The 230,686-nt window shown below is 38.8% G+C and carries 215 protein-coding genes, 1 pseudogene, 1 riboswitch and 1 other annotated feature (1 of these 218 running past the window's edge); of the genes and pseudogenes, 49 read left to right on the top strand and 167 right to left on the bottom strand.

What is annotated here, in order from left to right; translation table 11 throughout:
* The 13 genes from ACQKEV_RS05510 to ACQKEV_RS05450 form a co-directional block, all read right to left on the bottom strand.
* On the bottom strand, positions 1–646 hold the 5' end (the start) of the coding sequence (locus tag ACQKEV_RS05510; protein WP_427444104.1) for a phage tail protein. 938 nt of this gene lie to the left of the window's left edge; only the first 646 of its 1,584 coding nucleotides appear in the window; its start codon is at positions 644–646; its stop codon lies beyond the left edge, outside the window.
* 601 nt (positions 647–1,247) lie between these two features.
* On the bottom strand, positions 1,248–1,598 hold the full coding sequence (locus ACQKEV_RS05505) for a hypothetical protein (protein WP_427444103.1): 351 nt from the start codon (positions 1,596–1,598) through the stop codon (positions 1,248–1,250).
* A 64-nt stretch (positions 1,599–1,662) separates the two neighbouring features.
* The gene (locus tag ACQKEV_RS05500; protein ID WP_427444101.1) at positions 1,663–1,905 is read right to left on the bottom strand and encodes a hypothetical protein; all 243 of its coding nucleotides are present in this window, start codon (positions 1,903–1,905) and stop codon (positions 1,663–1,665) included.
* 31 nt (positions 1,906–1,936) lie between these two features.
* Entirely contained in the window at positions 1,937–2,182 is a 246-nt protein-coding gene (locus tag ACQKEV_RS05495; protein WP_427444100.1) for a helix-turn-helix domain-containing protein, read from the bottom strand.
* 102 nt (positions 2,183–2,284) lie between these two features.
* The gene (locus tag ACQKEV_RS05490) at positions 2,285–2,992 is read right to left on the bottom strand and encodes a hypothetical protein (protein ID WP_427444098.1); all 708 of its coding nucleotides are present in this window, start codon (positions 2,990–2,992) and stop codon (positions 2,285–2,287) included.
* Between the two features lie 41 nt (positions 2,993–3,033).
* Positions 3,034–3,204 carry a hypothetical protein gene (locus ACQKEV_RS05485; protein WP_427444096.1) on the bottom strand — a complete coding sequence of 57 codons (171 nt, stop codon included), beginning with the start codon at positions 3,202–3,204 and terminating at the stop codon, positions 3,034–3,036.
* Between the two features lie 11 nt (positions 3,205–3,215).
* Entirely contained in the window at positions 3,216–4,421 is a 1,206-nt protein-coding gene (locus ACQKEV_RS05480; RefSeq protein WP_427444094.1) for a DEAD/DEAH box helicase family protein, read from the bottom strand.
* 297 nt (positions 4,422–4,718) lie between these two features.
* Complete coding sequence (locus ACQKEV_RS05475) at positions 4,719–4,985, bottom strand: hypothetical protein (RefSeq protein WP_427444092.1); 267 nt, start codon at positions 4,983–4,985, stop codon at positions 4,719–4,721.
* A 15-nt stretch (positions 4,986–5,000) separates the two neighbouring features.
* A complete protein-coding gene (locus ACQKEV_RS05470) occupies positions 5,001–5,237 on the bottom strand; it encodes a helix-turn-helix domain-containing protein (RefSeq protein WP_427444090.1) in 237 nt (78 codons plus the stop codon).
* A 938-nt stretch (positions 5,238–6,175) separates the two neighbouring features.
* Positions 6,176–6,325 carry a hypothetical protein gene (locus ACQKEV_RS05465; RefSeq protein WP_427444088.1) on the bottom strand — a complete coding sequence of 50 codons (150 nt, stop codon included), beginning with the start codon at positions 6,323–6,325 and terminating at the stop codon, positions 6,176–6,178.
* 35 nt (positions 6,326–6,360) lie between these two features.
* Positions 6,361–6,672 (bottom strand): hypothetical protein, encoded by a 312-nt coding sequence (locus ACQKEV_RS05460; RefSeq protein WP_427444086.1) that lies wholly within the window; start codon positions 6,670–6,672, stop codon positions 6,361–6,363.
* 18 nt (positions 6,673–6,690) lie between these two features.
* Positions 6,691–6,828: a hypothetical protein gene (locus ACQKEV_RS05455; protein ID WP_427444084.1), complete on the bottom strand. Its 138-nt coding sequence runs from the start codon at positions 6,826–6,828 to the stop codon at positions 6,691–6,693.
* Between the two features lie 16 nt (positions 6,829–6,844).
* Entirely contained in the window at positions 6,845–7,144 is a 300-nt protein-coding gene (locus ACQKEV_RS05450) for a hypothetical protein (protein ID WP_427444083.1), read from the bottom strand.
* A gap of 174 nt (positions 7,145–7,318) precedes the next feature.
* Here ACQKEV_RS05450 and ACQKEV_RS05445 point away from each other — a divergent pair, with 174 nt between their 5' ends.
* Complete coding sequence (locus ACQKEV_RS05445) at positions 7,319–7,555, top strand: hypothetical protein (RefSeq protein ID WP_427444081.1); 237 nt, start codon at positions 7,319–7,321, stop codon at positions 7,553–7,555.
* A 56-nt stretch (positions 7,556–7,611) separates the two neighbouring features.
* Positions 7,612–7,962, top strand: coding sequence for a hypothetical protein (locus ACQKEV_RS05440; RefSeq protein WP_427444079.1), 351 nt, complete (start codon positions 7,612–7,614; stop codon positions 7,960–7,962).
* A 40-nt stretch (positions 7,963–8,002) separates the two neighbouring features.
* On the opposite strand, the gene ACQKEV_RS05435 is transcribed toward ACQKEV_RS05440, so the two are convergent.
* The 7 genes from ACQKEV_RS05435 to ACQKEV_RS05405 form a co-directional block, all read right to left on the bottom strand.
* Positions 8,003–8,590 carry a hypothetical protein gene (locus ACQKEV_RS05435; protein ID WP_427444077.1) on the bottom strand — a complete coding sequence of 196 codons (588 nt, stop codon included), beginning with the start codon at positions 8,588–8,590 and terminating at the stop codon, positions 8,003–8,005.
* A gap of 14 nt (positions 8,591–8,604) precedes the next feature.
* Complete coding sequence (locus ACQKEV_RS05430) at positions 8,605–9,204, bottom strand: replication-relaxation family protein (protein WP_427444075.1); 600 nt, start codon at positions 9,202–9,204, stop codon at positions 8,605–8,607.
* On the bottom strand, positions 9,146–10,033 hold the full coding sequence (locus ACQKEV_RS05425) for an FtsK/SpoIIIE domain-containing protein (protein ID WP_427444073.1): 888 nt from the start codon (positions 10,031–10,033) through the stop codon (positions 9,146–9,148). Before ACQKEV_RS05425 ends, ACQKEV_RS05430 begins: the two co-directional genes overlap by 59 nt.
* A gap of 742 nt (positions 10,034–10,775) precedes the next feature.
* Positions 10,776–11,192 (bottom strand): stress protein, encoded by a 417-nt coding sequence (locus tag ACQKEV_RS05420; RefSeq protein WP_427444071.1) that lies wholly within the window; start codon positions 11,190–11,192, stop codon positions 10,776–10,778.
* A gap of 67 nt (positions 11,193–11,259) precedes the next feature.
* The gene (locus tag ACQKEV_RS05415; RefSeq protein ID WP_427444069.1) at positions 11,260–12,222 is read right to left on the bottom strand and encodes a tyrosine-type recombinase/integrase; all 963 of its coding nucleotides are present in this window, start codon (positions 12,220–12,222) and stop codon (positions 11,260–11,262) included.
* Positions 12,223–12,700: 478 nt separating this feature from the next.
* Entirely contained in the window at positions 12,701–13,411 is a 711-nt protein-coding gene (locus ACQKEV_RS05410) for a tyrosine-type recombinase/integrase (RefSeq protein ID WP_427444067.1), read from the bottom strand.
* Positions 13,412–14,068: 657 nt separating this feature from the next.
* Positions 14,069–14,245, bottom strand: coding sequence for a hypothetical protein (locus ACQKEV_RS05405; RefSeq protein WP_427444065.1), 177 nt, complete (start codon positions 14,243–14,245; stop codon positions 14,069–14,071).
* 169 nt (positions 14,246–14,414) lie between these two features.
* Here ACQKEV_RS05405 and ACQKEV_RS05400 point away from each other — a divergent pair, with 169 nt between their 5' ends.
* Positions 14,415–14,819 carry a hypothetical protein gene (locus tag ACQKEV_RS05400; RefSeq protein WP_427444063.1) on the top strand — a complete coding sequence of 135 codons (405 nt, stop codon included), beginning with the start codon at positions 14,415–14,417 and terminating at the stop codon, positions 14,817–14,819.
* 358 nt (positions 14,820–15,177) lie between these two features.
* On the opposite strand, the gene ACQKEV_RS05395 is transcribed toward ACQKEV_RS05400, so the two are convergent.
* From ACQKEV_RS05395 to ACQKEV_RS05340, 12 genes are all read right to left on the bottom strand, one after another.
* Entirely contained in the window at positions 15,178–16,155 is a 978-nt protein-coding gene (locus tag ACQKEV_RS05395) for a hypothetical protein (protein ID WP_427444061.1), read from the bottom strand.
* A 1,025-nt stretch (positions 16,156–17,180) separates the two neighbouring features.
* Entirely contained in the window at positions 17,181–17,561 is a 381-nt protein-coding gene (locus tag ACQKEV_RS05390; RefSeq protein WP_427444059.1) for a peroxiredoxin family protein, read from the bottom strand.
* A 14-nt stretch (positions 17,562–17,575) separates the two neighbouring features.
* Complete coding sequence (locus ACQKEV_RS05385; RefSeq protein ID WP_427444057.1) at positions 17,576–17,923, bottom strand: DsrE/DsrF/DrsH-like family protein; 348 nt, start codon at positions 17,921–17,923, stop codon at positions 17,576–17,578.
* 42 nt (positions 17,924–17,965) lie between these two features.
* The gene (locus tag ACQKEV_RS05380; protein ID WP_427444055.1) at positions 17,966–18,742 is read right to left on the bottom strand and encodes a sulfite exporter TauE/SafE family protein; all 777 of its coding nucleotides are present in this window, start codon (positions 18,740–18,742) and stop codon (positions 17,966–17,968) included.
* A 75-nt stretch (positions 18,743–18,817) separates the two neighbouring features.
* Positions 18,818–19,945, bottom strand: coding sequence for an MBL fold metallo-hydrolase (locus tag ACQKEV_RS05375; RefSeq protein ID WP_427444053.1), 1,128 nt, complete (start codon positions 19,943–19,945; stop codon positions 18,818–18,820).
* A gap of 137 nt (positions 19,946–20,082) precedes the next feature.
* On the bottom strand, positions 20,083–20,475 hold the full coding sequence (locus ACQKEV_RS05370; RefSeq protein ID WP_427444051.1) for a DsrE/DsrF/DrsH-like family protein: 393 nt from the start codon (positions 20,473–20,475) through the stop codon (positions 20,083–20,085).
* Positions 20,476–20,515: 40 nt separating this feature from the next.
* Complete coding sequence (locus ACQKEV_RS05365) at positions 20,516–21,091, bottom strand: sulfurtransferase TusA family protein (protein WP_427444049.1); 576 nt, start codon at positions 21,089–21,091, stop codon at positions 20,516–20,518.
* Positions 21,092–21,142: 51 nt separating this feature from the next.
* Positions 21,143–21,439, bottom strand: coding sequence for a rhodanese-like domain-containing protein (locus ACQKEV_RS05360; protein ID WP_269925634.1), 297 nt, complete (start codon positions 21,437–21,439; stop codon positions 21,143–21,145).
* A gap of 35 nt (positions 21,440–21,474) precedes the next feature.
* Positions 21,475–21,954, bottom strand: a complete 480-nt coding sequence (locus tag ACQKEV_RS05355; protein WP_427444047.1) for a DsrE/DsrF/DrsH-like family protein — start codon at positions 21,952–21,954, stop codon at positions 21,475–21,477.
* A 58-nt stretch (positions 21,955–22,012) separates the two neighbouring features.
* On the bottom strand, positions 22,013–22,240 hold the full coding sequence (locus ACQKEV_RS05350) for a sulfurtransferase TusA family protein (protein ID WP_427444045.1): 228 nt from the start codon (positions 22,238–22,240) through the stop codon (positions 22,013–22,015).
* A gap of 202 nt (positions 22,241–22,442) precedes the next feature.
* Complete coding sequence (locus ACQKEV_RS05345) at positions 22,443–22,565, bottom strand: hypothetical protein (RefSeq protein WP_269925637.1); 123 nt, start codon at positions 22,563–22,565, stop codon at positions 22,443–22,445.
* A 282-nt stretch (positions 22,566–22,847) separates the two neighbouring features.
* Positions 22,848–23,432 (bottom strand): phosphatidylglycerophosphatase A family protein, encoded by a 585-nt coding sequence (locus ACQKEV_RS05340; RefSeq protein ID WP_427444044.1) that lies wholly within the window; start codon positions 23,430–23,432, stop codon positions 22,848–22,850.
* 110 nt (positions 23,433–23,542) lie between these two features.
* Between ACQKEV_RS05340 and ACQKEV_RS05335 the strand changes: the two genes are divergently transcribed.
* From ACQKEV_RS05335 to ACQKEV_RS05325, 3 genes are all read left to right on the top strand, one after another.
* Positions 23,543–24,265 carry an alpha/beta hydrolase gene (locus tag ACQKEV_RS05335; RefSeq protein ID WP_427444043.1) on the top strand — a complete coding sequence of 241 codons (723 nt, stop codon included), beginning with the start codon at positions 23,543–23,545 and terminating at the stop codon, positions 24,263–24,265.
* 77 nt (positions 24,266–24,342) lie between these two features.
* On the top strand, positions 24,343–24,861 hold the full coding sequence (locus ACQKEV_RS05330; protein WP_427444042.1) for a YjcG family protein: 519 nt from the start codon (positions 24,343–24,345) through the stop codon (positions 24,859–24,861).
* 1 nt (position 24,862) lies between these two features.
* Positions 24,863–25,291, top strand: coding sequence for a GNAT family N-acetyltransferase (locus tag ACQKEV_RS05325; protein WP_427444041.1), 429 nt, complete (start codon positions 24,863–24,865; stop codon positions 25,289–25,291).
* Positions 25,292–25,327: 36 nt separating this feature from the next.
* Here the strand turns inward: ACQKEV_RS05325 and ACQKEV_RS05320 are convergent, their stop codons facing one another.
* From ACQKEV_RS05320 to ACQKEV_RS05295, 6 genes are all read right to left on the bottom strand, one after another.
* Entirely contained in the window at positions 25,328–25,588 is a 261-nt protein-coding gene (locus ACQKEV_RS05320) for a stage VI sporulation protein F (RefSeq protein ID WP_427444039.1), read from the bottom strand.
* Positions 25,589–25,738, bottom strand: a complete 150-nt coding sequence (locus tag ACQKEV_RS05315) for a YjcZ family sporulation protein (protein ID WP_427444037.1) — start codon at positions 25,736–25,738, stop codon at positions 25,589–25,591. It lies immediately after the preceding gene.
* A gap of 66 nt (positions 25,739–25,804) precedes the next feature.
* On the bottom strand, positions 25,805–26,170 hold the full coding sequence (spoVAE, locus tag ACQKEV_RS05310; RefSeq protein ID WP_427444035.1) for a stage V sporulation protein AE: 366 nt from the start codon (positions 26,168–26,170) through the stop codon (positions 25,805–25,807).
* A 9-nt stretch (positions 26,171–26,179) separates the two neighbouring features.
* On the bottom strand, positions 26,180–27,184 hold the full coding sequence (locus tag ACQKEV_RS05305; protein WP_427444033.1) for a stage V sporulation protein AD: 1,005 nt from the start codon (positions 27,182–27,184) through the stop codon (positions 26,180–26,182).
* A complete protein-coding gene (spoVAC, locus tag ACQKEV_RS05300; RefSeq protein WP_427444031.1) occupies positions 27,178–27,633 on the bottom strand; it encodes a stage V sporulation protein AC in 456 nt (151 codons plus the stop codon). Before spoVAC ends, ACQKEV_RS05305 begins: the two co-directional genes overlap by 7 nt.
* Positions 27,633–28,040, bottom strand: a complete 408-nt coding sequence (locus tag ACQKEV_RS05295; RefSeq protein WP_427444030.1) for a YhcN/YlaJ family sporulation lipoprotein — start codon at positions 28,038–28,040, stop codon at positions 27,633–27,635. Before ACQKEV_RS05295 ends, spoVAC begins: the two co-directional genes overlap by 1 nt.
* Positions 28,041–28,170: 130 nt before the next feature.
* Here ACQKEV_RS05295 and ACQKEV_RS05290 point away from each other — a divergent pair, with 130 nt between their 5' ends.
* The gene (locus ACQKEV_RS05290) at positions 28,171–28,701 is read left to right on the top strand and encodes a CotY/CotZ family spore coat protein (RefSeq protein ID WP_427444028.1); all 531 of its coding nucleotides are present in this window, start codon (positions 28,171–28,173) and stop codon (positions 28,699–28,701) included.
* A 427-nt stretch (positions 28,702–29,128) separates the two neighbouring features.
* On the opposite strand, the gene ACQKEV_RS05285 is transcribed toward ACQKEV_RS05290, so the two are convergent.
* The 3 genes from ACQKEV_RS05285 to mgtE form a co-directional block, all read right to left on the bottom strand.
* The gene (locus ACQKEV_RS05285) at positions 29,129–29,497 is read right to left on the bottom strand and encodes a hypothetical protein (protein ID WP_427457749.1); all 369 of its coding nucleotides are present in this window, start codon (positions 29,495–29,497) and stop codon (positions 29,129–29,131) included.
* Between the two features lie 42 nt (positions 29,498–29,539).
* A complete protein-coding gene (fabI, locus tag ACQKEV_RS05280; protein ID WP_424472927.1) occupies positions 29,540–30,310 on the bottom strand; it encodes an enoyl-ACP reductase FabI in 771 nt (256 codons plus the stop codon).
* Positions 30,311–30,569: 259 nt separating this feature from the next.
* Complete coding sequence (mgtE, locus tag ACQKEV_RS05275) at positions 30,570–31,943, bottom strand: magnesium transporter (RefSeq protein WP_427444024.1); 1,374 nt, start codon at positions 31,941–31,943, stop codon at positions 30,570–30,572.
* A 99-nt stretch (positions 31,944–32,042) separates the two neighbouring features.
* Here mgtE and prpE point away from each other — a divergent pair, with 99 nt between their 5' ends.
* Entirely contained in the window at positions 32,043–32,786 is a 744-nt protein-coding gene (gene prpE, locus ACQKEV_RS05270) for a bis(5'-nucleosyl)-tetraphosphatase PrpE (protein ID WP_427444836.1), read from the top strand.
* Here prpE and ACQKEV_RS05265 read toward each other — a convergent pair.
* The 4 genes from ACQKEV_RS05265 to ACQKEV_RS05250 are packed head-to-tail and all read right to left on the bottom strand — an operon-like array spanning position 32,783 to position 35,557.
* Entirely contained in the window at positions 32,783–33,655 is an 873-nt protein-coding gene (locus ACQKEV_RS05265) for an RluA family pseudouridine synthase (protein ID WP_427444022.1), read from the bottom strand. The genes prpE and ACQKEV_RS05265 overlap by 4 nt on opposite strands.
* Positions 33,648–34,448: an NAD kinase gene (locus tag ACQKEV_RS05260; RefSeq protein WP_427444020.1), complete on the bottom strand. Its 801-nt coding sequence runs from the start codon at positions 34,446–34,448 to the stop codon at positions 33,648–33,650. The genes ACQKEV_RS05265 and ACQKEV_RS05260 overlap by 8 nt, the downstream gene beginning before the upstream one ends.
* A complete protein-coding gene (locus ACQKEV_RS05255; RefSeq protein WP_269925657.1) occupies positions 34,445–35,125 on the bottom strand; it encodes a GTP pyrophosphokinase in 681 nt (226 codons plus the stop codon). The genes ACQKEV_RS05260 and ACQKEV_RS05255 overlap by 4 nt, the downstream gene beginning before the upstream one ends.
* Positions 35,126–35,170: 45 nt before the next feature.
* Positions 35,171–35,557 carry a hypothetical protein gene (locus ACQKEV_RS05250; protein ID WP_427444018.1) on the bottom strand — a complete coding sequence of 129 codons (387 nt, stop codon included), beginning with the start codon at positions 35,555–35,557 and terminating at the stop codon, positions 35,171–35,173.
* Positions 35,558–35,666: 109 nt separating this feature from the next.
* On the opposite strand from ACQKEV_RS05250, the gene ACQKEV_RS05245 reads away from it, so the two are divergent.
* The 3 genes from ACQKEV_RS05245 (at position 35,667) to ACQKEV_RS05235 (ending at position 37,602) form a co-directional block, all read left to right on the top strand.
* Positions 35,667–36,239 carry a CYTH domain-containing protein gene (locus ACQKEV_RS05245; protein ID WP_427444016.1) on the top strand — a complete coding sequence of 191 codons (573 nt, stop codon included), beginning with the start codon at positions 35,667–35,669 and terminating at the stop codon, positions 36,237–36,239.
* 155 nt (positions 36,240–36,394) lie between these two features.
* A complete protein-coding gene (locus tag ACQKEV_RS05240; protein WP_427444014.1) occupies positions 36,395–36,793 on the top strand; it encodes a globin in 399 nt (132 codons plus the stop codon).
* Entirely contained in the window at positions 36,790–37,602 is an 813-nt protein-coding gene (locus ACQKEV_RS05235) for a ClpXP adapter SpxH family protein (RefSeq protein ID WP_427444012.1), read from the top strand. Before ACQKEV_RS05240 ends, ACQKEV_RS05235 begins: the two co-directional genes overlap by 4 nt.
* Positions 37,603–38,355: 753 nt before the next feature.
* Here ACQKEV_RS05235 and pepF read toward each other — a convergent pair.
* From pepF to ACQKEV_RS05185, 10 genes are all read right to left on the bottom strand, one after another.
* Positions 38,356–40,173 carry an oligoendopeptidase F gene (gene pepF / locus ACQKEV_RS05230; protein WP_427444010.1) on the bottom strand — a complete coding sequence of 606 codons (1,818 nt, stop codon included), beginning with the start codon at positions 40,171–40,173 and terminating at the stop codon, positions 38,356–38,358.
* A gap of 64 nt (positions 40,174–40,237) precedes the next feature.
* Positions 40,238–41,380 carry a competence protein CoiA gene (locus tag ACQKEV_RS05225; RefSeq protein WP_427444834.1) on the bottom strand — a complete coding sequence of 381 codons (1,143 nt, stop codon included), beginning with the start codon at positions 41,378–41,380 and terminating at the stop codon, positions 40,238–40,240.
* A 137-nt stretch (positions 41,381–41,517) separates the two neighbouring features.
* Entirely contained in the window at positions 41,518–42,186 is a 669-nt protein-coding gene (gene mecA / locus ACQKEV_RS05220; RefSeq protein WP_427444008.1) for an adaptor protein MecA, read from the bottom strand.
* 266 nt (positions 42,187–42,452) lie between these two features.
* On the bottom strand, positions 42,453–42,848 hold the full coding sequence (gene spxA, locus ACQKEV_RS05215; RefSeq protein ID WP_162920212.1) for a transcriptional regulator SpxA: 396 nt from the start codon (positions 42,846–42,848) through the stop codon (positions 42,453–42,455).
* Between the two features lie 412 nt (positions 42,849–43,260).
* The gene (locus ACQKEV_RS05210) at positions 43,261–44,472 is read right to left on the bottom strand and encodes a putative glycoside hydrolase (protein WP_427444006.1); all 1,212 of its coding nucleotides are present in this window, start codon (positions 44,470–44,472) and stop codon (positions 43,261–43,263) included.
* Between the two features lie 141 nt (positions 44,473–44,613).
* Positions 44,614–45,555: an ABC transporter ATP-binding protein gene (locus tag ACQKEV_RS05205; protein WP_269925666.1), complete on the bottom strand. Its 942-nt coding sequence runs from the start codon at positions 45,553–45,555 to the stop codon at positions 44,614–44,616.
* Entirely contained in the window at positions 45,555–46,610 is a 1,056-nt protein-coding gene (locus ACQKEV_RS05200) for an ABC transporter ATP-binding protein (RefSeq protein ID WP_427444004.1), read from the bottom strand. Before ACQKEV_RS05200 ends, ACQKEV_RS05205 begins: the two co-directional genes overlap by 1 nt.
* 16 nt (positions 46,611–46,626) lie before the next feature.
* Entirely contained in the window at positions 46,627–47,646 is a 1,020-nt protein-coding gene (gene opp3C / locus ACQKEV_RS05195; protein WP_427444002.1) for an oligopeptide ABC transporter permease, read from the bottom strand.
* The gene (gene opp3b / locus ACQKEV_RS05190) at positions 47,646–48,578 is read right to left on the bottom strand and encodes an oligopeptide ABC transporter permease (RefSeq protein WP_269925669.1); all 933 of its coding nucleotides are present in this window, start codon (positions 48,576–48,578) and stop codon (positions 47,646–47,648) included. Before opp3b ends, opp3C begins: the two co-directional genes overlap by 1 nt.
* Positions 48,579–48,773: 195 nt before the next feature.
* The gene (locus ACQKEV_RS05185; RefSeq protein WP_427444000.1) at positions 48,774–50,504 is read right to left on the bottom strand and encodes a peptide ABC transporter substrate-binding protein; all 1,731 of its coding nucleotides are present in this window, start codon (positions 50,502–50,504) and stop codon (positions 48,774–48,776) included.
* Positions 50,505–50,747: 243 nt separating this feature from the next.
* On the opposite strand from ACQKEV_RS05185, the gene ACQKEV_RS05180 reads away from it, so the two are divergent.
* Both ACQKEV_RS05180 and trpS read left to right on the top strand, forming a co-directional pair.
* Entirely contained in the window at positions 50,748–51,095 is a 348-nt protein-coding gene (locus tag ACQKEV_RS05180; protein ID WP_427443998.1) for a DUF3899 domain-containing protein, read from the top strand.
* Between the two features lie 54 nt (positions 51,096–51,149).
* Positions 51,150–51,372: a binding site (T-box leader), on the top strand.
* A 225-nt stretch (positions 51,373–51,597) separates the two neighbouring features.
* Positions 51,598–52,584, top strand: a complete 987-nt coding sequence (trpS, locus tag ACQKEV_RS05175) for a tryptophan--tRNA ligase (RefSeq protein WP_427443996.1) — start codon at positions 51,598–51,600, stop codon at positions 52,582–52,584.
* A 651-nt stretch (positions 52,585–53,235) separates the two neighbouring features.
* Here the strand turns inward: trpS and ACQKEV_RS05170 are convergent.
* From ACQKEV_RS05170 to ACQKEV_RS05140, 7 genes are all read right to left on the bottom strand, one after another.
* Positions 53,236–55,074, bottom strand: a complete 1,839-nt coding sequence (locus tag ACQKEV_RS05170) for an oligopeptide ABC transporter substrate-binding protein (protein WP_427443992.1) — start codon at positions 55,072–55,074, stop codon at positions 53,236–53,238.
* A 71-nt stretch (positions 55,075–55,145) separates the two neighbouring features.
* On the bottom strand, positions 55,146–56,042 hold the full coding sequence (locus tag ACQKEV_RS05165; RefSeq protein WP_427444832.1) for an ABC transporter permease: 897 nt from the start codon (positions 56,040–56,042) through the stop codon (positions 55,146–55,148).
* A 41-nt stretch (positions 56,043–56,083) separates the two neighbouring features.
* Positions 56,084–57,046 carry an oligopeptide ABC transporter permease gene (gene opp4B / locus ACQKEV_RS05160; RefSeq protein WP_427443990.1) on the bottom strand — a complete coding sequence of 321 codons (963 nt, stop codon included), beginning with the start codon at positions 57,044–57,046 and terminating at the stop codon, positions 56,084–56,086.
* A 1-nt stretch (position 57,047) separates the two neighbouring features.
* A complete protein-coding gene (locus ACQKEV_RS05155) occupies positions 57,048–57,995 on the bottom strand; it encodes an ABC transporter ATP-binding protein (RefSeq protein ID WP_427443989.1) in 948 nt (315 codons plus the stop codon).
* The gene (locus ACQKEV_RS05150; RefSeq protein WP_427444830.1) at positions 57,992–59,005 is read right to left on the bottom strand and encodes an ABC transporter ATP-binding protein; all 1,014 of its coding nucleotides are present in this window, start codon (positions 59,003–59,005) and stop codon (positions 57,992–57,994) included. The genes ACQKEV_RS05155 and ACQKEV_RS05150 overlap by 4 nt, the downstream gene beginning before the upstream one ends.
* A gap of 498 nt (positions 59,006–59,503) precedes the next feature.
* The gene (gene fabF / locus ACQKEV_RS05145; RefSeq protein ID WP_427443987.1) at positions 59,504–60,739 is read right to left on the bottom strand and encodes a beta-ketoacyl-ACP synthase II; all 1,236 of its coding nucleotides are present in this window, start codon (positions 60,737–60,739) and stop codon (positions 59,504–59,506) included.
* 110 nt (positions 60,740–60,849) lie between these two features.
* The gene (locus ACQKEV_RS05140; protein ID WP_427443985.1) at positions 60,850–61,785 is read right to left on the bottom strand and encodes a beta-ketoacyl-ACP synthase III; all 936 of its coding nucleotides are present in this window, start codon (positions 61,783–61,785) and stop codon (positions 60,850–60,852) included.
* A 190-nt stretch (positions 61,786–61,975) separates the two neighbouring features.
* On the opposite strand from ACQKEV_RS05140, the gene ACQKEV_RS05135 reads away from it, so the two are divergent.
* Positions 61,976–62,164, top strand: a complete 189-nt coding sequence (locus tag ACQKEV_RS05135; RefSeq protein ID WP_427443984.1) for a YjzD family protein — start codon at positions 61,976–61,978, stop codon at positions 62,162–62,164.
* A gap of 53 nt (positions 62,165–62,217) precedes the next feature.
* Here the strand turns inward: ACQKEV_RS05135 and ACQKEV_RS05130 are convergent, their stop codons facing one another.
* The 3 genes from ACQKEV_RS05130 to ACQKEV_RS05120 all read right to left on the bottom strand — a co-directional run bounded on the left by ACQKEV_RS05130 (position 62,218) and on the right by ACQKEV_RS05120 (position 65,798).
* On the bottom strand, positions 62,218–64,332 hold the full coding sequence (locus ACQKEV_RS05130; RefSeq protein WP_427443982.1) for an ATP-dependent Clp protease ATP-binding subunit: 2,115 nt from the start codon (positions 64,330–64,332) through the stop codon (positions 62,218–62,220).
* Positions 64,333–64,665: 333 nt separating this feature from the next.
* On the bottom strand, positions 64,666–64,974 hold the full coding sequence (locus ACQKEV_RS05125; RefSeq protein WP_016428030.1) for a metal-sulfur cluster assembly factor: 309 nt from the start codon (positions 64,972–64,974) through the stop codon (positions 64,666–64,668).
* Positions 64,975–65,024: 50 nt separating this feature from the next.
* Positions 65,025–65,798, bottom strand: a complete 774-nt coding sequence (locus tag ACQKEV_RS05120) for a prolyl oligopeptidase family serine peptidase (protein ID WP_427443980.1) — start codon at positions 65,796–65,798, stop codon at positions 65,025–65,027.
* 137 nt (positions 65,799–65,935) lie between these two features.
* On the opposite strand from ACQKEV_RS05120, the gene ACQKEV_RS05115 reads away from it, so the two are divergent.
* Genes ACQKEV_RS05115 through ACQKEV_RS05105 form a run of 3 tightly spaced genes read left to right on the top strand, consistent with a single transcriptional unit; the run spans position 65,936 to position 68,969 of the window.
* Positions 65,936–66,742 carry a Cof-type HAD-IIB family hydrolase gene (locus ACQKEV_RS05115; protein WP_427443978.1) on the top strand — a complete coding sequence of 269 codons (807 nt, stop codon included), beginning with the start codon at positions 65,936–65,938 and terminating at the stop codon, positions 66,740–66,742.
* Between the two features lie 25 nt (positions 66,743–66,767).
* On the top strand, positions 66,768–67,622 hold the full coding sequence (locus ACQKEV_RS05110; protein ID WP_427443976.1) for a DegV family protein: 855 nt from the start codon (positions 66,768–66,770) through the stop codon (positions 67,620–67,622).
* Between the two features lie 18 nt (positions 67,623–67,640).
* Positions 67,641–68,969 carry a CoA-disulfide reductase gene (locus ACQKEV_RS05105; RefSeq protein WP_427443974.1) on the top strand — a complete coding sequence of 443 codons (1,329 nt, stop codon included), beginning with the start codon at positions 67,641–67,643 and terminating at the stop codon, positions 68,967–68,969.
* A 396-nt stretch (positions 68,970–69,365) separates the two neighbouring features.
* Here the strand turns inward: ACQKEV_RS05105 and ACQKEV_RS05100 are convergent, their stop codons facing one another.
* The 9 genes from ACQKEV_RS05100 to ACQKEV_RS05060 all read right to left on the bottom strand — a co-directional run bounded on the left by ACQKEV_RS05100 (position 69,366) and on the right by ACQKEV_RS05060 (position 82,860).
* Positions 69,366–70,823 carry an alpha-amylase family glycosyl hydrolase gene (locus tag ACQKEV_RS05100; protein ID WP_427443973.1) on the bottom strand — a complete coding sequence of 486 codons (1,458 nt, stop codon included), beginning with the start codon at positions 70,821–70,823 and terminating at the stop codon, positions 69,366–69,368.
* Positions 70,824–71,124: 301 nt separating this feature from the next.
* The gene (locus ACQKEV_RS05095) at positions 71,125–71,499 is read right to left on the bottom strand and encodes a YisL family protein (RefSeq protein ID WP_427443971.1); all 375 of its coding nucleotides are present in this window, start codon (positions 71,497–71,499) and stop codon (positions 71,125–71,127) included.
* 102 nt (positions 71,500–71,601) lie between these two features.
* Entirely contained in the window at positions 71,602–72,504 is a 903-nt protein-coding gene (locus ACQKEV_RS05090; RefSeq protein WP_427443969.1) for a fumarylacetoacetate hydrolase family protein, read from the bottom strand.
* Positions 72,505–72,568: 64 nt separating this feature from the next.
* Positions 72,569–73,738 (bottom strand): DUF418 domain-containing protein, encoded by a 1,170-nt coding sequence (locus tag ACQKEV_RS05085; protein ID WP_427443967.1) that lies wholly within the window; start codon positions 73,736–73,738, stop codon positions 72,569–72,571.
* A 2-nt stretch (positions 73,739–73,740) separates the two neighbouring features.
* A complete protein-coding gene (gene addA / locus ACQKEV_RS05080; protein ID WP_427443965.1) occupies positions 73,741–77,463 on the bottom strand; it encodes a helicase-exonuclease AddAB subunit AddA in 3,723 nt (1,240 codons plus the stop codon).
* A complete protein-coding gene (gene addB, locus ACQKEV_RS05075; RefSeq protein WP_427443963.1) occupies positions 77,447–80,941 on the bottom strand; it encodes a helicase-exonuclease AddAB subunit AddB in 3,495 nt (1,164 codons plus the stop codon). The genes addA and addB overlap by 17 nt, the downstream gene beginning before the upstream one ends.
* Before the next feature lie 95 nt (positions 80,942–81,036).
* Positions 81,037–81,609 carry a signal peptidase I gene (gene lepB, locus ACQKEV_RS05070; protein WP_427443962.1) on the bottom strand — a complete coding sequence of 191 codons (573 nt, stop codon included), beginning with the start codon at positions 81,607–81,609 and terminating at the stop codon, positions 81,037–81,039.
* Complete coding sequence (locus ACQKEV_RS05065; RefSeq protein ID WP_427443960.1) at positions 81,606–82,244, bottom strand: TVP38/TMEM64 family protein; 639 nt, start codon at positions 82,242–82,244, stop codon at positions 81,606–81,608. Before ACQKEV_RS05065 ends, lepB begins: the two co-directional genes overlap by 4 nt.
* A gap of 58 nt (positions 82,245–82,302) precedes the next feature.
* On the bottom strand, positions 82,303–82,860 hold the full coding sequence (locus tag ACQKEV_RS05060) for a helix-turn-helix domain-containing protein (protein ID WP_427443958.1): 558 nt from the start codon (positions 82,858–82,860) through the stop codon (positions 82,303–82,305).
* 75 nt (positions 82,861–82,935) lie between these two features.
* Between ACQKEV_RS05060 and ACQKEV_RS05055 the strand changes: the two genes are divergently transcribed.
* Both ACQKEV_RS05055 and ACQKEV_RS05050 read left to right on the top strand, forming a co-directional pair.
* A complete protein-coding gene (locus ACQKEV_RS05055) occupies positions 82,936–83,622 on the top strand; it encodes an AzlC family ABC transporter permease (RefSeq protein ID WP_427443956.1) in 687 nt (228 codons plus the stop codon).
* A complete protein-coding gene (locus tag ACQKEV_RS05050) occupies positions 83,622–83,930 on the top strand; it encodes an AzlD domain-containing protein (protein ID WP_427443954.1) in 309 nt (102 codons plus the stop codon). Before ACQKEV_RS05055 ends, ACQKEV_RS05050 begins: the two co-directional genes overlap by 1 nt.
* A gap of 638 nt (positions 83,931–84,568) precedes the next feature.
* Here ACQKEV_RS05050 and ACQKEV_RS05045 read toward each other — a convergent pair.
* The 22 genes from ACQKEV_RS05045 to ACQKEV_RS04940 all read right to left on the bottom strand — a co-directional run bounded on the left by ACQKEV_RS05045 (position 84,569) and on the right by ACQKEV_RS04940 (position 106,756).
* Positions 84,569–85,363 carry a sulfite exporter TauE/SafE family protein gene (locus ACQKEV_RS05045; protein ID WP_427443952.1) on the bottom strand — a complete coding sequence of 265 codons (795 nt, stop codon included), beginning with the start codon at positions 85,361–85,363 and terminating at the stop codon, positions 84,569–84,571.
* Between the two features lie 4 nt (positions 85,364–85,367).
* Positions 85,368–85,718 (bottom strand): rhodanese-like domain-containing protein, encoded by a 351-nt coding sequence (locus ACQKEV_RS05040; RefSeq protein ID WP_427443951.1) that lies wholly within the window; start codon positions 85,716–85,718, stop codon positions 85,368–85,370.
* A gap of 12 nt (positions 85,719–85,730) precedes the next feature.
* Entirely contained in the window at positions 85,731–85,991 is a 261-nt protein-coding gene (locus tag ACQKEV_RS05035; protein ID WP_269925699.1) for a metal-sensitive transcriptional regulator, read from the bottom strand.
* Between the two features lie 48 nt (positions 85,992–86,039).
* Complete coding sequence (locus tag ACQKEV_RS05030) at positions 86,040–86,276, bottom strand: glutaredoxin family protein (RefSeq protein ID WP_427443949.1); 237 nt, start codon at positions 86,274–86,276, stop codon at positions 86,040–86,042.
* Between the two features lie 17 nt (positions 86,277–86,293).
* Positions 86,294–87,670, bottom strand: coding sequence for an MBL fold metallo-hydrolase (locus ACQKEV_RS05025; protein ID WP_427443947.1), 1,377 nt, complete (start codon positions 87,668–87,670; stop codon positions 86,294–86,296).
* 158 nt (positions 87,671–87,828) lie between these two features.
* Complete coding sequence (locus tag ACQKEV_RS05020) at positions 87,829–88,074, bottom strand: CsbA family protein (protein ID WP_427443945.1); 246 nt, start codon at positions 88,072–88,074, stop codon at positions 87,829–87,831.
* A gap of 10 nt (positions 88,075–88,084) precedes the next feature.
* Positions 88,085–89,254, bottom strand: coding sequence for a PDZ domain-containing protein (locus tag ACQKEV_RS05015; protein ID WP_427443943.1), 1,170 nt, complete (start codon positions 89,252–89,254; stop codon positions 88,085–88,087).
* 81 nt (positions 89,255–89,335) lie between these two features.
* Positions 89,336–90,766 carry a S41 family peptidase gene (locus tag ACQKEV_RS05010; RefSeq protein WP_427443941.1) on the bottom strand — a complete coding sequence of 477 codons (1,431 nt, stop codon included), beginning with the start codon at positions 90,764–90,766 and terminating at the stop codon, positions 89,336–89,338.
* 78 nt (positions 90,767–90,844) lie between these two features.
* Positions 90,845–91,420, bottom strand: a complete 576-nt coding sequence (locus ACQKEV_RS05005; RefSeq protein WP_427443939.1) for a redoxin domain-containing protein — start codon at positions 91,418–91,420, stop codon at positions 90,845–90,847.
* Entirely contained in the window at positions 91,417–92,067 is a 651-nt protein-coding gene (locus tag ACQKEV_RS05000) for a hypothetical protein (RefSeq protein ID WP_427443937.1), read from the bottom strand. Before ACQKEV_RS05000 ends, ACQKEV_RS05005 begins: the two co-directional genes overlap by 4 nt.
* Positions 92,068–92,207: 140 nt before the next feature.
* A complete protein-coding gene (locus tag ACQKEV_RS04995) occupies positions 92,208–93,548 on the bottom strand; it encodes a murein hydrolase activator EnvC family protein (protein ID WP_427443935.1) in 1,341 nt (446 codons plus the stop codon).
* Positions 93,549–93,572: 24 nt separating this feature from the next.
* Complete coding sequence (gene ftsX / locus ACQKEV_RS04990; RefSeq protein ID WP_427443933.1) at positions 93,573–94,457, bottom strand: permease-like cell division protein FtsX; 885 nt, start codon at positions 94,455–94,457, stop codon at positions 93,573–93,575.
* A complete protein-coding gene (ftsE, locus tag ACQKEV_RS04985) occupies positions 94,447–95,133 on the bottom strand; it encodes a cell division ATP-binding protein FtsE (protein WP_427443931.1) in 687 nt (228 codons plus the stop codon). Before ftsE ends, ftsX begins: the two co-directional genes overlap by 11 nt.
* Positions 95,134–95,427: 294 nt before the next feature.
* Complete coding sequence (gene cccB / locus ACQKEV_RS04980; RefSeq protein ID WP_427443929.1) at positions 95,428–95,769, bottom strand: cytochrome c551; 342 nt, start codon at positions 95,767–95,769, stop codon at positions 95,428–95,430.
* Positions 95,770–95,820: 51 nt separating this feature from the next.
* Entirely contained in the window at positions 95,821–96,684 is an 864-nt protein-coding gene (locus tag ACQKEV_RS04975; RefSeq protein WP_427443927.1) for a YitT family protein, read from the bottom strand.
* 289 nt (positions 96,685–96,973) lie between these two features.
* Positions 96,974–98,075, bottom strand: a protein-coding gene (prfB, locus tag ACQKEV_RS04970) for a peptide chain release factor 2 (protein WP_427444828.1) whose coding sequence is annotated in 2 segments (ribosomal slippage) — positions 96,974–98,002 and positions 98,004–98,075 — 1,101 coding nt in all. Because the reading frame shifts where the segments join, the coding sequence is not laid out codon by codon here.
* An 18-nt stretch (positions 98,076–98,093) separates the two neighbouring features.
* A complete protein-coding gene (secA, locus tag ACQKEV_RS04965; protein ID WP_427443925.1) occupies positions 98,094–100,607 on the bottom strand; it encodes a preprotein translocase subunit SecA in 2,514 nt (837 codons plus the stop codon).
* Between the two features lie 75 nt (positions 100,608–100,682).
* A complete protein-coding gene (locus tag ACQKEV_RS04960; RefSeq protein ID WP_427443923.1) occupies positions 100,683–103,073 on the bottom strand; it encodes a bifunctional diguanylate cyclase/phosphodiesterase in 2,391 nt (796 codons plus the stop codon).
* A gap of 298 nt (positions 103,074–103,371) precedes the next feature.
* Complete coding sequence (gene hpf, locus ACQKEV_RS04955) at positions 103,372–103,932, bottom strand: ribosome hibernation-promoting factor, HPF/YfiA family (protein WP_427443921.1); 561 nt, start codon at positions 103,930–103,932, stop codon at positions 103,372–103,374.
* A 117-nt stretch (positions 103,933–104,049) separates the two neighbouring features.
* Complete coding sequence (locus ACQKEV_RS04950; protein WP_427443919.1) at positions 104,050–104,670, bottom strand: ComF family protein; 621 nt, start codon at positions 104,668–104,670, stop codon at positions 104,050–104,052.
* On the bottom strand, positions 104,670–106,022 hold the full coding sequence (locus ACQKEV_RS04945; RefSeq protein ID WP_427443917.1) for a DEAD/DEAH box helicase: 1,353 nt from the start codon (positions 106,020–106,022) through the stop codon (positions 104,670–104,672). Before ACQKEV_RS04945 ends, ACQKEV_RS04950 begins: the two co-directional genes overlap by 1 nt.
* A gap of 143 nt (positions 106,023–106,165) precedes the next feature.
* On the bottom strand, positions 106,166–106,756 hold the full coding sequence (locus ACQKEV_RS04940) for a nuclear transport factor 2 family protein (RefSeq protein ID WP_427443915.1): 591 nt from the start codon (positions 106,754–106,756) through the stop codon (positions 106,166–106,168).
* A 456-nt stretch (positions 106,757–107,212) separates the two neighbouring features.
* On the opposite strand from ACQKEV_RS04940, the gene ACQKEV_RS04935 reads away from it, so the two are divergent.
* Positions 107,213–108,139, top strand: a complete 927-nt coding sequence (locus ACQKEV_RS04935) for a nuclease-related domain-containing protein (RefSeq protein WP_427443913.1) — start codon at positions 107,213–107,215, stop codon at positions 108,137–108,139.
* Positions 108,140–108,937: 798 nt separating this feature from the next.
* Here the strand turns inward: ACQKEV_RS04935 and ACQKEV_RS04930 are convergent.
* Together ACQKEV_RS04930 and ACQKEV_RS04925 are read right to left on the bottom strand one after the other, a co-directional pair.
* Entirely contained in the window at positions 108,938–109,615 is a 678-nt protein-coding gene (locus tag ACQKEV_RS04930) for a response regulator (RefSeq protein WP_427443911.1), read from the bottom strand.
* 29 nt (positions 109,616–109,644) lie between these two features.
* Positions 109,645–110,799 (bottom strand): sensor histidine kinase, encoded by a 1,155-nt coding sequence (locus ACQKEV_RS04925; RefSeq protein ID WP_427443909.1) that lies wholly within the window; start codon positions 110,797–110,799, stop codon positions 109,645–109,647.
* 178 nt (positions 110,800–110,977) lie between these two features.
* Here ACQKEV_RS04925 and ACQKEV_RS04920 point away from each other — a divergent pair, with 178 nt between their 5' ends.
* Positions 110,978–111,613, top strand: coding sequence for a YigZ family protein (locus tag ACQKEV_RS04920; protein WP_427443908.1), 636 nt, complete (start codon positions 110,978–110,980; stop codon positions 111,611–111,613).
* Between the two features lie 31 nt (positions 111,614–111,644).
* The gene (locus ACQKEV_RS04915) at positions 111,645–112,835 is read left to right on the top strand and encodes a CAP domain-containing protein (RefSeq protein ID WP_427443906.1); all 1,191 of its coding nucleotides are present in this window, start codon (positions 111,645–111,647) and stop codon (positions 112,833–112,835) included.
* A gap of 202 nt (positions 112,836–113,037) precedes the next feature.
* On the opposite strand, the gene ACQKEV_RS04910 is transcribed toward ACQKEV_RS04915, so the two are convergent.
* From ACQKEV_RS04910 to ACQKEV_RS04810, 21 genes are all read right to left on the bottom strand, one after another.
* Positions 113,038–114,579, bottom strand: a complete 1,542-nt coding sequence (locus ACQKEV_RS04910) for a SpoIID/LytB domain-containing protein (protein ID WP_427457744.1) — start codon at positions 114,577–114,579, stop codon at positions 113,038–113,040.
* Between the two features lies 1 nt (position 114,580).
* Positions 114,581–115,276, bottom strand: a complete 696-nt coding sequence (locus ACQKEV_RS04905) for an SH3 domain-containing protein (protein WP_427443902.1) — start codon at positions 115,274–115,276, stop codon at positions 114,581–114,583.
* A gap of 13 nt (positions 115,277–115,289) precedes the next feature.
* Positions 115,290–117,953, bottom strand: a complete 2,664-nt coding sequence (locus tag ACQKEV_RS04900; RefSeq protein WP_427443900.1) for an SH3 domain-containing protein — start codon at positions 117,951–117,953, stop codon at positions 115,290–115,292.
* Positions 117,954–118,106: 153 nt separating this feature from the next.
* The gene (locus tag ACQKEV_RS04895) at positions 118,107–119,117 is read right to left on the bottom strand and encodes an LCP family protein (RefSeq protein ID WP_427443898.1); all 1,011 of its coding nucleotides are present in this window, start codon (positions 119,115–119,117) and stop codon (positions 118,107–118,109) included.
* Between the two features lie 77 nt (positions 119,118–119,194).
* A complete protein-coding gene (locus ACQKEV_RS04890) occupies positions 119,195–120,418 on the bottom strand; it encodes a glycosyltransferase family 4 protein (RefSeq protein WP_427443897.1) in 1,224 nt (407 codons plus the stop codon).
* A gap of 14 nt (positions 120,419–120,432) precedes the next feature.
* Complete coding sequence (gene galU, locus ACQKEV_RS04885; protein ID WP_427443895.1) at positions 120,433–121,299, bottom strand: UTP--glucose-1-phosphate uridylyltransferase GalU; 867 nt, start codon at positions 121,297–121,299, stop codon at positions 120,433–120,435.
* A gap of 4 nt (positions 121,300–121,303) precedes the next feature.
* Positions 121,304–122,374, bottom strand: coding sequence for a glycosyltransferase (locus tag ACQKEV_RS04880; protein ID WP_427443893.1), 1,071 nt, complete (start codon positions 122,372–122,374; stop codon positions 121,304–121,306).
* Positions 122,346–123,479, bottom strand: coding sequence for a glycosyltransferase (locus tag ACQKEV_RS04875; RefSeq protein ID WP_427443891.1), 1,134 nt, complete (start codon positions 123,477–123,479; stop codon positions 122,346–122,348). Before ACQKEV_RS04875 ends, ACQKEV_RS04880 begins: the two co-directional genes overlap by 29 nt.
* Positions 123,476–124,864 carry an oligosaccharide repeat unit polymerase gene (locus ACQKEV_RS04870; RefSeq protein WP_427443889.1) on the bottom strand — a complete coding sequence of 463 codons (1,389 nt, stop codon included), beginning with the start codon at positions 124,862–124,864 and terminating at the stop codon, positions 123,476–123,478. Before ACQKEV_RS04870 ends, ACQKEV_RS04875 begins: the two co-directional genes overlap by 4 nt.
* 15 nt (positions 124,865–124,879) lie before the next feature.
* Positions 124,880–125,947, bottom strand: coding sequence for a non-hydrolyzing UDP-N-acetylglucosamine 2-epimerase (gene wecB, locus ACQKEV_RS04865; protein ID WP_427443888.1), 1,068 nt, complete (start codon positions 125,945–125,947; stop codon positions 124,880–124,882).
* Positions 125,944–127,554 (bottom strand): hypothetical protein, encoded by a 1,611-nt coding sequence (locus ACQKEV_RS04860; protein WP_427443886.1) that lies wholly within the window; start codon positions 127,552–127,554, stop codon positions 125,944–125,946. The genes wecB and ACQKEV_RS04860 overlap by 4 nt, the downstream gene beginning before the upstream one ends.
* Positions 127,547–128,971: a lipopolysaccharide biosynthesis protein gene (locus tag ACQKEV_RS04855; RefSeq protein ID WP_427443884.1), complete on the bottom strand. Its 1,425-nt coding sequence runs from the start codon at positions 128,969–128,971 to the stop codon at positions 127,547–127,549. Before ACQKEV_RS04855 ends, ACQKEV_RS04860 begins: the two co-directional genes overlap by 8 nt.
* The gene (locus ACQKEV_RS04850; protein WP_427443882.1) at positions 128,972–129,703 is read right to left on the bottom strand and encodes an acyltransferase; all 732 of its coding nucleotides are present in this window, start codon (positions 129,701–129,703) and stop codon (positions 128,972–128,974) included.
* A 13-nt stretch (positions 129,704–129,716) separates the two neighbouring features.
* Positions 129,717–131,033, bottom strand: a complete 1,317-nt coding sequence (locus tag ACQKEV_RS04845; protein ID WP_427443880.1) for a nucleotide sugar dehydrogenase — start codon at positions 131,031–131,033, stop codon at positions 129,717–129,719.
* A gap of 25 nt (positions 131,034–131,058) precedes the next feature.
* A complete protein-coding gene (locus ACQKEV_RS04840; protein ID WP_427443878.1) occupies positions 131,059–132,069 on the bottom strand; it encodes a Gfo/Idh/MocA family protein in 1,011 nt (336 codons plus the stop codon).
* Positions 132,062–132,796, bottom strand: a complete 735-nt coding sequence (locus ACQKEV_RS04835) for a hypothetical protein (RefSeq protein ID WP_427443876.1) — start codon at positions 132,794–132,796, stop codon at positions 132,062–132,064. The genes ACQKEV_RS04840 and ACQKEV_RS04835 overlap by 8 nt, the downstream gene beginning before the upstream one ends.
* A gap of 80 nt (positions 132,797–132,876) precedes the next feature.
* Positions 132,877–133,986, bottom strand: coding sequence for a DegT/DnrJ/EryC1/StrS family aminotransferase (locus tag ACQKEV_RS04830; RefSeq protein WP_427443874.1), 1,110 nt, complete (start codon positions 133,984–133,986; stop codon positions 132,877–132,879).
* A 47-nt stretch (positions 133,987–134,033) separates the two neighbouring features.
* Positions 134,034–135,098: a glycosyltransferase family 4 protein gene (locus ACQKEV_RS04825; protein ID WP_427443872.1), complete on the bottom strand. Its 1,065-nt coding sequence runs from the start codon at positions 135,096–135,098 to the stop codon at positions 134,034–134,036.
* 394 nt (positions 135,099–135,492) lie between these two features.
* A complete protein-coding gene (locus ACQKEV_RS04820; protein WP_427443870.1) occupies positions 135,493–135,897 on the bottom strand; it encodes a hypothetical protein in 405 nt (134 codons plus the stop codon).
* Between the two features lie 402 nt (positions 135,898–136,299).
* Positions 136,300–138,819 carry a phosphodiester glycosidase family protein gene (locus ACQKEV_RS04815; RefSeq protein ID WP_427443868.1) on the bottom strand — a complete coding sequence of 840 codons (2,520 nt, stop codon included), beginning with the start codon at positions 138,817–138,819 and terminating at the stop codon, positions 136,300–136,302.
* 3 nt (positions 138,820–138,822) lie between these two features.
* Complete coding sequence (locus tag ACQKEV_RS04810; protein ID WP_427443866.1) at positions 138,823–140,964, bottom strand: hypothetical protein; 2,142 nt, start codon at positions 140,962–140,964, stop codon at positions 138,823–138,825.
* A 248-nt stretch (positions 140,965–141,212) separates the two neighbouring features.
* Here ACQKEV_RS04810 and secA (ACQKEV_RS04805) point away from each other — a divergent pair, with 248 nt between their 5' ends.
* Positions 141,213–143,570, top strand: coding sequence for a preprotein translocase subunit SecA (gene secA / locus ACQKEV_RS04805; protein WP_427443864.1), 2,358 nt, complete (start codon positions 141,213–141,215; stop codon positions 143,568–143,570).
* Positions 143,571–143,705: 135 nt separating this feature from the next.
* On the opposite strand, the gene ACQKEV_RS04800 is transcribed toward secA (ACQKEV_RS04805), so the two are convergent.
* Positions 143,706–144,407, bottom strand: coding sequence for a C40 family peptidase (locus tag ACQKEV_RS04800; protein ID WP_427443862.1), 702 nt, complete (start codon positions 144,405–144,407; stop codon positions 143,706–143,708).
* A gap of 661 nt (positions 144,408–145,068) precedes the next feature.
* Between ACQKEV_RS04800 and ACQKEV_RS04795 the strand changes: the two genes are divergently transcribed.
* Entirely contained in the window at positions 145,069–146,145 is a 1,077-nt protein-coding gene (locus ACQKEV_RS04795; protein ID WP_427443860.1) for a hypothetical protein, read from the top strand.
* 201 nt (positions 146,146–146,346) lie between these two features.
* Here the strand turns inward: ACQKEV_RS04795 and ACQKEV_RS04790 are convergent, their stop codons facing one another.
* A complete protein-coding gene (locus ACQKEV_RS04790; protein ID WP_427443858.1) occupies positions 146,347–147,162 on the bottom strand; it encodes an SLAP domain-containing protein in 816 nt (271 codons plus the stop codon).
* A 91-nt stretch (positions 147,163–147,253) separates the two neighbouring features.
* On the bottom strand, positions 147,254–147,754 hold the full coding sequence (locus tag ACQKEV_RS04785; protein WP_427443856.1) for a C40 family peptidase: 501 nt from the start codon (positions 147,752–147,754) through the stop codon (positions 147,254–147,256).
* A gap of 1,297 nt (positions 147,755–149,051) precedes the next feature.
* Between ACQKEV_RS04785 and ACQKEV_RS04780 the strand changes: the two genes are divergently transcribed.
* Positions 149,052–150,128: a hypothetical protein gene (locus ACQKEV_RS04780; RefSeq protein ID WP_427443854.1), complete on the top strand. Its 1,077-nt coding sequence runs from the start codon at positions 149,052–149,054 to the stop codon at positions 150,126–150,128.
* Between the two features lie 188 nt (positions 150,129–150,316).
* Here ACQKEV_RS04780 and ACQKEV_RS04775 read toward each other — a convergent pair whose 3' ends face one another.
* From ACQKEV_RS04775 to ACQKEV_RS04740, 8 genes are all read right to left on the bottom strand, one after another.
* Positions 150,317–155,074 (bottom strand): endonuclease, encoded by a 4,758-nt coding sequence (locus ACQKEV_RS04775; protein ID WP_427443852.1) that lies wholly within the window; start codon positions 155,072–155,074, stop codon positions 150,317–150,319.
* An 80-nt stretch (positions 155,075–155,154) separates the two neighbouring features.
* Positions 155,155–156,948, bottom strand: coding sequence for a bifunctional metallophosphatase/5'-nucleotidase (locus tag ACQKEV_RS04770; protein ID WP_427443851.1), 1,794 nt, complete (start codon positions 156,946–156,948; stop codon positions 155,155–155,157).
* A 962-nt stretch (positions 156,949–157,910) separates the two neighbouring features.
* On the bottom strand, positions 157,911–160,265 hold the full coding sequence (locus ACQKEV_RS04765; RefSeq protein WP_427443849.1) for a hypothetical protein: 2,355 nt from the start codon (positions 160,263–160,265) through the stop codon (positions 157,911–157,913).
* Between the two features lie 1,051 nt (positions 160,266–161,316).
* Positions 161,317–161,787: a VanZ family protein gene (locus ACQKEV_RS04760; protein ID WP_427443847.1), complete on the bottom strand. Its 471-nt coding sequence runs from the start codon at positions 161,785–161,787 to the stop codon at positions 161,317–161,319.
* 130 nt (positions 161,788–161,917) lie between these two features.
* Positions 161,918–162,748: a hypothetical protein gene (locus ACQKEV_RS04755; RefSeq protein WP_427443846.1), complete on the bottom strand. Its 831-nt coding sequence runs from the start codon at positions 162,746–162,748 to the stop codon at positions 161,918–161,920.
* A 292-nt stretch (positions 162,749–163,040) separates the two neighbouring features.
* Positions 163,041–164,660 carry a M20/M25/M40 family metallo-hydrolase gene (locus ACQKEV_RS04750; protein ID WP_427443844.1) on the bottom strand — a complete coding sequence of 540 codons (1,620 nt, stop codon included), beginning with the start codon at positions 164,658–164,660 and terminating at the stop codon, positions 163,041–163,043.
* 69 nt (positions 164,661–164,729) lie between these two features.
* Complete coding sequence (locus tag ACQKEV_RS04745) at positions 164,730–165,887, bottom strand: aminotransferase class I/II-fold pyridoxal phosphate-dependent enzyme (protein WP_427443842.1); 1,158 nt, start codon at positions 165,885–165,887, stop codon at positions 164,730–164,732.
* Positions 165,888–165,894: 7 nt separating this feature from the next.
* Positions 165,895–166,554, bottom strand: coding sequence for a GntR family transcriptional regulator (locus ACQKEV_RS04740; RefSeq protein ID WP_427443840.1), 660 nt, complete (start codon positions 166,552–166,554; stop codon positions 165,895–165,897).
* Positions 166,555–166,841: 287 nt separating this feature from the next.
* Between ACQKEV_RS04740 and ACQKEV_RS04735 the strand changes: the two genes are divergently transcribed.
* Both ACQKEV_RS04735 and ACQKEV_RS04730 read left to right on the top strand, forming a co-directional pair.
* The gene (locus ACQKEV_RS04735) at positions 166,842–167,396 is read left to right on the top strand and encodes a helix-turn-helix domain-containing protein (RefSeq protein ID WP_427443838.1); all 555 of its coding nucleotides are present in this window, start codon (positions 166,842–166,844) and stop codon (positions 167,394–167,396) included.
* Positions 167,397–167,454: 58 nt separating this feature from the next.
* Positions 167,455–167,682, top strand: a complete 228-nt coding sequence (locus ACQKEV_RS04730) for a hypothetical protein (protein WP_427443836.1) — start codon at positions 167,455–167,457, stop codon at positions 167,680–167,682.
* 103 nt (positions 167,683–167,785) lie between these two features.
* Here the strand turns inward: ACQKEV_RS04730 and ACQKEV_RS04725 are convergent, their stop codons facing one another.
* From ACQKEV_RS04725 to ACQKEV_RS04715, 3 genes are all read right to left on the bottom strand, one after another.
* Entirely contained in the window at positions 167,786–168,706 is a 921-nt protein-coding gene (locus tag ACQKEV_RS04725) for a DMT family transporter (RefSeq protein WP_427443834.1), read from the bottom strand.
* Between the two features lie 317 nt (positions 168,707–169,023).
* Positions 169,024–169,458 (bottom strand): MarR family winged helix-turn-helix transcriptional regulator, encoded by a 435-nt coding sequence (locus ACQKEV_RS04720; protein ID WP_427443832.1) that lies wholly within the window; start codon positions 169,456–169,458, stop codon positions 169,024–169,026.
* Positions 169,459–169,592: 134 nt separating this feature from the next.
* A complete protein-coding gene (locus tag ACQKEV_RS04715; protein ID WP_427443830.1) occupies positions 169,593–170,207 on the bottom strand; it encodes a 3'-5' exonuclease in 615 nt (204 codons plus the stop codon).
* A gap of 171 nt (positions 170,208–170,378) precedes the next feature.
* Here ACQKEV_RS04715 and ACQKEV_RS04710 point away from each other — a divergent pair, with 171 nt between their 5' ends.
* The gene (locus ACQKEV_RS04710) at positions 170,379–170,930 is read left to right on the top strand and encodes a biotin transporter BioY (protein WP_427443828.1); all 552 of its coding nucleotides are present in this window, start codon (positions 170,379–170,381) and stop codon (positions 170,928–170,930) included.
* Between the two features lie 678 nt (positions 170,931–171,608).
* Here ACQKEV_RS04710 and ACQKEV_RS04705 read toward each other — a convergent pair.
* Positions 171,609–172,883: a general stress protein gene (locus ACQKEV_RS04705; protein WP_427443826.1), complete on the bottom strand. Its 1,275-nt coding sequence runs from the start codon at positions 172,881–172,883 to the stop codon at positions 171,609–171,611.
* 801 nt (positions 172,884–173,684) lie between these two features.
* Positions 173,685–174,515 (bottom strand): STAS domain-containing protein, encoded by an 831-nt coding sequence (locus ACQKEV_RS04700; RefSeq protein WP_427443824.1) that lies wholly within the window; start codon positions 174,513–174,515, stop codon positions 173,685–173,687.
* Positions 174,516–174,581: 66 nt separating this feature from the next.
* Here ACQKEV_RS04700 and ACQKEV_RS04695 point away from each other — a divergent pair, with 66 nt between their 5' ends.
* Positions 174,582–175,313, top strand: coding sequence for an NADPH-dependent oxidoreductase (locus ACQKEV_RS04695; protein ID WP_427443822.1), 732 nt, complete (start codon positions 174,582–174,584; stop codon positions 175,311–175,313).
* Here ACQKEV_RS04695 and ACQKEV_RS04690 read toward each other — a convergent pair.
* Entirely contained in the window at positions 175,300–175,779 is a 480-nt protein-coding gene (locus ACQKEV_RS04690; RefSeq protein ID WP_427443820.1) for a sigma-70 family RNA polymerase sigma factor, read from the bottom strand. The two genes, ACQKEV_RS04695 and ACQKEV_RS04690, sit on opposite strands and share 14 nt — an antisense overlap.
* 236 nt (positions 175,780–176,015) lie before the next feature.
* On the opposite strand from ACQKEV_RS04690, the gene ACQKEV_RS04685 reads away from it, so the two are divergent.
* Positions 176,016–176,477, top strand: coding sequence for a competence protein ComK (locus tag ACQKEV_RS04685; RefSeq protein ID WP_269925769.1), 462 nt, complete (start codon positions 176,016–176,018; stop codon positions 176,475–176,477).
* A 449-nt stretch (positions 176,478–176,926) separates the two neighbouring features.
* Here the strand turns inward: ACQKEV_RS04685 and ACQKEV_RS04680 are convergent, their stop codons facing one another.
* Positions 176,927–177,886 (bottom strand): NAD-dependent epimerase/dehydratase family protein, encoded by a 960-nt coding sequence (locus ACQKEV_RS04680; RefSeq protein WP_427443818.1) that lies wholly within the window; start codon positions 177,884–177,886, stop codon positions 176,927–176,929.
* Positions 177,887–178,149: 263 nt separating this feature from the next.
* Between ACQKEV_RS04680 and ACQKEV_RS04675 the strand changes: the two genes are divergently transcribed.
* On the top strand, positions 178,150–179,649 hold the full coding sequence (locus ACQKEV_RS04675; RefSeq protein WP_427443816.1) for a UDP-N-acetylmuramoyl-L-alanyl-D-glutamate--2,6-diaminopimelate ligase: 1,500 nt from the start codon (positions 178,150–178,152) through the stop codon (positions 179,647–179,649).
* Positions 179,650–179,970: 321 nt separating this feature from the next.
* Here ACQKEV_RS04675 and ACQKEV_RS04670 read toward each other — a convergent pair whose 3' ends face one another.
* Positions 179,971–180,693, bottom strand: coding sequence for a gamma-glutamyl-gamma-aminobutyrate hydrolase family protein (locus ACQKEV_RS04670; RefSeq protein ID WP_427443814.1), 723 nt, complete (start codon positions 180,691–180,693; stop codon positions 179,971–179,973).
* 187 nt (positions 180,694–180,880) lie between these two features.
* Between ACQKEV_RS04670 and ACQKEV_RS04665 the strand changes: the two genes are divergently transcribed.
* Positions 180,881–182,167 carry a copper resistance CopC/CopD family protein gene (locus ACQKEV_RS04665; protein WP_427443813.1) on the top strand — a complete coding sequence of 429 codons (1,287 nt, stop codon included), beginning with the start codon at positions 180,881–180,883 and terminating at the stop codon, positions 182,165–182,167.
* 112 nt (positions 182,168–182,279) lie between these two features.
* Positions 182,280–183,155 carry an SDR family oxidoreductase gene (locus ACQKEV_RS04660; RefSeq protein WP_427443811.1) on the top strand — a complete coding sequence of 292 codons (876 nt, stop codon included), beginning with the start codon at positions 182,280–182,282 and terminating at the stop codon, positions 183,153–183,155.
* A 197-nt stretch (positions 183,156–183,352) separates the two neighbouring features.
* Here ACQKEV_RS04660 and ACQKEV_RS04655 read toward each other — a convergent pair whose 3' ends face one another.
* Both ACQKEV_RS04655 and ACQKEV_RS04650 read right to left on the bottom strand, forming a co-directional pair.
* Positions 183,353–184,342, bottom strand: a complete 990-nt coding sequence (locus ACQKEV_RS04655) for a YecA family protein (protein WP_427443809.1) — start codon at positions 184,340–184,342, stop codon at positions 183,353–183,355.
* A gap of 442 nt (positions 184,343–184,784) precedes the next feature.
* Positions 184,785–185,531, bottom strand: a complete 747-nt coding sequence (locus ACQKEV_RS04650; RefSeq protein ID WP_427443807.1) for a YqcI/YcgG family protein — start codon at positions 185,529–185,531, stop codon at positions 184,785–184,787.
* Between the two features lie 182 nt (positions 185,532–185,713).
* Here ACQKEV_RS04650 and ACQKEV_RS04645 point away from each other — a divergent pair, with 182 nt between their 5' ends.
* Positions 185,714–186,568 carry a dimethylarginine dimethylaminohydrolase family protein gene (locus ACQKEV_RS04645; protein ID WP_427443805.1) on the top strand — a complete coding sequence of 285 codons (855 nt, stop codon included), beginning with the start codon at positions 185,714–185,716 and terminating at the stop codon, positions 186,566–186,568.
* Positions 186,569–186,681: 113 nt separating this feature from the next.
* Here the strand turns inward: ACQKEV_RS04645 and ACQKEV_RS04640 are convergent, their stop codons facing one another.
* Positions 186,682–187,977: a Zn-dependent hydrolase gene (locus tag ACQKEV_RS04640; RefSeq protein ID WP_427443803.1), complete on the bottom strand. Its 1,296-nt coding sequence runs from the start codon at positions 187,975–187,977 to the stop codon at positions 186,682–186,684.
* Positions 187,978–188,140: 163 nt separating this feature from the next.
* On the opposite strand from ACQKEV_RS04640, the gene ACQKEV_RS04635 reads away from it, so the two are divergent.
* Entirely contained in the window at positions 188,141–189,301 is a 1,161-nt protein-coding gene (locus tag ACQKEV_RS04635; protein WP_427443801.1) for a M20 family metallopeptidase, read from the top strand.
* Positions 189,302–189,359: 58 nt separating this feature from the next.
* Here ACQKEV_RS04635 and pcp read toward each other — a convergent pair whose 3' ends face one another.
* Complete coding sequence (gene pcp / locus ACQKEV_RS04630) at positions 189,360–189,971, bottom strand: pyroglutamyl-peptidase I (protein ID WP_427443800.1); 612 nt, start codon at positions 189,969–189,971, stop codon at positions 189,360–189,362.
* Between the two features lie 622 nt (positions 189,972–190,593).
* Positions 190,594–192,234, bottom strand: a complete 1,641-nt coding sequence (locus ACQKEV_RS04625) for a PAS domain S-box protein (RefSeq protein ID WP_427443798.1) — start codon at positions 192,232–192,234, stop codon at positions 190,594–190,596.
* Positions 192,235–193,003: 769 nt separating this feature from the next.
* On the opposite strand from ACQKEV_RS04625, the gene ACQKEV_RS04620 reads away from it, so the two are divergent.
* Positions 193,004–193,414, top strand: coding sequence for a hypothetical protein (locus ACQKEV_RS04620; RefSeq protein ID WP_427443796.1), 411 nt, complete (start codon positions 193,004–193,006; stop codon positions 193,412–193,414).
* 38 nt (positions 193,415–193,452) lie between these two features.
* Here ACQKEV_RS04620 and ACQKEV_RS04615 read toward each other — a convergent pair whose 3' ends face one another.
* The 4 genes from ACQKEV_RS04615 to ACQKEV_RS04600 all read right to left on the bottom strand — a co-directional run bounded on the left by ACQKEV_RS04615 (position 193,453) and on the right by ACQKEV_RS04600 (position 196,470).
* Positions 193,453–193,617, bottom strand: coding sequence for a hypothetical protein (locus ACQKEV_RS04615; protein ID WP_427443794.1), 165 nt, complete (start codon positions 193,615–193,617; stop codon positions 193,453–193,455).
* 109 nt (positions 193,618–193,726) lie between these two features.
* Complete coding sequence (gene bcsD / locus ACQKEV_RS04610) at positions 193,727–194,254, bottom strand: cellulose biosynthesis protein BcsD (RefSeq protein ID WP_427443793.1); 528 nt, start codon at positions 194,252–194,254, stop codon at positions 193,727–193,729.
* Between the two features lie 198 nt (positions 194,255–194,452).
* Positions 194,453–196,090 (bottom strand): acyl-CoA dehydrogenase family protein, encoded by a 1,638-nt coding sequence (locus ACQKEV_RS04605; protein WP_427443791.1) that lies wholly within the window; start codon positions 196,088–196,090, stop codon positions 194,453–194,455.
* On the bottom strand, positions 196,087–196,470 hold the full coding sequence (locus ACQKEV_RS04600) for a MerR family transcriptional regulator (RefSeq protein WP_427443789.1): 384 nt from the start codon (positions 196,468–196,470) through the stop codon (positions 196,087–196,089). The genes ACQKEV_RS04605 and ACQKEV_RS04600 overlap by 4 nt, the downstream gene beginning before the upstream one ends.
* Positions 196,471–196,720: 250 nt before the next feature.
* Positions 196,721–196,836, top strand: a riboswitch (SAM riboswitch).
* Positions 196,837–196,980: 144 nt separating this feature from the next.
* Here ACQKEV_RS04600 and ACQKEV_RS04595 point away from each other — a divergent pair.
* From ACQKEV_RS04595 to ACQKEV_RS04585, 3 genes and pseudogenes are all read left to right on the top strand, one after another.
* On the top strand, positions 196,981–198,009 hold the full coding sequence (locus ACQKEV_RS04595) for a methionine ABC transporter ATP-binding protein (protein ID WP_427443787.1): 1,029 nt from the start codon (positions 196,981–196,983) through the stop codon (positions 198,007–198,009).
* 13 nt (positions 198,010–198,022) lie between these two features.
* A pseudogene (locus ACQKEV_RS04590) lies at positions 198,023–198,672 on the top strand (methionine ABC transporter permease).
* A gap of 18 nt (positions 198,673–198,690) precedes the next feature.
* Positions 198,691–199,533, top strand: a complete 843-nt coding sequence (locus ACQKEV_RS04585; RefSeq protein WP_427443786.1) for a MetQ/NlpA family ABC transporter substrate-binding protein — start codon at positions 198,691–198,693, stop codon at positions 199,531–199,533.
* Positions 199,534–199,712: 179 nt separating this feature from the next.
* Here ACQKEV_RS04585 and ACQKEV_RS04580 read toward each other — a convergent pair whose 3' ends face one another.
* Entirely contained in the window at positions 199,713–200,894 is a 1,182-nt protein-coding gene (locus tag ACQKEV_RS04580; RefSeq protein ID WP_427444826.1) for an MFS transporter, read from the bottom strand.
* 323 nt (positions 200,895–201,217) lie between these two features.
* Between ACQKEV_RS04580 and ACQKEV_RS04575 the strand changes: the two genes are divergently transcribed.
* The 5 genes from ACQKEV_RS04575 (at position 201,218) to ACQKEV_RS04555 (ending at position 207,707) form a co-directional block, all read left to right on the top strand.
* Positions 201,218–203,470, top strand: a complete 2,253-nt coding sequence (locus ACQKEV_RS04575) for an EAL domain-containing protein (protein WP_427443784.1) — start codon at positions 201,218–201,220, stop codon at positions 203,468–203,470.
* Positions 203,467–205,092 (top strand): thiamine pyrophosphate-binding protein, encoded by a 1,626-nt coding sequence (locus ACQKEV_RS04570; protein WP_427443782.1) that lies wholly within the window; start codon positions 203,467–203,469, stop codon positions 205,090–205,092. Before ACQKEV_RS04575 ends, ACQKEV_RS04570 begins: the two co-directional genes overlap by 4 nt.
* A 337-nt stretch (positions 205,093–205,429) precedes the next feature.
* Positions 205,430–206,374 (top strand): ATP-grasp domain-containing protein, encoded by a 945-nt coding sequence (locus ACQKEV_RS04565; protein WP_427443780.1) that lies wholly within the window; start codon positions 205,430–205,432, stop codon positions 206,372–206,374.
* Between the two features lie 181 nt (positions 206,375–206,555).
* Entirely contained in the window at positions 206,556–207,218 is a 663-nt protein-coding gene (locus ACQKEV_RS04560) for an HAD family hydrolase (protein WP_427443778.1), read from the top strand.
* Between the two features lie 270 nt (positions 207,219–207,488).
* The gene (locus tag ACQKEV_RS04555; RefSeq protein WP_427443776.1) at positions 207,489–207,707 is read left to right on the top strand and encodes a hypothetical protein; all 219 of its coding nucleotides are present in this window, start codon (positions 207,489–207,491) and stop codon (positions 207,705–207,707) included.
* Between the two features lie 571 nt (positions 207,708–208,278).
* Here the strand turns inward: ACQKEV_RS04555 and ACQKEV_RS04550 are convergent.
* From ACQKEV_RS04550 to ACQKEV_RS04510, 9 genes are all read right to left on the bottom strand, one after another.
* Positions 208,279–209,946, bottom strand: coding sequence for a glycoside hydrolase family 13 protein (locus ACQKEV_RS04550; protein WP_427443772.1), 1,668 nt, complete (start codon positions 209,944–209,946; stop codon positions 208,279–208,281).
* A 57-nt stretch (positions 209,947–210,003) separates the two neighbouring features.
* Complete coding sequence (locus tag ACQKEV_RS04545; protein WP_424472839.1) at positions 210,004–210,816, bottom strand: carbohydrate ABC transporter permease; 813 nt, start codon at positions 210,814–210,816, stop codon at positions 210,004–210,006.
* The gene (locus ACQKEV_RS04540) at positions 210,816–211,676 is read right to left on the bottom strand and encodes a carbohydrate ABC transporter permease (RefSeq protein WP_427443770.1); all 861 of its coding nucleotides are present in this window, start codon (positions 211,674–211,676) and stop codon (positions 210,816–210,818) included. The genes ACQKEV_RS04545 and ACQKEV_RS04540 overlap by 1 nt, the downstream gene beginning before the upstream one ends.
* A gap of 87 nt (positions 211,677–211,763) precedes the next feature.
* Positions 211,764–213,044 (bottom strand): ABC transporter substrate-binding protein, encoded by a 1,281-nt coding sequence (locus ACQKEV_RS04535; RefSeq protein ID WP_427443768.1) that lies wholly within the window; start codon positions 213,042–213,044, stop codon positions 211,764–211,766.
* A 160-nt stretch (positions 213,045–213,204) separates the two neighbouring features.
* Positions 213,205–214,290, bottom strand: a complete 1,086-nt coding sequence (locus ACQKEV_RS04530) for an ABC transporter ATP-binding protein (RefSeq protein WP_427443766.1) — start codon at positions 214,288–214,290, stop codon at positions 213,205–213,207.
* Between the two features lie 18 nt (positions 214,291–214,308).
* Positions 214,309–215,202: an ROK family protein gene (locus ACQKEV_RS04525; protein WP_427443764.1), complete on the bottom strand. Its 894-nt coding sequence runs from the start codon at positions 215,200–215,202 to the stop codon at positions 214,309–214,311.
* 109 nt (positions 215,203–215,311) lie between these two features.
* Positions 215,312–216,997 (bottom strand): glycoside hydrolase family 13 protein, encoded by a 1,686-nt coding sequence (locus ACQKEV_RS04520; RefSeq protein ID WP_427443762.1) that lies wholly within the window; start codon positions 216,995–216,997, stop codon positions 215,312–215,314.
* A 150-nt stretch (positions 216,998–217,147) separates the two neighbouring features.
* A complete protein-coding gene (locus ACQKEV_RS04515) occupies positions 217,148–217,354 on the bottom strand; it encodes a hypothetical protein (RefSeq protein ID WP_427443760.1) in 207 nt (68 codons plus the stop codon).
* Positions 217,354–218,262, bottom strand: coding sequence for a hypothetical protein (locus ACQKEV_RS04510; RefSeq protein ID WP_427443758.1), 909 nt, complete (start codon positions 218,260–218,262; stop codon positions 217,354–217,356). The genes ACQKEV_RS04515 and ACQKEV_RS04510 overlap by 1 nt, the downstream gene beginning before the upstream one ends.
* Positions 218,263–218,655: 393 nt before the next feature.
* Between ACQKEV_RS04510 and ACQKEV_RS04505 the strand changes: the two genes are divergently transcribed.
* Complete coding sequence (locus ACQKEV_RS04505) at positions 218,656–218,877, top strand: hypothetical protein (protein WP_427443756.1); 222 nt, start codon at positions 218,656–218,658, stop codon at positions 218,875–218,877.
* Between the two features lie 37 nt (positions 218,878–218,914).
* Here ACQKEV_RS04505 and ACQKEV_RS04500 read toward each other — a convergent pair whose 3' ends face one another.
* The 3 genes from ACQKEV_RS04500 to ACQKEV_RS04490 all read right to left on the bottom strand — a co-directional run bounded on the left by ACQKEV_RS04500 (position 218,915) and on the right by ACQKEV_RS04490 (position 220,106).
* Complete coding sequence (locus ACQKEV_RS04500; protein WP_427443754.1) at positions 218,915–219,073, bottom strand: aspartyl-phosphate phosphatase Spo0E family protein; 159 nt, start codon at positions 219,071–219,073, stop codon at positions 218,915–218,917.
* A gap of 239 nt (positions 219,074–219,312) precedes the next feature.
* Positions 219,313–219,771, bottom strand: coding sequence for a VanZ family protein (locus ACQKEV_RS04495; RefSeq protein WP_427443752.1), 459 nt, complete (start codon positions 219,769–219,771; stop codon positions 219,313–219,315).
* Between the two features lie 128 nt (positions 219,772–219,899).
* Complete coding sequence (locus ACQKEV_RS04490; RefSeq protein WP_016428168.1) at positions 219,900–220,106, bottom strand: alpha/beta-type small acid-soluble spore protein; 207 nt, start codon at positions 220,104–220,106, stop codon at positions 219,900–219,902.
* A 283-nt stretch (positions 220,107–220,389) separates the two neighbouring features.
* Between ACQKEV_RS04490 and ACQKEV_RS04485 the strand changes: the two genes are divergently transcribed.
* A complete protein-coding gene (locus ACQKEV_RS04485) occupies positions 220,390–221,073 on the top strand; it encodes a hypothetical protein (protein ID WP_427443750.1) in 684 nt (227 codons plus the stop codon).
* A gap of 219 nt (positions 221,074–221,292) precedes the next feature.
* On the opposite strand, the gene ACQKEV_RS04480 is transcribed toward ACQKEV_RS04485, so the two are convergent.
* Complete coding sequence (locus ACQKEV_RS04480; RefSeq protein WP_427443748.1) at positions 221,293–222,078, bottom strand: general stress protein; 786 nt, start codon at positions 222,076–222,078, stop codon at positions 221,293–221,295.
* 158 nt (positions 222,079–222,236) lie between these two features.
* On the opposite strand from ACQKEV_RS04480, the gene ACQKEV_RS04475 reads away from it, so the two are divergent.
* Positions 222,237–222,425, top strand: a complete 189-nt coding sequence (locus ACQKEV_RS04475) for a hypothetical protein (RefSeq protein ID WP_427443746.1) — start codon at positions 222,237–222,239, stop codon at positions 222,423–222,425.
* A 62-nt stretch (positions 222,426–222,487) separates the two neighbouring features.
* Here ACQKEV_RS04475 and ACQKEV_RS04470 read toward each other — a convergent pair whose 3' ends face one another.
* Positions 222,488–223,432, bottom strand: a complete 945-nt coding sequence (locus tag ACQKEV_RS04470; RefSeq protein WP_427443744.1) for a GGDEF domain-containing protein — start codon at positions 223,430–223,432, stop codon at positions 222,488–222,490.
* Positions 223,433–223,446: 14 nt separating this feature from the next.
* Positions 223,447–224,247: an alpha/beta fold hydrolase gene (locus ACQKEV_RS04465; protein WP_427443742.1), complete on the bottom strand. Its 801-nt coding sequence runs from the start codon at positions 224,245–224,247 to the stop codon at positions 223,447–223,449.
* A gap of 350 nt (positions 224,248–224,597) precedes the next feature.
* Between ACQKEV_RS04465 and ACQKEV_RS04460 the strand changes: the two genes are divergently transcribed.
* Entirely contained in the window at positions 224,598–226,343 is a 1,746-nt protein-coding gene (locus tag ACQKEV_RS04460; protein ID WP_427443740.1) for a metallophosphoesterase family protein, read from the top strand.
* A 176-nt stretch (positions 226,344–226,519) separates the two neighbouring features.
* On the opposite strand, the gene ACQKEV_RS04455 is transcribed toward ACQKEV_RS04460, so the two are convergent.
* From ACQKEV_RS04455 to ACQKEV_RS04445, 3 genes are all read right to left on the bottom strand, one after another.
* Complete coding sequence (locus tag ACQKEV_RS04455) at positions 226,520–226,663, bottom strand: hypothetical protein (RefSeq protein WP_427443738.1); 144 nt, start codon at positions 226,661–226,663, stop codon at positions 226,520–226,522.
* A gap of 68 nt (positions 226,664–226,731) precedes the next feature.
* Entirely contained in the window at positions 226,732–228,579 is a 1,848-nt protein-coding gene (locus ACQKEV_RS04450) for a putative bifunctional diguanylate cyclase/phosphodiesterase (protein WP_427457741.1), read from the bottom strand.
* A 208-nt stretch (positions 228,580–228,787) separates the two neighbouring features.
* Positions 228,788–229,738 carry a bile acid:sodium symporter family protein gene (locus ACQKEV_RS04445; RefSeq protein WP_427443733.1) on the bottom strand — a complete coding sequence of 317 codons (951 nt, stop codon included), beginning with the start codon at positions 229,736–229,738 and terminating at the stop codon, positions 228,788–228,790.
* A gap of 173 nt (positions 229,739–229,911) precedes the next feature.
* On the opposite strand from ACQKEV_RS04445, the gene ACQKEV_RS04440 reads away from it, so the two are divergent.
* Complete coding sequence (locus ACQKEV_RS04440) at positions 229,912–230,097, top strand: H-type small acid-soluble spore protein (RefSeq protein WP_427443732.1); 186 nt, start codon at positions 229,912–229,914, stop codon at positions 230,095–230,097.
* A gap of 162 nt (positions 230,098–230,259) precedes the next feature.
* Here ACQKEV_RS04440 and ACQKEV_RS04435 read toward each other — a convergent pair whose 3' ends face one another.
* Positions 230,260–230,613, bottom strand: a complete 354-nt coding sequence (locus tag ACQKEV_RS04435; RefSeq protein WP_427443730.1) for a hydrolase — start codon at positions 230,611–230,613, stop codon at positions 230,260–230,262.
* Positions 230,614–230,686: the final 73 nt, after the last annotated feature.

The raw sequence follows: 230,686 nt of genomic DNA, 5'->3' as shown, positions 1-230,686 counted from the left end.
CTTTACCGAATTTAACAAGTCCGTCGATTGCCTTTATTGCTACGTCTTTTATCGTGTTCCAAGCCGCTATGAACGTATCTTTAAGGAACGAAAGAACCGTATCGACCGCATTTTTAAACCAATCGAAACGCTTGTACATATAAATAAAGCCGGCAACTAGTCCGACGATAACCGCAGTAACGAGCAGTACCGTTGCCATCATGGCCGCAAAGCCCGTGACAATCGGACCAATTACGAGCCATAACGCACTGAACGCAGCGGTTAAGCCTCCGGTTAATCCGATACCTATTGCAAGCGGCGCGAGGATTAACGTTAAAGCCGGTAGTAAAAGTACGAACCCTGCAATTAATTTCGCAATTGTTGGATGCGCTTCGTTAAACTTGGTTATCAAATCTGCAACGTGCCCGATAAACTCGAACACTGGCTCCATTACGTCCGCAAATAATTGAATCATCGGCTCGAACGCCTTGCCGACGCTATTCTTCATATTCTTAAATGCTTCGGCGTATCCCTTATCTAAGTCCATTGCGCCTTTATGCATCGCTCTATAGAAGACGAATGCCCCAGCCGCCGCAATTAATGCAACTCCAGCAAAACGCGTCAGACCTTGATTGATAAGCATCGTCATATCTTGTAACGATTTCATTGAAGCTGTTGGTCCTAGCCTTTTAAGCGCTAGCACGGATGCTTTACCGTTAAACGCAATCTTGTTAAGACTGTCAGCAACCGCAAGACCCGCCTTATTGACGCTATATAACGGATTGCCCAGGCGATCGAACTCCGCCGATATCTTACTCGCCTGTGTCGAGCGATTTAACATCGATCCGACCGTTTTGAAGAACGATGCCTTCATTAATTCGTTGTTATTAATCATCGACTCGGTAACAGTCTTGTGCTCCTTGCCCATTTTCGCAACATCACTTACAAACTCGGCGGTTGTACCTTGGTAATCTTTAGCACCTTGCGCCATTTGGAAGTACCCGTATTTAATTTTCGTCATATCGTCAGCAAAGCCCATTAACGACTCGCGTTGATTCGTGAATGCCGTTTTCATTTCCGTCGCCATTCCAAACGCTTCCGCACTCATGCCCTGCATTACCTTCGCAGAAGTTACTCCTAATCCGGTAAGATCCCTAGTTGCCGTCGATAAATTCTTTTGTAGACCCGCAATATTCGCTCCAACTGTGACCAATATATTTTCGTTCATTTCCTCACTCCTTTTTAATTAAAAAGAAGCCTACGGATTGCTAACCGTTTGGCCTCTTACTTTTAGCTTTTCGTAATTCGTATTCCGGTACCTTCGTTTTCGCTTGAAGTATTAAGATTTCCGCCTGGCGACCGTTTCCTTGCGAGGCTGCAATGAGCGCCTTACGTGTTAATTGGAAAGCGTCACGGATTAGGGATAAATGCTTACCGTCTTCCTTCGAAAGTTTCAATGCCTTCAATTCGCGTTCAGCTTGCGATACTTTATTTGCAGCGTTTATATATGCCTCTTTCAATTCCTCTGCGGTGACGTTGTCTTCTTCTTTTGAAGCGACATATGCGCCTACCGTTCCTAAATCTCCGATGATTCTTAAAATGTCGTTTGTCGTATTCATATAAATCCCCTCTCGTTTTACTCCATAATAAAAAGCCTTCCGGTATTGATCCGAAGGGCTTAGTTTACTGATGCTTCCGTTCTATGCTCGCTAGCACGTCGATTACAAATGCGCGTAAAACGTCACGCGTGACTCCGTAGTTTGCTTTCGGACTGCATTGCCGCGTAATGTCTAGCACAACTTTGGTGACGTACTTTTCACGCTTTTCTTCCGGCATAACTAAATAAGATTTCATATTCGTAGTTGTTTCAACGTACTCGCCAACATCTAATAAAAATAATTCTGTGTCGTCTAAATCGTAGTACACTTCATTTCCTCGCTTTCCTATTGACTTTCGACTAACCTTGACGTAAAGTTATAATATGGTGTTCTTCGTCTAATTTTTGATAACTAGACAAAAATAAGAAATAGCTATCATCGAGTGGGAACGCGTGCGCATATGCCGCGCGAATTTCGGGCGATGCTTCCTTGTGACCGTTTTCGATAGCACTAATATAGCTTGGCGAGAAATTTAATGCTTCCGCTGCTTCTCTTACCGTCAGATTCTTCCAAAGTCTAATCTTTTTAAATCTGTTTTCTTTCATTCAAGTTCACCTCCATATCTTATTAGTCACTTTGTTCACTAAAAGCCTAAAAAATAGTTGAATTTGTTGCTCTCATATATAGTCGAGTTGGTCGCAGCTAAATTAATAGTAATGACGTCGCTCAAACATCTGCGCTCTCTTGCGTTCAACTTCCAATTTCTCCGCGCCATACCTCGCCAATAGGTCGTCTTCAATTTCGCTGGCACTCCTTTTAATCGTTTTCATTTCCGTTGTTTTACGTAATTTCTCCGATAGGTCTACCGCGAATGGAACTACGTTATCATAACCGTCATAGTCGATAATCTGCGCTGCCTTCTTCTTACCGCCCATTTTCGCGTTCATTAAGTCCCTTGCGACTACTTCTTCGAAATTATCACCGTATGAGTACGCCCCATTCTTACGATCACTTTCGAACATATGGAACTCGTTAGCCCAAAACGGATATTCTAGCCCTTGCGCATAGTATAAATCTTCATATGAAAGACGTTTCGGCTTTCCTTCACTCTCTAATTTACGGCGATACGCTTTCAAAACGATGTCCTTGCCTGTTTTGCAATCGTCTGAACACGTCAGCGAACTATTATTCTTTGTAACATCACGGTAGTAGTAACCGCAAAACTGGCAACGTCTAACCTTTTTATCGTCGATTTCCTCGAAATTTCCGTTAACTAAATCCTCGACTAACTCCTCTACGTGGTTTAACGTCAATTCCTCTACATATCGCATAGCAAAATCAACGGCACCTGTACCTGGATCTACCTTCAATGCAGTCGTTAAAATTTCTCCTTTTTTCGCTTTAATTGATACCATTGTCATTTTCCCCGTTTCTGTGGTTTTTTGGCTGTTGCTAGTTACTTCTTATTTGTTATCGCACCGAAGTCTTTTCGAAGTTCTGCCGTGTCCTCAAAGCCGAATACAACCCGACCTGCTACGCGACTAGACTGTTTTACCTCGACGACCTTATAACCTTTCGCGATTAACTCTTGCGCTACTCCGAGCGACACGATGTACTTAATTCGCATGAATAACCCTCCTATATTTCGTATTTCGCCCAACGTTCCAATAATCCACGCATCCTTTCCGATGGTATATAAGCATGAATAGCCTCACCATTGCGAATACGGCTACGGAATAGCCACTGGACTAATTCGCTGATTGCGTATAAATCTTCGTTGACGCTGATTCCGTTGTCCTGGAAGAACGCTGCCTTGTCGCGATTCATAAAGCGATTAATCAGATACGCTACGGCTCTGCGCTTTTGGTACTCGTTTGTCGCCCGTGCATTGTGTGGAATGACCGACTTTTTAAAACCTCGCGGTGTCACAAAAGACTCGACCTCTTTTAGCGTCGAAAGGTACACATCGTCTTTCTTAGCGTTGTCTGCATATCTACGGAAAAAGTTGGCCGTATTATTTCTGATTTGGTCTAGCGTATCTACGTCGTATTTCTTCAACTTCGCTTGACTTAATTCGAACTTACCCCGACCGACATCGTTCATTTTTCCGTCGTATACCTCGATTAAAGCGAATAGTTCCGCACGATTCTCGCGTTTTACATCGTGTTCACATAACTCGTATCTATCTCCGACTTTCTGAACGCCTTTATAGTCGTACTTCAAATCGAACATATCGAAGTAATAACGTTGCATTTGACAATTAAACAGATACGTCAGCACGATTGCTTTAGGGAACGCTCGGAATACTGCCGGCGGGAACGCCCATACCATGAATGAACCGCGGAATAAATAGAGGTTGCCCGCCTGTGCAAGTTCTCGAATGTCGCGGTATCGGCTATTATCGTGTGAATCGCCTGTCCAATCTACGCGCATATCCTCGTTAATTACGATGTCGCCATTCGATTGCAACCGTTTGATATCTGCCGACTTAATCGATACGCTTTCCACTACGTCGAATACTTCGTCTAAAATTAGCGTGTAGCCCGATTGTTCTAGTAATTCGACCACTTCGTCGTCAGCGCGTGAGAATAGCGCGTGCGTGCTTACAATGTCGCGATTAGATGCGATTAGACGTTTCAAGTCGTCTAGCTTCGATGTATCATTGAATATCGTCGGCTCGACAAATGTACGATCTTTTACGCTTTCTTTAATACGTGCGACCTCGGTAAGAAATGGCGTAATAAATATGAAGTTATCCGTCGGTCCAGCTTCGTTCATGTGCTGAATCGCCCATTGCGTCTTTCCTGCGCCCATTACCGAATCGACTACCGTTATTTCTGTCATTTAAATTCCTCCTCGATTTTTGCAAGACCACATACGTTTTAGCGACAATTCCGTCGCAGAATTCTTTCAAAACGTTGATATACCGCGGTTTGTAGCGTGTCTCCCTTAAATAAATATAGCTTTGTTTTTAATTGTTCAAGACGACATCTTTTTGTCGGATTGACTTGCGTTAGCAAGGTATTATTTCGCCTGTCGTTCCGACTTAAAACATGGCTCATGCAAAGCATTCGCAGATGTTAAATACCAACGATAATCGTTTATATAAGTGCTAACGATATAAGTACAAATAACCGCCAATTAATAGCCGTATTTATCCGATTTGTCTTTACGCTCGATAACATCCGTAATTACGCCTTTCATACATATCGTTAACTGGCGCTTAGATACACCCATTAAGTGACCGTCTTTTAAAGCGTCTACCGCAAAGTGCATAAGTTTGTCGATACAATCGGGATCACCGCATAACGCTATATCTCCTTTGGCAGTCGACCACATTCCGCCTTGTCCGATTTCCAACCCGCAAAATAAACATTCGCCTCTTAAGAAATTTTTCGATAATCTCACCCATATCCGCCCCTTTTATTTGATTGCGTCTTGCATACGTCTGTATTCCGTGTCTGCTGCGATGATTGCTTGTAGCTTCTCCGGTGTTAAGTCGAGTGCTGCGGTGATTTTATAAATAAACGACTGCGTTACTGCCTTGCTACCGCCTTCAACTTGCGCGATATATGGCTGACTAACGTTGAGTAGTTCGGCTAACTGCGCCTGGTTCAAGCCGTAAAACTTACGGATCGTTGCGATTGTCTGACCGTTCATGGTTTCACATCCTTTAGTGGTAATTTTCTATAACTAAGTGATTAAATAAAAAGAACGCCAATGACTGGCGGAATTACCTCTTATAATGTAAAGCCGTCAAACGCGGTATTTTATACTAACCTTCATAATGTAAAGCAATCTGCGACGGTATTTTTCACCAACGAAAGTTTTTCTCGTAATGCTAAGGTGACTAGCGCGGTGTTTTTCACCAGTCTTCAAAAGGTAAGGCGCAAAACGATGATTTTAACAGTGTAATTAACGTAATTTCAGTAAATTTTCTCGCGTAAGTAAATTACCTCTTCATAAAATAAGATAGAAACTCACCAATAAAATGGGTTCCTCTACTCTTTAAGGGCAACAATTCGCGGAAAATGTAGGTAGATATTTACCTATTCAAAAAATAAGATAGAAATACGGCTAAAATGTAGGTATCTATAATGTAAAGGCAACTAACAACGTAAAACTTGAAAGAAAGTACCCTTTCACTTTACTGGTGCCGAAAACGTCTTTTTCCCAACCTAAAGGTAAAAAGTTTTTCTCATAATGTATAGGCAACTAACGGCTTAAAAAATGGCGACAAAATTTCCTCCCTTACTTACTACTGCGAGTTCATAGCGGATAGTTGCGATATCGAGTGCGTAAGTTTTTCCGTTCTTATTACTTTATAGACAACAAATTTAAGCATTTGCGACATTAACTTTCGCCCCCTACTACATCTGCCCCATTTTCTCATGCAGATTGCGACATTTATTACGAAAGTTTTCCGCTCTTATTACGGTATAGACCCGTAAACTTACGAATTGCAACATTGAACGCAAAAAAGAAGCGTCCGCCAAGTACGCCCCTAATTCCTATATAAACACGCCCGACACTCGATTCATCCCCGTCTATAATTTATCTAACCGCGCCAACGGTTTTATTTATGCTATAACGTCTGATTACTCCTCGTCTTCTACGTTGTCAATAAACATGGTCAACTCGCTAAGAATGCCCGTTACTAATGCCGGGTTATCTATTTCCTTCTGCGACCGTTTGATAACGTCGTAAAGATCCTCCGCTTGCTTTTTCAGCTTTTCTAATTTGTTCATTAATTCTCACCGCCTGCTTTTAGATTCTTTTTTCTTTATACAGCGATAGCTACTTTAAATTGGAAACGATTGCGATGTAGTGCGCTAAATAATTCCGCTGGCTTCACTGAATCCCAGTCAATCAAGATTTGCGCCATTTCTTCCGTTAGTAAGAATTCGAAGTATTGGTCGTCGATACGCAATACCCCTTGCTCACTTTCTTCGTATAAATCAACAGTTACGCCCTCAACGATTGGTAGCGTGTAGGTCGTTTCATTCCAATCCGTATCGATGACTTCGATTCGTTTTTGTAGACCTGCCAGTAGTACGTCCTTTGCCGAAATTAATTGTAGGTTGATGTTTTCCATATTTATCGCCTCCGAATTTTAGATTGAAAGTGCCGTCAATAAAACGATTATTGCAACAAGGATGTAAGGGACGTAAAACCAACATAGTTCACTTACCGGTATTTCTTCGTCTGCATCCGCTAGGAAGTATTCACTAATGCTTCGTATCACCTTCATTTCCGACTACCTCCGATTAATGTATTTGCGCTGCTAAAGTTTTCGCGAGTTCTGCGACTGTCATCGTGGCTAACTTCGCCAGGTTGATACCTTCAACGCTTGCACCCGAAATGCTAATATCGATTATGCACGAAGTATCCGTCTTGACTGTCGACTGATCGTCGGCGATAGCTTCCTCGAAGCAATGAAAGCCAAATCCTGTTGGACCGCTATAAAGCACGATATGAGGCGTTAGCAAGTAACCTTGTTCAGTGTCGGAACATATTTCGTTTGTGACCGGATCGAAGTCCGTATGTTGCAAAGTGATTTTTTTCATTCGCTCAACTCCTTTTAGTTTTACGTTATTACCGTATTACGTAATTCTATTATTACTATATCACCGTACTTTATGTATGTAAAGGCCTAAATAGAATAAAATTTAATTTATTTTATGTAATTGCGTAAATACATAATTGTGGTGCATACTATATAAAAGGAATGTACGAAGGGAGTGTCTAAAATTACTATTAAACTGACTATAGATAAGGCTGCAAATGCTCGCGGAATCACTACGCAGATACAACTGGCGCAAGAAATACAAAAGAAGACCGGCGTAACTTTACGTCCTGCGACGATCAGCGATTTATATAGAAACAATAAAGAAGCGATTAGTAAAAAGAATTTACTACTTGTTATGCGCGGTCTTGAAATTACGGACTTTAACGAAGTTCTTACAATAGAAGAATAAGAAGACGCCCTTTCTCCTTGCGAGTTTGGGCGATTTTTATATGCGGAGGTATTGCGATGTTAATTCCCGAAGAGAGTTTGCCTTACTTTGAAAGAATGATTTATTTACCGATGGTACTTACTGTCCTGGAACACGACCGAGTTAAATTCGAGCAATTAGACGTAAAGTTACCGCGGCCGTATCTGAATTTAATCGACGGTGCAATTAAAGCAGCTCAGAACGATCTTAAAGAAACGAAGCAATACATGCGCCAGCATAATAATAAAATTACGCGCGACAACAACGACGGCACTACGACGTCCTATACGTTTTACTTTAAAGGATACGAGCACCATCGTCGGTATCTCAACGTACGTCTGCGTAATCGAACGGAGGAACTACTAACCGTTTATCTAGCGAAATCATAAACGCCCCGAACTCGTAATGAGCGCAGGGCGTTCTTTTTATTTATACGGATTCACCGACTACGCGCAACATCTGTAAGAATAACGGTGACATCTGTATTAATACGTATCCTAGTCCGGCATTCATAATCATTGACCACGCCTTTTCGGAGTTACCGAACATAAAGAAGAAACATGCGCCAATCATAATTACGCTAGCAATCGGAAAACTCACCGCAACAAGAATATCAATTAAGGGCTGCATAACATTCGCGAGTGCTTCGAGCGATTTGTCAGCGATGATACCGGTCTGAATAAATTCGGGCGATGACACGGGCATATACGATGGATTTTGTGCGAGTGCGTTAAGGGCGGGTTCAACCGGTGTTTGTGCGATTACATCGACGGCGGTTTGTGGTACCGGTATTGGCGGCGGTGCTTGGATGGCTGCGGCGACCGGTATGCTTGTGGCGGTATACGTATCGGTGCTAACGGTTAACTTGCTGACGACTATCGGTATGGCTACGGCTAAAGGTAAAGCTGCAGCGATTATCGTTCTCTTAGTAGCGTATTTACTTTCGTCCATGCGATCCGAGAAGTCTGTATATTGGCTTTCGGGAACAACCTCGATTTTCATTCTCTTCTTAAACAAACTTTTTCCTCCCTTTATTTGAGTTCGTTAATCGTATACACTTTCACGTTTGGCAATCCGCCGCACACCTCTTGTAGTTGCTTACGTCTCAATTCCGTAGTAGTAAGCCATACAACCGTCGGAAAATGACCTAGCTTTTGCGCTATCAATCCATTCTGCGCCAGTTCTTTATATCGTGCGATTTTAATGCGGTTCTCTTTCATCTGCTGGCTGTTGTCGACTTCTAAGAAGTGATATTGCAGTTGCTTCATAAACATCGCATCGACGATAACGGTCGCCCTTCCGTCAGATACTTTGACTTCGTTTTTCCAATCCGGAGGACACGCGACAAATAACCAATATTCATTACGCATTATTGCGTGCTGGACGTGACCGCCCTTTTTGCGTATCTTCTCGCAGCCAACGTATTCACGCCCGTCTTTGCTTAGATAATAAACGGACTGATAACCGTCGCGTATTCTTAAAAGGTAAGGCGATAAGCGCTCGAGTATTTTATTTGTGTTCCGAACCGTACCGAATTTAAAATAACGATTTAACTGATCCCGCGTTAAGAAGTCAAAGCGTTTCAAAAGTAACAGTATCCGTTCGTCGCGGTTGCTCAATCGCTTTCTCAACCGTCGGCACCTCCTTTTTCACGATATAAGGCGCAAGTGTCGTCTGAATAATATCGGAGGTAATCAATGGTGTTTGCAGTATTTCACGTCCTGCGGCAGTCTGATAAATGGCGCGACCTACGATTTGCGGTAAGTCTTCCGCGCCAGTTTCGTCCAGTACAACCCTTGACGCTGTTGCCGATTGAACACGGAATGATAACTTTGCGTCGGAATTCTGCTTACACTGACGCGGAATTACATCGCCAGTCGGATATTGAGTCGCGAGTATCTGACGGAATCCTAGACCCGCCCCTAACCGCGCTATTTGCGACATAAGCGTCTGACACTGGATTTTAAGCGCCTTATCTTCTTTGTTAGTTGCCTCTGCCGGATTGAGTTCGCCGACTTCATCGATAATCACGAAGCAACGTTCTTTGATTCCGGCTTCCTGGACGTTTTTCTTACCGAGTGACCGCACTTTACCTTGATTTTCACGCATAAGGTCGTATGCAGCTTGTAAAGTTTCTAGCGCCTCTGATGGCTCGTAGGCAATCGATACTGTCTGCTTGATATTCTCGTAGTCACATAATTCGATACCGCCTTTTAAGTCGATAAGAAACAACTTAACGTAATCCGGTTGACTCTGAAGTAAACTCGTAATCATCGAATTTATGAAGTTACTTTTACCGTATCTAGTTGCACCGCCTAATACTAAGTGCGGTATGCGCTCGAAATCGTGATAGCGGAATTCGTTTAGTCCTCGCGTAATGCCTACCGGTACTTGCCAACGTTCGCCTGATTTAAATGCGACTTCCTTCGCGAGTGGCTCGTTGTAAATACGTAGAGTCAAAAGACCGTCAAACGATAGTTCGAGTTCCTTCTTCTCCGTGAGTTTCTTATCCATTAACGCCTTAACGTTGTCGATGATATTTGCGTCTAGCTGAAGCGATTTCAAGTCGTTCACTGTAATCCGATGGCGCCTATTATTTAAACCGTCTTCCAGCGCGCGTTGTTTGCTCACATAATCGTCGAAAGAACGCCCTAGCGGTATGCGGTACTTGTATTCCCATCCCCATTCGTGCTCTTTCTTTCGGATTAGCTGCGTTGTCAACGTGTCCTTGCCGTCTTTCACATTTAAACCGGATAACGATATGATGCGTTGAATTTTAGCGCTATCATTTGTCGCTAACCCGTTCTTCTTCGCAAATGCTTTTAAAGCAATTCCGCCCATAATTCCCGTCGAGATTATTTCGAAAATCATTCGACCATCCTTTCATAATGTCTCACGCCACGGAGGGTTATCTATAATAATAGAGTTCCGCCAATCGAGAACCTTCAAAACAGTCGATTAACCCTAGATACGATTGAGAATTTCAGTTCCCGATACTTGTCGTGACGTGGATTTTAAACTGGAACACGATCAGGAACACTTTTTCCGTGACTACTTTCCTTTATTCTGCATTTACGATTTAACTTAATTACCGAAAAGCGTTTCTACGTAAGTTATGTATGTATGTGATAAATAATGCTTGTACGTCTAAAATAAAAAGCAAAAAAATGAACCTCTCCGCTAGGGAAAGGCTCGTTTTTAATTATTTCACTTTGTCTAACGAATCGGCGTACTTTTGGAAATCCTCGTCACTCATATCGCCGCTCATTTGTAATAAGAAGTTTCCGGCTTGATGCGTATGCGAATAGAACATCGATCCGGCGTCGCCCAGGTCATCGTAGTATGCTTTCGCTTTCGCTAAGTCCTTTTCGTTATCGAATAGGAAGATACGACCGCCTGCATCATCGCCAATTGACGGAATTAATATGCGCGTTCCTTCCTTACGCATATTCCCGAACTCTTTCTTCGGTAAGTCCGATGTTTCCCCGAGTTCTAATCCGTCATCTTTAAACTGTTGCACGACATCTGCCGTTGTAGCTGACGATCCCCCACCGTTACCGCATGCGCTCATTACCGCCAACAATATAGCCATACCGATTAACATTACGATTCTTTTCATTTCGTTTCCCCCTTTGGTTTCTTAACTATACGATAAAAACAGGTAAAAGTTTCAAAATATGTTATTTTTAATCAATACCACGCTCGATTGCGCCATCTAAATCCTTCGAGTAAATTGATACGTACTTCTTTAAGATTGACAGATCACTATGGCCCATCAACGCTTGCACAGTGAATACATCTACTCCTGCTTGAATCTTATTCTTCGCAAACGTTCTACGGAATGTGTGTGGACTTACCTGCACTTGATCGCTAATCCCTGTTTTAATTCCGTATTCACGAAGATGATATTGAATTTGCCGAATACTTATAGGTGTTTCGTTTTCGGTAATAAACAATGCGTTTGTTTTGGCGACGTGTCCCCGTACTTTCATATACGCATTTAACACGTCACACAATTGCTTAGTTAACGGAATTCTACGTCCGAATCCGTTCTTTGCTCTTTGTATATTTAGAGATTTATCCGTTAATATCACGTCTTGTATTTGAATCGCTGCTAACTCCGAAAGACGGATTCCAGTGTGTAAAAACGTCAACAAAATCGTATAATCTCGAAGTCCAGTGAACCGAGTGATATCCGGTGCTTTTAATAATTTCGCTACCTGTTGCTTAGTAAACGTGTCACCAACGACATGCCGAACTTTTAACCGCTCAATTGGATCAACCGGATTCTTACGTATGTATTTCTTCTTCACGCAAAAATTGAAAAACGTTTTAGCTGCTCGAATTCGTGCGTTAATTGTATTGCGGTTTCTTCCGATATTTACTTGGTTAACGATGAATTTTTCGAAGTATTCCGTTGTAAGTTTCTTGATATCGGTCAAATCTGCGTCGCTATCAACGAGTGACAATCGAATTTGCTTTAACTCCTTCGCATAACTCTTTATCGTCCATTCGGATAATCCTTTAATTACGCAGTAGTCGAGAAAGTTTTCTACTGCTTGGTCGAAGGATATCTTTTCAACCACATTACGGCCAGTTAACGACATGATTTCTTTTAACAACGAAGGATAAATCTTCCTACGCGACATAAAATTACCTCCTTATAACTACAATAATTCCGCTTAATGCCGTTTGTAAACCTGTTTATTTAATCGCTGAACTTAGTTGACTTCCGTTGTAATGCCCCGGTAGTACGATAACGGGGCATTATCGCGAAAGTAATGCCGTTGTAATACCTCAAAGTGATTTTTATATTTCGCGAATTTTTTTCGGGATGAAACGGCTATTTCGAAAGTCAAGACGTATGGCGACCGACTGAAAACGTTAACCCCTAAGTGATAAAAATTTGCTCGCAAGTAAAAGGTACAAGGCGATTCGTTTTTGAAATTCCGATGCCCCCCGGGGTAAATAATTTAAATTGTTTGTCCGCCGGAAACAATTCGTGTTTGAGTTGTCGAATTGTTTATACAATTAACACAAATCGTATGCAACTCTATGCAATATTTATACAAATATAAACGAGTAAAAAGACACGACCATTTGCGGTCATGCCCTCGAAAGTTACTTTTAAAATAAACGGAAGTCTTTCAGTGAGTCGCCAACTTCTTCGTCTGTGATGCCGATATAACGCTTCGTAGTCGATTGATCCGCATGATTAAAGATATTCATTAGCGTTACAACGTCGTGCGTGCGCTTGTAGTAGTGATAGCCGAATGTCTTACGCATCGTATGAGTACCGATGTCAGTACGTCCAATCATATCGGCAGCACCCGTTAGAATGCGATATGCTTGCGTTGTCGTGATATGACCGTCACCTTTACGAGAAGCAAACAGGTAGCTGTCGTTGTCCATATCGGCAGTGTAGTCGGCTATGTCCGCCATGATTGCGTTAAGATGTACCGTTCTTTCCTTCGATGTCTTGCCCTCGCGTATCTTGAATGACGACTTACCTTTAACGTCGGCTACTCGTAGCTTCACGATGTCACTGATCCGAAGTCCGGTTGATACGCCTATCTTGAATAAGAGAACGTTCCTCGCCGCAGTCTTTGGCGCTCGACCTAACGCCTCAATCATTTCCGTTATATCCTTCATTGTCCGTAGTGGCTGAACGTTGGTTAAATCGCCTTTCTTTGCGCCGTAATATGCCATCGAATACGCCCCATTTCGTAGTATGCTTATATCGTTATTATCACAATACCATACATTCGAATAAGCATCAACAACTAAGTGGCGATTTAATGCGATTCCTAACGTATGAAAATAGGTATTAGCATACATTCGCGAACCCCGTGGTTTTTGGAGGGTGATACCTGGTGAACGCCTTGCCTAACGAAAATGAACCCCTATGATCCGGCTACGTGGTAACATTTGGACACGAACGATTCAGCGTTTCTACTATAATAATATCGAAAAAGCTGAATGTTAACATTAGCGAATGTATGCTTTATACATATCGATTGCATAACAGAATTGACTACAATTGTATCGACGATTCGGAATTGTTTATACAATCGTGACAATTACGCAAAGTGTTGGCAGGTTCGCGCGCGGCTGGCATCCGTCTGATAAAAACGCCCGTTTTCGATAGCATGAACGTCGTAAAAGTCCGATAAATTACCGATATTTACCGCCACAAAACGCTGCATATAGTCCGGTGTACTCTGATGTTTTTACCCCGTGAAATGGGCGAATTTGTAACACGTTATAACTCTAAAACTAAAGCTTACTAACGCTGAAACCGCCCATAATACGACATTCGTTAATTGGCGTTTCTTCTATAAGATATCCTACGATAATGAACGCGGGCGGTTCGCAATAGTCCGCATTTTAGTTCGACTTCCCACGGATGTTACATTGACGCCGATTTATAACGTATTTAGCAATCGGACTCCAGCGCTAAAATCGGAGTCGGTATCGTCGTATATTATTAGCTTGTCAAGTTTGACTTTTGTCATCGATAATACGTCCATCTTCATCGAACTCATACCGTGATGACAACGAAGCAAACAACGCCTTTAAGAACGCTTCATACTCCGGTGTATCCTTTATGCGGTCGTGTATATTCCGTTCTGATGCACGTTTAGCTTCTTCCGTTAGTTCATCGTATTTCATGCAATATTCCTCCTTTAAGTGGTTAAGACTTTAAGTCCTAAATCGCATCTTTTCCTATCCAATATCTAACCTCTATTTCCTTGTTTGATACTTTTTCCCTGCAATACTGGTTATTTAAACCATAACTTCAGAATAAAATACATATCAGAAAGAATGAAAGGTTGATGATATGAAAAAAGAGGTTACATTTCAAACCTTAGGGACGATTTCATCTTTAGGGCTAGGAATAATTACTATCGAACTTTTTATATCCACAAAAAATCATGATATTTATAGTGGACATGATATCTTTTGGGAATTAGTAAATTTCGCTGTAATGATGTTAGCCTTTATGGTTATGGCGCGAACTGGAGTAAGTTTTAAAAAATCACTAAAAGATAATAGTGGTATTAATTATTTATTATATTTCTGTTTAGCTACAATAAACTTTTTAGGTATACCTTTATTATTAATTGTAGGAACAATTGTTGACTTTGGAAAGCACTGGTTTTTAATGTTACTAATAGTAACGGCAGTAGTTATATGGGGTAATTATAATGATAGTAAGAAGCAAAAGAAGGTAAGAACAGCTTAGAAAGTTTAAAATACATATTGTTAGCGAAAGAATAGGGTACTCATACGGTTGAGGTACGTGATATTGCGGGGAGGGTATTATCGTGATATACTACGCTAACAAACGTAGACTCAACGCTTGCGTAACGTGGTTTTGACGCTGATACTTCCGATTGTTTTATACTCCGTAACCTTGACAGGGTGGAGGTCGCTGGTTCGAGCCCAGTCGGGATCATTATTTAAAAGAGCCTTTAAACGTTGGTACATCAACGTTTAAAGGCTCTTTCTTTTTGTATTCCATTTAACCGATTACTTAAGTTTTATGATTTGTCCGCATTTTGTTCGCAGGCAACAATTTCCCCTTTAGAATACCTATACACTCATTTTTGCAAATCTTCTTTCAAACCGCCGTCATCCAAGATTTCTAATTTTTCCACTGCATCATTAATCTTTGCAATCCCCTTAACGATAGCGTTCATTTGTTCGCCGCCTTCTTTTTTATAATGAACGACGACCGAGGTGCTATAGCTTGTCGGTTCATTTTCATCTTGCTGAACTTCAATATCCCCAACGCTCAATTCATATCCATTTTCAGCGGCAATGGCTGGATAGACAAACCCGAATGAGGTAACAAAATCTTCCAATCCATCCTTTGAAAAGGTACTATATTTCTTATTTAAATACTCCACAAGTGGTTTATTATCCATTGGATTTTTTGAACCAGACCACAACTTATTCAGCTTATGATCGGTCCTGCCAAACTGCTCCTGGAGAATTCCCCAAGCGAGATCTCCATTATCGCGACCCACGTTGGAAATTCTGATCATCTCTTGATAGAATCCACTATCACTTAAGCTCTTGATTCCACTGATTCTACCGTTCTCAGACATTGTGACGAAACCGGTCAGTGTTGCGAAGTTCTTCTCCCCTTCTTTGCCAAACGTTACATCTACTTTATAGTCATAGTTCCGCTCAAAACTTTCTTGTTGCTCAATCTGGATTTGATCGGCATTGAACGTGTATCCGATTTCATCTGCTAGATAATGATATGTGTATACATGATTTTTTAAAATTAACTCTTGAATTTCCTCTTCTTCTACAAAAGGGCTAAAGGTTTCATTCATGTAATCTGTATACTGCTCTATTCCAGTCTTTTCAGAATCAGTCGTCTCTTCGAACATGTCATTTCGTACTTGTATAGCTCTTTCATCCGGTCCATTAAATTCAATTTCTAAGTACTTTTTAATCGTTTCGATATTTGGATCTTCAACCGATGCTACTTCAATCTTCTGCTCCGAACAACCAGTTAGAAACAAAGCCAACAGGAGTAAAATGCCACCTGCTTTTTTTATGAACATGATGAATCCCTCCTTAGTAATAGTTACATTCATTAACTTAATTACGGTTAAAACTGATGATTGGTTTCACATTTTGGGATATTTTTCTAATCGCTTCAATTCTGTCTTAGATGTATTCATTTGATTAATTGCAACCTCAGAATAAAGATTTATAAAGCTCTGAACAATTTCAACACAGGTGAGACTTTAATCGCTACCTAGTTTTTCGAACCGTCTCCAACGATTGCGTTGGAATAAGGTTACGACGAACAAGGCCCACAACTGGACAGTTAAAAAAAGAATCATCCACAAGAGCGAGTGATCCCAAAAAGCTAACCTTACAATAATCGTATGAACCAGAACTATGATTAAGCTAAAACCAGCTATCCCTCTCTTTCCTACTTCAGCCATAAAAATTCCAGAAACAAGCACTAAAAAAATCGGTAGCCAGAACATTGGTTTCACCCCACTTTTTTGATAAAATCATGTATTCATTTAACAATTTGTTTTTACCTATCAACTCACACCAGCAATTTATATTATTATCCAACATTATACCATGTTGGATATTTCTGTAATTAACTATTTTAATAAATTCCATTCCTTTTGTTTTTATGACGATAAAACTTTGAAACTATTATTTTCGGATAATTATGGTATTGCGTTATCCCGCCTACCGTGCTATACTTCTTTAGTATTGTTAAACGATGATTTGACTTCCAATAATAACGATTGTTTTACTTCTTAACCAGGACTGGAAGAGGAGATTGCAAGTTCAAACCTAGTCGGGATTATTGGGTGCCAAACCCACGAGAATCTTTAAGGAACGAAAGATTCTTCCAAAAAAAGCATCATCTCTTATGAGGTGATGCTTTTTTCTTTGTATTAAACTTCTATTTCAACATTTTTTATCCAATAAAAAACCCTCACTCCTATGAGTGAGGATAAAAACTATTTTAGATGGTGATCGCGATCATTACCTTTTCTTTTTAAACCTAGTAAACTGACTAATTCTAACAATGCTAGTCAGCCCCATTCCATTTTCATTAAAAATGTACAAATATATCTGCTGAAACTGCTTCATTTAACACCCATTTAATTGGTACTTGATCAGCAGGATATAAAAAGTGAGTATCTTCTTTTAGATCCAGATCCACTACGTACAATTTCACGCCTGTTTCGACAGCAATTTCAAGCAATTCATAAATAGATGGTGCATTAAAATCATTAAAAGCATTAGAAAGATACTCAATCCCTTCAGAAGGGACTGGAATATACTTTTCATCCAAAATATTAACACCTTTCCTCGAAAAAGCTAATATGACGTCAGCACCAGAAGAAGCGGCCCCGACAGCAATATTCAACGGAGGGTAAGCAGATTCTAACGCGTCATGAAGAGCTAACACAACTACTTTCTTTGGTTCCATCATTTGTACCCCTCTCAATAACTCAGTACGGCATCTGCCTGATAAGCTGACTCTAAAAAAGTAACGACTCCTGCGAGTTCAGCACCATCAACCAATTCCAACCCATCTGCAATCAAGATATTCATCTGACAACCATACAGTTTAATCCCCAATTGACTCGCCAAAGTTAATAATTGAGCTAAATCCGCACCATGTGTACGATCGAGCTTTCTTAAGTACCTTCGATCCAATATTCTTGCGCCATCCAAGTCAAAAAATATCGCCACTTCATTGTTTTGGTCAATCATGTCAATTGCTTGTTTTAATACATTGATCGCATTTGAGCTTAATGATACAAAAAAAACAAATTTTTTGTTGGCCATTTCAACCCCTTCTTCCCGATACAAGCATTAGGTACTGTTAACTTATAAGATATCCATCCAAATCTTCACTGCAGTAGCGAGAATCAATACAGCTAGAATAACTTGCAATAATTTTGTATTCATCTTTTTCCCTGCCATTGCGCCAAGTGGAGAAGCAATCAAGCTGGCTACAACCATGATAGCTGCTGGATAATAATCAACCTGTCCAGTAGTTACTTTACCAACCGTAGCTCCGATTGAAGAGATAAATGTGATGGCCAATGATGATGCAATCGTCATTCGAGTAGGAATTTTCAACACAACCAGCATGATGGGAACTAATAAAAACGCTCCTGCAGCTCCTACAATACCCGCTCCAATACCAACGATTAAAGAAAGTGAAGCAGCAATCCATTTATTGAATTTCACTTGATTAAGCGGAATATCGTCTATTCCATTTTTAGGAATAAACATCATAACAGCTGCAATAGCCGCTAAAATACCGTAAATCAAATTAATTCCATCTTCACTCATTAATTTCGAACCATAACTACCTACAAAACTACCAATTAAAATACTGACACCCATATAAAGAATTAATGATTTATTTAAATATCCACCTTTACGGTACGCCCATACTCCACCGATTGTAGCGAAGAATACTTGTACCGCACTGATTCCTGATACCTCATGTGCACTGAATGCCGCTAATCCCAACATGGGTGGAATATACAGGAGCATCGGATATTTAATGATTGAACCCCCAATTCCGAGCATTCCGGAAATATATGATCCTACGAATCCAATTAAGAAAATTGTAATGATAAATCCTAAATCCATGATTTTTCCTCCTTCAAGGAAAAGGAATCCTCAAGCGGATTCCTTTTAATTATTATCACTGATCAATAATTCAAATCAACGTACAGCGCAGCGATTTGGTCCGATTTCCATATCACGCTGTTTTTCATCATCCGGGCTGATAATACCCATGTTTGTTTGACGAATCTCTTGATAAGCATTCGGTTGTGGTGGCAAGTTTTCAGTTACTAATTTTCTAAATTCGTTCTCGTCATCAATATTTAAACCATGATTTTGAGCGTATAATGTACCTAATTTTTCAGACACACTGCCATCCTCATTCAATTCATCTAAAATCATGAAATGGGCAGGAAGAACAATCAGCTCTTCAGATAATTTTCTATAGCGTTCGTAAAGACTTTCTCTTAAATCTTTTACCCAGTCTTCTGCCATACCAGCTAAATCCGGTCGTCCGATTGAATCGATGAATAAAATATCCCCTGACAACAAGTATTTTTCATCAACAACAAAAGAAGTTGATCCAATCGTGTGTCCTGGTGAATATAACGCATGAATATTTATCGTTGTGTGACCGATTGTTACATCGTTTCCATTTTCAAGCGGTTGGTATTCAAAGATAACTTCTGTTGCATCCTTTGGTGGTAACCAATATGTTGCTCCCGTGTTTTGAGCAATTGTGAGTCCACCAGAAATATGATCAGCATGCAGATGTGTATCAAACACATGTGTAATTTTGGCTCCCAAACCTTCTGCAAATTGAATATAAACGTCAGTCATTCTCGTAGCGTCCACAATAGCTGCTTCCCCATTTGAGACAACCATATAAGATAAGCATCCTTTACCAATACGAACAAATTGATAAAGTTCCCCACCATTTCCTAAATTGCCGATTTTAACCGGTTCTAAATGTTCGCTCCACGCTTTCATTCCACCCTGTAAATAAGAAACTTCAAGTCCCTCATCCGATAGCATTTCGGCAATCATGATGGATGAACCTTCTTTGGCACACACTACCAGGATTTCTTGATCAGAAGGAAGTTCATTCATGATCTCTTCCACCCCATCTAATAAATCGAAGTATGGGATATTTAAATAACTGAAGTTTTCACCTTCAATTTTCCAATCTTGAAAGTCACCTTCGTTACGGACATCTAAAACAAACAATTTTTCTTTATTAAATACTTTAGTTGTAACTTCTTTTGAAGTCATTGCTATTACTGTCATCCATTTTTACCCCCTATGGTATTTTTGAGATTAAAAATTAAGTTATGTTAAACGATTCTGTTGTGTATCGTAATTTGAGGTAAGCAATCATGCACCAACTCATTTTCTCCAACAGCATTTTTTAACATAACTAAAAATTAAAATGTCAATGTTACTTCTGCATCTTTAGCGAATTCAAGGAACGTAACAGCTCCACCGACATCGATTCCATCAACAAATGACTCTTTTTCTAGACCCATAACATCCATTGTCATTTGACAGCCGATGAATTTTACATCAAGCTCTTGAGCCATTGCTACCAATTCAGGAATAGCTGGTACATTTGCATTAGCAAATCCTTCTGCGAAGTGCTCTTTTCCTTCAGGCATTGACAGTTGTTGATTTGCTTCTTTATGAATCAAATTTAATCCTTCGAAAGTGAAGAAGATAGCTACTTCTTGGTCTGTTGCTGCTGCTGCAGTTGCGATATTGAACACTTTATATGCATCGAATAATCCACCATTACTTGCGATAATTGCTACTTTACTCATTTTAGTTCCTCCTAGTTAATTGTGAATTTGTCGTAAAGGATCAATTGCTTATACTTTTCGTTTCTCCAGTCCATTGGCTCATCCCAGGTAGGACATTAATTACGTTCGAAAAGCCGTTTTCAGCTAATTTTTGAGCAGCGAAATCACTGCGACTACCTGTGCGGCATACTACATAAATTTCATCTTCTTTATTTAATTCATTTAGTCTAGATTCCAGCTCACCCATTGGAATAGATTGCGCATTTGGAATATGATCGAAAGCATATTCGGCAGCTTCACGTACATCAACTACCACAATGCTGTCATTGTTTTGTAATTTCGTAAGTAGTTCTTCGTTAGTTGTAACATTTGGATGTTTACGTTCAATCTCTTCCTCACCCGAGGACTTTCTTAAGTAATGTTTAAGTACATCTCCATCTACCAAAGTGCCAAGATACTGATGACCAGTACTACCAGCCCAAGCTTTAATATCCGCTGTAGACCCTTTATCTGTAGCCAAAACTTCTAGAACTTGCCCAGCTTCTAAAGTAGTCATTGCTTTTTTAGTTTTCACGATTGGCATCGGACATGCTAATCCTTTTGCATCTAAAATTAAATTTGCTTTAATTTCATTCATTGTATTACCTCCATATTTATACCACCAAGGGTATTTATAGTCATAAAAAAATTATTGTACTTGCCCTTCGTAAGAAAGCATGCCACCAGTCATATTAATAACTGAGTATCCGTGGCTCTCAAGGATTTGAGTAGCACGACCGCTTCTACCACCAGATCGACAAACCATGACATACTCTTTTGATTTATCCAGCTCGTTCATGCGAAATTCAAGTAATCCAAGTGGAATGTTTACTGCACCCGGTATTTTTCCAGCTGCTACTTCATCCACTTCACGTACATCAATGATGTTTAATGTTTTACCTTCAGTGACGTTCATTTCAACTTCTTTTGCTGTCATTTCTTTCATGAATAAATTCTCCTCATATATTTTCGATTATATTATTAGATGAATAGGTTCACATGGCCATCTTGTGCATCTGCCAAGTAAGCTGCTACGCCTGCATATTCAATATTTTCCAATAGCTCCGCTTGTTGAAGACCTAATAAGTCCATTGTCATCGTACAAGCTACCAATTTAATGTCTTGTTCTTGCGCCATTTCAATCAAGTTAGGTAAAGACATCGCATTATGTTTTTTCATAACATCTTTGATCATCTTCGGTCCAAAACCAGCAAAGTTCATTTTTGAAAGACCCATCTTATCTGCGCCTCTAGGCATCATTTTGCCGAACATTTTTTCCATAAATCCTTTTTTAACCATTACATTTTCGTCTTTACGTAATGCATACAAACCCCAGAATGTATGGAAAATGGTTACTTCGTGATCATACGCAGCTGCACCATTTGCAATGATATATGCCGCCATTACTTTATCGTAATCTCCACTGAATAAAACAATGGTAGTTTTTTTCTGTTCAGTCATTTTATCTCTCCTTTGAAATTATAATATACCTACATAGGTATATTTATTGTTAAAAAAATTACGCTTTTTTAATCCAGAACTTAAGTACATCATTTTCTTCTAGATGTTGTAGCATTTCATGGCCACCTGATTTAGCCCAAGCTGTTAAATCATTGACAGCACCTTTGTCTGTTGTATGAATTTCCAGTACTTGCCCACTTTCCAGTTCTTTCATTGATTTTCTAGTTTTAACGATCGGCATTGGACAAGCCAATCCTTTAGCGTCCAAAAATTTATCTGCATTCATAATTGTATTCCTCCTTTAAATTGTGAAAGGTAATTTAATACCTATAGGGGTATATTACAAGAATAAAAAAAAGAAGTCAACCCTTTACTTCGTGTTATCTTCTTATCCCCCACTATGTATATTATGCTAAGTGTGTGTTTATGTTTAATATTTTAAAAGAAAAAGCATCACCTTGTTCGAGATGACGCTTCCTTCTTTTTCGTTATGCTCTCCAGACGCCACGTTCCCACTTCTCAATAAATTGCTCAAACGTAAGACCATAGCGTTCTCTAATTTTATGATACACGAAATATTGTCCTAAGCTTTCAATGAGTCGATCTTCCATTTAAACGCCTCCTGTTGATGTTAATGGATTCATTTATTCTATTCATCATTAGCTTGTCCATAGACATTAAATCATATTCATTTTTGCAAGAACGACATTAAAATGTTCCGTTTTCATCAAAAAGACCGTTGAAGATGATTTTTCATCTTCAACGGTTGATAGTCATAATATCTTAAACGGTTGGCATTGCTTTATTCATATCATGTTTTTTATCACGTGTTTCAAACTGGATGACAAACAAGGTAATGTATATTATCAAACCGATTGGGAAATGCACAATTTTCAGGTCGTTGTTCCTTCAATTTTTGTTTCTGGAGCTGTTTCTTCCGGTTCGATGTCGGCAAATGTTTCATTATGTTCTTCCAAATCACGAGTTCTATGTGCAATGCGTGAAGAAGCACAAGCAGCTATACTCGCTACTAGATCATCCAAAAACGTGTGAACGCCTTCACCGATTTTTGTATCCAGCTTTTTAATAATACCTATTTTATTCTTGTCCAAGTGACCGAATGTAGTGACGGCTATACTTCCATATGTAAATACAGAGCCCAACGCAATCGTTTCATCTACACCAAATAAACCTTCATCCGCTTCAACAATTTGTTGTAATGGCGCTGAAAGCATTTTCTTTTCGGCCAATTCATCCAGCTCAATGCCTACTAATATGGCATGTTGCATTTCTCTCTTTTTCAATACACTTTCAACTGACTCGATGCAATGTTCCAATGTAAGACCCACATTGTACGCGATTTGCATTTCATAAACGATTTTTGCGATTTCTTCAATGGAAACCCCTCGACGTTCCAAAGCCTGTTTAGTAGCGTCAATTACTTGTTGTGAATGTACGCGTAATCCATTTCGATCCATTATGCCATCTCCGTTTCATTCGTTTCGTGTTGTTTTCAATATTCATAATTATACCTTCCAACTGCAGTATGGTACAATTTCTTTAGCAAGATGTAGAGGAGGTAAATCCGTTGTCTAAAGGTACAATTCAAGACGTTAAGCTATTTAGTGACGCCTTACAAGAAGATATGCAACTGCTGATTTATATACCAGCAAATTATTCACCACTTTATAAATATACAGTTTTAATTGCTTCTGACGGAAAAGATTACTTCCAATTGGGAAGAATGTCCCGTGTTGCGGATGAGTTACTCGAAAATAAAGAAATTGAAAATATAATCATTGTTGGTGTCCCTTACAAAAACGTGGAAGATCGCCGTCGCAAATATCACCCATCCGGTGAGCAACATGATGCTTACTTGCGTTTTCTTGCACATGAGCTCGTTCCTTATTTAGATCTAACTTATCCAACCTATCAAATCGGGATGGGACGAGCATTGATTGGCGACTCATTGGCAGCAACCGTTTCTCTTCTCGCCGCTGTGAAATACCCCAATATTTTCGGAAAAGTTCTCTTACACTCCCCGATGGTCAATGATGAGGTTTTAGCAAAAGTTGAAAATGTCCGGACTCCGCATTCATTTTCGGTTTACCATGTTATTGGTACGGGCGAGGATGTAGTAAATCTAGCCAATGGTGAAACTGAAAACTTCCTGGAACCTAACCGGGTTTTAAATTCATTGATGAAAGACAAAGGATTTTCGTTGTTCTATGACGAATTTGAAGGAGACCATACTTGGAAGCATTGGCAACCGGATTTAAAGCGTGCGATTAAAATGAATTTTGGACATTAATCGTCAAATGAGGTCTTATCCAGAAAATTTGCTATACTATAAGTATGTAATACTCAACTATAAAGGAGGTTTTTAGGATGAAATATGGAGTCGTTGCATTCCCATCTAAAAAACTACAAGATTTGGCAAACTCATACCGTAAACGTTATGATCCACATTATGCACTCATCACGCCTCACATGACGGTCAAGGGCGTGTTTGAAGCAAGTGACACTGAAATTGAACAACTTTCAACAAGCATCAGCAACGTAGCTAAACGTCACAAACCCCTCAAATTACACGCAACGCGCGTTAGTTCGTTTTCACCAGTTACGAATGCAATTTACTTCAAAGTAGAACCAACTGAAGAATTGCTTAAGCTTCATGAAGATTTACATTCCGAAGAATTGGGTGGCAAAGCTGAATATGCATTTGTCCCACATATTACGATTGCACAAAAAATGTCGTCTGGTGAACATGACGATATTTATGGTCAATTAAAAATGGTTGGAGTCGATCACGAAGAAATAATCGATCGTTTACATTTGCTTTATCAACTTGAAGATGGCTCTTGGACGGTTTACGAAACATTCCGTTTGACTGGGGCTGAAAATTAATTTGATTACGACCAAACGAGTGGAATCACCAAAAGAACTTGAAGATGCGTTCTTTGTTCGTCAAAAAGTTTTTGTGGATGAGCAGGATGTTCCCATTCATTTAGAAATGGATGAATATGATCAATCTGCTGTTCATTTCGTGGCGTATGATGATGAAATGCCGATAGGTGCCGGTCGTATTCGAGAACCTGAACCAGGTGTTGCAAAAGTGGAACGTGTCTGCATCTTGCCTCAATATCGTGGTAAGCATTTAGGTAATTTGATGATGGAAACGATGGAAAGTTATGCGAAAGAGGCTAATTTAGCGACCGTTAAACTAAATGCACAGTCTTATGCCGTACCTTTTTATGAAAAACTCCTTTATCAAATTACCTCACCTGAATTTATGGACGCGGGTATCCCTCATCGTGCCATGCAAAAAGAATTATAAAAAAAGCACTTGTTCAATTTGAACAAGTGCTTTTATTTATTCGTTTCTTTGGTTCATCATGTTAGCTATCTCATTTAGATTTAGCTTGTTTCCTTTTTGAACAACAGATTTAACAATTTGGTCTTCGAAATCGCTTGAAATCTGTTTTCCAGCAATTTTGGAAACTTTTCGAACGATTTTTTTCACTTGGCGTTCATCTGAAAAATCAGCATGCTGAATTGCATTCGCTAATGTGAAAACTTCGTCCATCGAAACACCCGTTTTTTGCTCGATCTTCTTAAAAAATGAGTCGTGCATTTATTCCCCTCCTATCGTAATGAAACTACTCCCTACGATGATTAATAGGATGAATAGTACAACTATGAGGATAAATGTTGACCCTTGATAAGGAGCACCAGCTGGATACATTTGTGGATAACCACCGCAAGGATTATTACCTCCGCACATACGATTCCCTCCCTTCCCATTCGAACTAGAATATGCGAATGGGTTTTAAAGAAGAGGGCATTTTGCTCAGGACACTTTGCCTTTGGACCTGAAAATGAGTGCTGCAACTACACCGAATATAATGGCAGCACTGATACCGGAACTTGTCACTTCGAACATACCAGTTAAAACACCGATAAAACCATGTTTTTCTGCTTCTTGCATAGCACCATGTGTAAGGGAATTACCAAAAGAAGTAATGGGAATCGTTGCTCCTGCTCCTGCAAAATCGATGAAAGGCTCATATAAGCCAAACCCATCTAGAACAGAACCAATGGCTACTAATAAACTTAATGTATGCGCGGGCGTTAATTTCGCCACATCAAATAGAAGTTGTCCCACAACACAAATGAGTCCACCAACGATAAATGCAGTAATGACTGAAAAGATCATATTGTCACCTCATTCCATTGACAATTCAACAGCATGGGCGATGCACGGGATCGATTCGCCCTGTTGAAATGACAGTGGGGATAATAAAGCACCAGTAGCTACCAGTAAAATTTTCTTATATTGTTTCGCTAATAATTCTGCATAAATGGGTCCTAGATAGACAGTTGCAGAACAACCCGCTCCACTCGCACCAGATAAAAATTTATCATTATTCCCATAAAATTCAGATCCAGCATCGCGATATTGATCAACAAGGAAAGAAGAAACTCCACTAGTTTTGATTAATTCTTTTAAGATGGCAAAACCATTCTTCCCGAGATCTCCTGTCATAACCAAATCATAAGAAGTTCCTTTATTTTGTGCTAAATGCCGCTGAATTGTATCAAATGCCGCTGGTGCCATTGCACTTCCCATATCAAGTGGGTCCGTACATTCACAATCCACAACTTGACCAATAGTGGCTGATTGCACAAATGGTTTATCGGCTTGATGGTGGGATAGAACACCATAACCTGCTCCAGTAACGGTCCATTGGCCTGTCGGGGGCTTTTGTGTGCCGTATTCAATTGGATATCTGAACTGTCTCTCAACCGCATTATGCTGGCTGGCTGCACCAAATAAAATTCGGTCCATTTGCTTTGTTTCAAGAAAAAAACTCGCTGTAATAAGAGAAGAAATGCTTGTTGCACAAGCAGAAAACATCCCCATGTATGGAGTAGCAAGCTGGCGTGCCGCAAAATTTGTTGGTGTCATTTGATTGACCAAATCTCCTCCAAGGAACACATCGATATCCGAAAGTTGCAAGCCGCCTTTCATAATGGCCAAATTACACGTATCCTCTACTAACTGGGAATGACCTTTTTCGTTCGTTTCTTGGCCAAGACGTTCATCTTCATAAACATGGTCAAAATGGGGATGAAAGGGACTTTCTTTTTCAAGTGGACCAACAGAAACGGCCGTCGAAACGATACTTGGCTTTGAAGCAAACTGATATGTTCGCGAATTCCTTACCAAGAAATCACCCCCATTTTAACCAGAATCGTTTTAATAAGGGTCACAACAAACGCTGAGAAAGTACCGTAAACAATGACAGGTCCTGCAAGTTTAAACATATTGACACCGACCCCTAAAATAAAACCTTCTGATTTATGTTCGATTGCAGCCGAAATCACGGCATTACCAAATCCAGTTACAGGTACAGCTGAACCCGCCCCGCCGAACTGACCGATTTTTTTATAGATGCCGAATCCAGTTAAAAGCATCGATATAAATACCATTGTTGCGACGGTCGGATTACTGGCCGTTCTCTCCGTAAATGAAAAAAAGTACATATACAAATATGAAATCATTTGACCAACTGAACAGATGATTCCGCCTGTTAGAAATGCTTTCATACAGTTCTTTAGTACGGGACGTTTCGGTGCAATCTCGTCCACTGTTTGTTGATATGAATTGGGATCCATTACGTATTCTCCTTTGCCAATGCTCTCAGTTTATCTAAATCTTTCTTCAAAGCATCTTCTGTCGGTTGTTTTTCAATGATTTTCTTCAGTTCCCAAGTAATTTTTAAATCACTGGATACAAACACCTCATGGTTTGGAAATAGTGATTTCACTTCTTTTTCAATTGAATTGGCAATTTTTTCTTTGCTGAATTTCGACAAAGGTGCTACTTGTAAGGAAACCACCAGTTGATGATCAAAAAACACACCCGATGCTTCACTTATTTTCTTATTGTCATGAAAGACTTCTTTGAGCATTTCCACTTCTTCTTGATCATCATCCACATGATAAATGGATACTTGCGGTTCTTCGTCAGAACACCCTGCCAATAGCAATAACATACAGCTCAACAGTCCGAATTTTTTCATTTTCAATTCACCTTTTATCCTAGTATGATGTTATTTCAAAAGTTTATGTATAAATTGGTTACGCGCCCTGACCATCGTTCACAATCGACATATTGTATAAAGAATCTGAAAGAGAGCGAGGTGAAAAAAAATGGGATGTGGGCGTAACTTGGAATCATCATCATCATCCGTTCATAGCATCAAAAAGAAAGATCATTGCATTTGTGATGTAGTTCGTGCAATTAAAGACATTCAAGATCAAGCAACGGACAACGACTGTCCGGTATGTCCAACGAATTGCTTCTTGGAACCACTTGGTGGATTAGTAAGTCCTTCTCGTCATCAAGCTGATACTCGCGTATTCATGCTTTTGACGAAAGATGGTACACCTTTCAAAGCTTTCTTCCGCGATACTGATCGCAAAGACTGTGATTGCTTCTCTGTATTCTTCCGTGTAGAAGAAATATTCGATGGTTGCTGTGCAACGCTTCGAGTATTGGAGCCTTTGGATTATCATCACAAAGAAGTAGACCTGTTAAATGACTGTGGTGACAAATTAGATTTACGTAAAATCTGTAAAGTGCGTGATTTCCGACTTTCAAGCAGCTGTATTACCGTAGACTTGAATTGCTTCTGTGGCATTGAATGTGTGGCAGACGTATTCTTAGGTGTTTGTGAATAATTAATAAACACGTCAAGCGTGCAGTGTCTAATTAGCCCGACTTCCTTTAATTAGGAAGCCGGGCTTAGTTTTTGTATATCGTCAGATTGTGTAAAATGCTGAAATTCATTCTTGTTTCAAGTGAAAATAAAAAGTCTGGTATGAAGCATCAGGTGAACGAGTAATCGTAGGCTTAGACATGATAAAGTGAAGCAATGGAATTAGGAGGAAATTGGATAGTTGTAACGAAATCACGAGAGTTGCAACAATAACTGGATAAGTTGCAACAAAAACCGGACAAGTTGCAACAATAACTGAAAAAGTTGCAACTAAATATCATTTTCTCTTTCTCACCATCAATTTGCAGTAAGTGGAAGTATGATTTCACGTTTTTGAGTCAAAAAAAAACATCCATTATGTTAACATGGATGTTTTCATTAGTGACTATTCAGAGTCGCACTGGGAGTATTTTTCCTCCCCACCAAATCTCTTTAATTTCGTTAATCTCAAGTGCCGTAACCACTTCTCCAGCTGATTTAATGAGGACACTTTCTGGATGCAGTAGGTCAACGACTCCGCAAATTTTTTCACCATCATGTAGTTGAAAACAAAGAGGTTTATACACATACTTTGCAAAATCTGTCGTCAGAAAGCGCAGCCTTTGCCACATTAACGGATCAACTTCGACTTTGGTTTCGACAGCTTTCACTTCTGGCTCTGGGAAGATTGAAGTACTTTCTTCTTGCCAACGAGACACCTTTCGAACATACCGATAGACTGGCGGACCTTGGACAAAAAGGAGCGGATCATTTTCCAATGAAATATACACACCCTTTTTGAAATAGCTTATGCAGCCGGTTTACAAAATGTGAAAACCACTGTCACAGTGGATGGTTTCCCCAGTGATACCACGGGATAGCTGACTAAATAAAAATAGTGCCGTATCTCCGACTTCTTCTGGCGTCGTATTGCGGCGAAGAGGTGCACGCTCTTCGATTTCTTTCAACACACTGTTAAAATCACTTACGCCTTTAGCAGACAATGTACGGATTGGGCCAGCTGAGATGGCATTGACACGGATGTTGTATCTTCCAAGATCCGCAGCTAAGTAACGAACAGACATATCCAAGGATGCTTTGGCAACACCCATGATGTTGTAATTTGGTACAACTTTTTCTCCGCCTAAATAAGTTAGAGTGACAATACTTCCGCCTTCTGTCATTAATGGCTTCACAGCTTTCGCTACAACTGTTAATGAGAAAGCACTTATATTATGTGCAAGTAAAAATCCTTCACGAGAAGTATCTGAGAAATTGCCCGCCAACTCTTCTGTTTTTGCAAAAGCGATACAGTGAGCTAAACCGTCAACTTTGCCTACTGTTTCTCCGATCGTTGCAAAGCATTTTTCCACATCTTCGTCATTCGTTACGTCACAAGGAAGAACAAGCTCATGTTTCCCTTCCAATGTTGCCACTAAATCACGAACCGGTTTCTCGAATCGTTCACCCGCATACGTGAAAATAATATTCGCTCCCGCTTTATCCAAAGACTGTGCGATTCCCCAAGCGATACTGCGTTTATTTGCTACACCCATGATGACAAATGTTTTTCCTTGTAATGACAAAGACATAAAAAATCCCCCTATTATTCTCATTTATTAATACCTGGTACTAATAATACATCACAAAAAAAGAAAGTGCAAAAAAAGATTATGAAACTAGCAATTTACGGAGTCGATATATGGGTTTTTTTATTCGAGGTTTGCGGGGTACTTTTCGCGCTCCGGTGATTTCAATTCGCGTCCACCACCATTCTATTCACGTTTCGATTTTACTCATAATAAAAAACCAGGACCTCACTTCAACATGAGGTCCTGGCTTATTATCAATTTATAGTTGTGTAAGGAACATACTCGCCAATCCTAGATAGATTAAGATACTAATAATGTCGTTGAGTGTCGTAATAAAAGGTCCTGACGCAACTGCGGGGTCGATATTCATTCGGTGAATAAGCAACGGAATAAACGATCCAGACAAGGTCGCCACAAAGATGGAGCCAAAAATGGCAGCTCCAACTAATAATCCAAGTAATAAATCATGTTGACTGAAAAACACAATGCCTACGCCAATAGCGGCACATACAACTCCCGTAATAAGACCCGTGCCGGCTTCACGCATCAGCAATTTCATTTTACTTTGTTCGGCAATATCACCTGTCGCAATCCCTCGAACAGCTACTGCAAGTGCTTGTGTTCCACTGTTCCCTGCCATTCCGGCAATTAACGGGATAAATACGGCTAAAATCGCAACTTGATCAAGCGTTTCTTCAAAAATCCCCATCAAGTTGGCAGTTAGCATTCCTAAAAATAATAAAATAATGAGCCAAGGCAATCTTTTTTTAGCTGCTGTTAATGGCCCTTTATCAAAGGTATCCATTTCTGATACGGCAGCCAATTTAGAGTAATCATCATTTGCTTCTTCTTCAAGAACATCTAAAATATCATCAACTGTGATAATTCCCAGTAAATGATTTTGAAAATCCACTACCGGAACTGCTAGGAAGTCATAGTCTTTAATCATTCTAGCGACTTCTTCCTGGTCTTCGCTTACTGATACACTGACAACACGTTCATTTCGAATGGAACGTATAAGCGTGTCTTCTTCGGCAATAATTAAATCACGTAAAGAAACAACTCCTGTGAGCTGGTGATTATCATTCACGACGAAAAGGTAATAAATCGTTTCTGCTTCCGGTGCAGCATTTCGCAAAATCGTCATCGCAGAGCGACAAGTCGAATTTTCGGGTATTGCTACATATTCAGTCGTCATAATTGATCCGGCAGTGTACTCTTCATAATGAAGTAAATCTTTAATTTCCTGTGCCGACTCGTCATCCATGATCGTCAAATAGCTAGCCACTTGATCTTTGCCCAGTTCATTTAAAACGTCTACAGCATTATCGGCATACATTTCGGATAACATATCCGCTGCATACGTATTGTCCATTTCTTTCAGAAAAGGTTCGTACTCATCGTCGTCGAGTTCAATTGACTGGAATATTTCAGCCATTTCTTTTGGAGAGAGATACTGATAGATAATTTGCCTGCTGTCAGGTCCTACCTTTTCAAAAAATTGTGCCTGATCATACGGATGAAGCGCTAAAAATTCTTCTCTGAATTCATCCACTTGATGGTCCGTCAGAAATGCCAGTAATTGTTCGGCATCAAGTTGATGTTCTTCGTTATTTTTACGCTCTTCTGTCATGTATGCCCCCTCCTTTCTTATGTTTTACTTTTCTACTTTCCCCATTGTATGGGTTACACTGAGTGTATAGCAAACTATATTTTTATAGAGGTGAATGAATTGTCGTACGACATTATTGGTGATATACATGGTTGTTATGATGAACTAAATGACTTAATTGCAAAACTTGGCTATCAGAAACAGAATGGACAATTCGTTCATCCACTCGGACGCAAGCTCGCTTTTGTCGGGGATGCTACAGATCGAGGACCAAAGTCATTAGCAGTTCTGGAATTATTGTTTTCATTGCACGATAAAAAACAGTTAATTTATTGCCCGGGAAATCATTGCAACAAACTATATCGATATTTTAAAGGAAATAAAGTACAAATAACTCATGGTCTTGAGACAACTGTTGAAGAATTTAAGCAGTTACCTAAGGACAAGCAAGAATTTTTCAGAAAGCATTATATTGCTTTTTACGAAGCTCTACCAATTTATCAGCAGCTGGACAATGATCAGCTGCTGATCGCTCACGCTGGTATTCGGGAAGAAATGATTGGTAAACCGATACACAAACGTATTATTGACTTTACATTATACGGAGATATCACAGGTAAAACACTCGCTGATGGGCGTCCTGAACGGCGAGACTGGGCTAAGCATTATAAAGGTTCGGCATTTATCGTATATGGTCACACACCAACATTTGAAGCTCGCTTCAAAAATCGAACAGTCAATATTGACACTGGATGTGTTTTTGGAGGGAAATTATCTGCATTAAGATACCCCGAAATGGAAGTCGTTTCCGTACCATCACTACAACCTTTTGTAGAAGAAAAATTCCATGTATACGAACACTAACTAAGTAGCTTTTTCATATCTGCGGGCAAAGGGCTTGTAATGGTCAACATTTCCCCTGTTAATGGGTGTTTGATTTCAACAGATGCACAATGCAGTGCCTGTCGCTTGATTAAATCTAGTTTCCCACCGTATAGATCATCACCCATAATGGGATGCCCGATATGAGCCAAATGGACACGGATTTGGTGCGTTCTTCCTGTGTGCAACAAACATCTTACATGAGAAAAATGAAAATCTTGTCGAATTATGCTGATGTCAGTATGAGCAAAAAGTCCGTCTTCCCTTACTTCTCTTTCGATTATGCTGTCTCCTTTACGTCCAATCGGTTCGATGATTTCTTGAAACGGTTTCTCGATTTTTCCGTGAACAATTGCCTCATATGTTTTATTCATCACATGACCATGATTCATGATGTGATGAATGTGTCGATTTTTCACTAAACAAACTAAGCCGGATGTATCTTTGTCGAGACGAGTTAAAATATGAACCGTCGAAGGAATCGACATTTCTTCGTAATAATGGGCAATATAATTTGCTAAGGTATTGGATGGATGTTCCCTTGAAGGAATTGTGCTTTGACCTGGTGGTTTATTAACAATCAATAGAACATCATCTTCATAAACGATGTCCAGCGGTCCTTTTTGGCGTATCAGCCCTTCACTAACTTCTTCATAAGGAAAAAGAACGGTCACAACATCTCCCACTGAGAGAGGATGTCTGACCGTTTTTTCTTGTCCATTTACAAGTAAGCATCCTCCGTCGAATTTTATCGACGTTAAGCTACGTTTAGATATTCCCCATTTACCCAGGGCTTCACGAAGTAAAATCGGCTCTGTTGCGTTAAATACTAAATGAAATTGTTTATACATCGCTGTCGATAAATGAATCGTGAACGCGTTTCCAGAATGGGAAAGGTCTGAAACGTGCAAAACGCACTTTTTCTTTTGCGACACGATATTGAATGGATTTTACGTCTTTATGAAGCAGTTGCAAATGATCGATTGTCACCATAAAATCAACTGCTTTAACTGGCTTTAACACACATGTATGATGTGACGGCAATACTAAAGGTGCGCCGACAGTACGGAAGACCCGATTGTTTATGGATGCCATTTCTGTCAGTTGCATTGCTTCTAAGGATGGGTGGATAATTGCTCCACCAAGAGCTTTGTTATAGGCTGTACTTCCTGAAGGTGTAGACATACAAAGACCATCGCCACGGAATCGTTCAAAATGACTGTCATTTAATTCGACGTCCATCACCAATGTCACGTCAGGAGATTTAATGGTACTTTCGTTTAAAGCCAAATAAACGCTTTGTTCATCAGTATTGCGATAATTGATTGTCGCTTCTAGCAAAGGATACTGGATTACTTCAAATTCTTTTTTTGCAATTGAAATGACCAATTTTTCAATTTCGGCTGGTTTCCAATCTGCATAAAACCCTAAGTGGCCGGTATGAATCCCTACAAATGCTACTGTGGACAACTGTTCCCGATAGCGATGGAAAGCATGCAATAAAGTACCATCGCCACCAATAGATATCACGATATCTGGTGATTCGTCATCCCACACCAGTCCAAAATCCGACAAGTAGGTTTTTGCACTGTCCATCAGTTCGTTTGAGTGTGCATCATTCCTTGATTGAATGGCAAATTTCATGAACGTTTCGACCTACTTTCTGCAGAGTTCGCTGGGAAATTTGCATTTCCACTCTCTTTATATTCACTAAAGTATTTTTGTGCCTCTTGAATTTCATCACGAATCAACGACATTTCTTCATCTAATCGAAATGCTGCTTCAGCCGCACTTTGCAAACGATTTTTTATTTCTTCAGGAAATAATCCTTTATATTTATAGTTTAATGAATGCTCAATGGATGCCCAGAAATTCATTGCCAACGTACGAATTTGAATTTCCACTAGGATCTGAATTTTCCCATGGATGGTCTGAACGGGATATTCGACAATCATGTGATACGAACGGTATCCACTCGGTTTTTCGTGAGAAATATAGTCACGTTCTTCAATTACTTTTATATCGTGGCGATCACGCAGTAACTCAACCACCGTTTCTATATCATCTACGAATTGACACATAATGCGTAATCCTGCAATATCCTGCAGTTCATGAACCAGTATTGAAGAAGGTTCGAAAGCGATTCCTTTTTCTAGTGTTTTATCATAAATACTTGCCAGTGGTTTTACACGACCAGTAACAAATTCAATTGGCGAGTTTGTATTTTCAATTTCATACTGTGTCCGCATACCCTTTAATTTTATCTTCAATTCATCTACCGCTTGTTTATACGGTTCTAAAAAACGCTCCCATTGTCCCATGACCAGTCCCCCTTGCCATTGCTATCAACGTGTGTTTACTAATTTTTAATTTGCTGCAAGCTGTTCTTTAAATGCTTCTTCAACCGCATTTGCAAATTCTTCACCATAGTTGTGATTACCTTCGATATTAAAAATAAGCATGGTTAATTCTTCCCTGAAATTCTCAAGCACAATCTCCGTCTGCCCCCAAGCCAACACAGGCTCAAGCTCTGCTCCAAGTGAAACAGCCATTAATGGCCATACTGTTTTTGGAAATTGCACATATGTATACCCTTCGCCATCATTAATCAAGTAGACGAATGCATTTTCATCTGTATCAGTTATTAATTGTCCCGCAGCTGTTACTTCATGATTGGTTGGCACTTCTTGTAATAAAAAACGGATGTCGTTTTCATTTTGCACACCGCTGTCGACAGTATAAGTTTTACGCAAAATAAGCTCTTCCTTTCAATCTTTACTTACCTCATATTTTATCATAGCTTCCCATATGTTGCAGTTTGCAATTTTTTCAGGATAATAAGTAAGAAGGTGGTGTATCCCAATGTCCATTCAAAAAGAAATAGAATTTAAAAACTTGTTGGAAAAAGAAGAGTTTCATACTTTATGCAGTGAATTTGGCGTATCTGAGGAAGACTTCCATATACAGACCAACACATACTTTGACACAAAGGATTATCAGTTACGTGATGCTTTCATGGGATTTAGATTACGAGTACTTGAACAACGCAATGAATTGACCTTAAAGGCTCCAGGAGAAAATCAACATACCATGATTGAAACTACCCGACTGATCAATGAATACGAACGAGATGAAATTTTACAGAACGGCTTTATCAAGCCACGAGACTATTACGAATTCCTTTCATTACCGGAAGTTTTGTTCTCATTCGGATCCCTTCGCACATGTCGCGTGGAGATACCGTATCAAAAAGGCTTGCTCGTCCTGGATCGTTCTGATTATTTGGGAGAGACAGATTACGAAGTTGAATTTGAGGTTACGGATTACGAAACTGGCCAACAAAGTTTTAATGAAATGCTTCTAACATATGGAATTCCTGTCCGTAAAACACCAAAAAAAATTGCACGGTTCATGAAAGCTGCTCAACAAAAATAAAATTTAAGAGAAGTAGTACAATTTGTACATTAACCAATTCTAGGTGCAATCACGAATCTGAGATCAGATGGAAGAATTACCAAAATCGATTTGTTTGAGAAATATCCGTGAGGTTGATAGAATGGGAATACAGCGAAAGCAAAGGAGTTTATATAATGACCCGAAAACCTATTATTCCTTATGAGGAAATTGGTCCGGATAAATTGTCGCAACTTGTTGATGCATTTTACGAGAGAGTCGCGGCACACCCAAAGCTTAAGCCTATATTTCCAGATGATTTGACGGAAACCGCTCGTAAACAAAAACAATTTCTGACTCAATATTTAGGCGGACCTAACATTTATTCACAAGAACACGGACACCCAATGTTACGTGCTAGACATATGCCTTTCCCTATTACACCCACTAGAGCACAAGCCTGGCTTGAATGTATGCATGAAGCAATGGATGAAGTGGAGTTAGAAGGAAAAATCCGCGACGACTTTTATCATCGCCTTGTACTAACGGCTCATCATATGACGAACCGGCCAGATCAAGAGGAGGAAATCGTGTGAATAACTTGCAGATTCCGCCCGAAGCGATAGTTTCTACGAGTTCAACAAAGCCAATTGAGCTTTATGCATTTATTGACCCACTATGCTCTTCATGCTTTGATTTACAGCCGATTTTACGGAAATTACAAGTCGAATATGAACAATATTTCACGTTACGTGTCGTTCTGAGTACGAAGCTCTCTACATTGAATTCAACCTGTACTGATGATTCTTTGGATGCTGATGATTTTACTCACCCTGCACTTCCTTCTGTAGCCATTAAAGCTGCAGAACTTCAAGGAAAACGAGCAGGAGTACGATACCTACAAAAGCTTCAGGAACAGTTTTTCCTGGACACTAAAAACGTGGCTTCCTTCTCAAACCTTTTGGCTATTGCGGAAGAAGCACAGTTAGATGTAGAAGAATTTAAGTCTGATTTACAGTCAAAAGAAGCTACTCGTGCCTTTCAATGCGATCTTCACATCACTCGTGAAATGGAGGTCAATGAGTCGCCTAGTATGGTATTTTTTAATGAACATATTGAAGACGAAGGCCTGAAAGTATGTGGTGTGTATTCTTACGAAGTATACGAGCAAATTCTTGCAGAAATGTTGGATATTAAACTCAGCCGACAAGAACCACCCACACTTGATGAACTTTTTCAACGCTACCATACGCTATCTACCAAAGAAATCGCATCTATTTATGGTGTGACCAATTATGCTGCTGAGCGAGAGTTAAAGAAACGGACTTTGCTGCAACAGTTGGAACGCATTCCTTTGGCTGATACGAATCAATGGAGACTGAAATCCTATATGCACAAAGTATAACTTTCTTACTTTAATAGCCCCCCATGCGATAGAAACTCTCGCGTGAGGGGCTTTTGTGCGATTATAAGTAGTCATTGTGAGTGGATTTTATGTAAAACATCGATTTTTTGGATTTTGGTTGCAACTTTTTCAGATATTGTTGCAACTTTTACTGTTTTTGTTGCAACTTTCTACCTTATTGTTGCAACTTTCTAGATTTCGTTGCAACTATCCAATTTCCTCCTAATTCCATTGTTTCACTCCATAAAAATGATAAAAGCTCACTTATCTTGTTTCGAGTAATGGAGCATAACTGCGACGAGTAACCGCAGGAGCATCATTGCGACGAGTAACCGCAGGAGCCAAAACAGCACAGACTCCAGCGAGAAAAGCGAAGTGTCGAAACCCACTCGAACGATCAATTCGAATTCGAAAGCTCGCGAATAACGTAGCTGTTTTGAGGAATATTAACCTCATCATAGTTTGTTCTAAAAAATAAAGAACCGCCTTTCCATTTCTGGAGAGACGGTTCTTTTCACAAAGGGGATGGGAGAAATGTTCACGTTCAAACAAAGGGGTGTATGTTTGTATGTGATTTATTTCACATCTAAACGATATCATGACATAACGAATAAATCAATCTTTCACAATCTTTTTCACAAAATCGTCATAAGGTAAGCGCTTCCAGGATAATCATCAGAAATTCCAGGTTTTCTCACATTATATTAATATAATTAAAAGACCTCCACTAAAGAAAAATGGAGGTCGAAATTATTATTTTAATAATAGACTTTCAAGTTCTGCAAGCTTCTCTTCAAACACTTTACAAGCTTCTTCAATCGGTGCAGCAGATGTCATATCTACTCCAGCTTTCTTCAGCACTTCAATCGGTGTATCTGAACAACCTGCTTTTAGGAATTGGTTGATATAGCGATCAACTGCTGGTTGGCCTTCAGATAGAATTTGATTACTCAAAGCTACTGCAGCACTGTAACCTGTTGAATATTGATAAACATAATAGTTGTAATAGAAGTGAGGGATACGAGCCCATTCAAGACCGATTTCTTCATCCACTACCAAATCATCACCAAAATATTTTTTATTCAAGTCATAATAAACTTCAGTCAGTCTATCAGCTGTCAGTGCTTCCCCATCTTGATTCATTTTGTGAATTAAATGCTCAAATTCAGCGAACATTGTTTGACGGAATACAGTTCCACGGAAACCTTCCAACCAATAGTTCAATAAATAAATGCGTTTTTGCTCATCATCAATTGTCTTTAACATATATTCATTCAGCAATGCTTCATTGCATGTAGATGCAACTTCAGCAACGAAAATCGAATAGTCCCCGTAAACAAATGGTTGATTTGCACGTGAATAATAACTGTGCAGACTATGACCGAATTCATGTGACAATGTGAATAGATTATTCACATTATCTTGCCAGTTCATCAACACATATGGATTTGTTCCATATGCCCCAGAAGAATATGCTCCTGAACGTTTTCCTTTGTTCTCGACTACATCCACCCAGCGGTCTTCTAATCCCTTTTTAGCGATGGATACATACTCTTCACCTAGAGGTGCAAAGCTATTAAGCATGATTTCTTTTGCTTCTTCATAAGGAATCTCCATTTTCGCTTCTTTAACTAGTGGAGTGTAAAGATCCCACATATGCAATTCATCCACACATAATACTTTCTTACGTAAAGAGACGTAGCGTTGCAATAAGTGTAAGTTTTTATTTACTGTATTGACCAAATTATCATAAACTTGCTCAGGAATGTGATTATCAGACATTGCCGCATGTCGGGCAGAATCATAATTACGGATTCGGGCATTCACGTTATCACGCTTAACATTACCTGCTAATGTTGAGGCAAATGTGTTACGAAACTTCCCGTATGTCCCGTACATTGCACGGAATGCATCTTCACGTACACGACGGTCTCCACTTTCAAGTAAACGGCTGTAGCGGCCATGAGTCAATTCCAGGTCTTCTCCGTTTTCATCCTTAATTGTTGGGAATTCTAAATCGGCATTGTTCAACATCCCAAACGTTTCCGAAGATGCATTTGCAACTTCAGAAAGTTGAGCAAGCAAAGCTTCCTGTTCAGCTGGCAAAACATGTGGACGCATTTCGTTTATTTCTTTCAATACTTGCTTGTACAATTGCAAGCCTTCATGTTCCTCAAGATAGTTTTTAACTTTGTCTTCTTCTAAAGCCAAAAGTTCTGGAGTCATAAATGATAAACCTGTTGATACTTTTACAAGCAATGTTTTAATTCGGCTATCCATCGCTTGGTAATGGCTATTTGTAGTGTCTTGATCATATCTCATGTGAGAGTATGTGTATAAACGATAGATTCGCTCCAAGACTTCATCTTTATAGGTAAAAGCATTGAAAAGAGCTTCTGCCCCATTAATGAACGTCCCTTTATATGAATCTGCCTTTCCAGCAAGTTCACTTACTTCTTTGTATTCACTTTCCCATGCCTCATCACTTGAAAAAATATCTTCAAGCTTCCATGTTAATTCAGTTGGTACTTCACTGCGTGATAAAATTTTGTTTTTTGTTTCTGTTGTCATTTCCGTTCCCCCTTAAATCGATTTAATAGAAAAATCGAATAACTTCTATATTTTCTCAATTTTCCTAACGTTTTGCAACTATAAACCTATGAAAATGTTCGAATAAATATGATTCATTTACTAATTGTTGCAATACTAATTCAGTAAGATTGTAATTAATAAGTTGCAGCAGTTGACAGTATTTCTGAACAACATCAATCGCAAGTCTTAAATCTAGTATTTTGCATTGCTCCCTCAGAAAAGATTCAATCATACTTTCACTAACACTAGCCAAATCTACTTGCTGTTTTGATAGCCAACAAATTAACGCCAACTGCCATTCGGTTGAATGATGATGAAATACTTGTGATTCAGCTATGGGAAAGCCAATATACTTTGGCAAATTTTCAGGAAGAATACGTTGAATATAGCAATCATTTAAGAACTTATCCTTTGCTCCGAATTTGCTTGAAAAGATTCGATTGGTTAAAAATTTTAATCGTTTATGTTGATAAATTCTCCAATATTGCTTTTGTTCGTTCTCTGTAAGTGGCTTTACACGTGCAAAAGCAAAAGTTTGTTCCTCAATTGGTAAGGTGCAAATCTTGGATATAAACGATGTACCGCTGATATGAACAAGTTGGCTGAAATAAATAAATTGACAAGTGGATGGATTGTAAGTAATTAATGTGGGATTGGATGAGGAATCCATCATAATAAAAGATTGCTCAAACTTTGATAATTTGATTAAAGTAACTCCACTTGTATTAAAATTATGTGGTGAACGGAGTATCCAAACAGTAGGGATTTTTATTCGCCTATAACCAATATTTCTTTTTTCAATATTCTCAGTTGGAATGACACTACATTGAAATTCGATGGCAAATAATTTCTTGTTTTTTCGTATTAATAAATCTGGGCGTTGGGAAATCTTAGGAAGGAACGCTTCAACCTCTACTTTGTAGCCAATCCGTTTAAAGAACTCGGCCAGCTGTTGTTTCCCAATTAAATGTGGGGGGGATTCTCTTTCAGAAAAAGAAGTAAAGCAATCGGTCAAAACGATATGCGCGAAATGGGGAGTAACGACTTTACCAATTTTCAAGCGTAGGGGGTTTCCGCATTGGGGGCATGCAAATTGGCTTGTAGATCGCAAATGTTCCAGGTGTTCTCTCGTCATTTGTCTTTCCAAAGTGAATAATTTTTCATTGTCTTTTTTTGCTGTAAGTATATATACTCCTCCTTTTCCTCATTTTACGAATATTTAGACAGATTAGCAAATTAGAAAAGTATAATATATGTATACACATATGACCTTACGTAACGCGAGGAAATGAACAAAAAAAACCTCCCCGTTAAGGGAGGCGTTTAACTGAAATATTTTATTATTTGTTCAAATACTTCATCAGCCATTATTTCTTTACCGTACTCTTGCATACGGTGAACCGTCACGGTTGAACCGGTCGTATATTCAGAAATTATGCTGACCATATTTTCGATTTCTTCGTCATTCATTAACTCGGCATCTGCTTTTACGTATAAGTAGTAACGTTCTTTATAAGCGAATAAAGACGTTGTTACATACGAAGGCAAATCAATACGCTTTGCTAATGGAATCAAATCTTCAAAGTCACTCACTAAAAAAGTGAATTCACTTTGAGGTTCATTTGAATCAGTAAAAAGACCACCATATTCATCATAAGATTGCGGGTCTGACGAACTATCAGACATATTCGAAAAGTATTGACCCTTATCATCCATTTCAAATGGAGAGTCTACTTTCTTCCCATCACGATTAATTTGTGCCCGAGTTACTGTCACTTCAAGTCCTTTATCCATAGCATGAACTTGAATCCATAATGGACCTTCGACTTCAAAGTCCGATTCATCATTAATTTCATCCATCATTTCCCAAAAGAGCTCTTCGCTTTTATCTCGATTAAACCAAATTTCGTCTCGGCTGAAGCCTCTTTTTTCAATGTCGATGTATGAAATGTAGAATTTGACTGTGTTTTCATTAATGCGTTCGATATCCATTTTACACATCTCCCTTCGATCGCTTTTAAAGGGATTCCCCTTTTTTCAGCAACACTTCAAGCCGCTTACCGATACAGTGTCTGTTTCTATTGTATGACGGTCCAGAGGAAAATGAAAAGGATATGCTTCTACTCTGGAAAAATACAATTTATTAGCATTGTAGTAGAGCGCGCTAAGAATGGCAAGCTGAAAAATGCAAAATGACTGACGATTTCTTCTCAATTAAAATTAAAAGAAGAATTCATCAGTCAATTTTCAATAAAAATTTAGTTAACCATTCGTTGAGCTTCAAGTAATTGATAAGCTCGAACTTTACGAGGTAAAAAACGACGAATTTCATCTTCGTTATAACCTACTTGCAAGCGTTTTTCATCCAGAATAATCGGACGGCGAAGTAGCCCTGGATGTTCTTGAATTAATTCATATAAACGTTGTAAAGGTAAGCTCTCCACATCAACATTTAATTTTTGGAATATTTTAGAACGAGTTGAAATGATCTCATCTGTACCATCTTCAGTCATTCGAAGAATTTCTTTAATTTCGCTAATACTTAGCGGTTCCGAAAAGATGTTACGCTCAGTATATGGAATGTCATGCTCTTCTAACCATGCTTTCGCTTTTCGACATGATGTACAGCTAGGAGAAGTAAACAATGTAACCATCATAGGAACACTTCCTTTCAAATGTGTAAACAAGTTCGAGTATATTGTAACAACTTTTAATTTAGAATTACTTTAATATAGGTTACTAAAATTTATTATACACCATTTTTGACCTTTTTAATATAGATTCTGAAGAAAAAGTCAAGTAATTTAAAATGGGTTCACATTTTGTTAATAATATGTAGATACTGCGTGCATTGGTTCATTTTCTTATGCTACACATATAAACTATACCCGCATCTTTACTGTTTTAAACACTCCATTTTCTCACCATTTTCAATTCTCATTTAGAAAATGAAAATGACAATATGTTTTTGTTCTATATTAAATAATACGTTTAAAACACCCAAAAGGTTTCATTTTTCAAAAAAAAAAAAAAATCCCCTTTCAATCGAAAGAGAATTTTTTTGTATTAAGGTGTGTAATCAACACCTGGCGAATATCGATTGCCTGCATTCCACAGTAAATATTCTTTGATTCCTGCTTCACTTAATGCGCGTATTTGTGCTTCTACTTCCTCAGCACCGTATTTTTGGTAATTACCTGCTCCCAAATAAGATGCTGTGAAATCTTGCAACCATGGACGTGAGATTGGTGGAGTTTTAAGTTTGCCCAAAGTTGCATTTTCTGCTTTTGCATATTCCTGAACAAGTTTGTATGGTTCTAAATCTGGCTTGGCAATGCCGAAATAAGAAGTCCAGTGACTTGGATAAATCATTGATGAAATAACATCAACATTTTCGGATATTTTTCCGAAATTCTGGCCAATTCCTGGAGCTTCAGGTAATGTAGCAGCATATCCGAAGATATCCACGGAAACTTTAACATCATAAGGTTTCAATTGTTCACGTGCATATGCGACAAAATCTGTAACCGCCTGTACTCGTTTCTGTATAGCGTCGTCCTTAGAAGTTGCATAGTCACCTTGACCATATTTAAGTGTCTCTGAACGCGTTTCAAAGCCTTCTGGGAAGCGCACATAATCAAACTGAATTTCTTGAAAGCCCATTTTGGCTGCTTCAATCGCGATTGCGACATTATGATCCCAAACTTCTTTCATGAAAGGGTTCACAAATGACTCTCCACGTCCATTTTTCCAAACTTCTGTCCCTTCTACAAAGGACAGTTCAGGCTTCGCGTTAGCAAGCTTCGAATCTTTGAAAACCACTACACGGGCAATTGGATATACTTGTTTCTCTTCCAAAATCTTTAACATAGCTTTTGGATCCTTCATATACGGGTTTCCAATATTCAATGCTTTCAAAGGTGAATCATCAGCTGGCACAAAAGTAAGATCACCAAAATCATCTTTAATATCAATAACCATGGCATTCAATTCGGTGGAATCCATTAATTTTATTAATTCGTTAAAACGAGCACCACCTGCTGAATGTCCAGTTACATACACCCCTCGAATTGCATCTGGATAGGTGAACTTGAGTCCTGAATCATATCTGAATAATTTGGAAGCGGCAATCAATTCTTCTTCGACTTCCGTAAAGCCATATGTACGTTCCGTAAAGTCTTTATTATGTATTTCGTTTTCTGCAAGCACTGCAGTAGGAGTAGGCATTAATAATGCTGCAACTAAAGCACTTGTTGCTACGTATTTATTTATTGTCATAATTTGTACTTCCTTTCTATTCTCTACCATTTTAACAAGTATACATAGGCTTTTAAAGGTTCATTTGTCTTATATGAATCAAAAAAGCCATTCCTTTTGGAGGAATGGCTCATTTCATTTTCACTATATAGTACAGATACTTTAAACGCGTGCAGCAGAAGTTAATTTTAACGACTCGAATTCACGTTCTGAACAGAATACAAAGTGTCCTGGTGTAACTTCACGCATCGCGATTTCTTCGCCATCTTGGTAATTATGAGAAGCTGGGTCATATGATTTACGTACACGTGTGCGCTCATAATTAGGATCTGGAAGTGGAATTGCCGATAACAATGATTGAGTGTATGGGTGTAATGGATTCTTGTACAACTCATCTGCAGGCGCCAATTCAACTAATTTCCCGAAATACATAACTCCGATACGGTCTGAAATGTATTTAACCATCGACAAATCATGTGCGATAAATAAATACGTCAATCCTTTTTCTTCTTGCAATTCTTTTAACAAGTTAACTACTTGAGCTTGGATGGAAACATCAAGAGCAGAAATTGGTTCATCAGCAATAATGAACTCAGGATCTACTGCAAGCGCACGTGCAATACCAAGACGTTGACGTTGTCCACCTGAGAATTCATGTGGATAACGGTTAGCATGTTCTTTATTAAGACCAACTGTCTCAAGAAGCTCATGAACACGATCTTTGCGCTCTTTTGCATTTTTTGTTAAGCCATGAATATCCAAACCTTCAGCAATAATATCCAGTACTTTCATACGTGGGTTTAAAGATGCGTATGGATCTTGGAATATCATTTGCATTTTACGGTTAAAGATTTTCAAATCCGACTTAGATTTCTTTCCATGAACATTAACTCCATCGAAAATAACTTCGCCGTCTGTTGCATTATATAGGCGGATGATTGAACGGCCAGTTGTAGATTTACCACAACCTGACTCTCCAACCAGTCCAAGAGTTTCACCTTTGTAAATATCGAAGCTAATGTCGTCTACTGCACGCACTTCATTAGCTTTGCCTTCATTGAAATATTGTTTTAAGTTTCTAATTTCGAGCAATTTTTCAGCCATCAGCGCGCAACTCCTTCATAGTATCGACTTCCCGGGAATTTCTTCATGCGCTCCACAATAGCAGCTGGCGGTTCGACTTGAGGTGCATCCGGATGTAATAACCAAGTTGCAGCGTAGTGTGTATCACTAACTTGGAAAACGGGTGGAGCTTGTTCTAAATCGATTGCAAGTGCAAAGTCACTACGAAGTGCAAATGCATCTCCTTTAGGAGGATCCAACAAATCAGGAGGCGTCCCTGGAATAGCATATAATTTCTCATCCGCTGAATCCAAAGACGGCATTGAACTTAATAATCCCCAAGTATAAGGATGTTGTGGGTTATAGAAGATTTCATCCACTGTACCCGTTTCGACAATGCGCCCACCATACATGACAGCTACACGATCCGCCACGTTTGCCACAACGCCCAAGTCATGTGTAATGAAGATGATCGATGTATCGATTTTCTTTTGTAGGTCTTTCATCAATTCAAGAATTTGAGCTTGAATCGTAACATCAAGAGCTGTTGTTGGCTCATCCGCAATCAAAATCTGAGGGTTACATGCAAGAGCAATTGCAATAACAATACGTTGGCGTTGACCACCTGAGAATTGGTGAGGATATTGCTTAATACGCAATTCCGGTTTAGGCATACCAACCATACGTAATAAATCTATGGCAATTTTTTTTGCTTCTGTTTTCCCTACTTTTTGGTGCTTTAACAATGGTTCCGTAATTTGACGGCCGATTGTCATTGTAGGGTTAAGAGAAGTCATTGGATCTTGGAAGATCATTGAAATATCTTTACCACGGATTTTTTGCATTTCTTTATCTGAAAGCTTCGTTAAATCTTTGCCGTTGAACAAGATTTGTCCACTTTTGAATTCTGAACTTGATTCTGGTAAAAGACGCATAATCGCTTTTGTAGTTACAGATTTCCCTGAACCAGACTCACCAACAATTGCCAGCGTTTCCCCTTTTTGCAAATCAAAGTTTACACCACGGATGGCTTTAACTTCACCTGCAAAAGTGTGGAAGGAAAGCTGAAGGTCTTTAACTTCTAAGATTTTTTCCATTGTCGCTTTCCTCCTCTTAATCTTTCATTTTCGGATCTAGTGCATCACGTAATCCGTCCCCGAGTAAGTTGAACGCAACCATCAGTAAACTCAAGACAATCGATGGGAACATCAAGATATGCGGTTGGAATTTGATTAGCTTATAACCATCGTTAATTAAAGTACCAAGTGATGCAGCCGGTGGTTGTAAACCAAGACCGATAAAGCTTAAGAAAGCTTCGAAGAAAATCGCACCCGGAATTGTAAACATCGTGTTAATAATGATAATCGCTAGAATGTTAGGAAGTAAATGCTTCGAGATGATGCGGTTATTACTTGCACCTAAAGTACGTGAAGCCAATACGAATTCCTGGTTTTTGTATTTCAAAACCTGGCCACGTACAACACGTGACATCCCGATCCAACCTGTAATGGTAATGGCGATAATAATGGCCATAATACCTGGATCCATTACGAGAATCATTAAGATAACAACAACTAAGTTTGGAATTCCGTAAAGAATTTCAACGATACGTTGCATAATATCATCTACACGTCCGCCATAGTAGGCTGAAATACCACCATAAAGCACTCCGATAACCATGTCGATTATAGCTGCAACGAAAGCAATGAATAGAGAGATTTGAGTACCTTCCCACACACGTGCGAACATATCTCGTCCTAGTCCATCAGTACCGAACCAGTAATAAGTATCTACTTTTTTCATTTCATATAAATCAACTTCTGTCCCCGCCATGTTTCCTACTCCATCCAAGAAACCAAGGTTTTCAAAACCTTGAACTTTAGGTGGTAAGTTTGCATGAGTAAGAGTTTGTGTCTCGGCATCATGTGGCGTTAACATTGGTCCGATAAATGACATAAGGATAATTAAAATTAAAATAACAATGCTGACGAGGGCCGCTTTGTTTTTACGAATGCGTAACCATGCATCTTGCCAGAAGCTTAAACTTGGTTTAGAAATACGTTCTGCTGCACTGCTATCGATTGTAATGCGCTTAAAAGAATCAGCAGGTAATTTATCTAGATTTTGTGTCATTAACTATTACCTCCTGATAAACGGATACGTGGGTCGATTACTCCATAAAGAACATCGACAACTAAAATAATAAAGATCAAGAATACAGAGAAGAACAAAGTTGTTCCCATAATAATTGAGTAGTCATTGATCATGATTGCTTTTACGAATTGCTCACCGATACCTGGAATAGCAAAGATTTGCTCGATAACAAGTGAACCCGTAAGTAATCCAGCTGCAACTGGTCCTAAAACCGTTACCAATGGAATTAACGCATTACGGAAAGCATGCTTGAATGCTACTTCAAATCCACTCGCACCTTTAGAACGCGCTAGAGTAATATAATCCGAGCTTAATACTTCAATCATTTCTGTACGGATGAAACGTGAAGCAATTGCAAGTGGTCCCATGGCTAATGCAATGGAAGGAAGCACACTGGACATCCAGCCGTCTTTCCATAGTGCAACCGGGAACCAGCCTAGTTGAACGCCGAACCAGTATTGTAGAGTTGTAGCAAAAACGAATGATGGAATGGAAATACCGATAATGGCGATTAATGTACTACCGTAATCCCAAATCGTATTTTGTCGTAATGCGGCGATCATCCCAAGGACAATACCGATAAGAACTCCTAAAATCATGCCTTGTGCACCAAGTAAGAAAGATGGTCCTAGTCGATTGATAATTAAATCAGTTACACTCGCTCCCTTGAACTGGAATGAGTTACCTAAGTCACCTTGTGCTAAATTTAGCATGTATTTACCATACTGAACTGGTAGTGGTTCATTCAAACCATATTTCGCCTCTACTACCGCTAGTTGGTCAGGGGTAAGTTTCGAAGCGGATGCAATAGGGGAACCTGGTAGCGTTTTCATTAAGAAAAATGTTGCCGTCGCAATCAGGAAAAGAGTAATGAACATATAAAAAACACGTCTTGCGATATACTTAGCCATTTTTGCACCTCCTAAGTGAATACGAGTAGAAATTAATCTACTAATCTATATAAACAGACTAAACTAGATGTTGTCAAAACCAATTTTTGAAAACAGCTAATTTTTGGTCAATTCATACTCATTTAAAAAGAGAGTATATGGCCCCATTGGATACCATATACTCTCTCTCTATGAGATTTTTTTCTTAGTTAAAGATTACTCTTTACCTGAGATGTACGCCCATTTGTATGAGTAGTCTCCACCGAATGGGTGAGAAACAATACCTTTAACATAAGGTTGTACTAATGCCATTGTTCCGCGTTGGTAGATCGGTCCAATTGCATAATCGTCTTGAATTAAGATTTTTTCTGCTTGAGCCATTGCATCCCAACGACCTTCTGCATCAAGAGCAAGTTCGCCTTTAGCTGATTCAATCAACTTGTCGAACTCTGGGTTAGAGTAAGACATTAAGTTATGAGAAGAACCTGTTACGAACAAGTCTACGAAAGTCATAGGATCTTGATAGTCAGGGCCCCAACCAGAAACTTGGATGTCATAATCTTGTGCTTCATCAAGTTCTAAACGAACGTTGAATGGTACTTCTTTAAGTGTAATTGTTAAACCTTCAAGGTTAGTCTCTAATTGAGATTTGAAGTACTCGTCCATTTTCTTAGAAAGGTCAGAGTCTCCACCTAAAATTTCAAGAGATAATTCAGTAACACCTAGCTCAGATAAACCTTTTTCCCATGCAGCTTTTGCTTCTTCAACATTGTAAGCAGCTAAGTCGCCATTTACTTCGCGGAAGTCAGCACCTTCTGCAGTGAAAGTGAATTCTTTTGGTACTAAGTAGTTAGCCGGTAAAGATCCGTTAGCTAATACTACAGAAGCTAAATCATCTTTATTGAATGCTTTAGCAAGAGCTTCACGAATGTTTTTGTTTGCAAGTGGTGTTTTTTCACCGTTACGTTCTTGGTTGTATTTGAAGTAGAATACAGTTGGTTCTAATTCTTTTAATAAGTTTTCATCGTTAGCATATTGCATTGCATACTCACCAGAAAGACCAGTACGATCTTTTTCACCAGTTGTGTAAAGGTTAACTGCAGTAGCTACTTCTTTAACAACGTCGAAGTTGATTTGAGTAAGTTTTACAGTTTCTGCATCCCAATATTGTTCGTTTTTCTTAAGTTTCCAAGTTAAACCAGTGCCATCCCAATCAGTCATGATGAATGGACCGTTGTAAAGAACTGTTTCAGAATTTGTTGCATATTTATCGCCTTGTGCCGTTACGAATTCTTCATTCAGCGGGAAGAATGTTCCGAATGACATCAATGAGATAAAGTAAGGAACTGGACGCTCAAGAGTAACTTCAAGAGTTTTCTCATCTAAAGCTTTAACTCCAAGATCAGCAACTTCAGCTTTTTTCTCACCGATAGCAGTTGCGTTTTTAATTACGCCAGCCATCATGTAAGGGCCGTATGGAGAACCAGTTGCTGGGTCGATAGCACGTTTCCATGCATACTCGAAATCGTTAGCAGTTACAGGTGAACCATTAGACCATTTAGCGTCACGTAATTTGAACGTGTAAGTTAAACCGTCTTCAGAAATAGTAGGTTCCTCAGCAGCCATAGCTGGAACAGGAACATTTTCTTGATCTAAACGCATAAGACCTTCGTTTACGTTACCTAACATATCGAAACCAACTTGGTCTTCAACGATTGAAGAATCCAATGATGGAATCTCAGCTACGTGGTTTAGGTTAAGGATTTGCTCCGCATCTAACGCACCTTCAGCTGATTCTTCTTCTTTTTCTGTGTCTTCGCCATCAGTAGTTTCTTCAGTGTCATTATCTTTAGCAGGTGTTGCTGGTTCATCTTTACCACAAGCTGCTAAGAAAACACTAAGAACTAGCATTAGGCTTAATAGCCAAACTAATTTGCTTTTCTTCACTTAAAACGACCTCCTTAAATATTCTGAAAAATTGTTACAAGGTTAATTATACATATTCAAAAAAATCTGTACAGTCTTTTTTTGAATATTTTTTACACTTATGTAACAGAAAGATTACAAGAGAATAACAAAACCGTTGGTAGTCTAAGGTTTTTCGAGAATTTCGAATAATTAATTCGTTTAGCGAAATTTTGATTTTTTCCGTCAATTCTTCTACAATGTGAAGAGGATTGAGGTGTTTTTATGAAAAAGAGTGTTATCTGGTTTGTTGCTGCTCAGTTACTAATTATTGCAATGATGTTACTTATCTCAAAAGAAGTGTCACTTACCTCTTATATAAACATATCGTTTTTTGTGGGTGGAACGATTACTTTTATTGGTCTTTTGGTTTATGTAGTGTCCAATGGATTTTTCGATATTTTTACCATGAGCATGCGAAAAGTTTTTTCTTCAAAAAGAAGTTTAGTGGATGCAGAATCAATGCGTGCCCCATCGGAGTTGCTTGATTTCCAGACAAAGCCTTTTTTCCAATTAGGTGGGTCCATTTTACTCGGAATGACCATTGCGTTGATCATTTATTATTTGGGATAATTTGTACTTGATTTTGGAGTTTCTTCTATAATATAATGACAATCAAAATACATGTTAAATGCAAAGACGAAGAATAGTACTTTTGAATGGGTTGTCCAGAGAATCTGTATTTGGTGAAAACAGATCTTCCCATCATCAGGAATGGACTTCTGAGCATGGTTTGCGAACCGATAATCGGTGTAGCTCATCACGTGTCTTCACGTTACGAAGTTAAAGAGGCCAAGATTCTTTGGCAATCTGGGTGGTACCACGGATTCACACATCATTCGTCCCTTTTTGAGGGAGAGTGATGTGTTTTTTTTATTTTTAACACTGTTAAATGTGTTGATTTTCCGCAATAACGTTTCGCTCATACGCTGTTCTACAATAAATCACTATATAGGAAGCGGTGTTCAATACCTGGTCTAGTAAGTGATTGTAGTGGAAAACGACGAAAACAGGAACTTGGAACGGAAATAAACAAAATCATTTAACAAGATCTCATTTTTGAGGAGGAAACCACTTGAAGAAAATTTTTTCTGGCGTACAGCCAACAGGAACGGTCACACTTGGTAATTATATCGGTGCGTTCCGTCAATTTACTACTTTGCAAGATGAGTATGAATGTATTTTTTGTATCGTGGATCAGCATGCCATAACAGTTCCACAGGTTCGACTGGAGCTTCGTAAAAATATCCGATCTCTTGCAGCCCTCTACTTGGCAGTCGGTATCGATCCGAAGAAAGCGATTCTATTTATCCAATCAGAAGTACCTGCACATGCTCAGGCGGGATGGATGATGCAATGTATCTCATATATCGGTGAATTAGAGCGCATGACGCAATTCAAAGATAAGTCTTCGGGGAAAGACGGTGTTTCTGCCTCCCTTCTTACTTATCCACCTCTCATGGCCGCTGATATCCTTCTTTATCAGACCGACATTGTGCCGGTTGGGGATGATCAGAAACAACATGTCGAATTAACACGCGATTTAGCTGAGCGCTTCAACAAACGCTACAATGATGTATTAACGATTCCAGACATTCGTTTGCCTAAGAATGGCGCGCGTATCAAGGCTTTACAAGATCCACTTAAAAAGATGAGTAAATCAGATCCAAACAAAAAGTCGACCATTTCCCTTTTGGATACGCCAAAAGAAATTGAGAAGAAAGTTAAAAGCGCAGTAACAGATTCAGAAGGGATTGTAGCTTTTGATGTAGAGAATAAGCCTGGCGTCTCTAATCTGTTGACTATTGAAGCAGCCTTGAGTGGTGAAACAATCGAAGCATTGGTTGAAAAATACACAGGTGTTGGATATGGTGATTTCAAAGCGTCCGTTGCAAAAGCAATCATCGATCACATCACACCGATTCAGGAACGTTATGAGGCACTATTAGTCTCAGATGAACTAGATGCGATTCTCGATGATGGCGCGAAGAGGGCACAAGCTGCAGCTTCCAAAACGCTCAAAAAAATGGAGAACGCGATGGGCTTGGGTAGAAAACGATAATTGTCATAAGTAGGAATGATCCTACAAATAAGAAGAAATCAGGTGTCTGGAATATAAATGTCCAGACACTTTTCCATGAATAGCCGAGCGACAGATAATTTAAATACAATAAAATCTGCAATAAGCTCAGGACAATACATATGTAACTGATTAAGAACATTAACCATTTGATCATACAAGCACCCTTTTTCACTACTATATGAAACAACCCTTGTCGGTAAGTCCTGCTAATTGCTTTTTAATGATTTTTAACTATTAACAAGGACTTATCCCAGTTAGTGGATGAGTCTTTTTTAGTATAATCGATGTTTATGTAGGAATAATTGGATTTCACGTAGGAATAAATCGGGTTCACGTAGGAATAACCGGGGGGCACGTAGGAATAATCGCTGTTCACGTAGGAATAACCGGGGTTCACGTAGGAATAACCGGGGTTCACGTAGGAATAACCGGGGTTCACGTAGGAATAACCGGGGGTCACGTAGGAATAACCGGGGGTCACGTAGGAATAATCGGGGGGCACGTAGGAATAACCGATGTTCACGTAGGAAAAACCGTTGATCACGTAAGAAATGCAATATTTTCATGATTAAACAAAATCTAAAAAGACTCATCCCAATTAAAGGATGAGTCTTTTCATTATTCATTTAATTATTTAGAAGATTTAGCAGGATCTTCAGAAATTAAAGATACTTCGTTCCAGTCAAAGTTTGAAGAGTAGTCGATATCGTAATTCTTAACTGCTTTGTTAACTGGACGTAATTCTAAACGGTATTGAGTAGGAATGATTGGTGCATTTTCAGACATATATTCTTGCCATTCGCGGAATTTACCTGCACGGTATTCAGGATCGAAAGCTTCTGGAGAGTCGATTGCAGCTAGAAGACCCTCTAACTTCTCAGAAGTGTAACGGCTGAAGTTATATTGTGCAGTTTTTGAGTAAAGACCTGATGGTGATGGGTTAGTACCTGTACCCCATGCAGCCATGAAGATATCGATTTCTGGATCGTCAGCTTGAACTTTATCATAGAAGCTGTTGAATTCGATTGTACGACCTGTAGCAAGAGTTACATTTAAACCAACATCTTTCCAGTTTTGCAAGTAGAATGATGCGATATCTTCAGCGATATCTCCACCTGCCATTGTAGCAAACTTAATTTCAAGCGGTTTTCCATCTTTGTTTTCACGAAGTCCGTCGCCATCAACATCTTTGTATCCAGCTTCGTCCAATAATGCATTAGCTTTCTCAACATCATATGTGTATCCTTCTAATGTATCATCATAGAATGATGCGAATACTGGTGGAATTAGTGAAGTTGCACGCTCACGTAAGTTGTTGTAATACACTTCAGAAACTTGTTCTACGTCGATAGCATAACCCATAGCTTGACGAAGTTTTACATCGCCCATCTTAGCATTTGGATCCATTACTACTTCGCTCTTCTCCATATCGTACTTACCAAGTTTGAAACCAATGTATTGGTAGTAAAGTTCTTTACGGCCAAGAATAGTAAGGTTATCGAAATCTTTAATTTCTAAATATTTGTCTGTGCTGAATGTGTTAGCTGTCATATGGTATTCCCCTGTTTGTAATGCAACAGAGATTGATGTAGAAGGAACTGTTTTAACTAATACAGAATCAAGTTTTGGAGCACCTTTCCAGTAGTTTTCGTTTTTCACGAATTGTACTGATTCACCAGGTACGATTTTATCAAACTTGAATGCACCTAAAGTAACGATATTTTTACGTACAGCATCAGATTCAAGTAAACCTGCAACTGGAATATCTTTTAGGATGTGGCTTGGTTCAGCTGAAGACCATAGACCGTCTCCACCACTGAAGATTGCTGGTGATAATTTGTTGAATGAAATTTCTAAAGTTGTTTCATCAACTTTTTTCAAACCAGAAATTGTGTCTGCTTTTCCATCATGGTATTCAACTGCACCCACAATGTTTTGGAAATCAGCATCGTAACGAACGCCAGTATAGTCTTTATGACCAATGATTAAGTAAGGTTGCATTAAGTCTTCCACTTTAAGTGGCTCGCCGTCCGACCATTTAACGCCTTCACGGATTTTAACTGTTGCTTTGTTGTTGTCTTGATCTACTTCCAAACTAGCGATACCTTCATCAGTTAGTAAGAAGTCACCATCTGTTGAAAAAATTGAGTTGCTTGCAAATTGCATAATGTCTGCATCATAAGCATCTTCATATAGTACTGTAGAGAAAATTCCTTGGAAAGGTGAGTCATTTACTAGAGCTACTTTTAAAGTACCTCCATCCATTGCATCTCCTTCGTTCTCTACCTTAAGTGGGAATTGGGAAGTGTCTACTGCTTCTCCGCCATCTTCGCCTTCTTCACCATCTTCGCTTCCTTGTTCTGTACCTTCGTCATCTTTTGTAGAATCGTCGCCTTTGTTGTTGCATGCACCAAGTACAAGCATGAAAGCTAAAAGTAAAGCAAGTAATGTCCAAAGCTTTTTGTTCATTCCATTTCCTCCTTTTTATCTTTTATTCTATATATCAAACGTTAAACGTTTAATACCAATATCATGTGGTTTTATCCTAATCGTTGTCTTGCATCTGCAGATCGGCGAATAGCTTGGCCGACATAGTTAATTGCCAACATCAGGAACAAAATCAATAATGCTGCCGGTAACCATACCCACCATTTTTCGGAAAGTACAAGCGGATTATTTGCATAACTCACAAGTGTCCCCAAACTTGGTGTGGATGGTGGCAAGCCGAATCCTAGGTAGGAAAGGCCCGTTTCAACACCAACGTTTCCTGCAAAATTCAGTGTTAACTCAACTATTAATATAGAGCTTAAATTCGGCATCAATTTTTTTAGAATAATGCCACCATCACTTGTACCCATTGTTTTTGAGGCATTGATATAGTCTCTTCTTCCTTCTGATAGTGCCTTGCTTCGGACCAATCGAGCAGTCCCTGGCCATAAAAATACACTTAATATCAGAATGAAAATTGGAATATTATATTTAGGTACAATCGTAACGAAAACAATAATAATCATTAATGATGGGATTGTTATGAAGAAATCAATGATGCGCATGAAAATGTTATCGATCAACCCACCAAAGTATCCTGTACAAAGCCCAATAATTATTCCCGCAATACCAGTTAAAACTGTAATTGCAATTGCGATAGTAATAGAATTTCTTGCACCAATAATTAATTGACCTAAAATGTCGCGGCCGCCTTGATCTGCCCCTAGGAAGAATTTCTCTCCTGGTTCTGCGAATTTATCTCTAAGGCTTACACGCATCATTTCTTGTTGATCAATCGTCAACGCCCAAATATAGATAGCTGAAATAACGGTTATTAGAGCTATCAAGGAAAACATAGCTAATTTATCTTTTTTAAATTCTCGAGCAATTACTTGGAATCCAGTAGGCGGAGAGCTTACTTGAGATTCCTGCTGTAAGCTTATATTCATTTCATTCAATTGAATTCACTCTCCTTAACTATTATTTTTCGTCAATCTATCCTAATACGCGGATCTACAATACTCATGATGATATCGGATAAAAGACTACCTAATAAAGTTGTGAATCCGAAGAGCATAACCAATGCCGTTATGACACTATAATCACGTCCAGATATGGATTGAATAAAAAGTTGTCCCATCCCAGGGTAGCCAAAAATTGTTTCAATAAAAATTGATCCTCCGAGCAATCCTGTAATCGTGAATCCGAGAAATGCTGCTATCGGTAAAAGAGAATTTCGGAAGATATGCTTCGTATATACTTTGTTAATTGGAATTCCTTTACTACGTGCGGTACGGACATAATCCATCGATTTAGCATCGATTACTTCCGTTCTTAAATATTGAATGACACCGGTGGTCCCAAGTAATGCAAACGTGATGGCAGGCAATAAAATATGATAGATTTTACTCCACAAATATCCTAAAGTGCCGGAATCATATTTGATGTCTACGGTACCACTAGTTGGGAACCATTGGAGCTTATAGCCAAAGAAGAATAAGAAAATCAATGCCAGAACGAATACCGGAATTGCATAACTGATGAAACTGTACAGCACGACCATTTTATCCAAAAATGAATTTTGGAAGCGCCCTGCAAGCACACCTAGTGGTATAGCAATTAAATATAATAAAAATACACTCAGTAGCGACAACCATAATGTATTTAGGGCTCGGTCACCAATTAAATCAGCAACAGCTACCTTGTATGTATAGCTCTTTCCGAAATCCCCATTTGCCGCATTTACAATCCAATTAAAGTACTGTTGGTACCAAGGATCATAAAAACCTGCCTCCATCCGTAATTCTTCAATACGAGCTGGATCAGTATCCGGAGTAATCATACCCGTGAATGGATCTCCAGGCATGAATTTTGCCATGATGAAGATGAGTAAACTTAGCACGAATAACTGCGGAATCATGACTAAAACTCGTCGGATAATTGTTTTCCACATGTTAAATGCCCCCTTCCAGCGAATCCGTTTTCGCTACTTTATGCGTGTCGGAAATTGCTTGAAGATCATACACTCTTCCATTGGCATCAAAATATCGGTGATTTTCGATTTGGTAGCTTTTTTCGACATTTATTCTTTCAACTTTGCGAATTGCGCGTGAAGCAGGTTCGATATTCGGAATCGCTGACAGTAAGCGTTTTGTGTAGATGTGTTCAGGAGATTGATAAATGTCCTTCTTCGTACCTGATTCAACAAAACGACCTTTATACATAATCGAGATTTCATCACACATGTGTTTCACTACCCCTAGATCATGAGATATGAAAAGGTAGCTTAAACCAAACTCGTCTTGAATGTCTTTCAAGAAGTTCAATACCTGCGCCTGAACCGATAAGTCCAATGCAGATACAGGTTCGTCAGCAATAATCAGTTTTGGGTTTGTTGCAATTGCGCGGGCAATCCCAATACGTTGCTTTTGTCCACCTGAGAATTCGTGTGGGTATTTAAATTTTGCATCTTCTGGCATACCGACAATCGCCAGAAGTTCATTGATTTTTCGTCTCTCTTCTAAATCAGAGAGTTTCAAGAAATTGCGAATCGGTTCAGCAAGAATATCTTGAACTCGTTTACGTGGATTCAAACTCGAGTGAGCATCTTGGAAAATCATCTGGATATCTCGGTTATACGCAGAATTTCGTTGACGACGTTGATTCGTCACATCCTGTCCTTCATAGAAGATTTTACCGGACGTTATTTTTTCAAGTCCGATAATAGCTTTTCCTGTTGTTGATTTACCGCAACCAGATTCACCTACAAGTCCATATGTTTTGCCTTTTTCGAATTCCATATTTATGCCGTCAACAGCATGGACGTGGTCAACGATTGTATTGAAAAAACCGCCGCGAATTGGATAATGCACACGCAAATCCTTTATTTCCATAAAACTCATGTCAAGCTTCCCCCTTCTTCACCTTCAAAGTGAAAGTGGTTCCAGCAGGTACATCTAACAAAATGTCCTGGTGCAATTTCGTGAAGTTGTGGTTCTGCTTCGTGTGCTTCAGCAGGAATCCAAGGAATCCGAGAAGCGAAGCGGCAGCCATTCCGTGGTAGATTCACTAATGAAGGTACTAAACCTTGAATGACTTCTAATTTTTCATTGTCACTATGTGTTTGAGGAATTGAATTTAATAATGATCTAGTGTATGGATGCACAGGATTGCTGAATAAATCTTCAACTGTTGCTTCCTCAATTATTTGACCTGCATACATAACCGCTACTCGATCGGCTACTTCCGCTACAACTCCTAAGTCATGCGTGATTAAAATAATGCCTGATTCTGTTTCAGCTTGCAGATCTTTCAATAAATCCAAAATTTGCGCTTGTATCGTCACATCTAGGGCAGTTGTTGGTTCGTCAGCGATGATAATCGACGGCTTACAGGATATTGCAATGGCGATAATAACACGTTGACGCATACCACCTGAAAGCTGATGAGGAAATTGTCGGACGATTCGGTTCGGATTCGGTATTCCTACTTGATTCAGCAGTTCTAACACACGATGAGCTCTCTCTCTTTTAGACATTTTCGTATGATAGATTAACGATTCTTCAATTTGATCTCCAATACGCATCAATGGGTTCAAGGCAGACAATGGATCCTGAAAAATCATGCCTATGTCATTTCCGCGTATGTTATTCAATTTTTCATCCGTCAATTCTGCTAAATTAAGACTTTTAAATCCAATTTCACCGGTTATTTTGGTGTTGTTTGTATCATGCAGTCCAATGATGGAGGTCGCTAAAGTACTTTTGCCGCATCCTGATTCTCCAACAATCGCTAAAATTTCGTTTTTCTTTAAACTTATAGAAACTCCGTCTACTGCATTATAATATGTGTCTTTTACTCGGAAGCCAGTATGTAAATCCTTAATAGTTAATAGTTCTTGATTGGTGTTCAAATGCTTAATTTTTGAAAGTTCTTGAGTCGTGTTCAAATGATTACTCCTCTCATGCAAATACTAAGATGATAAAATCTCTCATTCTTCCTAAAATAATAAATATTCTGTTAATTGTTCATCTAGTTGTAAATTCTATTACAGAATTATTACAATCGCAACACCTTTTTTGGAAATTTCCTAAATTCCCTTTAATTTGAATTGTTGGTAATTCGAAAAATGTCAGGTATATCAAGGTATTTGGTCATAAACTTTGAAATAAAGAAAATTTAATAAAAATAACGCCATGACTTTTTGACTTATTTCTGTAACATTGTTTGGTAATTATTAGCCATAGAATAATTCGCGTTTCGAAACTAATGAAAATTATATGTACTCGATTGAGAAATAATTTATGAAGACGCAAAATTGCATGAGGAATTATGTTTTAAATTAGCCAATTGAGGAAAATAAAAAAGCTGATCTAAAGGTAGATTTCACCTTAGGATCAGCTTCTTAATTTTATATTTTTTTAAACAAGATTGACGCGTTATGACCACCAAAACCAAGTGAGTTGCTCATTGCATACCCGATTTCTTTTTGTCGTGATCCATTCGCTACATAATCAAGATCACAAATTGGATCTGAATTTTCCAGGTTCATCGTCGGAGGCAAAATACTTTCATGAATAGCTAGTGCAGTAAATACAGCTTCAATTCCTCCAGCCGCTCCAAGGAGATGTCCCGTCATGGACTTTGTAGAACTAATCGCAAGCTTGTAAGCATGTTCCCCAAATACCGATTTAACTGCCATTGTTTCAAATTGATCATTATAAGGTGTGCTCGTACCATGTGCATTAATGTAGTCAACGTCAGAAGGAGAAATTCCAGCATCATTAAGTGCTTGTTGCATGGCACGTGCTGCGCCTTCACCTTCAGGAGCTGGTGCAGTAATATGATGGGCATCCCCAGTCGAACCATAGCCGATAATTTCTGCATAAATTTTCGCACCACGGGCTACCGCGTGCTCATATTCTTCCAAAATAACTATCCCTGAGCCTTCGCCAATGACAAACCCATCTCGATTGGCATCAAATGGACGTGAAGCAGTTTTAGGGTCTTGATTTAACGTTAGTGCTGTATTTGAACAGAAACCAGCAACTGACATATTTGTGATCGGTGCTTCTGCTCCACCAGAAATCATCACATCAGCTTCCCCACGTTGAATTACTTTAAATGCATCACCTATTGAGTTTGTGCCTGATGCACAAGCTGTCACGGTACATGAATTCATTGCTTTCGCACCGAAATGAATGGAAACTTGTCCCGCAGCCATGTCTGGAATCATCATTGGCACGAAAAACGGACTTACCCGGCGATAGCCTCGGTCAAGAAATGTACGGAATTGTGCTTCATACGTTTCCATACCACCAATCCCCGACCCAATCCACACACCAGTACGAAGACCAAGTTCAGGTGTTAACTCCAAATTTGCATCTTTCATTGCCATAATAGATGCTGCCAAAGCAAAATGTGTAAAGCGATCCATTTTTCTCGCTTCTTTACGCTCAATATATGTTTCGATATCAAAGTCTTTAACTTCAGCTGCCACTTTTGCTGGGAAATCGTCAGGGTTGACGCGAGTCATTGGCCCTATGCCGGATCTGCCTTCTTTAATCCCTGCCCAAGTTGTTTCGATATCATTACCAAGCGGTGAAACCGCTCCTACTCCAGTTATTACAACACGACGTTTTGTCATGATTTTATCTCCCTTCATGTTGAAACAAATTTATTTTAGATTAGCTGTGTAACATTCCATTCGAATAATAAGGTTGAAACGTCTCCGTTGGACAGACCATCAGAATAACACTATCTTCCCCATTTTAAGCAAATGGCACCCCATGTTAAACCGCCGCCAAATCCTACAAGAACCACAACATCATCGTCTTTCACTCTTCCTGCTAAAATATCTTCTTTTAAAGAGATTGGTATGGATGCAGCTGAAGTATTACCAAATTGATTTATTGTTTTAGACATTTTCTCTTCAGGCAATCCTAATCGCTGTCGTGATGCTTCCATAATTCGAATATTCGCTTGATGAGGTACCAGGAAATCGACATCGTCTTTTGTCAGCCCAGCTTTGTCAATAACATACTCTGCTGATTCGCCCATTTGACGGACAGCAAATTTATATACTTCACGACCATTCATTTCAAGATAAGGTCCATCTTGGAATAAATGTTTCCCTCCAGAGCCGTCTGCACCTAGTTCAAACGATAAAATACCTCTACCTTCCGAAACTTGACCAATAATAGCTGCTCCAGCACCGTCGCCAAATAAGACAGCAGTATTGCGATCTTCAAAGTTCGTAATTTTTGATAGTTTTTCAACGCCAACAACAAGAACGTACGGATAGACACCTGTCTCAACAAATTGTTTAGCAGTGATGACTCCATACATAAAACCAGCACACGCCGCCGAAATATCCATCGCCGCTGCATTCTTGGCACCGAGTTTTTCCTGAATCATCGTGGCAACTGTCGGAAAAGGCATATCTGGCGTAACCGTAGCCACTAAAATCAGGCCAATTTGATGCGCTTCAATATTAGCGTCTTCTATCGCTTGTTTCGCTGCTTCGTAAGCCATATCTGACGTATTCACATCATCGTCCGCAAATCGTCTCTCTTCTATACCAGTGCGAGTTCGAATCCATTCATCGGTTGTATCCATTCGTTTTTCCAAATCAAAGTTTGTGACAACCCGTTCTGGCATATATCTTCCTAAGCCGATAATCCCCACACTCATTAGACACCCTCATTTCGCTTGTTATCTTATATTAGTACCTGGTGATAATCATAACGAATCAAACATCAAATTTCAACTCATCGTCACGAATTTGCCAAACTTCATGGATGTTCTTCAAAAGATTCTTTGTCACTTTCCAGTCATATGGTATGATGGTAGAAGTAAATAGTCTGTCCAGAGGTGAAACAACATGAAATTTGTCATTACATTAATTTGGTCATTTCTACTTGTTACAATGCTGAACTATGTAGTAAGTTCAGTGGCAGGAATGCCATTCAACTTTGAATTGGGTGCCATTCTTTCACTTGGATTTGCAGCACTTATCTTCTTGATTTCTGCAATTATTCCAAACGATCCAGTAACTCACGAACATCACTAATTCAATAACAAAAAAAGGTATCTCTGAAGCTTTCCTATCAGAGATACCTTTTTTTATTGATTTACTTTGACTTCTCCGTCTTCTACGGTTACTTCTACTATGCTACCTGGTGTCAAATTCCCACCAAGTAGCGCTTTTGCTACAGCTGTCTCAATATGGCGCTGAATAAAACGGCGCAATGGGCGTGCCCCAAACGCTGCATCCGTTCCCTCATTGACCACCCAATCAATCGTTGACTGGGAGAAAGTAATCGTAATTTCCTGCTCTTTCAATCGGTTTGCTAATTGTGCCAAATACTTTTCAGTAATTGATGTAAAGTGTGTGCCTTTTAATGAATGGAACAAGACGATTTCGTCCATCCGGTTCAGTAACTCCGGTTTAAAGTGTGTTCGAAGTGCCGTCATTACCAATGCTTCAGCTTGCTCGCTATCATCCAACAAATACTGTGATCCAATATTTGAAGTCAGAATCACAACTGTATTAGCGAAGTTGACAAGTCGTCCCTGACTATCTGTTATACGGCCATCATCCAATAGCTGAAGCAAAATATTGGCAACATCCGGATGTGCTTTTTCAATTTCATCGAGCAAAACGACTGAATATGGATTACGTCTTACCATTTCCGTCAGTTGTCCGCCTTCTTCATAGCCGACGTATCCTGGAGGTGCCCCAACAAGACGTGACACACTATGTTTCTCCATATATTCCGACATATCAATACGAATAAAATGATCTTCAGAATCAAATAAATTAGCAGCTAAAGCCTTGGCAAGCTCTGTTTTTCCCACACCAGTCGGACCTAGGAATAAAAATGAACCAATAGGTTTTGCAGGATCTTTAATTCCAGCTCTGGCGCGCCAAACTGCTTCCGTTACAAATTGGACAGCCTGATCCTGTCCCACAACACGTTCCTGTAATGTTTCCTTCAGTCGAAGAAGCTTATCCCTTTCTCCTTCGACTAATTTCGTCACAGGAATTCCTGTCCAACGGGATACAATAGAAGCAATTTCTTCCGAAGTCACTTCTTCACGAAGCAAACGATTTTCCGAAGTCGATTCAAGCGCAGACTCTAGAGTTGCGATTTCTTTTTCCAGCATCGGGATTTTCCCATGACGAAGTTCAGCAGCTTTATTTAAGTCATAATTATTTTCTGCCAGTTCTAGATCTCTTCGGTAACTATCCAAAAGTTCACGTTTCTTTTGGATGTGCTGAAGCGATTCTTTTTCTGTAGACCATTGATTTCGCATGGACTCTGTGGACGTTTTTAACGTAACGAGTTCATCGCGTAACTTTGATAACCGCTGTTGACTAGCCTGATCTTTTTCCTTCATTAATGCTTGCTCTTCAATTTCCAATTGCATCATTCTTCGTGTCACTTCATCCAGTTCCTGCGGCATAGAGTCGATTTCTGTGCGAATCATTGCACATGCTTCATCCACTAAGTCTATTGCTTTATCGGGCAAAAAACGTTCAGTTAAATATCGGTCAGATAGTTGTGCAGCCGCTACAATGGCCCGGTCATGAATCCGTACAGCATGATGCAATTCAAAACGTTCTTTCAATCCACGTAAAATCGAAACTGTATCTTCAACTGATGGCTCCCTTACTAATACTTGTTGGAAACGTCGCTCCAGAGCAGGGTCTTTTTCAATGTACATCCGGTATTCATCAAGCGTCGTCGCTCCGATACAATGTAATTCACCACGTGCCAACATTGGTTTTAACATATTTCCTGCATCCATTGCACCTTCTGTTTTTCCAGCACCTACAATGGTGTGAATCTCATCAATGAAAAGGATAATACGTCCTTCACTATCTTTCACTTCTTTTAACACGGCTTTTAAACGTTCTTCAAACTCACCACGATATTTTGCACCGGCTATCAATGAACTCATATCTAATTCATAAATATCCCGTTCTTTCAATCCTTCAGGTACATCTTTGCGTACGATTCGTTGTGCCAATCCCTCGACAATAGCCGTTTTCCCAACACCCGGTTCACCGATTAGAACTGGATTGTTTTTTGTTTTTCTCGAGAGAATACGAATCACATGTCTAATTTCCTGATCACGTCCGATAACAGGATCCATTTTCCCTTTTCGAGCCTGTTCCACTAAGTTACGACCATACAGTTCCAGTGGTCTTTTCTGTTCTTGTTGCTGTTGCATATACACGTCACTCCTTTGTTTGACCTTTTTTGACTAATTGATTTTATTATAGGATGTCAGGAGGAATATTGTAAAGAAAAGTGCATGGGATGTGGAAGTGGGGATTTTTATTGGGGTTGAACGTAGTTTAAATGGGATAACTTGAGATTTATTTGGGGTTGAACTGTGTTTAAATGGTGTAACTAGAGCTTTATTTGGTGAACGATGTTTAATTGGGGCAGAACGGGGATTAATTGGGGTAACTTGAGATTTATTTGGAGTTGGACGTTGTTTATATGTGGGTACAAATAAAAAACCACTCACTATATCAGTGAGTGATTGAATAGGAATTGATTATCTGACACCGAGTGCCATTTTTGCGTAGCGGGACATATTGTCTTTTGACCAGCCTGGGGTCCACACAATATTGACATCGACTTCTTTTACTTCTGGTAATTCGTATAATGCAGTTTTTACTTGGTCAACAATCATTGGTCCCATTGGGCAACCAAGTGATGTTAAAGTCATTGTCACAACGGCAAATCCATCTTCCGATAAATCTACATCGTAGACAAGCCCAAGGTTGACAATATCAATACCAAGTTCCGGGTCAATAACATTTTCTAGTGCACCCATCATGCTGTCGCGCATATCTTGATCCATGTTCATCCCCCTCTCTAACTAACATATATGTTCATCATAACAAATGCAGCTTACTCAGACAAATAGTGTGCCATGAAATTGGTTGATTCTAGCATACCTTTTCTTGAAACAGCATGTCCTGCTGATTTATCCGTCATAAACTGGAAACGTTCAGGATCATGAACATATGATTCTTTCAGTGCGTTGAAAAAGTTAAATGTCGGTTCGTATGGGACCACATTATCTTGAACCCCATGCCAGAAGAATACTGGCCGTCCATTCAACGCACTTGGGTTTAACGTAAGATCAAATTTACTTAGCGTCTCAAACATTTGCTTACGTTCCACATCTGTCACTGGTAATTTGAATCCTTTTGCCTCATATTGTGCCATTTGAGCTTTCGCCAAATGCACGTATCCCGGAGAACCCATCATCACAGCAGCACTGTCAATCCAAGGATAGACATTCAGACATCCGAGTGTTTCAATACCACCCATTGACGTCCCGGCTAACCCAATTTTCGTGTGTTCCATTATTAACTTGCGTTCAATTAATTGTTCTCTTAACATAGCAACTTCATCTATAGTTGTTAAGATTATTTCCCAGAAGCGTAGAGACAATTGAATTTCATCGAGATTTTCTTGTCTTTCGCCATGCAAATGCGCATCCGGTAATAAGACTCGAAAGCCTTTCTCAGCCAATTGATAGGCATAATGTAAGTTATGTTCTTTTGCACTCGTGAAGCCATGAAGAAAAATCACGACTGGAACTTGTTGTTCCCGAATCGATTCTTTATATACATGTAATAGTGGAATTTGTCCCCACCGCTCATTTTCTACGTTCACTTTGCCACTTCCTTTTTATCTAATACTTGTTATCGTAGCAAAACAAATCAAAAAGTTCAAAAACGAAGTTGGATTTTTTTGACTAATGGATGTACATGACGATACACTTTACTATAGTAGGAAAGGAGTCATTTAGAATGCAACCTCATTTAATCGTTTTGGATTTGGATGGAACCTTATTAACCGATGAAAAAGTCATTTCTGAAAAGACTTTACATACGTTATTTAAAGCAAAAGAAAAAGGTCATGAAATCATGATTGCGACTGGTCGACCATATCGCGCCAGTGAAGTTTATTACCACCAATTAAAAATGCAAACACCAATTGTCAATTTTAATGGTGCATTTGTTCATCACCCCACTGATCATACATGGAAACCGATACATGAGCCCATTAATCTAAAAGTCGTCAATGAAGTAATTGATGCCCTTCATGATTATAAATTTCATAATATCATTGCCGAAGTGATGGATGATGTTTATTTACATTACCATGATGAAAAATTGCTCGATATTTTTAGCTTTGGAAAACCACAAGTTACAACTGGGGATATTCGAAATTATTTAAAGTCCGACCCGACTAGCTTACTGATCCATGCAGAAGAACATGAAGTTCCTGCAATCCGTAAACACTTGTATGATGTTCATGCAGAAGTGATTGACCACAGACGTTGGGGGGCACCATGGCATGTTATTGAGATTGTGCGGAGTGGTCTTAATAAAGCTGTAGGTATTTCTCATGTATCGAAACACTTAAATATTCCACAGGAACGTATCATTGCATTCGGAGACGAAGACAATGATTTAGAAATGATTGAATATGCCGGAACCGGCGTGGCTATGGGAAATGCTATTACGCAACTGAAAAACATTGCAAATGAAGTAACGTCTTCAAATAATGCCGATGGGATTGCGAATTTCTTACAGGAGCGTTTAAAATTATAGAAATAGATGATTCAGGGGGATACAAATGAGAATATTTGCAGACAGTGCTTGCGATTTACCGAAATCTTATTATGAAACAAATCAGGTCACGTTAATTCCATTACGTGTGCACATTGATGATGCTGAGTACTTGGACGTCATGACAATTGATTCAACTCAAGTTTATGCTGAAATTCGCCAAGGCAAGCAGCCAAAAACTTCACAAGCATCACCAGAGCAATTTTTAACATTTTTTGAAGAACTGGCGAAGTCCGGTGAGGAAGGATTGTATATTGCCTTTTCTTCCGAGCTTTCTGGAACTCACAATACCGCAGTCATGATACGTGATCAGGTAAAAGAAGAATATCCTGAGCTTAAACTAACAATTATTGATTCCAAATGTGCGTCATTGGGTTATGGGTTGCTTGTAAAAGAAGCCGTTCGCCTTAGAAATTTAGGTGAAACGCTTGAACAAATAGTTGAAATCATCCGTTTTAAAGCATTGAATACGGAACATTTGTTTACAGTTGAAGACTTGGATTATATGGCTCGTGGCGGACGCGTGTCGAAAACGAGCGCAGTTATTGGCGGATTATTAAATATCAAGCCTCTTCTTCACATGGAACAGGGGAAACTTGTTCCCATTGAAAAATTAAGAGGTCGTAAAAAAGTAATGAAACGAATTCTTGAACTTATGGAAGAACGTGGAGAACGTTTACATGAGCAAACCATCGCAATCAGTCATGCAGATGATGAGGCGTTTGCCTTAGAAATGAAGGCACTGATTGAAGAAACATTCCAACCTAAACACGTTGAAATTCACATGATTGGATCTGCTATCGGTGCTCATACGGGCCCAGGCGCGTTAGCTTTGTTCTTTTCAAATCAGATTAAGCCCTAAGAAACGGAGCGATTAAACATGAAGAAAATCGTGATCGTCGGTGCAGTTGCAGGTGGCGCTACTGTCGCTTCCCAGCTTCGCTATTATGATAAAGAAGCGCAAATTGTCGTATTCGATCAGGATGATACGATGTCCTATGGAGCGTGTGGTATGCCTTATGTAATCGGTGGCAAAATTTCTGATCCCGAACATTTGATTGCAGCAACTCCTGAAGAATTTAAAACTGAGCGAAATATCGATGTTTTCTTGAAGCATCGTGTCACTAAAATTAATCGCCTGCTCAAGTCGGTCGAAGTCTTGAATTTGGATACACAGCAAACTTTTAATGAATCGTACGATTTTCTTATCCTTTCTCCAGGAGGGACGCCGATTGTGCCTGAAACGTCTGGAATGGAAAGCGCGACTATGTTCACGTTACGCAACTTTAATGACATGAAAAAAATTAATCACTATTTATCAACTGAGAATCCAAAAAGCTGTGTTATTGTAGGTGCTGGATTTATCGGAGTGGAAATGGCTGAAAATTTTGTTGAGCTCGGTTTGAATGTATCGATTGTCGAGAAGTCTCCACAAGTCATGAACATCTTGGACGTGGATTGCTCTGCCCTTGTAGAAAAAGAATTAAGTGATCATGGTGTTCGAATATTTAAAGATAATTCCATTACCAATGTAAATGGCGCTACAATCGATCTCGATTCAGGAGAAACGTTAGAAGCTGATTTTATTCTGATGAGCATTGGTGTATCACCGAGTACGGAATTGGCGAAAGAAGCCGGTTTAACAATTGGTGATACAAGTGGAATCATCACAAACGAATTTTTGCAGACGAATGATTCTTTCATTTACGCAATCGGAGATGCCGCAGAAAATAAAGATTTTATCACTGGTGACGCTAAACGAGTTCCACTTGCCTGGCCAGCTCATCGACAAGCATTCATTGTTGCGAAGCATATTACGGGAGAACAAATTCCGTTCAAAGGCTTACTTGGTACAGCCATTTGCAAAGTATTTTCATTAGATGTGGCGCTTACGGGCTTGAATGAAAAAACATTGAAAGATAGTCCTTTTAAGTTTAAAACGATTACTCAAAAATCTAAATCCAATGCTGGTTATTATCCCGACCATGCAAAAGTTTACTTAAAAGTTCATTATGATTCTGTGTCCGGTAAAGTATTGGGAGCACAAGCCGTTGGCGGAAAAGGCATCGATAAACGAATTGATGTACTATCCACAGCCATTTATGCAGGTCTTACAATGGAGGATTTACAAGCATTAGAACTTGCTTACGCCCCTCCCTATTCATCACCAAAAGATCCAGTGAATATGGTCGGTTATCGGGCTAAATAAAAAATCGCTTGAGACTTTAAATAGTCTCAAGCGATTTTTGTTTTGTTATGGTGTGATGTCCATGGGCTATTCGCGTTCGCGGAGGTTCTATTCGCGTTCGCGGACGTTCTATTCGCGTTCGCAGACGTTCTATTCGCGGTCGCGTGTGCTCTATTGGCGGTCGCGAGTGTTCTATTCGCGTTCGCGGACGTTCTATTCGTGGTCGTGATTGCTCTATTCGCGGTCGCGTGTGCTCTATTCGCGGTCGCGAGTGTTGTATTCGCGTTCGCGGTTGCTCTATTCGCGTTCGCGAGTTCTCTACTGCCCCGTTCCCACAAAAAAAGGGACAGCTGCGGTCGCAGCTGTCCATAACTAATTAGCTTTTTTCTATTCTCGTTAAGCTAATTTCATCCTCAGTTATTGACTATTCCTCATTTTTTCTGCCTTGCGTTGCTTTCCTTTGCGCCAAACCAGATAAATAAAGGTCATAAAGAGAATGTAGACCAAGGCAAGAGCTGCCAAGTAGCCTTTATTTATTCCTTTATAATTTGTCACGTTATAAAATTCGGCAATTTCTCTGTCGACTACAAGTCGGTAGTTGCCATCATCTCTTTGACGCAAGATATCTCCTTCAAATAAACCTCGAAGTTCTTTCTTGTCACCAATTACTTCACGTGGGATATCAAAGCTTTGAGTGCCACCAGTATTGTTGATGGCAACGATCCACGTTTCCTCATCATTGGAACGTTCATAAACCATGAGTCCTGCTTCGTTATATAACATATCCATTTTACCAGTTCGAAGCGCTGCTGAATCATTTCGCAATGAATGAACATCACCGATAAATTCAATCAGCTCTTCATCCGTATTAAAGTCCAAAATTGGGTGAGAAGCTGGTGGCTCTTCGCCGTTTACAGCAATCTCGGAACCGTATGTCATGACGGGTATACCAGGCAGAGATAACAAAGTCGCCATCGCCATTTTCCAACGTGTCGGAGGAAACATATTTTCTTCAGCCGCATTTGATGTGAATCTCTTAGTATTGATTGAATCTATTTGTTGGATGACAGGTTGTTCTGTCGAAAATTGTGGCAATTTCGTCGTATCCAGGTCTACATTTTTGAAAATATTGCGATACATGTCTTCTTGTCCATTCGCAACTTGTGCATCAAATTTCGCATCACTTGGTTCTAAGCTAAGAACATATAATTCATCATTTTCTTTCTTAAGCTTATCGATCAACGAATTTAAAAATGCCTTGTCTATTCCATCAATTCCTGTCAAACGCAGTCCATCGACATTATATTGTTTTACAAAATCTAAAGCCGCTTTTTCTACCGCTTTTTGAGCATCTTTATCAGTCAAATCCCATGAAACGGTCCCGTCTTCATTGGAAACAACCCACGAAGCCTTGTCCTGATCAGTTGCCCAGATGTGTTTCGAACTTACTTGTTGGAGCGGGAAATCAACCACGACGCCCATATTTTTTTTATTCGCTTTATCAATCAGTGTTTTCAATTCTTCTGGCGTCCCAAAATGACGTTCTAATTGACCGTAATCCACGACACGTTTCCCGTCATATGTCTCGGTTGAAAAGACCGGTCCCAGTGAAATCATCGAAAAGCCCATTGCTTGAATGTGATCAAGTTTTTCCACCACACCCATAAAGTCTCCACCTGCAAATGCACTTGGATCTCTTGTATCTACTTCAAAATCGTTTTCAATCGTCTTATTGAAATATCGGTCCACCAACAGATCGTATATACTTTCGTCTTGAATGGTTTCTTTTGAATCTGCTTGAGTGGTTAGCGGCGCAATCAAACCAAACAGAATGGTTAATGCCATTGTCGCCTTTATCCATTTATCTATTTTCACGTGAGGTCCTCCTCTAACGAATCTTCCTACGTTATTTTATCAAACCGAACTTAGGGTCGCCATGATTAACAAAGAATTAACTTTGATTTACGTCAAAACTGTGAAAAATCATAGTTGGGAATGAAATAGTCTGTATGAAACTGGATTCCAACGAAAATGGCTGATTGTCCAACGAATAGCTCAAACTGTCCAACTAAACCTCTAACCATCCAACTAAACTCATCTCATCTCATCTGCAAATCTCTCAACAAAAAAACCACTTTACTCCAAATAAATGAGTAAAGTGGTTTCGCCATGCCGTTTATGCTAAGAAACTGCTGCCTAAAGGTAATTTAAACCCTAGGAACATTGTGATAAACAAGAACACAAATAGTAATACCCAAAACATGGTTGTTGGTTTTTGTTTTTTCATGCGAGCCAAAATCATTTCCATCATGCCGATGATTAAGATCCCACCAAGCAATTTAAATCCGTAAAGCATGCCCATATCGAAGTCCATGCCTGTGATGAATAATGCTACACCCGTCAAAATGATGAAAACGTAAAATAATCGTAACACCATCTGTGTGATTTTCTGCCCTTTGCTGCCGTTTACAAGTAATACTGCGACAAAGAACAAGATAATGCCGACTACCCAAGAAGTAATGTGTAAGTGTGTACTAGCTAAAAAATCCAAAATCGTCACCTCATCTAATTAATCATTCGATTCTATCGTATCATATCTCGTCACTTAACAAACTTTTTAAGTTACTAGATTCCATACTTATTCATAAATTCTTCACTCAAATCGGTTTACTAATGTCCCGATACCTTCGACCGAAACTTTCACCGTATCACCGGATGCCAAAAATTTAGGTGGATTGAAGCCTTTTCCTACACCTGAAGGAGTACCTGTCAAAATTACGTCGCCAGGTTCAAGTGTAACCAATGCTGATATTTGAGCAATCAATTCTTCAACAGAAAAAATCATATCATCTGTACGTCCATTTTGGCGTACTTCATCATTCACTTTTGTCACAATGGTAAGGTTTTGCGGGTTTGGTAGTTCGTCTTTCGTAACTAAATATGGACCCATTGGACATGAGCCTTTTAAGCTTTTGCCAAGGAAAAATTGTTGGTGTTTCTTTTGTAAATCACGTGCTGTCAAATCGTTCGCAATCGTATACCCAAACACATGGTCATACGCTAATTTTTTAGGGATGTTATCGCCTTTTTTACTGATGACAACAGCAAGTTCACCTTCGTAGTCATATGAAGAAGTGATATTCTCATGAACGGCCAATGTTTCTTCATCAGCTGCAATCGTTGTCGGAGATTTTGTGAAAATCATCAGATGCTCGGGTGCCGCCTCTGAACCCATTTCTTTTGCGTGCTCAGCATAATTTCGTCCTACGCCAAAAATATTTTTCGGTGTACGGGGAATTGGTGATAACCATTCAATGCTTGAGAATGCACGTTTGAATTGATTCGGCTCTTCCGACTTTAATGCAGCATCTGCCAATTTTCGCATCTGCTCAACAAAATCCATTCCATTTGAAATTCCTTCAATTATGGTTTGAGGGAATGCTGGTAACACTTGGAGCGTCTCTTGTATCGCTAAAACGTCCCACACGGCTTCCTCTTTTTTCACCTTAGGACCGAAACAAATTTTACCTTCAAAGCGATATGACACGATTTTCATATACTGACACTCCTTCTGTAATGAAATTTTGTTAAATTCAGTCTACGATATTTCGACAGGATTTTCATCCGTTTTTTTTATTTAATTTTCCGTACGTTGCTCTTTTCCAAATCATTTCAATCGGACCCTGTTTAAATTTGGAAAACCAGATCTCTGCAAAAATCATTTGAAGAATAAAGGTCCCGACGGCTAGCCATGTCCCGGTTAGCACATCCATTTTGCCATATAAGCCGAATCCGTATGAATAAAAGATGGTAGTTGCAATGACGGATTGTGATAGATAGGTCGTCATGGACATCCTGCCCACTTTTGCAACAGGCATCAATAGCTTTCGGAACACAGTTATTTGACAGATTAGCGTAATTAGTCCTGCATACCCGATAGCCACAAGAGGACCTCCGAAAATATCCTGGACATACATCGTGAAAAAGTCTACTTCTTTTGTAAATGGCAGTACTTTGAGGGAATACCCCACCGCTAATGTCATCACAGTTAGCACGGTCCAAAATACTTTCTTCTCTGAAGTGCGTTCAATCAATTTCGCTTTAGCCGCTGCGGCACCTATGAGCATATACGGGAAAATCGTAATGCCGATTAAAAACAACGACCCGGATTCTATATTCGCATAGCTCCAGTCGGCTGCCCTTTGGCTAAAGATATCTCCCCAGCTTCCAGTGGCAAATGCCTTAATGGACGATTCAATTTCCTGCACACCAGCATAAAATACTTGACCTGACTGTGCAACCAAGTAGCTAATGAATGAGAGTCCCAAATTCGGTATTAACCATAGAGGCAATGCAATGACAAGTAGCCATGTGCTTGAAAGCCGTAATAACAAAATAACAATAAAACCACATAGTGCGTAGCTGATCAATATATCACCTGACCAGATCAGAAAAGCATGAAGAATTCCGATACCCAATAATATACTTAGCCTACGTATCCCAATGCGTAAGAAAGAAACACCTCGTTGCTGTGATTTCAGAAATTGCATCATTAATCCATAGCCAAATAACATAGAAAATAAAGGATAGACACTTCCCTGCAGCACAACATCGATCCATTGAAACGTCTGTTGATCACTCAGATTTGTATACCAAGTGTATGGATTTATGTAGTAATACGGGGAATGGAACGCCAGCATATTCACAATAAAAATTCCCAGAAGCGAGAAGCCGCGCATCAAATCGATTGCGACGACTCGTTCCTGTAATTCAGTTGGTCTTAAATTCACTTTCAATCCTCCAATGCAATTGTTTGATTCGAGTCAAACAAATATAATACTTTTTCTTTGATGGTGATTGAAAGAATGCTTTCTATCGCTTTTTGATAAAGCGACAGCTGCAATCCATAACGATGCTGCATTTCACGTAAAATTGCAGAGTCGTTATTGTAGACTCCCTTAATTCGGTCGGTCTTATAGTCAAGCAGAACCCAGCGACCATCGTCTTCTAGGAATAAACAATCGGCAATCCCCTGTAAAATTTGAAACTCATCATCTTCATCTTTCATTCCATACGTAAAAGGCACTTCGCGTAAAATATCTGAAGAATGACGCAATCGGTCTGCAATCGGGGAATGCAGGAAGCTTTCAATTGCATTTAATTTTATGGCTTTTGCTTCATTCGCGGTCAAAAGCTGCCGGTCTTCTAGAAGTTGAATAAATGATTCGATTGTCTCTTTTGTCGGCTGCAAATTGAAATCAAGATGCTGCATCGCGGTATGCATCGCGGTACCAATTTCTGCACTTGTTAGCTTCCGTTCACCTTGCTGTAGAAAAGCAGGTCGTTTATAGACAGTTGAAATCGCTTGTTGTACTTCTGTCGTTCGGAAAAATTCAGGTTCTTCTTCTTTTCTCAATTGATCGATTCGCTTCAGTTCACTTACTGATTGCTTGGAACGTTTAGCGATCGACCTTTCGTGGGCGTACACCGCATTAAACCGACGTTCTACTTCAGCCATCATTTCTGGGGAAATACCTGTCTGATTGGTTGCCTCGGTAGATTCTGAAGATGTTTTGAAGGCATCCAGCTCACGCAGCTCTTCCACATATATGGTTTCAAACGACCATTTAGAAGGATGCTCCAATGTATGGGTATCCGTCTCTCCTTGCCATAAAGCAAAGTCACTATGTCTTGCCACAGCAGGACCAATCCAATCCAAGAAACCTTTTGCACGTGATCGTACATATTCCGGCAGCATATCTCCACTTGACGCGGCAATATCCTGCCATTTGCCGATTGATTTTTGGGCATCTTTCACAGTTCCAACGAGCATAAGCTTTTCTTTTGCTCGTGTCATCGCTACGTAGAGAACCCGCATTTCTTCCGACTTCAACTCTAGTTGCTTCTTCTCTTTCATCGCTAAGAATGGAAGCGATGTGTAGGAAATTCTCTTTTCAGGGTCTACTGCTTTTACAGCTAAGCCGAACGTCTGATCAAATAAATACAGTTCATTGAAGTCCATTTGATTGAAGTCACGGCCGAGACCTGCGATGAATACATAAGGAAACTCAAGTCCTTTGGAGGAATGGATCGTCATTAAACGGACGACGTTTTCTTTTTCACTCATTGCTCGTGCTGTTCCGAGATCGTCTCCACGTTTTTTCATTCGGTCAATAAATCGTAAAAAGCGGAAAAGTCCGCGGAAAGACGTTTTTTCATAAGACAATGCACGATCATGCAATGCCCTTAAGTTCGCTTGCCGTTGCTTACCGCTAGGCATAGCACCCACCATTTCGTAATAATGAGTATCCATGTAAATTCGCCAAATCAAATCTGCCAATGAGCCACGTCGTGCCAAATCGCGCCATTCTTCATAATGAAGGAAGAAACGTTGCAGCTTTTCAGCAGTTTCGGAAGCAATGCCACTGCCTCCCATCCGGACGAAGTTTTTGAGTGCTTCATAAAATGGCTCTTTTGGTGCTGACAGACGGATGTGGGAAAGTTCCGCTTCCGTCAATCCCACAAACGGTGCACGGAGAACCGATGCCAGCGGAATATCCTGATACGGATTATCGACAATCCGCAGTGTGTTCAACATAATCATTACTTCCAGCGCGTCAAAATATCCTTTGGAAAGGTTTGCGTATAATGGAATGCCTGCCTGCTTGAATTCTTCGGTTAAATCTGCGGACCATGTCATGGATCGCGTCAATATGACAATATCCCGGTAATCAAGTGGGCGTTCAGTTTTCGTCCAAGCGTCAAACACCATCGTTTTCCCATCCATTAATGAACGGATTTTCCGGATGATATAGCGGGCTTCCCATTGGGATTTTTTCAACTCATCCAATTCCAACATCTCTTCATTGATATCTTCGTCTTCACTGGTTCCTTCATCATCTTCTTCACTTTGCTGGGAAAGTATCGTGAGCTCTACTGCCGCAGATTGCTCAGGGTAAGGAGCCCCTGCTTTTAATGCCGCCGCATCATCATACGCAATTTCCCCTACACGCTCTCCCATAATCTGAGAAAAAATAAAGTTGGTGCCATCGAGTACTTCCTTACGGCTACGGAAGTTCGCATTTAAATCAATTTTCACACCGGTATGCAGCGCTTCTGTCGTAAACTTTAAGTATTTCTCCAGGAATAACATCGGTTCAGCTAATCGGAAGCGATAAATAGATTGTTTGACGTCACCGACCATAAACATATTGCCATTTGCTTCTGTACCGGTTTTGACAATCTGTAAAATAGTTTCCTGTAAACGGTTTGTATCCTGGTATTCATCTACCAAAACTTCTTTGTATTGCATCATGATATCTTGCGCTGTACTTGAAGGAACGAGTTGATCATTTTCTTTCGTCGTCAATATTTGCAATGCAAAATGCTCCAGATCCGAGAAATCGACCAGACCTCGCTCACTTTTTGCCACACGATATTGTTCACCATAAGTTAACGTGAGGTCCACCAATGTTTGAAGAAGCGGCTGCATCATTCTCATTTCCTGCAGTAACCTTGCAGGGGTACGGGTGAAATAGGCATCTTTCACTCCATTGACGCGTTTCTTTAATTGATCGCGTTTGTCTTTCGCTTTTTGAACGAGTTCGTCGTCAAATGTGTCTTTTGGAATGCGTGCCGCAGTCGCAAATTTTAACGTTTGGAAATACTCGAATGCCGAATCCCATGATTGTAAAGAAATTCGACGAATCGCTTCTGCTAGTACGAGCTGATCTTGTTCGACTGTAGTCCCGTAAGGAGCGGGACCTGCTGGTAGCAATGCCAATCGACGGATTTCTTCCGTCATCGCATACGCTTCTTCTAAAGCATGTTGGATCGTCAGCTTAAGTGCTGTGATAAATGACAGTTCATCAATCAACATATCTTCAGGAACATCATAGCTTTGCGGAATTGCCTGTAACCATTTTTTCGGTTCCGGGTGAACACTTGCTGCGTCGTATAATTTATCGATCAATGTTTCAATCATTTGGTCGTCCCGGTCTGTTGTAAAACTATCAACAAGCCGGTATAGCGCTTCCGGATTTTCAGCTTTATGTGCTGACTCTAATACGGATGCCAATACATCATCACGGATTAGTGCTGCTTCAGCTTCATTTGCCAGCCTGAATCCCGGATCCAAATCCAGGACATATGCATACTGTTTCACGATGGATAAACAAAAAGAATGGAGTGTCGAAATTTGTGCTTTATTTAATAAACTTAATTGTCTTCTTAAATGATTGGAAGTAGGATTTTTCACAAGTGCTTTTTCCAGCGCTTCCGCCATCCGATGACGCATTTCTGCCGCTGATGCATTAGTGAATGTCACAACGAGAAGTTCATCCACATCGATCGGATTGTCTTCACGAATCATCTTCTGAATCAAACGTTCAATCAGTACAGCAGTTTTTCCTGAACCTGCCGCAGCGGAAACGAGTATGTCACGCCCTTCTGCGAAAATGGCTCGCCACTGGGCGTCAGTCCATGTTACATCTTGTGGTTTAGTCGGTATGAGCATCCGGTGCGACCTCCTCTTTAATTCGTTGCGTGACTTCTTCCGGTGTACCAACCGTCAGTTTCCGATAGTGCTGATCAGGGGCAGTCGGATCAAACTGACACACACTGCGGAAATTACAATAGTCACAGGCGGTTTTATCTTTCATGCGGTAAGGTAATACCCGCGTATCTCCTGCAAGCATACCGTCTCCCGCCTGTTGATGTTTTTTGCGTACAAAAGTCCGTAAGTTTTCCATGTCCTGCGTAGATACAACTTTTGAGAAGGACTTGGAAATAGAGCCATCTTTATTAATACGGGCTGGAATTACTTTCGACGTACCTGTTATTTCCGTGTCCATTTCACTTAGAACATTGGCATCATCAATCAACAAGCCTCGCATTTTGTATTTCTTAAATACTTCTTCAGCAAGATCCATCTCAGAAAGCTCTTTCGCCAACTTCAACATCGGATTATGGACATGAAGATATAACACACCTGCCGGATTTGCGTTTTCACCGAGCCACACGGCCGAGTTACTGACTGCCACGTCTAAATACGTTAACATCTGCAGGGATATACCGTAGTACACATCGTTCAAATCAAGTCCTTTGGCTGACGATTTATAATCCACAATCCGTACAAATGGCTGGCCTTCAACAACCGCTGCATCCACGCGATCAATTCGTCCCCGCATTTTCATGGCATGGCCATTTTTTAACGGAATTTCTAGAGTCGGTAATTCCTCTCCAGGGCCAAAACCTGCTTCAATCGCAATCGGAACAAATGTCGAGACACTGGCATGATCGCGCAAAGTTGTCATGGTACGTTGCAAGATCTGTACAAGCTTACGCTGAATATAGCGATATCTTTTCGAACTGAGTAAAATTTGATGCACGAAATATGGCGAAATCTCTTCTACTGCTTGTCTCGCTAGTTCCCAGGCTTGAGTAGTTGAAAGCTGAGACCACGACAACCCCAGACGCTTCGTTTCGTCCGCAATCCATTTCAATGCGGCATGGAATAAATCGCCGATGGCAGGTGCTTCAAGAAGGTATTCTGCCCGTTCCTCCAAACGTAAACCGTATGTGGCGAAATGTGCAAAAGGACAACTGTAATATTTTTCGACTCGCGACACACTGGATGTGAACGTGTCTCCATATAAGGCATTTGTCGTTTGACGGTCCAGACGTTGCGCGACAGTAGGCTTTGTCAAAGGTCGAATGATTCGTTCAAAAACACTGTGCCAAAATGGATCATTCTTATAATAAGAAGCCACCGCCTGCCATTCTTCCTCGAGATCCCCTTCAGCAGCCGCTTGCTTTAGCTTTGTGGCTAGGAACGGAAGTGTTGCTCGAGGATGCTGAATATAGTGTTCCGCGCTATCTTTTAAGACAATAGGATCTATAACTGCAAGTTCTACTTCGACTTTCGGCAATAACTGTTGCAGTCGTTTAATGTATGTTGAAGGAAGCAAGGCTTTGCCTTCTTCATCCGCAACGGAATAGGACACAAATAGTTTCTCTGAAGCAGTAGTCACTGCCCGGTATGCCATATATGATTCGTCCATCAGACGCATTTTGGATGTCGGTGCCAGTTCAAAGCCAATCTGCATAAACCATTCCCGCTCCGTATCCGAAAGCAAGCCTTCCTGTTCCAGTCGTTTTGGGTATACCCCGTCATTAACACCAAGAACAAATGCTGCCCGAATATCTGACAATCGGGATAAATCCACCGTTGCGACGGTTACTTGATCTAGTGACGGCGGAATGCGTGAAAACTCCAATGTGTCGAAGCCTTCTTCCAGTAAAAGCAAGCTTTCTTTCGGCGTTAATTTTTCATCCCCGAACATTAAGACAAATTGATCCAACACATCAATCCACTGTGACCAGGCTTGGTCATGTTCAGTCGCAAGCAAAAGATGGCCTTGTTCATTTTCTTGATCTTTCAATACTTTCAGCTTTTCGTAAATCTGCAATTCTTCCATTAATTCAAACAACGCCTGCGCAATATCTTTTCCTGTTTCGCATGACTCTATTTTTCGAGCAAATTGTTGTAGTGGGGTCAGAACGATATCTCGCACCGCTGTAATATCAGCTTGTATCGCACGTTCCTCATCTGTCTGAACTTTCGAATGAAACTCAAGTCCACGGTATTTTTTCACGAGCCATCGGCGTTCATCCGTCCAACGTTCGCCATAAATCCCCTGTGAAATTACGAAATTCTCCAAGCGATCTGCGCGTTCACGCCAAATTCTTTTGTTTGCCTGCAACGGAAAGAACAAATCTGTCTTAATTGCTCGGAACATTGGTTCGTACTGGAAGTCATTTAATACCGCTTCAAAAACAGAACGACTGAATTCAACTAATGGATGATGAAGCATAGCTTTTTTTCGGTTGATGAAAACGGGAATATCATATTGGGCAAATGTCGTTTCAATCAATTCATCATAAACTTCTGGTTGACGGTATAGGATGGCAATGTCACGGTAGCGGAACTGCTCGTCGCGTACTACACTTCGTATATGTCTGGCAACAGCATGGATTTCTGCCCGCCTGCTATCTGCTTCGATCACATGGACATGCTTGTGGTCGTCTATAGAAGGAGCGGGATAACTATGTAAATTCTGTTCAATATGTTTAATTTCGTTTGTTTTAAAACGTTTGTTTTCATTTAAATGAATGGAAGGTTCAATGGGTATGGATTCCGTCCGTGCCATTTCCTTTAATCGTTCTGCCGTCCTTGCCGCACTATGGAATAATGATTGTTCATCCATCAAATCTTGATTTTCATCATCTAAAGGCAGTGCAATTGTGACACGTTTCGCGTGCTTAATTAATTCGCCGATGATTTCATACTCCCTGCTCGTCATCGTCACAAACCCATCAATATAGATGTCCGCTTCTGCAATCAGTTCCGATTGAACAATTTGTTTCGACAACAAGGCATAGTAACCTTCACTGTCAATATATGCCGTACCCAGTCGCTCTTCCAATGCACGCAACAAAACTGATAAGTCATGGGACTTATCTTGTAAAGTGTGCGGGGCATTCAATTGTTTAAGAGATTGTCCGAGTGACAGTAAAGTCGTTCCGTCAAGGCAATATCTTGTGAATTCCTTTAGCAGCATTTCCATTTGGTTTGTAAAACCACGTTTATTGGCTGCTTGTTTAAACAAAGAGAATTCTTCCTTATGCTCTTCCAGTAATCGTCGAATCAGCATACGATAACCAAATCCACTGATCTCTTGTCGACTGATTCCTCCGGTTTCCTGTAAAACCCGCCATGCTAATCTTTTAAATGTGGTGACTTGTGTACGGATGATGCCGTTTGCATGTTTTGTAGACGATAGTGCAAATTCAGTTGAAAATGACATTTGGTCAGGCACCACAAAAAATATCGGTGCTCCCAATGGATTGCTCAATGCATTTTCAGATACTTCTTGTCGCATGAATTCGGATTTCCCAACACCCGCTCGTCCTGTAATTAATCGCAGTGACACATGCAATCCCCCTTACAAAATAGTGTTTACATAACAAATAAATCCCGAATATTTTCCTTCCCTCTATTGTACCTAACTACTGCTAGAGGGGGAAATTATTCGGGATTTTCACCAGAAAAATTAATTGTCGCGGATTCCAGTGGCCAATACCTCGCAACTACTTTTCCAACAACATCTTCTTTGTTTACGAACTGAAAATAACGACTGTCCAAACTTTGCCTGCGATTGTCACCCAGAACAAAATATGAATCGGCTGGTATTCGTACGGCACCCGTAATCGTTTCAAGCGTAAAGTTCTCTGTCAAACGGTCGTCTGGGTTACGATACGCCTCGTACGACTGCAAATAGGGTTCTTCTACTCTTTTATTATTAATAAAAAGAGTGTCGTTTTTGTACATGACGAGATCTCCTGGAATCCCTATGACTCGCTTGACAAAATCTTCATTGTCATCCGAATGAAAAACCAGTACGTCCAGTCGATTAATTTCACCAATTGTATACGAAATTTTACTCACCAATACTTTATCCGAATTTCGCAGTGTTGGTTCCATCGAATAGCCAGAAACGGCATAGTTGGTTATAAGAAATGATCTGATGATAGCGATAATAAGTAATCCTATGATAATCGCTTTTAACCATTCCAATACCTCTTGTTTCATTACACTCAAACCGTTGGCCCCTTCCCTTCCTGTCGTTCTTTTTGTATCAATAGAAAGTCAGCTTCAACCCTTTTATTCAAGCGATTTTCAACCTGTTTCCCAACGAACCATAGCAAGATAATCACACCCACAACTATTGCAGTTCTTATCGGTTGATTAATGAGTGCTCTGATGTCATAACCGATAAAGCTGATGGTCAAAATCATCACAAATTTACCAGCAATCAGTGTCCATAGATAAGAATTTTTTTTCATGTTTGATAGCCCCGCTACCAAATTGACCAAAGCCGAGGGAGTAAATGGAAAACAAAGCAATAAAAATAATGGACCAAACCCATGAGTTTCCACCCAATGGATGAGTTTTTGTACACGCTCGTGCTTGGTCATAAATCGGAGGAATCTCGCCCGTCCATATTTTCGAACCAGTAAAAAAACGAGATAAGAACCTACAAGCGTACCTGCCCATGATAATAAAAACCCTATCCATAAACCATATGCGCTAGCGTTTGCAAAAACGAATACAAATAGAGGTAAAAACGGTAAAAATGCTTCTAAAAATGGTAAAAGGAAGCCAATGAGAGGTCCCAGTGAACGATAGTCTCTTGTCAGTTCCAATAAATTTTCAGCTGTTAACCAATCGAACATGTTCCTCATCCTCAAAATAATAATTGTTATCCTTCAGTTTTCCCGACACAAGCTCACATCAAACATACTGATAATGGATGATGAGATGAATAATCGTCATTGTCTCGCTTATATTCAAATAACGATGTGTTTGATTCCCCGAAAAAACAAGCGTCTCTCCATTAAGTAAATCAACCTCTTCACTTTCGAGGAATATTTTCAGTTGCCCTTCCACGATGGTCAGCGATTCCTCGACTCCCTTTTGGTGTGGTGTACTTTCATAAGAACAGAATGGGTCCATTTCAATTCGATAAAACTCCCACCCCCGCTTAGGGTCATACGGAATAATAGAATAGACTCGATAGCGTCCTTCATCCTCCGTTAAAAAAGGGATATCGGATGGTGCTATTTTTTTCGCGCTCAGTTTTGGCGGCTGCAACAAAGATGAGAAACTGATTTTAAGACCATCCGCAATTTTCCAAATTGTCGATACCGTAGGGTTAGAATCCCCTTTTTCCATTTGTGCCAATTGTGCTTTGCTCACATCAGTCATCTTGGCCATATCATCTAAACTCATTCCCCGTTGTTGTCGGATTGTTTTCAACTGTAGCCCTAAATTCCGTCTCATCTGTTCCATCATTTCACCTCTTATTGTCTACTTTACCATACAGATGTATAATATATTAAACTTTGAAGCGGAGGAATATGTTCAATGACATTTATGAATGGAATCAGAGCCGGAATCAGCATTGCCATTGGCTACTTTCCGATCGCATTGACCTTTGGGTTGCTCGCAAAAACAACCGGTTTGTCCATGTGGGAAGCGACAGCCATGAGTATATTCGTTTTTGCTGGCGCAGCACAATACATATCATTAACTTTACTATCTACAGGTGTAGATCCAATCTTGATTGTGCTTAATACGTTTGTAGTCAATATTCGACACTTTCTCATGACAGCTTCATTAAATGAAAAGATGCAACCCGCTGCACGTTGGAAAAAAGCCATCTATGCGTTTGGGGTTACGGATGAAACGTTTTCGGTATTGGCCACAAATAAAGCTGACACAATCCGGACACCTTTTGCAGCCGGTGTCATTTTAATTTCTTATGGTAGCTGGGTTGTTTTCACTGCAGTAGGTCATGTCATTGGTGCAAATTTACCCGAGTTCCTTCAAGCAGCCATGTCAATCGCGTTGTATGCAATGTTTGTCGGTTTGCTCGTTCCATCCATGAAAGGCAACCGCAAAGTGATGTCGCTCGCTTTATTAGGAGCAGTGCTTCACAGTGCCTTGTATTGGAGTGGTCTGCTTTCGACCGGATGGGCCATTTTAGTAGCGACGCTCGGTTCAGCCATTTTGGTTGAGATCGTGTATGCGAAGAAAGGAAGTGAAAGTTGATGGAGAATTGGTATTGGTGGATGTTACTCGGTATGGCTGTGGTTACCTATATCCCTCGCGCGTTTCCATTAACATTTCTGGAAGGCCGTGAATTGCCCCCCATTGTGAGCGGTGTTTTGCGTAATATTCCTTACGCTGTTTTAGGCGCTTTAATTTTTCCCGCTATTTTATTTGTGCAAGAAGGAAATATGTTATTCGGTCTTATTGGTGCACTCGCAGCATTCGCTCTGGCGTTTGCTGGAGCAAATGTGATTGTCGTTGTTATGGGGTCCATTGCAGTACTGGCTATTTATAGTTTGATAAGTTGAAAATACATATTTGCATTAATGATAAAAGTTGAGAACTGAAGTCCATATGGTGATTTGGATTCAGAAAGAGAGGTACGTCCTGTCTAGTTGAGGTCATGTGATTTTGGAGTCTATGACTAAATCAGTTTGAGGTTGATATTCCGCAAAACAGCTACGCTGTTTTACTCCATATCTAAATAAGAAGTATTAGAAATTTTTTATTAGAATGAGACTGAAAAATTAGGAGATAATTGGATAGTTGCAACGAAATCTCGGAAGTTGCAACCAAATCAGGAAAGTTGCAACAATAACTGGAAAAGTTGCAACAATATCTGCAAAAGTTGCAACAATCTCATAAAAAGTTGCAACCAAAACGAAAAGTTACCTCAAAATCGAAAAAGTTAAGCTCTTTTTTGAAAAGTTGCTCCAATATTTCTAGGACATTGTTCCAATCTCTTCAATAGTTAGTTGTTAGAATAAAGTCATCACAACAAAAGAAAGACCCTAGCTAAGTGACAGTGTCACTTCGTCAGGGTCTTTCTTTCTGGTCAATGGTGCAGTGGGTTGAAGTCCATAGCAAACGTGAACTACCTGTCTATGTGATTTAATGAGTAAAAAACTTAACCTGAACGTGCTCGCTGGAAATGCTAACAAATTCGTCATTTCATTATTTGTATAAAAAGATCTGACCAGATTTTAATAACTGTTACCGTGATCAATATGGCCAGTACCCATTTCAGTACATGTTGATTTACTTTCTGACCAACTATAGCTCCAAGTGGGGCAGCAATTAAACTGGCAACAACAAGTACACCTGCTGGAAAAAGTAATACCTGGTCTGTTGCTAATTTGCCTACTGTAGAACCTATCGAAGAAATAAAAGTGATGGCAAGAGAAGTAGCCACTGTAACACGAGTCGGCAATCGTAATACTACCAACATAATCGGCACGAGTAAAAATGCGCCTCCTGCACCTACAATTCCTGAAAACACACCAACGATTAACGCAAGTATGGTGGCAAGTGTCAGGGAATAATGGACATCTTCCATTTTCCCTTCTCCGTTCTTTTGAGGAAGAAACATCATAACCGCTGCAATAAGAGCTAGAATACCATAAATCACATTGACGGTGAACTCAGTCAAATGTGAAGACCCAAAACCACCCAATAAACTCCCGATCAATATAGCGCTTCCCATAAATATAATCAGTCTCTTGTTTAAATACCCACTTTTTCGATACACCCATACCGCGCTCATCGTAGCAACCAATACTTGAACCGCACTGATACCTGATACTTCATGCGCATTAAAAGCTGCATACCCAAACAAGGATGGAATGATTAACAACATGGGATAATTAATTATTGCGCCACCAATGCCCACCATCCCTGAAACAAAGGATCCGATAAATCCAATGGCAAAGAGCAGGACAAAAAATCCTATGTTATAGTCCATTCCCTTACTGCCACTGGCTCATCCCGCCGCGAACATTCACGACGTTTGTAAACCCTGCCTTCTTCAAAATACCTGCAGCACGAGAACTGCGCATTCCGCTTTGACAAAGCACAATCGTTTCTTTTGAAGGATCAAGTTTATTTAATTTAGATGGTAGTTGATCGAGCGGAATATTTTGAAACTGTGTTATATTTCTACCTTTATATTCTCCTGGTGTCCGAACATCCACAAATTGCTTTGATTTATCTGTCAGCATTCCACGTAAATCTGTTGTTGAGATCGTTTTGACACCTTTAGCAGGCTTCATTCTCCAAACGATAAATGCCACAATTAACGCGATAACAATCCATTCCATCTTATATCTCTCCTATCTGCTTTTCATGAGTAACTGAACCGCTTGTTTCACATGCTCATCGGATGAATGCCCTTCAGCAATACTTGTCCGAACACATTGCTCCAAGTTTTCACTGACAATTAATCCAATTGTTCGATCCAGTGCACCTTTGATGGCACTTAATTGCGTCACAATATCCGTACACTCCCGTGAATCTTCAATCATTCGAAGAACACCATGAAGCTGTCCGTCCACCCGGTTTAATCGGTTGACTATTTGTTTTGAGTAATCCATAGGTTTTCGCTCCTCTGTAAATTGAAAGAGGGCGCATTGCCCTCTTGATTAAGCTTTTACAAGTTCCAATACACGGTCCGGATCAAATCCGAGAACCCATTGGCCATTGATATTGGTTTGTGGAACACCCATTTGACCAGTTGTTTCCACTAATTTTTGTGCTGCCGCAGGATCTGCTTGCACATTTACTTCTGTAAATTCGATGTCATTTTGTTTTAGGAAACTCTTCATCATGTCGCAATATGGACAAGAGTTAGTTGAATAAACGGTAATTTGTGGTTTCATTTTATATTCCTCCGATATTATGCTTTTTTATAGGCAGCGTAGCCGCCAGCTAAATGTTTAACATTTTTAAATCCTTGAGATTTCAATACACTTGCCCCGATAGCAGAACGTGATCCACCTTGGCAATGCATCAAAACAGGTGTGCCTTTCGGTAAATCGATGTCCCGAATTTTCCCTAGGAAGTGATGATGTGCTTCTTCAATATGTCCTTCATTCCACTCTGTATCGTTTCGGACGTCCATGACATAACTGTTCGGCATTTGTTGTTTAAACTCATCTACCGAAAGTGTTTCGTAAGTAGTAAAATCGACTTCATTTAATAAACTTGGATTTACAAACGCTTTGATTTTATCCAAATGAATGGATTGAAGGGCGTTAATGATGCCTTCACGTTGTTCTTCCTCAGCAATGATGACGATTTGTTCATCATATTTCACCAACCAACCTGCCCAGTTCGTAAATGCCTTGTTGTACGGGATGTTGATGGCACCAGGTAGAAGCGTTTTTTCCACAAGATTTGCAGGACGCGTATCCAAAATGAATACCTGATCTTGCTTTGTTACTTTCAACATATCTTCTTTAGTTTGAATCGTCAGAAATGATTGTTCTTCCACAATATCTGGTCCGACTTTATTCACCTTTTTCATCTCTACAAAATATACAGGTGCTTCCGGTTGATCTTTCAGTAACTCTTCAACAAAGGCTTCTTCATTTTCTTCTTTCATTGCCCAGTTAAATTGTTTTTCATATCCTACAGTCGTTGAGGGCACTGCTCCAAGTGACTTCCCACAAGCTGATCCGGCACCATGCCCCGGCCAAACCATCATGTAGTCAGGCAACTGTTTGAAGCGTTGGATCGAATGGAACATTTGACGTGCACCTTTTTCTGCTGTATTGGCAACGCCTGCCGCTTTCTCCAATAAATCCGGACGACCGATATCTCCAACGAATACAAAGTCACCAGTGAAGATTCCCATTGGGTAGGCAGCTCCACCTCCGCGATCCGTCAAGACGAATGAAATACTTTCAGGGGTATGCCCAGGGGTATGCAGTACTTCGAAATCAATATGACCAATTGAGAACTTGGAACCGTCTTTTAACAACTCAACATTCAAGTCTTTCGTATATTGATATTTCCAGTCCTCATCACCTTCATCAGACAAGTATAATTTTACTCCGAGATCATGTGCCAATTGACTTGAACCAGAAACGAAATCGGCGTGAATATGTGTTTCAGTTGCTGCGGATATGGTTAATCCTTCTTTTTTAGCAGCTTGAATAACATCTTTAGAATTACGTGCAGGGTCGATAATGATGGCTTCTCCAGTTCGCTGACAACCAATTAAATATGAATACTGGGCTAATTTTTCATCAAAGAATGAGCGAAAATACATTTGCGTTCCCTCCCGATTTTTATGCGTAATTAACTACTAATCACAATATACCACTAGGGGTATATTTTTTCAAGTGATTTGTTTGGTATTCGTTCTTAATTCACCACCTCATTTTACCCATAAAAAAAGTCTCTACACCTAAGTGTAAAGACGTTAGCTTATTTTTCTTCTCTTTTACCACGTTGCATCATGCGCGTGGCGTACCAAAATCCGATAGTCAGCGATAATGCATCAACGATATATAACAGCCATGTATGTGTATATCCCGCATAAACGGAAGCCGTTATTAACGATACAGTTAAAATCAACGCGACGATATGTGAAAATGTGATTCTTGTAAACAGCACAACGAGCAATCCTGGTAGAAATAAAGCTAAAAGTATTTTTGTAAACATTGATTCCATTATTGCTCTCCTATCTTACGACCAATAATCCGAGTCGATGATGGTCGTGACGATAAATGACATGTTGACGTAATCTCACTTCACCTTGATGATCCAAAACCTCAAGTCGACAATGAGCTGCATTTATTTGAATTGCTTCATATAATTCACGCTCATTCGTAACTGTCCGACCATTGACCTTGCGGATACACTCACCAATGACGAGTCCCATTTTATCAGCTGGTGATTCTGGCAAGACACCAGCAATCATTACACCCGAATCCTGAGGAGAAACTGCATAATTGCCTTGTCGTTCCTTTACGCTGAAGTATATCCATACCCCAATACGTGCGAAAGCGCATAAAGCTAAACTAATAGCGGCTGCAATTGGAAGCCAATACGCAATAAGTGATAAACCTATTGTAGCCACACCAACTGTGGTGACGGCTTTTCCTAAATTCGGATATAAGTTCACAGGGAGTGTCCTGCGTGCTTTTTGCTGGAATGCGATTACGATTGGAAACAATACAAAAGCAAACGTTTCACTTCCATACGTAAATTGTGGCCAATAGGTCATAAAATCCGGAATGACACTTCCAGGAACAATGCTCAATACAGGTAACATCCACAGTCGTTTTGATAAATAACTGGCAGATGTCAAACCACGTGAAGATTTTTCTAAAATAGGAGAAGCAGATTCAGCACCTGTTTTACGAATCAGCAACCCTTCAATGATGACAGCTGCACCGACGATCAGACTCACAGGCAATGATAGTTCAACCCAGTTGCTATCGCCAACCCAGTTGAAGTTCAGTATCGAAAAACTGTAATTCATTTTAAAACCGATCCACAAAGCACCAATTGCGAGCGCTGCAGAAATGATGGGCGATCCAATTTGATACATAAAAAGGACGACGATTATCGCACTGATTAAACTGAATGTTACCACCCAATCTGTCGTAAGTGTCAGACCGATTCCTGTACTGAGGATGGATAAAATCAATGCATACATCCAGCTATCCGTGAACATTCTTTTAGCCTCAGTCCACCCCCAAAGAACCCTTGTACGGAAAGAACGTCTTTCCCTCTTTACTCGTACATATCCCAGAAGCACTGCAAAACAGATGGTCACATAAAATAATGGATTAATAAATAATTTTCCGATTCCCTTAACCAACTCTAGTCCAATTTCTTGCCACATTAATGAAACACCACCCAATCAACGGTTCGTGCATTTCTTTCCATTGTAACAAACCGTTGATGGAATGCGTATAGGTTTTTTCTACTTATGAATAGAATGGAATAAATAGCCTAGTGACATTTGCAACTGATCGTCATGTTTTTTACTTGTTTTGTATGTCAAAATTGTCTCTCTGGCAGTTTGATAAAATACGATATCCATTTTTGGTTCACTATTAACTTTCTTTTGTTCCTTAAACGCTTTTACTGCTCTAGCTGTATCTTCATCGAAATAGCCGTCGACTCTAGTGATTTTAAACCCTGAAGCTTTCAGAAACTTTTGTCCGTAAAGAATATCCTCATGGTAATCTCCTACCTGATAAGATCCACTAATCGGAAGTGGCTCAAGTTGGTAAAGCTCGCTCGCCTTGACCTCAAAATCAGCCTCAATACCTGTTCCATGAATCCATTGTTGACTAGGTGTTAACCATTTATGTGAAGATAGCTTCATTTCACCACCATTTGTCAATTCCCATGTTTCCTGTACTGTTCCTTTTCCAAAGCTCTTAGAACCAGCAATCGTTGCCCGTTGGTTGGATTTCAAAGCACCACTTAATACTTCACTTGCAGAAGCACTGCCTTCGTTTTGAAGTAACACAATCGGAATTCTTTTCATAGCTTTTGTATAGTCATCTTCTGTTGTTGATTTCACGGTCAAAGGTTCAAGCACACCTTTAGAATCCTGCATGTAGGCAAAGATTTGACCACCTTTCAACATCGTTCCCACAACTTGTTCCACACTATGTAAATATCCTCCTGGATTGCCACGAACATCAATCAACAACCCGTCAATTCCTTGTTTAACGAGTGTACGAGTTTGTTCTTCCCACTCTTCAGCCGTTTTTTCACCAAACATGGAGATAGTTACATACCCTATTGAAGAATTATCCTGCTCTATTTTCTCACTGGTCACTGTTTGTATTTGAAGAGCCGATCTTGTCATCTTCATCTCGACATGTCGATCTTCTGTTTCTCTGAATACTGTTAATGAGACATTAGTCCCTTTTTTACCTTTAATAGCCGAAAGCAGATCAGTTAAGCTTTTTCCCTCTACACGCTGACCATCCACTCTTACAATTTCGTCATAAGGCTTGACTCCTGCTTTTTCCGCAGGTGATTCTTTCATCGGTGTCACAACAATAAAACGCCCTTTGTTTTCTACAATCTCTAAACCGATCCCAACGCGCTCGTCTGACAAAGATTCACGGTGAGCTTTTGCTTCCTCTTTGGTCATGTATTTACTGTAAGGATCTCCAAGCGTTTCAGCCATTCCCCGAAGGGCACCTTCAATCAATTGCTCACCTTCAACGGGATGAACTGAACTAGTCAATATGCGTTCATATGCCTGATCAATTGGTGACATATGACTAGATGGTTCACTTGCCTTGTCCTTTTTGAAAGGTGCCCAAAAAATGAGGAATAAAAGAATCAATATTACTAAAAAACCAAACAAAAAAACCCGGCTTCGTCTCAAAAAATCGCCCCCTAATATCTTCGTTTCAGTGTATGAACGAATAGGTGACGATAGGACAAGAAGAAGACAGATTTATTATTATTCTAACTTAGAAACAAAATCTTCAATCATTTGGTCATCCATCGGTCCTACAATTTTATTCTGGATGCGTCCTTTTGTATCAATCATATAGGATGTCGGGATTGTAATGGCTTCAAAAGTTTGACCGACAGACCCTTCAATGTCCATTGGAATTGGAAAAGTCAGTCCATAGTCACGAACAAAGTCATCCACTTTTTCAGCACTGTCACCGCTAGTTAGATTGACAGCTAATATTTCTACATTTTCTTGTTCTGCAAAATCTTCGTAGTAATTTTGCATATGTGGCATTTCTGCTTTACATGGCGGGCACCAAGTGGCCCAAAAATTTAAGATTACTTTTTTCCCTTGATAATCAGAGAGCTTCACTTTCTTACCCTCAAGTGTTGTTAATTCAAAATCTGGTGGGGTATCTCCTTTATTCAAACCCTCGTTGGCTGCAACGCCTGTCAGTTCAGTACCTAATTGTTCATTATCAATGGATTTTTCTTGATCGATGTTATTTTTCACCATCGTGACGATGACGATGGTGATAAGAGCAGCGAGTATTACGAGTCCGAATACTTTCTTTGTCATTGGTTCTCCTCCATTTTTCGTTTGTTTATAAAAACATACACGGTAAATCCACTTATCAAGAAAAATACCGTTATTAGAAGTGGACTTTGAAACACACCTTCAGGTTGAATGATAGCAACAAGAATATGAGCAAGTAACAACAGGATAAGCAATTGTAATCTCCAAACATTTGATGTAAATACTTTCATCCAAGTTAATATGATTATTCCTGAAAAAATAACAATCGTCATCAGTTTTTGCCAAAATTCTGCTTCATTCATACTAACCATAAGGAATTGATATAAAGATTGCAACAAGACGAACGCAATTATTAGGGCCACAAAATCTATTTCAGGCCAACCTTTACTCTTTAATTGCCATAATAGACGGCCAAGTGCTGAAAGTACTCCTACGAATAAACCTGTTTCACCTCCATTAAAATAGAGAATAGCTAATGGAAATTCAAGAATCATTTCAAAATCAGTAATCAATACACTGAATTTCCACACAAGGATAAATAGTATTGCTGCATCTATAAACCAATCTTCCGTATCTTTCCCAAATTTAACCCATAATACGATTCCAGTTATGAGTAACGCCAAAAATACTGCTATCCAGGATGAAGGGAGAGTTAACGATTTTATAATAAACCACTCTGTTACCGGCAAATTCAATCAACTCCTCATAACTACTTACAATATACCCTCTATCGTATAACAACCTTATGAATTTGTGTTGAATAATGCTTCAGAGAAACATAAAAAGAGCTCACCCTCAGATTACCTAAGAGTGAGCTACAATATTTAAATTAGAATGATACGTAACGAATCGGATTGACCGCATTTGTGCGACCGCTGTTCCATGGACCTTCATGAACTTCAAAATGTAAATGAGAACCAGTTGAACGACCTGTACTTCCCATTCTTCCGATCATTTGTCCTTTAGAGACTGATTGACCGGAACTTACATTAAATCCACTTAAATGTGCGTAGACAGTAGTGAAAATTTGACCATTAATTGAGTGTGTAACCATAATCACATTACCGTATGTTCCCATTGGACCTGCATGAGAAACGATGCCATCTGCCGCAGAGAGAATCGGTGTGCCGACGCTATTTGCAATGTCACTGCCGTAATGGAATTCTGCGCCTGCTCCTATATCACGTCCACCGAATGTGGAAGAGAAACGTCCTGCAGCTGGTCTTGTCCAATCACCAGAAGAGACTACTGGCGCTGGCGCTTGTGTTGCCTTTGAAGAATTTTGTTTACTCTGTCTTGACCGTTCAGCTGCTTCCTGGCGTGCACGTTCTTCAGCAGCTTTTTTCTTGCGTGCGATTTCGGCTTGACGTGCAAGTTCGATTAGTCTCGCTTGTTCAGCCACTATTTTGCTCTCGACGCTTTTACTGATTTCTAGCGTTTCTGTATATTCTTTTTCAAGTGATTTCTTTTGTGAAATTAATTTTGCTTGTTCTGCTTCAAGTTGATCTATTAACTTACCTTTTGAAGCTTTTTGAGAATCAAGGTTCGCTTTTAAATTTACTAGTTTGTCGCGGCTTGATTTTTGTTGAGCCAGTTTTTCTTCTACTGAAGCCTTCTGCTCTTCCAACGACTTTTTATCTGCCGCCTGTTCTTCCAAAATTTTCTTATCCGCATCCATCAACGTATTCACTGCTGAGAATCGGTCAATAAAATCTGAGAAACTGCTAGCTCCAAGTAGTACATCCAGATAATTGACAGAACCGCCACTTTCCTGAACGGAGCGAAGACGCTCTTTAATTAACTCATCACGATCAGCGATTTTCTTCTCTAATACTGTAATACTTTCATGCAATTTTTCAATTTCTAAGTTCGTGCGGCTAATGTCGCCAAGCACACGATCTATTTCACTATTAGTCTCAATAATTTGGCTATCGAGAGATTGAATTTGAGCAAGCAATTTTTCTTGGTTCGATTGATTTTCTGAAATGTCGCCTTTTTTCTGGTCAATAGTCGAATTCAATTGGTTTTTTCTCTGATCCAATTGGTTCTGTTCATTTTTCAAATCTTTCAGTGAGTTTGCCATTACATCAGCTGGTTGTGTCATAAAAATTGAACATCCTAATACTGTTGCTATGGAAACTACCATCCATTTAGATTGTTTCTTTCTCATGTTCTGCCCCTTTCAAGCTCGCGTTTACACGCGTAAAAACTTACGTACTGACATAAAACTTCCCCACACGCCAATGAAAATACCCATCAATAGAATGAGACCGTTGACTTGGTATAAAAAGGGAGTAAGTGGTAATAAATTGAATAACTCGCCTTTTAAATAAGGTTGAACGGCGTGAAATAAATTGTAATAAAGTAAAGTGACGAGAGTAATTGGCACTATTGCACCAAGGATACCAATCCACATTCCCTCTAATACAAACGGTATACGGACAAACCAATTTGTTGCTCCTACCAGTTTCATAATTTCAATTTCACGTCGACGCGCAACAATAGTGATCCGAATTGTATTTGAAATCAGGAACATCGCAGTGAATAGTAAAGCTAGGATTAATCCCAAACCTATATTTCTCGCTACATTCAGGAAGCTGAATAGTTTCTCAATCTTGCCTTCACCATATTCGACCGAATAGGTGTTTTTAAGACGATCTATCCGTTGAGCTATTTTCTCAGTTTCCTGAGGGTCTTCTGCCTTCACATAGTAGGCTGCACGAAGCGGGTTATTTTGATCGGACAACCCCATTGTCGCTCCGAAATCTTTTATTAAATCTTCTAATTCCGCTTCTTTTGTGGAATAGTCAACTGTTGCAACGCCATCTAATTCTTTAATATCTTTTTCCAATTGCGCTGCAGCTGCATCATCCGCAGTTAGTTCGAGTAGCACTTTTATTTCAACGTCTTTTTCTAAATCATCAGCTACTTTATTTAAATTCATCATAATCATGACGAATACGCCGACGAGCAATAATGTAACAGTAACGGCACTTGCAGATGCAAAAGTCATCCAGCTATTGCGGCCGAGACTTTTAAAACTTTCACGGAAATGACGTCCTACAGTTCTAGATTTCATAGCCGTAGTCACCTCCGACTTCATCACGTACGACGAGTCCACCTTCAACTGCAATTACTCGATGTTTAATTGTATTAACAATTTCTTTATTATGCGTGGCCATTATAATGGTTGTCCCACGACGATTTATTTCTTCGAATAACTTCATGATGTCCCATGAAGTTTCGGGGTCTAAGTTTCCGGTAGGCTCGTCCGCAATCATCACTTTCGGGATGTTGACAATGGAACGAGCAATAGATACTCGTTGTTGTTCTCCACCAGATAACTCTGTAGGGAACATACGAGCTTTGTGTTTCAGCCCCACTAAATCCAATACTTCCATTACGCGTTTGCGAATCACTTTTGGTGATTCTTCAATTACTTCTAAAGCAAACGCTACATTTTCAAAAACAGTTAATCTAGGCAATAATTTAAAATCTTGAAAGACTACGCCGATTTGTCTTCTTAAATATGGCACTTTTTTCGACTTCAATTTCGCCAAATTAATGCCATTAACTATTATATCTCCACTCGTTGGTCGCTCTTCTCGATACATCATTTTAATAAATGTCGATTTACCAGCCCCGCTTGGACCGACAACATATACAAAATCACCTTGTTTGATTTCTACATTAATTCCGTTTGCAGCAACTATGCCGTTTGGATATTTCTTGTAGACATTTTTCATTGAAATCATATGTTTGTAACCACCTATGCTTTTTCCTAGCTATCTGAAATATTTTTTCCAACATGTTCATTATAACAAGTATGTCGACAAAATTTTATTACAGTACTATTACAAAAATTTTGAAAGAAGCCTTAAGAAACCTCATCATTAGTTCTTTATCCCTAAAATTCTACAAGTTGAATGTACCTATTCATGTATGGAATTCGGTATTGTGTTCCCGAAATCCTCCTTTTACTTCGACACTTTTTTGACAAAATTAAAAGACCAATGACAAAAACAGTCATTGGTCTAGTTTATTACATATTATTTTTTATTAGCCAACCATTCAGCGACAACTTCCGCTTCTGCACCTTCAATAATGTTCGGAGGCATTTGGCCGCGACCGTTTTGAATGACATCTAGAATTTCATCTTTGGATAGACGGGATCCCACATCGGTAAGATTTGGGAAGTTACCTTGACCTTCTAAATTGCCGCCGTGACAACTTGTACAATTTCCTTGGACAATCTTCTCAGCATCTTGTGTTTCAGTTACTTCTCCACCTTTTTCTTCGTTCGTCTCAGTAGCTTCTTCATCTCCACCGCCACCGCAAGCGGCAAGCATCAGTGCAGATCCAAAAATAGCTGCAAGAAGTTTTTTGTTCATTTTGTTCCCTCCCGGAAATCAATTTATACATTCTTTACAAGTATACCTACATTATGGACGTTTAAAACCCTCACCGAGTACTTCGTAGGCGTCTGAAACTATGACAAATGCTGATGGGTCAACTGTTTTAACGACTTGCTTCAATTTTGTAAATTCCGTCTGATAAACAACTACAAGTAAAATTGGTCGTTCTTGCTCAGTATAGCCACCAACTGCCGGAAGCTTAGTAACACCTCGATTAACTTCGGTATATATAGCATTCCGTATTTCTTCTTGTTTATTCGTGATAATGTAAACCATTTTCGATTGGCTGAAACCGAGTTGAATAATATCAATTGTTTTAGTTGTTACAAATAAACCAATCAGTGCATACAATCCTTTTTCAATATCGAAAACTAATGCTGCTGAAAGGACAATCAGTCCATCGATGAGCATAACGCTCGTTCCTAGTGTAAAGCCAGTGTATTTCGCAATGATTTGTGCAGCTAAATCCGTTCCACCTGTAGATGCACGTCCTCTAAAAACGATGCCCAGACCCACACCTACTGAGATACCACCAAATAGCGCACCGAGTAATGGATTTAAAGTAGCTGGCTCCCAGTCTGCCGTTAATAAAACAAACATAGGAAGTGTAAGAGTTCCTACTAGCGATCGTGCGCCAAACTGTTTGCCAAGGAATATTACGCCTGCAATAAATAAAGGAATATTGAATGCGTATTGCACAAAACCGGGATTCCAGTCAAACAGTCCTTTTAATATTGTACTGACCCCACTGACACCGCCAGATGCTACTTCGTTCGGTAATAAGAAAACGTTAAATCCGACAGCGATTATCGCAGCACCAATGATGATATATATATATTCCAAAACGGAAGCCAAAATAGGATGAGGCTCTTCCCGTGTTTTTCGATTCATAAAAATTCCTTCTTTCTATTATGTCCATTTTTCCCTAATGAAGTATAGCAGACACGATAAAGTGTGTGAACTTCATCATGATGAAGTGAACCAGAATGATAATTTTCTTATGGTGTCATGATTTTATCCTAAATTGTGCTGGCCACATGTTCCGCCTAAATCAACAAAAAGTTTGAAAATCGCACAATTCTTGGTTTCACGTTGAGCAACTTTCGAGATTTTAGAGCAACTAATCAGTTTCTCACAACAAAAAAAAAAACGAACATCTTTGTAGGATGTCCGTTTTTTCTTAATTCATTTTTGATCGCAAATAGGAATTGATGAACAAATCGATATCGCCGTCCATCACACCTTGTACATTACCACTTTCAGCACTTGTGCGGTGATCTTTAACCATAGAATAAGGATGGAATACGTATGAACGAATTTGAGAACCCCAACCGATTTCTTTTTGCTCTCCACGAATTTCAAGCATTTGAGCTTCTTGTTCCTCAATTTTCAATTGATACAATTTCGCTTTTAACATCGTCATCGCTTTTTCACGGTTCTTGATTTGTGAACGTTCTTGTTGACACGTCACGACAGCACCTGTCGGCAAGTGAGTAATACGAACAGCAGAATCGGTGGTATTAATATGCTGACCACCTGCACCACTGGCACGATACGTATCAATTTTCAAATCTTCCGTGCGGATTTCAATTTCGATTTCATCATTGAATTCAGGCATTACTTCGCATGAAACGAAAGAAGTATGGCGACGGCCAGAAGAATCGAAAGGTGAAATTCGCACCAAACGGTGAACTCCTTTTTCAGCTTTCAAATAACCATATGCATTATGTCCTTTAAATCCAAGTGTAACCGATTTGATTCCGGCTTCGTCACCAGGTAAATAATCGAGTGTTTCTACTTTGAAGCCACGCTTCTCGCCCCAACGTGTATACATTCGAAGGAGCATGGAGCCCCAATCCTGAGACTCTGTGCCGCCCGCTCCAGGATGCAATTCCAGAATGGCATTGTTTTTGTCATATGGTTCGCTCAGTAATAATTGCAATTCAAAATCACCCAGTTTGGCAGTGAATTCTTTCATTTCGCTACTGAGTTCTTCTTGCAATTCCTCGTCTGGTTCTTCACGCAACAATTCCAAAGTCATTTCTAAATTTTCCTGTGTATCCAGTAATTCTTTATATTCATTCACAATTTCTTTTAATCCATTTGCTTCGCCGATCACCACTTGGGCTGCTTGTTGATCATTCCAGAAGTCTGGCATCGACATATTTTCATCTAACTCAGCAATACGTGCCTCTTTGTTTTCTAAGTCAAAGAGACCCCCTAAAGTCAGATAATTTTGAAGCTGTTCTGTCTAATTCATTGCGTACATCTGATAATTCCATCATGTCTAAATTCCTCCGTTATCTTTCAACAGCACCGTGACAATTTTTGAATTTCTTGCCACTGCCGCATGGGCACATATCATTTCTTCCAACTGAAGATTCAGCACGAACTGGTTTTTTCTTTACAGCTCCGCCTTCTTCTTTCGGGTTGACTGCTTGACCCTTCGCTACTTCTTCACGTTGCAAGTTATTGCGTATTTCTGCCTTCATGGCATATTTCGCGACATCTTCCTGCACGGATCCAACCATAGCTTCAAACATCGCAAAGCCTTCATTTTGATACTCACGAAGTGGATCAATTTGTCCGTACGCACGCAAGTGAATTCCTTGGCGAAGCTGGTCCATTGCATCGATATGATCAATCCATTTCGAATCAATTGAACGCAACAGAACAACTTTTTCAAATTCACGCATACGTTCAGGAGTCATTTCCTCTTCTTTTTCATCGTAGCGTCTGTAAACTTCCTGTTTAATGAATTCAACGATTTCGTCAGCTGATTTTCCTTCCAACTGCGTTCTTGTGATCGCACCTTCGGATAATAAATTAGCTTGAATTGTATCTTCAAGACCTTTATAGTTCCACTCAGTTTGCTTATCTGATGAAGTATGGATGGCAACTGTCCGTTCAATTACTTCATCAATCATTGTTTCAACCAATCCGCGCATATTGTCGGTTTCTAACACTTCCAAACGTTCTTTATAAATAATTTCACGTTGTTGACGTAAAACATCATCATATTGAAGCAAACGTTTACGAGCGTCGAAGTTATTACCTTCAACACGTTTCTGAGCTGACTCTACGGCACGTGTTACCATTTTTGACTGGATTGGTTGAGAATCATCCATACCCAGACGGGACATCATCGCACGCATATTGTCAGAACCGAAACGACGCATTAAATCATCTTCCATTGATAAATAGAACTGTGTCACACCAGGATCGCCTTGACGTCCTGAACGTCCACGTAGCTGATTGTCAATACGACGGGATTCATGTCTTTCTGTACCGATAACAGCCAAACCTCCGACTTCGATGACTCCGTCACCAAGTTTGATGTCTGTTCCACGGCCAGCCATGTTAGTAGCGATTGTTACAGACCCTTTATGGCCAGCTGTCGAAATAATTTCGGCTTCACGTTCATGGTTTTTCGCATTCAAGACATTATGTCGGATTCCATGTTTTGTCAACAAGTTAGAAATAATTTCAGAAGTTTCGATTGCTACTGTCCCGACAAGTACTGGTTGGCCAGCTTTATGTCTTTCGGCAATATCTTCCGCTACGGCTTTATATTTACCTTCCATGGAAGCATAAATCAAGTCCGCTCGGTCATCACGTGCAATTACACGGTTTGTCGGAATCACAATGACGTTCATATTGTAAATGTTGCGGAACTCTTCCTCTTCCGTTTTAGCAGTTCCTGTCATTCCGGAAAGTTTTTCATACATACGGAAATAGTTCTGGAATGTAATGGTTGCCATGGTCATCGATTCATTTTGAATCTCCATACCTTCTTTTGCTTCAATTGCTTGATGGAGTCCATCCGAATAACGACGGCCTTTCATTAGACGACCTGTAAAGGAGTCTACGATCACAACATTTCCATCTTGAACGACATAGTCTACATCATTGTGCATACTTGCATGTGCTTTCAATGACTGGTTTATTGCATGATTTAATCGTACATGAGTCAAATCGAATAAGTTGTCAATTCCAAACGCTTTTTCAACCTTTTCAATCCCTGCCTCTGTTAATACAACACCTTTAGTTGACTCGTCATATGAGTAGTCATCTTCTTTGCGTAGTGCACGAACAAGAGCATTGGATTGTTGGTAAAGCTGTGCGGATTTAGCTGCTTGTCCTGAAATAATCAACGGCGTTCGTGCTTCATCAATCAAAATTGAATCCACTTCATCAATTACTGCGTAATAGAGTGGTCGCTGAACATGTTCTTCTTTGTACAACACCATATTGTCACGTAAGTAATCGAATCCAAGTTCGTTGTTTGTCGAATACGTAATATCCGCTGCATATGCTTCACGTTTCTCATCTTTAGTTAGGCTGTTTAAATTTAGGCCAACAGTCAAACCTAAGAAATTATACAATTGACCCATTTCGGCCGCATCACGGCTTGCTAAATACTCATTGACCGTAACAACGTGCACACCTTTTCCAGTGATGGCATTTAAATAAACAGGCATGGTAGACGTCAACGTCTTCCCTTCACCAGTTTTCATTTCTGAAATATTGCCTTCATGAAGTGCAGCTGCACCCATAATCTGAACGCGGAAAGGGAACATCCCCAGAACTCGTTTGGCTGCTTCGCGAACAACTGCAAATGCCTCCGCTTGAATTTCCGACAATTCCGTACCACTTGCCAATCGTTCTTTAAATTCATCTGTTTTAGCACGTAACTGGTCATCAGTTAATGCTTCCATGTCTGTTGCAAACGCCTCAACTTGATCGGCAACTTTTTCTAATCTTTTTAAATCACGCTTATTTAAGTCGAATACTTTATTTAATACTCCAAGCATTAGATTCACTTCCCATATAGTCTCAAGGTTTATTTTACCACTGCAACTATAGTGGTGCAAATGACGGCTCCATATCTACAGTGGCTGTGGCTCTTTTAAAAACTCATGCAATTGTGTCCAGTTTAATGGTTTACTTCCATAAAACCCTTGAATAACATCCGCATTCAAAGACTTTAATAATGATAGCTGCTTCTGTGTTTCCACGCCTTCCGCAACAATGTTGAACCCTAAATTATGGGACAAATCTATTACGGACTTGATAATTGCCTGTACCCGTGTATCATTTTCCATCTTTTGAACAAATGAACGGTCAATTTTCACACGGTTAATCGGTAAAATACGAAGATAATTCAATGAAGAATATCCTGTCCCAAAATCATCGAGCGCAATGCTTATACCCATATCCCGAATTTCTTCAAGCGTCTCGAGTACTTCTTCCCCACCCTCGATAAAGATCGACTCAGTTATTTCAATTTCAATTAATCCTGGATTTACTTGATATTTCTTTAATAATGTTTTTAGGCGTTGTATGAAATAGGCTTCACGAAGTTGCAGAGCACTGACATTGATTGCAACAGATGATATATGGGCGTATTCCTGATGAATAGTTTTTATTTCGCGAATAGCGGTCTCAAGTACCCAATCTCCAATCTCCTTAATGTTCCCTGATTCTTCTGCCACTGGAATAAACTCAGCCGGAGAAATCATTCCCCATTCTGGATGCCTCCAACGAAGAAGTGCTTCCAAACTTTCAGTCCTTCCAGTTTTCAGGTTGAACTGTGGTTGATATACAAGGGTAAAATGATTGTGAATCATGGCTTCACGTAAGCCTTGCTCCATCATATGTTGTTTTTCGAAAGCTTCTTTCATTTCATAATTGAAGAAGAGGATTCTGTTTCTACCTGCAGCCTTTGCTTTATAAAGTGCCGTATCTGCATTGATTAACAATTGCTCACACGACTTTGCATCCGTCGGGTACAGGGAAACTCCTATCGAAGAAGTCACAAAAAACGGATGATCGTTTAAATAATATACTTTCGAGAAGGACTCATGCAGAGCAGAAAGGGTTGCTCGGACAGCAGGGAATTTTTCTCTCTTAGCACGCAGCAGGACAATGAATTCATCACCTCCAAAGCGCCCGAAACTACTGTTTTTCGGCAACAAATCTTTAATTCTTTGCGCAACCTGTACTAAAAGTTCATCTCCGTATGCATGCCCTTTTGAGTCATTAATTTGTTTAAAATGATCGAGATCAATGAAAGCGACCGTTATCATTTGATCGGAATCAATTGATTCCTCAATCCATCTCGAAAGTTCGCGTTCAATCGAGAAACGGTTTGGTAAGTTCGTCAAGGAATCAAACCTTGCCTGATAGTCAATTTCCTTTACTTGTGCATTCAGTAAATCCCCCATTTGTTCAATTGATTGAGCAATTTCACCAATTTCATCCTGTCTTTTAATCCCCATTTTAGTTACCAGATTACCTTGTTCCATCTGACGGACATGTTTCACTATGTTCGGTAAATCTTTTAACATGGAACGAAGCAACCAGGATAAAGAAATTAAGATCATGATTGCGGCGATAATCCACGACAAACCAATCGTCTTCCCAAAATCTGCAAGAGGTTCGGTAACGGTTGTTTCTGGTGCATAGCTGATCATTCGCCAACCGGTACCTTCAAGTGCTCGCGTCTCAACATAGAAATTCCCTTCAGATGTCTTCACTAATTCCATTTCATCTTCAGTAAGGTCAAAGTTTGCAAAGTCATCCCATAAGCTGTCAGCGTCGTATAATGTTTGACCGGTCTCTGTTAAAAGAATATATTTGTTATCCTTTTTTTCATATGGACCAATCAGTGCGGGAATTGTATCCAAGTGCATATCTAAACCAAAATAACCTAATCGCATGCCTTCCGATTCGACTGGATAAATGACACTTACAGTTAATTTCTTTGTAGAGTAATCGATATATAGGTCTGAGTAAGATAAGCCTTCTGCTGCATTCGCTTTTGCAGTCCACGGCCTTTTTGGAATGTCATAAGGTTCATCAGTTACGTATCCATGATCTGCAATTAAAAAATTCTCTTCAAGAAAGGCCATCCAGACTAAACCTACATTTTCATTATCTTCCTGCACTCTTGTCATAAACTGATTGACTTGGTGATATAGAGTCGACTTCTTCACCGTTTCACGTTCAACTGAAGATTCCATAAGTTCCCGGACTTCTTCAAGTTCGCCAAATTGTTTCGTTATTTCACTTTTGCTATTCAATAAATTGTAGATTTCCTGAACGACCAATTCGTTTTCTAGAGATAATTCTTCTTCCATTTTTGATTCATATAAATTTTTTGAATAATTGTACGAATAGGTGGCCATCACAAAAAAGATTGGGATCACAATAGCACTCATGGCAAATACAACTTTCCCACGAAAACCAAGTCTGTTCCATAATCGACTTTTTGTCATCCAATCCCCTCCCCTATTGAAATGCTGTCCTTAAACTTGATAAAGGTACTATTCGCTTCGTTCGAGTAAATTCCTTCTCAACCGACAAATAAATCAACTTTCCAATAAGTACTAATCCTGTTTTTATTAATCTACATTTGCACAAGCCGCTTTTTTCGTACGAGCCAGCAAGTATGTAAACCTAATAATAGTGACTTCAATCTACCTGCTCTTGCGGAATGCAGGGGCAAATGTTTTTAGAATGTCTAACAAAAAAAAGAAAGCCCAATGCTTGGGCTTTCTCATTAATTCATTTAATTTAGTTTGTTTCGATTAAACCATATTTGCCGTCTTTACGTTTGTAAACGATATTTGTTCCATTTGATTCTGCATCAGTGAAGACGTAGAAGTTATGTCCCAGCATATCCATTTGTAAAACCGCTTCTTCTTGATCCATCGGTTTTAATTCAAATTGCTTCGTACGGACGATTGGTAATTCTTCTTCACTCTCGTCTTGATATGCCGCTTGTTCAGGAGACACCACGTTTGCAAAGTAGGCACCAACACCTTCACGTTCACGGAACTTACGGTTTACTTTCGTTTTATGTTTACGTATTTGACGCTCAAGTTTGTCGACGATTAAATCGACTGCTGCATACATATCATTGTGACGCTCTTCAGCTCGGAGCGTTAAATTCTTCATTGGAATAGTTACTTCCACTTTCGTTTGACTGTCATTATAAATCTTTAAATTAACATTTGCGTTCGCTTGAATATCTTCGTTGAAATAGCGTTCTACCTTATTGATTTTGCTTTCAACGTGCTCACGAATCGCAGGAGTTACCTCGACGTTTTCACCACGGATATTAAAATTTAACATGTAAACTCCTCCTTTAGTTAAGGCTATGTAAACCTTATTCTACTTATCCCCTATTAACTCCTGCTACAAACCAAAAATTTTCGGAATTTTGTCGAAAGAAGACATTTTCTTAACATTTCACACTCGAATCAAAGTGATTGCACGAACTGTCTGAGCACCTGCTTCTTTCAATGCAAATGCAGCGTGATGCAGTGTGGTACCGGTTGTATACAAATCGTCGACCAATATAATATGTTGATTTTGAACATTTTCTTGAACAGAAAAAATTAATTCGGTAGACATCCGATCTTTTTTTGTTTTTCCAACTTGCGATCGATTTTCTGTTTTTGACAGCACATGCGTAAATGGAACATTAGCAACATTGAGGAATTGATCAACTTGTGAAAAAGTTCTTTCTCGTAACATCTCCGGATGCAGTGGAATAGGGACAACCAATTCTTGAACATTGCGTAGCGGTCTGAAGTCTTCCGCAAAAATTTTGGCCAGTTCAACATCCAATTGAAATTTATATTGCTGAAAAACATGTTTCATCCAGTCGTTGTATTTGTAGAAGGATTTGACTGAGTCAAGTGCACCTTCATATACTGTCCCCGACCATTCATTTTCACTCTTAGTTTTCAGTATTTTTTCAAATTTCGACCGACATTTCTTGCAGATTACATCCGCTGGTTTTATGAGGAACAGTTTTTGCCAAGAAGCACTTTCAATAAATGTGTTTGAACAAATTAAACAATTCATTATTTGAATCCGCCGTCTTTATTGTGCGCTTCAATTGTCTCTTTTGCCTTATCCATGGCAAATGAAATTCCATGATGAAAAAACACCAAATCACCATTTGGATATTCGATTGATCGTCCGACCCGTCCACCGATTTGAATTAATGCACTGCTCGTAAAAATGAGTTCATCAGCACCAACTACCGCAACTTGAACATCAGGAATAGTAATTCCACGCTCCAGAATCGTTGTTGTGAGCAATCCACACACTTTCTTTTCACGTAACTTCATAACCTTTTCTTTTCGAAGTGGATCTTCAGCATGAACGGACAAAATGTCTGGATGCAATAACTGAAATAATGGCAAGGCTTGCTCCATAAGGTCAATCGTTGGAAAAAAAATGAGAAACGGCTGCTTTTGGTTCAGACAAGTCATTGTCCATTGTTTTAGCTTTTGGGGAAGTTCGCCTTTACGGATGTACTTTTTGTAATTCCATAACCCAACAAAACGTGGTACCGGTAATGGAAAACCGTGAAATCTTCTTGATATGACAGATTTATTAACCGTTTGTCTTAAAAGTTCTTCAGAAGGAGTCGCTGTTATTGTATGGATAGCTGCTTCGTTCTTTTTCGCTTTCTTCACTGCATTTTGCAGTGTTACATCCACTGTGTACGGAAAAGCATCCGCTTCATCAACAAATATGACATCAAAAGCATCTTCAAATCTGAACAATTGATGTGTTGTTGCGATGATTAACTGCGCATAATTCGTATATTCTGGAGAACCACCATATAAAGAATGAATGACGGTTTGCGGGAAAACTTGCTGAAAACGCGGGGCTAGTTCCAGTACAACATCTGTCCTTGGGGTAGCCACACAAACCCGCTTTCCCCGCTCCAGCAAATCAAAAACTGCGGGAAACAGTAACTCCGTTTTTCCCGCTCCGCAGACCGCATGTATTAAATGGCTTTCATTTTGACGAACGCTTTCCAGGAGTTCTTTTGAAGCAAGATCTTGTTTTGGAGTTAAATTTCCTTTCCATGAAAACAGATGTGACTGTACTTGTTCCATTGCAGGTCCGCTCCAAGCAATTAAAACGGTACAACTACTCACTCTGCCCATGCGAATGCAATGCCTGCAATAAAGACAAGGCCCTTTACATTTTGCACATTGAAAGGAAGTTAATTGCTCAAATCCACAACGACGACAATGGTGCTGATTAGATTTTAGTATGTGGGAAGGTTGTTTTGGCTGAATGCCTTTATGTGGGGTAATAAATCCTATTTGAATATAATCTTCAATGATGGCTAAAGGAAATGGGGTCTTTTCCATTAACCAAATTCGACCACTTAAAAATGTTTGTATTTCTTCCATGAGCATTCCTCCAATGTGGATTACTCATTCCTACATTTTTATCATAATCCCAAAATGTGGAGTCCGCCAATTTAAGATAGAAAAAAGTTTTTTCACAATTCCTTAAAAACAAAACCCCGCAATTTGCGAGGTTTTCGACCAGCTTATTCTGTTGCATCTCCGATGAAATATACACTGCTAACACGCCAATTTCCTTCTTCTTTAGCGAACACTGTAACTTGTCTACCTGTCCGGTCAAGTTTTGCTCCTGTTGATTTCTGTTCAAGGGAAATTGCCAACGATGCAAAGACCTGTGCTTGATTTTCATCATATTTGATAACCGTTACATCCTCAGTCGTTCGTTTCACATCGTATTCTTTGAACGTTTTTACTACGGTCGCTTCTTCTTCTTTGTAATCAAACCCTTCAGGTTCAGTAGCAATGATGGACATATATTTCTCAATGTCTTCTTCATTAAATGAAGTCATATACGTATCGAATGATGCCAAAATTGCCTTTTTCTCTTCTGCAGGTACATTCTGGGCCTCTTCGATCTCAGAACCCGCCATCTCAAATCCCACATCAGACTGAGCTTGATCTTGTTTCTGATCTTTCACACCATGTTCCAATGCGCTATTTTCACTTGAAGACTCACCGTCAGAAACAGAACCTGCGCCTTCTCGGTTCTCTTCACTCGCACAAGCTGATAGTACTATTGAAAGAATAGTCAATATCATCATATATTTGAAATTCATTAAATTCGTCCTCCTACTCGGCTATTTTGTCATAAAATGATTGCCCTAATTATATTATAGCCACTTCTGAATAGAGACGACACGATTCATGTGAAAGTTTCGTGTAGAAATGTGCTGGGATGTGTATGCAACTTCATTTTGTGCAACCTGGAAGGCTATTCTGTCTACCTGGCTTGCGAAACTGTCTACCTGGAACGGGAAACTGTCTACCTGGAGAACCTAACTGTCTACCTGGAACCTCAAACTGTCTACCTAGAGTACCTAACTATCTACCTGAAATGTGAACAGGGTGACTGTTCTGTCTGCCTGGCTTTCTTTTCAAATAATTCAGTTGCAACCAGATGGATAAAAATGCTATTTTTACATTATCCCAAGTTTTAAAAGGAGTGATATTTTATTATCGAGAATCGACAAACGCCAAAATCGTTAAAAGTTTATCTTCGTTTACTTAATAGAGTGCCCAACGACCATCCGCTTTATAAGGAGATCGAGTCGAGAATCACTCGAATTCGTGCTGGATACAGCGGTGAGACGTATGTGGACAATTTTTTAAAGAATATTGAATTTCCAAGTCCATATGTTATTTTTAAAGACATTAATATTCAAACTTCTGCAAACACAAAAGCCCAATTTGACACTTTGATTGTTACACCAATGTTTGTTTGTATACTAGAAATAAAAGCATTGAAAGGTCGAATCTCTTTTCAAAAGACTCCTGCCCAATTAATCAGAGAAGTAGACGGAGTTAAAACCTCTTTGAAATGTCCAGAGGAGCAACTAAAACGTCATGAACGACGATTAGTAAAATGGCTGAATTCGATTCAAATTAATCTCCCCATAAAAAGTGCTATTGTATTCGCATTTTCTAGCACCATTGTAGACTTGCCCCCTAGGTATTCCAACATAATGATGGGTTGTGATGTAGGGTCATATATAGAAGACCTCTTTGATCTCCCTCCCACACTTACCGAAAAAGATTTCAATTCATTAATCAACTCCCTGCAACAAGCCAAGACGAATTATTCCCCTACCCCATTAGTAAGTATTTTCCCAACTCAAGATTTAAAAATTGTCAAAGGGTTGCTTTGCCCACAATGCTCAATAAATATTGGCACTCTTTATAAATGTCCTACATGTAAAATTCCGAGGAAAGTGATCATTACGAATGCACTCGAGGATTGGTTTTATTTGATGAAAAGCACTATTACTACAAAAGAATGCCAAGATTTTTTGCAACTACGAGATAAAACATCCGCATCGCATATTTTAAATAGAGCTAATTTAATTCCTAAAAACAACGGTCGTTATAGATTTTATAAATTATTTGATGATGTCAATGAAGACTCCTTTTCAAGACACAATGAAGTGCTTGAAAAGAAATAGGAGTTTGTACAACCTGGATGGCCATTCTGTCTACCTGGATGCTAATTCTGTCTACCTGGAAGACCATTCTGTCTACCAGTAACCAGATTCTATCTGCCAGTCTTGTGCCACTTTTCATTTTGTGCAACCTGGACGGCCATTCTGTCTACCTGGAACCCAATTCTGTCTACCTGGCTCATGAAACTGTCTACCTGGATGCTAATTCTGTCTACCTGAATCCAAATTCTATCTACCAGTCATGTGCTACTTTTCATTTTGTGCAACCTGGAAGGCCATTCTGTCTACCTGGCTTGCGAAACTGTCTACCTGGATGCTAATTCTGTCTACCTGAAACCAGATTCTATCTCTAGTCATGTGCTACTTTTCATTTTGTGCAACCTGGATGGCCGTTCTGTCTACCTGGCATGCGATTCTGTCTACCTAAAACCTATTTCTGTCTACCTGAACCCAAATTCTATCTACCAGCCATGAGCCACTTTTCATTTTGTGCAACCTGGATGGCCATTCTGTCTACCTGGAAACAAATTCTGTCTACCTGGCTCACGAAACTGTCTACCTGGATGCTAATTCTGTCTACCTGAAACCAAATTCTATCTTCAGTCATGTGCCACTTTTCATTTTGTGCAACCTGGAAGGCCATTCTGTCTACCTGGAACCCAATTCTGTCTACCTGGCTCACGAAACTGTCTAGAACCCAAATCTGTCTACCTAACAAGCCATTCTGTCTACCTGGAGCGCCACCATACACATCTCATCAAAACAAAAACCCCTCACAAATGTGAGGGGCCATATAATCAATTAACGTACTTCAACCCAACCGTTTTTGATAGCTGTAACTACGGCTTGTGTGCGGTCATTTACATTCATTTTTTGTAGAATGCTTGATACGTGATTTTTTACTGTTTTTTCAGAGATGAACAAGGTTTCACCAATCATGCGGTTACTTTGTCCGTCCGTTAATAATTGAAGAACTTCACATTCGCGTTTCGTCAGTAAATGGAAAGGACGACGAATTTCTGATTGATGGAATGTTCCTTTGTTTTCACGTTCACTTAAGCGACGGAATTCTGCCACTAAGTTACGTGTAACTTTTGGATGTAAGTATGATCCTCCTGCAGCCACTACTTTAATAGCTTGGACAATTGCATCTGCATCCATTTCTTTCAACATGTATCCAAGAGCTCCTGTTTTAAGAGCGTGCGTAACATAAGATTCATCGTCGTGAATAGACAACATAATAACTTTCGCTTCTGGATATTTCGCCATTAGCTCGCCAGTTGCCTCTACACCGTTTTTACGGGGCATGTTGATATCCATTAAAATAACTTCCGGTGCATATTGCTCGAACAGATTTAAAGCATCCCCACCATCATCGCCTTCAGCAACAACATCGAATGAATCTTCAAAATCTAAAATTCGTTTTACACCTTCACGGAATAATTGGTGATCGTCTATAATTACAATTTTCGTCGTCATCATCATTTCCTCCTAAATATAAGCAGAGCTTATCTCTCTTCTTCCTCAATTAAAGGAATTCGAAACATCATTGTTGTACCCTTACCCGGTGATGATTTCACAATCATTTCACCTTTTAATAAATCTACCCGTTCCTGCATCCCTAATAATCCAAATGAACTATCGCGAACGAGACGCTGATTGAAACCAATCCCATTATCTTTCACAGTAACAGTCACTTTGTTTTTAAACCATTCAACTTCCACCATAATCGATTGGCACTTGCCATGTTTAGTAGCATTCGTCACGGATTCTTGAATCAAACGAAAAATTGCTACTTCATAATTGGGTAAAAGCCTGCGTTGTTCACCATGTGAACGGAAGTGTATTTTGCACCCCGCGTTATATTCTTCGATAGTCATTAAGTATTTTTTGAGGGTAGGAACTAAACCTAAATCGTCCAATGCCATTGGTCGCAAGTCGTAAATGATTCGCCTTACTTCCGACAATGCATTTCGAACCATCAGTTTTAGACTGGATATCTCGACTAGCGCCTGATCGACACCTTTTTCACGATATGTCCGTTCAATTAAATCTGAACGGACCAGAACATTTGCCATCATTTGGGCTGGACCATCATGTATTTCACGTGATAGCCTTTTTCGTTCTTCTTCTTGTGCTTCAATAATTTTTAGACTGAAGTCTTGCTTTAATTTTGCCGTTTCCAATGCTTGTCCAACATTTTTTAAATCAGATGTTAAGTAGTTGGTTACCACGTTGGCTTGGGTAACAAGTTGATCGGCATGCAAAATGGAGTCGTTTAATTCATTTAAACGACGTTCCAAATCATCTCTACGTTCCCGTAATTGGCGGTCTTCCGTCCGGTTAATCGAAAGTTTAATTTGTAAATCATTTGCTTGTTCGTAAGCCTCACGCACTTGCTCTTCCGTAAACGTGTTAAAATGCTTGGAGACGTCACCGAGACGTTTTCGAGATAAACGGGTCTCTTCTTCCAGCAAGTCACCTTCTATTAGTACATCAGCTAATTTTGAATGGACAATTTCTAATTCTTTTTGCATTTGTAATAAGCTTTGTCGATTTTGTTCGCTTATAATAAAAATATCGTTTTTGGAGCGGTCCATCGTTTCAACCATTTGGCTGAAAATATGATCTAAAGAATTGATATCGACCTTTTTCCCTGACATCGGGTATTCTCCTTTTTCGAGCAACTGTCTGATGAATGTTTAAACATTCATTTCTCTATCTAAATAATACGTCATATATGCCTTTATTCCTGCTATGACTGCATTTATTATATCACTATATACACAAAAACATATTAAAATTACATGACAACTAGATGTCAGTGAGGAGTGGAAATATTTGCGAAAAGATTATGTCACTGTTAAAGGTTTTGCTGAATCAGAAATGATTATTCAAAAATCCAGATTTCTCACATATGTAAATCGCGTTGAAACAGAACAACAAGCTCAAGCATTTATTGAAGAAATTAAATCAAATCATAAATCAGCCAATCACAATTGTTCCGCTTTTATGATTGGTGAGCATGACTCCATCCAAAAAGCAAATGATGATGGAGAACCAAGTGGCACAGCAGGCGTTCCGATGCTGGAAGTGTTGAAAAAACAAGGTTTGAAGGATACTGTCGTAGTTGTAACACGGTACTTCGGCGGGATAAAATTAGGTGGTGGCGGCTTAATACGGGCGTATGGAAAAGCGACTACCGAAGGAATTCAGGCTGCCGGTATTGTTGAGCGCAGACTCCATCATTTAATGAAAGTATCCGTAGATTACACATGGCTGGGTAAAGTTGAGAATGAAGTGCGTGGTTCCGCCTATCCTCTTGAACGAATCGAATATGCAGATACGGTGGAAATATTTCTCTATGTCCATGTATCTATGGAAGAGAAATTTATTGAATGGATAACGGAAATGACGAATGGACAAGCAATAATAAATATTGATTCTGTAAAATTTTTGGAATTTGATTCAAATTAATTTATAATAGGAGAAAGAGGTGATTTTATTGATGAATACAATTAAATACATGATTTTCGTATCCTTATTATTTTTAATGATACCAATTCCTGCAGCCCACTCAAATTCTAATTGTGAAGGGATTTCCCCTAATTCAAAAGTTTATTGGGATGGCATTGAACTGAAAAAGGGTCAAATTGGTAGAGTAACCGTTGATTCCAAAACAACGTTATACAAACTGGAAAACAACACATACACGGCTGTTCGACAAATGGATAAAGGAGAACGTTACCGTGTTTACACCCTACGATCAGGATATTATGGAGTAGGTGGTGGTTTAGTTGTTAAAAAAGAAGCACCGGTAATTTATCAAACACCTTCAAAATCAAAATTACATTTAATTTCTTGTTCAGAAGTAGCATCCGATTCATACGCATTATTTGATTCTAAAGTACAAATAACTAATACTTTAGGTCAACCAAAATCAAACTTAATAAATGAATTCAAGTTAACTACTTCTGCATATCACAATAGCTATAAAAACTTGAATATGATTTCATATATTAATAATCAAGCCCATTTGATTTATTCTAAAGATATAAATTTCAAATATAAGAATCTTAAAATTGGAGATTCGGTCAATACAGTCATAAATCAATTAGGTCCAGATTACGAAACAATTGGCAGTACCTACAATGATGAAGTATTGTTATATACTTTTAATGACCATCAAGTATACATTTTCATTGATTACCATAAAGATAAAAAAATATCCGGGTTTTATTTAATTAGTAATAAGATGATAGATAGAAACTCCACGCTCTTTCCGACAAAATCACTTGAGCTTCAAAAAAGTTATGAATCTCAAATGTTTATTGTAATTAATGCAGAAAGAAAGCTAAATAATATCAACGCTGTGAACTATTCGAATAACGCTTCACTGGTTGCAAGAGAACATAGTAAAGACATGGCAGTAAATGATTACTTTAGCCATACAAACCTTAAGGGACTATCTCCTTTTGATCGCCTTGCAATCGCAGGAATTGACTATCGAACAGCCGGTGAAAATATTGCAATGGGCTTCACTAATCCTTATTTCGCACATGAAGCACTAATGAATTCTATCGGCCACAGAAAAAACCTACTCAATCCAAATTATTCAAATTTAGGGGTGGGTATTGATTTCCAATCTTGGAATACGGGTTCAACTCCCTATTATGCTGAAAACTACTTCACACCTTAATTATAGGGCATTTCACAAGAATTCCCGCCCTTTTCAAAATAGGTTGTCTCACCTTGATTTCGAGGTGGGACAACCTATTTTTATAGTAAAATATAGAAGAAACTTATACGATTTTCCACAAAAAAACACTCTCAAACTCGTATGTTTTTACAAGTTTGAGAGTGTTTAATTTTTTTGAAAAGATTGGGATCATATGATGAATTTAATAACTTCCCAATACTGTCCCCGGGTAATAATGCTTCAAAATCTGTTCCGCATTCCATCCAGCTTCAGCCTTCGCTTTCGCACCGTATTGACTCATTCCTATACGATGACCATAACCTTTTCCTTTTATTGTTACACTAGTAATTCCAGAAGTGATACCCGCAGAAATAATTCCAGAGTTTGTCTGTATCAACACATTTTCATTCGTAATGGTCACTGTACCTGTTTCAGTTTGAACTGAATAACCTAACAATGAACTAATTGGTGTTATAGTTGATTCTTGTTGGATAAAAAATTGTGTCAGTCCAATTGGTTTGGTAAATGAAACATCATACCAGTTTGAATTTAAGCTAGCATTGTTATTTGCTGGGTTCTTAAACAACCCTCTCATTATTGCTTCATTTCCTTGAATCGTTTTTTCACCCATATTTGTGACAACAGTAACAGCTGTCACTTCTCCATTCGCACCACCTTTAATGAGTTTTACATCTTGTAACATTGAAAGAGGTGTAAAACCAAAAGTGGCCAAAATTGAACTTGCAGGAATCGATACTGTCCAATTGCTATACGGTGAAACTTCAGTAGAATCATCTACTGATACTAAATACGGGAAGTTCGCTTGAACCGAATTCCAAACATCTCCTACATTAGCAGTTCTACCACCACTAGTAGAATAAAAATAAGTTTCAGCAAGTTTCCCATTATACGTGACTACTTTACCTTTTGTCTGTTCAATTGCAGTATTGGTAGATGTTCTCTCATGTAAATAGCCTTTATATACTTGACTAGACGTAGTGCTGTTCAATATCCCTTTTGATTTGACAGCATAGCCACGAGCTGCAATCGCTTGTGACTTTAATGCTTCTAGATGCCAAGAGGAAGGCATTTCACTCGCTACTACTCCCTTAAGATATTGCTCTATATCTAATCGATTAACCGTTTGTATGGTTGATGTTAACTTATTAATCTCAAAACTACCTCTATATTGATTTCCAGTAGCTAACTTCCCTAAAGGAAGCGCAGGTATGGACTCGAGGACTGCACTTGTCGATGGCACCCAAGAAGTTATCCCTAAAGAATCCTTCACATTGTACCAAAGTTCCCCAAGTGAGTTTGTATGAGATCCAATATAAGTGACACCCTGTAATTTCTGATATACAGCTGCTTGTTCACTTGTATCGACTGCACTTTTTCTAGCAATAGTATCTGAGACAAATACAGCTACTTGTTCAGATCCTTTTAATTCTTCAATTATATAACCTGTTGAAGAGTTAATTGAAATTCCTAAATGCGTTAATGTTATTTCATTGTTTGCCAGGATTAATGCTACTGGTCCTTTTGAAGTAACAAAGAACTCTTCTAGTGTTTCTTTATCTGTCACTTTGTATAAACCATTCAGCACGAGTGTATTGCTCGATTGATTATGGATTTGTACGAGTGTTGGTTTCGCATAACTCTCAGTTTGATAGGCATTTGCAGATTGGCTAAACATCAAAGTGAAAAAACATAGGAGTGGAAAAAGATACTTCAATTTCTTCACTTTATTTCACCTCAGTTAATGTACTTAATACCCACCCTTTGTTGCCTTTTGGAGTCTGAACATTGTACCAAGTTTCTCCAGAAGCATTCTTAAATACCCCTAAATATTTCATCGAAGTGCCAGATGGTACAAATTCAACCACATTATATTGTGTTGTTGCTCCACTTCTAATATTTGTAGAATTTTTTGCAACGACTTGGGACGGAACAAAGTTGCTCGGTTTTTCCGTGGTAACATCCGCTGTATAGATCCATCCTTTAACTGATGATGTAACATTGACTCTGTACCAAATACCTGTACTAGACTTGAATTCTTCAGTTGCAGTTAATGCTTTTCCAGCAGGGAAAGTGGCAATAACTTTGTAGGATTTTGTTGCTCCTGAATGAACTGTGACATTTGACTTTGTCGTATAAACAGTTGCTGGAAACGAAACAACGCCACCCGGTGGAGTTGGATTAGGTGTCGTCCCTCCTGCTTTTACTGCATCTTGCAGAGATTTAATTTGTTGTTCTTGTTGTGCAATTTTTGTTTCAAGTTGATTCATTTTTGTTTGTAATGGGTTAAGTTGGGCTTGTACCCATTGGACAGAAGCTAAAACCATGTTAGTATCTGCTTTTATAAGGCTTGGAGAAAAGATTGTACCTCCAATTACTAAAATAAAACCAACCAATACTGGAACTAGTATTCTTTTTTTCATTTAAATCCTCCTATCATTTACTAAAGAAATCGTTTAAACCATTTTTGATTCCAACTGCTGCTTTTTTCCTGAAAGCTTCGGAAGCTAATAATGCTTCCTCTTTAGGGTTGGACAGGAATGCCAATTCAACCAAGATAGATGGTAATTCGTTCATACGATTAACATAGAACAATTGTGACTGTACTCCACGGTTGTAGGTTCCAGTTTGCTTAACTAACTGTGTCTGAACAGATTGAGCTAAAGAGTAACTCTTAGGTCCGTTAAAGTTAACAGAAGCATTATAGAATGTCGTAGTCCCCCTGGAAGTGCTTGCATACGAATCCGCATGAACACTAATAAATGCATCGTAATCCGAATTGTTAGCAACAGAAGTTCTTTGACTTAACTCTAAAAATACATCTTTACTTCTTGTTAATAAAACAGTCGCACCTGCAGCTTCCAACTCTTTTTTCAATAGGATAGCAGTACCTAAAGTAACTGTCTTTTCCAAAGTTCCATTTGGTCCTCTAGCTCCAGGATCGTGCGCTCCATGACCCGCGTCAATAATAATTTTCTTGCCTTGAAGACCTTTTTGAACAACTTTGATTGTCAATCGGTTATCATAATCCCTTATCGTATAAGTGTAATTCGAATTAAAAGTTATTAACAAGACAGCCTTACCGCCAGCAACCTTTTCAACTTTAGTACTTTGAACACCTGGTAAAGTGCCTTGTAATTGAGATATTCCAGTTATATCGCCGGAAACTCTTAAGACATTAGACGAAGGCATAGAATAAGAAATATTAATATTTTTTGGTTTTGTCCATACAAGGTATTTAGCACCATTAATAGTTTCCACTCTGCCATTTGAAAGTGAATAAGTAGCCTCGTTACTTACAAGAGAAGACTGGACCCAACCTCTTTTGTTATTTTGTGTTTCAACATTTAACCAGCCATTTAACGAACGCAACACCATTATAGGTGCTCCAGCATATAAAGTATCAATTGCTTTATATGTAGTACTTGCACCACTAAAAATACTAGTTTGTTGGCTACCATATTTTATAGGCAAAGTAGTCAATGTTTCAAATTCTGGAATCCAGCCGGTCAACCCTGTGGAAGTCTTAATTCGTAACCAAGTAAGTGAATCACTTGAAGAAACCTTTTCAAATACCTGGACTGAATCAAGTCGTTTTAAGTTAGTGACAACATTCGATCCGAAACTTTGGCTTGTATAAACTGATGTATTGTACGTTTGAATAGACCTGGTTGTAACTTGTTCTTCCGCGTTTGTTGAAACAACTGATGCATGTAACCAGGCGCTTCCGCCCGAAATTACAGGGACTTTATACCATTTCTCTCCAAGTGAATCTAATGCGTATTCATTAGAAACAAATACATCTTCTTGTTTAGCTTGAGAAGCAACAGGGTATGAAATACTAGGACCTGTTCGCAGATTTGCCACCGGTACGGAAATTCGCAACTTGTTTTCTTCAGCAATTGGGGTCTCCGGTAGAGATGGTGCGGTAGAAACTTCGCCAAATGCGGTTGCTTGTATCCATCCTTTTTTACCAGCAGAGTAAGATACTTGATACCATTTTTGCTTACTGCTGTTCGTGAAAACCTGATGATAAGGGAGTTTTGTACCTGCTTTTATAGATGCAACAATTTGATAGTTAGTTGTAGCGCCTGAATGAACAGAACTATTTTTTACAACAACTTTTGTATTTATGTCGGAATTTTCAAATACTTTTGACAGCACCCAACCTTTTTTACCAGTTGCGAAGGTTACTTGAACCCATTTTTCTCCAACATTATTTGTAAATGTTTGATGAGTTAAGTATGAGGATCCTGTTTTCACAGTTCCAACAACTTTATATGCAGATGTTGCCCCCGAATGAACATTGCCATTTGTTAAGGCTTTTTTCGTAGTGCTAGTTTCTCCTCCGATTGCATTCAAGACAAATAAATCCGATAGAATCCAGCCCTTTTTCCCTTTATACTCAACGTTAAACCATACTTCTTTACTACTATTAGAAAACGAACCTAATATTTTCATTGATGTTGCGGCAGGGACTGTAACGGTTATAGGGTATGAGGTGGTTGCACCTGAACGCATATTTGCAGCGGAGCTTGATAGTTTCAGGGTTGATCCAATAAATGATGAACCTTTTGTTGATGTAATTCCTTGAACTGATGGAGTTACTAGTTTCAAAAAGTCTTGAATAACCCATCCAGTGTATTTAGATGAAGTTACCTTGTACCATACTTCATTTTTACTATTTTTTTCAATATCTATGACAGAAAATTTTTCAGAACTCGGTAATTGAATGATTGATTTAAATTCACTTCCTGCACCAATACGTAGATTCACATTGTTAGTAGTAATTATTGCTTGATTACCTACTAATTTTTTCAGATCATACTCCTTATAAAATGATTCAGCAGGAACCCATCCCTTTGTCGAATTCAGGTCAACCCTATACCAAGTCTCCCCAAGAGAATTTGTATATTCACCAAGAATTTTCGTGGAATGGTTTTTTGGAATGCTAGCAACTACCTCATAACCTTCACTAGCCCCTTTTCGAACTTCCGATTGTTTTAAAGTAACTGCACTTGCTGGTATTTCGTCTGCGAACACGTTAATAGGCAATAATACGGATGTGGCTAGAACAGATGCTGTCAGTAATTTCTTCATTTTTACCTCCTAAGATTACATATATTACATTGTAAAACACAAAAAATGATAAAACAATGCAACAAATGACATAATATTTTCCAAAATCCTAAAGAAAAAACAAAAAAAAGAGTAAATTGCCTTATTTCTGCAATTTACTCTTAATAAAACTATTTATATATTATCTTCTGGCGCATGCATTGCCGCTTGGCCATTATCATCAAGGATTAAGTTAAGTTTATCTGTAATTTCCGTTAATGACTCTTCATCGATTCTAAAGTAATAACCGCCATTGATATACTCATCAGAACCTTCAAGTTTATATTGTTCAATAGGAATTGTGTTCAATGATTTATACATCTTAATAAAACTCAAGTAACTATTTGGAGGAATGTTTGATTTTACATTATTCCCAACATCTTCAATCATATCATCAATCTTCGTAATAGAAGTAATACTAGTTCCCTTATCGACAATTTCTTTAATGACATCTCTTTGTCGGTTATTTCGGCCCATATCGCCTAGTGGATCAGACTTTCGCATACGTACATACGCTAAAGCCTCATTACCATTTAGAAACATTTCGCCTTCCGTATACGTTTTCCACTCTAATGATTTTGTTAACTGTGCTTTAAATGTAAACGGCACATCGACGTCAATTCCACCGAGTGTATCAACTATATCTTCAAAACCTTCGAAATCTGTAGAAACATAATAATCAATAGGAATATCAAGCAATTCCTCAACAGTATTAACGGTATAGTTAATTCCACCCTTGGCATAGGAATGATTAATTTTAGCTTCACGATCCAAGTCTGGAATGTATACCAATGAATCCCTTGGAATACTTACCATCGAGATTTTGTCGGTTTTTGGATTAACGGTAATTACGATTAACACGTCTGATCTACCGAAAGTTGCACCTTCTTGATTTTCTACTCCAACCATTAACATCGTAAATGCTTCATCTTTTGCCTTTACTTTATCTATTGTTTTTTCAGAAGCTTGCTTCGTATTATTGACTATTGGTTCATATATTTTGGAAGTAGCATTTTTTGTATCTATCACTAAATCAATTGCATAAATGATTACAGCTGAAACCATAAGCATACATATGCTTAAAATGATTATCTTTGCTTTAGAATTTTTTTTATTTTTGCGGTTCATACGACTGGTAGTCGACATACTTGTCCCTACCTTTCAAATAAATTTTCACTTTTAATATTATACATGAAGCGATAGGGATTGTATAATGTAAGAATTTAGTAATTTTTTTTCAAATGAATCAAAACTTCTTTTACAATGTGTTTCCAACTGTACTCTTTTTCTGCAATCAGCCTGGCGTTATGACCCATTTCTCGTAGCATTTCGTTTGGAAGAGCACTTAACTCCAACATTTTCTCAGCTATAGAATCAACATTTTCCGGTTCTGCGACCATACCCATTTCATTAGAAAGAACAATTCTTTCACTTTCTCCGCGTCCACAATATAATACTGGTACTGCAGATGCAGCAGCTGGAAATATTTTAGATGGTCTTGCTCCTTCAAAAAGCTTTAAATCACGAAGTGGCACGATGCTCGTGTCGGTGACTGAAAATAGTTTTGGCATTTCTGCTAACGGCAAGTGTCCAAGGAATATGATATTCTGCAGTCCTAATTCTGCCTGCAAATCATGCAATTTCTGTTCTTCAGGACCTGTTCCAGCAATCAAAATGCGAATATCAGGATTTATTTCCTGGACTTTCTTGGCTGCATATAGGATATATTCTAATCCTTGGGCATATCCAAGGTTTCCTCCATAAGAAAATACAAACTTATCCTGTAGCCCATACTGATCAATGAATGATTCATCTTTAGGGTTTGGGGAGAAAAATTCAGTATTGACACCATTGGGCAGAAGGAATACTTTTTCCTGTGGGATTCCGCGGTCCAACATGTACTGCTGGATGCCTTCGGTAGCGCATGCGATCTTCCAGGAATTTTTATATAAATAGGATTCAAGAATCTCAGCCATTTTTATAAACATTTTGTTTTTCACTAGCCCCAGTTTAACAGCTGACTCCGGCCATATATCCGCAACATTGAATACGAATTTCGCACCTTTAAGCCGTGCGCTGAAAAGTGCAGTCAGTCCAAGGAAAATCGGTGGTGAATTGCATATGATGACATCCACTTTCCCGGTTTTCTGCAATCCGTAGAAAGAACTGAATGTAAAAGAGAAATAGGAAACCAATCTCTTCCAGAAAGTTCCTTTTGGTGAAGGATAAATCCATGTTCTATGCACGGGTATACCGTCATATATTTCCTTTTCATACTTCTTGCCCCTGTATTCCTCAGGGATAACGCCCATTGGATGGTGCGGGAATGCAGTCACTACCTGAATATCATGTCCTTGTTTCAGTAATTCCTTGCTTACCTCATATACTCGAATTTGCGGTGCACCGGTTTCAGGAGGAAAATGTTGGCATAAATAAACGATTCGCATACTTTTTCCTCTTTTCACATTTTTAATTTATCGGATAAATACTTAATTAATGGCTCTCTTAAATCATCTCTTTTTAACGCATAATCAAAGGTAGCTTGCAGGAAACCAAACTTGTCCCCAACATCATATCTTCTTCCTTGGATCAAATATGAATAAATCGATTCTTTTGAAAGTAAAGCATCAATGGCATCCGTTAATTGGATTTCCCCTTTTTTATCAGGACCGATTTTTTCAAGTTCATCGAATATGGCAGGAGTCAAAATATATCTTCCCACTATAGCTTGCGTAGAAGGTGCTTCTTCAATCTCAGGCTTCTCAACTAATTTATTTACTTTAAATAGGCCATTGGTTTCTTCAGCAAAATCAACTATTCCATATTTACTGACATCCGATTTAGGGACTTCTTTACATCCCAATATGCTTTGGTTGACCTCTTCAAATTTCTCAATCATTTGGCGAAGAGCCGGCTGATCTTCTGAATCAATAATGTCATCACCTAGAAGCACTGCAAAAGGTTCATTTCCTATGAACTTTTTAGCACATAGAATTGCATGTCCCAAACCAAGTGGTTCTTTTTGGCGGACATAATGAATGTCCACAAGATTTGAGATGCTTTCCACAGTCTCTAGCAACTCGAATTTTTTTGTTTTTTCGAGCAATAGCTCTAGTTCCACTGATTTGTCAAAATGATCTTCTATAGCCCGTTTATTTCTTCCTGTAACAATGATAATGTCTTCAATGCCCGAAGCAATTGCTTCTTCAATGATATATTGTATCGTTGGTTTATCTACTATTGGCAGCATTTCTTTTGGTTGCGCTTTTGTAGCTGGCAAAAATCTAGTGCCTAGCCCAGCTGCTGGTATGACCGCTTTTTTAACCATTAGATCACCTTTTTTCAGTATATTTGTTGTATAACTTAATCATATCGTCAGCATTATCAGTCCAATTGTAATGTTTCTTTACATGCAGGACTCCGCTTGCTCCTATACTTTCTCTTAACTCAGGGCTGGCTGCAAGATCGCAAAATGCTTTTGCTAGCATCTGTGGATTGTTCTTTTCGACAACGATGCCGGTAACTCCATCCACAACAACCTCAGGCAAGCCCCCTACATTACTTACAACTACAGGAACTCCGCACGCCATAGATTCGACAGCAGCAACTCCGAAGCTCTCACTGTCTTGTGTCGAAGGAACGGCAAAAATTGAAAACTCTCGGATTAAATTTGGCACTTCATCGTTAGGCACACGGCCTGTAAACGTAGTTGCATCTGCTATTTCGAGTTTTTTCGCTAATTGTATATATTCCTCTTTTTGAGGGCCATCCCCTGCAATAACAAGCTTGCTATCCGGAAACTCTTTATGGAATAGATGGAATGCATTGATCAAATCTCCGATTCCATACTTATCTTCTAGAGCCTTTACCGTTCCAATAGTAATCTTTGTGCTGCTTTCCTGCGAGCTAGGATAAAACTTGTTCAAGTCCACCCCAAATGGCGTCACTTCAATTTTCTTGTCTGTATATTGAGATGTAACCTTGGCCATCACATGGCTTGTCGAACCAATTTGGTCAGCTTTCGATAAAGTAAATTCAATCAATTTCTGGTTCAACTTGTTCTTAAGTGGAAAATCAAAAATATCTTTTCCCCAAACAGAAATGAATAACGGCTGATAATTGGCAAGTGCACCAATCAGGCCGTAGCTTGATACAAAATGTGCATGAAGAACAGTTGGACGGAATTCTTTCAATTTCTTTTTTAAATGAGGAACGGCTGTAAAATAAGAAATCTTCCCTGGAAGCTGTTTTCCAATAATTTCTGTGTCTACTTCATTTGCATTTGTTTCCGAGTAATGCAGTGGGAGTGTATAGACTTTCACTTCAATCCCCTTGTTTTTATAATAAAGTGCCCACTTGTGAGTGTGAATGGATTTACTTGGTGCCAGTATTGCTACTTTCATAATATCCTCCTACTAATGCTTGGGCTGCCTGTTTTGCCCTAGCTTCCCATGAATGATTTTGGAGAAAATGCTTCTCGATCATGTCAGAATAAGTTTGATGGTTTTCTTGCATAGTGACAATACCACGTGCAATGCTTTCTGGATTATCTTCCGTAATAACCCCGTATGGGCCGGAATTGATCATTTCTGTTTGTGCATCGCAATTGGTAGCAACTATTGGAAGCTTAGCCGACAAATATTCAACCAGTTTGACCGGCACTGAAAAATCATTATATGTTGATTTCTTCCTTGGAATAAATGCGAAATCTACTGTTGAGTAGTATCGGTTAAGTTCTTCACCATTAATATGAAGGACCTCTATATAGGGTTTGGCCAGTTTCTTTTTTAAATCTACTTCGAGATTTTCGTATTCATCCTGTCTGCAGACAATCTTCAAATTACTTGGTATACCTGAATGATTCAATAGTCTATAGCTTTCAATCAATGCAGGAAGACCATAATCTTCGTTATTGATCCCACCGACATATATTCCAATCTTGGCATCGTCTTTCCTTGCACTCTCCACTTTTATTTCACGGCCGCCTGGCGGAAGTGACACTTTATTTGCCTGGATATCGACATACTTACCCATGGAATCACTCGGCAAAAAGATTGTATGGACATATTTTGAATAGAACCTTTCTTCCATTCTATAAATACTTTGCATGATTGCTTTTTTTAACCCTTTCAAGGAATACAAATCATCAAATTTCCAATACACATCACGATAAAACAAACCTATAGGGATGCCTTTTTTCGTAAGCTCTTTAAAAATTTGAGAGTCTATAAAAGGTTTTGCTGGTTTATGTCCTTTATCCGTCAACCATAATGGAATGGTCTGATTCTCTGCATAACAGAATTCTGTAGAGTCAAGCTTTCCTGAAACTTTCAATTCCGCCCATTTGAGAGCTCTTTTGTTAGAATCTCCAGAGATCACAATCAGTTCCATTCCATTTTCGGAACAGAAGGAAGAGAAAGCCTTCAGCATTTCAATCGGCCTTAATTGTGATCCGCTTTTGGGATTCTCAGCCAAAGTAAAAGGAAAGTATATTAATACGTTTTTCATAATTTCTCCTTATCGAAGCCTAATTTTCTTAGAATGAACGAGTACGTACCAGCAAAATATTGTTCAAGGAATAAAAACCCTGCCAGCAATAGCGTAATCATCAGCCAAATTGGATTGAATAAAAAGTCGGACACGCCACCGACCAGAGTCCTTGGTATGTTGATTGTAAAATAAATGAACAAGGCGATGACCGCAGGTGTTTTTGGAAGCCTTAAAAAGGCTACATATAGAATTTGGACAACGATAGCTACATAAATGATGGCAATTAAAACCCCCAAATACCCAGCGCTTGCAAATGCTTCACCCAGGAATACCGTATTCAATACTCCGGCTGTTCCCTTGTCTACATTTTCAGGGAATATATTCTCCATAACTATACGCGCGGATCGGACCTGTTCCACATCAAACAGATTGACAACGAATGATGGCAGCGAGCGAATTCCTAAATGGTCCATAGAGAAGCTGAAGACATCCAAATGCAAGAAGAACGGTGCAATTTGAGCTAAGATAATCCTGCCAACTGGGCCGGAAGAGTATTGCAAATAGCTCGAAATCCCTGTAACTCCTTGTATAGACACATACATCATAATCAATAACAGAGCCGCTACAATACCATATCCCGCTATTCTTCTAGCATTCAATACAAGCTTATGGGCATAGAACCTAGCTAATATCAACATCATTACATAAAAGAAAATAGGTGATTTAGCTAGATCATACGTGCTAATTAAGACGGACGAAATAAAAAGCATGTAAAAATTGGTTTTCCATAATAAATCTTTTGTTGTAGCCGCATATAGATAGGCGACGATGGACAATAAAGGGGTAAGGGCAATTCCAAATATATTGCGGATAAGAACATTCCCATTGAAATTCCTTGCCGCTTCAATTCTTAAAAGCGCAAGATCGGATGTATTCCCCTTGAGCAATTCAAATAATGGAACTGTACCGGTCTTTATTAAGGTATAAGCAACAGCTAATACACTGATCATGGAAAAGATAAAAAATACAATGGTGAAGAAGATTTTATTTTTATCTCTACTTATACGTACAGGTAATATCAAATAATGATTTAACTCTTTTTGTGAATTAAATTGAAACACTCGGTTCACCAATAGCTGGATTGCCGGAAACAGTAGCATCATTAACGTCAATAGTAAAAAACCAATGAGACGAAACTCTTCATGATCCATTCTGTTGATCATATAATATTTGTCGATTCCGAGTGCAATTAATAGCCCACCAATATAACTAGAGATAAAGAACGAATAATAATAGACAATCGAAATCATGTTTGGCTTTAACGGTGAAAGGCTTCCAGACGCCTTTTGAAAAAGGAATGTGGAAGCCACCACAGTAATGAGCCAAATGCTAAAAATCAACATTAAACCTCACCCACTTTATTTAGAGACAGTTTTTAAAAGGATTTCCAAGATTTTCTCGGAAGTATGCCCATCGCCAAATACTGGCGTGTAGCTTGGCTGTACGTCTTTCAAAACAGCATCCACAATTTTCTTAGTATCCGTACCAGTCAAAATATTTGCATCATCAACAAGTGTTTCCACCCATTCCGTTTGATCACGTACAGTAATGCAAGGGACTTTCGCGAAGTATGCTTCTTTTTGCACCCCACCAGAATCGGTAATGATCTTTTTGGAATTCACTTCAAGCGTAAGCATATCCAAGTATCCTACTGGATCGATAATTTGCAGGTCTTTAATGCTTTCAAGATTGAATCCGTAATCACTGATCATTTTTTTTGTGCGTGGGTGAATCGGCCATACTTTTTTGCCTGGGATCTGTTCAAATGCATTGAAAATGTTTTCTAAACGATCTTTGACATCTGTATTCTCCGCACGGTGGATAGTTATTAGGTAATAATCATCTTTAGTTAATCCTTCAGTCGCCAAAATAGTTGATTTCGTTTTGGCAAGTTCCGAATTGAACATCACTGCATCATACATAACATCCCCGACATTGCTTACACCTTCAGTGATATTCTCATTCTTAAGATTCTCAACAGCAGTATCCGTAGGACATAGCAGAAGTGCAGAGATATGATCCGTAAGAATACGGTTTACTTCTTCAGGCATTTTTTTGTTGAAACTACGCAATCCAGCTTCGATATGAATGATAGGGATATGCAGTTTAGATGCAGCTAATGCACCTGCCAAAGTTGAATTTGTATCACCATATACCATTAAGAAATCGGGTTTTTCTTTCAGAATGATGTCTTCAATTTGTGTTAGCATTTCAGCAGTTTGCTTCCCGTGGTTACCTGAACCGATTCCCAGCAAATAATCGGGTTTAGGAATACTTAACTCCTCAAAAAAGATATCAGACATATTTTGATCATAATGCTGACCTGTATGGACAATAATTTCTTCTACCTTTTGTCGAATTACTCGAGAAACGGGAGCAGCTTTAATAAATTGCGGTCTTGCACCCAATACTGTTAGTACTTTCATTTTGAATTGCCCCCTAAGCTGTCCAAAGTGTCTTTCACAATGAACGAGTTTATGTTATATGGATTTGAAAATCTGATTCCTTCCTTTTTGAAAGTCAAATTGGAAAGATATTTATAATAGGATGGGTAAATACCGAACCATTCCATTGGTTCGTTATAATATTGTTTCCATAATTTTTGGGTTCTATAAACTTTTTTGAGCGCAGGATACAGGACACCATACTTGTTTTTAGGAGAGACTCTTTCCTCATTCGGTTGAGGCATCTCAAAGTATTCCGGAAACATCTCATGCAATGTTACATCGTATAAGTATTTTTTGTATTTCCACTTCACTGGCACCTTCTTGAAGAACCAGATCAATCGGTCATCCCACAGCGGCAATGTCCATTGCTGCCCATAAAATTCATATACACGAACTGAATTGATAATAAATTTAGATTGGCGTTCTTTCATATTCCAGTCATCCACTATATTGCATCCAAGTTCGTTCGAGAAGAACGGTTTGTTATCGAACGTTTCTTTTATCCGTGAGCTAATGGCAGGCATGTCCTCATTCAAGGAATTCGGAGTTTGCCATAATTTGAAATGCTTATCCTGAATGAAACCAACAATTTGATCCTGGGATAATTCATTTGTATATACTGCCTCATATGGCAAATGTCCACCGGCAAGGTAATCAAGTGAATGACCAGGCATGAACACTGCACCTGATAATTCAGTATCCTCCATCAACCTTTTCACGCTTGGAAAGTCCTGTAAATGTGGCACAGAGGCGCCATTGAATGTATAGTCCACATAGCGTTTCCATTCATCGGAAGCATATACTTCTTCCCACATAGCTTTGTCATATGCATAATAGCGCCATTGCAGACCGAGGCGATCAGCAATTTGCTTGCTGACGCTGGATTCAAGATTGTTTGGTCGGCCATATGTAAAAGCAAGGATTTGATCAGTGAGATTTCGTTCTTTCAACATAAGTGCGATGATTCTTGAATCATAGCCACCACTTAATGGGATGATTATTTGCTTATCGCCGATTCTTTCCTTCAAATCATCAAAAATCTGATGAAAAATCGATTTCAATTCACTAACCAGTTCATTGAAATCTTGTTCTTTTTCCTCCGTTTGAAGCGAAAAATACGAAATAACATTCTGTTCAGCGCTTAATTCAACGATTGTGCACGCTTCTGTCTGGAACCAATCTGGATGGAGAGTTTTATGCCCACTTACAAATCCGGTCATTAAGAAGTCATTGAGTGCATCTTTTTCAATCGTTGGATACTGATAATCAGCGTTATAATCCTGGATCGTCCAGCTAGAATCTTCGTTCCTACGGTAAAAGAGCGGAATCGTTCTTTTTTTGTCTGAAATAAGAGAGGTATTACCATCATTATCAGTCAAAATGCATGAAAATTCACCATTCCAGCTTTCGATAACAGTAGTACTTAAATCTTTAAGTTCAAATGTATCTGCAAAGTTCGCGGATGTAGTTAAATTTCCCTGGAAATAAAAATGTCCCCGGAAAAACCCGGCATACCCATCCCCTTGAACACGAGAAAATTCGCCATTTCTTAAATGGATTTTAGGTTGAATATACATTTCAATCACCTCTCTTGCCTCTTTGGATATGTTTGTCAATACGAACTAGTAGCAGTGAAATGGTAAAGACTACCCACACCACAAAAATCAAACTGGAACCTAACCCGTTCAGTTGAATGCCGATGATTGCAAAAGTGCTGGCAATTAAAGTGAAAATGACAAATGCCATTTTCCATCCTGGAAAAGGTACATAGAACAACTTTTGGCTTTTTCGGTAAATCAAAAAAGTTGCCAGGCAATATGCAGCTATATAAGAATAAACAGCTCCCCAAATACCAAAATTCGGAATCAGCAAGAAGCTTAAAAGAATGGTCAAGCCTGCCGAAATCGCAAATGCGATGGAGACATGTTTAGTTTGTTTCGTAACAAATATCCCTATTGAGATAATCAAATAGTAGAAATTCAGAAAGGTTGCAATTGCTATGGGAGCAACATAGGGATATGCCTCTTCATAATTATCCGAAAGAATCTTGATTACCCATGGCATAATGGTTGCTAACAGCAAGATTCCATAAGATCCGGCCATTAGAATCAGCCCATAAACAGACGCAAACACATTCGCACTATTTTCCTTCTTATAAAGCGACATCGAAAATGGACGCCATGCCATTTGGATTCCGCTGGTCAATAATGTAATGAAAGTTGCAAACTTGATGGCTGTCCCATAAATCCCTACCACATCCATAGAATAATAATGTTTAAGAATAAATGAATTGGAATTGAGTATTACCCAAAAAGCCAATGATGCAGGAACAAGCGGAGCTGAATATATTAGGAGCTCTTTCCAAATCACCCGGTCATAGAAAGGCTTTAGCATCTCTTTTGAAGACCAGAACAACAGCAAGAATATAAAAATGACACTTGCCATTCGAGCAAATAAGATACCTTCCACGGTCGTCCATACATAGGCAAGAACTGCCATGGAAACCAATGCAATTAACAGCATTTTCAACAGTGTCATGAAAACCACTTTTTTGGTAAGCATTTGGTATCTCGCGACTGTAAGCACCAAGGCAATAACTGTATCGAACAGCAAAGTGAACATCGCAATATATAAGAGATGAATGGAACCAGCATCATCGAATACCCACTCAGAAATCCATTTGCCGCCAATCAGTAAAACAAGGAAAATAAGCGCCACAACGGCTAATCGGAACGTCATGACAGACCGAATATACTTATTGCGCTTCACTTTATCCTCTACTTCGTAATAGTAATAGGCCAAAGCAGAGTCAGTTCCGAATATCACAAGAAAAGTTACCATGCCGATTGTTCGATCTGCCATATCAAGCATGCCAAACTCGGCTGTATCAGTCAGGTAAAATGTATAAAAAGGGAACAAAAGAAAAGCGATTAATTTTGTCCCCACATTCATAAAGGCATAAAGGAGCGAATCCGCTCCCAACCGTTTAAGTTGACCTAACACCTACAAGAGCTCCTCTTCAGGCACAGTTCTGACAAATTTCGCAGGAACACCTTTGATCAACGATTTAGCTTCCGTATCTTTTGTTACAAGAGCTCCAGCTGCTACAAATGTTTCTTCTGCAATGGTAATGCCAGGTAATATGATGGAGGCTCCTCCTACACGTGCACCCTTCTTGATTGTGGCCCCTTTAATCTGATCGAAGCGCGCTTCAGTGCGTCCCATGAAGTTGTCGTTTGTTGTCGTTACACAAGGTGCGATGAAGACATGGTCTTCTAAAGTCGTGTAAGCCGTGATATATGAGTTCGATTGGATTTTCGTTCTCGTACCGATGGACACGTAGTTTTCAACTGTCACATTACGGCCGATGATCACGAAAGAACCAACCTCAACGTTTTCCCGTACAGTCGCCAAATCCGCAATCAATGTACTTTCGCCTATAGTTGCTCCACTATAGACGATCGCATTTGCACCGATTGTACATTCTTCACCAATTACTAAAGGTGGCAGTGTGTCTGAAAGTTTCATTGTGCTCGTTTTAGCCGGCTTTGGCTTTTTCCCAAGAACCGCACCATCATCAATCGTCGTACCATCACCAATTTGAGTTCCTGCGTGAATGGTTACACGATTTCCAATACGTACATTTTTTCCGATTTTCGCATTTTCTTCAATAACAGAAAAATGACCAACTGAAGTTGATTCATCTATTTGCACAGATTCATGAATGTAATTCATACAAATCCACTCCTTACAATTTAATGTAGCGATTTGGTTTTTCTACATGTTTGAACGCATTACGAGTATCGAAAATGACATTAGCTTTGTTGGCAATGTGTTGGTAATCGTAAGAACTGTGATCAGTAGCCAAGATGACCAAATCAGCATTTTCCAATAACTCATCCGTAATTTGAACAGGTTTAATGACTTGTCCAGCCGCACGGAATGATTCAACAAATGGATCAACCGTTGTAAAGTCTGCACCATGTTGAGCAAGCAATTCAACTAGTTTTAGTGACGGAGATTCACGTACATCTTCAATATCTTTTTTGTATGCAATTCCTAATAGCACAACTTTTGCTCCACGAAGCGCAGTTCCTTGTTCGTTCAACAATTGCATTGCACGGTTGATGACATAATCCGGCATTGAATTGTTGATTTCCCCAGCAAGTTCAATTAGGCGAGTATGGTAGTTGTATTCACGTGCTTTCCATGTCAGATAGAATGGATCGATTGGAATACAGTGACCTCCAAGGCCTGGTCCTGGATAGAACGCCATGAATCCGTAAGGTTTTGTTTTCGCTGCATCAATTACTTCCCAAACATCAATGCCCATTTTTTCGCATAGGATAGCCATTTCATTTGCCAAAGCAATATTAATATGGCGGAAAGTATTTTCAAAGATCTTTTCCATTTCGGCAATGGCAGGGCTGGAAACTTCATGAACGTCCCCTTCAAGTACATTGCTGTACATCGCTGCAGCGACTTTCGTACAGTTCGCTGTAATACCGCCGACTACTTTTGGTGTATTTTTTGTATTGAAGCTCTTGTTACCTGGATCGATGCGTTCAGGTGAATAAGCCACGAAAACGTCTTCACCGACAGTGAATCCTTTTTCTTCCAATGTTTTCTTGATAATCTCTTCTGTTGTACCTGGATAAGTTGTTGACTCTAATACTACCAAAGTGCCTTTTTTGGCATATTTCGCAATTTCAGCAATCGATTCTCTTACATATGATGTATCAGGCTGTTGGTAAACATCAAGTGGTGTCGGCACACAAATCGCCACTGCATCAACTTCACTGATTCTCTTATAGTCAGATTCGGCAGTCAAGCGACCAGATTCTACCATTTCAACTAAATCATTATCAACGATGTCACCGATGTAATTAATTCCTTTTTTGACTTGTTCTACTTTTGATTCCTGTACATCAAATCCAATTACGTGGTATCCAGCTTTCGCTTTTTCTACTGCCAACGGAAGACCGACATACCCTAGTCCTACTACCCCGATTACTGCTTCATGTAACTCTATTTTACTTAATAAGTTTTCAAAATGATTAGTCATTTGTTTTCTCCTTTAATTCGTAATGTTAAAATTCAATTCGTTTCCCTGTTTCTGAGGATTCGATAATTGCTTCAATCAATTTTACTGGACTCAAGCCAGCATTTCCATCAATAGCAGGTGCACGGTCTACTTTTAGTGCTTCTACCATATCCTCTATGATGCAATCGTGGCCTTTTCTCCCCCATGGATCTGCTTCTATCGAAGTGGTCAGAGCCTGAACTTCCTCACTAGAAACACCTTCTACATTCCATGTATCGATAAACAGAGCATTTTTGCCGCTAATTTTGACACTGCCTTTTTCACCGAAGATTGCAATGGACTCTTCTAAATTCTCAGGGTAAATAGTTGTAGCTGATTCGATCACAGCTAGAGAGCCATCATGGAATTCTACGATGCCCATTGCGACGTCTTCTGTCTCAATGTTGCGTAGACGTGTAGCTACATGACCTTGAACAGACTTGACTGGACCTAGAAGCCAGATGAGCAGATCCAAACTATGGATAGCCTGATTCATCAATACTCCCCCGTCAAATGCTTTCGTGCCTCTCCAAGGAGCTTGGTCATAGTAGGCCTGGTTGCGATTCCAACGAACGGTGATATTCGAATGGCTGATTTTCCCCAGTCCATCCTTGTCCATCAATTTCTTCAATTCCATGATTGCAGGGCGGAATCTGTTTGGATGGACAATAGCAAGCTTAATGCCCTCTTCTTCTGCAGTTTGGATCATTTCCTCTGCATCTGAAGAAGTCAATGCCATTGGTTTTTCAGTAATAATGTGTTTTTTATATTTTGCGACAAGTTTCGTTAATCTTGCATGCAGTCCAGACGGCACACAAATGTTAACAACATCGATTTCAGGATTCTCCTGAAGCATCAATTCCAAATCGGTATATTTTTTCAGATTATTATCGTCAATCGTTAAACGATCAGGATTTGTATCACAAATTGCATACAAATGTGCTCCCTCTGTATTGTTAATTGCGGCAATATGTTTGTCAGCGATGAAACCCATGCCGACTATAGCAAAATTAGTCATGTTGGTTGTCCTTTCTGGCACGGTGGATATATTGCCATAGAGTGATGATGAAAATGGCTAGCAAAATCCCGATAACAAATCCGGCTGCTGTCCATTGAAGAGTATAAGATGGTGTTTCATTTATTTCACTTGATACAAGAGAAGGCTTTTCAAAGAATGCCAAATCATTTTTCACACGCTGCAATGTAACCATGTTTTCAGAAAGCGAGGTTTCTGCTGATATGATCAGTGAAGAATGAAGGCTTGAAATGACTTCATCATTGTCGAGCATAGATTGGTACTCCTTGATAGAAGCATTCAAAGTTTCCACCCGTTTTTCTAATAAAGCAACATAGGTTTCCGTAATACCGACGCGGTTGTCGTATTGTGTCGATAATTCTTTCATCACACCATCATGGTAAACTTTCAATTCTTTTTCAATTTCTTCTTTATTATCGTTTCTTACTTCCAATTGTATATAGCTGCGGCTAGGGACAAAAATATCCACTTCACTTTCAAAGTGTTCCCCATACTTAGCCATAATTTGATCGGGATTCGTTAGGGATTCCAGATTAATAGCACCGGTAAATATATTTGATTTACCGATATATGCCTCTTCTTTTGGCCATAAACTTGAAGCCAGCAAACCTACCAAGGCACATATTAATGGAATGATGATGAACCAAACCTTTTTCTTCCAGTAAAATGACAACATTTGATACAACGGGTAATTTCTCTGTTCAGTCACAATATTTCTCCTTCCAATGCATGTATAACAGGTAAGAGGGAAACGTAATTACGTTTCCCCCTCTACCTAATGTCATGTAATTAAGCGAAAAATGAAACAATCTTTTCAACTACATATTGTTGCTGTTCTTCTTTTAATTCTGGGAACATTGGCAACGAAAGAGCTTGATCTGCAGCTTTTTCTGCTTCTGGGAAATCCCCTTTTTTATAACCTAAATTCTCAAAAACAGGCTGTAAATGTAAAGGAAGTGGATAGTAAATCATCGTCGATACACCTTGTTCATTTAAATAAGACTGCAATTCGTCTCTGCGGTCCGTCAATATTGTATATTGATGGAATACATGATGGAATCCTTGAACAACTTCAGGTGTCTTAATGTAATTTCCAACTTTTTCATTAAGAAGGTTTGTATAGTTTTGTGCATGTTTTCCACGAAGCTCGCTCCAAGTATCAAGATGTGGGAACTTGACATTTAATACAGCGGCTTGCAGTTCATCCAGACGACTATTGTAGCCAAGAACAGCATGGTAATATTTAGGTTTACTTCCGTGTACACGGATTACGCGACTTTTTTCTGCAATGTCATCGTGATTAGTAACGACCATACCACCATCGCCATAAGCACCTAAGTTTTTAGTAGGGAAAAAGCTGTAAGTTGCAGCAGTACCAAGTTCACCAACAGAGAATTCGCCCTGTTTTGCACCAATTGCCTGCGCTGCATCCTCAATAACTGCAAGGTTATGCTTTGAAGCAATCTCCTTAATTTTCACCATATCAGCCATTTGACCATATAAATGAACTGGAATAATTGCTTTAGTATGTTCAGTAATTGCTGCTTCTATTTTATCAGGATCAATATTAAAGTTAACTGGATCAATATCTACGAATACAGGCTTAGCTCCAGCTCTAACAATTGCTCCACCCGTTGCAAAAAATGTGAATGGTGACGTAATGACTTCATCGCCTTCACCGATACCTGCTGCCTGAAGGGCAATGTGAATGGCATCACTGCCGTTACCGCAGCCAATACCGTGTTTCACATGACTGTACTCAGCAATGTCTGCTTCTATCTTTTTCACTTGACTACCTAAAATAAAGTGAGAGCTACTCATTACATTATCTAAAGCAACCATAACTTCATCTTTTAATGTTGCGTATTGTTCCGACAAATCAAGCATTGGAATTTTCATTATCTACACCAACCAATCAAAATATTATTTATATATGAAGCAAGCGATTATGATCGCTTGAGTCCAACCACTTTTTTGAATACTGAAAGTATCGGTCTAAAGTCTTCATTAACTAAACCGATTTTTTCTGCAACAATTTCAAACGCAATCAAGATAAACAATACAGTAAATATTGCCCATCGCAGAGTAAGTGTTTCAAAGCTAATCGCAGCAATACTAAAAATCAACCCAAATCCGTAAATGACCAAAACCGTATTTCGATGTGATAATCCTAAAGCCAGTAAACGATGGTGCAAATGAGATTTATCAGGTGCCGAAATCGGCTGTCTGTTTATCAGTCTTCTAATTATTGCAAATGATGTATCAAAAATAGGTACACCCAAAATCATAACTGGAACTACGAAGCTGAATAACGTCACACTCTTATATAATCCAAGCAGAGACAAAATGGCAATTGAATAACCAAGGAACATTGACCCTGTGTCACCCATGAATATTTTAGCTGGGTAAAAATTGTGGAACAAAAAGCCAAGAGTACTTCCTAAAAGAATTAACGATAGTGATAAAATCAGGAACTTATCGCCTGTAAAAGCAAGAAAGGCGATACTTGCAAAAACGATAGATGAAATCCCAGCCGATAACCCATCCAATCCATCAATTAAGTTTATAGCATTTGTTATCGCTAAAATCCAAAATAACGTAATTGGGTAAGAAAACAGCCCTAAATCAAATATGCCTAAAAACGGAATATTTAATACTTCAATCGACAGTCCACTTCCTATAACTGCAGTAGCTGCCAATGCTTGACCAACAATTTTTATTTTTGCCGAAAGTTCATATTTATCGTCCAATATTCCAAGAACAATGATGATGAAAGCTCCAACAATTATTCCAGTTATTTTAGCATCGTATAATCCCGCTGAAAAGTAACCGGCTATTACTCCAATGAATATTGCAAGGCCACCAAGACGTGGCATAATTTTTTCATGTACTTTACGATCGGATGGCTTGTCGGTCGCCCCGATTTTGACTGCGAACTTCATGACGAGAGGTGCTATTAAAATCGCAACAATTAGCGAAACTGAGAAAGCTACGAATAGTCGAATATCCAATCAATTCACCCTTGTTTTTTTATTTTTGTCGATATACCAAAAGTCATTCTATCATATTTACATATCTTATACTCGAGCACATTGAATCATTGTACATCTATTTGACGAATCAAAGTCTCTTAAGTTTCGTCAATAGATGATTATACACCAAAGTATGCACAGTTCCAACATTCGATAGAACTAGACTGTAATTAATCCGTTATATCTAATGTTAGCATTCCCATTTTTTTGAGAACCAATCAAACCTCAAAAATTAGTAAAATGTTTTTGTAATACAATGTTAGTGGCAAAAAAAAGACTACTCACAAAATCGTAAGTAGTTTCCAGCAAAGTTTGTACAGGACTTTCCCAAAAGATTAGTTAGCATTTACTAACTCTCTGGTGAGCAAGTACCTTAAGAGAAGTCGGGCCAGTTCTTTTGAAAATGATCTTCTGGAATTTCAGATATCGTCCGATATTGGAAAGGTAGAAGTTGTTCTTTTTCCAAATTGGCCATCTCTTGCTCCATAGGAATTAAAAGAATACTATCGTTATCTTCAGAAATAAGATAGGCTCCAGAAACCTCACCTTTTTTCTTTAAATTGATTCTCATGAATGCTGGAAAGAAAAGTCCATTTTTAGATTTTAAAATAGAAGGTGCAAGCACCATATTTTCCCCTTCATCCATTAACTCATGTTCATTTATTTTATCAAACATCTTAAGTGCCCAAGCTTGACGCTTATAGAAACCAACAATTTTCAGTTTTCCTAAGCCATCCTCTTCGGCATTACTGTTTTTACCATTATTATTTGAAGTCATGATTTCCCTCCAAAACTTACAAATTACATCTTTCAAAGGCTACCACAAAAACCTCACGAAATCAAATGTTTAAAGCAATATTCGTAGCCTTATAGAACGTATAGCCCTCTAAGTGATGGTGTGGGGACTTGATTTTTTGATTAGTTAACTAACAAGTAAGTCCGTATTGGTGACTCCATCAGAAATTAATAGTACATGACGTTCCGGTCACTTCTTACATAAAGAAAGTTCAAAACATGATGGTGCCAGCGGTTCCTCAGGTGCGTGGAATCGACAACCCAAATAGGACTGCCGATAGAAAAAGAGCGAAGCGAAGTGACAGCGTCACTTTGCTTCGCTCTTTCATGCTTCGGTTATGATATTAATAGTTGCATAACCCTTTCTGATGCTACGAAAGTTGAATTATTTATAAATCGATTGTATATCATCAATTATAAATTCACCTTTAGTCTTTAATGTCCCATCAGTTTGCATAATACGAAGAGGTAAATCCATTTTTAATGGGTAATTTAATCCCGCTGGTATTTCTGCTTCTAAAAATCTCCAATCAGTCCAAGTTACATTTCTGTCAAAATCCAGTTGAACAACTTTTCCTGATGCGTCTCTAATTTGAGAGCGCAGCCAAGATCCACTTCCGTCGCCTTTAACCCACATTCCAATTTTTCTAGCTGGAATACTAATAGTTAACAAAGATTTCGCTTGCACATAAGCTCCAGATGTACCTGTCTGACCGATAAAATCATACGAGATTTTCAGACCCTTCGTACCATCTCTTTCATTCATTACATCTGTTACAACAGTTACATTCGCACGATCTCCTGTACCAATATAATTAAAAGTTCCTTTATTAAATGATTCTAAAACAGTTGGCTTTACATCACCTACCACAACAGGAATGGATAAAGTTTTCATTCCGTATGTAACCGATATTGTTCCAACACCAGAGTTCGTGGAAGCTTTGAATTGACCTTGAGAAATCGTGCCTAAATTTGGCGAAATAGACCACTTAAAAGCGTCAGCCGTATTCACAACAACAGCTCCACCTTTTAAGCCTTCTGCAACAAGATTGATAGCTTGTCCATTTGCGGCTTGTATATACGGTACATTCAAACGAATCAAATCTAACTCATTCGTTATTTTCACTTGAATGCTTGTAGACTTACCGGCTGCAGAAATTATCCCATTATAAATTCCTGGTGCGCCTACTACTTTAGCAGTTGTTCCTATTTGTTTAATAGCATCCGATTGTAATTGAGCATTGCCACTGCCACCAATCACTACAGGATTCATATATTGATCGATCCCTTTTACTGGTACTGTCAACGATTCATATGTACCGCCCTGGAACAATTCAATTGTCTTATATTGTGGAACAATCGCATATAAAGCTGATGTGTCCCATTTACTGACAAACAACAGTGTATTTGAAACTGCCCGCTCAAAACCATCAGATGGTTTGTTCGCAACAGTTAGTTTTGAATCTCCTAGTTCTCTAGTAACTAGAGTGGAAGAACCACCACCATCAAAGGTGATTGCGTTATAAGCATTCATTTCTTTCATCATTTTGGCCGTTTGTTGGAGAGTCAGCCCTTTAGAATAACCCGCTCTTCTTCCATCCACGACTACGGTAAACACACTTCCGTTTTGACGTACGCCTACAGCAGAACGAGGATTAACACCTGCAGTCGTTATATTTTGTTCAATTCCATCTTTCACAAGATGATATCGTCCACTTACCGCCTCTTTTACAGTGTTCCATTCTGCCGGTTCAAAATTAGTTTGGATTTCAATTTGATCTCCGACAGTAAAACCTTTAAGATATTCACTCGCCAAATGATGACCTGAAAGAATTATTTCATCCTTATTTAAGGTTGCATTCCCTACATTATTAATGACTTCAAGGACCGTCCCCTTGAAAGTTTCGCCGCCATTTAATTTACCAGAGTCCATCTTCACACGTACTTCTGTTCCTAATTCGTTCGTTCGAGTAGATGGATAGAAATCTCTTGTATACACTACTAGGTGATTTGCAGAACGCTTTCTATTAATCGAATCAATTTGATAATTGGAACCTCCATTTACAGTGAGGTTCAAGTTAACTTTAGGTGATCCAATAATGACTTTACCATTCTCTTGAACTCCTAATACTGCTAATTCATTTATAGGAGTTTGTGCTGTTGAAATGAGGGAACCATTCATCATCATCATATCTATAGGTTGTCCTTCATTATCAAAGTAATCACCATTCACACCACCCACGACATGATAAGAATTCGTCTCGATTACACGATTTGCTTGTGAAGACGTCGATTCAAACCCTATCATTTGGTCTTTTGCTATTTGGGAACGAAGTGAAATATTTGCAGTTGTTCCGTCATAATCGATTGTAAATACTCTTTGCATATTACTGTCCACACCTATATCCAAAACTTTTTTACGCACACCAGGTGCAATTTGTGTTATGGACTGTCCGTTCACTTTACCGATCGATAAATTTGGGAACATTTCAGTTGGATACAAGGCTGCGTCAGACGGTAATGATGGAAGATTTGGTGTTCCACCACTGACTTTTTCCAATTCTGCGAGTTTACTTTTAGATGGTGTTTTGTAATCTACATAACCAGCAATCTTCGTAATGTACATATTTGCACCTAAGCCATATTGTCCACCATACTTGTTGTCATATCGGTAAACACGATATTGTTCTCCAGGTTTGAGTATGCGAACAAAAACTAAGCCCTTATCTGTTCTTTCCCATAAATTAATAGATTTAATGACTTTTATTTTTCCCACTTGACCTTTTACCATCATTATTCCATCCCAATACACTTTCGGTGTTTCGGCAGATACAGTAGATGGAGTTAAAAAATTAACCAATGATAATAAAGCGATTAAAAATAAATAAAAAAAGTTTTTTTTCATTTCTTACTCCTTTGTTTCTTCCGCTTTACGGTTTTTTTCAATTGTGTATTTCCATAACTTACTTCCATTGTAAAAATAGAAATCTCCGTGATAGTCTTTAGCCAAGCCATAGACTCCTTCATTCTTAATCCATGTAACTTCCAAAGTATCTTTATTCACCTTGAAAAATTTACCCTCTACACTTCCATAAAGATAGTGATCTTCCCCTTCAATAATGGTAGCATTGCGGAATTTACCAGAAATAAGTGGTAGTAATTCTACAGATTGTATTTCTTTCCATTCGTCTTTATAAGAAAATAGCGTCCCATCTGCCATACCCCAGATACGATTCTCACGGTCTACTATTAAACTGGTAATCATACTTGACTTAAATGGCAGATGAATATACTTGATTAAATCAGGTTTATATTTATTGGCTACAAATAGTCGAGCACCACGCGGGTTTGTGACTTGATTAGCGTGAATGGAAGTTCCACCAAATATTTCTTGATCTCTTTCTACTAAAGATACAATGCTTTGGTTATATATATAATTTTCATGAATTTGGAATTTCCCGCTTTCAACATTGTAAAATGCTAGCGCTCCTCCGTTTACACCGGTATCCGGTAAAGTGCCAAACACAACGTCCTTCCCGTTATTAATGGAAGCGACGGCAGTAGTTCTTTCTTGACCGTATGATTTCAAACTAATGAGTCTGGTTGGATTAGTAGCAGACCAATTCACGCTTCGATCATAAACAAGCAATCGTGATAACGGATACGCTCCTATATATAATTTCTTGTTAATTTCAACCATTGATTCAATCTGACTGATCTCTGTGTAAAGTTCTTTTTCAAGAGAATCCACGTCCAAAATCCCTAAGCCACCGGACATATATCCATTGGTATAAATAGTTTTTCCGTCTTCACTCGAAGTGATTGTGTAAAGTTCGACTGGTTGTGCTGGTAGAACAAATTGATTATATTCCATAACACCGGTCGTGATATCATAATCGAAAGTTTGGCCATTATTGTCAACCATCCCTGAGATAATCCACTCCATTGGAACCTCTTCATCAGATTCGATAGTATCTTCCACGAGATTCATTTCTTCCGGTAATTCTGAAATAACTTCTTCCTCTTCCTCATTTATAATTTCTTTCTTCACAAAATCGAATGTGACCCCTTCTGTGCCTTTCGGCAGATGTACCTGTAATTCAGTAGCGGTCAATGAATCCAAACTGTATTTCATCAATTGACCTTTTAATGTGTAATATACTTCATTTCCAGTTGGTGAAACGTTCGATAAAGTACGAGAGTTAATTTCAAATTCTCCAACCTGTTTGAGTGTTTGACGATCAAACACCACAGCCAAATTTGTAGGATACAAACGAGCAATGACATGATTTTCAGTTAAAATTAAATCTTGGGCATATTTCTCCCCCATATACTTTGATGGTAAGAAAGATTTGAAGTTGCCCGAAGCTTTATCCCCTACCAACAAATCGATAGGTGATCCAACACTCAAAAATATATCTTCTGAATTAGAATCCGCTGCAACTGATTTTAAGAAATTTCGTCTTTTTCTAATCTGACCGTAATCTCTCACTTCTTCAGTTTCTGTATTAAATGAAACAAGGGAACCACCATAGGCCGATGTTAGATAAATTTGTCGATCTATAATAACCATATCTTGAATTGATGTATCACTCTTATTTGTAAATGGGTTAAGATGAGTAATAAATTCTTTCGTGTCTGGATTATAGCTATAAATTATTGTGTCTCCTGTCCCTCCAACCCATAAGACGCCATCTTGATCAACTTCCAAACCCCATGCACTTTTTGAATCTTCAAGAATGTATGTATCCAAAATTTCTTTTGAATAATAGTCAACTACAGTTAAAGCAGTAGGAGTTCCGTGCATGATGTAGTAAATGTAAGTATTTCCATTTGAATCCGAAGCGATTTTCGAAGTAATTGCTGAAGACTTATAAATCATTGGTCCTATTTCTTCAAATCCCACTTGTGTATCTAATTCGTCATTTTCTAATACCAGGTCCTCAAGCCATTCATTTTCTTCCTCCATCAGTATCGTTTCGTCTGCATACGCGGGTGAAACTGTCGAAATCATGAGTAGTAAAAAAAGCACAAACCATAATTTTTTCATAAACACTCCCCTTTTTTCTATAGTTTACCATGTTATGTATAAAGAATGATTTGAAAATTGCAAATTAGGTAGAATTAACCAAAAAGTGTAATTGTTAGAGTCTCAACTAATTAGTAGAATGAAAGCAAATTCACCTTAGCTATTTCTTAAATTGTGATAAATTTTCTTCATATTTTCAGTAAAAAGACATGATTCTTCTAACATGGTATAATAATGTCAGAATTTCAAAGATGTTGGGAGAATGGAATATGTTTGTGTCTATTAAGAAAATGCTTTCAGGGGAAACGATCGAGCTGAACCAGCTGAAAAAGATTGTTCGAAAAATAAATGCTTTGGAAAATGAAATATCTTTAAAATCAGATATCGAATTAAGGCAGTATACAGAAGAATTAAAGGCATTATTATCAGAGGGTAAACAGTTGGAGGAAATAATCCCTTTAGGATTTGCAGTCATTCGCGAATCATCTAAGAGGGTATTAGGTCTACGTCATTACGATGTACAATTAATGGGTGGAGCAGTTTTGACCCAATCTCAAATTGCTCAAATGCAAACGGGTGAAGGTAAAACATTAGTAGCAACCTTACCTGTCTATATCATGGCCCTATATGGAAAAGGTGTACATGTCATCACCGCTAATGAATACTTAGCATCTCGAGATTATAGACAAATGCGCACCCTATTTGAATTTTTAGGTTTAACAGTCGGTTTGAATGCTGCAGGAAACACAACTGTTGAAAAACAAGCGTCCTATCAATGTGATATTACATATGGGACTGGAACTGAATTCGGATTTGATTATTTAAGAGATCATCTTGTCAAAGATAAAGCCGAGTTAGTTCAACGACCACTCTTTTATGCATTAATAGATGAGGTTGATAGTATTTTAATTGACGAGGCTAGAACTCCTCTCATCATTGCTGGAAAATCAGATAGTGCTTTAAACTTATTTCCAATCATGGCTATGGCCGTTTCATCTTTTACAGAAGGAAAAGAATATGAGTACTTCCCAGAGACTAAGCAGGTTGTAATCACAGATATGGGTGCCGATCGATTAGAAGCAACTTTTGGGTTGAAGAATGTTTATGATGCAGAGCATCGTGAGTTCATGCATATTGCCATGCAATCTTTGCGAGCAAAAGTGATTATGCGAAAAGATGTTGATTATATTGTGAAAGACGGTAAAATTCTCATTGTCGATCCATATACCGGTCGGATCATGGATGGCAGAACGTACAGTGATGGTCTTCACCAAGCCATTGAGGCAAAAGAAAATGTTTCATTAAAAGAAGAAAATAGTACTCAAGCAACCGTAACGATTCAACATTACTTTAGATTATATGAGAAAATTGCCGGCATGACCGGAAGTGCTCTACCGTCTAAAAACGAATTCTGGGAAACTTATCATTTGCGTGTTACTGTCATTCCAACCAATAAGGAAAACAAACGAATGGATTTGGATACACTTGTATACAAAACATACGAACAAAAAATCCTAAAAATTGTGGAAGAAGTGGAGAAAATTCACGCAACAAAGCGTCCAGTATTAATCGGAACGACTTCTATTGAACAATCTGAAAAACTTTCTTCCTATTTGAAAGAAAAAAATATTAATCACTCAATTCTTAATGCAAAGACCGTGGAGGATGAGGCAAAGATTATCTCCGAAGCAGGTCAACTAAGTCAAGTGATGTTGGCCACGAACATGGCCGGACGTGGTACGGACATTCTTCTATCACCAGAAGTAACAAAATTAGGTGGTCTACACATTATTGGAACCGAATTACATAATAGTGCTCGAATTGATATGCAATTACGGGGTCGCAGTGGCCGTCAAGGTGATCCAGGCTCAACACAATTCATCATTTCTCTGGAAGACGAACTGTTCTACAATTATGACGAGGAAGAATTTGCAAGGTACTTGAAAAAAGTAAAGGTTAATGAAGATGGTTTGGTCCTATCACCTAATCCTTCAAAGTTCTCATACAAAGTCCAGGAAGTTGTTGAAGGATCTCACTTCTCTTCTCGCAATCATTTTCTGAAACTTGATGAAGTAAACAACGATCAACAACGCGTCATGTATCAATATAGAGAAAAGGCACTTATTTCTTCGAATATGATGGCATTAGTTAAAAATGCGATTGAAGAACGTATTGCTCATATAGTAGAGGAAAGTCCAGAGCTAAACGCAAATGAAGACCAGAATACTTCACTCATTAATGCAATTATCGATGAGTATAAAATTCTCTCTTTACTTTTAGATAACTCTTCAAAAGAATCAATAGTGTCTGAAGACAACGTTGGAAGATTAAAATCAATTTACAAACAAGTATTAGAAAAACTCGAAACTATTAGCCCTGACGATGAAATATGGAAGGCTATCCAGCAAATGTACATTGAAACATTAGATCGTTCATGGATCGGTCATCTCGATCAACTGCATTACTTAAGAGAAGGAATTGCAGTTAGAGGCTATGCGCAAGAAGATCCATACCGCTTGTATTCATTTGATGCTTTGGAAGACTTTAATACAATGTTACAAACCTTCTTCCGTACGATTATTCGTTCAGCACTTCAAATTTCATTGCATTCAAATACAGAAAAATAATTACCCTTTGAACCAACGATTAATTAAATTTAATCGTTGGTTCTTTTGTTTTATATTACATAGTGTAGCTATCATTTTATTTGCACATCAAAAAAAGGATGTCGATTAATTAATCGACATCCTTTTGGTTTACAGTTATTGTAATGGGGTATATTTTATGTGAGCAGGCATATTTGTAATATACATATTAGCGCCTAATCCGTATTGTCCGCCATATAAATTGTCTTTTTTATAAACTCGGTATTTTTCCCCTACTTTTAACACACGTACATATAATAATTTATTATTTGCATCACGTTTCCATAGGTTGATGTTTTTTGTAACAACAATTTCTCCTATTTGACCAGGTTTTGTACTTAAAGTAATACCCGATGTAGCACTTAATACTGAAGTTGAGGCTACACGTTTTGCACCTAAGTACTTTGGTCCCCAATAAGAATCATTAATGTTATCAAAACGGACGCCTCTAGACGTGCTCGTATGAATAAATTGATTATTTCCTGCATAAATTCCTGCGTGTGAAGGACCTGCCTTTACCGTTTGAAAGAACACGATATCTCCTGGCATTAAATTACTTTTACTTACGCTTTGACCTACTTTGTAAATATCTGCTGTCGTTCTTGGTAAATTTATCCCGAATTTTCTAAACACGTATGTAATATAACCTGAACAGTCAAATGCTGTCGGAGTAGTTCCGCCATATTGATATGGAGTTCCTATGTAATTATCGGCATAGTCAATAATTTTATTTGACGAGTCTGCTGCTTGTGCACCAGATGAAAATGTTAACACGGAGAACAGAATAATCAAACTGCAAAACATTTTTACTTTCAACATTAAAACATTCACCTCAGGAAATTAATTTCATATTTAAATCACTCCCTAAAGGTTAACACATATAGTAGTTGTTTAATTTTTCATTTATATTAAGAAATATTACATTTTGATAACAAAAATTATTTTGCTTTATTTTTGTATTGCAACTTGGTTATATAAAATTTTTAAAATAACATTATGTAATAAATGGATATTATCATCGACTAGAGATCAAATAGAATCCACTTCTTTTTGAGTCATTTATTCCTATCTAATGACTTAATATAAAGATTAAATATCTATGTTTAATAAAACTGCCACAATCACAAGGACAATCCCAACGATTACTTCTATTAATACTTTGTGACTCTCCATAAGATTACCCCCTTTATAATCAATCCCAACAAACAAAGGTATGCTGTTTAATTGAAAGAACGAAAATCCGAATTCAGAAAACTTAAGCCCCTCTATCTATATTCTCTTTATGGAACGTCATATGCTTATTATTTCCAAACTAAAAAATATAATACGTATAATTTCTTAAAGTACCATTGAAAAGCAAATCGTTTTTTACAACTACAAGATAGCATTTAAATTCAATAGACAAAACTTTCGAAATATACTATTCTAAATAAGGTTTATTATTAGGAAGTTTTATGAATCTTCCAAATGGGGGCAAACAATGAATAAAATTTTATCAGTTACATTGGCTTTTGGTATTATTGGAGCAAGTATCTTCACACCATTCACAGAAGTGAACGCAGCTTCAACGACTAAAGCAGAGGCTCTTGTGAAAACAGCTGAACAACATGCTGGAGCTTTGAAATGGCAAATATCTGTGGAACTCACGAAGGAAATCAAATATCCAGATATGAAAGTTTTTAATTCAACAAAAAATGCATACTTAACTGCAAAGAAAGAAATTGCCAATGTAAGTGCAAAAGATAAAGCGGTGTTGGATAAGCGCTTAGAAGAGAATGTTGGAATACATTATAAACGTGCAATGGGTTACATTGATGCCATTACTTCAGGCAAGAAAATTGTCGATAAAAGCAATCAATTAAATAAGTTATTTGCGACTGATCCAACAGCTGATTTAACTGAAAACAGTTATCATGAGTTGTCTAGCGAAATTCGAAAGCAAGCAGCCTTGTTATATCGTGTTTATGGTAAATCGACACGTGAAGCAATATTAACTAATTACAAAACTCCTGGAATAAGAGCACTCAATTCTACTCAAAACGTAATTACTGCCAAAATGCAATTAGATACACTAGATCAATTGATTACAAATAAAGCAAAAAAAGAAACTGTTGAGAAACACGTTGAAAAATTAATTACGCTATTAGATTCCGTAGAAAATGATAAAATCTATTTTGACCTTTACGATTCTTATAAAGAAAGTATAAGTAAAGAACCTAATTTCCTAGCACAACAAATAGAAATAGGTGATTTTTTCAAAAAGTCCACTGACTACGCAAACCAAGAAAACCTAGATTTAACCTTTAGCTTATATAGTGAAGAATTTCCTGGTTACCTAGAACTTAAAGAAAACATAGAAACATCATTTAAAGAATTTGATGTGGTATATGAGACACTGGGTTTAGAGATTGTATATATAAGCAACGGGGAAGCACTTGTGGTCCAAGATCAAAAAATAACTATCGATCAACAGGAATTTTCAGTATCTAAGAGTTACATTTTGAAAAAAGATCAGACTGGAAACTGGAAATACTTTGAATCATTAGATGCAGAGTAGTAATTAAACTTATAAGCTAATTCAATTTTAATTACAGCAGTGATATTCGTATTTTTCGAATATCGCTGCTTTTTTCTTATGATTAACCTCAATACTCGTATAATTGATCTTGATAAATCATATACTTAAAAATACCTCAAATAAAATGCATAAAAAAACGAAAATGCAATTGTTACAGAACATTTTCGTTTATTTTGTTGCTTATAATTGTTGTGGAACAAGTTCTATTGTAAAACTTGTAAAATCTGGATTATCAACTAAAAAGTTTTCTCTTGAGAACGAAAGACTGATAGGACGAGCTTGGTGTGCAGGAATTTGGAATTTCCCTATTGGAAAACCAAGTTTGCTTATCAAATCCCCTCTAGCATCGAATAACTGTAATGGTAGATTGTCAATGGTTAACGTCTGTGAAAAAGCATTTCGCACCAGCAAGAAGATATTAACATTTTCTGGCGTTTCATTTAAATGAAAACCGGTAACGGATACCTCATTTACTTTGATTGGATCTAGTGAGGAAACTACCTTGGACACAAATTCTTTTTGCTCCTCGGACAAGCTCATTTCCCAATTTTCGTCCAACAACAAAGTGAAATTCCTGACCACCTTCTCATGGTGTTCAAAAAGTAATTCAAAAGCCATTTGGTCCTCAATTTCATCAAGTGGAACAAGTACATGCTCGTCTTCAAAAGCAAATTTCCACGGTCTAGCCTTTTGTGGACCCAGTTCACCGAATAATTCCATGTCGAAAGTTTTTTTGGCAAGCTCTATACCTTTTTCATTTTTAACAATTAGAGTAACTTGGTCAAACATTACATTTTTGGCTAGAGAATGTCTAAGAAGACCAGTTATAACCATGCCTTTTTCTGTTTTATATAGTTTGACACCGTGAATATGTATTTGATTGGCTTCAAGATCAGTTAATTGCTGATGAAAAAATTGGAATACATATTTTTCTTGAGAAACCAATTCCCAAGAGTCATTGAAGTCCAGTTCGGTTTTATAAGTTTTATTTTCCACTTCATTCATCCTTCCCTATGTAATTCACAAATAATTATAACATAGAAAAAACCGTCTTGATGTCCTCGACAACAAAACGGTTTATGGGTACTTATTTTTTTGCAGCTGCAACTACATTGACTGAAGCAACACGTTTTGCGCCTATATATCTTGCGCCCCAGTAATAAGGATCATCTAATCTTGCAATGGAAACACCTTTACTGGATGAAGAATGAACAAACTTTTCAGCTCCAATATATATCCCGGCATGTGAAACCCCTCTACCGGATGTATTGAAAAAAACAAGATCTCCTGGTTGCAGATTATCATAGGAAACTTTTGTTCCTGTAGCATACATACCAGCAGAAGTCCTTGGTAAATTTAAACCAAGTTCTTTATACACATAACCAATAAATCCAGAACAATCAAAACCTTTTGCAGTAGTTCCACCATATACATACTTTGTTCCAATTAAATTATTAGCTACACTGATAAGTTCTTTAGATTCAATTGAACCTGCCGCTTCAGTTTGAATTGATAACGGAGCAGTTACCAAAATTGTTGCCATAGTACATGCGGTTATAAACTTAGCTACAAATGACTTCAATTTCATAAAATGTATTTCCCCCGATATATCTCTAAATTTTTTTATTTTTCTGAATACTTTCTTGTTTTTAGGATACCATGAATTAAACCTTTTTAACTTTACAGTTGTGTAACAATTTGATTACAACATCAATATTTTTCAATTATTTGGAAAATGGAAATTACATCTGCGTATTTGAGTTTAATTGTGGTTACTCCGATTCCCAACTTGTAGGACTGATTAGCTAAGTGCGATAACCCATTGGAAAGAGCGAAGTGACAATGCCACTTCGCTCTTTCTCTATCTATATTAGGTAGTTCGGTTGTGCATCACTCGCGGCAAATAAACCGAGAGCAACTATAACTATAATCAATGATGTCTACACACCATCAACTTTATGACTAAAGGTTCTTTTCTAGCTGCGAAAGTGAAAATATTAATGTATGTACCACTCACAAAAACTCTGTCGAGCTTATAAACAACCGAATTCTAAGGTAGTTTTTGTCGAAAATCAGCTGTTTTTCGACTTTTCGAAAGTTAAATAGGTCGAAAAATGTCACATTTTGTAGAAAAATGAACTTTATTGTTATGTAATAGTTACTGATTCATGTTATAATTTTCAAGTGAGAATTCGGGCTGGTAACCCGCAGAAGATCTCCCTTCGTTTTTCTCGCAACAAAACTAGTCTGAGTAGTTAGGCACCTAGATATTCTAGGTGCCGTTTTATTTATTTGGCTTTATTAAACCATTATAATGTTTATCGACAAATGCGCTTTTTGCATATTCTGCATGAGGCAAAGCATACTTGTAAATCTTTAACTTGAGTCCTCGCTAGCAAATCATGAAGTTGTTTCGACAAGATGTCGGTCTTAGCCCTCGTTCCTTTTTTACTTTCTAGGCACAAATCTACTCTTTCACCTTCTATATTAATAGTTATACTTCCTCATCTTGTTATATAGAATTTTTAAATCCCTTATTGTTATTCATAAAACTAATAGGAAGATTCTTGGTTGTCATATTAATGAATCATGAATTAGTAATTTCGACATCTTTTACTGTGACATATTCCCCTTTCTCATACACTCATCTTCAATTCTAGTTCTTTATCATTCTTATATTTCAGCTATCACTAGTACATTGTTTTTATTACTAGTTCGAATTGGTGTATCAAAAATTGATCAAAATGAGTAATTTTTCACCCTTTTTTGTAATTTAACAATGAAACCTACAAAATAATAGTGGAAAAAACATGTAATCTATAATATTCTAAATAAAGCCTATAAAATGTAAAATACTAATCAAAGAAAAAGAATGGAGGATTTTTATGAAGAAATTTTTATCGTTTTCATTGGCTCTTGGGGTTGTTGTAGCTAGTGTATTTACACCTTTTACCAATGCAGAAGCATCGACAGTTTCAAAAGCTGAATCATTAGTGAGAACAGCAGAGCAACATGCAGGTGCTTTAAAATGGCAAATATCTGTGGAGCTAACAAAAGAAGTAAAGTATCCAGATATGAAAATTTTCAACTTAACAAAAGATGCTTACTTGAAAGCTAAACAAGAAATTGCCCGTACTAATACAAAAGATAAGGCTGTATTACAAAAGCGTCTCGAAGCTAATGTCGGGGTACATTATAGTCGTGCAACCGGATATATCGATGCGATTACAACTGGAAAGAAAATAGTGGATAAAACTACTCAATTTAATAAACTTTATGCTGCGAATCCAACATCAGATCTAACTGAAGCTAGTTATCATGCATTGTCTAGGGAAATCCGAAAACAAGCGACATTACTATATCGTGTATACGGTAATTCGACGCGTAATGCAATTCTGGTTAAATACAAATCTCCTGGTGAAAAGGCACTTCAATCATCTATAAACATCGTTTCAGCTAAAATGCAATTAGACACTTTGAATGGTTTGATTACGAAAAAGGCAGATCAGGCAACAGTCGAAGCTAATAGTGATAAATTTTATACTTTACTAGGGAAGATAGAAAATGAACAAGTTTGGAGTGTGCTACACAATACCTACATTCTAAGCATAAGAAAAGATACAAGCTTCTTGACACAACAACAAGAAATTATCGAGTTGTTCAAGAAATACGAAGAGTATGAAAATGCCGAAAATACTGAATCACTATTTAGTTTATATAGTCAAAAATATCCTCAATACTCAACACTTAAAGAAGAAATAAAGACATCATTTGAGAAAAACGATATAAATTATAAGACGCTAGGTATTGAAGTTGAACTTGTCGTTGAGGGGATGGCCATTGTAATTCACAATCAAAGTGCACTCAATGGAACAACTGAAGAGGTTGAATATATTACTTACCTATTATCCAAAGATGAAGCCGGCCAATGGAAATTTGAAGATGTTCTAGATGTGAATTAAGAAAAGTATAATAAGCGGCATACTCGTGAGAATTAGAGTATGTTGCTTTTTTTGATTCGCAAACGAATGTTGAGTAGTTTCTTATTAATTAAATTAAAAAGCACGCCCTCTTTTATCTACTACTTTGTTAAGAAACAAGTAGTAAATGGAGATGCGTGCAATCAGTGAAACAAAATATTAGTTAGGCATTAAGATGCCAAATTTACGTTATTAGAGTTCGTTTTTTTCCAAATAAGATTTACCCACTCTGGATGATCGATAAATGGATTGCGATTTCCTTGCCATTTTTCAATAACATTATTCCTATTCATTTCAAACTCATCAACTGGATCTTGCAAATGCCATTGCAAAAGAACTGACAGTTTTCCATGGAAAGGATTGCTTCCATTATTAAGCAATTCATTCAACTCCAAGTCTACTCTGTCTCCTTGTTCATAGCGTGTAGCCATGTAGAATAGAATCCGGGCTACATCGCCTTTTACACGATTTGGCGGTTCAAATGAATTGGACGTTTTTTTACATTCAGCACAATTAGTTACAGGACTTCCACCATTATCGAAATCTAGATTTCCTCTTGCACTATTGACTTGGACATCGGTTGGTCGAAGATGATGTATATCAGTTCCAGGTCCTATACTTGTTCCAAAATCACCGTGTGATTTTGCCCATGTATGTTCTCTGTTCCAGTCCCCTACGTTCCCGCCATTTTTATTTTTTGCGCGCGATACCCCTGAGTAGAATAGGATTACATTGTTTAAATTATTCGGATCTTCATCTGTTTCTCTTAATGCTTCCCATGCTTGATCATAAGTAAGTTGTTTATGATCATCGATAATTTCATGTAATGCAGCTTTCAAGGCTACTCCTTCTTTTCCAAAAGCATCTTTGTAATAATCATCATCTGGTGTAGCAGGAGCAGTTACTGTTACTGTAAAACTTGCAGTAGTACTTTCTTTACCATCTGTTGCTGTTACTCCAACAATATGGCTGCCTTCTTCAAGCTCTAGCGTAAGTGTTGAAGTCGTTTTGTTGATTGTGCCCTTCGTTGATGAAAAACTTAGTTGATTATTATCTGGATCCGTAAAATAATCCGTCAATAATAGAGAGATGGATTCCCCTGTAGAAACTGTCTGGTTAGGGAAGCTCTTTTTTAGTACCGGAGGTTTATTGTCATTAGGATCCAAAGGAGAGCCAATTGGCTCTCCTTTGGAATTTGTAATCTTAATTGACTCAGGACCTGCGCCGTTAATGTACTTAATTTCCTTAATATTCTCTGCGCCTCTTATTTCTTTCACATTCGTGCCATCGATAATAAGCTCAACAGCTTCAATTCCTTTAAAATCAATAATCGCTCCAGCTGTTTCCGGTTTGATTGTAACCTTTGTTTTTGCAAAACCAGCTCCATGGAACTCTGCATATGAACCAGTGAACAGGACGCCCTCTGTGATGACAGATGAATTGTCCAATGTAATGGAGACGCTTGGTTTACTAATTACCAATTTCTTTGTTTTAAAGTTTTTGAAGTCATAGATCTTTTCAGGCGTAATTGGAGCTTCAACTTCATCCTTAGCTAGCTCGATCTGAACTAGGACCGGATCATGATCAGATGCTCTGCCAGCCATGTCAGTGAAGTCTGCATTGATATGCAGAATATCTATTTCAGTTTTACTCTCCAAGTTTTTAGATACAAGAATATGATCCAAAACTTGTGAATTTCCTTGATACAGATAAGTGTAGCGATCAGATGTTGCTACTTTATTGATCATATTCGTCATAAGGCTGCCTTCATGAATTTTTAACGATTGTGAGAATTGGTAATCGTTGAAATCTCCTAAAGATACAACATTTGCCTCAGGGTTTTTAGATTTAATATCTTCCACAAAATTGTATACAATATTTGCGATTTTGTGGCGTTGCACTTCGCTATTATAAATTGGTGGTTGAATGGATCCAAAAAGTGGACTATCTCCTGATTTAGAGTTCCAGTGATTTGCAATAACGACGACACTTTCGCCTTGGAAATCAAATTGCGCGGCCAAAGGTTTTCGACTGCTATCAAATGCACTATTTGTTGGATCGATCCGACCTGGATTTACAGTTAATTTCCCATTTTCGTAACCGACGCGAGTTGTTGCATCACCTTTCGGCATACCATCTGTTAATGTTACCCGCTCCGGATTATATAAGAATCCAACGCGAATATTTGCATTCGGTGCACCGCCGTCCTGATTGTTTACAGGATCAATATTCACATAGCTATATTGTTTTCCACCTGCTTTAACAATCTCAGCAATCAGTCTTTCGTAACTTTGGTCAGCCTTGGAGTCACCAGCGTTTTCGCCGTTATTATCCTGTACTTCTGTTACCCCGATAATATCCGGGCTTTGCATATCAGAAGCCAATGCACGAGCCAATTTCTTAGCTTTATCATCTGATGAAGAAGTTTTGTTGTTAGAGAAATTCTCCAAGTTATAAGATGCAATTGTCAACTTATCTTCTGCTTTAACAATTGTAGTTTTTTCTGGCACTGCACTGCCTTGTGTATGTGCTTTTTCCATGTCATCTAAAGAAACATAAATTTTATAATTTTGGAATGAATATCCTACCACTCCTGTTAATGGACCTCTAAAATTATCCCCAGTTGCCACTTCCATTTCACGTGCCGGGCCATTCGGTTCCATTCGGAATTGTATGCGGTTTGGATTTTGGTTGCCTTCTTCATACAGCACGCCGCCATGTAACGAATTTGTAGGTGCTTCTTCCAGCAGTGTTATCAAATCGCCATGTTCCTGTGGTGAAACAGATTTCAAATTACCAACTTGAACACGCATGCCTTCAAGACTTTCCCAGAAGTCAATGGCATCTACTGTTGGATTGAAAATGGAAAGATTATCACTATCAATACTATTCAAAGACATTTTAGTTTTGTCAAGAACGATTGGGGAAGGTAATGTAACTCCTCTTTCAATGACTGTTACTTTTCCTCCCTGATCATTCCTTACATTGATTTGGGTAGTTTTCAAATCTGTTGTTTGACGGTCAGAATATCCATCATATGCAAATTCACTTACTTTACCAGTAACAGAAACCAAATCTCCTACTTGAATCGGCCAAGTATTAGTACCGCTATATAGAAGTATTGCTTCTGAAGTATTTGGATTATTATCTACCAAACTATCTGGTGTTTGAAGATGATAATAAGTTGCCCCACTCAATGTGAAAGAATAGGTAACAATACCCTGGATTCCTTCTACGTTTTTATTATTGAATGTAGTAGCATGGCCTTCCCCTTGAATATCATGAATCTGCAAACTATCAGTTATGATATATTCAAAAGTCTTCACTTCACTCAAAGAACCATTAGCAGCTTTTACGACTGCCTTTAATGTTGAATCTTCCGTTATTTTAATTGGAGCTTCATATTTATTACTACTAACTGATGGTTCTGAACCATCCAGAGTATAAAATATTTCTGCATTAGCAGTACTTGTAGTCAATGTTACAGTGGTTTCCCCTACAAACGTACCGCTTGCCGGATTTGCTGTAACAGGTTGGATGACTGAACTATCCTCTACAATGTCTTGTTGGAAACGTGGAATTATTTGATAAGCTGCATCAAATTGCTGAACGATTCCCGTGATTGACTCATATGTTTTTCCTACAGCCAAACCTAGTGTATTATTTTCGTCACGAACGATGAAATCTACTGTACCATCAGTCGCAGTATAGTTATTGTTCGCATCTTTTGAAGTTAAAGTGACTTGTTTTGCTTGGACTAGAAGTGATTCGTTTTCTTCTTTAACGCCTGCTCCAGTTACAACCTTTGGTGCCGGTGCAACTTTCGCTGTCTTACTGACTATTGAAGCTCCATCCAATTGCAGAAGGCTTCTGAATTCAGCCAATTTACCTGTCAGCGTTACTTCGTCGCCAATAGCAGCATCTAAACTCGCAGGACGTACGGCAATCCCACCTGTAGCATCTTGAATGGAAACAGTGTTTTTCAAATTAGCTGTGACAATTCCTTTTAAAGTAACAGTTTCCCCAATTGCCTTTGCACGCGCTTCTGAAATGGTCAAAGTGCCATTCTCGCTCGCAACTAGATATTGGAATGTCGAGATATCACTATTTGCCATACCTTCAGCTACTGCGAAAGCTTTGATGGTCATATCTTTATCGATGATAATTGGAGCTGTAAATTTGGTGCTTGATATCGTTGGTTCGGATCCGTCTGTTGTATAGTAGATCGTTGCTCCAGCTGTTGCCGTGGACAATGTGATCTCAGTATTGGCCGGAACAGTGGATGATGGAGTTGAAGCTGTTAATGCTTCGACTTTGTTTTCTATCGGTGTACCGCCACCGTCCATAGTATGCAATCCTAGGTTTGATGAATTGTCTATTGCAAGGGCGTTCCACTCTACTGTACGGTCAAATGCATCTGAAATTACTGTATCACCTTTAGTTATTGCACTTTTTCGAACAAGTGTTACATTTTCAGCAAATTTAACTGCGTTCCCAACCTGACCTATAGAATCTATTATAATCTCTGATTTTTTAAGAACTATAGCGTCATCTCCATTGAAATTAATAACAGTTGAGTTAGCTAAATTCCCTTTGCTCTTAATGTCTGCATTTGATCCTGTATTATAAAGTACATATGTTTTACCAGCTTCTATGTTCCCAGCTAGCTTAAGCTTATTTTCGGCAACTGTTTTTCCATTAGAATACAACTCAAGGGAATAATCACTTAAATTTATCGTTGCTCCCGTACCATTGTATAGTTCGATGGCTTTATTTGAACTACTTCCTTCAATATATTCGGATATAATCAAGTCAGCTGCATTAGTTGCTGCTCTTGCAGGTGCTGGCAATGTTGGAACTATTAGACTTGCTACTAATCCGGCAGATAAGACGGTATTCAATGATTTTCTCCATTTACTGACACTCATGCTATAAATTCTCCTTTAATATCCGAATTTTCAGTATCAATAAGATAAGCCTCCCCCTGATGGAGGAGGCTTTGTGCAAGTTATAGAATTGTATCTCCCGTTACTTCTATTCCTTCAAATTGCATTCTATCAGTATCCAGTCCTGAAGCATCTAAAGAACCTTCAACCTTGATGTTTGAAAACGTAGCACTATCCGACAATGTTCCTGTAAGTACTAAGTTTCCTTTGACTACTGCATTTTCAAGGGAGGAAATGTTGGAAACTGATACTGTAACATTTCCGGCGTAAACTTTTGGGTTTTCAACGGTGCCGGAGAAATCTTCAGCAGGAACATTGCCACCCGGCAATTCTGAAGGTACTTCATTAACTACATCCACTATGCGTCCTTCGGTTTTTGGTGTAATTGTTCCAAGTGATGTTAAGTGTTGTGCAAAGTTCTCCCAATCTGATAAACCTAAATCAGTTACTCTTCCTTCTGCATAAGCCTTCTTCAATACATCGTATCCATCGCCGCCTTTAGCTGTAAATGCATTAGTAGCGATTGTATACATGCTGCCATCTTGAATCTCTGTGTATGAACCATCTTCATTTTTATATTTAATGGACACTACACGTTGGCCAGCCGGTTTTGAAGAATCAAATCTAACTTTTGCTCCTGATACGTGAAGGAAGCCACCATTTTCAAGAGGATATACACCGAAACTTTTTTCAAATGCTTGTTTTATCTCTGCACCAGACAATTTCATGGTCGCCAGCGTATTACCGAATGGAAGAACTGTAATTACTTCACCGACAGTAATTGGTCCCTCATTAATACCTGCCCGGATGCCGCCGCCATTTTGGAAAGCCATGACTACGTCTTTGTTATATTCTTTTGCTTTTGCAAGCATTCCATCAGTAATTAAGTTGCCTAGAGGTGTCTCATTTTTACGAACGCTATTCTCCGCAGTGCGAAGATTTTCTAAAGGAGCTGTGGTAATCGCACCAATTTCTTCGTTTTTAAGCACTTCAATTTGATCTGAATATTTTTTTAGAAGGGCAGCAGCTTCAGCATCTGCTGTTTTGCTTGCTACTGGAATCAACTTTCCTTCATGCGAAATTACAACTCCATTGCTATCAAACGTTACATCTAATGTTCCAAGATTTTCTGCATATTGACCTGCTTGAACGATAATCGTTGGTTCTGTATCTTGGTTTAATAAAACAGGTACAGGTATGGCAGTGTGACTGTGAGCTCCAACAATTACATCAATACCTTTTACCGATTCTGCCAGGAGTTTGTCATTGTCTATTTCCGGATTATCATCATAGCCAATATGAGTAAGCGCTACGATTTTGTTAATGCCCATATTCTCGAATTGTCTTACCATTTTCTTGGCATCTTTAATATAATTTGAGAATGTGATAGATCCAGCACTTGAAATATCCGAAGTTTCTTCAGTTGTCAAACCAAAAATACCGACTTTTTCTCCATTTACTTCTTTGACAATCCCTGTATAGATATTTCCATCTTTTTCTTTATTTGAAATCTTTGAATTGAATAAACCTTTGAACAAAACATCGTTTGAAAAATCCACGTTAGAAGATACAAATGGGAACTGTGCCGCTTTAATGAAATCGGCCAATGCTTTATGGCCTTCCGGTGATGCACCAAGATCAAATTCATGGTTACCGAAAGTCATCGCATCCACTTTCATTAAATTCATAAATTCCAAATCTGCTTGTCCTAGGAACTTATTGAAGTATAGTGTTCCTGAGAATACATCTCCTGAGTCAAATAACAACGCATCAGGTTTCAATTTGCGTACATCGTTTACTGCTGTCACTCGTTTTGCTACATTGTCTAAATAAGCATGCGTGTCATTGAAATGCATAATTGATAGTTCGAAATTTTTGCTATTCCCGTCTTATACCACAACTATGTGGCTTTCGTTTCGGGCCTTCACCATGCAGGCGACTTTCATCGCACACGGCGATCCGTCAGCGTATAAAATAAGAAATTTATTTCCCCAAGTAATATTATAGTTTTCATTTGTTAAGCTAGTGTACGAAATATATTAAAAGAATCTAAACTATTGAAAGAAAGCAATTAATTATAAAAATATTTACCTACTTAGTGGAATATTCCGACTTTTTAATTCAAAAAAATAGAACCTATCATTAAAATGAAAAGGTTCTATTTTTTTAAGAGCTTAAATTTTGGGGAAATAAGCTAATATTATCATTTGCCACTGACTGGGTTCCTTCGCTCCCGCTAGTTTTATCCTCCTCATATGTTACCATACCAGTTCAAACGGCTAGCAATCTACACTACTATGAACCCGCTGCCATTCTCAATGCCTCTATGGTGCTGACACACCTCTTCATTGAGAACTTCAAACGTTCCATTAATTCCATCCCTTATTTTGACAACCGTAGGTCTCCACTATTCAGAAATGAGAACGATCAGTTTAACAGTCAATTATACTGTCCGCCATTACACCATTTCGTATGTAAGGATGAATACCGAACTCCTAGCTATTTCACGGTACTCACTACCTCACCCTGCCTACATGGATTCGTTTTCCTGACCATAGTTGTTTTTTAAAGAGCCCCGCCTCAATTTGTTGAGTACGACTTCACCTGACTTAACCCCTTCCGCTTATCAGAGCATCACTGGATCCAGGAGGATTAGGCACTTGCATATAGACTGTTTTGCAAGTATGGGAATTTCACCCATCTATTGGAAATTAATAGTTAGAAAAAACCTCATGCAAAATGCGTTTCAGCAATTACATGAGGTTTTACCGCTTTTTTCGTCATATGAATGACTTATAAAGCAACGTTTCGTTTAGTTTTATTGAGGAGTAGTTCCAGCTAAATCAACGTCAGAACCAACAGCATTTAATTTCCATACTAGGTTATCTTGGTTAACGATACCTGTAGCACTAGTTACGAATAATCCAGCTGTTGTAGAATCCCATCCAGCAGTAACATTAACTACGTCTGTAACTACCATTTTATTTCCTGCTGCAGCAACTTTAATTGTAGCAGTTCTACCATTGATGTCTTTAACAGTCAAAGTAGCATTTGAAGATACTTTTAATTCGTTGTTATTAAGCTTAGCTGGAGCAACGAAGTTAATTGTATCACCGATTGTAAGAGATCCTATACCAGCTCCAACTTTATCAGTTACATTCAAGTTTTCAGCATAGAAGAAATCTCTGAAGATAACGACATTTACATCGTCCATATCAACAGTTTCAAGTGTTGCTGAAGCTTTACGTTGTGTAACTACAAAATTGTTACGCCCATCTAAAAGGTTCAATGAGTTAATAACCCATTCTCCGTTAGCATCTACAGTAGTATCTGCAACAAAGTCAGTTGTACCGTTAGCATTTACACGACGTGCTTCTACGATGTAACCAGCTTGACCTTTACCAACTAAACGGTAAGCATCTTTATCATGTGTTACAACATGTTTACCAACAAGACCTCTGTTTTCAGAGAATGCATAAGATGGTTCAGCATCGTTAGCATTAGTAACTTTGAAACCAGCTGGAGATGGATCAAGAGTTACATCTGAATCGATACGGAAAGTACTAACATTGCCTGCTGCTTTGTAATCGAAAGTAACATGATCTCCTTTAGATAATGCTTTGAAGAAAGCTTCAGCTGTTACTGAAGTGTTACGGATAAAGAAGAAATCATTTGAATCAAAGTTGAAGATTTCGCTATTCATGTAGAATAGGTTCTTAGCAACATCAGCAGATACTGAACCTACTAATTCTGCACTATAAACTCCAACTGCTGCTTTAGGTGAGAATGTAGTATCTCCAGCATATTTGCCGCTTGCAACATTGTTTTCGTATTTAGATACAAATGGTGTAACTGTGATTTCGTCATTAAGGTCAACTGCATCAGTTGCTACACTTGAATTATCTTTAAGTACGAAAGTCAATGCACCGTTCACAGCATTTGCAACATACTCTTCAGTGTTTGCATTGTAAGTGAAGCTGTTACCTTCGCCTAAACCGTTTACAGAAGTAATTTTAACTTGATCACGTGAAACTACTGTAGATGTACCATCTTGGTAAAGTTTGATTGTTACTTTACCTGTGTAAGGAGTACCATCCACTTTAGTGAAACGTGAAGTGTAAGCACGTTCTTGACCATTCACTAAGAATAGATTAGTTGTATCGTTGATTACGATTGTATTATCTATATCAGATGCAGGTGTAGTGAATGAAAGACCAGTCGTTTTACCTTGGTAAGACAATGTAAACGCTGTAGCTGCTTCTTGTGTAGTTGTAGTCAATGTAACAGTTTTACCGTCAGCAGCAACTGATGCAGCTTGAACGATCAATCCGTTGTTGAATGTGAATTGACCAGCAGGCAATGTAGAAGCACCTGGGCTTAATTGTTTAGAGAATTTAACTACTACTGTGTTTTTGAAATCACTTGAGATTGAAGTTACTGACAATGGAATTGCTGCAGTTACATCATTAACTGATTTTTGTAAAGCTGTTTCCCATTTAAGAACGCTTGCATCTAGGATAGCTTGTGCATCAGTTAATTTTTTAGCTGCATCTTCAAATTTAAGAGCAGTAGCATCAGCAGCTGCACCTTTAACTAATACGTTAACAGTTACGTCATTTTTCAATTCAGCAACTAATTTTTCAAGAGCAGGTTTTACTGCGTTACGAATTTGATCACGAGTAGATTGACCGTATACGCGGTCTAATAAGATTGATTGTTTACGATATTCAGCAGTTGCTACGTGGTAAGCAGCTTCTACTTTTTCGATGTCGTTTGTGCCAACAGCAGCTGTTAAGTTAGCTGTTAAGCTAGCAATTTTTTGGCTTGAAGTGATTGCATCAATATAAGATTGAGCGCGTTTCACTTGAAGTTTAGCATCAGCTAGGCGAGCTTCGTATTTAAGTTTGTCTGAGAAACTTAAACCTGTAAGTGCCGCTTCAGCTTTAGCATTTGCTAATTTTGCATTGTTGTATTGAGCCCATGGTTGAGTAACTCCGTCGCCAGAACCCTCAATTGAAATTGCCCATTTTAATACTGTTGCTGCATTTTGTGCGTCAAGCACTAATTGATCAACGTTTGTTGCTGCGTCAGCTTGGTTTGCTGGAGCTGCTGCAACGAATGCTGAAGCTACTACCGCTGTCGATGCAGCGATCTTGATTGCTTTCTTTTTCATAAATTTGTTTTCTCCCTTCGCTTCTGTGTTGCGTTTTGGTAGTGTGTAAAAATCGATCTACTGAATTGTATCCAGCGTCGTCACCCTATCTAATATATGAGTATACAAAAGTCCTATATGAAAATCAACTAAATAATTGAGATTTTCTGAATTTTGTAGCGACTCTTCTGGGATTGACGTTTGGAAACACTCTGTAAGTCAATTACAATTTCCATATTACATCATAAATTCCATGATTGCCACCTTTTTCCGTGATTATTTCAAATTCTATTAATATATTACCATTTATTACAGGAAATAAGCTAATTTTCTCACTAATTGTAATGATTTTTATATTTAAAAATTTTTCGTGCAATTTTTAAAAATGTAAGATATTATTAATTTCATAGGAGGTTTCTCCCATTGGAAAACATTAACTTGTTTCGTACATTTCGATGTACAGCCTCCTACTTCCTTCGTTTTTCAGTAAAAAAAAAGCATCCGATTTATTCGGGTGCTTCTTTTTACGTTATTATGCTATTTTTCATAACAGGGGAATAGAACTAAATTTATTGAATTTCTTAAACTTTTGACATGTTATATTTCTATAATTTGTTTAAAAAGGGTTGAATTTTTCATTACTCCCCATAGATCAGAGTAGATATTTTCATGTCAGTTAACTCCTAGCAACAAAAAATGAGCTATCTACACGTCCCAAGTATGTAACAGGTGGAGAAAAATCGTTTTCTCCACCTGTTTTTATGTTTTTACTTATTTTCCTCAAAAGTAATCGTGCCGATACCCTCTACTTTCTTATTGTTGGTGTGGGTATTTTCATTTAAACAAGCTAGGACGATTACATATTGGAACGAAGATTAGAGCACCACCTCGATTGGCTACGTCTTCGTTACCAACATACCGTTGGCCCAAGATCGCACGCGGAAAGCGCACGCCTGTTTTTTTCTGTTTCTGTTTCTGCATCGCTTCGCTAGCTTCGAAACTTGAAAGTGCATTGTAACGGAAATCAATGAACCATTCTTAATATGAAAAGGGGCTGCCCTAAAAAGTCAATTTAATTGACTTTTGGGCTGCCCCTTCGATCTTTTCTAACTTTATGAAGGACAAACAAAATGGTTAGAGCTAGCAAAGCTCCAAATGCGTCCAAAAAAACATCTTGGATTGTCGCAGTTCTTCCTGCAGTTGAAGACTGATGGAGTTCGTCCATAATTGCCATCATCAATGTAATCAAAAATGCACGAATGTATCGTTTCAGTATGAAGTAAGATACGATTGCCAATGCTCCAAATGTAAGAATGTGTGCGCCTTTTCTGATCAGAAATTCGACGAAATGATAATATCCTCTTTCATTTATAGAAACCGTTGTATCCCAATATGGAATTTGGATAATTGACAACACACCTTTCAACGGTTCTTCAGGTAGCCATTGCTTCAGGGTTGGAATTAAAGAGCTTTCTTCATATGTCTGTGAGGAGGAAATAAATAGAACTGCCAGTATGAGGAGGAACCATAAATACTTTTTCATGGTTTGTATTTTATCATAAATCGACAAGAAAATCATTTGTTCGCAATGATTAATACTGTGTCGAAACCTGTTAAAAATAATGGAAAACCCCCGGCATTTAAAATCGTCGGGGGTTTATTTCCATATGGAATTAATAATTCATTGCTTTTTTAAGAAATTCTTTACGTTGTGTTTCCTTAATTGCTTTATACTCGCTTACAAAGCTTTTCGCATGCGTTTTACTGAATCCGTTTTTGACTAAATCTTTTTCAATCACATAGATGACTTGGTAGAAGACTTTGTCCGTTCGACCTTCAAGTACGCTTGCTGCAGATGTATATTTTTTATAGAAGTATGCATAGTTAATGGATTCACCATTTGCTTGTTTCGTTTGATATTCGTTAGCAGCACGATTGACTAATGCATCAATTCTTACATCAGCATCCGCTTGCAGTTTTGTCATAACAGGTTTGTATTTCTCTTTAATTGTAGCAACAGTTACAGGTTTAGATGAAGTATGCTTGGATGTCCCAAAAGAACTAACCTTTCCTGTTGGTTGCACAACTTTTGATGAACTTTTTTCAGTTTTAGAATTAGAAGTACTAACGGTCGCATTTTCTGCAGAAGCAACATTTTCATCTGAGGTCTCTTCTGCCGCAGTTAACTCTACATTTTCGTTGGCATTTTCATTGTTTGCTGAAGCTGTTGTTGACGATGAAGTAACTTGTCCTGAGCTATCAGTTTCAACAATATTACCCTCTTCATCCAGTTCAATTTTTGAACCATCAGGTAAATCGACATTATATGTTTCTTTTGTAATTTCTTTGACTTCTGAATCCGCAACGTCATATTCTTTGAACTTAAATAAATATGTCGCATATGATCCTCCCATAAGAATAAACAGTCCAACAATCAGTAAAGAGCGTTTTATCCAAGTAGGCATTTTCTTTTTAGTAGTTTCTTGGGTTGAATTTTTTTTCATGTTATATCTCCCATTCTATTTTAATCTTTAGACAAGTATAGCAAGCTTTCAACAAGAAAAATACAAAAATTATTTTTTATTGTTTTTTCTGTTACAAAATAAAGTTACAAATCCTTACAGACACAAGACTTTCTCATTGTAATTGTTTTCCTATTTGAAGGGAAGTTTTTTTCTTTTCACATGTTTTTAGCTCTTTTTTCATTATGTACTGTTTAACCAAAAAGAAATCGTTTTTACATAGACTTTTAATAAAATAAAGAAAGTCCCTCTTTAATTAGAAGGACCTTTTCTCTTAGGATTTAACATGTTCCATAAGGACATGCTTGACCATAGTTTCTAGTAAAATGGGCAATTCAACGAATGCACTTTGAATGTGCAGCCGCTCCGTTCGTTTGTGTGCATCTTTTCCGAAAGGTCCAACGTTGAGTACTGGTGCTTTTAGTAATCGCATTTCATTAAATGGAATGGAATACGAATCACCCCACACAGGTGTGTTTACTTCAAACACTTGCCATCCTCCAGTTGTATCTTCGTAGTTAACGTAACTTAAATCGGATATTCCGTTAAAATAATGGATTTGTTCTATATTCAGATTGAATTCTGCTTGACCCAAGTCTCTTACAAATTCCACACACTCTTTCACCAATGGATCGTCACTTGTGTTGACCGCCGGATAATACGGAGGTGCAAACAGTAAGACGATAGCTGGCGCAAGCTCTTGGCACTGAATCATCAATGTATCGACAATGCGGAAAGATTTTTCCCGGTCATCCCATTCCTGATGATCCCGAACGGTTGTTTTGACCGCTTCTACATAATCATTTCCAAATTTCGCAACTGCGTGATTCATCAATTCTTCGTACTTCAATACTCGGATGTCCCCAACAGGATCTACACCCTCTCGAGTACAAATGGCTTGATAACTTTTGTTGCACTCATCTGCCGCTTCGTTTGCAACCCCTTCAAAGATCGACATGATTTCAGCCGCATTACGATTCATTAGAAATACATTGTATAAAGCCTTTGCACGGTAAGGTGTCTGTGCCGAATACTCCATTTTCAAATCTTTTTGCTGAATGGTGACTGGCAGTGGTGTTTTCTCACCTAAAACGGTTTCTTGAAACAACGGATTAAATTCCATTCGTTGTGTTAAAAAAGAGGCAATATAATTGGCCGTAATCCCACTTAGCGGTTCCCCCACATGTGTCTCCATGCCATAAAAAAGAGCAGAAGGCATTATTTTTCCGATTGAACCTGAATACAAATAATATTTATCATCGCCAGGTTGTTGTGCAAAGATTGGCTCGCTATTTAAAAACAGTTTGTAGGTGAGGTTGTGCTGCGTACGATAATCAATCAATTTGGACACAGCCGCTCTCATGCCCGAACTATTTACTTCTTCATCCGGGACCGTCAATAAAATAAGATTGATCGGCCATTGTTCATGACATGCTTTTTCAATGAGACTCATATGCAAGACGAGCCCCATCTTCATATCCATCGTTCCACGGCCAAATAAGTAATTACCTGACTCTAAATCCAGACGGGCGTCTTCTGGTAATTCATCTTTTACGTCCAGTAACGCTTTCGTCAACATTTCCGGTTCAAAAGCCAATGCTTCCAGGTCGCCGTATTCTTCGGTATTGACCGTATCAAAATGACTGATCAGCACAATCGTTTCTTTTGCTTCCGGATGTTTATATAAGGCTGTAAGGAACTTTCGTCCAAAATCTGCTTCGCTTAATTCAATATTTTTATGATTGTCATGGAAGTATGGAATATCCTGCAGTTTTGATTGGACTTTGAAAGGAAACTCCCGCTCTCCATCTGATAGCGTCATGCTTTTCCAACTGACTACTTCACATAACAAGGTTCGGAGTGCTTCTGGTGTCGACCACATAAGTTCTGTCATGATGTATTCCTCCTGTTTTTAAGCCCTCTATCTAATGGAATGCTACAAATGCTAATCGAATTTAAGTACCTATCTTTGTTTAGAAATGAATGCTTCCATCCGGTCCAATCCTTTTACCAATACCGGCATGGCATAGGCATAGGAAATACGGATGAATCCTTCCCCGTATTCACTGAAGGCACTGCCTGGTACACATGCAACGCCACCTTCTTTCAAAAGCTTAGTCGCAAAATCGAAGGACGACATACCGAATTCTTTAATAGAAGGAAAAATATAAAAAGCACCATTTGGTTTTACTACTTCCAGTCCCATATCGAGTAATCGACTGTATACATAATCTCGGCGGACGATGTACTCTTTATTCATTTCAGCAGGAACATCCTTGCTGTCGCCTAGTGCCTCGATAGCTGCATATTGGCTCGGCACCGGTGCACAGACGGAATTGTATTGGTGAATTTTGATGCAGTGCTGCATCAGTGATTCCGGACCTAATAAAAATCCGATGCGCCAGCCTGTCATGGAATGCGATTTTGATAAGCCATGAATAAGGAATAGTCGATCCCGTAATTCTGGATACGATCCAAATGAACGATGTTCACCCGAGAACGTGTTTTCACTGTAAATTTCATCGGACAATACATAGATGTCCTGTTCTTTTAGTACTTCTGCTAATGCATCCATTTGCTTGGAATCAATGGAGACCCCCGTTGGATTCGATGGAAAATTGAATAAGACAGCCTTTGTCTTCTCTGTAATCAACCCTTTTAATCGTTCAGGAGAAGGTTGAAAGCCTGTATCTGAAGTATCCAGATACTTTACCTTTGCGCCGCACATCGTAATGATCGGAGCGTAACCCGTATAGCAAGGCGCCGGTAAAATCACTTCGTCTCCTTCTTCTAGGATGGTCCGAAAGACTGCGTCAATGGCTTCGCTTGCGCCGATTGTGACGATGATTTCAGTGTCGGCTTTATAGGCAAATTGATATTTTTCCATGAAAAAGCGACTGACCGCATTTCTTAGCTCAATCATACCTGCATTATGGGAATATCCAGTTAAGTCATTCGAAATGGCGGCGATTCCAGCTTGTTTGATGGCTTCGGGTGTTGGAAAATCGGGTTGGCCGATCGTTAAATTCACTGCGTCCGGATAATGGACGAGCTGGTTGGAAAACTGTCGGATGCCTGAAACGGCAATTTTGGTGATGCGTTCGTTTATTGTAAGTGGCATGGGATCTTCAACCCTTCTCATAGTAATGAAGAAATCTTCGTTCAATATTATCCATATGTTCGGTCATGGCATTTATTGCAGCTGGTCCGTCCTGCTGTTCGAGTGCGTTGACGATGTCTTCGTGTTCCCCGCTTGCCTCCATTGCAGAAACGGGGTACGTATTTGCAAGGATTAAAAAGGCACGATTGACCCCAGTGTTCACGGTATAAATCATGTCACACAGTTTGGTATTCGAATTTTGATCCGCCAATAATAAGTGAAATGCTCGATCGAGTTCAATAAATTCATGAAAGTCATTTTTTTCCGCTGCCCGTTTTTGAAGTCTAAGATTGGTTTTCAATGATTTAAGAAATTCAGGTGTCGTTAACTTGGCAACCTGCTCAATATTATACGTTTCAAGTAGCTTCCGTACTTCCATATGATGAAGCGCATCCTCTTTCGTGAAAGATGAAACAATGGCAGGTTTTCCACTTTGTAAAACTACGAGTCCATCCGTTGCCAACCTGCGAATCGCTTCACGAAGTGGTGTCCGGCTTATTCCCAGTTCCAAAGCGAATTTTTCTTCACGCAGTTCTTCGTTTGGCGCGAGCGTACCCGTCAGAATATCTTTGCGAATTAAATCATATGCTTGATCCGCTAATGAATCGGGTTTTTTTATTTTTCTCAACAGATGACATCTTCTTTCAAGGTTGATTGTATTCTGTATACAGTATATGCGGATTATAACGTAATGGTGTTTTAAAGTATAGGGAGATTATTTCAGAGATTCTGATGAAATTTAGCGATTTTTGAGAGAATACTCATTTGAATTTTAAATATCCAGGATATTATATAAAAATAAATAATTATTAATTAAGAATTATTAATATTTTTTAAGCCATTTATTAGCATTTTGTGTAAAATAGGAGATAACAGATAGAATACGTCATTATGTGAGTGAATGGGGTTGAGCACATGGACTTTCCAAAAGAGGAAGTTGGCAAGAGAATTAGATACTTAAGAAAATCACTTGGGTTCACTGCGGATGATTTAGCGAAAAAAGCTGGAGTTAGTCAAAGTATGATTTCTCAAATAGAACGAGGACAAGTCTCTCCTTCTCTAGAAACTTTATGGAGAATGAGTTATTGCTTGAAAGTTCCTGTCTTCACTTTCTTTGAAGAAGATGAACAGGAAATCGTCACGGTTCTGCGTAAGAATGAACAACCGGAAATGAAGCAACTGCGTCCGAATGTGACGTATCAACATCTCTCCCCTCCACAGGGCAAACAAATTAACTTTTTTAAATTGATTTTAGAGCCCGGTGAATACGCAGATAATCCACTGATGTTTCATACAGGAGAAGAATGTGGTTATTTATTAACTGGGCAAATTCGTGTAGAAGTAGATGGAGAAGTTTATGAGCTTTTTGAAGGAGACAGTATCTATTTCAATAGCAACCTCCCTCATCGTTTTGAAAATGCGGGTTCTCAGACAGCAACCGCTATTTGGGCAATGACGCATCCTTTTTGAATCTTTATCCGCTTTCATCCGTATACATAAGTATCGGAATTATAAGGAGGTATTATCAATGTTAAAAAACCCTGGCATTGCCGCTGTATTAAGTTTCTTTTGGACCGGCGTCGGACAAATATATAACGGACAAATCATGAAAGGCTTAATCTTGATTGGCGTTCAAATTCTCAACTCATTGTTGATGTTCGTATTAATTGGCTTCATCACTTTCCCACTTGTATGGATTTGGGGAATTTATGACGCATATAAAGTTGCCGATCGAATGAATAAAGGCGCTTACTGACCACTTCCATTTGGAGGTGGTTTTTTTATGGAAGTTCTATTCGCGTTCAGCCAACAAAAAAGGGCCTCCCGTTTTCCTGGAAGGCCCTCGTTTTAGATCCTTCTCACTCTGAGAGGGATTTTTTTAATTTATATTTTCGCCATATGTCTTCGGCCGCACCTGAGCCGAGTATTACACCTGCGACGATCAAAACAAGTCCGAAAATGTGGCGGCTTGTGATGTCTTCATTTAAAAATACCGAAGAGCCCACTAATGTGAACAGCGTATTTAAGTTCATGAAAATGGCGGCTTTGGAAGGACCGGCTTTTCCTACTGAATAGTTATAAAGCATATGGCCAACTGCTGTTCCGATCATGCCGCTTCCAAAGAACGCAACCCAAAACATCGGTGGGACATCAAAGAAGGCTTGGATTTCTCCAGGTTCCTGCAACAAGCTAATCAGGAACAAAACGAGTGATCCGATTAAAAACATATAGGCTGTAAGTAATCTAGGATCCAGTGTTTTTGCGGCTTTACTGATCACCAGGTAACTGAACACTTGCGTTAAGATGGAGAGGAACACGAAAACATCTCCAAATGATAAACCAGATGTTCCGTCTCCGGCAGCAAGAACTGTTGCACTCACGCCAAATAACCCAAGAATGACACCTACCCACTGCAGTCTAGAAGGATAGATTCTCATGATTAATGAGACCAAAACCGCGGTTAATACTGGGCCCGTACCGAGGATTAAACCGGCATTCGAACTGGTCGTCATCGTCAGTCCGATCGATAAAAAGTAATGGTGGCACACGACATTTAGAAGTGCACCTAGGACAATGAATTTCCATTCTTGTTTTGTCGGTTTTCTGACGATGCGGAATGCTGCCAAAATCGAAAACACGGTCAAGCTGGCTAAAAATATACGGAAGGCAGTCATTGTAACGGGACGTACTTCGCTCACTAAATATTTTACGGCTGGTAAATTAAAGCCCCATATGAACATTACGAAAACGAGTATGCCATAGATTTTCCATTGTTTCACGTGGCTTCACCTCACCAATTCAATTCTTTCGTTTTACGAAAAACAATAGAACAATCTTAATACTTTATCCGACTAAAGTAAATGATTTATTTCTCGAAATAATACTGTTCCCTCTTTATTAGTAAGCTGAAGAGGATAAATGACATGAGTGACAAGACAATCGGAAGTGTCACAGTATGCACGCCAAATAAATTACCATTGACCTGGTTATAAAAATGTATCGCTACATAAGTTGCAATTCCCGTTACCATCGAGGAAATCGCACCGTATATATTGCCGTAAGACCAATATAAGTCAAGAGTTATTAGATTAGAATACTAACTCTTTTCTTCATTCGGACGGATCTTTTGAAGAATGTTAATGACCAAGTGCATTTCTTCATTGGAAATATCGCCAAACGTTTTATTGAAATAGGCATACATAATTTCGTCCATTTTCTTTACGAGCATTAACCCCTCATCCGTCACCGTCAAATACACTGTTCGACGATCTGCATCGTTTCGTTCGCGTATAATATACCCTTTTTGTACTAATTTTTCACTCGTTAACGTGACATAACTATTCGTCGAATTCAGTCTACGCGCAACATCTGAAACCCGAAGTGTTCGGTCATCTTCTAATGTTCGTAAAACAGTAAATTCATTAAATGGAATATACCCTTCAAATACAACAGCAAAATCTTGTCGAACACTTCTCACTAAATAGCGGAAAGACCGGGTGAATTCCATAATTAAATCTTTACGATTATCCATTTGGGAACTCCTTCGTAATAACATAGTTTAGATACTTAATTACTTGTGTATATTAATCTCGTTATGAGGGGATGTCAATTTGTGTATTTCCCTGCCTATCATTCATAAAAAAAAACCATTCAACAGAAACGCTGTTAAATGGATTTATTCAGGCAATATTGATAAATTTTTGCGGTGACAAGACAATCTTCCAATGCATCATGTGCATTATATTCAATATTTAAATAGTGAGCTAATGTTGTCAATTTATGATTAGGCGTGTTAACAATCACTTTCCTTGCCATCTTTAACGTATCAATGACTGTATAGGACGGCACTTCGATTCGATTGTCCAGTGCATACAAAAATCCCATATCAAATGAAGCATTATGGGCAACAATCGGTAAATCACCAATAAATTCTATCAATTGATGAATGACTTGATCAATTTTTGGTTCGTCTTTAACCATGTCATTTGAAATTCCGGTTAAAGATGTAATTCTTGAAGATATTGCTCGTAGTGGATTGACGAGTTGATTCATTACATCTACTTGTTCATGTTGTCGATATTTAACGGCACCTATTTGTATAATTTGATCTGCACCTGCACGTAAACCGGTTGTTTCAAAATCAAGTACTACATAATCATTCGCTTTTTTTACGGAAGGATTATATTTCTTTGGGGGTGTTGTGCGTCTCGACGACGCCCAATAGTGTTGGCGTGATTTTCTTCTAAGTAGCTCTGCTGCATCGATGTGTCGATCATCCATCTGTCTTCCCTCCCAATCTCTCTCCCTACTATTTGACTAACTACTGCATGAACTATATACCCACATTAAAAAATGTTAAGCAATTGTTGACGAGTTTGCAAAATATTAATATCATAATATTTGTGTTAACCAAACAAAAATAATAGTTTACTAAAGGACAGGAGCTTTCAAATGAGAAATGAACAACTGAAAATGTTAATTGTCAGCGCTCTTTTTGCTGCAATCATCGGGATTATGGCACAAATAACCATCCCGCTTCCACTCGTTCCGATTACTGGCCAAACACTTGCAATAGGATTGGCGGCTACCATTTTAGGAAAACGTTACGGCGTATTGTCGGTTATCGTATACATATTGATCGGGATTGCAGGTATCCCTGTATTTAGCGGATTATCTGCTGGGATTGGTGTCGTTTTTGGTCCAACAGGGGGCTACATTATTGGATTTATTCCAGCTGCATTCTTTATTGGGTGGCTCTTAGAACGTTTCGGATTCACGGTAAAAAATGCGGTAATTACCAATATTATCGGCATGATTATTACACTGGCATTCGGAGCAATCTGGTTAAAATTTGTTGCAGATTTAAGTTGGACTGCTGCATTAACTGGTGGAGTTACTCCATTTATTCTTGTAGGAATTATTAAAGCAATTCTAGCTGCAACGATTGGAATTCTAGTTCGTAAGCGATTGACATCTGCAAAACTACTACCTGCAACAATCTGAACAGGCAAACATGCAAGACATTCCATATATTTAACACTAAACAAGCACTGGAGGAACCTCCTTTAGTGCTTGTTTTTAATTATGTAACTACCAATCCCTACTTGATCCAAATTTCGATTTTGCAAAGAATGACTCTTCATAAACAATAATCTGCGTAAAACCACGTAATAGACTAATTCAAATAAAATAATCCACTTTTTCGGAAGATCTTGTCATTTCCACTCTTATTCCCCGGGAAATATTTGGTGACTAGTGTCATTTATAGGTCGAACTTGCCAACTCGAACTGTTATCCATACACTCAGCCAGTAAGTAATTTTTGAAATCCTTATAAATATAAGTCGAAAATTCTGTTTTATAAGCATCCTCATATAACAGTTTCTTCCTTCATTGTTCTAATTTCTCTTTAGAGTATTGAATTTTTCTCGCATTTGTCACCAATTTCGTTAGTTATATGTAAGCGCTTCAATTATTGGCCCTGTATCTACTGACAATCGTATTGATGACTTTATCATTCATCGACCACGTGTTTGATCGTGCGGCGATTGTTTATGGACTAGCCCGCCTGAATGGCGTGCTTGTTCACACAAAACCCCTTACAGCCGCTGAATTCTGTAAGGGGTTTATCTATAAGGAGGTCGCCTTATATTGATAGTATGGGTAGCGTGACTACCATTTATTAAAATAATTTATTGTTTGGTGGAACTTCGTTTCGATATTTATCGCGCTTCAAGCGTTCCTCATATCGATCAGTTGAGATATCTTCTTCTTCATCCACACCACCTGTGGTCAATTCGTTTTCAGTAGAATCCGTATCGAATGCAAATGCATTACCATGTCCTTCATTTTCATAACCTGTTTCTTTGTATTCTGTATCGTCAGTTGATTTGAACTCATTTAATGCAGTTTTTTCAACATGATTAGTGGGTTCGTTATGTTTGCCTGCTGTATATTCTGTGCCAAAAACGCGTTCTTCTTCCATACGAGGGTCTTTTTCAAAATTGTGCTTTACATCCCCAGTTGGCATTTCATTTTCAACATTATTACCAAATGCAGCAGGTCCTAAATTCGGGTCTGCACCGGGTGATTGGAATCCATCAGTTTGTTGTTCATTTGTAATCGTTTCCTGAAGGGTTGGACGATGATCTTGAACCATTTTATCTTCCTGCATGGAATGACCAATATGGTCTTCTTCTCTAGCCATGTATGGATCTGTTGCGAATGTTTCGCCTCTAGCAAATCGATCCTGTGGTTCATCGAAACGACCATCCGTCTCATTCACAAAATCATTTGTTGAAGGTGCAAACCCCTGTTCTTTCGAATATTCGCTTTGAGGAGTTTTCGTACTTTCAAAAGTTGTTTCACTTCGCGGTTCATCAGCACCAAACGTTGTAGAGTCTGCACTTTTGTCTACTTCATTAAAGCGCGATTCTACGAATTCAGTACCTGCAGATGAAGTATACACATCTGACTGAGTATTGAACGCTGCTTCATTCCGTGCTTTGTCTTCAAACCCAGGTTCTGTCGGCAGAACTGCCCGCTCTTCCCCATGGTAAGATTCATAGCTATTTCCTGTAGATCCAAACGTATCATAACCTTCTTCAAATTCATTTTGATGCTCATTTAGCGACGAATCGGTATATAGCACAAACCCACCACTTGCTACATCTCGGGAATAGCGTTCGGTTTCTGCATCATTCAAATCTAATTTTCGTAATCCTTCTGTAACGGAATCCTCACCAGTAAACCATGATTTAAATTTATCCATGAAAGTTCCCGCTTCATGCGTTGAAACTTCAGAATGGCGACTTAAAGTACTCATGTGTGCATGATCTTTTGAAATAACATGAATATCACTCTCTGAGTAACCCTGTGCTTTTAGGTGTTCCAATTTTTCATACATTTCATCTTCTGTACGAGCGACTTCTATTTTACGGTTTGATTCAAAGTTCATGGTGTTACCTCCTATTTTTTGTTTTGCTTTTCATCTATCTACCCAACCATTCTTCGATGTTAAACACTTTTAAAAACTTTTAATTTGAATGTAACAAAAAAACTTTTCTGGATGGAGCAATCTCTTCCTGCACCGAGTAACCGCAGGCGCAATCTTTTATACACGAGTTACAACATAAGCCAAATTTTCAACTTAATGACTATAAAAAAGTAACTGACACAGATTTCGTAGCTTGAAAATACACATCCATTACCGGAAAAGAGCCTGCCAAAGATAAAATTTTGGCGGGCTCCTTCTATCTTTATTCGGTTGTGCACAGAAGCGTTGAAGAAAAACAAATATGTCGGCTTCACCTTGCAAAACGCTTCTGTTTCAATGGCTAGTTAACTTGTTAAATGAGACGGTTTTATGTGACCATTATTGTTTGTGAAAAATTTAACGCTTATACTGAAATGTTTGTCGCTCACTCCAGGCATTTATCGTTCATATAAAGAAATTATCGCTCATATAAGCCAGTTTATCGCTCAAACGCTTCTCACGCACTAGTTAACTTCTAGAGATATATGATTTGTCGAACGAGGCTGAGATGTAACCTGACTCTTGGTTGTAATAATAAACGTTGACGTAGTTCATGTTGAAAAAGCATCTTATAACGTGTACAAAGTATTTCTATTTTTAGATATGAAAAAAATAGCTGCGATTCCAGCGGCACAAGCGCGTGGAAATCGCAGCTATTTTACGAAACTAAAGACACAATCTTTTATTCGTCGAGTCACCGCAGACGTAACGATTTCTGTTCGCTTATTTCATTTGCAGTGCTTGAGAGAGATTACCGGTAATGTGAATATCTCTGAAATTCAGGCCGAGACTTACCGCTGTCATGGCAATTTCAGGGCGTACTCCAGATAATGTGGTTTTCACTCCCACAATCTTCAATGCATCGATTAATTGGAATATTTGCATGGCCACCATTGTATCGATTACATTTACTCCCGATAAATCTACATACAGATGATTAATGCCTTTTTTTGTACATTCCAGCAGTGTATTTTCCAGCAAATATTTAGCTCTTTGTGTATCAATTTCTCCCACAATCGGAAGCAATCCAATATCTTGATGTAATTTAATAACTGGCGCACTCAATTCGTTAATTAACTCTTGTTGGCTTCTTAAACGTCTTAGTGCTAATTGATCGTGCACTTCTACAAATCTGGTCATGATTTTACTGAAAGCCTTTAGGATAATATGATTCCATGAATAGATTTCATCTTTTTCATAGATTCCTTCATTCTCTCTTTCAAAACTTTCAATGATAGAGAGGTATTGATTTTGAACATTCAGGAATTCTTGCAAAATAATATGAGTAGGCGTCGATTGATGTCCTGAATCGGATGCAATTTCATTTACCCAAACTTCAAAAGACTTGAAAAACTCCTCTTCATCTTCAATAAATACCTGAATTAAATGTTCATGAAAACTATAGTTTTGAGCCTTTAGTCGTTTTATCTCTTCTTCATTAGTTGATGCGTATATTCCAACAGCAGTTGACTTATCAATAGCAGAGTACCAATCCTCTGTTAACTGTCTGGCTTGTTTTAGTAAAAACTTATGTAGTTCCAAATTTTTGTGCATGCTGAGGTCTCTCCTTCTCATTATGTATTCCTTTCTGTTACGATTGTTAGAAAGGAGATGATTCGATTGGTCATGGATTTACTTTCTTCTCATACCTCAATTCGTACATATAAAAACAAGAAGTTGTCAAAAGAAGAAGTTTTTGAACTTATTTCAGTTGCTCAACATGCAGCCAGTTCTCATTTTGTACAAGCGTATAGTGTGATTTGGATTACGGATGAAGAAATTAAGAAAAAACTTGGTGAACTCTCTGAAAATCCTACGCAAATGAAAACAGCAGGTGCAGTTTTTGTATGTTGTGTGGATTTTAAGCGACTTCAAATTGCAGGTACATTGAACGATACTTCTATTGTAACGGATACTGCGGAAAATGTAATCGTCGGAGCAACCGATGTGGCAATATTTTCTCAAAATTTAGCAATTGCAGCAGAATCTAAAGGATATGGCATTTGTTATATCGGCGGTGTCCGAAATAATCCAGATGCCATATCCCAATTATTATCTCTTCCTAGTCAAGTATTCCCCGTTTTCGCAATGACTATGGGGGTTCCGGATGAAGTACACGCAGTGAAACCGCGCTTGCCAGTCGAAGCGATTCTCCACGAAAACAATTATTCAAGCGAAAAATATCAGACTCTCTTGCCTGATTATGACAAGACAATGGAGAACTATTATGCGACCAGAGGCTCTAATCAAAAAATAACAAACTGGACCCGATCTATGGCCAACTTTTTGAGTGAAGCCCGTCGTACACACTTGAAAGATTTCCTTAAGAAACAAGGATTTACTTGGAAATGAAATTTCTGAGTTTACCGATTGTACGCTCTCTTCGTTTTTTCACTCCAGCCTTCGTAATGTTTAATAATCTTGCGACTTCATCATGTGAATAACAATCAAGGAACAACAACTGAAGAAGTTGTTGTTCTTTTTCAGTTAATAGGTGCATCAATTCATAAAATTGCTCAGAGCCGTATGATTGCTTTTCTGATTGTTCAACCAGATTCTCAAGTATTTGATGATCAGTTGGGACAATCCTTTCTTCTCTTGCTGAATTCTTCAATTCGTCCAAGATACTACCGTAAATACTTCTGTAGGCAAAAGGAGCGAAATCACCTTTCATATTATTGAAGCGTAACCAGGCCTTCCACAGTCCAATCCTGCCTGATTGAATGAAGGAATCATGATTTTTATAAATACGGAGCTTTCGGATACAAGAATATATCATTGGTTCATATTGCTGATAGACTTCTTCAAAATTTTCCAATGTCAACGACCTTGCCAATGTGCACATTTCATGTATTCCCGGGTAACATCAGTGTAAGGTACTGAAATTTGGAATTCGAATCGACAATCGGGACGTTTGAAGCATAAGAACGTCTTGTTTCTATCATATAAAGGAATTCTTTTTACCTATAAATTTTCCTAAAAGTACGTATTTTCTGTCTTGTAAGTCATTAGGAGACATGTTACATTTTTAGTAAGAAGTTAGGAGGTAGTTGCTTGCGTAATTGTGACTCGAAATGGATTGATATAAACACTTTTGTCGTTCAACCTATTTTTGAAGGACCTATGAAAACACATATCATAACGAAAAATGGAGCCTATTCATCAAAGATTTCACAGCTGGAACTCCTAGATTTAGCGTGTATGCGCTATTTTTCTACATATGAAGGACGAATTCGTGCCTCCAGGTGGCACACTAATTATCAAAAGAAAACACCGCTATGCATTGCAGAAAATTTAATTGAAGCATTTCCAACAATGTCACCATTACATCCTGAGTGCATGTGGATATTTAATCACTATTTCGAAATTACGCCCTATTCTTCAAAACAATCAATCTTATCATTTTTGACTGGCCCAGAAATTTTGGTCAATGCATCAAGGCATACCATTGAAAAACAACAATCTCGTATGGTCATGATGATGCATAAAAGAAATGAATTGGTGAGACACGAATAAACAAAGTAGTAAAGTAGCTTTTATTTAACTGTACCTGAGGACAAAAATGGCATTGCCAAAATTTTGTTCTTTTTTTAATCAAAAATACGAACATATATTCTATTTATGATATAATGAACATAACAATTGTGAATGACAGATAGCGGATGATCACTTCCAGAAGAATGGAGGTGATGCCAATGACAAGTTTTGAATCGATGAGTTTGCTTATGCAGCTAGCGACTGTGATGATCGGAGGGTTTTCAATGGTTGTATCATTAATTATTTTCTTTGCTAAAAAGAAATAGCCGTCCTCACGGGTTAGGCGAGACAGCTATTTCTGGATTAAACTGGATCAACCACTATATTGATCATTAGCGATTGTCGACTAGGTGGTGACACACCTAGTCTTTATGATTTAATTATACACTATTTTTTGTACTTCACAAAGATTTCTTATGTCTAATCGACTACTTGTTTTTGAGAAGAGACTGTTCTTGTTCATGTGTCGGTCCAGCTTTCAACTCCCGATTCCCCGCCCATTGCCTAGTATCCTCAGCAGTCACTGCTAAAGGTCGGATTTCCAATCCATTGTCGATTGCCCTTTGATTTTCAACAATAATAAAGCCTTCGGGATAGTCTTGTGATATAGGGACCCAAAAAGGAAATCTTCTTGCTCCTAAATCTGTAGATTCCAATATATCATCTGGAATCCATTGTTTTTCTATTGAGTTTGTTGACAAACTATCAATAAATTTATCCAAAGAAATAGGATTTGAAGCTGCATTGAATGTACCTGTAGTGCCATTTTCAATCAAAGAAACAATCCAGTTGGCCATATCTCTGACATCGATCCACTGGACCATTCGATGAGACTCATCACCACCTGGCAAAGCCACTTTTCCATTTTGAGACACACGTGTCGCATAATATGTGAATCTATCAGTAGGATCGTTTGGTCCCACTACAAGACATGGTCGAATAATCAAAGCACGGTCATTAAAAGTTTCGTTTATTATTTTTTCACACATAACTTTTAATGGTCCGTAAGTTTCACCAGTCACTTCATCCGTTTCGATGATTTGAGTAAAAGTGGAACTTGATTCATTCGGTCTCCCTTGTTTGTAATCGTCGTAAACCGATATTGTGGAAATGAACATATATTTTTTTGTTTTGTTTTTCAACTCTTCAATGACCGGTTTGAGATCTTGAGGCGAATAGGCACATGTATCTAGCACTGCATCCCATTCTTCTTCTCCTAGCTTTTTTGCATCTTTTCGTCGATCCCCTTTAATATGTCGTAACTGTTTAAAGACCTCAGGATTCGTTTTCCCTCTGTTAAATAAAACGACCTCATGCCCATTATGGATTGCCGCCTCTACTAAATGACGGCCCACAAAAGAAGTTCCTCCAAGTACTAATATTTTCATTTTCCCATCTCCTTTATCTCTAAAAATTCTTCGTGTTTCAAAAAACTCCTTTAAATATTTTATTGAAAGCATCTATTGTGATTTTTAAAGCATACTAAATGTTAAATATTATATAGGACGTTTTAGATAGTTGAAAAAAGGAAATAGGGTATCTAAGGGTAAGTTGCGTGGGAAAATACTCGCATTTTGTCGAACCGTGCTACAGTTTCGGTGCGTGTAATGGTACACTTAATCTAATCTTATTGAACATAAAGGAGCATTTCATGGATATTCAATGGACTCAACTTCCTCAAATAAAAGCGCTCCACGTATATGGACCGTCTATGCAGCAAACGGCTGGGATCGTGTATGATTCAAGAGATGTACAAAATCAGTATGCCTTTTTTTGCATCATCGGAGAAGAAACCGATGGACACTTATACATAGATGAAGCGGTTCAAAACGGTGCTACTACAATTGTCGGGTCAGACAAAAGCATCCTTGAATCCTATGCTTCTTCCCATTCTCAAATAACTTTTGTACTAGTAAATGATTCCCGTGAAGCTTTGGCTTATACAGCGTTGGAGTTTCACCACTTTGCATCAGATAAATTATTCAAAGTCGGTGTTACTGGTACAAATGGAAAAACAACAGTTGCGACATATGTACGAAATTTATTGAACCTTCTCGGCTTACCTTGTGGGATGCTCGGAACAAATGGCATTTTCACTTCGAATGAAGTACTTCATATTAAAAAAAGTACGCCCACAACGCCCATGTCTTCAGATGTACAAGCTATTTTCAGTGAACTGCTTAAACGCGGAGACAAAGCAGCATCTATGGAAGTTTCTTCTATTGCATTAGATCAACATCGCGTAAGCGGATTTGAATTTGATGTAGCCATTCATACAAATATTTCTGAAGAACACATGGAATATCATAAAACGTTCGATCATTATAAAATGTGCAAACTTCGTTTGTTCACACAGGCGAAAGCAAGTGTCGTTAATTTGGACGATGCCGGGATGAGTAAAGACATCATTGATGCGATTCAAGGTTCATTGTTGACATACTCATGCAACGTGGATTCTAATGCAGATTTAATTTGGACAAACATCCAGCACCGTCTAGAAGGTATGTCCTTCGATTTGATTTTTGAGGGCAAGATACATCCTATTAATGTTCCCATTTATGGAGAATATAATGTAGGAAATTTAGTTTCCGCAATTGGTGCAGCATTGTTTGCCAATGTTTCTCTGAAAGACATCTTAAATGTTCTTCCTAAAATGCAGCAAGTTGACGGACGCTTTCAAGTAATTCATGGACCAGAAAACAGAAAAATCGTTCTTGATTATGCCCATACACCAGTTGCTCTCGATGCCATCATGCGTGCCGTAAAAAAATTGCCACACAACCGATTGGTCACAATGATAGCCGGTATTGGGATTAGAGATTTTGCCAAAATGCCAAAGATGGCTAAAACAGCCGAGGGTAAAGCGGATGTATTAGTCGTTACCGTCGATCACCCTGGATTTAATGATCCATGGGACGTCGTGGACGCAGTTCTTAAAGGGTTCACAGAACCTTATTTACAGGAAGTTATGACAGCTCCTTCAAGACATGAAGGCGTGCTGAAAGCATTGGAAGCAAGTCAACCAGGTGATATCGTCCTACTGACGAGTGGTTGTATCAATGGTGCTCAAATCGTGAAAGGCGAATATATTCCTCATTCTGATGAAGATATTATCCACGATTATTTCTACAATACGAAATTAAGCGTATAAAACCTTGTTGGCTTCGTGCCAACAAGGTTTTTTTATTGAGACTTTTGATTTGGTCTCGGTGAATATCGAATGATTGGTCGAAAGATGCTTCGAAGAATGACTGAGTATTTTTCCATTTCCAACGAAAGCGGCGACTTTTCCAACGAAATCTTTAGTTCGGCCAACGAAAATTCATTTCCGTACAACGAATCCCCCCTATGCTCAGTCTAGAGGCAGTAATTTTGTTTAAATTAGGTTGTTTAACGGTATTATTTTCGTTAGATCAATTTAATAGCAAAAACAAAAAAGAACTGCCGACAAAAACTGGCAGTTCTTTTTGTCTTATTTGTTCTGTTCTTTTCGTTTAATAGCTGCATCAATATACGCTTTAAAAACTCGTTTAGATGGTTCATCCCCAGCTTTTGCAAATTCTTCAGGATGCCACTGGAATCCAAATACGAAGGCATGCTCAGTACTTTCCACACCTTCAATAATTCCGTCTTTAGCACGTGCAACGACTTTCAGGGGTCCGCCTACTTCATGACACGCTTGATGGTGGAAGGAGTTCACGCGGAATTCTTCCTCTTGAAGCATTTCGAACATGCGACTTTCTTTATCCACTATGACAGGATGAGAACGATGCGTACGCTCGGCTTGTTGTTTATGTTGCATAACTTCTTCTTCTCTTTGAGAGTGAATACTTTGGTACAGGGAACCGCCTGTTGCCACGTTCAACATGTGCAATCCACGACACACGCCTATATATGGTTTATCGAGTTCTAACATTTTTTGTACAAGAGCATGCTCCATTTCATCCAATCGAGGCGCGATTTTCCCTAAATGAACATGTGGGTCTTGGCCGTAATAACTAGGATCGATATCTTCCCCACCTGTTACAAATAATGCATCAATTTGTTCACAAAGTGCATCAATATCTGTTCCTGGAATAAGAGGAACTAATAGGGGAATTCCACCCGCCTGTGTAACTGCATCCGGATAGATGCAAGGCATGAAATATCCGCCTCCCTCTTTAATTTCTGCTGTAATTCCTACGATTGGTTTCATATACATGCTCCGTTCTATTCTTTAAATTCTTACGTATAGTTTCTTTACCCCATACTGAATATGAAAAACGTAACTAATTATTCTAACTGTTAATTTTTATTTTTCTCATTAAAAATCTTTGTACTTACTAATCTTTTTATCCGTTTTGTTCGTTAGCTTTGTAAGGATTGAAAAAGAGGTGGACGGAATGAACAGATTCATGATGTTTTTTGTTTGGATGACCGTATGTTTTTTAATGTTCCCTGCAGCGATTGATGCACATGCGGACCTATATTCGAGTACGCCCGCAAACGGAGCAGTCCTTTCTTCCGCTCCTAGTGAGGTAGAACTTTTATTCAGTACAGTGATTGATGAGCAAGTATACAAAATGGATGTGTTAAATGATAAAGGTGAATCAATCGCAATTGGAAAACCCTCAATAAGTCTGTCTCGGGATAAGTTAACCGTTTCTGTACTTCATTCAGCAAATGGGTTAGTTACAGTGCCTTATTCAGTCATATCAAAAGATGGACATCCAATCGAAGGAAGTATTTCATTTACTATAGAACTCAGTGAACAGACAGTTGCTCCTATGGAGGTTGCTGATAAACCTGCATCCATTGATAACAATCAACCACAAATGATTTCTGGCTCTACGAATGAAGCGATTCAGAAACCCGAGGACATGAATGAAAAACACGACACTTCGGAGCAATCTCCTTCAGTTCTTTCTTCATTTATTAAGTCTGCCTACTTACTATCACTTTTATTACTGGCTGGAACTTTGCTTTGGAATTTTAAAGGTTTCAAAATTCCTTTTACCGCACATATGCAATTGATTCATTTAGACTTACTCGTTCTTTTCACTTGGTCACAAGCACGAAACTTTACACGCGTTTTTGACGAGATCCCATGGCAAGATTTATTTTTACGAACTGAAGTTGGACAGTTTTGGACTGCGGCTCTCGTTATTACTACTTTAGGTCTTTATATAATCAACCGTAATCGCTTTATAGATCTTGCCTGGGCCGGAGCAATTTTACTTACTAAAAGTCTTAACAGTCATGCAATCGCTGCAGCTACACCTTCAGTAACTGTTGGACTCAACTTTATCCATTTACTATTTGCGGCATTATGGCTCGCAGGGTTATTTTATACACTCATTTTGTGGAAAAAAGGACTGGCTCATACCTTTATCCCGACTTTCTCTAAAATGGCTTTACTTAGCATAATTGTATTGACCGTTTCCGGTAGTATCTATGCATGGCTACTGACTCCCGAATTGTCTGCATTATGGACAACAGAATGGGGATACTGGATGATTGCTAAATTAGTGGTAGTCATCGCGGTATTCTTTACTGGAGCTTTGATCCGTAAACACATGAAAAAAAATGAATCCCTTAAAGAAATTCGTTACCTATACTTTGATGCTTCATTAGCCACTACAATTTTAATTATTGTAGGTGTGCTAACCCAACTTAGTCCAGCTCAATAGTTAGATTAAATTTTTCGAATGAACGTTGCTAATAAGGCAACGTTTTTTTGTACGTTTGAATCAATCTTTGTAGGGAATAATTTTCATATAACAAATTTTGAGGAGGCGTATTATGGCTAAAGATAAATACGAAAAAATTCACGAGGAAATTAAAGGACAAACCCAAGCGCATCAACCAGGGATTGAATCCAAAATGGATCCTGAACCAATTTATGATGATGAAAACTATAAAGGCTCCGGCAAACTAACCGGAAAAGTCGCACTTATTACGGGTGGTGATAGCGGAATTGGTCGCGCGGTTGCAGTCGCTTATGCTAAGGAAGGCGCAAACATCGCCATTGCCTATTTAGATGAGCACGATGATGCTGATAAAACAGCGAAGCTCGTAGAAGCCTATAATGTTAAAGCAATAAAAATTGCTGCTGATTTAAGTGATGATGAAAACTGTCAGAATGTCATTGATCAAGTGATTGAAGAATTTGGTCAGTTAAATATCTTGGTCAACAATGCAGGAAAGCAGTTTCCAACGGAAGATTTTCTTAAAATCACACCTGATCAATTACAAGAAACTTTTTCAACCAATATTTTTTCCATGTTTTACTTAACACAAGCTGCACTTCCTCATTTAACAAAAGGAGATGCTATTATTAACACCTCCTCCGTTACAGCTTATAGAGGATCGCCGCATTTAATCGATTACTCATCTACCAAAGGAGCCATCACAACGTTCACTCGTTCACTTGCGCTGAACTTGATTGAAAAAGGAATTCATGTTAATGCAGTCGCGCCTGGACCGATTTGGACGCCATTAATTCCAGCTACATTTGACAAAGAACAAGTTGCAAAAGCCGGAGACGATACGCCAATGGCAAGACGTGGGCAGCCTGCAGAAAATGCGCCCGCTTACGTTTTCTTAGCATCGGCAGACTCCAGTTACATGATTGGACAAACAATCCATGTAAACGGTGGAGATTTCGTAACATCATAATAATGAGCATAAGAAAAGCACAAATTGTGCTTTTTTCTTTAGACTGAGATTTAGCGTTCGCATGCAATAAAATCTTTATCTCGATCGCTTTTCTTATTTAAATCGTACACTTATCTGTATCCTCGGTAAGGCAAACTGAAATATACAAAAACAAAAAGCCCGACGCAGTGTTTCTCGTCGGACTACAGGTAGTCAAATTAATTGGTTTTTGAATAAAACTCATTAATATCTTTATAATATTTATTCAATGAATGGGTCGAGACACTATACCATTCAGCAATTTCTTTTATACTCCAGTATGGTCCTTCAAATAATTGATGCTCTTGTCCGAATCGAATCGCACCTGCAGCAACTGCCGCTTCTTTTCTCGCATTCGGCTGATTTGTAACTAAATAATCTTCGATAATGTTCAGTAGTTGCTTCGGATCACGATTTTGTTTTTCTAGTCTCTCCATTACTTCAAGTAAGATTCCAGCTTCAAAATCGGTAAATTCACCGCCAGCATATCCATTAGCCCCTAAAAGTTCCCAGAAATCGATGAGGTGAGTTTGCAAGAAGTGGGCTGCCTCTTCCTTAGAGCTAGCAGCATTTGTTTGTGCGAAGGTATTGATAACTTCCCGATGATCAGTTGGGAGGAATATTAAGCTAGAAACTGCCAAGAAGTGATTGTCCTGCAAGCTGATGTCCGGCAGCATAAAGCAGAAAACATGTACGCCAACAGGGATTGGCTTTTCACTTTCACGTTTTAAATACAGGATTTCGGTCGTCAATATATCTTTAACCTTCATAAACTCAGGTCCTACTTCCACCACTTCACCTAATAATACGGCAGGCGTTTTCCAATGTTCTAAAACATTGACAACAGATGGTCGCACGGCTTTCTTTTGTTGCTTTTCCACATATTTCAACCAGATTTCCGGTCTCGTATGGAAGAAAAATTCATCGATAGCAATGGCTTCTATCATTTCTTCAGCCAAATATTTTTCAAGTTTTGATTTCCATTCCTTAATGACTGCCAGTAGCGCTGGGAAATCCTTGCGTTCTGGATACTCATCGTAAAAAGACTGTAGCATTCTATCCAATTCTTCCGAACGAACAGCTTCAACTGTTAACGCCTGATTGCGCTCACAACATTTTTTAAATTTCTTCCCGCTTCCACATGGACACGGATCATTACGTCCTACCATTCAAACACGTCCTTCAGTTAATAAAGTTTACGCCCTAGTGTAACATGCAATCACACATGAATACAGGGTACGAAGGACGTGCGACTTACGATACTTCATGTAATGTATTTTTCTATTCGCGAATTTGGGATATCTATTTGCAGTAAAAGCTGTTCTGTTTGCGATTTCTAGAGGCTATTCTCGTTCATCAACCTTCTCCTCTCGCTTTATCAATTTGTAGCCCTAAACATTACCTTAAAAAAACCGCCAAGCGATAAGCGAGAACACGTTTCCTACGTGGATGCGTTTTTTTCCTACGTGGACTGAGATTTTTCCTACGTCACCCTCGATTTTTCCTACGTGACCCCCAATAATTACAACTGAGCACCCGCTCAGTCACAACTTTTGGGTAATCAAAAGGCATCCGACGCTGGCCGGATGCCTTTTTAAAGTTTCACTATAATTAACTCTCAACTGACGACATTGCTTTATGATTGAATGGGCATTTCCCTTTAATAGGTTCAATATCGTCTCCAATAAAGAATTGCTTCCATTCATTATGTTCGGGATCACCAAAATGACTGATATCTGGATGCTTCGGCAATTGATCCCATGCCTCCACTCGTTCCCGAACTTTTTCGCGGGACATGATTCCACCTTTTTCAGTTCCTTCAAGACCCTGGAATATTTTACGCGGTTGGAATCCAAGAACCATCGCGTTACCTAAATGGCGGGTTTTTCTTTGTTTATAAGCCGGTGCATTGCCAAACACAAAAATTGGTTCTCCATTAAAACGGAAATCCCATAAATGGTGAGCAGGGTCCCGTGGAGCATCTGCTGGCCATTCAACAGGATCCACTTCGTGTAAGTACTGTAAGATATCCCAGAACTGTTTACGATATTGCTCGAGATTCCCTTCGACTTCAAATGGTTCCACAAACACAAATAAACCATGTCGTTTATGTTTCGGATCATTGAATAAGTCCAGGAAACCTTCCAACGTTTTAGGCAGATTCGACCAATCATCTTGAGAGATATAGCCATATCGCAATTCGCCTTTCAATTCGCCACTCATCCCAAAATAACAAGGGAAGGTTTTATCTGTCACGATATTATGGAATGTTTTATATTCATGGAGTAACCATTCAGGTAAATCAGATCGTGTTGCAAAATCCTCTTTTGTTAATAAAGCCTGTTCTTTCGTTATCATTGAATTCCCTCCACTGTATCTAATTAATCATTCGTTATTATTTACCTCAATAAATACCCCATCGTTTATCTAGCGAAACAACCTTAATTCAGCGTCGTAAAATTTTTATTTCGATTCATGTTAATTTTATTTCGTTTCGGGAATAACAGAAGAAACGATTACGAACTAATGGAGGATGAAAGATGAGCATCGAAAGTATCGATAGTATTCATACACGTTGCAGAAGTGAGTATGACACGTTACAAAAAGTAATTGTATGCGAACCCCAGTTTATGGCGATTGATGAAATAATCAATGACGTGCAAAAAAAATATAAAGATGAAAACATTAATATTGAACGTGCTCTAAACCAGCACCATGACTTTGTAGCGAAAATGAGAGCAGAAGGCATCGACGTCATCACATTACCTGCTAATGCATCGTATCCTGAACAGGTTTTCACGCGTGATATTGGTTTCACACTCGGCAATCAAACATTTGTATCTGAAATGGCAAGCAGTATCCGACAAGGTGAAGAAACAGTTCTTGAAAAATGGCTGGACGAGCATCATGTGCCATTTCAAAAATTATCGCAAAGTCATATTGAGGGTGGAGATGTCATCATTGACGGAAAAACCATTTACATAGGGCTTAGCCATCGAACTTGTAACTCAGCTATTGAACAGCTTCGCATCGATTTGCCAAATTACGAAATTGTTGCGATTCCGTTTGACCCGAAATACCTGCACTTGGATTGTGTGTTTAATATACTTTCCCCCACGGATGCGTTAATATTCCCAGAGGCACTTGATGCCGAAACTGTAGCTTTTCTAGGAAGCCGCTATCATTTGATTGAAGTAAGTAAGGAAGAGCAATTTACAATGGGCACGAATGTTTTATCCATTGGACACAAAAAAGTATTCAGTTTGCCGGTTAACCCACAAGTAAATATGAATATGCGGAGTCAAGGCTATGAAGTGATTGAAGTGGATTTTTCGGAGATTATCAAATCTGGGGGATCTTTCAGGTGCTGCACCATGCCGATTGCCCGCGGATAAATGAATGAATGTGCTTACAATTCTTGCACCAAATACAAAAAGCGCTCAAATCCTTTATTGGACTTGAGCGCTTTTTCGTGTCAATTAATTTGTCATCAATTTTCAAATAGATTTTATTGTACCATACACTTCTCAATAGCTCGTTTAAGAACGTGAGTGCAAATCGTACAGTCTGTTAAAGATGTCCATTCTGCCGGATTATGACTAACGCCATCTTTACTTCTAACAAAGATCATAGCGACAGGAATCTCCGCACCTAGCATCATGGCATCATGTCCCGCACCACTTACAAGATATTGTTTTTCGATATTCATGTCGTCGAACACACAGTTCAGAATGTCGGTCATTTGAGTGCCAATTGGTACTGGCGGTGTTCGCATTTTTTCTGTAATTGCTACTTTCACATTTCGGGAATCTGCAATTTCATGTGCTTTATTAACGACGTTAGAAACGATTTGATCGCGTGATTGTTCATCGATATCGCGGATATCTGTTATGAGGCTCACTTTGCCTGGAATTACATTCGCTCCGTTCGGCTCCACATGAACCTTTCCAACAGTTGCAACGCCAGTAGTACTTACCATAGCTGGAGCTTTTTCAATATATAAAAACAATTCAGAAGCGGCGGTCAATGCATCCTGACGATCATCCATTGGCGTATTCCCTGCATGGCCTGCCTTCCCTTCAAAGATGATTTCTGTCCATGATGGTCCAGCTATTCCTTGTACGATTCCGACTGGTAAATTGGCTCTTTCCAACTTCTTTCCTTGTTCGATATGTACTTCTATAAAACGCTCAATACCTAATTTTTCTCGTTTCGCTTCGATAAAACCGTTTACGGTCTTTCCAGTGGTAGCTAAAACTTCTTCGAATGATAATCCCTCAGCATCGCTCAAAGTGACTTGTGTCTCCATATCCAATGCACCAGTCATCGCGCGACTACCCGTCAACCCACCGTTGAATCGAGTTCCTTCTTCATCCGTAAATATGTATACTTCATAGGTTTTATTAGGAGTTACACCTTGTTCTTTCCATGCTTCCGCTACTTCCAGTGCAGCAATGACGCCAAGTGGACCGTCGAAATGACCACCTTCAGGGACACTGTCTACATGTGAGCCTGAGGCAACGGAGTCGGACTGATTTTCTTTCCCCTCGATACGCCCCACAACATTTCCCGCTCCATCTTGCGTTACATTCATCCCCGCTTCTCTCATCCATCCCATGACAAGTTCTTTTGCTTGTTGCTCAAGCGGGCTAAATCCTACACGTGTTACCCCAAACTTAGCAGTCAATCCGATTTTAGATAACTCGCCAAGCCGATGTGCAATGCGTTCACCTGATACCCCATCTCTAGACCATATTCGGTTATAGTCGGCTAATAATGTTTGCTCTAAATCAAATTCAGTCATTATATAAACCCCTTTCTTAATTTGAATTGTTACAAGAGTACTCTATAATCAATTGTTTCGTAAACCTAAAATTATTAAATTCAGTATATTAAATTTTTAAGCTATAATTAAGATTATTTGCCTTTGCACTATTTATCTAAAATTATTAGGAGATGAACAGAGTATGACAGACAGATACAGTTTTTTGAAAAACCATGAAGAGGATATTCGACACGACCTTATCAGTATTGTTCAAGCCGAATCTCCAACTCTACAGAAAGTATTAGTGGATATCACAGGGAATTTGTTAAAAGAAATGATGCTTAAAAGACTAGGAAACGACTACATCTGTACTGTTTATCCTCAGCAACAATATGGAGATCATCTTCTCTTTGAAAAGAATGTCACCTCAAAACCACGAATTTTATTCCTTAGCCATTTTGATACTGTGTGGCAAAAAGGCGAGCTACCTATTCGATTTGAGGACAATGTGATGTATGGACCTGGAGTATTTGATATGAAAGCTGGATTGTTGTCATCGATTTGGGCCGTTGCATCTTTAGAGAAATCAATGGATGCATTGCCTATTTCCCCTGTATTTTTGTTTACATCTGATGAAGAGACTGGAAGCATGTCATCACGTGAGTTGATTGAACAAGTAGCTAAAACATGCGATGCGGTCTTTGTTATGGAACCAGCCGAGGCACACACGAATGCATTGAAAACGGCACGTAAAGGTGTGGGTATCTACAACATTAACGTTCACGGAATAAGTGCACACGCAGGTAATCATCATGAAGATGGAGTCAATGCAATTCTTGAAATTGCGTACTTAGTTCAGCAACTAGAGGACCTTACGGATTATGCCAAGGGGACGACGGTCAATGTAGGAATGATCCATGGAGGAACTGCTAGTAACGTAGTTCCTGAGCATGCATCTATAGAGGTAGATTTTCGCGTAACTTCGTTGCAAGAAGCCGACCGTATCATGGACTCAATCGAACAGCTCAAACCAAAAAATCCACAAGCAAAAGTAACGATTAGCGGTGAATTAAATCGTCCTCCCCTTGAAAGAAATGCAGCCAATCAAAAACTGTTCGAACTTGCGAAACATGCAGGTAAACGATTGAATATAGAAGTGAACGAATCAAGTGTTGGTGGTGGAAGTGACGGAAATTACACGTCAGCACTTGGCATTCCTACAATAGATGGATTAGGTATCCCAGGTGATGGTCCTCATGCTAGACATGAGCATATCCGATTTGATCTGTTTGTTGAACGTTGTGCATTAGTCGCAGAAATGTGCATGATTTACGGAGAACAAATTAACAATCAGTATAAATAATACAAACACATTAAAAAAGCACCAAGCTCACAGGCTATGGTGCTTTTGCTTATATGATTTATTCTGAATCAGAAAGTACAGTGATGCAAAGAGTGATGGCTTTCTTTAAATCTTCATGAGACCAGCTTGGAATATTTCCATGCTGAATAGCAAGTTCATGTGAAGCGGGCATATGGATAAATCCAGATGGAATCTTTAAATCAGATGTTTGAATTTTATGTAATCCTTCGTACATCACGTTGTTGCATAAATAAGTACCGGCCGTATTTGATATAGTCGCAGGCAGTCCAGACTCATTTAATTTATCTACCATAGATCGAATCGGTAACGTAGATAGATATGCTGCAGGTCCATCCGTATGAATGACTTCATCCACAGGTTTATTCCCTTCGTTATCAGCCTCCCCATCTTTCACATTAATTGCGATGCGCTCAGGCGTAATTTTCGATCGCCCCCCAGCCAAGCCAAGAGAAATGACGGCATCTGGTTTATACTCGTTTATCAAAGAAATCAATTGTTTGCCCGACGTCATAAAATCAACTGTCATCGTCTTTCCAACGATCTGATAGTCTCCAATAGTTTGTCCATTTAACTCCTCCACAATTTTCATGGTCGGGTTTACCGTGAAGGATAGAAAAGGTTCAAAACCAGTCAGTAATAACGTTTTCATTAAGTTGCCAACCTCCTTTTCTCTTCTTTTTATTGTAACGTACAGGATTATTTATCTCGAAAAATAAACAATTTATGGATATTCATTGCTGTTTAATTATTGGTAAACAGGATTTAATGTTATGCTAGTGAGCAAATCATCTAATCGAACACTAGGCAGATAATCTAATAATTTTTTTTACTAGTTAATTATAATTAACTAAATATTTTCATCATATTAACTATTCACATAATATAAACTTCTTATTTTTGACATTTATTTGTTGCTTAGTAAGAAAATTTTACCTATAATTCTAACTTGTGAGCAATCACGACAATATACGCAAGGAGAATTTAATGCTTCCATTAAAAAAATCACATATTTTTGGAAGAAGATCTCTACTATCACGACACTACATCTTGCCATCTTCTCAATCTCAATTTATTTCTCTTCTATATCAAATGATGAGAAAAAATTAACCCGTTGCCCATGAATTTACTAACATAGATTAAGTCATCAATAAGCATCCTTTCAAAGGGTGCTTTTTTCTATCCACCATCATTTTTCGTCATGGTAATCGTGTAAAATCAATAAACGAAAAATCCCTCCACTAAAAGTGAAAGGATCTCAAAAACGCATTTCATTAAGTATATTGCTTTTGTTTATACATTTCGTGATCTGCATGTTGAAGCAAATCACTGTATGTTCGTCCATCTTCAGGATAATAGGCAACACCGATACTTGAGCTAGTACGAATCTGATTATTATCGGAGATCCAAGCTTTTGAAATAGCTTTTTGTACCCTGGCAACCAGTGGTTCAATAGAGTCCCTGGAGCGAATATTGGGTAGAAGGATGGCAAACTCATCGCCTCCTAAACGGGCAAGAATATCTTGCTCGCGCAGACTTGATTTGACTCGTTCTGCAAATTGTTGCAGCACGATGTCACCCATTGCATGTCCAAGTTCATCATTAATGCGCTTAAAATCGTCCATATCCAAATATAATATGGCGAAGTTTTTATCGTCATTATCTTCAGCTTTTTCCAATGCGATTTTCACTTTCTCTTCAAAAAGCCTGCGATTAGGTAATTTTGTCAAATCATCTTCAAAAGCTAAGGCTTTTAATTTATCCTGGAAATGTTTTCGTTCTTCAATATCTCTTCCAACGACTAGAATAAATTTCGTTCGTTTTCTTTCGTCAAAGAACAGCGAGCCTTTTAATTCCAGCCACAACCACCCCTTCGTTACATGCTTATGTCTTAATTCAATCGTCTGACTTCTTCCTGTTACAAGAATTTCTTGAAACACGGCAAGAACTGAAGGCAAGTCTTCTTCATGAATCATATCGAACGTCAGTTGGCCTTCATACTCTTCCGAAGTAAAACCGAGAACAATCTCATGTGAAGGAGAGGCATACTTCATGATGCCATTTTCATCTAAAATAGAGACAACATCGTTCATATTTTCGGCAATCAAGCGATATTTTTCTTCGCTGATCAATAAGGCTTTCTCCATTTCACGTCTCTCTGTTACATCTTGGAAAAGCACTTGAATGGAAGGTTTGTTTTCAAAAACAATTCCCATAGCTGTCGCTTCTACAATGATGGACTTGCCATCCGGCCGCGTCATTTCCTGGTCTACAAAATCAACTGTATATTCTTTTTCCTTTAAGAGAGACAACATTTTTCTCACTACATCATTGCGGTTATTTGATGGTAGTAAAGTGAAAATCGATTGATTCAACATGTCTTCTTGGCTGGTATAACCAAACACTTTGAGTCCTGCTTTATTTATATAACGAACTCGTCCATCACGAATAACCGCTACAGGTTCAGGGGACATGTCCACTAACTTTTGATATCGTTCTTCACTTTCCCTTAACAAGCGTTCGGTTACTTTCTGTTCCGTGATATCTCTCGTAATTCCGGAGATCGCCACCACTTCCCCCAAATCATTATAGATAGGAGAAAACGTTAAATTTACCGTAAGTCTATGACCGGCTTTATGTAAGCATTCGACCTCGAATTTGCAAATGACACAGCCATTTTTCACTTTATTGATTCGTTCTGCCAGTCCAGAAGATTGATTCGGCGGGATAACTGGTAGAGAATGACCAATCAATTCATCTCTTGTCCAACCATATAATTTTTCAAAAGCAGGATTTACATCCAGAATGTTACCTTGAAGATCCAAAATATCGATGGCATCTCCAGCGGAATAAAACATCTGTTGATATAAACTTAATGGTGTAGGTTTTAGACAGTCATTCTTTTGAACTGACATAGACGCATCTTCCTTCTGTATAAGTAGAATTCTGTAATATTGGCTTTTTAATATATTTAAGTGGATAAGATTCATCAAAGAATAATTCATTTGAGAACAATGATGATGTTAATGGGAATTTATTTAGTAAATAGAAACTCTTATATCCATTTCGACATCGTAAAGAAGTTTTCCTCCATTAAGTAGAGAGTACATTTCTATATATTACCATTTTTCCTGCGAATTCATTAAATTTAAAGACCGTATGATTTCACTGACTGACAATATAAACCCTTCTCCAGCAAGTTAGCTGAGAAGATTTATTCAAAATGAATTAAGGAAGGGTTATCTCTTTTACAAGAAATCGCTAATTATTAGACAATTTATTATTTTTAAACTTTATCACAATGATTCCCTGAATTATACAACAAAAAACGATTCCTAAATAGTCGTTTGGGACTACATTATCGAAAAAATGTAGATAAAATTTCTTAATACAAAGGGTTTTGCAGAGTCGAAGCGCACGCCAAAAAAAGCTTTTACAACGTGAGCGTCGATATTTCCTACGTCAACTCCATTTTTTCCTACGTGAACATCAAATTTTCCTATGTGACCGTCGATAATTACAACCAAGATCCATTTCTCTTCTCGGTAGTTTGCTTAGGAACAACAAACATCGCTATGTATTAATTATTTCAGAAAAATAAAAGGATTTAAGGTGTGATTGTATATGAAAGTGGGTATCACTATAAGATAACTGCTTTTTTTAACAATAATTGGAGGGATGACGATGTCTAGAGGAAATACACGTTCATTATTACTTGGAGGTCTTGCAGCTACGGCTTATATGTATTTACAGAAACCTGAGAATCGTGATAAAGCCAAAGTGATGATGAATAATACGATGACAAAAGTGTCTTCATTTATGAACTCGCAAAATGTAAAACAATCACAAATGACAAAAGCCGGTCACTCTGATCCAACTGATCCGGATGATAACCGTATGGTGGAAGAAGGCGCTATGACGAGCGTCCAATATTATAACGAAGGTGTACAAAGTAAGGATACGAAGAAAGAAGCAAAACAAGCTTTCCCAAAATCCCAGCAAAAAGCTGCACCAAAATCAAAAGAATCATTGCCCGAAGATAACAATGACTCACCGGCAAAACAAGAAAACGCAAAAAGACTTCCGAATGAATAAACAAAAACCGTGACCCAATTGGGATCACGGTTTTTTGATTAGTTGCCGCCACGCTCATCCACGTGATGATTGTTCTGGCCATCTTTCACTTGAAGTTTTTCTTTCTCTTCTTTGCTTAATTCATCTTTTTTCTGTGTCTGATCCGTAGCATTTTCATTTGCAAATTCCTTTGCAGATTGCTTCTCATTTTCATTCATTGCCATTCACCTCTCCATTATTAAATTTCCGTCATAGTTGATTTTCCCCTAATAATCAAACTTATAACATGAAAATTGAATATTTTTGTATGAAGAGTTAGATTACTTTAAGGTGCTATTCTTTTACAAACAGATGAATTTCACTAAAATCGACGCCATTTTGATTTTTCTTTGTGATTAAGTAGCTCAGATTTTCTTTCATCAATTCACTCATGAAACCATTCCAATAATTCGGCATGATAATGCATTCTTGATTTTTATTAATGGCCTGGAAAACCCGATGTTCCCAGCTATTGTGCAGTTCAATAGTCACCTGTCTATCTTCTTTGGAAAACTTAGTGATTTTCACATTTCCCCAACCGGCATTGCGATAAATATCACTGAATTGAATTAAAATATTTTCAAGATCCATCCGTTCAGAATAGTACTTACTTACTAATGTTCCCATACGAAATCCAAAGGCCTTTAATATTGTATTGCTCTTTTCGATATCTAAGTGTTCATCCAAAGTTTGCAATAAGATTTCAATTGATAAGTCCCATAATACGATTGCAGAGGCATCATTTTGAAAGAATAGTCCTCTTTCCTTTTTCCATATAAACTCATCTCTGTTTATACTAAATTCTGTGATAGAGTCAGGCATTCACGAACTCCCCTTAAAATAAATTTTTCCCTTCATAAGTTTAATAGATTGATATTAAACATTCAATACAAAATTTTCTGATTTTTTAACTTATTCATAAAGAAAACCAATATTCCATCTAAGATATACCTTCAAAATCGCGAAATAACTTATCATAAACACTAGTATTCATTTCGTTTCAAACAGGATTTCTCTAATTTAAGAGCTTAAAAGTTGGCAAGTCTTCATGGGATCGCCAAGGTTTCTTAAGCTCCAAGTCGTTTCCAAGTAAATGTCTGCAACCAACGTTGCGCGAACGCCTAATGACTCTGCCATTCCCACCGCCATCACACTTTCATATACATGTGCCATCCTTTGTGCAATAGTCTTCGCTTCAAACGTTTGCATCGCTTCGTCCAAAGCCGCAAAAGTTGTTAAGTCCTCATCCAATTGGTTTAGAACACGCTCAACGATTGGTTTCATCTTACTCATTGGAATATCTTTGAGTCTTGATTTCATCGTCTTCACGAAGAGTGTATGAGCGTTGAATTTCCTGACCAATCGAACAATTTCCAAGCCCAATATGTTGGCCGTACCTTCCCAGACAGTAAGGACTTGTGCGTCTCGCAGCAATCTTGGAGTAACGAAATCTTCGATGTAGCCATTGCCACCGTGCATTTCAATTGCTTCATGGGCAAAATGAATTGCTTGCTCGGCCGTTTCTTTTTTCAAAATAGCAATAAATAACCGATTCAATACGACTTCTTCTTCACTCGCTTCATTCGCAACAACACGATCATACAGCTTGATCAAATCAAATACAGTCATAAGTTCTACTTCCAATTTTGCCGTCAATTTGCCTAACGAATCCTGCACCATCGGGAACTCAACAAGCTTTCGTCCAAAAGCATCTCGTTGATGAGCATATTCAGAAGCCTCATTTAATGCGCGGCGCATGATTCCAAGAGATGCGACAGCATTGCAAATACGCGATAAATTCAATGCTTCCATCATATATTTCAGGCCATTCGCTTTATCACCCACTGCATAAGCCACCGCACCGTCGAATTCCACTTCACCACTCGGCACTGCTCTTACACCTAACTTGTCTTTCAATCTTCGAATGGAAATCCCATTCAACGAACCATCTTCCAGTCGCCATGGAACAGCAAAAAGTGTCAATCCACGTGAACCTTCAGGCGCTCCATCGATTCGTGCAAGAACCATCGCGACCTTTGCCATACCGGCATTCGAGGCAAAATACTTTTCGCCATATAATCGAAAATGATCACCCTCCTGCTCAGCCTTTACCACATTTGCACCAACATCCGATCCACCTTGCCGCTCAGTCAAAAAAGTGGCACCTTCAAACAACTCCATTTCCCCTGTGGCACACACATGCGGTAAGAAACGATCTTTCAATTTTTCATCCGCATAATGGTCGAGCAAGAATGCCGTGGCCATCGTCAAAGTAACGGGACAATAAAAACCCGCTTCTGATTGGGATAATACGTAGCCTTGTGCAAAACTGTACAAATAATTCCCCTTACGATCCAACTCCGGTATCTTCTTGTGCACATAGCCGACTATCCCTGTTTCATAAGTTTCCTGCACGGTCTTTTTGTACCCTTCATTGACCCATACTTCCGAAACATCTTCTCCGTAACGATTGAATTTCACCAAGTTTGGTGCACCTTCACGATCTGTATGGCGAGCCCGTTCATCAATTTCATTCGCTACTTGCTCACCAAACTTAGTCAAAGCCTTATCTGCAAAGTCAAACATGTCAGGTTGCAATCCACTTCTCAAAATATGTTGCAGCGTTTCATCTTCAGAATAAAAATTTCGTCGAATCATTTCACATTCCCCTTTAAATTCGATAATTTTTCCTGGAACTGCCCAAGCAACTCTTCCATTTCAGACTTCATATTCTGCAAATCAAGAATTTTCATATTTATCTCAGCCACCCGTGTCGTGCCATACTCAATCGTCCGCTCCAACTGCTTAGCACCCGTCCGATCATGGTCGAACAACAACACCATTTCTTTAATTTCATCCAGATTAAAACCATACTGTTTTCCGCGGATGATCAACTTAAGTTTCGCGTACTCCTTTGGTCCAAACATCCTAATATTGCTCTCTGTTCGAACAGGTTTCAACAAGCCAAGTTCCTCATAATATCGGATGGTCCGCGTCGTCACCCCAAACTCTTTCGCTACTTCTGCGATGCTCTTCATTCCCACCTCACCGCTTCCCATTTTTACCTATTCTAACATTGACGTTAACGTAAACTTCAAGACTCTTTATGAAAATATTGATTGTTTTTTTCATAAACAATACATCCAATTTTCCCGTCATCCATTCGAGCACGTAAATTCAGTGATTTTTTGAAATGAATAATTATTAAACTATTGCGACTATTAATCACCTAGTTGACAGGCTGAAATATTCAGACTATAGTGAACAACATAATTAAATATGCGTGATTTCTTATCAAGAGATGTGGAGGGCCTGGCCCTATGATACCTCAGCAGCGGGTTTTTACTTCGTGTAAAAATACTGTGCTAATTCCAGCGGACAATTTATTGTTCGATAGATAAGAAGGAGTGTTCGAGCTAATTTTCTGTGGATTTGTGTCCGCATTTTCTTTGCATACGTATGCCTCTTCTGTCTATCGACAGAAGGGGCTTTTTTTATTGCCCATCCTCTTTGATAACGAACATGACATAGAAAGGGGCGACATCCACTTGATTGAATTCCAACAAGTCACGAAATCATTTCAAACCAAAAAGCAAACGGTTGAAGCCTTGAAAGGCATAGACCTCACTGTTGAAAAAGGAGATATCTTCGGGGTGGTTGGCTATAGCGGTGCAGGGAAAAGCACACTCATCCGATTGGTCAATCTGCTCGAACGCCCATCCAGCGGGCAAGTAATAGTTGACGGACAACAACTAACTGCACTGAAGCCTAAACAACTTCGAGCTCAAAAGAAAAAAATCGGCATGATCTTTCAACACTTCAACCTGCTGAATTCCAAAACTGTTTTCGATAACGTTGCCATTCCGCTCGTATTATCAGGCACATCAAAATCAATAATCAAAACGCGTGTTGAAGAATTACTAGACTTCGTAGGGCTTGCAGACAAAGCCAAGAACTATCCCGAGCAGCTATCGGGTGGTCAGAAACAACGGATTGGGATTGCAAGAGCGCTAGCTACAAACCCCTCCATTCTGCTATGTGATGAAGCCACATCAGCACTTGATCCACAAACGACCAGCGCTGTTTTGCAGCTGCTCAAAAAGATTAACCAAGAATATGACATTACGATCCTGCTCATTACACACGAAATGTCCGTCATCCGGGAAATTTGCAACAAAGTAGCGGTCATGGAAGGCGGACGCGTAGTGGAACAAGGTTCCGTTTTTGATGTCTTTGCTTCACCAAAAACGGACATCGCAAAGAATTTTGTTCGGACAGTCATTCACGACGAAATCCCACAAAGCGTTCTTAAAAATGCTGTATTATCAAGCACGCTGCCAATCATTTGGAAAATAAATTTTGTCGGCAACACATCTAGTCAGCCCTTACTTTCGACTATTGCTAAGAAATATGACGTGCACTTAAGTGTTCTTTCAGCAAACATTTCAGAGATCCAGGAGACCCCTTTTGGTAATTTGATTATCGAAGTAACAGGTGAAAAGAGCGAGGTAGAAAAATCTTTCTCCTTTATCAAAGACGAAGGGTTCATCATACAGGAGGTGAAACTGCATGACTGATACATTATGGGGCATGGAAATTACAACCGAACAACTACTGGTTGGCTTTGGCGATACGCTTTACATGGTCGCTATTTCGCTAATTTTTTGGCACTGATTGGTCTCCCACTTGGCATCTTGCTCGTCATTACACGAAAAGGCCATATCTTGGACAATAAATGGATTTTCAACATCTTGAATCCTGTCATTAATATTTTACGTTCCGTGCCTTTTATCATTTTGCTCGTCGCAATCATCCCTCTAACTAGACTGATAATCGGCTCAGCCATCGGTACGAATGCTGCAATCGTACCACTCGTCTTTTACGCAGCACCGTACATTGCACGGCTTGTCGAAAACTCATTACTCGAGGTCGATAAAGGCATTATCGAAGCTGCACAGTCGATGGGTGCAACAGTTCCACAAATCATCTTGAAGTTCTTGATTCCGGAAGGCTTGAGCTCACTGATTCTCACCTTTACCACTGCAACTATTGGTTTGGTCGGAGCATCTGCCATGGCTGGAGCAGTTGGTGCTGGCGGTGTTGGTGACTTAGCACTGACATATGGATACCAACGTTTTGACACGATGACCATGGTCGTCACAGTCGCAGCACTCGTCATCATCGTTCAATTACTGCAATCAACAGGAAACATGGTTTCAAAAAAAATAAGAAGAAGATAACTATTGGAGGTAGGAAAAATGAAGAAATTCGCATTGGTACTAATTGTATTAACACTAGGTTTGCTGGCAGCTTGTGGCAAGGACGAAGGGAACGCCAAGAATTCAGATACTATCAAAGTTGGGGTTAGTGGCGGTGACACACGGACGTGGGATTATATCGTGGATATTGCAAAAGAAGAAGGCTTGAACATTGAACTTGTTAAATTCAATGACTACATTCAGCCGAACATCGCACTTGCTGAAGGCGAGATCGACGCCAATGCATTCCAAACCATCTCATACTTTGACGAATTCAAAGCGGACCAAAAGTTAGACCTGGAAGCAATTGGTTCAACAGTTATTGCACCAATGGCCATTCATTCAAAAAAACACAAAACGCTTGAAGACTTACCTGAAGGCGCAACAATCGCTTTGCCAAACGAAGGAACAAACTTCGGCCGTGCCCTACTATTGCTTCAAGAAGCTGGACTGATCACTTTGACGGAAGACTTCGAAGGAATTGGCTCTATTGATAAAATTAAAGACAACCCGAAAAACTTAAAAATTGAACCCGTCGCTGCAGGTAACACTCCACGTTTCCTTGACGACGCAGACGCATCCATCATTAACAACAATTTTGCTGTTGAAGCAGATTTAAAACTCGAAGATGCTCTGTTCCATGAAAGCGCCACAGCTAAGCCGTACATTAACATCATCGCAGCTCAATCAGGTGACGTTGACCGACCAGAACTACAAAAACTAGTGGAAATCTACCACTCCGAAAAAGTTGAGAAATTCATCATCGATACATTTAAAGGTAGCTCGATTCCAACATTTGTCTCACTCGAGGAACTAAAAAACTACAAAGACTCTTGGAAATAAAAGAACCAACAAACAGACACTCTATAAAGAAAATAGGCAGCCGAAAATCCAATTTCGGCTGCCCTTTCTTCTATATAATAGATCGAAAAACCAATTACTGCTTTTGGCTGTTGCCAAAAGCCTTTTCTGTTTGTGACAGCCTTCGTTTGAATTACTCCAATTCCAACGAGACACTAAATTCACTCCACAAACACAATGGCTTTATTCCTCTGCCACACGACACTTACCAAAATTGTAATCCATAGTACCACGAATCCTAGCAGGAAGGGAAACAAAATATTGACGTCATATAATACGCCTGCAAGGAGCGGGCCCACTACATTTCCAATGCTCATATAGGCGTTGTTCATGCCCATTGCGAACCCTTGCTCTTTCCCGGCAAGTTTCGATATAAGCGTATTCAATACCGGTCGTAATATGGATGTCGCTAAAAACACGACCAAGGTAATCATAAAGAACAGCACATATGTGGAGGCAAATAAAGATAGGAAGAAACAGACAGCCGTCAGAGCAATAAAGAAATTCAAGATTACACCTTCACCAAATCGGCGAACGAGACGATCCACTACCAGTAGTTGCATGACAACACTGACGATTCCTGTTGACGTTACCATCACAGCAATCTGTTTTGGCGTGGCACCAAATTGATTATCTACAAACAGGCCCAAGACCGACTCATATGCCATCAACCCAAAGCTCATGACGAGTGTAATGACCAGTGGTATGAAATATGGCTTATGTACAGACTGCGCGAGTTTTTTCACCATTGGTTCCTGTTTGACAGGACCTACATCTTCTCCCGCTTCCCTGCTTTCCTTCAATACAATGACAGAGAAAATAACAGAGACCAACGAAACCAATGCAGATACAAGCAATGGCAGCTTCAAGTCATAGTCTGCCAAAAATCCTCCGATGCCTGGACCGATTACGATACCGAGTGACATCGCGGCAGATATGTAACTATTCCCTTTCGCACGTTGATCCATCGTCGTGATATCCGCCACATAAGCGAAAATCGCAGGAATTAATAACGCAGCACCGATGCCACCAATTACGCGCGATGTGTACAGAATCCAAATTGAATCCGAGAAATAAAACACAAACATGGAAAGTGTCAATCCACTTAGACCCGCAATAATCATCTTGCGACGCCCAACCTGATCTGCCCATTTACCGGCAATCGGTGACATGACGAACTGTGCTCCTGCAAAAATGGCAATCATTAGTCCAGCCGCCATGCCCCCTTCGCCGATTGACATAAGATAAGCGGGTAAAATTGGAATGATAATCCCAAAACTCCCGATTGCTATAAACATATTTATCATGAGAACAATTATTTTTTTTCGTTGATCTGGTTGCATAGAAATTCCTCTTCTCTTTGAACATACTTTACTATCTAACCCTATCGATCGTTCTACCGTCAACTGTAATGTTGTTAATATACTAGTCAAAAATATATCACCTCAAAATCAGTGAAAACTTTATTATAATATAGCAACAATTTAATTGTTTTTTTCGACTTTATTCGACTTTATTCATAATTAAGTAGGTAAATTCACCTTTTATCTACTATAATAAAATGGAGAACAAGCTACTATAATACAAAAATTATGTTAGATAATGTAAAACTATCAATAATTCCCTTAAAATTCTGCAATAAATTTATTATAAAGAGGTGATACGAATGCCCGCACAACAATTAAATCGTCAACTAATTGAGGAGTCCAAACTCAGGTGTGAAAAATGGGGATTGGATGCAACCATAATTCCGGATCCGATTGAGATTAGCCAGGAACAACTTCATCAAATTCAAAGAGAGAATAAAGAAGTATTAAAGGTGGTTGAATTTTTCATTCCAGAATTTTTGAAAATGGTAAAAGGAACACCTCTTTTGATTGTTGTTACTGATCATCAAGGTATTATTATGTATATCGAAGGTGACAACACAATTAAAGATGTCATTCAACAGCTTGGCTTTAGACCTGGGGTTCAGTTTACTGAAACTTACAATGGAACGAATTGTATCAGTCTTGCTCTAAACCATAATCTACCGGTTGAAGTAGTAGGTTCTCAACACTATCATGATTTCCTCTGCCAATCGGCTTGTTATTCTGTGCCTTTTAAAGATCATCGTACAAATGGCACTCTCGGAACAGTTTCCATTATGACTGCTTTGAATTTTGAAAATCCTTTGCTCCTTTCATTGCTTTCGATTGTCGGAACGAGTATTGAACGGGAAATCCAATTGCAAGAACAAAACAAAGATTTGAATGTGTTAAATCAAGTGTTAACGGAATCCTCACATACAGCCATGATTTTGACGGATCATTATGGTCGTATTATGGAATTTAATCCATATGCAGAAAAACTGACTGGATTAAAACGTCAGGATGTCCTTAAAAAATCTGCATCTGAACTGACCATTCTTGATGACTGGATTGAAAAGATTATCAAGACGAAAGAAAGTTTTTCTGATATTGAAGTGAAATTCCAGAAACCGAATTCAATTAAAGAAACTATTTGCTTATTTGACGGTCGTCCAATTTATAGTGTTAATCAATATTTTATCGGCACAGTCTGCAGCTTCCGTGATATAACAGAACGCTATGAAAATCAACTACTTATGCAACATCATGCACATCATGATGATTTAACAACATTACCTAATAGACGCTATTTCCATAACTATGTAAATGGCATTCTGAATTTTGCAAATGGCAAAGACATTTCGTTGGCCGTTTTTCTGCTCGATCTTGATCGTTTTAAATTAATTAATGATACGTTAGGTCATGCAAAAGGCGATACGTTACTTGTTGAAATCTCTCAACGATTGAATCATTATTTACTCGAAAAAGGAAAACTGTTTCGCATGGGAGGCGATGAATTTACAATCGCCTTGACCGACTTCAATTCTATAGATGAAGTAAAAAAAATGGCGGACGATATCATTGAAGTTGTTCGTAAACCATTTTTCCTTCAAAATCTTGAGTTTCACGTAAGTACAAGTATTGGAATCGCCCTGTATCCAAATGACGGTTCGGATATTAATACCCTTTTCTTACATGCAGATACGGCTATGTACCGAGCAAAAGATCAAGGGAAAAACGGGTACTGCATCTATAATTCGGATATGAATGAGGAGTCTCTCAAGAAACTCACGCTCGAGTCGGAGCTCGAATTAGCCATAAAAAATAACGATCTAATCCTTCATTACCAACCGCAGATTGACTTGCACACCAATCAGGTTTTGGGCGTAGAAGCCTTACTGCGCTGGAACCATCCTGAACTCGGACTTATTCCTCCAGCAGATTTCATTCCACTGGCTGAAGAAATGGGATTGATGGTGCATCTTGGAGAATGGGTTCTCAATCACGGTTGCCGTCAAATGAAAAAATGGCACGACCAAGGTCTTACGTCACTAAAACTATCCATTAACTTGTCTCCTCAGGAGTTTTTAAAGCAACGTCTTGTGGATAAAGTAAAACAAGTTTTACAAGAAACCGGGCTTGCACCGCATGGCTTAGAACTGGAAATCACCGAATCCATGACGATGGATGTCGTTCGTTCCACTTCGATTTTGGAAGAATTGCATGAGCTAGGTATACAAATTGCCATAGATGATTTTGGTACGGGTTTCAGTTCGCTGAATTACTTGAAGAACTTCCACATTCATCGTTTGAAAATCGACCGAAGCTTCGTTCGAGACATGATGAATGGACCGAAAGATGGTCAAATCGTAAGCACCATCATATCCATCGCCCATGCCTTGAACTTAAAAGTCATTGCAGAAGGCGTCGAAACAAAAGAACAGCTTCACTTCCTTGAAAATTTAAAATGTGACGAAATACAAGGTTACTATTACAGCAAACCTTTATCAGCTAGCGATCTCGAAAAAAAATATGAATTCAATTCATCTAGAGGTGTCATTCATCCATGAAATCAATCGCATCATTATTGGTCGAGCATTTAAAATCATTTCAAGTAACTCACGCATTCGGTATTCCCGGTAAAGCGGTTGTCCCGCTTCTTCTTGCAATGGAAAAGAACGAAATTGAATTTGTATTAAGCAGACACGAGTCGGGTGCTGGCTTTATGGCGGGTGGCTATGCACGCCAAAATAATACACTAGGCGTAGCTGTCGGCACTTCAGGACCAGGTGGAACAAACTTAATAACTGCAGCCGGACAAGCAAAAGCTTATCATCTGCCAGTACTTTTTATTACCGGACACCCTTCAGTAAAAGACTCAGGACGCGCGATGGGACAGGATTCCAGTATCTTTGGAACCGATCTCGTAAAAATGTTCGAACCCGTTACACTCTTCAGCGCGAGAGTCGAACGAGCTGATCAGTTCCAAGTATACTTCCAGCATGCGCTTCAAAAAGCACTCACTGGAACAAAAGGACCGGTTCATTTATCTATCCCTGCTGATGTATTAATGGAAGAAATCGAACCATTCAGTTTGTCACTTCCGGCTTTAGAACCTGCAGTCTCTCCTTATATGGGTGAAGTGAAATCATTGCTGGAGAAAGCAAAAAAACCTCTCCTGTTTATTGGGAAAGGCGTTCATATTTCACAGGCTTATGAAGAAGTGAGCCAACTTTCACTTCAATATAATGTACCAATTATTACAACACCAGGTGGAAAAGGCGCCATCCGTACAGACCATCCTGGACATCTCGGTCCTTTCGGTCTTGGGGGTACGCAAGCAGCAACAGATTATTTAAATGACGGAGTAGACTTGTTAATTGTCATCGGTACAAAACTAACCGATATGACATTAGCGGGCTTTACAATGGACATGATGCCAGAACAAGTAATTCAGTTCGACATTGAGCCCACATTTATTGGTCGGTCGCTTCCTGTTCCTACCTTACCTGTCATCGGAGACGCCAAAACGAATATTCGCGCAATACTTGATCCGACATTTTTAGAAATTGCAGCAACAACTTTCATTGAGAAAGAAGCAACTGAAGTTGAAATTCTTCCTTCCGCAACTGAGAGACTGTCAGCTGTTACAGCCGTCCAATTAATGCGTAAACATCTGCCAGCAGAGACCATCTTGTTTGGTGATGATGGTAGCCATACGTTCTATGCAATTCAGAATTTCAATATTGAACAAGAAGGCACATTCTTTGCAGACGATGTCTTCGGAACAATGGGACATGCCATTGGCTATGCGGTTGGTGCTAAATTTGCAAATCCCGAACAAGCTCTTGCCTGCTTAACAGGCGACGGCTGTATGATGATGCACGGCACAGAAATATCTGTAGCTGTATGTCATGACTTGCAAATTCCATTTATTGTCCTGAATAACGGACGTCTCGATATGGTCGACAAAGGGATGCGCTATAATTTGGGTCGTTCAGTCGGAACGGTATATGAATACCCAGCCAACTTAAGTCTCTTCGGAGAATCACTGGGTGCAGCTTCTTTCCGCTGCTTCACAGCCCAACAAGTTGAAGAAGCCCTGATATTCGCCAATGCGAACAACGGACCAACCGTCATCGAAATCATGGTGGATCCTGAAGAAATTCCACCCACGCTAAAACGAGGATAATTTATTCCCCATAACTCATCGAGTTATGGGGTTTTATTTTAACTTGAGAAAGTTTTTGATGTTTGGAAACTTGTTCCCAGAGAATTTTTGAAACCTATATCATTGAAGCTCCATTCTATCTAGACTTGTGTTTTCCAACGAAATCTCTGTACTGTCCAACGAAACTTCAAAGTTGTCCAATGAAATCTTCATATTGTCCAACTAAACTCTATATTCTCCACCTAGAGAATATCCCTTAAGAGGAATATCAAATTCAACACATTAAATCTCACTTAGTTGACTCATTACCTAGTTATCCTATAGGCTTAATTAAAAGCTTGAATGGGAGGACAAACCGATGAGCAAAGTGTATATTATCCATGAAAATAGTGAGTGGACGGTCCATCTAACCGACCGACTTGATGAACTTAATGTACCTTATGAAGATTGGCATCTTGATCAAGGAACCGTCAATTTAACCGAAGCGCCACCTGAAGGGATTTTCTACAATCGTATGAGTGCTTCATCGCATACAAGAGATCACCGATTCGCGCCGGAACTTACTTCTGCCGTATTGGCATGGCTCGAGCATCACAATCGTATCGTCTTCAACGGTAGTAATGCCCTTCGTCTTGAACTGAGCAAAGTGTTGCAATATACGACTTTGGAAGCGGCTGGAATCAAGACACCGAAAACAATTGCCGCTGTCGGGAAGAAACAAATCATTCAGGCGGCTATTGACCTGGGAGAAAGTTCTTTTATCACAAAACACAACCGTGCAGGCAAAGGACTTGGAGTCCAACTTTTCCACTCAATCGACAGCTTACAGAACTATGTCGACGGACCAACTTTTGAGGAACCTGTCGATGGAATTACGCTGATCCAACAGTACATTAAAGCTCCCGAACCTTATATCACCTGCTGTGAATTTATTGATGGCAAGTTCCAATACGCTGTCAAAGTGGATACATCGGAAGGCTTCGAACTGTGCCCTGCCGATGCCTGCCAAATTGATGACTTGTTTTGTCCTGTGGGCGAAACAGATACACTTCCCACACAACCGAAATTTCAAATCATTGAAAACTTCAATGAACCTATCGTCAAAAAATACGAAGAATTTCTAAAGCAAGCGCGAATCGAAATGGCCGGGATTGAATTCATCCGTGACCAAAACGGTGAAATCTACACGTACGACGTCAATACAAACACGAACTATAATGCTGATGCAGAGAAAATAGCAGGTCATTACAATATGCTAGAGCTCGCAAAAGTGTTGAAAACTGAACTAGAAAAGAACTATTAAATTGAAATAACCAGACACTTTGTGCAATTGTGGAAGAAGAATTTCCTCATGCAATTCCTGGTGTCTGGCATTTTTATGTCCTTGTTAAATGTTGGCACTCTCTCTAAGTAATTTAAGAATTTTCCATAAATATACGAAATTCATGATAAACTAGAATTATCAGAACAGGAGTGATCACACAATGCGCGTAGCAATTTTCGACTTTGACGGGACACTATACCCGCAAGAAACTTTTACTTTAATGATGAACTATATGAAGGAACATCCTATCCATTCCAGAAAATTTAAATCATTTTATCGAGCTTTAATGAAGCCCTACCTTGCGTATAAAATGAAACTATATCCTGAAAACAAAATGAAAGCTAAATCTATGCAGCTCTATCTGGACACATTTAAAGGCATGCACCAAAGTGAAATCGAGGAATACTTTGAGGAAATGTCCCGTGATATGAACAAAGATCTTAACTCTAAAGTCGTCGAACGTTTGCAAAAGCATTTAATCGATGGAGACCATGTCCTGCTGGTATCCGGTGCATTCACCCCGATGCTCAACGAAGTGACCCGCGACTATGCTATTCACAATGTCATTGGCACAGAGATTCCAGTACGTAACGGGATTATTGATACAGACACTGGCATTTACCATATCCAAGGTGAACGTAAAAACGAAATGATCGACAAAGCACTCGAAGGTATGGATATAGATTGGGCAAACAGTTCTGCATACGGCGACAGCATTTCAGACATCACCGTCCTGGAAATGGTCAGCAACCCGGTAGCAGTCCGCCCCGAATCCCGATTGAAAGCAGTAGCCGAAGAACGCAAATGGGAAATCATTTGGTAAAAAACATCTAAACAAGCGACTGAAGAGTTTTCTTCAGTCGCTTGTTTTTTCATAGCCAAATCTATAGTGATTCAGCTACGGGATAATATTTCAGACGTCACCTCTCTTTTTTCACACGTCATCACACTTTTCTCAGACGTCACTTCTCTTTTTTCAGACTTCAACCGCGATTTTTCAGACTAAGACACCTATCGTCAAAGTTCAACGAATAGCCACCCTTCAAAATAGGTCCTTATGATACACTTAAAAGAAAAAAGGAAGTATTCATACATGAAACGTTTTAAATTTGTTATTCCCATCATGGTTGTCGTCGCAGTACTGTCATTGTGGTATTTAGGTAAAGAGTATTCTGAAATACCCCTTGCAACACGTATCTTAATTACAGCAGGTGGATCCGTAGTCTCCGGTATCATCTCCTACTTTATGCTGAAAAATGATGTCCATAAAGTGGATCCAAAACCAGCAGTAACTTTTAATAAAAAGCGTTAATTTTTCTTCCTCATTTTTATTAACATGCAAAACAAAAAGCATCGTATTTTGAACGATGCTTTTTCTTATTCAATCAAATTCTATCGAGACTTCTCAAAAACCTCATAGACACCTTCTTCGTTTGTTTCAACCAGAAATACATCGCGAGCTTCTTTAACCAACAAGAGATTCATCGCTCAAACATGTCTCATCACCAAGTTAACTTGCAGAAACTTTGCAGTACCCGTCACTCACAGAAATGAGCCTGGAGCGATGAGCGGAATGGCTCCCATTCAGGTTTAAAGATTTTAATGCTCTTGTTTTCGCTGCGCTCCTGTTTGGAAAGTGAACACCGTTTCATTGGCATGTACACTTGGGCAATGAGACGTATATTAAGCCGCGCTACCGTTTGTGAAAAATTTATCGATCATTTAGACGTGTTTATCGCTCATACGGAAGATTTATCGCTCATATAAAAGCATTTATCGCTCAAACACATCTCATCACCAAGTTAACTTGGTGAGCCCCACATCACTAACCTCCATACAAAAAAACCTCCCCAAATCGGGAAGGTTTTCACTAAGCTCTCGAATTAATTCATTTTATAAATACGCGTTTCAAATGGTGCCATTTCGAAGCTGTGCATCGCTTCGTGAGGTTGCACGTCGTTGTTCGCCAATAACAAGTTGTCGAATTCAAATGCACGCTCAGCCATTTTATCAACAGAAACGTCAGTTGCGCCTAAGTTTGAAATGACGATTACTTGTTCGTCACCCAATGTACGTGAATACGCGTACACATATTCGTGATCAGGCAACAATAAATCGTATGTGCCATACGTAAAGACATCGTGCGATTTTTTCAACTGAATCATCTTCTTATAAAAATAATAGATTGACTGTTCATCTTTCAACTGGTTTTCAACGTTGATTTCTACGTAGTTTGGATTGATGCCAATCCAAGGAGTAGCAGAAGAGAATCCAGCGTTTTGATCAGCTGACCATTGCATCGGTGTACGTGAGTTATCACGGCTTGATGACCAGATGATGTCCATAATTTCTTCGTGCGTCTTGCCTTCACTCATTTTCGAAGCGTACATGCCTTTAATCGCCACATCGTTGTATTCTTCAATCGATTCGAACTGGACATTGGTCATGCCGATTTCCTGGCCTTGATAAATGAACGGCGTACCTTGCATGAAGAAGTACATAGCTGCAATGGAAGTCGCGCTTTCGTACCAGTACTCTTTGTCGTTCCCCCAAGTGGAGACGATGCGGGCTTTGTCATGATTTTCGATGAACAAAGCATTCCAGCCGTTGTTCTCTAAGCCTTTTTGCCAGCGAGTTAACACGTTTTTAAGTCCTTGAATATCAAGCGTTTTCTTACCTTCAGCATCCCATAAACCTAAATGTTCGAACTGGAATACCATGTTGAATTTGCCGTTTACTTCTCCGACCCATTGATCGATTTCGTCGACGCTGACACCGTTTGCTTCGCCGACTGTCATGATATCGTATTTTGAGAACGTCTCTTGTTTAAGTTCTTCAAGGAATGGTTGAATACCATCAACGTTCATGTACTTTTCCCATGCGTGAATATACGGTTGATCCGTATCGTTTTGCATGTCCGAGAAAGTTTGGTCTTTTTTAATATGGCTGATCGCATCTACTCGGAAACCATCAATGCCTTGATCTAACCACCAATTGATCATATCATAAAGAGCTGTACGCACTTCTGGATTTTCCCAGTTCAGGTCAGGTTGTTTTGTCGAGAAGATGTGCAAATAATATTGCCCGCTCTCTTCATCCAATTGCCAAGCTGATCCGTTGAAAATACTTTCCCAGTTGTTCGGTTCTTTGCCATCTTTGCCGTCACGCCATACGTACCAATCACGTTTTGGATTGTCTTTGGATGATTTGGATTCAACAAACCATTGGTGCTCATCGCTCGTATGATTAATGACCAAGTCAATAATTAGCTTCATGCCGCGTGCATGAACTTCCGACAGCAATTGAGTGAAATCTGCCATCGTTCCGAATTCATCCATGATGTCCTGGTAATCGCTAATGTCATAGCCATTGTCATCATTTGGTGATTTGTACATCGGACAGATCCAGATCACATCTATACCTAAGTCCTTCAGATAATCCAATTTTGAAATGATTCCTTGAAGATCGCCAATGCCGTCTCCATTTGAATCCATAAAACTACGAGGATACACTTGATAAGCAATTGCTTCTTTCCACCAGTTTCTAGTCAAATCTTTACCTCCTTCTGTCTTTCAAAAATAACAGTTCATTTTACTGTTCCATCACAATTACTTCACAGCACCATCTGAAACACCTTTAATAATTTCACGTTGTGCGAAGAAGTACCCGACGATTACCGGAATAATGGCAATGGTCAAACCTGCTAATGCCAAATGCCATTGTTTTGTATATTCTCCGAAGAAGAAGAACATTTTCAATGGAATGGTTTCCATCCCCTCTTGGTTGATGACTAGTGAAGGCAATAAGTAGTCATTCCAGATCCAAATCATGTTTAAGATGGCAACGGTTACGGTAATGGGTTTCAAGATTGGGAAAATGATGTACCAAAACACTTGAAATTTATTTGCCCCATCGATGGTTGCCGCTTCATCCAATGATTTCGGAATCGAATTCAATGCACCGTGGTACAAGAAAATCGATAAACTCGCACCAAATCCTAAATACATGAAAATCAATCCTGCGCGATTTAGCATCTCGAATTTCCCGAAAATCGTAATCAACGGAATCATGACTGATTGGAACGGAATTAACATAGACGCAACCAGCACATAAAAGATCACATTGCTGACTTTACTTTTCGTACGCGAAAGTGCGTATGCTGCCATCGAAGAGAAAATGATGATGATGATTACGCTCAAAGTCGTAATGATGAGGGAATTGAAAAACGTTTGAACAAAATCCAATCGTTCAAATGCTTCTTTGTAATTATCCAGATTAAAGGCTTCAGGTAAACTAAGCGTATTTGAAAATATCTCTTTTTTCGTTTTCAATGAGTTTACAATCATCAAGTAAAAAGGGGCTATCCATAACAATGCTAGAAAAATACCGAGAATTTCAACAGGAAATCTGTATTTTTTCATTACATCTCCACCTCTCTTTTCTTGTTGATATAGACTTGCACGAGCGCAATAATTGCGACAATGATAAAGAAGATAACTGCTTTTGCCTGTGCATAAGCCATTTCATTTTGACCAAATGCCGTCTTGAATATTTCCATCGCCACCATTTGTGTTGAATTGTAAGGACCACCAGACGTTAATGACAAGTTCTGGTCATACAATTTGAACGTGTTGGAAAGCGTTAAAAACATACTGACAGTAAAGGCCGGTGCAACGAGTGGAAAAACGACATAACGGAAACGTTGGAACGCGTTGGCTCCATCAATTTCAGATGCTTCCAGCAACTCTTTTGAGACACCTTCTAAATAAGCGATGTAAATGACCATGATATAACCTGACATTTGCCAGCTCATTAAAATGACAAGACCCCAGAATCCTGTTTCCGTAGTGGACAGCCATCCTTTCAGTCCTTCAATGCCAAAGATTGTACCGATACTCGAAAATACTTTAATGAAAATGAACTGCCAGATAAATCCTAGAATCAACCCACCGATTAAGTTAGGCATGAAGAAGATCGTGCGTAAGAATTTACTCGATTTTATTTTTGAAGTCACAATCAAGGCAAGTGACAGACCGATTACATTAATTAAAATAACCGAGGCAATCGAGAATTTCGTTGTAAACCACAGTGAATCTAGAAACTCTTCATCTTTGAATAACTGTATGTAATTATCAAACCCTACAAATCCACCGGTTTGTATACCGTTCCAATTCGTAAACGAATAATAGACACCGAGTAATAAAGGGCTTATCACAACTAGAGATAATGCCAATAGAACTGGGGCTAAAAATAACCAATAAGACAAATCCCGAGTACGCATAGGTCTACCTCCAATTTCTTGTTTACTTACAGACAAAACAAAGTAGCAGTGGTTGCTACTTTGTTTGTCTTTTCAATCATTTAACTCTTATTTGCGAGATTCTTCCCAAGATTTCTTCGCTGAATCCACAACTTCTTCCCAGCTTGCTTCATCACTTAGATATTTTTGGATGCCAACGCCTAGCTCATCTTGACCCCAACCTGTTGGATAACCCATGAACACCCAACCAATTGTTTTTTCTTTTTCAGCATATTGGTAGATTTCTTTTGAGATTGGATCAGAGATTTTCGTTGCATCATAGCCTTCGTAAGCAGGAATGAATTTAAAGTCGTTCAATACAGCTTCTTTACCAGCTTCAGATGTGTACAACCAATCAAGGAATTTCTTCGACTCTTCTACAACTTTTTCGTCTGCATTGCTATTAACGCCCCAGTACATAGGAATCCCGACTGGTACACGGTCGCCTTCAAAGCCTTCAACAGGAATTGGAAGTAAACCTACGTTGTTGTCCGCGAACTCTTGATCAATGCCAGCGATTGAACCATAAACCCAGTTCCCTTGTTGAATGATTGCTACTTTTTGAAGAGAGAATAATTCTTCTACTTGTTGTGAGTAGTCAAGACTAACTGAAGGTTGAACAGAGTAGTCATTTTGTAAATCTAGAACACTCTTGAAAGCATCACCATATTTGAAATCAACAGTTTTTGCATTGAAAGCGTTCAATACGTTTGAATCAAATTCAGGAGCGATGAAAGCATTTGATAAATGCAAACCAGTTACCCATGTTTCTTTACCAGGTAATGCAAATACCGCTTCAAGACCTAAGTCTTTCTTTTTCGAATCAAGTGTTTTTACTGCTTCTTCCAAGCTTGCAAAATCAACGATTGAAGTTGGATCGATACCCGCTTTTTCGAAAACTGCTTTATTGTAAATCAAGCCGTAACCTTCTTGGTTATATGGTAAGCCCAACACTTTGTCTTCCATTGTTACGCCATCTAAAGATCCGTCCAATGCCGCTTTCGCTGCTGCCGTATCTGTTAAATCAGCTAATTTTTCTTTCCAGTCCGCTACATCTTGTGGTCCACCAACATTATAAATGGCTGGTTCTTTGCCAGATGCAAACTTCGATTTAAGTGCAGCGCCGTAATCTTCACCGCCACCAACTGTCGTGATGTTGATATCCACGCCTTCATTTTCTTTTTCATAAACTTCAGCTAGTTCTTCAAATTGATCTTTAAATTCCACCTTGAATTGGAATACATCAATCTTCACATCTTCACCATTAGAAGAGTCTGATGAACCAGAACTACATGCTGCCAATAAACTTGAAGCCATAAATAATGATGCTAATAATGCCGTTTTTTTCATTCGATTATCCCCCAAAATGGTATTTTTATAGCGTTTGTGAAACCGTTTGCATAAAGCTCTGCAAAAAGTTGTGCAACCGTTTTCATTAATTTGTAAGCCCATCGTATCACATGAAGGTATTTCCTTCAATATGTCTTTTTTTACAATTAAATTACGTCTTTTACTTAATACGTAATTCACTTTCTTTATCGAAAAAGTGTCCTTTTTCTAAGTTGAAAGCAAGATTAACCATATCGCCTGGTTGAAGGTTGCTGCTTGCATCCACACGTGAAATGAATTCTTGATTGTCAATGTTCGAGTAAATCATCAATTCAGCGCCAGTAAGTTCTGATACTTCCACTTTTACAGGTAATGTTGGTGATCCAACCGGTGCTTCGTTCGAAATATGTTCTGGACGAATACCTAAAATCACTTCTTTTCCTTCGTAGCCTTGTTCTTTCAAATAAGTTACATGTGATGCTGGAATTGCCAGAGAAGTTTCCCCAATCACGAATTGGCCATTCACGACTTTACCGTTGAAGAAATTCATGGAAGGCGAACCGATGAAACCACCAACGAATACATTATCCGGCTTATCATACACTTCTTTTGGCGTACCGATTTGCTGAACAAGTCCATCTTTCATAATGACGATACGTGAAGCCATTGTCATCGCCTCCGTTTGGTCATGTGTTACATAAATCGTTGTCGTTTTCAGACGCAAATGCAATTTGGCAATTTCAGCACGCATTTGAACACGTAGTTTCGAATCTAGGTTGGATAATGGCTCATCCATTAAGAAAAGATTGGCATCACGGACAATCGCACGACCCAATGCAACACGTTGACGTTGACCACCTGATAGCGCTTTTGGTTTACGGTTCAAATAAGGTTCCAAGCCAAGGATTTCTGCTGCATTTTTTACGCGTTCTGCAATTTCCGCTTTCGGGAACTTTCGTAACTTCAAACCGAATGCCATGTTTTCAAAAACCGTCATATGAGGATATAGTGCATAGTTTTGGAAAACCATTGCAATATCACGTTCTTTTGGCGGAACATCGTTCATGCGTTTGCCATCGATATAAAAATCACCCTTCGAAATGTCTTCAAGGCCAGCAATCATACGTAACGTTGTTGACTTTCCACAACCTGAAGGTCCGACGAAAACAATAAATTCTTCTTCTTCCACTTTCAAGTCAAAATTCGAAACAGCAGTCACGTTGTTATCATAAATTTTCGATATATTTTCCAACACTAATTTTGCCAATCGATCCACGTCCTTTGCTTAATTTTCTTCTGTCCATACAAGTAAAGCTGCACCAAGCATTCCTGCTTCATTGCCAAACTTCGCTCTTTTTACTTCCAATGGCTTCAGCAACAACGGTTCAAGTGCCTCCAGTAAGTAGGACCACCAGCCATCAGCAGATTCAGATACACCTCCGCCAATTACGACGCAATCCATATCAAGAACAGCTTGGAGTGAACTGATGACAACGGCCAAATCACCCGTGAATTGTTTCGTAAGAGCCAATGCTTTCACATGACCTTCTTGAGCCAATTCGAACATACGATTTGGTGATACAAGCTCATTGTTCTCGTCAACAATGTTCTGTTCAGCTATAAAGCGTCGAAGTGCTGTCCCTGACACATATTGTTCACTGCATCCAGGTCGACCACAAGCACAAACGTGACCATTCGGATATAAAATCATATGACCGACTTCGCCGGCACCGCCGTGAGCTCCATTCATAATGTGACCATCAGTGACAAATCCGCCACCCAGACCAGTTCCAACCGTTAAACAAACCGTACGTCGGAAACCTTTCGCCGCTCCCAGTCGATTTTCAGCAAGACCAGCACAGTTTGCATCATTGTTAACTTCGACTCGAAGTCCCGTCGCTTTTTGTAAAAGCGCTTTCACTTCTGTGCCTTGCCAACCAGGCAATGTTTCGGTTTCGAAAGTGATGACGCCTTGTTCGGCATCAACCATTCCTCTCGTACCGATTCCAATCGCATCAATCTGAGGATGGTTCTGTAAAAATTCCACGATTTTTTCTTCTAAATAAGGATACAGAGGAATCTGAGTTGGAACAACATGATCTTCAATCACTTGTCCAGTCGAATCGACAACGCCGAAACGAATTTTCGTCCCCCCAATATCCACACCAAGGACTACCATTTACTCTTAACCTCCATTTAGCTAAATTCTATTAAACGATGAAGTTATCTTTTTTATCATACATGATTTTAAAGATTCGTCTATATTTGATTTTTTGCTCAATTCATTCCTACTTGGAAGAATAAAAGACCAACGTCTCATAAGGTCGCAAAACAAAGTCATTTAACAATTCAACGGATGAATAATTCTGGGCGATGACCTTACTATTAGTTGAATAGTTTTTCACGACATCTTTTTCCAGAAGTATTTCTTCCTTACTGAAGTTACACAACACGAGAAGGCTTTCTGCTTCAGTTCTGCGTTCATATGCAAAAAGTTGCGGATGATCTTTGTATAGTAAATTGAAATCTCCGTTTGTGATGACATCCAATTGTTTTCTCAAACTGATCAACTGCTGATAATGTGCAAAAATCGACTGTTCCCTCAGTAAATCATTCTCCACATTTATTTCTGTGTATCTCGGATTCACTTCAATCCAAGGTGTTCCCGTTGTAAACCCACCATTTTTTTCGGATGACCATTGCATCGGTGTACGTGCATTGTCGCGACCTTTTGTGTATATAGATTGCATAATTGTATGGTGATCGACACCTTGTTCGATTTTTTCATTATACATATTCAACGTTTCAAGATCTTTGTATTGCTCAATTGTCTCAAACGCCACATTCGTCATGCCGATTTCTTCACCTTGATAAATGTAAGGCGTCCCTTGCATCATATGTAAACAAGTCCCAAGCATTTTTGCCGACTGCACGCGATACTCCCCATCGTCCCCAAAACGCGAAACAATTCGAGGCTGGTCATGATTGTTCCAATATAGACTGTTCCATCCCTTGCCTTGAAGAGACGTTTGCCATTTTTCGAGATTTTCTTTTAGTTCGATCAAATTCAGTGGTTTTAAATCCCATTTTCCGTTTTGTCCACTATCTAAATCCATATGTTCGAAAGTGAAAATCATGTTTACTTCTTTATTTTCCGGATTCGTATAATCGATGGCTTCCTTCGGTGACGCTCCCGGCATTTCTCCAACAGTCAAGACGTCATAATGCGAAAGCACTTCTTGATTCATTTCGTGTAAAAAGTCATGTATTTTAGGACCATTCATGAAGTATGGACTTCCATCTCCGAATGCTTGCCCTTCATTTTTTGCGCCATCAGGCAAGCCCGGAACTTTTGAAATGAAATTGATAACATCCATGCGGAATCCGCCAATTCCCTTATCGAGCCAAAAACGCATCATGTCATATACCGACTGTCTCAATTCTTCATCTTCCCAATTTAGATCAGGCTGTTTTTTTGAAAATAAATGAAGATAGTAGTCCTGTGTTTCCTCATTCCATTGCCAAGCGGACCCTCCAAAAACAGATCCCCAATTGTTCGGTGGCTGCCCGTTTTCTCCTGGTGCCCATATGTAATAATCTCGTTTAGGATTGTCCACACTCGACTTCGACTCAACAAACCACGCATGTTCATCTGAGGTGTGATTGACGACCAAATCCATAATAATTTTGAGATTTCTTTCCTTTGCCGCTTTCAACAACTCATCAAAATCCGCCATTGTGCCGAATTCATCCATGATGTTTTGATAATCCCTAATGTCATAACCGTTGTCATCATTCGGCGAATCATATACCGGACTTAGCCAAATCACGTCTACACCAAGCTCCGCCAAATAATCCAATTTTGAAATGATGCCCTGTAAATCACCGATTCCATCTCCATTTGAATCATAAAAACTGCGTGGATACACTTGATACACAACACTTTTCTTCCACCAGTTCGTTTCTTTAGTCATTTCATTTCCCCCACTTAATTTTTGAAACAAGCGTACCATAAATTTCATTAGATCGAAAATTTTCATTTCTTCATAAATGGATTACAGAAAAGAAACCAGCAACGAATGCTGGTTTGCCAAACTATTTAGTCTGTAAATCGTATGACACAATTAAATGGTGCGAATTCCTCGTATCCCGTTTGCAGTCATTACGCGCAAGGGAGTAGCATTTGAGGGTGAAACGAGATCAAAACAACCAATTCCTTTACTTGTGTAAATCCGTAAAGATGAATCTTTTACATCACTAATTTTGTAAATAGGAACACGAAGCATCCCTTTTGCCGTTTGGATTTTCTGGTATGCGATGGGTGTGGCCATTATAAATCTACCCTTAACCATATTTGCCCGATGGTCGGAGTTGTCGGATCACTCGTAGTTAACGGAATGATATCTCTCCCTTTACTATTGCTAAGATCTCCATTGTTTACGATTCGATTGTAAGGAAGTAAGATTCTAAACTGATTGCCGGAACTGGCCGTTTTAAACTCCACAACAGGATTTGTATGTTTGATGAAATGCAAATCCCACGACATACCATCAAATTGATTTTCCGTTCCTGTAATTGTAACCAGTTTATTTGTATCACTGGATGGTTGGATTTGAAGATTGGTAAAGACATTGCCTGAGCATTCATTTGGTGGCTGTTTTGAGGAGTCCAGCACAATCATATCTGTGCATCCATCGAGGGTAATTTTATCGAATCGATTGGCATTGACCCAAGCTTCACCCGAAGCTGGTTTCACTGCTTGCAAAAATATCCCTTTCGAAAACCTTGAAATGGATATGTTTTCGAAGTTAATATATTGAATTTTACTGCCGTTTGCTCCTGCATATAGCTTGATTGCCGTCCCTCCATTTTTTCCGGACCAATTTGTCAAATACAAATCCTTCACGCACGTTTTTTCATATTGGTATTTTCCATCCAAATAAATAACGTCAGAATTGTAACTTGAACTATTTATTGTAATGAAACCACCTACCAATGAAGCGTCTTGTTGAAGTTCAAACACCCGAAAATTCCCTTGTACGGTATAGTGCGTGGCACGACTTGCTTGCACCTCCACACCTTTTTTTATCACAATTGGCGCATTCAAGGAGTACGTTCTATTCCCACTTACTACAACCTTTTGATTATTCTTTTCAGCAAAATTTATTGCTGCTTGGATCTTTAAAGAATCCGTTGCACCTTGAAAATCGTCCACTAAGATGATTGGAAAATCAGCCATTCAGTTCATCTCCAATAAACCAGTGATTATAGGAGGCGAATCGAATAGCCTCAGAAGTTATAGTTATTTCAGTTACCAAATGTGCAAATCTTGACTCGCATTTTTTCGTTAGAGAATCAAATTTCTCATTTTGATGATATTTACTCATTTATTTTCATTCTCCTTAATTGGAACAAGGCATGCATCTCCCATTCACTTTGTAGATGGCAAAATCCTCGCCTAAAAGATAAACATACATGCCGCTAGCGAATCAGATTTTCATGAATGTATCCTCTACTTATCATATTCAAGTAAATCTATTAAAATTGAGTAATTTGATAGCTGAAATGAAAAAATACCACGACTCTTGGTTGGAATAATGGACGGTGACGTAGGGATATTTGGCGTTGAAATATGAATAATCGAGGTCACGTAGGAATTATCGGCGTTGACGTAGGAAAAATCGACGTTCACGTAGGAGAAATTGGCGTCCACGTAGGAGAAATCGACGTTGACGTTGTAAAAGCATCTTTTGGCGTTCTCGGCAACACCAATGCCTTCGATCTCACAAGGACATATTCTGTTTTCTTTGTGCAAAAGTTATGTTTTTTAGATATAAAAAAAGAATCTTTATAAAGCGGGTGGCTTCTAGATTCCTTTTTAGTGTATGCAATTAAATTCCTTGGTATTTATTCAACAATGTATCAAGCTCTTGGCTGCATGCGACTACGCTTGAATGCGTAAAACCAAAATGCTTTGCTTTATAATACATAACTCTCCTCTTAATATTGATTTGCCCAAGCAAAAGCACTTTCATGTGTAAATTTGTCATGAGTAATCCTTTCCTCCATTTAATTATATATGGTATTTTTTGTCTGAATTTTGTGGAGCTTGTATGCTCAAGAATCATCATAACTAATTGCTTTTGTAAAAAAATGTCGGTTTGCGGAGGGAAATTAATAATTCACTAATTTGTCACATTTATAATGTATTATTTCAAAAAAACATTGAAAACAAATTACTTTTATGGTTCGTAATTTTCGGTAGTCGAAATTAATTGCATGCTCATTTTTATCCTGATAATCCGTAAACTTTTTTTGAATTAGAGGTCGTGACCAATAACTTACATATGAAAAATACAATGAGAATGCCAATTAGATCAAATCCCACATCAAAAAGTCGCCCATTTCGTTGAAAAAACAGCTGCAGAATTTCGGTGAAAAATGCAAAGATACTACACAAAATAAAAGCATATCCAAACTTCTTTATTGTAGCTAAAAGGAAAAAGTACAATAACCCAAAAGCAGAAATGTGACCAACTTTTTGGATAATAAAGAACTTTTCATGGAGATGAATTTCATGTGTAATAAGCAAGTCACTAAAATTTGGTGATAGATCTAACTGAAAACTGATGGCCTGCTCGTACAAAAAAGCATGTGCATCTGCTGTGCAGCTGGCCACTAAAATGGTGACGATCCAGAAAAACAGTAAAAGTGGTGCAAGAAGCAAAGAATCTGCACATCCTTTCATCGAGAAAACTAATTGAAACTGAAAATAAGGGAAAACTACTTTAGCTAGTAAGAAGGTTGACCACAAAGACCTTTTGTTATTCGCACTAAACAAATAAAAGCCGACAGAAGAATCTGCCGGCCCATGTTTTATGAATTTTGATTACCTCTTAATTGTTGTTGGGCTTGTGCTACTAATCGCTTAGTGATTTCTCCGCCAACGGAACCGTTAGCACGCGATGTAGCGTTTTCGCCTAGTTGTACACCAAATTCTTGTGCAATTTCATACTTCATTTGATCCAAAGCTTGTTTTGCACCTGGTACTGATAATTTGTTGCTTGAATTGTTGTTTGCCATGTTGCTCACCTCCTTGTTGCATATAGAATGTTCCTTTTTTAAAAAATCATACAAGGTGGTTATATATTTTATTTGATAACGAAGTTTTTTGCCCTGAACTTGCAGGAATCGCAGGGTTGAGAACTCGCTTAGTTAAAAAAATGAAGGATTAGTTGAAGTCACACTTGAAAAAATTTGAGGCTTAATAGGAATTGAATTTATACTAAACTTAGTAATAATCTTAAAAGCCTATATTTTCCCCCTCTCCTTCCATATATATAGATAGAGATTGGAGGGAATCTTAATGAATAAAGTAATGTTCACTGTTTATGAAAGCTACAACAACATATTTAATCCACTTGAAAAATTGACGATGATTTTTAGGTATATTAAAGTATCCAATTGGAAAAATCGTTTAATTATTTCCAGTTTGCCAGCCTCATTGTTAATCTGTCTCTTCTTGTTTTTAGCCGACTATTACATTTTATCTGCTGTTACAATTTTTACGGGATATTTAGTTTACGCCTTATTTGACTCATATCTAAAGCATGATATCTTACAGAATAACGCCATTTATAAATTCAAAAAAAATTATGATGAAGAAGTCGCAGTCTGGTTTCATATGCTCGAATATAAACTTCAAATATCACTAACTGATTTGGATAACATTCTGATACTTGAAGAAATTGTTCGAAATGAAATCGAAAATGTTTCGAGAAAAAAATCGTTCGGAACCCGCATGAGCACATCCATACAGATCTATTTATTTCCGGTATTGACCTTTTTAGGTGGTATTCTTTTATCCGGATCTATCACGCTTGAATATCTAGATATTGTTATTTTAGGAACCGTATGGTTTTTCCTACTCCTAGCCATCATAAACGTACTCGCACAAACAATTTTTGACTTCTCCAGCATCACAAAGCTTCGGGATATTTTATCCTTATTTTTGGAACAAAAACTAAAAATTATTTCCTCACAGAAATAAATTGCTTCAATAATTTTTTTTTCCATCAAGTACGCAGCTAAACGAGATGATCAAAGCTTTTAAAGATGAATGGTAGTTTATGTATAATTGCAGACATGTTCGAATAACCCCTAAACATTCGCTCGCTAATTCCAGTTAACACAACTTTACTGAATTAATTTTTCAATAAACAAAAACAACCTTCTGGCCAGTGCCAGAAGGTTGTTAATTTAACATTATTTAGATTGTTCTTCTTCGGACAACGATTTCGCCTGTTACTACTTTTTCTTTTATTACTTTTACACGTTCTTCAATAATTGGTACACGAATTAATTCTTCATCATCGGTCTCAATTGGCGCAGTAAAACTGTCAAAATAAATATGTTCGACATAGACTTCGTCTTTTTTTAGTGGAGAAAAACTGGTCACTGCACCTTGAGCTGCCGCATCACGTCCTGGTACTAGTTCATCCTGAATCGGATTTAGTGAATGCTGTAGATTCTGTCCATCCATATGGTTTGTTTGGTCCTGATCCGCAAACCTTCTGCTTCTTGAATGAGAAGAAACGTGACCGTTCTCCCCAGTCATTGCGGTTTCATAATACTGCATGGATTGTTCCTCATTCGCATAGCCCGCATCACTTTCATCCGAGTAAGGCTGATGTGGTGCATTTTCATTCGCTAAAACTACCATATCACCCTGTTCAATTTTCCGTACGTAAAGACCGACTTCATCTTCAGATACACCAGCAGATTTCAACACGGACGCGACGCCTGAATGCTGCGTATCATAATCCAATGCATAAAATACTTTGCTGAATATGCCTGTGCCTTGTGGTCTCATATTTCCTTCTTCAGGAATATCTTCGAGTTGTACTCCTGTTTGCTGTGCAATCGCTGAAGCCCGTGTATAATCCTGTGCCAGCACGAAAATCGAACTTTCATTGTGACCAAGCGACTTCAATTTATCGATTTCCAGCATGACTGCCTCTTCGCTATTATAAATTCCAACTACTCGCTTATTCATACGTGTTTCCTCCTCTTGTTCAATCATTCCTTGTCCTTTTTCTACCCTTTCTCCCCCTTTTCGTAAACCCTTTCAACTTGCATAGAAAGGAAGATGTTCTTAAGAGCTCGTGAGAATAATAAAATAATTGAAACGCCACACTTTACAAGGAGGGACTTATGAATGAAGAAAATATCACTTCATTAGTAAACGTACTTCGAGACATTCATACTGAACTGTCCCATATCAGCGATTCCTTGCATACTTTAGCCCACCATCCCCCCATCACCGATAAAAGTTTGGACGGGATGGAAGAAAAATTAAGACGCATTGCTGGTTTTCTGGAAGACATCTCATACAAAAGATGAAAGACTTTTTAAGTACACAAAAAACCCACTAGACAGATTCAATTTCTAGTGGGTTTTCAAATTCAGCTGACAGACACGCGATTACGTCCTGCATTTTTAGAAATATAAAGCGCTTGATCTGCTTTGGAGTACAAAGAACTTGGACTGTCTCCAAACTTATAAGATGTGACGCCAATACTGACTGTAACTCTCTTTTGAGCCCACGGTCCATGATCGACATTTAGGCGAATTCGTTCAGCAATCACTCGAGCACTCTCTTCGTTCATTTTTGGCAACAAAATCATAAACTCTTCTCCGCCCACTCGAGCAACAATATCATTGTCCCTTGTTTCCCTTAAAAGCTTCCAAGACAACTCTCTCAGCACAGCATCCCCCATCGGATGACCATGAGTATCATTCACTTCCTTGAAATGGTCGACATCAATCAGCAAAAGTGAAAACATTTCATTTTCCGAACTCTTCGCCAACTCTATAAATTCCATAATTTTATCTTGTAAGTACCGTCGATTCTTCAAACCTGTCAACGGATCTGTCAATGCAAGCTCCAGCAAATCCTTATTCAAATCCAACAACTCCTGTTGTTTTTCTTCTACTTCTTTCAGTAATTCTTGTAACTGTTTATTGGCTTCATCCGTATCGTGAAGAACTCTCTCGGCTCTTCGTCTCGCCATCAAAAGCTCGTTTTCATATTCATCCCGCACTTTCATTTGGACCATTACACAGGCATATCTATCTTGTTGTTTCACTGCGTTCAGTAGTACCGGAATTTGATGTTCTTTCGCTTTCAAAGTCAAATACAGTTCGTTCACTTTTCCGTGTACAGTAATGGAAGGTGCAAAATATGTCTGAAAATAGATTCGAGAAGGGGTCGTCAAAATGTCGTGTAAATGAACAGGCGAGTCTTCTACACCGAGCATATCTCGTAATGTTTGATTCATCTCTATCACATGAAAGCTCTGATTCATCACTAAATAACCACAAGGTGCTAAATTTAACTGTTCTTCCATTACAACGTCTCCTCTCACTTCTTTAAATACGCACTTATGCAAGCAACAGTTTCTTCAGGATAACTGATATGGGGATTGTGACCCGTCGCTTCCATCAGTACAAACTCACTAGACGAAATATTTGTATGTATATATTGGCCAACTTCCACTGGCGCAATTGCATCGTATTGTGTTTGTAAAATCAGCGTTGGCGTCTTTACTTCACCAAGTACATCCCGAGAGTCTGAAGTGAACGTTACTTCAGCAAACTTTCGTGCAATGTTTGGATCGTTTGAGCACAACGTATTTTCAAAACTCTTTGTCATGTCCGGCTCGGCAGCTACACCCATCGCCACTGGTGCCAAATACTTGGCCCACTCCTGATAATTGATTTCCATCATATCCAGCAACGCATCAACGTCTGATTTCTCAAACCCTCCGGTATAACCTGGTTCATTTAAATAATGAGGAGACGGACCGATCATAATCAACTTCTCCATTAAATCAGGTCGCTCAATACTCGCCAACGCACCAATCATCCCGCTTACTGAATGGCCTACAAATGCAATGTTCTTTAATTCCATCTCATCACAAATATCGATAATATCTTGCGAATATCCGCGCAATGATTCGTATCGCTCTACCGAATAAGCCTTTTTATCACTGTTGCCTGAACCGACATAATCAAACAGGACGACACGGTAATCTTTTGAAAATGCTGGCGCCACATCACGCCATACGGACTGGTCACACCCGAAACCATGTGCAAAAACAATCGTTTTTGTTCCTTCACCGAACACTTTGACATGATTCCGTACAACGATTTCATTGTTCATCTAATCAATTTCTCCTCCAACATACATCACTTAATAGGTTTATTCTACCATTAATTTTAACATGATATAACAACTAACTATCTATTATATCAACTTAAGTATTTTGGGTTACGATAATTTTCATATTTATATAGTGCATTAGTGCAACGTCTATCTTTGTAAACAAAAGAATAAACTCCTTTCATCCCACAACAATCCAGTTGAAGATACAATTTCAGCCGACATCCACACTCTCCAAATAAATGACACACTTTAGAAATAATCTACACAAAGCATTTAAACGTACGTAATGGATCCTTCATAGTAGCTTGATAAACTTATTGCAGAACGAAAAAAAAGGAGTGAAACAAATGAAATGGAATAAAAAATTTTTGACACTGTTAACGATCGTTTCCTTAACCGTTCCAGTTGCTTATGTAAATGCGGTATCAAGTGTAGATTTGCAAGATGGCGGTATCGGGAAATCAACTCATTTTTTAGATCAGGCACCAAATATAGCAATTGATCCAAAAGTAGAAAATATTATTTATCCATTACTTGCTACTCCCGCAATCAAAAAGAAAGGGACAAGTCTAACTGTACAAGTTGATACTAAAGGTAAAGAGTCATCCGGCTGGGATGTGAAAATCAATCAAACTCAAAACTCTGGTGTTGAAGGTGAGTTTTCATTACCAGTCACACATGTGGAAAAAGGCTCGTCTCATTGGAAAGAAAGTTCTTCCATCTATAACGTGACAGTTTCCATACCAGATGACATTGCAGAAAATTTATATGATTTGGAAATTAACTATACCGCAAATGGAACTCGTGTAACGGATGAGGAACCTAACTCCGTAAAGGTAATCAATGAGTTTAAAAAAGATTTCAAATTTATACACTTAACCGATATTCATGTTGGTTCACCAAGAAATATAAATGACCCAGCGAACGCAAAGGAAGCAGGCATGTGGAATCCCGACGAGTCCAAACGCTGGCTGTACTTACAAAAAACAATCAATCAAGTAAACTTGCTGAAACCTGACTTTGTTGTGATGACAGGTGATTTAATGTTCGGTCAAATGAATCCACAAGAGTATATTTACGAGTATGAAGAAACTTATCGCATGTTAAAGAAATTAAATGTACCTGTTTATATCGTTCCAGGGAATCATGATTTTTACGCACAAGATGCCACACTTGCTGATGGAGCAAAATACTGGGAACAATATTTTGGACCCCAATACTTTTCATTCGATTACGGTTCTTACGCGCATATGATTGGTTATAATTCGTTCGATTGGAATAAATTTGATCGACAAGGACATGGCTCCCTTTCGGTTCCAACGTGGGGTGGACAAATCCGCGATGAGCAATTGAACTGGATAAAACAAGACTTAGCGAAAAACGGACAAACCGCTTCCGAAAACCAAGTAAGAGGATTATTTTCACATCACAACCCAATTTGGCGTGACAAAGATATCTGGCCTGCCAGCGATCCAGAAGTGGGAGAATACTGGAAAGAATACGACACACAGCATAATCCACAAAATCTTTCGACGTTGGTTAAAGGCGAAAAGCTCGGATTAAAGTATGACCAGCAATGGCATGGCGAAGGTGCACTTGAATTGATTGAGATTATGAAACAGAACAAGGTAAATATCGCGCTTCATGGCCATACCCATATTGACAATATCACGAATCAAGATGGTATTTTATACTCAACAACAGCATCCATTGAACTTTCAGCGATGCCTTGGGTAGGATATCGCGTATTTCAAAAAGAGGTAGACAAGGCAGATTTTAATTCTTATATCTATGAAGGACCAGATCGTTCAATGCCAGTCTATCAAAATGGAAACACGTCAGCAGGAGTAGTTTCATTTGAAAATAAATTTGCCCTCCCGAATGATGGAACACAAGTCACACAAACCGCAACCGTAACTAACCGCTTAAATAAAGAAATCTCGGTAAATATCCCATTTTATATGAAGCCTGGAAATTACAAAGGAACGAATGGGCAGATTGTAGAAAACAAATTATATGGAACGAAACAGTTGATTGAAATGAAAGTGATAATTCCAGCCAACAGTGTAAAAGAAGTAAAATTAACAAAGTAATTTCATTAATTTCCTTTATAGAATCTGATGCATAAAATTTAAACTGAACGTACAAAAGCAACCTAACTACCTAGGTTGCTTTTTGTGTGTATTGATGTTTGTGATTCCAAAAAAATGGAACCCAGCAACTTTCTGCTGAATTCCACTTTTTCTAATTATCAATTACATGTAAAGACTCACTTGCCAGAATTTCTAGAAGGCAAACCTGTAATGTAGCCGACGCCTCCTGTTTCTTGAATACCAATTGCCTCTTTCATCGTTTCCTCTAGCTTACCTTTATCGACAGCTGTAATGTCGATGACGAATGTTACAAATTCCACATATTACATAAGGCACCTCAATGCACTCAAAATAAAAACACTCCCAGCATTATGTACTGGAAGTGTTCCTAAATTTTCTGTGAAACAGTTAAAAATTCTGCCTCGAGTTGTTCGGGTCGAATCGGTTTACTGAAAAAGTATCCTTGCCCCATTGGACAATCCAACTCGTCAAGAAGATGGAGATGTTCCTCTGTCTCAATTCCTTCTGCCACAACCGTGAGATTGAACGTTTTTCCTATTGAAATGATTGTCTTTACAAGGGAGATATCCTTACTGTTATCGATTAAATCCCGAATAAACGATTGGTCAATTTTTAATGTATCAAAAGGCAAATTCTTCAGCATGCTCAGCGAAGAAAATCCTGTACCGAAATCATCAATTGAAATTCCGACTCCCATTGCTTTCAATTCATTGATTTTTGACATGACCAACTCAATATTTTCGATTACGCTTTCCGTCACTTCAATTTCCAGATATTTAGATTCTATATTGTAAATAGTTAAACATGACTCGATAAAAGGTATGAAATGAAAATCTCTGAATTGACGTTGTGATACATTCACTGATACTTTTACCACAGAATGCCCTTTATCCTGCCATTTCCTCATCTGAGATAAAACATCGTTGATAACCCATTTGCCTATTTCATTAATCAGCCCAGTATCTTCAGCAATTGGTATAAATTCCATCGGTGGTACCAAACCGAGAATTGGATTGTCCCATCTTATTAAAGCTTCAATTCCCGCAAGCTTAGAAGTATGTAGATTGAACTTTGGTTGATACACCACATAAAGTTCTTCATTTCGAATCGCTTTTCTAAGTTCATTTTCGATCTGAGTTCTTCTCTCAAGTTGCTTTTTTAAAGTCGTATTGAACCATTTGTATGTATTTTTGCCATCCAGTTTTGCGTAATACATCGCGGTGTCTGCCATTTTAATTAGCTCATTCATATCTTCCGTATGTCCCGGACTGCAGCTGATGCCTATACTCGCCGTCACAAAAATTTCATTGCCTTTTATGTAGAAAGGCTCTTTTATGTATTCACCAATGTCCACAGCGATGTTTTGAGTATATTCCCTATCACCTTTGAGAATCACGACGACAAATTCATCCCCACCCAAATGATACACTTTGACGATCTTATTACTGAAGAAATTTAATCGTTCTGCTACTTCTATTAATAATTGGTCTCCTACTTCACGTCCCAACGTATCATTAGCAATTTTAAAACGGTCCAGGTCAATGAATAACACCGAAGTCTCCAAAGAATTATCGGCAAAGGTTTCGAAATCATAATTTAACTTGCGGCGATTTGGAAGATGGGTTAAATCGTTATGTTCCGCTTTGTATTTTCTCATTTCTTCATACAGCTTTTTCTTCGAAATATCACGAATGATAACCAGTATTTTCTGCGTTTCATTTAACAAGGACATAGTGATTTCAAGTGGAAATGTAGAATTATCACTCTTGACCCCAGTTGCCTCAGATCTAACGTATCCATTTTTTTTAATTTCGGCAAAAAGATTTTCATGGATGTGCTCAATAGAATCTACTGTAAAAAGTCTTTCCCAATGTGTTGATATTAGATCTTCTTTGCGATACCCGTATAACCTAGCCAATTCTTCATTTACAAATTCATGATTTCCTTCTTCACTCATGATTCCAATCGCATCAAACGAAGAATCCAATGCGTATGTATAATCAAGCAACGCGCTTTTAGTTAAATCAAAATTTATCTTTGAATGCAAATACTTATCGACCTGTAATCCAATCATCCATCCCAAAAACAAATAGATTGGGAGTGCAACGAGTTGCCATATAGAATCAGTTCCGGAATTGAGCAAGCTGATTAAAAACAGTAACAGTACACTTGTCGATATTAAGACCCGCCATTTAATCTGCTTAGAAATACCCATTCACCCCAATCATGTATAGACTTTTATCATAATTCATTGCAGTGATAAAAGTCTATATATTCTCGCAATTAAGTAATTTTTAAGGGGTTTTTCTAAAAAAATGGCCGTTCGAAAACGGCTAACCTTCTAAAAATATAAAACTCCATCCCTTCGACCACATGATTAGTAGCCGCTTCGAGTGAGTAATGTTGATTTAATTGATATCCTATTACAAATTCTCAATTTCCCTGTACCGCCGATCAATCCATATCCCAAAAACCGAAGCCAAGGTCTGTTGAAAAAGCATACCCATTACCACTGGCACTGCAACTGCTGCCGGAAAATAGGAAATAGCCAAGACTGCGCCAGCACTAATATTTCGCATGCCGCCATTGAATAGTAAGGCAATGACTGTTTCTCTATCCTGTTTGAACAACTTTCCATAATAAAAGGAAAATAAATACCCGCTACACGCAATGAAAAACACGACGATGGCAATAACAATCAACTTCCCACTCACGTTCAGCAAATACGGCGCGACAACCGCTCCATTCAACATCACCACGAGACCCATACCTATTTTTGAAATAGGTGCAAGTTGCTCACTGAGAACTTGCACAGTTCTTCCTTTCATCAGTTGATTCAACATCATCCCGGCAATCGAAGGAATCACGATCATTAAAATTAATCCTTGGGTCATACTGAAAACATCCAACTCTACGTTTCCACCGACCAACAACGACATGGTTAATGGCACAAATAATGGTGACAACATCGTATCAATCAAAATAATCGACAATGACAACGCGATATTCCCTTTATAAATGGCAACCCACACAACACTTGAAATACCAGTCGGAATGGCCATCGCCAAAACCAAGCCAGTAATCGTGAACATATCATCACGAAACACCACGTGCCCTATTCCTAACGCCCAAAGCGGCATCAACACATGTAAAAAAAATAGTGCAATTACTAACGGTACTGGCGATAGCAATGCTTGTTTCATCGAAGCAAAACTAGAATTTAAACTGCCTGCAAACGTCATGAAAGCAAAAATCCAGGGAATCAATCCCGAAAAATTGAATATCCAATCAGACAACAATACGCCAATCACTAAACAAACTGGAATGAAAAACGCCATTATTTTTTCAAGCATTTTATTGATTTTATTTAACATGCAACCAAATCCCCTAAAAAATACGAAGTCTTTACCCATTATAATCCTTCCTACTCTTTCGTGTCCCTAAAAAAATCAATTTTAATTTTTTTCAAAACCTCACATGATAAACGCCATTCTAACCCAAACTAATTCAAACTGAATAGGCAATTTTTCATCAAGGAGGAATGCAAGTGGAATTGAACCGCATCAAACAAATCGTCAACTCGCCAAATGAAATCGATGTCACTTACAACGGGGTCTCCGTCTGGATTGACCAAGTTCATGAAGATGGCAAACTCGCAACTGTCCATCTACGTCGCTCACTAGAAGAACGCTCACATGTCGAGATCGCCGAATTAAAAGAAGAAGTACATTAATTTCAACCCCTGCGGTATATGAAAGAATCGTCTCCATCATTCCATAAAACAGGCGGCTGAAGATACAATTTCAGCCGCCTCCCCACGTTCTCCATCAAAAAGAACCCAACAACTTAGAGTTGCTGGATTCGATTATCTTCTTTTACTACCAATAACATTTTCTCATCGATGAGGCTGATAATCACTTGGATTGTCCGACTTGCGTTCAGTCAGAATTCCCATCTCTTCAATATGTCTTCTCGCTTCATCATTACCTAACTTGTAAATAATCGAATAAATGACACGTTGAACCGCATCATGATGAGCATTTCCAGGATCATGGCGATAATCAATAAACGGAATATGAGCGTCAACATACGTTTCCATATCCGTTTCATCCTTTACCGCAAAGGCCTGTCGCAGCGCTTCAGCCTCATGCTCAGTTGCATGAATCACAAAACTCGTGCTCTCCAATGGCTCGAGCAAAACACTCTCAGCCATCACATCAACATAATACGTATTTTTAACTTGTACCATTCAGAATCTCCTCCTGACATTTACTAATTCTCTACCCCCTCCCCCTCAAATAAAACATAAAAAGCTATGATTA

The organism is Paenisporosarcina sp. NPDC076907 (genome assembly GCF_050269735.1).
In the GTDB taxonomy this organism is placed as follows: domain Bacteria; phylum Bacillota; class Bacilli; order Bacillales_A; family Planococcaceae; genus Paenisporosarcina.
The sequence above is the reverse complement of the archived record's forward strand: the minus strand, read 5'-3'. Positions and strand labels throughout refer to the sequence as shown.

What these genes read in the sequence shown, in the direction of transcription:
- ACQKEV_RS04820 (WP_427443870.1), bottom strand. Translation starts at nt 135,897, where the DNA reads ATGACTTCAAATAATAATGGTAAAAACAGTAATGCCGAAGAGGATGGC.
- ACQKEV_RS04665 (WP_427443813.1), top strand. Translation starts at nt 180,881, where the DNA reads ATGAACAGATTCATGATGTTTTTTGTTTGGATGACCGTATGTTTTTTA.
- ACQKEV_RS04470 (WP_427443744.1), bottom strand. Translation starts at nt 223,432, where the DNA reads ATGGAAGAACAGTTAAATTTAGCACCTTGTGGTTATTTAGTGATGAAT.
- ACQKEV_RS05495 (WP_427444100.1), bottom strand. Translation starts at nt 2,182, where the DNA reads ATGAAAGAAAACAGATTTAAAAAGATTAGACTTTGGAAGAATCTGACG.
- ACQKEV_RS04700 (WP_427443824.1), bottom strand. Translation starts at nt 174,515, where the DNA reads ATGCACAAAAATTTGGAACTACATAAGTTTTTACTAAAACAAGCCAGA.
- ACQKEV_RS05340 (WP_427444044.1), bottom strand. Translation starts at nt 23,432, where the DNA reads ATGGATCGAAATGGATTACGCGTACATTCACAACAAGTAATTGACGCT.
- ACQKEV_RS05045 (WP_427443952.1), bottom strand. Translation starts at nt 85,363, where the DNA reads ATGGACTATAACATAGGATTTTTTGTCCTGCTCTTTGCCATTGGATTT.
- ftsE (WP_427443931.1), bottom strand. Translation starts at nt 95,133, where the DNA reads ATGATTTCAATGAAAAATGTCTACAAGAAATATCCAAACGGCATAGTT.
- ACQKEV_RS05460 (WP_427444086.1), bottom strand. Translation starts at nt 6,672, where the DNA reads ATGGAAAACATCAACCTACAATTAATTTCGGCAAAGGACGTACTACTG.
- ACQKEV_RS04450 (WP_427457741.1), bottom strand. Translation starts at nt 228,579, where the DNA reads ATGGGTATTTCTAAGCAGATTAAATGGCGGGTCTTAATATCGACAAGT.
- ACQKEV_RS04975 (WP_427443927.1), bottom strand. Translation starts at nt 96,684, where the DNA reads ATGAATCGAAAAACACGGGAAGAGCCTCATCCTATTTTGGCTTCCGTT.
- ACQKEV_RS04615 (WP_427443794.1), bottom strand. Translation starts at nt 193,617, where the DNA reads ATGGCAATGAATGAAAATGAGAAGCAATCTGCAAAGGAATTTGCAAAT.
- ACQKEV_RS05110 (WP_427443976.1), top strand. Translation starts at nt 66,768, where the DNA reads ATGAGAATATTTGCAGACAGTGCTTGCGATTTACCGAAATCTTATTAT.
- ACQKEV_RS04870 (WP_427443889.1), bottom strand. Translation starts at nt 124,864, where the DNA reads ATGTTGATTTTTAGCATTTGGCTCATTACTGTGGTGGCTTCCACATTC.
- ACQKEV_RS04680 (WP_427443818.1), bottom strand. Translation starts at nt 177,886, where the DNA reads ATGAAAATATTAGTACTTGGAGGAACTTCTTTTGTGGGCCGTCATTTA.
- ACQKEV_RS04480 (WP_427443748.1), bottom strand. Translation starts at nt 222,078, where the DNA reads ATGAATAAGCGAGTAGTTGGAATTTATAATAGCGAAGAGGCAGTCATG.
- ACQKEV_RS04505 (WP_427443756.1), top strand. Translation starts at nt 218,656, where the DNA reads ATGAATAATCGAGGTCACGTAGGAATTATCGGCGTTGACGTAGGAAAA.
- ACQKEV_RS04770 (WP_427443851.1), bottom strand. Translation starts at nt 156,948, where the DNA reads ATGCATTTCAATGACACGCATGCTTATTTAGACAATGTAGCAAAACGA.
- ACQKEV_RS05490 (WP_427444098.1), bottom strand. Translation starts at nt 2,992, where the DNA reads ATGGTATCAATTAAAGCGAAAAAAGGAGAAATTTTAACGACTGCATTG.
- ACQKEV_RS04510 (WP_427443758.1), bottom strand. Translation starts at nt 218,262, where the DNA reads ATGGCTGATTTTCCAATCATCTTAGTGGACGATTTTCAAGGTGCAACG.
- ACQKEV_RS05090 (WP_427443969.1), bottom strand. Translation starts at nt 72,504, where the DNA reads ATGAAAATCGTGTCATATCGCTTTGAAGGTAAAATTTGTTTCGGTCCT.
- ACQKEV_RS05420 (WP_427444071.1), bottom strand. Translation starts at nt 11,192, where the DNA reads ATGAAAAGAATCGTAATGTTAATCGGTATGGCTATATTGTTGGCGGTA.
- ACQKEV_RS04555 (WP_427443776.1), top strand. Translation starts at nt 207,489, where the DNA reads ATGAAACGTTTTAAATTTGTTATTCCCATCATGGTTGTCGTCGCAGTA.
- ACQKEV_RS05370 (WP_427444051.1), bottom strand. Translation starts at nt 20,475, where the DNA reads ATGAGTAAAGTAGCAATTATCGCAAGTAATGGTGGATTATTCGATGCA.
- ACQKEV_RS05485 (WP_427444096.1), bottom strand. Translation starts at nt 3,204, where the DNA reads ATGCGAATTAAGTACATCGTGTCGCTCGGAGTAGCGCAAGAGTTAATC.
- ACQKEV_RS05105 (WP_427443974.1), top strand. Translation starts at nt 67,641, where the DNA reads ATGAAGAAAATCGTGATCGTCGGTGCAGTTGCAGGTGGCGCTACTGTC.
- ACQKEV_RS05140 (WP_427443985.1), bottom strand. Translation starts at nt 61,785, where the DNA reads ATGAGTGTGGGGATTATCGGCTTAGGAAGATATATGCCAGAACGGGTT.
- ACQKEV_RS05055 (WP_427443956.1), top strand. Translation starts at nt 82,936, where the DNA reads ATGACATTTATGAATGGAATCAGAGCCGGAATCAGCATTGCCATTGGC.
- ACQKEV_RS05350 (WP_427444045.1), bottom strand. Translation starts at nt 22,240, where the DNA reads ATGAATGCAGATAAATTTTTGGACGCTAAAGGATTGGCTTGTCCAATG.
- spxA (WP_162920212.1), bottom strand. Translation starts at nt 42,848, where the DNA reads ATGGTTACATTGTTTACTTCTCCTAGCTGTACATCATGTCGAAAAGCG.
- ACQKEV_RS05040 (WP_427443951.1), bottom strand. Translation starts at nt 85,718, where the DNA reads ATGGAATGGATTGTTATCGCGTTAATTGTGGCATTTATCGTTTGGAGA.
- ACQKEV_RS05480 (WP_427444094.1), bottom strand. Translation starts at nt 4,421, where the DNA reads ATGACAGAAATAACGGTAGTCGATTCGGTAATGGGCGCAGGAAAGACG.
- ACQKEV_RS04620 (WP_427443796.1), top strand. Translation starts at nt 193,004, where the DNA reads ATGTCTAGAGGAAATACACGTTCATTATTACTTGGAGGTCTTGCAGCT.
- ACQKEV_RS04765 (WP_427443849.1), bottom strand. Translation starts at nt 160,265, where the DNA reads ATGAAAAAGAAAGCAATCAAGATCGCTGCATCGACAGCGGTAGTAGCT.
- ACQKEV_RS04750 (WP_427443844.1), bottom strand. Translation starts at nt 164,660, where the DNA reads ATGACAGAACTTATGTGGTCGACACCAGAAGCACTCCGAACCTTGTTA.
- ACQKEV_RS05135 (WP_427443984.1), top strand. Translation starts at nt 61,976, where the DNA reads ATGAAATTTGTCATTACATTAATTTGGTCATTTCTACTTGTTACAATG.
- ACQKEV_RS04670 (WP_427443814.1), bottom strand. Translation starts at nt 180,693, where the DNA reads ATGAAACCAATCGTAGGAATTACAGCAGAAATTAAAGAGGGAGGCGGA.
- ACQKEV_RS05180 (WP_427443998.1), top strand. Translation starts at nt 50,748, where the DNA reads ATGAAAAAGAGTGTTATCTGGTTTGTTGCTGCTCAGTTACTAATTATT.
- ACQKEV_RS05170 (WP_427443992.1), bottom strand. Translation starts at nt 55,074, where the DNA reads ATGAACAAAAAGCTTTGGACATTACTTGCTTTACTTTTAGCTTTCATG.
- pcp (WP_427443800.1), bottom strand. Translation starts at nt 189,971, where the DNA reads ATGAAAACGTTATTACTGACTGGTTTTGAACCTTTTCTATCCTTCACG.
- ACQKEV_RS04905 (WP_427443902.1), bottom strand. Translation starts at nt 115,276, where the DNA reads ATGAAAAAAAGAATACTAGTTCCAGTATTGGTTGGTTTTATTTTAGTA.
- ACQKEV_RS04500 (WP_427443754.1), bottom strand. Translation starts at nt 219,073, where the DNA reads ATGACAAATTTACACATGAAAGTGCTTTTGCTTGGGCAAATCAATATT.
- ACQKEV_RS04940 (WP_427443915.1), bottom strand. Translation starts at nt 106,756, where the DNA reads ATGAATTTCAAATATATGATGATATTGACTATTCTTTCAATAGTACTA.
- ACQKEV_RS05395 (WP_427444061.1), bottom strand. Translation starts at nt 16,155, where the DNA reads ATGTTCATAAAAAAAGCAGGTGGCATTTTACTCCTGTTGGCTTTGTTT.
- ACQKEV_RS05315 (WP_427444037.1), bottom strand. Translation starts at nt 25,738, where the DNA reads ATGTGCGGAGGTAATAATCCTTGCGGTGGTTATCCACAAATGTATCCA.
- ACQKEV_RS05255 (WP_269925657.1), bottom strand. Translation starts at nt 35,125, where the DNA reads ATGGGACAATGGGAGCGTTTTTTAGAACCGTATAAACAAGCGGTAGAT.
- ACQKEV_RS04645 (WP_427443805.1), top strand. Translation starts at nt 185,714, where the DNA reads ATGAGCATCGAAAGTATCGATAGTATTCATACACGTTGCAGAAGTGAG.
- ACQKEV_RS05260 (WP_427444020.1), bottom strand. Translation starts at nt 34,448, where the DNA reads ATGAAATTTGCCATTCAATCAAGGAATGATGCACACTCAAACGAACTG.
- ACQKEV_RS04475 (WP_427443746.1), top strand. Translation starts at nt 222,237, where the DNA reads ATGAATGAAGAAAATATCACTTCATTAGTAAACGTACTTCGAGACATT.
- ACQKEV_RS04875 (WP_427443891.1), bottom strand. Translation starts at nt 123,479, where the DNA reads ATGAAAAACGTATTAATATACTTTCCTTTTACTTTGGCTGAGAATCCC.
- ACQKEV_RS04675 (WP_427443816.1), top strand. Translation starts at nt 178,150, where the DNA reads ATGGATATTCAATGGACTCAACTTCCTCAAATAAAAGCGCTCCACGTA.
- ACQKEV_RS04840 (WP_427443878.1), bottom strand. Translation starts at nt 132,069, where the DNA reads ATGACTAATTTTGCTATAGTCGGCATGGGTTTCATCGCTGACAAACAT.
- ACQKEV_RS05200 (WP_427444004.1), bottom strand. Translation starts at nt 46,610, where the DNA reads ATGGAAAAAATCTTAGAAGTTAAAGACCTTCAGCTTTCCTTCCACACT.
- ACQKEV_RS04755 (WP_427443846.1), bottom strand. Translation starts at nt 162,748, where the DNA reads ATGAAAAAAAATTCAACCCAAGAAACTACTAAAAAGAAAATGCCTACT.
- ftsX (WP_427443933.1), bottom strand. Translation starts at nt 94,457, where the DNA reads ATGAAATCTAGAACTGTAGGACGTCATTTCCGTGAAAGTTTTAAAAGT.
- ACQKEV_RS04490 (WP_016428168.1), bottom strand. Translation starts at nt 220,106, where the DNA reads ATGGCAAACAACAATTCAAGCAACAAATTATCAGTACCAGGTGCAAAA.
- pepF (WP_427444010.1), bottom strand. Translation starts at nt 40,173, where the DNA reads ATGACAACAGAAACAAAAAACAAAATTTTATCACGCAGTGAAGTACCA.
- ACQKEV_RS05065 (WP_427443960.1), bottom strand. Translation starts at nt 82,244, where the DNA reads ATGTTCGATTGGTTAACAGCTGAAAATTTATTGGAACTGACAAGAGAC.
- ACQKEV_RS05295 (WP_427444030.1), bottom strand. Translation starts at nt 28,040, where the DNA reads ATGAAAAAATTCGGACTGTTGAGCTGTATGTTATTGCTATTGGCAGGG.
- ACQKEV_RS04435 (WP_427443730.1), bottom strand. Translation starts at nt 230,613, where the DNA reads ATGGTACAAGTTAAAAATACGTATTATGTTGATGTGATGGCTGAGAGT.
- ACQKEV_RS05060 (WP_427443958.1), bottom strand. Translation starts at nt 82,860, where the DNA reads ATGGAACAGATGAGACGGAATTTAGGGCTACAGTTGAAAACAATCCGA.
- secA (WP_427443864.1), top strand. Translation starts at nt 141,213, where the DNA reads ATGTTTGTGTCTATTAAGAAAATGCTTTCAGGGGAAACGATCGAGCTG.
- ACQKEV_RS04760 (WP_427443847.1), bottom strand. Translation starts at nt 161,787, where the DNA reads ATGAAAAAGTATTTATGGTTCCTCCTCATACTGGCAGTTCTATTTATT.
- ACQKEV_RS05020 (WP_427443945.1), bottom strand. Translation starts at nt 88,074, where the DNA reads ATGGAATCAATGTTTACAAAAATACTTTTAGCTTTATTTCTACCAGGA.
- ACQKEV_RS04780 (WP_427443854.1), top strand. Translation starts at nt 149,052, where the DNA reads ATGAAGAAATTTTTATCGTTTTCATTGGCTCTTGGGGTTGTTGTAGCT.
- ACQKEV_RS05015 (WP_427443943.1), bottom strand. Translation starts at nt 89,254, where the DNA reads ATGTGGCAAGAAATTGGACTAGAGTTGGTTAAGGGAATCGGAAAATTA.
- ACQKEV_RS05025 (WP_427443947.1), bottom strand. Translation starts at nt 87,670, where the DNA reads ATGTATTTTCGCTCATTCTTTGATGAAAAATTAGCCCAGTATTCATAT.
- ACQKEV_RS04960 (WP_427443923.1), bottom strand. Translation starts at nt 103,073, where the DNA reads ATGACAAAAAGTCGATTATGGAACAGACTTGGTTTTCGTGGGAAAGTT.
- ACQKEV_RS05245 (WP_427444016.1), top strand. Translation starts at nt 35,667, where the DNA reads ATGTCCATTCAAAAAGAAATAGAATTTAAAAACTTGTTGGAAAAAGAA.
- addA (WP_427443965.1), bottom strand. Translation starts at nt 77,463, where the DNA reads ATGCTCATACCGACTAAACCACAAGATGTAACATGGACTGACGCCCAG.
- ACQKEV_RS05155 (WP_427443989.1), bottom strand. Translation starts at nt 57,995, where the DNA reads ATGAGTTTTATGGAAATAAAGGATTTGCGTGTGCATTATCCAATTCGC.
- ACQKEV_RS04655 (WP_427443809.1), bottom strand. Translation starts at nt 184,342, where the DNA reads ATGGTAGGACGTAATGATCCGTGTCCATGTGGAAGCGGGAAGAAATTT.
- ACQKEV_RS04575 (WP_427443784.1), top strand. Translation starts at nt 201,218, where the DNA reads ATGCCCGCACAACAATTAAATCGTCAACTAATTGAGGAGTCCAAACTC.
- ACQKEV_RS04850 (WP_427443882.1), bottom strand. Translation starts at nt 129,703, where the DNA reads ATGAATTACATTCATGAATCTGTGCAAATAGATGAATCAACTTCAGTT.
- ACQKEV_RS04715 (WP_427443830.1), bottom strand. Translation starts at nt 170,207, where the DNA reads ATGGATGATCGACACATCGATGCAGCAGAGCTACTTAGAAGAAAATCA.
- ACQKEV_RS04570 (WP_427443782.1), top strand. Translation starts at nt 203,467, where the DNA reads ATGAAATCAATCGCATCATTATTGGTCGAGCATTTAAAATCATTTCAA.
- ACQKEV_RS04465 (WP_427443742.1), bottom strand. Translation starts at nt 224,247, where the DNA reads ATGAACAATGAAATCGTTGTACGGAATCATGTCAAAGTGTTCGGTGAA.
- ACQKEV_RS05345 (WP_269925637.1), bottom strand. Translation starts at nt 22,565, where the DNA reads ATGGAAGATCGACTCATTGAAAGCTTAGGACAATATTTCGTGTATCAT.
- ACQKEV_RS04545 (WP_424472839.1), bottom strand. Translation starts at nt 210,816, where the DNA reads ATGAAAAAATACAGATTTCCTGTTGAAATTCTCGGTATTTTTCTAGCA.
- ACQKEV_RS05035 (WP_269925699.1), bottom strand. Translation starts at nt 85,991, where the DNA reads ATGGATTACTCAAAACAAATAGTCAACCGATTAAACCGGGTGGACGGA.
- mgtE (WP_427444024.1), bottom strand. Translation starts at nt 31,943, where the DNA reads ATGACAGAAGAGCGTAAAAATAACGAAGAACATCAACTTGATGCCGAA.
- ACQKEV_RS05380 (WP_427444055.1), bottom strand. Translation starts at nt 18,742, where the DNA reads ATGGATTTAGGATTTATCATTACAATTTTCTTAATTGGATTCGTAGGA.
- opp4B (WP_427443990.1), bottom strand. Translation starts at nt 57,046, where the DNA reads ATGTGGAAAACAATTATCCGACGAGTTTTAGTCATGATTCCGCAGTTA.
- secA (WP_427443925.1), bottom strand. Translation starts at nt 100,607, where the DNA reads ATGCTTGGAGTATTAAATAAAGTATTCGACTTAAATAAGCGTGATTTA.
- ACQKEV_RS04585 (WP_427443786.1), top strand. Translation starts at nt 198,691, where the DNA reads ATGAAGAAATTCGCATTGGTACTAATTGTATTAACACTAGGTTTGCTG.
- ACQKEV_RS04810 (WP_427443866.1), bottom strand. Translation starts at nt 140,964, where the DNA reads ATGAAAAAATTATGGTTTGTGCTTTTTTTACTACTCATGATTTCGACA.
- ACQKEV_RS04625 (WP_427443798.1), bottom strand. Translation starts at nt 192,234, where the DNA reads ATGTCAGTTCAAAAGAATGACTGTCTAAAACCTACACCATTAAGTTTA.
- ACQKEV_RS05365 (WP_427444049.1), bottom strand. Translation starts at nt 21,091, where the DNA reads ATGAATGAAATTAAAGCAAATTTAATTTTAGATGCAAAAGGATTAGCA.
- ACQKEV_RS04815 (WP_427443868.1), bottom strand. Translation starts at nt 138,819, where the DNA reads ATGAAAAAAAACTTTTTTTATTTATTTTTAATCGCTTTATTATCATTG.
- ACQKEV_RS05405 (WP_427444065.1), bottom strand. Translation starts at nt 14,245, where the DNA reads ATGAAATACGATGAACTAACGGAAGAAGCTAAACGTGCATCAGAACGG.
- ACQKEV_RS05210 (WP_427444006.1), bottom strand. Translation starts at nt 44,472, where the DNA reads ATGACAATAAATAAATACGTAGCAACAAGTGCTTTAGTTGCAGCATTA.
- ACQKEV_RS05005 (WP_427443939.1), bottom strand. Translation starts at nt 91,420, where the DNA reads ATGACAAAGAAAGTATTCGGACTCGTAATACTCGCTGCTCTTATCACC.
- ACQKEV_RS04605 (WP_427443791.1), bottom strand. Translation starts at nt 196,090, where the DNA reads ATGATTCGACGAAATTTTTATTCTGAAGATGAAACGCTGCAACATATT.
- ACQKEV_RS04880 (WP_427443893.1), bottom strand. Translation starts at nt 122,374, where the DNA reads ATGAAAGTAGCAATACTGGCACCAAGTAAATCCATTCACACTCACAAG.
- ACQKEV_RS04520 (WP_427443762.1), bottom strand. Translation starts at nt 216,997, where the DNA reads ATGACTAAAGAAACGAACTGGTGGAAGAAAAGTGTTGTGTATCAAGTG.
- ACQKEV_RS05205 (WP_269925666.1), bottom strand. Translation starts at nt 45,555, where the DNA reads ATGGCTGAAAAATTGCTCGAAATTAGAAACTTAAAACAATATTTCAAT.
- ACQKEV_RS04730 (WP_427443836.1), top strand. Translation starts at nt 167,455, where the DNA reads ATGTTAAAAAACCCTGGCATTGCCGCTGTATTAAGTTTCTTTTGGACC.
- fabF (WP_427443987.1), bottom strand. Translation starts at nt 60,739, where the DNA reads ATGACAAAACGTCGTGTTGTAATAACTGGAGTAGGAGCGGTTTCACCG.
- ACQKEV_RS04515 (WP_427443760.1), bottom strand. Translation starts at nt 217,354, where the DNA reads ATGGCCACACCCATCGCATACCAGAAAATCCAAACGGCAAAAGGGATG.
- ACQKEV_RS05320 (WP_427444039.1), bottom strand. Translation starts at nt 25,588, where the DNA reads ATGCACGACTCATTTTTTAAGAAGATCGAGCAAAAAACGGGTGTTTCG.
- fabI (WP_424472927.1), bottom strand. Translation starts at nt 30,310, where the DNA reads ATGTCTTTGTCATTACAAGGAAAAACATTTGTCATCATGGGTGTAGCA.
- ACQKEV_RS04540 (WP_427443770.1), bottom strand. Translation starts at nt 211,676, where the DNA reads ATGCGTACTCGGGATTTGTCTTATTGGTTATTTTTAGCCCCAGTTCTA.
- ACQKEV_RS04600 (WP_427443789.1), bottom strand. Translation starts at nt 196,470, where the DNA reads ATGAAGAGCATCGCAGAAGTAGCGAAAGAGTTTGGGGTGACGACGCGG.
- ACQKEV_RS05455 (WP_427444084.1), bottom strand. Translation starts at nt 6,828, where the DNA reads ATGAAGGTGATACGAAGCATTAGTGAATACTTCCTAGCGGATGCAGAC.
- ACQKEV_RS05165 (WP_427444832.1), bottom strand. Translation starts at nt 56,042, where the DNA reads ATGAATATAAGCTTACAGCAGGAATCTCAAGTAAGCTCTCCGCCTACT.
- spoVAE (WP_427444035.1), bottom strand. Translation starts at nt 26,170, where the DNA reads ATGATCTTTTCAGTCATTACTGCATTTATCGTTGGTGGACTCATTTGT.
- ACQKEV_RS05360 (WP_269925634.1), bottom strand. Translation starts at nt 21,439, where the DNA reads ATGAAAGAAATGACAGCAAAAGAAGTTGAAATGAACGTCACTGAAGGT.
- ACQKEV_RS04660 (WP_427443811.1), top strand. Translation starts at nt 182,280, where the DNA reads ATGGCTAAAGATAAATACGAAAAAATTCACGAGGAAATTAAAGGACAA.
- ACQKEV_RS04775 (WP_427443852.1), bottom strand. Translation starts at nt 155,074, where the DNA reads ATGAGTGTCAGTAAATGGAGAAAATCATTGAATACCGTCTTATCTGCC.
- mecA (WP_427444008.1), bottom strand. Translation starts at nt 42,186, where the DNA reads ATGGATATCGAACGCATTAATGAAAACACAGTCAAATTCTACATTTCA.
- ACQKEV_RS04895 (WP_427443898.1), bottom strand. Translation starts at nt 119,117, where the DNA reads ATGTCGACTACCAGTCGTATGAACCGCAAAAATAAAAAAAATTCTAAA.
- ACQKEV_RS05410 (WP_427444067.1), bottom strand. Translation starts at nt 13,411, where the DNA reads ATGTATGCTAATACCTATTTTCATACGTTAGGAATCGCATTAAATCGC.
- ACQKEV_RS04495 (WP_427443752.1), bottom strand. Translation starts at nt 219,771, where the DNA reads ATGAAAGGATGTGCAGATTCTTTGCTTCTTGCACCACTTTTACTGTTT.
- ACQKEV_RS04635 (WP_427443801.1), top strand. Translation starts at nt 188,141, where the DNA reads ATGACAGACAGATACAGTTTTTTGAAAAACCATGAAGAGGATATTCGA.
- hpf (WP_427443921.1), bottom strand. Translation starts at nt 103,932, where the DNA reads ATGTTAAATTTTAATATCCGTGGTGAAAACGTCGAGGTAACTCCTGCG.
- ACQKEV_RS05290 (WP_427444028.1), top strand. Translation starts at nt 28,171, where the DNA reads ATGGGATGTGGGCGTAACTTGGAATCATCATCATCATCCGTTCATAGC.
- ACQKEV_RS05375 (WP_427444053.1), bottom strand. Translation starts at nt 19,945, where the DNA reads ATGACAGTAATAGCAATGACTTCAAAAGAAGTTACAACTAAAGTATTT.
- wecB (WP_427443888.1), bottom strand. Translation starts at nt 125,947, where the DNA reads ATGAAAGTACTAACAGTATTGGGTGCAAGACCGCAATTTATTAAAGCT.
- ACQKEV_RS04845 (WP_427443880.1), bottom strand. Translation starts at nt 131,033, where the DNA reads ATGACTAATCATTTTGAAAACTTATTAAGTAAAATAGAGTTACATGAA.
- ACQKEV_RS05450 (WP_427444083.1), bottom strand. Translation starts at nt 7,144, where the DNA reads ATGAAAAAAATCACTTTGCAACATACGGACTTCGATCCGGTCACAAAC.
- ACQKEV_RS04565 (WP_427443780.1), top strand. Translation starts at nt 205,430, where the DNA reads ATGAGCAAAGTGTATATTATCCATGAAAATAGTGAGTGGACGGTCCAT.
- ACQKEV_RS04800 (WP_427443862.1), bottom strand. Translation starts at nt 144,407, where the DNA reads ATGTTGAAAGTAAAAATGTTTTGCAGTTTGATTATTCTGTTCTCCGTG.
- ACQKEV_RS04650 (WP_427443807.1), bottom strand. Translation starts at nt 185,531, where the DNA reads ATGATAACGAAAGAACAGGCTTTATTAACAAAAGAGGATTTTGCAACA.
- ACQKEV_RS04945 (WP_427443917.1), bottom strand. Translation starts at nt 106,022, where the DNA reads ATGGAAGAAATACAAACATTTTTAAGTGGTCGAATTTGGTTAATGGAA.
- ACQKEV_RS05050 (WP_427443954.1), top strand. Translation starts at nt 83,622, where the DNA reads ATGGAGAATTGGTATTGGTGGATGTTACTCGGTATGGCTGTGGTTACC.
- ACQKEV_RS04785 (WP_427443856.1), bottom strand. Translation starts at nt 147,754, where the DNA reads ATGAAATTGAAGTCATTTGTAGCTAAGTTTATAACCGCATGTACTATG.
- ACQKEV_RS05125 (WP_016428030.1), bottom strand. Translation starts at nt 64,974, where the DNA reads ATGGATCAAGATATGCGCGACAGCATGATGGGTGCACTAGAAAATGTT.
- ACQKEV_RS05400 (WP_427444063.1), top strand. Translation starts at nt 14,415, where the DNA reads ATGAAAAAAGAGGTTACATTTCAAACCTTAGGGACGATTTCATCTTTA.
- ACQKEV_RS04735 (WP_427443838.1), top strand. Translation starts at nt 166,842, where the DNA reads ATGGACTTTCCAAAAGAGGAAGTTGGCAAGAGAATTAGATACTTAAGA.
- ACQKEV_RS05415 (WP_427444069.1), bottom strand. Translation starts at nt 12,222, where the DNA reads ATGTCGCGTAGGAAGATTTATCCTTCGTTGTTAAAAGAAATCATGTCG.
- ACQKEV_RS04720 (WP_427443832.1), bottom strand. Translation starts at nt 169,458, where the DNA reads ATGGATAATCGTAAAGATTTAATTATGGAATTCACCCGGTCTTTCCGC.
- ACQKEV_RS05330 (WP_427444042.1), top strand. Translation starts at nt 24,343, where the DNA reads ATGAAATATGGAGTCGTTGCATTCCCATCTAAAAAACTACAAGATTTG.
- ACQKEV_RS04710 (WP_427443828.1), top strand. Translation starts at nt 170,379, where the DNA reads ATGAGAAATGAACAACTGAAAATGTTAATTGTCAGCGCTCTTTTTGCT.
- ACQKEV_RS04580 (WP_427444826.1), bottom strand. Translation starts at nt 200,894, where the DNA reads ATGCAACCAGATCAACGAAAAAAAATAATTGTTCTCATGATAAATATG.
- galU (WP_427443895.1), bottom strand. Translation starts at nt 121,299, where the DNA reads ATGGTTAAAAAAGCGGTCATACCAGCAGCTGGGCTAGGCACTAGATTT.
- ACQKEV_RS04930 (WP_427443911.1), bottom strand. Translation starts at nt 109,615, where the DNA reads ATGACGACGAAAATTGTAATTATAGACGATCACCAATTATTCCGTGAA.
- ACQKEV_RS05385 (WP_427444057.1), bottom strand. Translation starts at nt 17,923, where the DNA reads ATGGCCAACAAAAAATTTGTTTTTTTTGTATCATTAAGCTCAAATGCG.
- opp3C (WP_427444002.1), bottom strand. Translation starts at nt 47,646, where the DNA reads ATGACACAAAATCTAGATAAATTACCTGCTGATTCTTTTAAGCGCATT.
- spoVAC (WP_427444031.1), bottom strand. Translation starts at nt 27,633, where the DNA reads ATGGATCCCAATTCATATCAACAAACAGTGGACGAGATTGCACCGAAA.
- ACQKEV_RS05240 (WP_427444014.1), top strand. Translation starts at nt 36,395, where the DNA reads ATGACCCGAAAACCTATTATTCCTTATGAGGAAATTGGTCCGGATAAA.
- ACQKEV_RS04445 (WP_427443733.1), bottom strand. Translation starts at nt 229,738, where the DNA reads ATGTTAAATAAAATCAATAAAATGCTTGAAAAAATAATGGCGTTTTTC.
- ACQKEV_RS05130 (WP_427443982.1), bottom strand. Translation starts at nt 64,332, where the DNA reads ATGCAACAGCAACAAGAACAGAAAAGACCACTGGAACTGTATGGTCGT.
- ACQKEV_RS04830 (WP_427443874.1), bottom strand. Translation starts at nt 133,986, where the DNA reads ATGAAAATTCCAATGCTTGATTTGTCGGAACAATACGCAACATTAAAA.
- ACQKEV_RS04890 (WP_427443897.1), bottom strand. Translation starts at nt 120,418, where the DNA reads ATGCGAATCGTTTATTTATGCCAACATTTTCCTCCTGAAACCGGTGCA.
- ACQKEV_RS04640 (WP_427443803.1), bottom strand. Translation starts at nt 187,977, where the DNA reads ATGACTGAATTTGATTTAGAGCAAACATTATTAGCCGACTATAACCGA.
- ACQKEV_RS04745 (WP_427443842.1), bottom strand. Translation starts at nt 165,887, where the DNA reads ATGCCACTTACAATAAACGAACGCATCACCAAAATTGCCGTTTCAGGC.
- ACQKEV_RS04460 (WP_427443740.1), top strand. Translation starts at nt 224,598, where the DNA reads ATGAAATGGAATAAAAAATTTTTGACACTGTTAACGATCGTTTCCTTA.
- ACQKEV_RS04925 (WP_427443909.1), bottom strand. Translation starts at nt 110,799, where the DNA reads ATGTCAGGGAAAAAGGTCGATATCAATTCTTTAGATCATATTTTCAGC.
- ACQKEV_RS04950 (WP_427443919.1), bottom strand. Translation starts at nt 104,670, where the DNA reads ATGAATTGTTTAATTTGTTCAAACACATTTATTGAAAGTGCTTCTTGG.
- ACQKEV_RS05505 (WP_427444103.1), bottom strand. Translation starts at nt 1,598, where the DNA reads ATGAATACGACAAACGACATTTTAAGAATCATCGGAGATTTAGGAACG.
- ACQKEV_RS04705 (WP_427443826.1), bottom strand. Translation starts at nt 172,883, where the DNA reads ATGAACTTTGAATCAAACCGTAAAATAGAAGTCGCTCGTACAGAAGAT.
- ACQKEV_RS05440 (WP_427444079.1), top strand. Translation starts at nt 7,612, where the DNA reads ATGTTAATTCCCGAAGAGAGTTTGCCTTACTTTGAAAGAATGATTTAT.
- ACQKEV_RS05265 (WP_427444022.1), bottom strand. Translation starts at nt 33,655, where the DNA reads ATGTATAAACAATTTCATTTAGTATTTAACGCAACAGAGCCGATTTTA.
- ACQKEV_RS04795 (WP_427443860.1), top strand. Translation starts at nt 145,069, where the DNA reads ATGAATAAAATTTTATCAGTTACATTGGCTTTTGGTATTATTGGAGCA.
- ACQKEV_RS04485 (WP_427443750.1), top strand. Translation starts at nt 220,390, where the DNA reads ATGAATAAAGTAATGTTCACTGTTTATGAAAGCTACAACAACATATTT.
- ACQKEV_RS05115 (WP_427443978.1), top strand. Translation starts at nt 65,936, where the DNA reads ATGCAACCTCATTTAATCGTTTTGGATTTGGATGGAACCTTATTAACC.
- ACQKEV_RS04560 (WP_427443778.1), top strand. Translation starts at nt 206,556, where the DNA reads ATGCGCGTAGCAATTTTCGACTTTGACGGGACACTATACCCGCAAGAA.
- ACQKEV_RS04535 (WP_427443768.1), bottom strand. Translation starts at nt 213,044, where the DNA reads ATGAAAAAAACGGCATTATTAGCATCATTATTTATGGCTTCAAGTTTA.
- ACQKEV_RS05030 (WP_427443949.1), bottom strand. Translation starts at nt 86,276, where the DNA reads ATGAAACCACAAATTACCGTTTATTCAACTAACTCTTGTCCATATTGC.
- ACQKEV_RS05390 (WP_427444059.1), bottom strand. Translation starts at nt 17,561, where the DNA reads ATGGAACCAAAGAAAGTAGTTGTGTTAGCTCTTCATGACGCGTTAGAA.
- ACQKEV_RS04900 (WP_427443900.1), bottom strand. Translation starts at nt 117,953, where the DNA reads ATGAAGAAATTACTGACAGCATCTGTTCTAGCCACATCCGTATTATTG.
- ACQKEV_RS04525 (WP_427443764.1), bottom strand. Translation starts at nt 215,202, where the DNA reads ATGGTAGTCCTTGGTGTGGATATTGGGGGGACGAAAATTCGTTTCGGC.
- ACQKEV_RS05355 (WP_427444047.1), bottom strand. Translation starts at nt 21,954, where the DNA reads ATGACTGAACAGAAAAAAACTACCATTGTTTTATTCAGTGGAGATTAC.
- opp3b (WP_269925669.1), bottom strand. Translation starts at nt 48,578, where the DNA reads ATGGCTAAGTATATCGCAAGACGTGTTTTTTATATGTTCATTACTCTT.
- ACQKEV_RS05465 (WP_427444088.1), bottom strand. Translation starts at nt 6,325, where the DNA reads ATGAACAAATTAGAAAAGCTGAAAAAGCAAGCGGAGGATCTTTACGAC.
- cccB (WP_427443929.1), bottom strand. Translation starts at nt 95,769, where the DNA reads ATGAACAAAAAACTTCTTGCAGCTATTTTTGGATCTGCACTGATGCTT.
- bcsD (WP_427443793.1), bottom strand. Translation starts at nt 194,254, where the DNA reads ATGCCTGACTCTATCACAGAATTTAGTATAAACAGAGATGAGTTTATA.
- ACQKEV_RS04995 (WP_427443935.1), bottom strand. Translation starts at nt 93,548, where the DNA reads ATGAGAAAGAAACAATCTAAATGGATGGTAGTTTCCATAGCAACAGTA.
- ACQKEV_RS05470 (WP_427444090.1), bottom strand. Translation starts at nt 5,237, where the DNA reads ATGAACGGTCAGACAATCGCAACGATCCGTAAGTTTTACGGCTTGAAC.
- ACQKEV_RS04915 (WP_427443906.1), top strand. Translation starts at nt 111,645, where the DNA reads ATGAATACAATTAAATACATGATTTTCGTATCCTTATTATTTTTAATG.